Here is a 230,686-nt window from a genome sequence, read left to right as displayed (position 1 = left end):
ACTCGGGACCCACTGAAAAAGAAGCACGCGGTGGGATTGTGGGTGTTCCTCATGGCGGGGCTCGCCGTAACCCTATTGTTGTCCCACAAAATCAGCCACCAGAATGCCTACTGGCTGTCTTTTCTGTTTGTGTTCCGCGCCATGGCACCGGTCGACAAGTTTCGTAACTCTATTCTGAATTTTGGCATTGGGGTTGGGCTGGGCGCCTTATTGGCCATTGCGCTGGAGTATGCCGGATTGCCTCAGCAGGTCATGTTAGGTGTGGGGTTTCTAGCGATTCTCGTCGGCATCCGGCATTTACCGCGTGGGGTGTTGGTCACCGGGCCACTGTTTACGCTCGCCACGTTGCTGATCACCGCGCCAACGACTGAACTCGCTTTATTCAGGATCGAGGCCGCAATGATTGTGGTCGTCATTGCCTCTGTCCTGGGGATGCTGATCGGCTGGCTGTGGCGCGTAACGGAGGACTAAGCGACGCGGGGCGGTTTAGGGCGGAGCGCAATGAATGCGGTATGCTTCGCAGGACTGAAAATACATCGGGAGTGGAAATGCCAATCGGGGAGCTAGAGATTTCCGTTAACGGGCAGGGCTTGCATGAATGCACGAACATAGTGGCAGGCTGGGTGGCTAATCAACCGGTTGAAGAGGGGTTGTGCACGGTGTTTATCCAGCATACCTCTGCGAGTTTACTGATACAGGAAAATGCAGATCCCTCTGCCCGTGTTGATCTGGAGAACTGGATCAATCGACTCGTGCCGGAAAACGATCCACTTTACACCCACACCCTCGAAGGGCCGGATGATATGCCGGCACACATCAAGGCGGCACTCACGGCAAGTAGCCTGTCGATCCCGGTACAGCGAGGCAGATTGCTACTGGGTACTTGGCAGGGGATCTACTTGTGGGAGCATCGCCATCATAGCGGTCGACGACGTCTCATCACGCACCTCGGACATTGAGGCGCGGTATTCAAAGACAGTTGGTGGGTTTGGGTAGCCCGGCAATCTTGCTGCCAATTTTTGCCGGGCTTGGGGGAAACAGCTTCATCAGGTGGATACTGCGACCTTTCTCCGGACCCAGGTGCAGGGTGACGTACTTCACCAGTGGCCGCATGGCAGGGGACAGCTCAAACTCCTGGTAAAACTGACGCAGCAGATGAAGGATTTCCCAGTGTGCCTCACTGAGCGCAATGCCTTCTGCCGCTGCCAGTTGTTCGGCGATCGCCGGCTCCCAGTCTTCCAGGTTTCTGAGAAATCCTTCTTTATCCAGTTCGACCTGTCGGCCGTCAACTTCGAGTACTGACATTATTCGAACCAGCTCACGATGGGATTGTGTTCGGTACACAACGACACCCAGCGCGCATCGTCAATACCGATAACGGCAGGGGGCAGGGTAAGCCCGCGTGCCTTTGCATCGGCCTCCAGGCAGTAAACTGGCGCTACCGCAGGTTCGTCACTCATTCGTCCGCTGAGGGCGAAGACGCCATCCTCGATCAACAACAGGGCGTCACCGGGCTCAAACGCCTGCAGACAATTGCTCAACGCGGTACATGAAAAGGGTGATTTATTGACAATATGCAGGGTCATCAGAAACTCAGTACCGTGTCGTAGTCGGCAATCAATTTACCGCTTTCCTCAATGATGCGCAGGTCGGGTCCATCGCTAATCAGGTCATCAGTGGTCAGTCCTCGCTGCGCCAGACTCTCGGCACAGACGTACGCTTGCTCAACCCCGAAAATCGGCAGCGCCTGCAGGTTTCGCTGCAAACTTTTTTGCTCAATACCTTCCGGGAACTGCTGGGGAAGCAGTTGAAACACCCCGTCACCACAAAACAGAATGTCCGTCAGCTGGTCCATGGCTGCAGCGGCCAATACCGCCTCCAACCCTTCGCGGGCCCGGGCACTACCGTAGGGGGCAGCACGGCACAGACAGAGAAAGCGCTTGGCCATGGTTAACTCCCAAATGTGATCAGGCGATCGGCCTGGGTCATGGCTTCTGCAAGCTGCCCGAGACCAGCCAGTGTAAAGCCCTGAGCGAGGTTAGCCGCGGGCCGTTCCAGTCTTGCCGCTTCCGATTCACTGAGAAGTCCGCGACGCTGGGCAGCGGCGATACATACCACTAAATCCAGGTTGTGCTGCAGCTGCAGAGCTTGCCACTGGCCGAGCAAATCGGCCTCATCCTGGGGCGGCGCAGCGAGGCTGCTGCCGTTATGCACGCCATCACAGTAAAAAAACACCCGGTGCACGGTGTGGCCCGTAGCGAGGGCCGCACGCGCGAACCGCAGCGCGCTGCCAGCGGCTTGTGAGGTGTGGGGCGCGGAATTGACGACCAGACAAAATTTCATGGAAGCAGAGCTTTCCTTGCCGTTGGACAGCAATTGTCCGCAGGATACTGGATTAAAAAACCCCGCACGGGGCGGGGTTTTTGCCTTGCAGGAAATGCCGTGAAGCACTCCTGCCTGCCCGCCGGGGAGACCCGGATACAGGCAGGTTAGCAAAGCTGCAGATTAATCGTCGGACGCAAAGCCGATGATGTGCAGCAGGGCGGTGAACAGGTTCAAGATGTTCAGATACAGTGACGCAGTTGCGAACAGGTAGTTCGTCTCGCCACCGTTTACGATACGGCTGGTGTCGTACAGGATAAAACCTGAGAACAGCAGGGCGATAACGCCACTCAGGGCAACGCTCATCAGCGGCATATGGATGCCGAAGAAGCCCGCAACGATCAGGGCCAGTGCACAGACGAGCACCGCAATCAGACCGACGAACAGGAAGCCGCCCATAAAGCTGAAGTCTTTACGAGTGGTCAAAACGTAGGCAGACAGCGCGAAGAAGATCAGCGCGGTGGTACCCAGCGCCTGCATTACGATCTGGCCGCCGCCGGCAAGACCCAGGTAGTGCTTGAGCAGTGGGCCGAGAGAGGCGCCCAGCAAGCCAGTGAAGGCGAAAACTACGGCGACGCCTTTACCAGAGTTAGCGGTGCGTGGCAGCACGAACCAGAGCAGTGCGATGGCACCGATCGAGCAGAGCAGACCTGCTCCGCGACCCATGTCGACTGCCATGGCGACGCCGGCGGTAAAGGCACTGAAAAGAACGGTCATAGCCAATAGGGCATAGGTATTACGCAGGACCTTGGCGGACTCGGCGCGATCCAGGGCACCCGTTTGGGTATAGACTTGCGGCTGCATGTGTGACTCCTGATGTCAGAATGATGGGCAGATCATATAGCCGGTGACTTAGACCATCAAGTCGTGGTGTCGTTCCCTTTTTTCGGGGGAGCTCGATATCGGCGATCAGGGGCAAATGATCAGACGCCAGTCGCGTCAATTCGTTGCGTGGGACCACGATATTACGAGTGCGCAAGTGGCGTTCGGTGAATATATAGTCAATTCGCACCGCCGATACCCGACTTGGGAAGGTACTAAGCGGTTTGTGACGGGGTGCGTGCAGCTGTGCATCGTGCAACGCCTGGTTCAGGCGTTTGTGCTCAGCCGAATTGGGCAGGGCATTGAAGTCGCCCACCAGAATCTTGGGACCCTGACAGTCGGGATGCGCCAACCACTCCGGGCCGAGCAGGGCTTCGATCTGTGCAAGGCGTTCTGCCTTGCTGAGTCCAAGATGCGTATTTACCAGCTGAATTTTCTCGTCATCCAGTTCGATTTCGACCCAAAGAGCACCGCGCGGCTCATCGAACCCCGGTAACAGGCGATTGGGGTTGTTGCCGGGCGGCCCGGGTAATGTGTCTTTTTTAACCAAACGCATGGGCAGCCGGGAGAGAACGGCATCGCCGTAGAGTTCTTCCTCGAGGTGAATGGCCGGGTGGAAGTGAAAATCCATCGCCAGGGATTTTGCGATTTCCTGTACCTGATCGACGCCGCCGCTGCGGCTTCTGGTGACATCGAGCTCCTGTAAGGCGACGACGTCCGGTTCATAGCGGGCAATAACCCGTGCAATGCGTCGCGGCGAATACTTTCCATCCAGACCCTGGCAGCTGTGCACGTTATAGGTCATAACGCGCAGCGTGCGGGTGTCGTGTGTGCGAACGATTGATCGTGCGGGCTCGGTCTCACTCAGGAACTGTTTGGCGGCACTGCGCAGGTCTTCTGCGCGCCAGTAGCCCTGTTCCGGTGTGCGGATGTCTGCCGGCACCAGTACGAAGCCATGGGTTTCGTTTGGGCCGGCACCCCCGTGGCTGCCATTTTCGACCGCGAACGTCATGGGCCGCTCGCCCGCACACCAGCCGCACATTATGAAGTCACCCGCGTCCGCGTGGTGACACAGCCGGGCCAGGTCAATCGCCGTCTCTTGCGGAAACGGATGGTCCTCCCCGAGGATTTTTTTCCAGTCACGGGGCAATTCAACCTCTCCATGTCGCCACCAGCCCTCAACCGGAGAGTCTGGATCATCGTCCGTCTTGTACAGCACCAATGGCACATGCGCTTGCTCGACAATACGCCGCGCAATCTCCTGACGGGGATATCCGTTGACTTTCACGTTGTACAGCATGGCGATGGGCCCGAGCGCCGCCAGTGCCAGCGGGGAGTCTTTGTGCTCCTCATCCTGTTCGTCTTCCGGGATCATCTTTTCGATCCACTCGCTGCCGAACATTCGCGCACGCTCCAGTTGCACGCTGCGGTTTCCCGTATAACGGTAGTTGGTGGGGTTGGGCGGCAATGACTGCAGGATTTCGCTGAGCGCATCGCTCAACGGGCGGCCGTAGCGATCCTCGTAACCCTGGGTGTGTTCTTGCCCGTGGTCGGAAAAAATCCAAACGTCATAGTGGCGTTTATCCGAGCGGTGGGCCGCGCGCCATATCCGCGCAATGGCATCGTCGATGCCTTTCAGCGTCCAGTGCGCAAAGGCGGAGTTGGGTCCACGTCGGTGGGACTGCTCGTCATAGCCCAGCAAGTTCACGTAAATGACCGGAAGCCCCCTGGCGATATCAATTTTGACACCAAAGGTGCACAGCTCGCGCATCAGGATGGTCACGGCGACCCGTGTTGGAACGAACATCAGTTCGCGCATCAGATTCTCGCCACCGAGTACGCCGCGAATGGAATCGATGACGGCGAGTACGGTTTCCACCACCAGCAGGCTGCCGGTACGGATGAGCCCCCAGAGATTACTGATGAGCATGAGAAATACCGTCCAGGGGCTTGCCTCGCGTAACGCGGGTCCCCAGCCCAGTGATCCCGGGCAGAAGTGCGCTTCGCCTTTGGCTGCGCCGGCAGTAAACAGGCTGAGGTAACAGCTGCCTCCTTTCAGGAGCGGGTCTTTGACTTTCTCATCCAGCTTTTCTTCGACTTTATGCGCGGCTTCGGGGTCGTACATGCGCACGAGTTGCTGGGTATCGCGCATCATGAAACCGAATGCAGGCACAACGGCCCTTACGCCATAAAACAGCTCTGCCTGCACCGCAGGGGTCGTGGAGGGCACTCCGGGAAACAGGTGTTCCAGGTGGTAGTGTTCCCGGCGTATCAGGTGGCGAAGGAATGGCATGCGACGCCGTGACATCGCACGTTGCAATTGCGGATGGGCGAGGCCATCGACCTGAATCAAGATCAAGCCGTGATCGCTTGGATGGCAAGTGCTGGTGGGTAGCTTCAGCAGTTTTGCCATGAGACCGCTGCGGCTGAATTTCTTCCGCAGTCGCCGCAGCCTGGATTCTATACGGGTAAGCATTTGACAGTTTCAATCCCGCTGGTTAGAGGCGCCGCGTCAGTGCCGCGGCCCCGGTCCGAGTGCGGCGCCGGCGGCGCCGGTGACGCCTTCAATGATTTCCCATTGGGCTCCGATCAAATTGCGCAATCGCAGCCATTGGGAGTACATGGAGTCATCCAGTTGCCAGCGGCGTTTTACCAATGGGGCGTAAGCGCCCAACGCGCGATCAGCGCAGCGGCCCATGGAGAATTGACGGGCGGTACTCAATGCCGCCTGGCAGACTTTTGTGTACTGGTCATCGGGCATGTCGTGGATGCACTGGAGCGCTGCAACAAGGTCCGGGGAACCGGACTCCGCTAGCAGAATGCCATTTGACCCGCTCTCGACCACCTCTCGCGTGCCGTTCGCGTCCAGCGCGACAACCGGCACGCTGGACGCCATTGCTTCGGTCAGCACCATGCCCTGAGTCTCGCTGGTCGAGGCAAACGCGAATACGTTCATCGATGCATAGGCGTCGCGCTGATCACTGCCAACCAATGTCCCGGTAAAATGCAGACGTTCAGACAGTCCCTGCTGGTCGAACTGTTGGGCGATATCTCGCTTGCTCGGGCCCGAACCCACCACCACGAAGTGGGTATTTGGATTCGCCTGCATAAACCTGCCCACGCACTGACTCAGGTAGGCGAGGTTTTTTTCGGGCGCGAGCCTGCCAAGGTGTCCCACCACAAAGGCATTGTTCGGAATGCCCAGGCGGCTGCGGAGCGCGCGGCCATTGCCGGGAATATACATAGAGTGCGGTACGCCGGTCGGGATCTCGACGATCGGTGTATGCACGCCGCGGTCCCGCAGGATTCCGGCGACGCTCTCGCTGGGTGCGAATACCAGACTGGCGAGATTGGCATAGCGAGTCGCCAGCTCGATGACAAAACGCTTCAGTGCCAGCGAGTCTGCAGGCACATAGTGGGTGTAGCGCTCGTAAAGGGTGTGATGGGTAAACACCAGCGGCAGTTGATGCTCGCGGGCGATTCGCAGTGCTGTCATGCCAAGCAGGAACGGATGATGCGAGTGCACGATATCCGGAGCAAATTCCTCCACCCGTTCATGCAGCTCGACGGAGAAGGGCAGAGCCACGGAAAAGTCGCTGCCATTGAAATTCTGCAGGGCATGCACCCGGATGACATCTTCTTCATGAGCTGGCAGGCCTGCGAAGGTGGGCGCTACCACCTTCACCTGATGACCACGCGAGCGGTACTCCTCTGCAAAGGCAGACACAGACCGCGCGACGCCGCCAACGTGAGGCAGGTAGGTATTGGTTAGCATCAGGATCTTCACGAGGCCGCCAACTCCACTTCCGTTGCGCCACTGCGTGCGGTTACCGGCTGGAAGCCCAGTGCCCGGACGGCAATTTTTGGCATGCTGCCGTACCACTGGGCATCCCACCGCACGGTGGGCTTATCGCCCGGCAGAATTTCCAGTGAAACACGCCCAAATTTTGTCAGTGCGGGACCAAACAAAATCGGTGCCCCTTGAGGGTCGGAGAGCCACGCGGGGGGAAGCCCTGATGCCAGCACGAGCGTATCGCCTTCCTCGCGCACAAAACAGTTGCGTTGCATCGCCACCCATTCAGCGGCGGCCCAGGCGTGTTGTCCGTCGCCCATGCAGCCGCCCAGGGAATGCGGGTGAATCGCCTCTGGCCATTGGCCCGTCGGAGAGGCCAGATCTGCGACATTTTGCATAAGTTCCAGACAGCGTATGTCGCCCGCTCGCAGCAGTACCTGAGCAATATGCAGGGTCAGGTACGCATTGATGCCCGAATGAATCATGTCCTGGAAAAATCCACCCTTGACGAAACATTGGCCCATCAGGAATTCACACAGGTCGAGCAGGCGCGCATCGTCCTCCGCGTAGAGCTGCAGGGGGTAGCCGGCACAAATGGAACCGATAGCCCCCGCATCTAGTCTGCGGTTGGGAGAGGCCGGCATGGCCGGGCGCCCGAGACGCTCTTCGCAGCGCTGCAGGCTGCCATTGATGGTTTCTTCAAAGTCATCGGCATGGCGATCGAATGTAGACGCGTCTTCATCGAGACCCTCCCTGCGGCAGATCATGGCTGCCGCACGCTGTCCGCCAACGCCCCAGAAGTCGTCCCAGTAGTAGCAGTCATTGGGCCCCAGGTGTTCGGCACTGAAGCCCGCGGGGAGCAAGCCGCCGCAAGGTGATCCGTCTTTTGGGCGCCGCTTGGCGTCAATCCAGCGGGCGCCTTTCAGCACGGGTTCACGCCAGCTGTTTTTCAGCCGTCGGTTGGTGAGTTGGCAGTAGAGGTCATAGATCCACAGTGCCTCACCATTGGAGTCCCACTCACCATCTTGTGAGTGGAAAAAGCCATCGCGCTTTTGTCGCGGGGCAAACTGATCCAGCGCGCGCTCGGCGCGATCAACAAGTCCGGCATGCAGCAGCGACTGGATCATGAAGGCCGCATCTCGAAACCAGAAACGCTTGTAGGTGTAGGGCCCGGGATAGACATCGGTGGGTGAATGCAGGATCAGTGTCCGAACTGCAGCATCGTAGAGAAACTGCATCTTTTCATCGGGGACCTGCATCGCACAGTGGCCGGACAAATTGCCACTCCAGGTCGGTGGGAGCTGGCTGGCATGACGGCCGGCCTGCAGGGGAATGCGTACCTCGAGGTCCGCTGCTTCACCGGGTTCGAGTTTGAACATGGCAGCGGCGGTGGCCATACCCACGTCGCACTCTCCGAGCGTTTTCTCCTGCGCATCGTCGAGATGGAGATAAATATCACCATGCCGGTAGTCAGACGCCATATGACGGTCCGCGGGTCGATCAAACTCAACGGCGAATTTGTCTTCGACATTCCAGCTGGTTCGTTGCGGGGTGAGGTTGACCTTGTGAACAAAGCTCACACCCTCCGGGTTATAAGGTCTCAGGCTGAATACCAGCCAGCCTCCCTTGTCGGATTGCGCTTTTATCCGGACGACACAGTGGCTGTCATCGTCATCGCGTTCTACCAGCGTGTGCTGCTCCATGGTCATACCGTCGTTTCGACAGTCGGTGACCACGATGACGTTGTCTTCCAGTGACAATGACTGTGTGCAGTCTTCCACTTTTGCGGGGATCAGCATTTGCCCATCAGAACTGACCACCCAGGCGTCAACAGACCAGCCATCATAGTGCGGGGTGATCAGTCCGCGCGGATCAACGACCGGCATTTCCTCGCAGTCCGGCAGCCCGACGGCGGTCCAGTTGCGATGACTGAGGTTGCAGTGCGTGATGGAGAATGCGCGCGGTATAAATGAGCTGTCTGCGGGATCGAACTGACGCTCGACCCAGTAAGGCCACACCCAGTCGAGATTGTGCTGGATGACTTTACTGTTAATCAGCGCACGTGCATGGAACACAACCCCGGCCCGGAGTAATTCAATGGGCTCGGCGACTTCAGAGGGTTCCGCAAAACGCTGCATGCGCGCCATGACGCTCAGCGGATCAAGAAAGCCGTGCGCGGTCGCAAATTTGCGTACCACATACCTCCAGGGCAGCCATTTCATCCAGGGCATTATTGTTCCTCCGTATCGATTTTGCCCGCGAGCGCACGCCGCGCCATACGGGTCAAACCAATGAGCGCGATAATCGCAAGCACGAAGCCGAGCCCGTACAGGGCCCACTCCACAGGAGTCCGCTGGCTCTCGCCACTGCCAATACTGGCCAGGTCCGAGGCGATTGAGCCCACATACACGTTGTGTACGGTTAGCGGAATAATTCCGAGGAAGTTCCCCAGAACAAAGTCCTTCAGCCGTACCGGGGTCAGGCCAAAGAAGTAATTGGATATTTTGAAGGGGAAGAGGGGGACCAGGCGGGTATACATGATCATTCGCCAGCCTTCATCGCGAATGACTTCGCCGATATTGTCCGGCTTGACCTTGGACATGACCCACTTGGATGGCCCGGGACCGAACAGGTAGCGCGCAATCAGGAAGGCAATCGTCGCCCCGAGCACGGTACCGGCAACCACCAGCAGCGTGCCTTTCACAACGCCAAATACAAAGCCGGCACCCATGGTGAAGATAACCCCGGGTGCGAGGCAGATAATGGCTGCGGCCATTATCAGGATAAACAGAAGGCTCGCCTGCCAGCCCTGACTCTCAAGCCACTGCAGTACCTCGAGAAGTTGCTCATCGAGGTCAAAGTAATAGATGAGTCCCAGTCCGGCGCCGACCCCAGCGATACAAGCCGCAAGAAATAGGATCGAAGCGTGCTTACCCGCCATATACCCGTCCCGTGAAAATCGCCTTTCCCGAAAAGGGCGGCTTTCTCTTAGCCTAGACGAATTTTGCGACGTGGCAGGCGCAAGAAGCTTGTTGTCCTCCGGATAGGAGTCAATTGAGGTGAGCAGTCTGATCTGCGTGCAAAGTAGGGTTTGTTTAGGCCAATTCGATGACCGATGGTTCTTGCCACAACCGTGTGCGATCTAAACTCTGTGGGCATCAAGGATGATAACTAGTGAGAATAGCGGGCGACGATGACAGTATCCGAGCTGCAATACGCGCTGGGCATGGCAGGCACGATTGCGTTTGCAGCGACCGCAGTTGCCGCCGTGGCGCCAAAACGTATCGACTTGTTCGGTGCGTTGGTCATGGGCGTTATTACCGCCATTGGTGGCGGCACGGTACGAGACCTGATACTGGGTGTCCCGGTGTTCTGGTCGCAAGACCTGAACTACATCTGGGTCGCACTGGCGGCCAGCTCTCTGGCCTTTATCGCCAACAAGCGCATGACCGGTTGGCAAGTGTACCGCGCGATGTTGTACCTCGATGCCGCGGGGGTTGCCCTTTTTGCTATTCAGGCCGCGCACAAAACCATGGCACAGGAGTTTGCACTACCGCTCGGGCCAGTGCTTTTGGGTATTATTACCGCGATCGGTGGTGGCATGCTGCGTGATGTGCTCGCCGGGAATGAAACTTTGCTGATGCGCAGAGAGTTGTATGCGATACCGGTTACCGCGGGTTGCGTAGCGTATGTCATCCTGATGGCGCTGTTCCCCGGCTCTGCAGTCATTGTCGGCGGTCTTTCGATGCTTCTGATATTTTGCCTGCGTAGCGCGGCCATTTACTGGGATCTGCAGGTGCCAGCTACATTGTTGACGCGTTCGGTCGACAGTGAAATAGGTGATAAAGGCGGTCGCTAGCGGGCACATCTGCGCGGCCTACACACAACTTCCAGGTATTACATCTCCTCGTCTTCAGTACTCCAAAGCTTCCGTGCTGTTTCCCTTGCTGAGTTGGTGATCCAGCTGCGCGACAATAGCCTTATGCTGGGCCGTTATTTATCCGCGATGCGCGGACGGGTGCTTAACAGACGTCGGATTAGGTTATTTGGGAGTGGTCAGATGTGCTCAACAATTTTATGGACACAACAAGGTCAGCCAGTCATCGTTGGTCGCAATATGGATTGGACCGAGCAGATGGGCACCAAACTGTATGTATTTCCGCGCGGGGCAGAGCGTGAAGGTTTGACTGACTCAAATCCGTTACAGTGGACCTCCAGGTACGGAAGCGTGGGTGCAGTCATCTGGGATTGCGCCACTGCAGATGGTTTAAATGAGGCAGGGCTCTCTGTACGTCTGCTCTATCTTGCCGAAGCGGAGTACGGTAATCGTGAGGAGAGCCTGCCGGGCCTTTCGATTTCCGAGTGGGTGCAGTACTACCTTGACTGTTTCGCGACGGTTGCCGAAGTCGTCGAAGCGACCCGCTCCATGCAAATCCGCCCGGTGGAAATTGTCCATCGTGGTGACAAGGTCGCTTCCCCCATGCATATGTGTGTGTCAGATGCATCTGGAGATTCTGCCGTCATTGAGATCTTGCATGGGCAACCGGTGATTCACCACGGCTCACAGTACCGCGTGATGACAAATTCTCCCATCTATGACGAACAGTTGGTCTTGCTGAAACAGTACCAGGGCCTTGGTGGTAAGAAGACGTTACCGGGTAGTGCGGAAGCGGAAGACCGGTTTGCCCGTGGAGCCTACTACCTGACCACCTTGCCCGAACAGCCATCTTCCTATCGTGAGGCGGTCGCCGGTGTATTGAGTGTGATGCGCAACATGGCAACTCCGCTCGGGTACGTGGACCCGGTGCAGCCCAATGTTTCCCCAACGCAATGGCAGTCGGTCAGTGACCTGACCAACAAACGTTACTACTTCGAGTTTGCGCGTCTGCCGAATGTGGTGTGGATTGATATGGACAAGCTGGATTTATCCGAAGGCGCGCCGGTGCAGATGTTTGACCTGGCTGAAGATGTCGATGCGGCGGGGGAGGTGTCTGGAAAGTTCCAGCCAGCGGAGTCTGTGACCTTCCAGAAAGCGGGTACGGTGGTGAGCTGGAAGGCTGCGGCGTGAGACGGTCAGAGAACTATCTCAGGTCATTGTGACGCTTCGGTATTGGCAGAGCCTGGCAGCGTAGTGGTGACCAATGCCGATCTACAAGCGATGATCTTGCAGTGCGGCACAATAGGAATTGATGTGGGATTACCGCAGGTCAAATCAGAAAGCCCGGAATAATACCGGGCTTTTCTAGTTGGCAATAGCCAGGGTGAAATCAACCCGCTTTCATTTGCGCCGCAGCCTGCTTGCTTGTCAAGATATCGCTGGCGATCATTCGGTAATTGATCAGTGCTGCAGCCATACCGTCAAGTCCCGGTACCTTTGCCGCCGCCGTAGCATCGGCCACCACACAAACTTCGAAGCCACACTCAATCAAGTCACGTAAGTGGGATTCCACACACAAATTGGCAGACATACCAGCCAGGATCACCTTCTCTACACGCTGCTTTTGCAGTTGCAACACGACATCGTTGTTTTGCGATCCGTAGACTTTGTGCGGACCGCAAATAAAGAAGATGTGCAATATAAAATGAAAGAGTCTAAAAGAGTCGCAGCCAAGATATCGTAGTGCGTTGCTTCCGGGCTCTTTCGCGATAAAGCTCTTGGACTCTATTTTACGCTCTGTCAGTTGGGTCCTAGCAAATTGGGTGTGCACCGCACTAGGCCCTTGAGCAATCGCCGCCTGTCATTAATCCCATATGTGTCTAAAAGGCGAATTTTTATTGCTTTATTATCGCTTTAAGGCCCAGTTGTGCCTGTGTGTAATTTTGTCGCATTGCGAATGTGAGCAATGTCGCAAAAATATTCTTTTCGCGAAATCACGAATAATGAATAATGCGCGAAAATAATATCCGTTGGACTTCCCAATGACCTTCTCCAATAGCCGCCTTCTGGTTTTGCTGTTCTGTTTTCTTTTTACTCACAACGCGTTTGCCGGTGTGACGGCAAGTACGACCAGTTCTACGGGTAGCCATTCCATAAGCTGGACGTCGGTTGCCAACACTGATCATTATACGATCAGTGTGAGCGGGGAAAGATCAGCGACTTACAACACGGGGACGAGCAGGTCGCGCTCGTTTACGGAAACGGCAAACGGTACCTACACGTATCAGGTGACGGCTTGGGGGGAGGATGTTTGGCACCCGATAATGCAGGAGTACCTGCCCGGTGCACAAACGAATGTTGGCAGTGTGACTGTCACGGTGACGCTACCGAAGCCGGGTATTCCATCATCAATCACGGTGCCAACTTCAGATAACGATGGCTCGTTTTCAATTAGCTGGGGGGCGTCCAGTGGTAGCGTAGATCGGTATGAGCTGCGTGAGAAAAAGAACTCAGGTTCGTATGCAGAAGTGTACCGTGGGACGGCTAGAAGTAAATCTCTGTCAGGCCGAGTAGACGCTACATACAATTATGCTGTTCGTGGGTGCAATGCGTCAGGTTGTAGTGGTTGGCGATATGGCGGTAACAATCTAATTGTCCGTAAAAAGCCAGGCACCCCCGGTACGCCAAACAATCCTTCCAGCAGCAGCAACGGTTATTACACCATTTCCTGGTCGGCACCCTCCGGTACGGTGACTTACTACCAGTTGCAGGAGAGTAGCAATAGCGGGAGCAGTTGGACGAGCTATAACACGGGTACAACCCGTTCCTATACAGTGCAGGACAAGGGGCAGGGCACCTATTTATACCGGGTCAAGGCGTGCAATGGTTACAGTTGGTCTTGTACAACAGGTAGCCAGAAACAAACTGTGGTTGCTTATCCGGCTGCGGGAAGCAAGCCCTCGGTACCCGCCCAGCAAGCAGAAGTCACAACGACGGTTACTTGGTCGGAGCGGTCAGGAAACGGCTATAAACTCAAAGAGAATCAGTCTGGCCGCACCTGGGACATCGAAACCGATGTAAGTAGCTTCCAAATTAGTTCCCCCTCGTCAGACGGTGCTTATACCTACTCTTTGGCATCGTGCATGGTATTTAACGAAGGTGGTGGTGCTGCGCCTGAACTGAATTGTGGTAGTTACAGCAGTGCCAGTAACACCATGACCTACCGCAAGCGCCCCAATATCGGTGCTTCCCCCTCGCTGTCCACCACGCAGAGCACCGACGGTAAAGTAACGGTCAGCTGGGTTAAACCGTCGGGCACTGTTACTTACTATTACCTCGAAAAAGAACTGAACAATAGCGGTAGCTGGCAGCGCGTAGGCAGTTCGCAAACCGACCTCAGTGAACTGGCAAGTGGTCTTGCCGACGGCAGTTGGCGGTTCCGGGTGCTTGCGTGTAACGATTTCGATTGGTCCTGTAGTACCAGTAGCGAAAGCGGTGAGCTCAAGGTGCGCGCGAAGCCCGCGGCGCCGGCAGCACCTGGCCTTGGCAGTGCCACCAGCAATGGCTCGGTAAGCCTCGATTGGGCCAACGTGAGTAAAGCGACCTACTACGATGTGCAGAAGCGCCTGAACAACAGTGGTTCCTGGAGTAACGCGGTTACTGGTCGTGGCAGTTCCGATGCCCAGCCGAGCGGTTTGACCGATGGCGTTTGGGATTTCAAAGCCCGTGCATGTAATGAGTATTCCTGGGCGTGTTCCAGCTACGGCAGCGTATCGGCCGATGTTACCGTGCGTAAAAAGCCCGGCGCTCCTGGTACACCAAACAATCCTTCCAGCAGCTCCAATGGCTACTACACCATTTCCTGGTCAGCGCCGTCATCCGGTACGGTCACTTATTATCAGCTGCAGGAGAGCAGCAATAACGGGAGCAGCTGGACGAGCTATAACACCGGCACTACCCGGTCCTATGAAGTGCAGGATAAAGGGCAGGGCACCTACCTTTATCGAGTGAAAGCCTGTAACGGTTACAGCTGGGCATGTAGCACCGGTAGCCAAAAGCAAACGACCGTGGCCTATCCTGCGGCGGGCAGTGCGCCCTCGGCACCTTCCCAGCAGGCAGAAGTTACGACTACGATTACCTGGTCGGAGCGGACTGGTAACGGCTATAAACTCAAAGAGAATCAGTCTGGCCGCACCTGGGACATCGAAACCGATGTAAATAGCTTCCAAATTAGTTCCCCCTCGTCAGACGGTGCTTATACCTACTCTTTGGCATCGTGCATGGTATTTAACGAAGGTGGTGGTGCTGCGCCTGAACTGAATTGTGGTAGTTACAGCAGTGCCAGTAACACCATGACCTACCGCAAGCGCCCCAGTATCGGTGCTTCCCCCTCGCTGTCCACCACGCAGAGCACCGACGGTAAAGTAACGGTCAGCTGGGTTAAACCGTCGGGCACTGTTAGTTACTATTACCTCGAAAAAGAACTGAACAATAGCGGTAGCTGGCAGCGCGTAGGCAGTTCGCAAACCGACCTCAGTGAACTGGCGAGTGGTCTTGCCGACGGCAGTTGGCGGTTCCGGGTGCTTGCGTGTAACGATTTCGATTGGTCCTGTAGTACCAGTAGCGAAAGCGGTGAGCTCAAGGTGCGCGCGAAGCCCGCGGCGCCGGCAGCACCTGGCCTTGGCAGTACCACCAGCAATGGCTCGGTAAGCCTCGATTGGGCCAACGTGAGTAAAGCGACCTACTACGATGTGCAGAAGCGCCTGAACAACAGTGGTTCCTGGAGTAACGCGGTTACTGGTCGTGGCAGTTCCGATGCCCAGCCGAGCGGTTTGACCGATGGCGTTTGGGATTTCAAAGCCCGTGCATGTAATGAGTATTCCTGGGCGTGTTCCAGCTACGGCAGCGTATCGGCCGATGTTACCGTGCGTAAAAAGCCCGGCGCTCCTGGTACACCAAACAATCCTTCCAGCAGCTCCAATGGCTACTACACCATTTCCTGGTCAGCGCCGTCATCCGGTACGGTCACTTATTATCAGCTGCAGGAGAGCAGCAATAACGGGAGCAGCTGGACGAGCTATAACACCGGCACTACCCGGTCCTATGAAGTGCAGGATAAAGGGCAGGGCACCTACCTTTATCGAGTGAAAGCCTGTAACGGTTACAGCTGGGCATGTAGCACCGGTAGCCAAAAGCAAACGACCGTGGCCTATCCTGCGGCGGGCAGTGCGCCCTCGGCACCTTCCCAGCAGGCAGAAGTTACGACTACGATTACCTGGTCGGAGCGGACTGGTAACGGCTATAAACTCAAAGAGAATCAGTCTGGCCGCACCTGGGACATCGAAACCGATGTAAATAGCTTCCAGATCAGTTCCCCCTCGTCAGACGGTGCTTATACCTACTCTTTGGCATCGTGCATGGTATTTAACGAAGGTGGTGGTGCTGCGCCTGAACTGAATTGTGGTAGTTACAGCAGTGCCAGTAACACCATGACCTACCGCAAGCGCCCCAGTGTTGGTGCTTCCCCCTCGCTGTCCACCACGCAGAGCACCGACGGTAAAGTAACGGTCAGCTGGGTTAAACCGTCGGGCACTGTTACTTACTATTACCTCGAAAAAGAACTGAACAATAGCGGTAGCTGGCAGCGCGTAGGCAGTTCGCAAACCGATCTCAGTGAACTGGCAAGTGGGCTTGCCGACGGCAGTTGGCGGTTCCGGGTGCTTGCGTGTAACGAATTCGATTGGTCGTGCAGCACCAGTAGCGAAAGCGGTGAGCTCAAGGTGCGCGCGAAGCCCGCGGCGCCGGCAGCGCCTGGCCTTGGCAGTACCACCAGCAATGGCTCGGTAAGCCTCGATTGGGCCAACGTGAGTAAAGCGACCTACTACGATGTGCAGAAGCGCCTGAACAACAGTGGTTCCTGGAGTAACGCGGTTACTGGTCGTGGCAGTTCCGATGCCCAGCCGAGCGGTTTGACCGATGGCGTTTGGGATTTCAAAGCCCGTGCATGTAATGAGTATTCCTGGGCGTGTTCCAGCTATGGCAGTGTATCGGCCGATGTTACCGTGCGTAAAAAGCCCGGTGCTCCTGGTACGCCAAGTAATCCTTCGAGTAGCGTTTCAGGCTATTACGACATAACCTGGGCCGATGCGCCTGGTGTAGCCACGTATTTTATTCTGGAAGAAAGTGCCAACGGTGGTGCGGACTGGACGGCCTACAACACAGGTTTGTTGCGGAGCTATGAGGTTAAGGATAACCCTCAGGGGACCTATCTCTATCGTGTCAGGGCATGTAATAGTTTTGATTGGGCGTGTGATACGAGCGGTGCTGCTTCAACGGTAGTTGCGTACCCAACATCCGGCGCGGCGCCGACTGTTCCTGATAAGAATGACGGTTCCGGCTACACAATTTCCTGGGTTCAGACTGCAGGTAATGGTGCGATCGTTAAGGAATACCCTTCCGGACGCACCTGGGAGGTACACGAGAGTACTGAGCAGTTTATTCCCAGTCCTGCCGATGGCGATTTGAGTTACTCGATTTCAGCATGTATTGCTGTTGATGAAGATGGCATGTCGTCGCTGGATTACCAGTGTGGTGCAGAAGGTCCGCGGAGTGACGTAGTGCAGGTGTTGCGTCCGCCGGTATTGCAAGGCAGCTTACAGGTGTCTGCTGATGTGCAGAGTGGTGATATCTCCGTTAGTTGGCCTGCCGCCAGCCCCAACGTCAGTCACTATTTTGTTACTGAACTCGAGTCATCTACTACCAAAACACTCGACGATACTGCAGTGACCACTACCTTCGATAGTCGAGAGGATGGAAGTCACACATACCAGTACCAGGCATGTAACGCGCTCGACTTCTGTAGTGCGATCAGTGCGCAAAAGTCGATTGAGCTGCTCAAAATTCCGGAGACGATAGCGAGTACCACTGCGTCCGGCGTCGATCCTGATGGCATTTACGACGTCCAGTGGTCCCCTCAGGCAGGGTCAGTTGATCACTTTGAAATTCGTGAAGTGGTCGGCGGCACACCCGGCGAGTGGATAGATCTCGGTCTGTCCCAGACCTACTCGGTTCATGCTGCGCGTGATGATGGAACCTACGTGTATGAGGTCACCGCGTGCAACGCCTCAGGATGTTCCGATCCGGTGACGATAAATGTTGAGGTCTTCCATCCGGAGCCATTGGCGCCGACGAATGTAGAGGCTTCCTCTCGTCTTTCAAGGTATGCGGATGTCAGCTGGACGCGCCAGGAAAACACCTGGGACGACTACTATCAGGTCCGCATGGGTGGTGGTGTCTGGCAAACTGCTGAGTCAAAGTCCAGGGACATCGTCAATGCCGAATTGTCGGGCTCCTATCTGTTTGAAGTCCGTGCGTGTAACCAGAAGCCCGGTACAGACAAGTGTTCTGATGTGGTTGTCTCTGGCCTCACCGAAGTCGAGGTACCTGCGGCGTGGGCGGAGCATGCGCTTCTGGGAAGCGCTATAGAAGATGCCACCTATACGCCAACGGCTGCGCCAGCTAGAGAAGCGGTGGGCGCTGTCCCAGGAGAGGGCGGTGTTGTTGGTGGGGCTGCCAGTTATCGGTTGCCAATCGCGCTGCCGCCAGGTCGAAATGGCGTACAGCCCGCTGTCGAAGTGTCATATTCCAGTCGCGCAGGAAATGGCGCAGTGGGTATGGGCTTCAATCTATCGGCGGGCTCCGTCATCAGCCGATGTTCGCGCGATGTGATTCATGACGGTCATAACCTGTCGGTCCAGCTGGATGAGACGATCGACCGACTGTGTCTGGACGGCCAGCGCCTTGTTGCCACGTCAGGGACCTATGGTGCCAATTTGGCCACCTATAGATTGCAGCACGACAGCTTTATGCAGATTGTCCAACATGGCCGGATGGATTCATCGTCGACGTACTTTACGGTGAATACCAAAGATGGCCGGGTCCGTTTCTATGGTGCGACCTCCGATTCTCGCCACAGCCCTGACGGTAAGTCAAAAACTCTCACCTGGGCGCTTTCCCGCGAAGAAGATACCACCACAGAAAAGAACTCTGTCATTTATGAGTACAGCGAGTTTGGCGCTGGCGAACACCTGCTGACCGATATCTACTACACCGGGGCAAGTACCGTAAAAGGTTCTCGCCGGGTGCAATTCGAGTACATCTCGCGCGCCGATAAGCGCAGCAGATATCTGGTGGGCGGTGTTATACGGCAGACGCAGATTCTGGACCGAATCACTGTGTCGGTAGGTGGTAGTGACCATGCCGAATACCAGTTTGGTTATAAACCAAGTCGTGCAACGGGCAGAAGCTTGTTAGACGCGGTGACTTATTGCGGCTTTGAAGAGGGTTCGAAGTCCTGTTTTGAGCCCTCTAGTTTTGAGTGGCAAGACGCAGAAGTCTCCTTCACCGTAGAGAAAATTGGCTATTACGATGGGGATAGCTCCGACAACTATGAGAATGCGCCTTCCGGCAACTTCACGCCCATGCTGCAATCGGTCCGGGAAATCGAGGATCTAATGCCCGCAGGAGATGCCGATGGGAATGGCGTGGTCGATTGGCGTGGATGGTTTATGGACGCCGAGGGGTATTATGAAGGTGCTAATTCCTCCGACGTACAAAACTGCTCATATGATGCATTGGCGCACAGGCGTTACTGCTTCAGTGCTGATTTCAACCGGGATGGCGTAACCGACAGTTGGCGTTTTGCCAGCGGTGGCTATTTGCAGATTGCACATAGTGGTGATGGCACCTGGGAAAATACTGCCATCAAGACTCGCCGAGACTCTGCCTCGATAAAGGATGACCGCATAGCCGCCATTGCCGATTTCAATGGCGATGGCTGGACCGACATTGTGGTGCGGAGCGATGTTAATACTGCGAGTGCTCATCTCTACCTGCACCTCCATTCGGGCAACAGTGCCGCCCCTTATCCTGACGCCGGTGAAAGAATCTATTCCTTCAGGCGCGATGACGCGGGAACCAGCGCGATCCAGAGTACGGTTCAGTTTGCCGGCGATATGGATGGTAACGGGCTGCCCGATTTCGTTGACTCTGACACCGATTTACCGGCACCCGGGGGCCGTGCCGCATCTCCTCAGCCGCTGCCTTACTTGCTTTACCTCACCAAGTTGGATGACAACGGCGAGGTGTATTTCGATACGGTTTCGTTGCATGACCTGGCACTGGGCGCCGCGTTTACCCAAACCCCGGGCGGGGTCGGCGAGTTCTTCTTCCATTTCTTTATGGATGTCAACGGCGATGGGATGTCTGACTGGTTAACCTGGAAAGGCCAATCGCTCTACCTGGCAATCAATACCGGGGGAGACTTCGCGAATTGGCAACCTGTGAATGGCGGTGATGGTCTGCTCGCCACACGGGAGTACCCTTACTACCAGAGTATTGGTGGTGAAGGTTGGAATATTGCCTATTTCCCCAAATACTCGAGCAGCTTCCGCGTTGCTGATTTGAATGCGGATGGATTGCCCGAAATGCTGATGCCGGGGTCTCGCGTCGTCTCCAACTGTCAGAGCGTAGTGAGTGGCGGGATAGTCTGTGGCGACGCTATGTACCAGAAGTATGAATCCGGTAGTAACTGGCTGACCTATCCGGTCGACCGTATGGATGAAAGTCTCTATACCTATCAGGCGCTGCAGTTTACTGAAAGCGCTGATGGGTCTTTCTCTGCCAGCCTCACTAACACAGGAATTGTCGGATCCGCCACACAAACTGCGGTCGTCGATGCGTTTGGCAATGGCCTGAGTGACTTTATCTTTACTTACGGTTGCCGTGAAGAAACAGGTTGTACCTTCTCTTCATCGTGGGGACACGGTGACTTTGGTGCATATGTCTACCGTAACCGGGGTTCTGCCACAGGTAGCGAGCGATTCGAGCCTACGGATATGCTGTCTTCTGTGCAGGATGCCATGGGCAATGAAAATCGCTGGCACTATCGTCCTTTGAGTTCCCGTGATGCGCGCTACGATTCCATTGATCAACCTCTGTATGAAAAAGGCTCGTATCTCGATACGGTTTCCGGACAGGGTGCTGCCGGCTACATGGAGTTCGCCTCCAGTATGTATGTGGCCGTTCAGTATGAGCAGTCCAATGGCGTCGGGGGTCTAAACGAAAAGCAATATCGATTTAAAGGAGCGGTATATCACCCGGATGGTTGGGGTTTCCAGGGCTTCCATACCGTCATTGAGGAAGATATTGCTGCAAATGTCGAGACACAATCCGATTTCCATCAGATCTTCCCTGTTGCCGGCAAGCTGCATAAGCAACGTAAGTGGGAGCTGGGTGAGCGGTCTTCGGATACCGAGTCGGTTGATGCTTTCGTGGAGTCGAACTTTGCGTGGCAATTCTGGCCTCTGGGAAGTCACGGTACGCCGTTTGTAGTAGATGCGCTCGATGATAGCTGGACAGTATCGGCTAATGATCCTTATTTTGTTGGTTCTCATGAGCAGAAATCTGTCAGTCGGACGTTGAGATTATCTGGCAATACGAGGACGGAGCTGTATACACAGACTCAGGCCAGCACATTTGACCAGTGGGGCAATGTCCTGCTCGCAACGAATCGCTATGAAGAGGCGAATGCAACGCATGTCGTATCCAGTAGTACAGATACACAGTACGCGACTGCGGACGAAACCAATTGGTGGATCAATAAGCCCGTAAAGCAGACCGTCACTAAAAATCCGATCACCAGCCGTAATGGTGTTGATATTGAAGCCGGTACCGACGTCGTACAAACGGTGGTAGTGGATTACTTGTTGTGGGACGAGAGCGCGCGTAAACCCAAACGGGTGAAGACGACACCTTCCGAGGGTAAGTGGACCGAGGTCGAAACGGACTACACCGCCTACGGTCTCCCGGAAAAAGTAACCACCAGCGCTGAGGGAGAAACCCAGACCCGTGTTGTAGAAACCACTGCGTTCAGCAGCGACAACTACTTCCCGAGGACCGTCAAAAATGCGCTGAACCACTCGATAACCACCGACACCAACCCCCGGTTTGGTAAGCCAGATTCGGTAACCGACGCCAATGGGCTGACTACCGAATATGGCTACGATGGTTTTGGGCGTGTCACAACCGTTACCGCTCCATCCGCTCTGGGGCTGAAGGCTGCACCGGATGCGCACACTGCGCTGCAGTGGTGTGATAACGGTGCCTGCGTCCGCGAGCCAAATGCGGTGTTCAAGACCGTCCAGCAGCAGGCGGGCGCTCCTTCTCAGGTGACCTACCACGACATGCTGGGCCGGGTAATCCTTGCCGAGGCACAAGCCTTTGATGGTACTGACTGGATTGTACGCAAGTCGACTTACAATGCGTTGGGGCAGGTTACCTTTGAATCGGTACCGCACTATGCGAGTAGTCCCAATAGCTATGGTACAACCTACGAAGGCTACGATACCTTCGGTCGGGCGACTGGTAAGGTCGTCGATCAGACCAATGGCCAGGTCCTGGATATCGATTACACCCATGAGCAGGGCAGTGGCTTTACCACCGAAATCCTGGTGAATGGCCGTACGATGAGGCGTACGTACAACGGCCTGCAGCAGCTCACGGAAACCGTTGATGCCCTTAACGGTAATACCCGCTACGCCTATGATGGCGCCGGCAATCCGATCGTGCTTCAGGATGCTGCGGCAAATCGCATCGTCGCGACCTACAACGCACTGGGCCAGAAGAAGTGGGTGGATGATCCGAATATGGGGGTCAAGTCCTTCACTTACTACGGCTTTGGCGAGGTAGAAAGCGAGACGGATGCCAATGCCGATGTAGTCAGCTTCACTTACGACCGCTTGGGTCGAATGAGTAGCCGCAAAGTCAACGGTACCGAAGAGGCAGTTTGGGGTTACGATACCGCTGCCAATGGTATTGGCATGCTCGCCAACGAAAGCCGCAGTGACGCCAACTATGCGCGCATCTACTTCTACGATGGTTTGAGTCGTCCCAATCAGGTGCTCACTTCCATCGACAATGAAGACTTCGCCACTATTACGCACTACGACAGTAACTATGGCCGCCTGAAAGGTTTGACCTATCCGTCTGGCCTGACGCTGCAGTACAGCTATAACAACGCTGGTTATCTGTTCCGAACCAGTAATGCCGCCAGTGGGTATACCTATCGGGAAATCACCCAGATGGATGCCTGGGGCGAATGGGATTTCGCTAATGTCGGTGGTGGCAACTACCAAGTCGGGCGCGACTTCTATGCGGAAACCGGTCAGATGTCAGGCTCGGCCTTTGATAGCCTGGTGCTCAATCACCAGATGCTGTCATACGACTACGACGGCTTCGGTAACTTGTGGCAGCAGACGGTCTCAGTACCGAGCGAGAGTCCAGCACTCAATGTCGAGAATCATTTCTACGATGTGCTGAACCGTCTCGACTACAGTACCCGCACCGACGGCCCGACCATCGATTACGACTACGATGAGATAGGTAACCTGCTGCTGAAGGATGACTTTGCTAGCAGCTACGCCTATAGCGGAGGTTCCAGCGGTGGCCCAAGCGCCGTCAAAAGTGTCACGCTCGTTGGTGGTGGTACCAAGACCTACGGTTATGACCAGAACGGCAACCGTACCCATGAAGATGGGGTGGAGCAGGTTCAGTACAACGCCTTCAACAAACCGGTGCAGATCAACCGGAACGGCGCAAACCTGTACTTCTCCTATGGCGCAGACCAAATGCGCTACAAGCAGGTCAACCAGGCAACCGGTAAGACCACGCTCTATATCGACAAACTGTTCGAGCGCATCACCGGGGCAGGGGGCACCAAGTATCGTCACTTTATCGACGATATTGCGGTACTGACCACCACCGATGACGGCAACGACCTTACCCATGAGATCGGTTTTATGCACCGTGATCGCTTGGGTTCTACCGTTGCCATTGGTGACGAATCAGGCAACCTGACTGAGACCCACAGCTTCGACCCATTTGGCAAGCCCCGCTTGGGCAATGTGCTGGACAAGCTGGTTCCGCGTTTAGAGAGTGGCCTCACCACCCGTGGCTTTACAGATCATGAACATCTGGATGATGTTGAGCTGATTCATATGAATGGGCGGACTTATGATTACAATACCGGCCAATTTTTATCGGTTGATCCATTTATTCAAGGTGTTGGTAGTCAGGGACTGAACCCCTACAGCTACATCATGAACAACCCGCTGAGTGGTGTTGATCCCACTGGATATACCATCGAGGAAGAAGAGCCGGACTATGTAGATGAATGGACTGACGAAAATGGCGTAAAGTGGTCCGAGACTGCTGAATCAAAAATCGGGCTTGGACTACCAGTGTCTGCCCCTGATGGAAAAAGTCCTAGTGGTAGCGATAGTGGCGAAAATGGTTCTGGTCCTTCGGACAACGGTGCGGGTGACCCTGCAGGTGATGGAGGCGGTGGAGGGCCTAGCGGCTCTGTTCCTCCGCCGAGCGATATTGGTAGCATCGGGTCAAGATCAGCGGCCTCGCAGAGTGGAAGTGGCGTGAATGCACTAAGTCTGCTTAGCCACAGCGGCGGGATGGCTGCGCAAATTGGTGCGGCTGCACTACCCTTTGGTGAAGCTGCGCTAATGGCGGCACAAGGAAATTTCCGTGGCGCTGCAGTCTCTTTTGCTACGGAAGCTACTTTTGCCGTTGCTGGTGCGTTTACGGGTGGTTTGCTCTACGGAGGGTATAAAGCTTATAGGTATGCAAAACTAGCAGCGCGTGCAAAGAATATTTCACGCATACGTCAGATGCGGTTGGCGGATGAGGCCCCAAGGAAAGTAGGGTATGGTCCAAACGATCCTCCGGTAAGAATTCAGGGAGAATGGTCGGATGCTGATATACAAAATGCACTAAAAGGGAGACCCCCTAAGGGGTTAGGCAGTCCGGATCTTCATCATGCAGATCAAATGCCTGGGTCGGCGATTCACGAAATTCTTCCTGGCGCACATCGGGGTAATAAAGCGATACATCCGAACAAGTATAATCAGGGTGTGACTCCGAAGATGAGGCAGCAGGATAAAAGATTACATTGGTGGTATCGTGCGAGAGAGCAAGGCGCTGATCAGAGATTTCCAGATTTAATTTATGACAATAATTAGGATCTCAAAAATGGATCTAGATGGTTTTAAAAAGATAGTTGATAGAAAAAAGAGCTCCAATCCATTCTGGTTTGATGATGAGCCTGATTCCAATGCTGAGGAGGTTCAAATCTTGGAGGCAGAAAATCGATTGGGCGTAAAACTGCCTGAAAAGTATAAAGACTTTATCCGAGCCTTCGGTGGAGGCTACTTTGCATTTACCAATATTTTTTCCGTAGACACGGGTGGCGAATGGTTTATTGTTGAGAAAAATAGTGAATCGAGAGATTGCCTTCCTGGCAACTTCATCGCCATTTCAGATGACGAGGCTGGTGGCTTTTATGGTTATATCGCGCATGAAGGTACTTGTAGTGAACAGGTTTACTATTGGGATCATGATAGTGCAGCCGTAATCGATACAAAGTACGCTGATTTATTCGAATATATAATTCAGGTTGGTCTGAAAAATTAAAATACGAAGAAAATAAAAAGTGTATCCATAGTTTGAATAAATGGGGTCAGATCAACCTTATGACGCTTATTTTCACTCTCTGAATCTTCGCGTCCTTTAATCTACGGCCATCAGGAAAAGGAGCTGCCTTCGCAAGCCTACAGGTGCTTGGCACCGCGCTTGTATTTGGAAGTCTGTGAATGTCTGAGTAAGTTCTGCCACTCTATCGATAGATCGGTTAATTACTGATCGACCACAGAAAATGTGAAACTCGCGTGGCCGCGCATCCACATAGGGTAGGGGTACAAGGAAGTACCTTTTCCGCTCTCCGGCTGTCCAGTCCCGTCCTTTTCAATACCACCCGGTCCGTTTTCCGTCTTGCGCCGGCAATTCGGCTGCTCTATTTTTGTCCACTTTGCCCAGATTCCACTTCTTGAATGCTCAGTCAGTTTTACTGGGGCTGGATTCGTGGTGCTGGGAGTCGAGTAAGTCGCATCCGCAGGAGGTATCGCTGGTGTTTGATACAGATTGTTCGCATTTTTGGGAATTTGCAGAGTGGCTACCCCATGACGCCGTATTGGAGTATTGGTGTGCAGGCGATGGCCATTGCCGTAAGGCGAAAGAAATGGCCCTGATTTCCGCTTGCGAAAACCGAGTGGTCAACCATCGTGAAGCGACCCCTATGCCATTCCAGCGTGGAGTACGGGAGTTGGCGAGCAAAGGGGATTTGTTGGTTGAGCGAGCGTCGTTCGAAAAGTGGGCAGTAACGATTGACGGGAAGTCACCGCTGCCCCCGTCGAATAGCTCAGCAAGGGTCGAAAACAACCAGTTGAAAACGATCATGGTGCTCGCTGATGTCATGCTGCAAGGACTGTCTGGTAAGCAGCATAGCGACGCACAGGCGTTGGAGGCATTGCTGGCGAGGTTCCAAAAACAGCTTCCCGTGAGCCAACAAACACTCGCCAAATGGCTGAAAGCAGGTTACGACCTTTCCGATTAACGAGCGTGTTCCCGAATTATAATTAGAACGCTGGTCATTCTAATTAAAACCGCTGTCCGATCCCTTCCTATTCAATACAAACCGTATTCATCCAGTCCAAAGGAGGAAATATGGTTTGTATACACACCTTGCCGAGAACCGGCTTTCTACGCGACAAGCAGATTGTTCGATATCTGAGCATCAGTCGCTCCACGTGGTGGCGCTGGGTTTCCGAGGGCAAAGCTCCGGCTTCAGTCCACCTCGGTGACAACACCACCGTTTGGCGCGCCGAAGATGTTCATGCCTTTATCGCCATGCGTAATCGGGAGGCCCCTGATGCCTGCTGATTGCTTTCTGACTAGGCTCGAAAAGGTTCGCCCCACCGGGAAAGACCGCTGGCAGGCCTGCTGTCCGGCTCATGAAGACCGCTCTCCCAGCTTGTCGGTCAAGATCGGAGACGATGGTCGCCTGCTGGTGCATTGCTTTGCTGGCTGCACCGCACAGGAGATTGTCGAATCCGTGGGTATGCAGTTATCCGATCTGTTTCCAGAGAACGGCTTTGACCGGGGTGCTTATGCACTGCACAAGCGGGTCCAAGCCAGAGTAGAGCGTGCGGAGCTCGATACGCTGATCGTAAAAATTGCCAAGGGCGACATCGCCAGCGGCAAGACCTTGACCCCTAACCAACAAAAAGAAGTACAGGCGGCTGTGGCGCGCCTGCAAGGAGTACTCCAATGAGTAATCAACCAGAGCCAATACCTACTGCGCAGGTGGAGGTCAGCGTGGAAGAGAGCTTTAACAAGCTGCTGGAAAATTTCGATGAAGGCACTTTGGCTGAAGCGGCAAACCAAGCAGTCTTCCTGGAAACCGGCGAGGCGCCAACAAGACGCAGGGGGCTGTTCACGTTTCTCCCCTGTTTTAGCGGGTACGACAAACAGTTTGACTACCTGATTAAAGGGTACATGCCCGCTCAGGCGCTGGGTGTCCTCTATGGCGCATCCGGTTGCTATAAGAGTTTCCACGCACTGAATTGGGCTGCACACATCGCACTGGGGCGGAGCTGGAACAAAGCGAGGGTAACGCAAGCCCCTGTGCTCTACATCGCAGGAGAAGGCGGCATTGGCGTACCTCGGCGGATCAAAGCGCTGGCGAATAAGTACAACAACGCTCAGCCGATTCCCGATCTACATCGATTGGACCACCCGGTGCACTTCGGGGACACCGCGCAGGTGGTCCAGCTCATTCATTCGGTCAAGCAGAAGAGCGATGAAACCGGCAAACAGTTCGGGCTCATCGTGTTGGACACCTTGGCGCGATGCTTTAACGGTGACGAAAACAAAGCCGAAGAAATGGGGAAATTTATCGCCGCCTGTGACCGACTCAAGGCAGAAACTGGGGCCACAGTGCTAGTGGTTCACCACTCTGGCGTGGCAGACCCGAACCGAGCCAGAGGCTCTTCGGCACTGCGTGCTGCGGCAGACTTTGAGTACCGTGCACAACGGGCAAAATCAGAGCGTGCGGGCGTGGTGGTTGTAGGAACAAAATCCAAGGATGAAAAAGAACCTGTGCCGCAAGTGTTTTGGTTGGAAAAAGAAAACCTGTTTACGGATGCCGACGGCGATCAAATTGCCAGCCTCGTATGTGCTGACCTGGGCGAAACGCCACCGGAAGGTGACATCGACGAAAGTGGCGAAGTGGCGCTGACAAACTACGAACAAAGCCTATACCAGGCGGTGCGGTCCCGTATGGCCAATGAGGAGCAAACAGAGCTCGCAGTATTGCGCGACGACATGCGCGCGCAGTACGGCGATAAAGCTCGCAAGAGCTTCAAGCGCTGGCTGGATGGCTGCATTACCAAAGAAGTTCTGCGGTTGGAAGGAGAGATCCTTATCACCACCAGTCCGGCGGAAAACATGGGTATTGCCATGGTTGCCGAATATGAAGCCATGAAAGCGTCCGAGTCAGAAGCTCAAACGACAGAACGCTAACCCAATTATTGCCGCGCCGCACTGCTGCCACTAAGGGCCCGGACTGCGGCGCGGCACCTGAAACTGATTATTGAGGAATTGAAAATGAAAAAGCTTGCGAAGTGTGAAAGAACAGGGGAGTTGATTCCGGTAGAGCGGGGCTTCTTTGTCGGCCGGACGCGGGATGGTTCCTGGGAATTCGTGTCATACCAGGCCCAGGAGTATCTGGGTGACTACCCGATCCTGAGTACCGACCTGGTCGCCAACCCGTCGGAGCTCGTGGACTGGATGGCCCACCTGTACGAAAAGGCTTGGTTTAAGCCCTGGAAGTTCTTTCGGTTTATGCACGAGTTCAGACGTGACAACCGTTTGTACTGAGAGTAAGCCCTAAAATTGCCGCGCCGCACTGAAGACCCTTAGAGGTATGAGTGCGGCGGGGCAGCCTATCCAGTTCGAGTTGGGGGAGGGGGGATCAGTTTCTGGTGCTTTTTTAGGTACACCATGTGGCAAATCGAATTTGCGCGCCCGCAAATTAGCGGAGGGGGGTAATTACTGTGACTGTCCCAGTTTTCAAAGACAGACTGTGCCGCTGAGGAGGTCTCTGTCTGCCTTTCAGTACTGAAGCGCTTCTTCAGTGTGGTTTCGGAGATGGATTACTTGGCCTTGCTGGCGCGCGAAGTTAGCCAGTGAAACCAATTCTGGGTTTCGGTTTAGTCGGGGCGCGGCACCGAGTATGTCTCTCAGACAGAGATCTAGTTCCAGAGGTGCACGATCGCTCTGATCGACTATGCGGTATAGCAGATCTAGAGACTCTCCAGGGTAATCGCTGCATAAGCCCGATTTCGCGAGCTCCATGATTATGTAATCAGAGTGGCGTAAGGCCACCAGCCAATCTTTCAGCATCTCTATGGCGTCCGGGAATTGGCGGCAGGCTGCGATGGCGAGCTGGACAAGTTCCTCAGCAATACCAATGGTGATCCGTTCTTGTTCTTTTGGCCACAGTGATTGCCAGAAAGGTTCTATTTTTTCCTTCCAGTAGGCCTCACGCTGGTCACCCGCACCCTTTAAGGCTTGGGTCAAGGCATCTGCAACTGTTCGCAGGCCGGTATTTGGCAGCGCGGAAATTGCGACGCGCAACTCTTTGGGTGTGAAGGTGTCAGCTGGCTCTAGGGCAGCGAAGGTGAGAATTCTCGCGTACTGCTGGCCGTACTCACTGAGCAGGTTATAGTGCTGGGCGGTTTCCAAGAAGGCTGTTTTATATGCTGATATTAATGGTCGATATAGTCGCGGCGCCCATAGGTAACCCTGCCATAGCGCGGGTGCCTCGGGGTTGGCCTGTTGCCAGTTCAGCAGTGGCAGCAGATGAGTTGTAGTCCATTCTCGATCGATGCGAAACAATGCGATCTGTCGAGATGAAAGCAGTACCCGAGAGTGGCGGTACTGCGCTTGTTTTGGATCACAGAGCTCGGTGAACAGCTGGTGTATCGGGGATGGCAAGGTGTCATTGTCTTTAGGCTGACTCTTAAACAAATAACTAAGCAGCGCCTGTGTGATGTGGCCTATGGGATGATTGATTGCGCGAGTAACAGGTTCCTCTGTGGGAACACCATCCTTAAGTTGTGACGCCAGAGCTAGCATACGTCGACATAATTGGAAGAACGCGTCTTCTTGCTCGGTAATAGACCCGGCAATAGTTTTCAGCCACCAAGCTAAGCTGTTCGCGACGTCCAGGAGTGTATCGTCTGGCATATCAATTATCGGGGTTGCCAGTCGGCTCCAAGAGTCTACAGCGAATTGGTCCTGGCTCCAGGCCTGTAGCCCTTCGCGCCAGTAACGCGCTGGCCAGTAATTCTGGTGGGCTAATGTGCATAAGGCGTCACTACAAAGCGCAAAGTCTTGCCGACAGATGTCACTCCAGTCATTGTCACTGGCCGGGCGCTTTTGAAGCCAATCAATCAGATCAGTCAGTGAACGGGGAGCGGCTTCGACGTTGTCGTGCCAGCTGAAGCCTTCATCGCCTGTGCGGCCGCTCCAGATCGAAAATTCATCGCTTTCGTCGCTGGCGAGTTTCCAATGGAGGTGTTCCAGTTGCAATAGCGAAAAGTGTTCTTTCGCGTCATCACTTAGCTTGCAGCCGGATGATGCCAGTTTTGCCAATCGTAACCAGACGGCGTGGTCGGCCAATAGTTGCCACTCTTCGATATTGCCGTCATAGTTATCTCCCTTCCTTGGTCCGTCCAAGATAGCTTTTTCAAGTCTCGACTGATTCACGCGAGAAAGATTGCCGCCCTGCAACACTAGTAAGCGCAGCGATTCACGGCGGGTTGATCCGGCCCAAAGCCAGCGGTGGTCATTATCTAGTAACCAGGCAACCCACTCGCCGTCGGGGGCGATATAACTCTTACTGGCGGCGAACAGTGCGAGACGGCGAAAGGTTGGGTAGGGTTGCATCAGCCAGCCGTGCACAATGGTACGAGCTTGCTCAGGGTTCTGTTCCAATATGGCCAACCATGCGTCGCGTAACAATTCGATCAGGGCGACCCAGTCATCATGATCTCGATTCTGTACATGCCGGCTGATGGAGGGCAAACGCCAGTGGCTGTAGTCTTCGTCGACGGTATGCGGGTCCAACTCATTGCGGAGGTCTAGGGCATCACTCAGCAACTGTTGGGCATCGCTGACAAGATAAGGTAGTAATGCCTGCCAGTCTTCAGAACCGCGAAATTCCTCCAAGGTAGTTTGCGCATGATCTGTGTTCAGTTTTAGTTCCCAGTTGACCAAATCACTTATACGTTCCGGTTGTTTTTTACTCTCATCACGATAAAGCGCCGCGATAGAAATTTTGGGAGCGAGTAGTTCACGTAACTCCTGCCGTAACATTACTGAGCCGCCGTCTCTGTTTAGGCGTTTTTTCCAGAGATATAGGTCCGAACTGCTGTGCGTGGGTCTGACTGCCCCGGCAAGCAGCAGGCGCCAAAGGGTCCGCATGTGTACACAAGGTATGGCATGGGGAGCGTTATCTCTAATTCGTTGGAGTTCGTCCAAGCTACCTTTGGACTCCAGCTCTACCAGTTCATCCATCTTCCGTTCAATTAGCCATGCAAAATTACTTTGCAGTTGGCCGCCATGCCTGGCTATCCATATGATCAGCTTTGGGTTGTCCAAGTGGCGAGTTAGCCAGCGCCCCAGTTGCGTCATTACATCATCACACTGCACATCTTCGCGGTAATGGGAAACTAGGCCCATCCATGGTGCATGAGTGAATGGAGTTGGGCGCCGAGCCAAGCTGAAGTTTTGCTTCAGCTGGTTATTTTCTGACGCGGCAACCCCAAACCTTGGAAGATCAGCAACCTTGAATTGGTTTGCTGTAAAGGCATCAAGCCACTCTATTGCCGGAACAGGGTTATGTTCGGCAAACCGTTTGGCGGGTAGCCCAGATCTATGAGATAAAGCCCACAGCATTCTGCCGACAAAGTCATCTTGTTGTGTGCTTGACTCTGGCTTGGCTATCGCATTTTTTGTTACCACGGCTTCACGGCCTTCTACGCCAGCTCGATAGGTCTCAGCCCATGCTTTCAGCGTGCCGTGTAGTTTGGTGTGCGCTTGGTCATCCTCTGTTACTTGGTAGAGAATTGGCGTGACTCCTTTGGCCAGCCATTCACGTTCCTTATCTGCTTCTTTGCCTGGTTCGCAGTCTCCAAATGCGTATGCATCGAGAGTTTTGTTGCCGAGTCGGCGATCCGCAGCGATAGCGTCCATCATGTACCGCAATATGGGGTCGCCGATGCTGTAACCGACGAAGCAAACGACATAATTTCGAAGAAGTTCGCTAACAAAGCGCGCGGCCCAGCGCTCCACGAGATAAGCCAGCCCGAAATCTCCACTTGTCAAAACAAGTCGATTGAGCTCCGACTCTTCTGCCTCAGCGGGTAGCAGACCGTGCAGGTAGACAATGCCGTCCCAGTGGCTATTTTTAGGAACCGGTACTAAGGGAGCCGGGTATTCTTTGACGGCAACGTTGTCGAGTTTCGCCGCCCGGGTAAAAATACGATCAAAGTTTGTAGTGACGAGTCTTAAGGGACCTTTCCGATCTCGACCCAATTGCAGGAGCGCACGGTGAGAGTCGTATGCGCCTTTTTTCCCTTTAAACTGCAGAGCTTGAAATAGGCGTTGACGTAGCGCTGTGCGTTGTCCCGCAAATCGGCGCTCAAGTTGTTCCAGGGCCGCGTCGTATTGATAGCTTTCTATGAGCTGCTGTTCTTGCTGGTTGGGGTGTTCGTTGCAGAGTTTGTAGATGTTTTCTACCAGTCCAGCAAATCCGGGAAGGCCCGCAGGATAGGAGATGCCCGCACCGCAAAAGAATATCACCCGACCTTCTTCATGTGCCTCAAGTAGTGTGTCCGGTATATCTGGGCCGTCAGTAATGAGCTGCATGACATTCCTTTGTCACTGGAGTGTGAGATACAAAAAAGCCCAACGACCTCAGCGGTTGTTGGGCTTTTTGTTGGGTAGAAGCAAAAGGCCTCTCTAAGCCCTTGAATCTACAGCGTATATGGCGGTGGGGCAGGGATTCGAACCCTGGGACCTGTTACAGTCAACGGTTTTCAAGACCGCCGCTTTCGACCACTCAGCCACCCCACCAAATTGTCTGGCGCATTATACCGACCCTTTTTGCGGGTACAACCCTGCGCGTGATTTTTTTAATTACTTCAATAGGTTAGGTGCTTTTTTAGCCAGCTTTCAGGCAGTAAAAAGGGCGCCGAAGCGCCCCTTTACTTCTGGATTAGCTCGCTTCAGCGGGCCCTTCCGGCTCAGCAGTGGTCTGGGCACGACCAACGCGGGGATCATTCGCAGGGCGAGTGATGGTGCGCGGGGTGTGCTCGATGGCTGCCGGCTGGGAAGTGTCCAGCGGAGTATCCAGGCCCATCTGCGGGTGCGCTGTTGCTACAGCAACGTCACCCAGTGGCTTTGGATTTACACGCGGATCATTGCTGGCGCGTCCAACTGTCTGCGGGGCTGCCGTCACCGGTGCTGCAGCGGCAGCCACTGGCGCTGCTTCGGCTTCAACGACTGGTTCTTCAGCTTGCGGCTCTGCAGTGACCACTGGTGCGGGCGCTTCGGCGGCTTCGGTCGCTACAGGCGCTTCCTCTGCAACCGGCTCGCTGTCCGCCGCAGGTGCAACCTCAGCGGTTTCAGCGGGCGCTTGCGCCGCAGGTATTTGTTCAGCCTCAGTCTCCTCGACAGGAGCTTCGCTGGCGGCTTCAGTGACCGGTGCAGCAGGCGTAGGGGCTTCCGCCTCCGGCGCACTGACACTTTCCTCGGCGTCAGCTTCGGTCTTTTGTGTCACTGCAGCCTGCGCTTCCTGCCACGGTTGAGCGGGTGCGGCTTCTGCCGGCTCGTCGGCTTTGGGCTCAGCTACTGGCTTAGCAGCAGGTGCTTCCGGTGCGGTTGGCGCAGCGGCGGCGGGCGCAGCGGCCTTAACGGCTTCTGGTGCAGCCTTTTCAGCGGTGACCTTGGCTTCGCCTTCGGCTTCGTCAATGGCTTCATTGACTTCGCGGTTCAGCTCTTCCTGGCTCTGGGCAACGTTAGCCGCGGCCTGGTTCTCTCCGCGACGACCGCGTCGACGTGGCTGCGGACGACCGCGCACGTTGCTCGGGCGACGGGAAGGGCGGTCCTGCTGATCGCTGGCGCCTTCCGCTGCCTCTTCTGCAACTGCGGTGACTTCTGTCTTGTTGGTATCCTGCTGACCTTCTTCGCGACGACGACGACCTTCACCGCCGCGGCGGCGACGGCGACGACGCTGACCCTGGCCTTCCTGAGTCTGGCCGCTTTCTGCTGTCTGCTTTTCTACTTCTTCGCGCTTGCCCTGGCGTTTGTCCTGACGCTTGTCGTCGCGCTTGCCGTCACGTTTATCCTTGCGGGAATCCTGACGCTCGCGACGATTTTCAACCTTCTCTTCCCGACGCTCGCCATCGCGCTGACGGCCACCGCGGCTACGGCGGTTACCACGCTGGTTGCGGCTGCGCTTCTGGTAGTTCTTGCCGCGGCCCTTGGCCTTTTTGTGTTTCTTTTTCTTGTCATCGTCAGATGAGAAGAGATCTGAAATTGCCTTGAATAGTCGCGCGATCAAGCCGGGCTTCTCTTCCTCGACTGGCGTCGGGGCTGGGGCGGTATGCGTGATTTGCTGCACAGCCGGTGCCGCTGGGGCACGAGTGGGCTCTTCATCGCGGGTAGCAACGACGTCTTCCACGGTGCCGGAGATCTTGTAAGAGGTTTCCAGTGTGGCGGCGTCATCGTCACGCAGGCGCTGCACTTCAAAGTGCGGCGTTTCGATATCGGCATTCGGGACCACGACAACACGGGTCTTGTTGCGTGACTCGATCTGGGAAATTGCCTTCCGCTTTTCGTTCAGCAGGTAGGTCGCGACGTTAACCGGCGTAATGGCGCGGATCTCGGCGCTGCGTTCTTTTTTGGCTTCCTCTTCGACCAGGCGAAGAATCGACAGGGCCAGAGACTTGGTGCCACGAATCGTGCCCTGGCCACTACAGCGGGGGCAGACGCGGAAGGTTGTTTCACCGAGGGAAGGACGCAGGCGCTGACGGGACATTTCCAGCAGGCCGAAACGCGAGATGCGACCGACCTGAACCCGGGCGCGGTCCATGCTCAGCGCCTTTTCCATACGCTTTTCGACTTCGCGCTGGTTGGACTTGCTTTGCATGTCGATGAAATCGATGACCACGAGGCCACCCATATCCCGCAGGCGCAGCTGGCGGGCGATCTCGTCGGCCGCTTCCAGGTTGATGTTGCGGGCGGTTTCCTCGATGTCGCCACCCTTGGTCGCGCGCGAGGAGTTGATGTCGATCGACACCAGCGCTTCGGTCACGTCGATCACAATCGATCCGCCGGAGGGCAGTTTGACCTCACGCTCGAAAGCGGTCTCGATCTGGCTCTCGATCTGGTAGCGATTGAATAGGGGAATGGCGTCGTCGTAGTACTTTACCTTGTTGGCGTACTGCGGCATTACCTGACGGGCAAACTCCGCAGCGAGCTGGAAGGCACCTTTGTCGTCAACAATGACTTCGCCAATGTCGTCACGCATGTAGTCGCGAATTGCGCGGATGATGACGTTGCTTTCCTGGAACAGGAAGTGCGGCGCCTTGGATTCGTCGGCTTCGGTCTTGATGGCATCCCAGAGCTGCATCAGGTAGTTCAGGTCCCACTGCAGTTCTTCGCCGCTGCGGCCAACACCGGCGGTGCGGACAATGATGCCCATGCCGGAAGGGACTTCAACGCTGGAGAGCGCGTCGCGCAGGTCAGAGCGTTGCTCGCCTTCGATACGACGAGAAATACCGCCGGCGCGGGGGTTGTTTGGCATCAGCACCAGGTAGCGGCCCGCGAGGCTGATAAAGGTGGTCAGTGCCGCCCCTTTATTGCCGCGCTCTTCTTTGTCGACCTGGACAATGACTTCCTGGCCTTCCTTGATGACATCCTTGATCTTTACGCGGCCCTCAATGTCTTTGGGCTGCTTGGTAAAGTATTCACGGGAAATTTCTTTCAGGGGAAGGAAGCCGTGGCGCTCCTCGCCGTAGTCGACAAAGGCAGCTTCGAGAGAGGGTTCTACGCGGGTAATTTTACCCTTGTAAATATTGGCTTTTTTCTGCTGGCGGGTGCGGTTTTCGATATCGAGATCATACAGCCACTGGCCATCGACCAGGGCAACACGCAACTCTTCGGGTTGAGTTGCATTGATGAGCATTCTCTTCATGCGTGTACTTATCCTTGCGTTGCACAAAGGTAAGACACTGAGACTACAGGCTTGTGGTACCTGTCCCGTTAACGGGACAGTGAGGTTCCTGGCGGGCCTGGAAGCATCTTGATGCTTCGGGCAGGTTCGCCGAGGTTTCCCTCTTCATCAACTCAAGCTGCGCCCGCAAGTGGGCAGCTGCTTCCACTGGCACCATCTTGGCCGTTCTGGGGCCTGGTGCCGCTGACCGGGGTTATGGCCAGCGCCGTCTCTACATCGACGGCAGGGTCACTTGTTCGTGCTTCTCTGTCTTCGGGGGGCTTGTGGCCTGACTCCCGGTCTATTTTGTTTTCCCTGGCTGCCCAGTTGGGCGCGCTAAAGCGGGAGGCCAGTACGGTCGCTGGCGTTCGTCACAGAGAGCGACGTCAGTTTTCGAGTCTGTTCGTTTTCAAGCGCTGCGGGTTTCAGCCCGTCTTACCTTCGCGATAAAACCCGCCTTGGGGCGGGAGCTCGTTTGGCTGGCGAGGCCCCTTTGATACTCATTTAAATGGGGTTGCCTCGTCGCCGAAGTTTGTCGGTGCCGCGGACTGCCGCGCACCCGGCCTATTGGCGGTATTTTCTCTTTTTACGCTGCCTGAGCCCACGAGTTCATCGTGATATGGCGGTGCAGCGCCGAAAACCAGCCCAATTCAGGCGGGCCGAATATAGCACGGAGTGGAAGTACCTTCAATTGGGTCGCTGCTGCGGCTATCATGCGCCCCATGCGAAGTAACCAACCCCCCGAGCGACCCGATAAGGTCGCTACCGATCGCGCCGGTACCGGCGTCCAGTTCATCACTGTCCCTGCCGAGCTTGAAGGGCAGAGGATTGATAATTTCCTGCAGGCGCGCCTCAAAGGCGTGCCGCGCTCACGTATCTATCGCATTTTGCGTAAGGGCGAAGTGCGCGTAAATAAAGGACGCGTCAAAGCGGAATATCGGGTGAAGGCGGGTGATCAGGTCCGTGTGCCGCCGGTACGTGTTGCCGAGAAGCAGGCGCCCGCTTTGGCAGGAGAATCCCTGCGCTCGTTGATTGAAGCGTCCATACTGTACGACAAAGGCGGTTTATTGGTGATCAATAAGCCCTCCGGCCTTGCGGTGCACGGCGGTAGCGGAGTTCGCCTGGGGCTGATCGAAACGCTCCGTCAGATGTTCCCGCAGAGTCCGTTTATTGAGCTGGTGCACCGTCTGGACCGGGACACGAGCGGCGCGATCCTGGTGGCGCGCAAGCGCAATGTGCTACAGCACGTACAGGCGGAGCTGCGCAGCGGGCGCGTGGGGAAATCCTATCTCGCGCTCGCCTGTGGCAAATGGCCGCGGGGCAGGAAGGTAGTGGATGCCCCGTTGCGCAAGAATACCCTCAAGAGTGGAGAGCGCATGGTGTCCGTTGATCCCGAGGGTAAGCCATCAGAGACGCGCTTTCAGGTGCTGGAGCGTTTCAAGGGGGCGACCTTGCTGGCCGCGGAGCCGGTGACAGGGCGTACACACCAAATTCGGGTGCACGCCCAGTTTGTCGGCTGCCCCCTGGCAGGCGATGGTAAATATACTGCGGATGAAGCGAACCGAGAGTTTCGCGACCGCGGCCTGCGTCGGCTGTTTCTACACTCCGCCCGTGTGCGCTGTACCTTGCCGGATGGCGAGAAGGTGGATGTTGAGGCGCCGCTCTCCGACGAGCTGGAGCAGGTATTGAAACATCTGCGGACGCCAGTACGGCCCCGCGATTAGTCTGGGTTAAAACGAACTGTCAGGTGGTTTTCGGTCATGCTGGTCATACTCGATTGGGATGGGACGGTCTGTAATTCCGAGGCGCGTATTGTCGCCTGCATGCAACGTGCTGCGGAGCGGGCGGGGATGCCAGTGCTCGCGCCTGATGCGATTGGCAACATCATCGGTCTGGGCCTGCCAGAGGCCTTGAATACGCTCTTTCCCGAGATCTCGATGGCGGAGCGTCAGCAGGTTAAGGACTATTACGTGGAGGCGTGGCTGGACGCCCGCGTTGACCCCCTGCCGCTGTTTGACGGTGTGCTGCAAACGCTGGACAAGCTGTTGGGCAATGGGCATCGGCTCGCGGTTGCCACCGGGAAAAGTCGCCAGGGGCTCAATCGGGAATTCAGCGATCACGGTGTACGCGACCTGTTCGTGACCAGCCGCTGCGCGGATGAGACGGCCTCCAAGCCGCACCCCTTAATGCTGCAGGAGATCCTTGGGGAGACCGGCTTCACTGCAAGGGACTCTGTGATGGTGGGAGACACCGTCTATGACCTCGAAATGGCCGCTTCCGCTGGGATGCCGGCCATCGGGGTTAGCTACGGGGTGCATCACCCCGAGCGACTGCAGGGCTGCGCGCCCGTCGCGATCATTGATCACTTCTCCGAGCTGCTCGAATGGCCGCCACTCACCCCCTAGGGTGGTTGCTGCTGCGTCTGAGATTAGCGGGCGGGCAGGGCGCCATCTTCTGCCAGTGGTGAAATGCCCCATTGCTCAAGCATGCTGACTAATCGAATTAATGGGAGTCCTATCAGCGAGTTGTAGTCGTTCCCTTCCATTTTTTCGAAAAGTGCGATACCTAAGCCTTCGACTTTGAATGATCCGGCACAATCCAGCGGGCGCTCGATCGCCACATAGCGGGCGATCTGCTGCTCGCTCAGGGGGCGGAACCAGACTGAAAAAGTTTCTACGCAGAATTGCTCTCTTGCACTGGCGGAATCCAGCAGGCACAGGCCAGTATGAAAGGTAACCGGCTTGCCGCTGCAGAAGTTGAGCTGCTCCTGTGCTCGGGCGGGCTCACCAGGCTTGCCCAGGATGCGCCCCTGGCACTCTGCGACCTGATCCGACCCGATGATCATCGCGTCGGACTGGGAGCCGGCCACGGCTGCTGCCTTTTCGCGCGCCAGACGTTCGGCCAGCGCGCCGGCTTGCTCCCCGGGCAGTCTTTCTTCATTTATATGTGGAGATTGGCTGGAGAAGGGTAAGCCCAGCTGTTCGAGCATTTTCTGGCGGTAAGGAGAGCTCGAGGCGAGTATCAGCGGTCGCGGCATCTGTTGGTCAATCCGTGGCTTTGTCTGCGGGAATCGGGGTGTGAGAATGCGAGAATCTTGCGCCGTTGGAATTGTTTTGACAAGGGTGGGCCTTGTCCATAGAATTGCGCGCTTATGTCGATACCCCCCTCAAAAAAGGCGCTTCCAGGAAGCGTAGATGCACGCAAACTGGCGCATCGAGAGCAGTACCTGTCGGGTCCGATTCCGGTGGAAGTGCTCGAGAGAGTCAAGGAAGCGGTGCATGCAGTTGAGGGTGAAATCCAGGCCGAGCTGGTGTTCGCACGTGACCTGAATGGTCATTTTGCGGTACACGGCAAAGCTGAAGGGCGTGTTGAGCTGCTTTGCCAGCGATGCCTGCAGCCATTGACCGAGCCGGTCGAGGCGGAGATTCACTGGGGTATCGTCTGGTCTGAGGAGCAGGGGAAAGCCTTGCCCAAGGATCTTGACCCGGTGGTTCAGGAGGGCGATGAGCTCAACCTCCACCAGGTATTGGAAGATGAGATTTTGCTCAATCTGCCAATGGTTGCCTACCATGCGGAGGAGTGTGTGGCGCGAGAGCGCTTCCATTTCGGCGATGAGGCAGTCGAGGCGGATGAGCAGTCGGAAAACCCCTTTAAAGTGCTGGAACAGTTGAAGGGATCATCGAAGAAGCGCTGAGCATTTTCGTTGAGTTTGGGCTCGCCGGTAGGCGCCCCGGTTCCAGTGAAATTTAGTTATTTTAGGAGCAAGCCATGGCTGTTCAACAAAACAAGAAGACTCGTTCCCGTCGCGGTATGCGTCGCTCCCACGACGCCCTGACCGGACCGACTCTGTCCGTAGATCCGACCACCGGTGAAAAGCACCGTCGTCACCACGTGACCAAAGACGGTTTTTACCGTGGTCGCAAGGTGATCGAAGTCGGCGGCTCTGAAGAAGAGTAAGTTTTGTCCAGCCAATTGCGATTGGCAGTGGATGCGATGGGCGGGGACTTAGGTCCCCGCTCTGTCGTTCCGGCCTGCGTACGTTTCCTGTTACGCTTTCCCCAGTCTGAATTGCGGGTTTTTGGCCCGGTTCAGCTTCTGCAGAAGCTTTTCAACGAACACGACTGTTCGGCGTTCTCCTCCCGCCTGGAGCTGGTCCATGCCGACCAGGTAATTACCCAGCATTGCGATCCCTTGCGTGCCGTTCGGCACAAGCGCGATTCCTCCATGGCGTCTGCCCTGAAGCATCTTGAAGCGGGTGACGTACAGGCAGTGGTGAGTTCCGGTAATACCGGTGCGCTGTTCGCATTGTCGCGCAGTATTCTCGGGACGATCGAGGGAGTGCGCCGCCCGGCACTGGGCAAGTCACTACCAGCAGAAAAGGGTTCGTGTTTCTTGCTCGATCTGGGGGCGAACGTTGGCTGTAGTGCCGAAGACCTGCTGCAATTTGCGCGGATGGGCATCGAGGCACAGCGGGTGCATTCGCAGAAGTGCAATCTCCGCGTCGCACTATTGAATATCGGTGCCGAGGCGCATAAGGGGACGGAAGAGATCCGGAGGGCGGCCGACCTGCTGGAGGCAGACCCGGAAGTCAACTACGTGGGCTTCGTCGAGGGTCACGATATATTTACCGGCAGTGTGGACGTGGTTGTGTGCGATGGCATGCTCGGCAATGTGGCGTTAAAAGCCGCCGAGGGTGTGATTCGACTGATAGGTCAAAAGTCGTTCACGATCGAAGAGAAGACGCCGCTCAAGCGCTATTTTGGCCAATTAGCCATAAAGTTGTTGCGAAAATGGCGGACACAGGTGGAACCCGGTCGCTATAATGGCGCCAGCTTTTTAGGGGTGAAGGGCAACGTGATCAAGAGTCACGGAGGTGCCAGCAGTGAAGCGTTTTACCGGGCCATGATTACGGCCAAGGAATGCGCCGAGGCCGACCTGGCGACACGCGTCGGCAGGGCGATGTCAGAATTGCAGGCGCGCGTCCATCACCAGTGACAACACCAGCTGTGAGGATGTCCCATGGCCAATGCTTCTCTCGCATTCGTCTTCCCCGGTCAGGGATCGCAGCAGATCGGCATGCTCGCCGACGCTGCATCGGAATTTCCTGAAGTCCAGTCTACTTTTGCCGAGGCGTCGCAAGTCCTCGGTTACGATCTCTGGGACCTTTGCCAGAATGGCGAACAGTCCGATATCAATCTCACTGAACGCACCCAGCCTCTGCTGTTAACCAGCAGTGTTGCACTCTATCGTGCCTGGCAGAGTAATGGCGGTGCGACACCGGGCCTGATGGCCGGACATAGCCTGGGTGAGTGGTCTGCACTGGTTTGTGCCGGTGTTGTGGCTTTCACTGATGCCGTGGCGTTGGTGCGCGAGCGTGGCCGCCTGATGCAGGAGGCCGTGCCAGCCGGGCAGGGCGCAATGGCAGCGGTTATCGGACTGGAAGATGCGGCTGTAGAGCAGGCGTGTTCCGACGCGGCCCAGGGCGAAGTGGTTGCCGCGGTGAATTACAACTCTCCCGGCCAGGTAGTGATCGCGGGAAGTGCTGACGCCGTAACCCGGGCGATCGAAAACTGTAAAGCGGCTGGCGCAAAACGCGCGATGCCACTGCCAGTGAGCGCACCATTTCATACCGAGTTGATGCGTCCCGCGGCGGAGAAGCTGGCAAGCCAAATAGAAGCGACCGAATTCGACGCACCGTCCATTCCGGTAATTCACAACGTCCATGCTCAGGCGGAATCCGATCCGTCTCGGGTGAAGGCGTTGATGATCGAGCAGATTTACAGTCCGGTCCGCTGGACGGCGTGTGTACAAGAGCTGGTGTCGCGCGGTGCCCAGGATCTGGTCGAATGTGGGCCGGGCAAGGTACTCGCCGGATTGGCCAAGCGTATCGATCGCAGCCTCACATCCCACAATATTGAATCACCTGATCAGTTGAAGGCCGCGGTAAGCGCGACTTCTGCGTAATCCCAATCGAGGAAAGATCACTTTGAATTTTTCACTGAATGAGAAAGTAGCCCTGGTAACGGGGGCTAGTCGCGGTATTGGTGCGGCAATTGCAGATATGCTTGGCTCCATGGGTGCCACTGTAATTGGTACGGCAACCTCTGACGCTGGCGCAGAAAAAATTTCCGCGCGTTTCGCCGAAAAGGGCGTAAAGGGTGCGGGCCGTGTATTGGATGTGACCAGCCCCGAGAGTCTCGCGGGATTGTTGGACAGCATGAAAGCCGAATTTGGTGCGCCTACCATTTTGGTGAATAACGCGGGCATTACCAAAGACAACCTTCTGATGCGCATGAAAGAAGAAGAGTGGTCAGCGGTGATCGATACCAACTTGAGTGCGGTGTATCGTGCGAGCAAAGCCTGCTTGCGTGACATGACCAAAGCACGCTGGGGGCGGATCATTAATATCAGCTCTGTGGTTGGCAGCATGGGTAATGCGGGGCAGAGCAATTATGCAGCGACCAAGGCGGGCGTTGCCGGTTTTGCTCGCTCTTTAGCCGCGGAAGTTGGATCCCGCGGGATTACCGTCAACACGATTGCACCGGGTTTTATCGATACCGATATGACCAAAGTGTTGCCGGAAGCGCAGCGCGAAGCATTGATGGGCAAGATTCCGTTGGGCCGCCTGGGCCAGCCTGAAGAAATTGCGTCCGTTGTTGCATTTTTGGCCAGCGATGCTGGAGGTTATATCACCGGTGAGACGATTCACGTCAACGGTGGCATGTATATGACTTAAGTCTTTGGCTTAAGTTTTATGTTTAACTTACTGATAATTCAGTAATTTTTTTGGCTAAAGGTGTTCTCCGGGGTTGATGCATTACATCCCCTGAAAATCAGGGTACAATTCGGCCCCGGATTATCCATTAGCTGTGTGAGCCGGTTGCGACAGAGTGAACAAAACAACACGGTTTGTTGTAGCCACTACAGATTTTCATCCACTAGGAGTTAAATTGAACCATGAGCAGCATTGAAGAGCGCGTAAAGAAGATCGTTGCTGAACAGCTGGGCGTTAAGGAAGAAGACGTAAAGCCTGAAGCCTCGTTTGTAGAAGATCTTGGCGCTGACTCACTCGACACAGTTGAGTTGGTAATGGCTCTGGAAGAGGAATTCGAAACCGAAATTCCGGACGAAGAAGCCGAAAAAATTACCACTGTTCAGCTCGCCATCGACTACATCAACCAGAACCTTGGTTGATAAGAGCTGGATAGCTTGAAAGTCGGACGGCGACACAGTCGTCCGCAGTGATTTTCTAGAGCCGTTCTATGTCACCATAGTGCGGCTTTACTTTTATTACCGCTAGGAAATTGTGACTGCTGAAGGGCAGGTGTCCCCAGCTGGGAACACTGTAGGTAGGTAGCACAGTACAGTTTTCGGGGGAGTTTCGAGTGTCACGTAGAAGAGTTGTCGTAACAGGCCTGGGGATGGTCAGCCCGTTGGGAAATACGGTAGACGCAACCTGGGAAGGTATTCTGGCTGGTCGCAGCGGTGCGGCCCCCATTGAAACTTTTGACGTTTCGAAGTTCACCACACAGTTCGCAGCAACTGTAAAAGATTTCGACCCTGAGCCCCTGCTTCCGGCGAAAGAAGCGCGAAAGATGGATATCTTTCTGCAATACGGCATGGTTGCCGGCATCCAGGCGATGCAGGATTCCGGGCTGGAGGTATCCGACGAGCTTGCGCCCCGTTTCGGCGCTTGTATTGGTTCGGGCATGGGCGGGATCGCGGCGATCGAGCACAACGCCATGCTGATTGCCGAGAAAGGACCGCGTCGCGTGTCGCCGTTCTTTGTACCGGGTGCCATTATTAATATGGTTTCCGGAAACCTTTCTATTAAATATGGGTTGAAAGGTCCAAACCTTTCCACCACTACTGCCTGTACCACCGGTACCCACGCCATTGGTCTGGGCATGCGCACGATTCAATATGGCGATGCGGATGTCATGTTGTGTGGTGGTGCTGAGATGGTAACGACCCCCGTTGGTCTGGGCGGCTTCTGTGCGGCCCGTGCGCTTTCAACGCGCAACGATTCTCCCGCAACCGCCAGTCGACCATGGGATCAGGATCGCGATGGATTTGTACTGGGTGAAGGCGCTGGTGTACTCGTCCTCGAGGAGTACGAACATGCGAAGGCCCGTGGTGCCACGATCTATGCCGAGCTCAGTGGCTTTGGTATGAGTGGCGACGCACACCATATGACCTCACCGCCCGAGGATGGCGCTGGTGCAGCGCAGTCGATGCGTAATGCGATGGACGATGCGGCGAAAACGGCGGATCAGATTCAGTATATCAATGCGCATGGCACGTCTACTCCGTTGGGTGACAAAGCGGAAATTCAGGCAGTGAAGTCTGTGTTTGGTGGTGCTGCAGACTCCGTTGCAGTGAGCTCCACCAAGTCCATGACCGGACATCTGCTGGGCGCGGCCGGTGCCATCGAAGCCATTTTCTCAGTCTTGTCACTGCGTGATCAGGTCGCGCCGGCAACCATTAACCTGGAAAATGTCGATGAAGCCTGTGCAGGTATCAACCTGGTTCCGGGAGAAGCGCAAAAAATCGCGATTGATGCGGTACTGTCGAATTCGTTCGGTTTTGGCGGAACCAATGGTTCACTTGTATTCAATCGGATCTAAATATCCGTCGGCGCCCGCGTTCGCGGGCGTGTCTCTTTCACAGCGTCACGCATTTTCCCTTCAAGTGATCTCGCGAGTGGGACATTGAGTTTTCCGCGATTTTTTGCGCTCGGTGAGCCTATCGATCAACTGCCAGAAGACGCTGCCTTTGCCGACGGCGCACTTGAGACGATGCGCCTGTCGTTCGGCCAGATTCCACTTTGGCATTTTCACCGGGCGCGGCTTCAGCGCAGTGGTTTACCCCTGCGAGCGGCGCTCAACCAGATTGAATCTTTACTGGAATCGCAGGGTCGAAACTTGCAGGCCGGGGTATTCAGGGCGCGCCTGCGTGTGGGTTACATGGCCGGTAAACTTCACTGGGATCTCGCGCTGACCGAGCTGGAGTCGCCTCCAGAAGGTGGCTATTCGGTCACGCTATTTCCAGTGAGTGTCGAGTTTCCTGAGCTGGAAAGTGTGCACACTGGATGCAAATGGCTCGATCGAAACCTATATAATGAGGCCGCACAAGCGGTACCGGCCGGCGGCGTAGAGCAAGACGGACTGCTCCTGGACGCCCGGGGACGTGTGATCGAGACATTGCGCTGCAATTTGTTGGTGCGCACGGCGAATCGCTGGCAAACACCTTGCCTCCGCGAAGTTGGCGTTCAGGGAGTGATGCGCGCTTGGTTGGCGCAACAGGTTGACCTCCAAGAGGCCGACTTGCACATTGAAGATCTCCGTCATTGCTCGGAGCTGGCAGTGTGCAATAGCCTGAGAGGAGTGATGCCGGTTACCTCGGTATTCGGGATTCAGGAATTCTCCGTTGGTGATGAGACCCGGATCTTGCAGCGGTTAATAGCGGAAAAATTGTGGTGAAGAAGAAAAAATCGTCCTGGCCAAAATTCTTGAAAGTGTTTGTCGGGTTGCTGGTGTCGGCCATCGTTGTCGTCGGCCTGGCGCTCTGGTCGGCGCAGCAGGCACTATTAAAACCCCTGTCAGTTGAGCCTGACGGGCTTCGGTTTGAGGTGCCCAGTGGCGGGAGTCTTTCAACGGTAGTGCGCAAGCTCGGGGATCAAGGCGTTGTGCGTTTTCCTCGTCTGGTACTGGCCTATGCGTACTGGCAGGAAAAAACGAGTATCCATGCGGGCGAATATCTGTTGCCCAGCGGCACAACGGCTATCGATCTTATTGATCGCCTCTACCGCGGGGATGTCACCCGCTATCGTGTCACCCTTGTCGAGGGGTGGACCTTCAAACAGGCCCTGGAAGCGGTGCGTGCAGGTCAGCGAATTGTGCATTCCTCGGCAGCGGAGTCAGCGGAGAGCGCGGCGCAGGCCCTGGGTATCGAAGGGAATCCCGAAGGCTGGATATTTCCGGACACCTATATTTACCGTTCAGGAACACTCGATATTGACCTCCTGAAGCAGGCGTATGCGCGCATGCAGACAGTGTTGTCCGAGGAGTGGAACGCTCGGGGTGACAAGTTGCCCTACGATTCTCCCTATCAGGCGCTGATCATGGCGTCGCTTGTTGAGAAGGAAACCGGACAGCCTTCTGAGCGTGATGAAATTGCCGGTGTTTTTGTCCGGCGACTGGAAAAGGGCATGCGCCTGCAGACGGACCCTACCGTAATTTACGGAATGGGCGATCGCTATCAGGGCAATATCCGTCGCAAGGACCTGCGCGAGTCAACGCCCTACAACACCTACGTCATTCGAGGTTTGCCACCCACTCCCATCGCGTTACCTGGCCGCGAGGCAATACACGCGGCTTTGCATCCCAAGCCGGGCAATACCCTGTATTTTGTGGCCAAGGGAGACGGCTCCCATTATTTCTCCTCGACCCTTTCTGAACATAATCGTGCAGTGCGGGAATATCAATTGAAACGCCGGTCGGACTATCGCTCAAGTCCCGCTCAGGAAAAGCAGCCATGACGCGTGGAAAATTTATTACCCTCGAAGGCGGGGAGGGCGTTGGTAAATCCACCAACCTGAAGTTTATTACGGACTGGCTGACTCGGCAGAACATCCGCTTTGTCCAGACTCGAGAGCCCGGCGGTACCCCGCTCGCAGAAGAAGTTCGAGCGCTGCTTCTCAGTCGCAGAGAAGAAAAGGTGGATCCTACCGCCGAGCTTTTGATGGTGTTCGCGGCGCGAGCCCAACACCTGGCCGAGGTGATCAAGCCGGCATTGGCGCGCGGCGACTGGGTAATTTGTGATCGCTTCACGGATGCGACTTTTGCCTATCAGGGCGGTGGTCGCGGCCTGGACCGGCAGCTGATTGCCAATCTCGAGCAGATCGTGCAGGGCACACTGCGTCCCGACAAGGTGCTGTTATTGGATCTGGATCCCCAAATCGGGCTGGAGCGCGCGGCGAAAACCGGTGCGCCAGATCGCTTTGAGAGTGAGCAGCAAGCGTTCTTCCGCGCCGTGCGTTCGGCCTATCTCGAACGTGCTGAGGCCGATCCAGAGCGATATGCAGTTGTCGACGCCAGCGTGTCTCTGGAAGAGGTGCAGGCGGCACTGGGTCGCCACCTGGACGCTCTTCTGGTCGCTGAGTGAATAAGAAGGTTTGTTGGATAATCCCGTGACTGAATCCTCCCAACAGGGACAGCTGATCCCTTCGCCGATGCCTTGGCAAACGGACCAATGGCAACGATTGGGCGCGCAATGGGCCGCTGGCCGCTGCCCGCACGCGCTGTTGTTCACCGGTGCGGCAGGGCTTGGCAAGCGGCGCTTTGCCCGCGCTTTTGCCGCTATGGTGCTCTGTCAGCAACCCCGACAGGGCCTTGCGTGTGGTGACTGCAAAGAGTGCAAGTTGTGGCAGGCTGGTTCTCATCCGGATTTTCTTCAGGTCGAACCTGAAAAGCCCCAGGGCCCTCTGAAGGTAGAGCAGGTGCGTGCGCTGGGTCAGTTTGTGACCCAGACGAGTGGCCGCGGTGGGGCGAGAGTGGTGTGGTTGGCACCTGCCGAGTCGATGAACGTCAACGCAGCCAACGCCCTGCTCAAAAACCTGGAAGAACCGGCGGAGTCCGTGATTTTTTTGCTGATTTCAGACGCGCCGTCAGGACTTTTACCGACGATTCGCAGCCGTTGCCAGACACTCGCTTTCGCTACCCCAGGCAGTGAAGTTGGGCTGTCCTGGCTGCACCAGCAGGGGCTGGAGGGGGCTGCTGCGGTGCAGGCGCTGGACCTCGCCTCTGGCGCGCCGCTGCAGGCGCTGGCGCTGTCAGAGCCGGAATCTCGTGAATGCCGCGAGGCATTTCTCAGCGAGCTGGTTGCTGTGGCGAGTGGCGAGGTCAGCGGGGTGTCGGCGGCGGGTAACTGGGAGGCGCCACCGGAAGCGGTCGGGTTGCCTCAATTGCTGCAGTTCTGGCAGCTGTGGGTTGGGCAGATGGCACAAATGCGCAGTTGTGATGACATGGCGGCGCAGCATCTGGGCGCGCTGATGCAACGTTTGCCAGGCAGTGGTGCGGAAGGATTGAAGCCCTTGTTCGGCTTTTACGATCATCTGGGCAAGGCGCGTGCCGCACTGTTGGGTGGGAGCAATCCCAACAAGCGTTTGCTGCTCGAGGAGCTGTTTATCCGCTGGGCCAGATTGTTCGGACATCGATAACCCGGTACAGGCGCGACGCGTCAGTCAGGCGAATATGGTCGCTATGCGATACTGTTCCTAGACACAGCAATCAGGCTCCGATAAGTTAGCGCAAAAGAACTTCAGAGAGGTGGGCTATGAAGGCCATGGGGGGCGGAGCCCGAAACGGCATTCTTTCCTTGAAAATCGACGATAAGGCGATGCTGTATGCGTCGTATATGCCGTTCGTAAAAAATGGTGGCCTGTTTATTGGCACCGATAAGCCCTACAAGCTCGGTGACGAGGTTTTCCTGCTGCTGAACCTGATGGATGAGCCGGAGAAAATTCCGGTGGCCTGCAAAGTCGCCTGGATTACACCCGCGGGCGCGCAGGGCAGCCGATCTCCCGGTATCGGGCTGCAGTTCACCGACAAAGACAATATCGTACAGAACAAGATCGAAACTTACCTGGCGGGTTCACTCGAGTCTGCCCGGCCCACCCATACGCTGTAGATCCCATGCTTGTAGATTCTCATTGCCACCTCGACCGCCTGAAACTGGATGGGGTCGAGGGAGGGCTGGACGCCGTATTGAAGCTTGCCCGGGAGCGCGGGGTTTCCAAGTTTCTGTGTGTCGGTATCAGTCTCGACAATGTCGACACTGTGGTCGAAATCGCAGGGGCCTATGACGACGTCGTGTGTTCGGTTGGCGTGCATCCGCTCGATGTTGAGTCTGGACTCGCGGATGAACAGCGCCTGATCGAGATGTCGCGCAAGCCGGGTGTGGTCGCACTGGGTGAAACCGGGCTGGATTATTACTACAGCACGGAAACCCGAGAGGTACAGCAGGAAAGCTTCGTTGCACACTTGCGCGCAGCCGGTACGGCGGGCATGCCAGTGATTGTCCATACCCGCGATGCTCGCGAGGATACTTTGTCTCTGATTCGCGCGCATGCCAATCAGGAACACGCGGGTGTTCTGCACTGTTTCACCGAAAGCTGGGAAATGGCGCGCGATGCGCTGGATATGAACTTTTATATATCTCTCTCGGGCATTGTGACCTTTCGCAATGCGGAAGCGTTGCGCGACGTGGCCCGCAAGGTGCCGCTCGAGCGATTGCTGGTAGAGACTGATTCCCCGTATTTGGCTCCAGTCCCTTATCGCGGCAAGCCCAACATTCCTGCGTACGTGCGTGAAGTGGCGGAGTTTATCGCCGACCTGCGCAATATCTCTTACGAAGAGCTCGCCAGGATCACCACTGAGAACTTTTATCGATTGTTTCCTCGGGCCCGCTAGGTCCTCGAGTAGAGTAGGTTACCCCGAATGATGCAGAAGCAACTGCAGGCCATGCTGGCCCTGCAAGACGAAATTAATACGGTTGTAAACGCAGACTGGCGTGGACAGAATTTTGCCTGGTACCGCGCGATCTGGGTCGAAAGCGCCGAGCTGCTCGACCATTACGGTTGGAAGTGGTGGAAAAAGCAGCAGCCGGAGATGGACCAGGTCAAACTGGAGCTGGTGGACATCTGGCACTTTGGGCTCAGTTTGGAGCTCCAGCAGGGTAGTGCAGAACTGGTCGCCGGGCATATGGCCAAAGAGCTGGCCGCGTTTTCCGGTACGGCGGGTGACTTCCGCGCGAATCTCGAGGCGTTCACCTTGAATACGCTTGCCAGCAAGCAGTTTGACCTCGTTGGCTTTGCCCAGCTACTGGTGGACACCGAGATGTCATTCGACGAGCTGTACCGTCGGTATGTCGGCAAGAATGTCTTGAACCGCTTCCGTCAGGACCACGGTTACAAGGACGGCACGTATATCAAGGTATGGGCCGGCCGCGAGGACAACGAGCACCTGGCCGATCTCGCAGCCACTCTCGACGCTGGCGCCGAGGATTACAGTGTCCAGCTGTATAAGGCGCTGGCAGCACGATATCCGGGAGTTCCTGAGACTTTAGTCTAGGGAATTGGCCAGATAGGTGAAATTTCGCGGTATTTCTCTATAATGCGCCCCGCTCACAAAAGAGGGAGAGGACTATCGTGAAAGCACCTGTACGTGTTGCTGTTACCGGCGCCGCCGGCCAAATCAGCTATTCGCTGCTGTTTCGTATCGCATCCGGCGAAATGCTGGGCAAGGATCAACCGGTTATCCTGCAGCTGCTCGAAATTACCCCGGCGCTCGAAGCGCTGAAGGGTGTCGCCATGGAGCTGGAAGACTGCGCATTCCCGCTGCTGGCCGGCATCGTCCAGAGTGACGACGCTACCGTCGCATTCAAGGACGCCGATTACGCACTGCTGGTTGGCGCGCGTCCGCGCGGTCCCGGTATGGAGCGTAAAGACCTGCTGGAAGCCAACGCGGCTATTTTCTCCGCGCAGGGTAAAGCCCTGAACGATGTCGCATCCCGTGACGTGAAGGTTCTGGTTGTTGGCAACCCCGCCAACACCAATGCTCTGATTGCCCAGCGCAACGCGCCGGACCTGGATCCGCGTAACTTCACTGCGATGACCCGTCTGGATCACAACCGCGCGCTGTCTCAGCTGGCTGCGAAGACCGACGCCACCGTGAATGACATTACCTACATGACCATCTGGGGTAATCACTCTTCCACTCAGTATCCTGACCTGCATCAGGTGAAAGTATCCGGCGGCAACGCCATGGATAAAGTCGACCAGGAATGGTACGAGAACGACTTTATTCCGACCGTTCAGCAGCGTGGCGCGGCGATCATTAAAGCCCGTGGTGCGTCTTCTGCCGCCTCTGCAGCCAATGCGGCGATTGATCACATGCGTGACTGGGCCCTCGGCACTGCCGATGGCGACTGGACCAGCATGGCGGTTTACAGTGACGGTTCCTACGGCATTCAGGAAGGTCTGATCTACTCCTTCCCCTGCACCTGCAAGGGTGGCGATTGGGAAATCGTACAGGGCGTGGACATTAACGACTTCTCCCGCGAGAAGATGTCTGCGACCGAACAGGAGCTGGCGGACGAGCGTGATGCAGTAGCGCACCTGCTGCCATAATCGCGACCGTTTCGCTGAAGAAGCCCGCTTTTAGCGGGCTTTTTTGTGCCTGTTTATCGGATAACAGAATCGGCCACTGCTTAGGTGGCCAGATTTTGATCAATCTTTTACCGGACTACACTTTTAAGAAGTCTCTTCGTGGAAGTGCAGTCATGGTAAGTGAAGTTGGCCGTTCCTCCCGTGCCCGGGCGTGTATCCTCCTGCAGCCCAATCAATCCCTTTCCCTGAGCGGTAACATCTGGGTGTTCATCTCCCTAGTTTCTGTATCGCTGGGCATCAGCCTGGCCTTCGCACTGGCGGGCGCCTGGATGATTCTGCCATTCGCCGGGCTGGAAATGCTGTTGCTTGGCGGCCTGTTCGCATACGTCTATATCGAAGGTTCCCGCAGAGAAGTGATCCGTATCGAGGGGGATCGGGTGGTGCTGGATTGCGCGCGCGGGTTTGGGCAACGCCATGTCTATCGACGGGAGTTTGGCCGAAACAGCCTGGATGTGTTGGTGCGCATGGATTCCGTTGGCGGTGAGCCCGCTTCACTCAGTTTCTCGGGCCCGGAAGGGTGTTTGGAAATTGGCGACTTCCTGACGGATGCAGAGCGTGCAGCGCTGGTACAGAAACTCGGCTCCTGCGGTATTTGTGCGAGAAAAGAGCAGGGCTATCGTCTGCGTCCATTCTGAGCGGCGTACAGTTTTCAATTTCTCTCTGCAAGAGCGACATCTGGCGTACCTCTTACGGTAAACGTTTACGTCTTGCCGTGCTGTAGATCGCCGGCCCATCGTGATAGCTGCGCCGATTTCTTCGTTCGTTATAATGCGCGCTCGAGCCAGCACGGGCACCAGGGCCCTGCAGGAGATCGTCGTGATACTGACAGTGAGGAGAACCCGTGGCATTTCCGAAAATTGGCAATCTGGCCCCGGCATTTACGCTGAAGAATCAATCCGGTGAGAAGGTTTCGCTGAAAGATTTCAAAGGTAAAAAGAATGTCGTTCTGTACTTTTACCCAAAGGCACTAACGCCTGGGTGCACCACTCAAGCGTGTGGAATTCGGGATGCCGAGCAGGAGTTTGCGGCGCTGGATACCGTCGTACTGGGTGTCAGCCCAGATCCCGAGGCCAAGCTCCAGCGATTTATCGACAAGCACGAGCTCAACTTTGACCTCTTGTCAGACGAAGAGCACAAGATTGCCGACAAGTACGGTTGTTGGGGCCTGAAGAAATTTATGGGCCGGGAATATATGGGCATTCTGCGGACCACTTTTATCATCGACAAGAATGGGCGCCTGCAGCACATTATCGACAAAGTGAAGACCAAGACCCATCACGACGACGTCGCCAACTGGGTGAAAGAGCACCTCGCCTGAGATCGACAACGCTGCACTGTTTGCAGCTCTCCCATCCCGAAAAGATGCGGGCCAGCAGTCCGCATCTTGCCAGCTTTCGCGTTTCTTTAGCGATAGATGACTAACCTGCCAATTTAGCGCAAAAAAAAATTGCACTGTCGCGCCTTGCATTCTGTTTTATTGGTCTATACTGGCTTGTGTAATGATGCGCCGAAACAAGGAATCTCCCTCTCAGGGAAGTTGTCGGCAATAAGTGGTTAATTTTTACTCGGTTTCTGTGAAGGATTCTGTGTCTACTTCGGGCCGGTCCCCTCAGTACCTGGGTAGTAGCTTGTACGTCCATGCATCATTGCGTACAGGTTTAGGTGCAGGATTAGGTAAATAGGGGCTCGCTGGAAGCGGGCGTAGAAAAATAACCGCGGCTCACGGAACTTATAAGGAGCAGCTACATGAACCATATTCAGCCAGATCAAACATCACTCTCGGAAGACAAGCCCTTGCAGCAAGCGCGCCTCTCGGGAGATCCCAACATTCTTGATCAGTTACTCGCTCCGCCGGAAGCAACCAGCTTTGGCATCGCAGCACGTGTAATTGATGTTCTCGAGCAAAGGATCGGTAAGGCCTCCCTGGCTATTCGTCCGGTCGCTTCGGACTTGAGCATGTCTACCCGTACGCTGCAACGTCGTTTGCAGGAGCACAACCTGAGTTTCGCCTCTTTGCGCGACCATGTGCGTTTTCGCCATGCGGTGCACTTCCTCAAGGATACTGCCCTGAGCGTGGATGGCATTTCTCGTATTCTGGACTTCTCTGATCGCACCAGTTTCACCAGCGCATTCAAGCGGTGGACTGGAATGTCTCCGACCGGTTATCGTCGCCAGGTTCGTCAGCGTTTCTGAGCCCGGATTCAGCCCCGCTCTTACAGGGTGGGGCTGGCCGTTGCCTCATCCGCCCAAACCCGCTAGAGTTGGCCGCAATTAATTTGGCTGACTTTTTGAGGTTGTTGCATGGATTTCTTTATTCCTTCTGCGGTTGCACAGCAGGCCGCACCGGCTGCGCAAGGTAACCCGCTCGTTACCCTGTTGATGTTCGCAGGTCTGTTTGCGTTTATGTGGTTCTTTATTATCCGCCCACAGCGCAAACGCCAGAAAGAGCATCAGGAGCTGGTGGGCGCACTCAAGAAGGGTGATGAAGTTGTGATGACCAGCGGAATGCTGGGTCGCATCGAAAAGGTCGACGACGATTATCTGATTCTTGAAGTAGCGGACAATATGCAGCTCAAGTTCCAGAAGGTAGCCGTGCACGCGGTACTGCCAAAAGGCACGATCAAAAAGATCTGATGTGCCTTTGGTGATCACATTCAAAAGCCCGGCTAATGCCGGGCTTTTCGCATTTTTAACAGGGGATTCTGCATCGCAGGTGCAGGCTTGGGAGGGAACGTGAGCATCAATTATCCCGCGCGTATCGATCTGGCTCGTTTACCGACACCGTTACATCCTTTGGACAGGGTGACGGAAAAGTATTCAATGCCCCACGGTGGTCCGAGAATCTGGATCAAGCGTGATGACCTCACAGAGGCGGCACTATCCGGCAATAAACTGCGCAAGCTCGAATTTATTGCCGGCGCTGCGAAAGAGCAGGGCTGCGATACCCTTATCACCTGTGGGGGAATCCAGTCCAATCATTGTCGTGCTACCGCATTGGTTGGAGCGCGGCTCGGTATGAATGTGCAATTGATTTTGCGCGGCTCCGCGCGCCCGGAGCTGGATGGCAATCTATTGCTGGACCACCTGGCCGGTGCCGCGGTCGCCCACTATCCACCGCCACAATACTTTCGTGAATTACCTGAGATTTTCGCGCACTGGGAAAAGGTCTATGCGGAGCGCGGGCATCGCGCACTGCTGATTCCGACTGGTGCCAGTGATGGCCTGGGTATCTGGGGCTATATCTCCGGTGCTGAAGAGATACTGGGCGATGCGCAATCCGCCGGCTTCACACCCGATCATATTATCTGTGCAACCGGGAGCGGAGGGACCCAGGCGGGTTTGACATTGGGCTGCCAGCTTTTTGGCAGTCGCGCGAAGGTCACGGGGTTTGCGGTTTGTGATGATCAGGCCTATTTCCTGAACAAGGTTGCTGCTGACATCAGTGAGTGGAGTGAGCTCAACCAGTACCCGGTGGATTTGCGCAGCCTGGGTATTCATGTCAATGCCGATTATATCGGCCCAGGCTATGGCGTGGCGGAAGCGCCGGTGTATCAAACTATTGCTGAATTAGCCGCCCTTGAGGGTATTGTGCTGGATCCGGTGTATACCGGTAAGGCATTTCATGGTTTGTTGCAGGAGTTGGGGCAGGGTCGTTTTGCCGGCGCCGACAATCTGATTTTTGTGCATACCGGTGGCCAAACCGGGCTCTTTCCGCATCGCGATCAGTTTGAATTCCTGCGCTGACGCGGCGTGACTGTTTTCCTCTGTCGGAAGCTGCTAATCTCCGGCGTTTAGTGCTACGCATGCGGCGCACAAAAAATATCCAAAAAGCACAATTAAGAACCTGAAGTGGGGGTCTAGTTTGGAATCCTTTAATTCATTATTGCTGACCATGGACGGCATGTTGGGATCAGCCTGGTGGTTTCCCTATGTGCTGCTGGGGGTTGGTCTGTTTTTCACTTTGTATCTCGGCTTCCCGCAGCTGCGCTATTTTGGCCACGCGATCAAAATTGTCCGTGGTAAGTATGACAAGCCGGGCGATCCTGGTGATACCTCTCACTTCCAGGCACTGGCAACGGCGCTCTCCGGCACTGTCGGTACGGGTAATATCGCCGGTGTAGGTTTTGCGATTTTCCTCGGTGGTCCGGCGGCCCTGTTCTGGATGTGGGTTACCGCGTTTCTTGGTATGACAACCAAGTTTGTAGAAGTGACCCTGTCGCATAAGTATCGGATCAAGGCGGCAGACGGATTCTATGCTGGTGGCCCGATGTTTTACATGGAGCGTCGCCTGAACATGAAGTGGCTGGCGGTCCTGTTTGCGATCGCTACGGTTATCTGTTCATTCGGTACGGGAAGCCTGCCGCAGGTTAATACCATCGCGCAGTCCATGAACGACACCTTTGGCCTGAGCAAAGCGGTGACCGGCGGTGTACTCGCTATCCTGCTGGGTATGGTGATCATCGGTGGCATTACTCGTATTGCCAAGGTGACCTCCACGATTGTGCCGATCATGGCAGTGATCTACGTCATCGGTGCGCTCGCGGTCATTACCTACAACTACGAAAACATCATTCCTTCGTTTGCTACCGTATTCCGCGACGCCTTCACCGGCAGTGCGGCGGCCGGCGGATTCCTCGGTGCGAGCTTTGCTTACGCGTTTAACCGTGGTGTAAACCGGGGTCTTTTCTCGAACGAAGCCGGTCAGGGTTCTGCGCCAATTGCGCACGCCGCGGCCCGTGCCGACGAGCCGGTTTCGGAAGGTATGGTGTCTCTGCTCGAGCCATTCATCGACACCATCATCATCTGTACGCTCACCGGTCTGGTGATTCTGTCTTCCGGCGTGTGGACAGAAAAGCACATGAACCAGTTTGAACGTGCTGACCTGATCGCCGTTGAGGGTGTCTACACCGATCAGGATCCGGCCCATGTGCAAAAGCTGTTTGGCTTCCTCAGTAATGGTGAAGACAGTGTACAGCCGTTCAGCGGCAAACTGATTGTCGCCGACGGCAAGGTGGTGAGCGGTGGAACCTATACCCTGATTCACGCCCGTTCTGTGGCTGAAGATGTGGAGTTCCGTGTTGGTGAGAATGCCTACAGTGGTCCGCTCACGGTGACGAATGGCCGCTTTGAAAATGAAAATATCGATATTTGGGGTAATTCCCTTATCCACTCAGCTTCCCTGACGAATGTGGCGTTCCAGCGCGGCTTCTTCGGTGAGTATGGTGGGTTGATCGTGACGATCGGGATTCTGCTATTTGCATTTTCAACGGCGATTGCCTGGTCCTATTACGGTGACCGTTCGATGATCTACCTGTTCGGTCCGAAAGCGGTCATGCCATATCGTCTGGTGTATGTCGTTGCCTTCTTCTGGGCGGCAATTGAGGACACGACGATTATCTGGAACTTGTCCGCGGTGGCGATTGTGATCATGACGCTGCCAAACCTGTTCGGTATCTCTGTTCTGGCCAAGGAAATGAAAGATACTGTTAAGGATTACTGGAAAGACCCCGCACACAAGTAACGGGTGATCGAAAAAGGCGACCGTTGGTCGCCTTTTTTAATTAGCCAATAAAAAAACCGGCCATTAAGGCCGGTTTTTTTGTATTCAACGCCGCTTAAACATTGAGTAGCAAGAACTCTCGCTCCCAGGAGCTGATGACCCGGTTAAATTCTTCGTACTCGTCGCGTTTGATGGCGCTCCATGCCCGGACGAAGGTATCGCCGAACATCTCGGTTGCTTCATTACACTCAGCCAGGAGGCTCAACGCATGCTCCTGCGTACGGGGCAGGGTAATGGGCTCATCTGAGCAGTCACCCTCGAATGGCGCCGTGGGCTCCACCTTGTTAATCATGCCAAGGTAACCGCACGCGAGAGAGGCGGCGATTGCCAGATACGGGTTGCAGTCTGCGCCCGGGAAGCGGTTCTCCAGTCGCTTTGCCTGCGGAGAGCTGTCCGGCACACGCAATCCGGTGGTGCGGTTGTCGTAACCCCAGTGCAGGCTGGTCGGAGCCGCCATTTCTGGTGTGAATCGACGGTAAGAGTTGACGTTTGGTGCGAAGAAGCTGATGAAGCCCGGAATATACTTCTGCATGCCACCGATGAAATGGTGGAATGTCGAATTTTCATTGCCGTCTTCGTCGACAAAGATGTTCTTGCCGGTCTTGGCGTCCACAATACTCTGGTGAATATGTAATGCGCTGCCGGGTTCATCTTCCATGGGTTTTGCCATGAAGGTGGCGTAAATACCGTGGCGCAACGCAGTCTCACGCACTGTGCGCTTGAACGTAAACACCTGGTCCGCCAGCTTCAGGGGATCGCCATGGAGGAAGTTGATTTCCATTTGCGCGGTGCCTGATTCGTGGATCAGTGTGTCCACATCCAGGCCCTGCGCTTCGGAAAAGTCGTACATGTCTTCAATGATGGGCTCATATTCATTGGCCGCATCAATGCTGTAGGACTGACGGGTTTTTTCTGTACGGCCCGAGCGCCCGACCGGAGCGGAGAGTTTTTCATCCGGGTCGAGGTTGCGCTTGACCAGGTAAAACTCAACTTCTGGCGCGACTACAGGCTGCCAGCCTTTTTCCGCATACTTATCCAGCACAAACTTGAGAATGTTTCGACAGCTGATCGGGTGAGGTTTGCCCTCACGCGTAAAGCAGTCGTGGATGATTTGCGCGGTGGGTTCGTTTGCCCAGGGGTTGAGTCTGATCGAGTCGGCATCCGGAACGAGCAGCATATCCGTATCCGCGGGGTCCACCAGCTCATTGTGCTCATCGACAAAATCGCCGGTAACCGTCTGCACGAGGATGCTCTCTGGCAGTCGGCTATCCTGCTTGAGGAACTTTGAGGTCGGGGTGAATTTGCCTCGGGCGTTGCCAGACATGTCAGGCACCAGACATTCCACCTCGGATATCTGGTTGTCTGCAAGCCACTTTGAAATCTTGTCCATTGTGCACCTTGATCGAATGGATCCAGCCCCGATCTCGGGGCCGCATTAGTATACGCCGTCAAAAGGTTCCGCGCGGAAGTCGCAGTGCCTGTCACCCTGAATTGCCGTTTTGAGCGGCAGGCCGGGGAGGGCGGCAGTTATTATTTTTTGATTATGACAAAAAACCGAATTATCATTCAAGAAAAATTGAATCATTGTTCGGTTTTTGGCGAGCGCGCCGGAAACCTGATGTACGAGGGGAACTGATGACTAACGCGGGCACCACGCCAAAGCTTACTGGCCACACCGATTCCTATTATGCCTCCAGCGCCAATCCGACGCGCACCTATCCGCCCCTGCAAGGGGAAGCGGAAGCGGATGTATGTGTGATTGGTGCAGGTTACACCGGAATCAGCGCTGCACTGCATCTGGCCGAGCGCGGGTACAGCGTGACGGTTCTGGAGGCTGAGCGCGTCGCGTGGGGTGCCTCAGGCAGAAATGGCGGGCACGTTGGTGTCGGTCAGCGCCGTGGCCAGGAGGACCTTGAAAAGATGGTTGGCATGGACAGTGCCAAGGCGCTCTGGGATATGAGTGTCGAAGCCGTCCAGCTGGTGGAGTCCCTGATCGACCGGCACAATATTCAGTGCGATCTGAAGCGTGGCATCCTGCATCTGGCCGCCAAGCGCAGCCATAACGAGTGGCTGAAAGAAGAGACCGACTTACTGCGCGATCGATACGGATACGACCAGATTCGCTATGCGGACGAAGCCGAAGCGCGCGAGATGGTGGGTTCCGAGCGTTACTTTGGTGCCCAGGTTGACAGTGGCTCGCTGCACCTGCATCCGCTCAATTACGCCCTGGGTTTAGCCGACGCCGCGGCCGCCGCCGGTGTGACGTTTCACGAACACAGCCGCGTAACCGGCTATCGCACTGGCGAGACCTGCGTTGTTGAGACGGCAACGGGTCGGGTGAAAGCCAAATATGTAGTGCTTGGGTGTAACGGCTATCTGGGAAATCTCGAGCCGCGGATGGCCGGCAAGATTATGCCGATCAACAACTTTGTACTGGCCACCGAACCACTCTCGGAAGCGCAGGCAAAGTCACTGATCGCCAATGATTATGCGCTGCAGGACACGCTGTTCGTCATCAACTATTGGAAGCTGTCTGGCGACAACCGCCTGGTATTCGGGGGTGGTGAGAACTACACATCGCGATTCCCGCAGGACATCCGCAAATTCGTACGCAAGTACATGCTGGAGGTCTATCCGCAGCTCGCCGACACCCGCATCGATTTCGGCTGGGGCGGCACCCTTGCAATCACGCTCAATCGGATGCCGCACCTTGGACGGCTGGAACCCAATGTGTTCTACAGCCAGGGCTATTCGGGGCACGGTGTTCCAACCGCGACGCTGGCAGGCAAATTAATCGCCGAAGTAGTAGCGGGTACTGCTGAACGTTTTGATATACTGGCGCAGATTCCCACGCCCACATTCCCTGGCGGCACACTGTTGCGTTGGCCAGGTCTCGTAGCCGGCATGCTCTATTACAGCTTGAAGGACAAGTTGGGGGGCTGATGTTGATCTGGTTTGCGGCGTCGGGAAGGCCTCAAGGACAAAAAGTTGAACAATTGTTCGGTTTGTGGGATAACCGGGCCAACAGCTTCGCGCGGCGCGCCTCAATTTAATAATGAGGTCGCTGCATAGCGGCCCTGGATAACAACAAACGACGGGGACTATCCATGCCTGTGAAAGACAAAAGCTTTACTTGCACAAAGCATGCGCTGGCTGGCGCAATCGGTGCAGCAGTATTGGCGGTGAGCACCCATGCCACCGCAGCCAATCAGATTGAAGAAGTGACTGTGACCGCACAAATGCGTGCGGAATCGCTCCAGGACGTACCGATGGCGGTCAGTGCGTTCACCGGGGACACGGTCAAGAACAGTAACCTCAATGACTTCAAAGACCTGTTTGCACTGACACCCGGTGTATCCGGTGAAACTCAGGATTCGTTCTTTGATGCGGTTTCTGTGCGCGGTGTGAACAATAATGGCTTTGGTTCCGGTAGTGACCCGGCTCTGGGCGTATTCCTGGACGGTGTCTACCAAAGCCGGAGCGGCGCAACGCCGTCGATGTACGACGTCGAGCGTGTTGAGGTGGTCAAGGGACCGCAGGGCACATTGTTCGGTCGCAACACGGCATCCGGTGCGATCTCCATCGTTTCCCGCAAGCCGGGTGATACCTTCGCGGGTGAAGTGTCCGTAGGTGCGGGCCAGTACGGTCGCGCCAATATCGAGGCAAGTGTCGATCTTCCGGTAACTGAAAATCTTGCTGTGCGCATCGCAGGCGTCCACGAGCAGGAAGATGGCCATATCGAAAATCTGGCCGGGGGCCGTGATCTGGGTGCCAGCGAGCTGGATGCGTCCCGCATCACCGCCGTTTACAGCGGCTTTGAGGACACCACCGTTACGCTGATGGCTCAGTATGAGGATCGTAACGGTGATGGCACCATCTACCGTGCTTTCCGCCACGATGGCCTGGAATCCTATAACTACCCGATTCCGCAAGGAGACTTTGATCAGGTCTACAACGACGAAATCGGTAAAGACGAGTCAGAGATCGCCGACGTGATCCTGACGGTCGAGCACGATCTGAGCGACGAGCTGACCTTGTCTTCCATCACCGGCTACAAGAGTCACAACTACACGTACATCGAAGATTTTGATGGCACCGCATTGCCGATCGACACCTATGTACGCGATCAGAATGGCGATTTCCTTAGTCAGGAGTTCCGCCTGACCTCCGACAACAGCGGTCCGTTCAACTGGATTCTGGGTACCTCTTATTACCAGGAAGAGGTGAATGCATTCTTCGCCGGTATTGATGGCGAAGACTTCATCTGTGACGGTATCTACGCTGAAGATTGGGAAGAGGGGCTGGACAGCTTCGTCACCTGTGATGCATTGCCTCAGGATGTACTCGACGAAGCCTTTGGCTTTGAAGGCGAACCCTGGGAGTATGCGCCGGGCAACCTGTCCCAGGAAGAGTCCTGGACCGAAGGCAATTATTCCGGCTGGGCGGTGTTTGCCAATACCACCTTCGATCTCGGTCCTGCGACCACACTGGGTCTCGGATTACGCTATACCGAAGATACCAAAGAGTACAGTGTCGACTCGCCGTGGCCTGATACGTGGACTGGCGGCTGGAATTATCAGGCCATGTATACCGATGGCCCGATCACCGCGGACAATACCTGGAGTAACGTCTCTGGCCGTGTGACCCTCACCCATGAGTTTAGTGACGCGTTAACGGCTTACGGCAGCTTTGCCACCGGCTACAAGTCCGGCGGCTTTGATTATCTGTCCTTTACCGTGACCGATCCTGCATACGGCACCGACGATGATAGCCAGTATGAGTGGCTTGATGAGCAGGGTTATGAAGTTAACGCTTCAAACGCTGAACCGGCGATGTTTGACGAGGAAACCGTCGAATCCTTCGAGCTCGGCATCAAGGCGCGCCTGCTGGATAACCGTCTTGCCATCAATGCGGCGGCATTCCAGTACACCTACGAAAACATGCAGCAGGCATTCTGGGTGGGTGCAGCAGCCATCACCGAAAACGTTGGTGAATCCGACGGTAGCGGTCTCGAGATGGACGTGCGCTGGCTGATAACCGATAACCTGGATCTTTATCTGGGACTGGCCTGGCTGAATACGGAGTTGAGCGGCATTCCGGTCGATCTGTGCGAGGCGCGCAGTGGCGCCAGCTGTGAAGGCAACGAGATGGCGTTCTCGCCGAAATTCTCCTCTGCCAGCGTGTTGACCTATACCCGTGATGTTGGTCTGGGCGAAATGGCACTGAGCGCAGAATATACCTTCACGGGCGAGCAGTGGTCTGAGATTACCAACGACCCCTACGCGAAGCTGGACAGCCGTGGTGTCGTAAACCTGCGCGCTTCCCTGACTTCCGCCAGCGACAGCTGGACTGCGGGCATTTACGCCGAAAACGTTACGGACGAAGAGTATTACCACTGGGGGTACTCCGAAGCGTCTTACAACCTACCTCCGACCATGACCGATCCGGCACGTGGCCGTGTGATTGGGGTAGATGTTGGGTACCGTTTCTAACCGAAAACACCCCTCACAGGTGGGCGAGAACCGGTGCTATGCGCCGGTTTCTCGTTTCTTGGGGCTCGATTTTCCGGTGGAGCGCCTGAACGACAGTGGTACACTGCTGTTAGATCGATTCTGGGGGGAGCAACTTGTCCAATAGCGAGCAGCAAAAGCGAAGAAGTCAGTTGGCCCCGCGCCGGGCTCCCGTACAGGCTCGAGCCAGGGAGCGCACCCGGAAAATCCTCGATACCACCGGGCGACTGCTAGAAGAAGTTGGACTAAACGATCTGACTACCATTCTGATTGCCCGTGAGCTGGGCGTCTCAGTCGGCTCCCTCTATCACTATTTCCCCAACAAGCACGCAATCCTCTATGCCATGGGGGAGCAGTGGCTTGCAAGTATGACGGGTGCCCTGGAAGAGGTGGCCCGCGAAGATCTCGAGAGCATGTCGCTGGAGGACTTTCTTGAGGGTATGTTGGCGCGTCTGGTGGTGGTGTATCGCGAACAGCGCGGCATGCTGCCCCTGGTGCAGGCAATGTGGGGTATCCCCGAGCTGCACGAGCTGGATGAGCGGCACGATGAACTTGTCATTTCTCACTTGTGCAGAATGTTTCGGCGCATGGGGTTCGTTGCACCGCCCAATGAATTGGACCGCCTGGCACGCACAATGCTCGAAACCTGCCATGCCATGTGTTTGGTGGTCGTGAATCAGACCGGGGTGCGATCTCGCCGCACTCAGGAGGATGTGTGTCGGATGCTGAAGGTCATGTTGGAAGCCCATGCTGATGAGGAGAAACCCGAGGGGCTCGACGATGTGGAGGCGCCCTGATGCTGAAACAAGATAAGCTCGTTATCGCGATTTCTTCCCGTGCACTGTTTAATTTGAATGACAGCCACCAGGTCTTTGAGCAAGAAGGGCTGGATGCGTTTTCCCACTACCAGGTAGAGCGCGAAAACGATGTCCTCGAGAAAGGTGATGCGTTCACCCTGGTGCAGAAATTTTTGCAAATCAATCAGCGGCTAGACGGCGAACCGCGTGTTGAAGTGATATTGCTCTCCCGCAACAGTGCAGACACGGGTCTTCGGGTATTTAACTCGATAGAGCATTATGGGCTCGATATTTCCCGAGCGGCGTTTTGCAATGGCGAAAGCCCGTATCGTTATATTGCCCCGTTCGGATGCCACCTCTTCTTGTCCTCGGATGGGCAGGACGTTCGGCGTGCCCTGGAGCAGGGTGTTGCAGCCGCAACGTTGGTCGCCGGTGGTGGTCGTGCCTCTGTCGACGACACGCTGCGATTTGCTTTTGACGGCGATGCTGTCATCTTTTCTGATGAAGCCGAGCAAATTTACAAGCGTGAGGGATTGGCGGCTTTTACAGCGGCAGAGCGTGCGAGTGCGCAGACACCGTTGGCCGGTGGTCCTTTTAAGGGATTCCTGGAGGCGTTACAGCAATTACAGGCCGAGTTTGATTCCAGTTGTTGCCCAATTCGCACTGCGCTCGTTACTGCCAGATCGGCACCAGCGCATGAACGTGTGATCAGGACGTTGCGAGCCTGGAACGTGCGTATTGATGAATCGGTATTTCTCGGTGGCTTGCCCAAAGGTGAGTTTCTCAAGGCGTTTGGCGCCGATGTTTTCTTTGATGATCAGCCCGCCCATTGTGCATCCGCGGCGGAGCATGTGGCCACGGGGCATGTCCCGCACGGTATCGCTAACGTCGAAAGTGAGACCTGAGCAATAATTTCACGTGCAAACGCGAAGTTTTACGCCATACCCGCTAAATTGCAGTTAAAGCACATTGGCTGCTATTCTTTTCCCGCATAAACTTTTGCTGCTCTTATAACTTACGTGGTCCTAAGCAAGAGCGGCACACAAGGACGAAGTCTGGGGAAAGGGAGTCGGAATGAAGCTGCAGCAGTTGCGTTATATCTGGGAAGTTGCCCATCACGACCTCAATGTATCAGCGACTGCGCAGAGCCTGTACACCTCTCAACCGGGTATCAGTAAACAGATTCGCCTGCTCGAGGATGAGTTGGGCGTAGAGATTTTCGCACGCAGCGGCAAACATCTTACCCGTGTCACACCTGCCGGCGAGGCTATCCTCAAAACTGCCGGCGAAATCATGCGCAAAGTCGAAAATATCAAACAGGTTGCGCAGGAGTTCAGTGACGACAAGAAGGGCAGCCTGTCGATTGCCACCACCCATACACAGGCCAGATATGCATTGCCGCCTGTCATCAAATCCTTTATCGCGCGTTACCCCGAAGTTTCGTTGCATATGCATCAGGGTACGCCCATGCAGATCTCTGAAATGGCCGCGGATGGCACCGCGGATTTCGCGATCGCAACCGAGGCTCTGGAGCTTTTCAGTGATCTGGTGATGATGCCGGTTTACCGCTGGAACCGCTGCCTGCTCGTTCCCAGGGACCATCCACTTTGCCAGATCAGTAAGCTAACCCTCGAGGATGTAGCGGAATACCCCATTGTCACTTATGTGTTTGGTTTCACCGGGCGGTCAAAACTCGACGAGGCTTTTCTGGAAAAAGGGCTTTCGCCCAAAGTCGTTTTCACTGCAGCTGACGCCGATGTGATCAAGACCTATGTGCGCCTTGGGCTTGGTATTGGTATCGTCGCCGATATGGCGGTGGACGAAGATGATGACGATCTAGTGGCGCTTGATGCCAGTGCACTGTTCCAGTCCAGCGTTACACGTATCGGTTTCCGGAAAGGGATTTTCCTGCGTGGATTTATGTACGAGTTTATCCAGCAGTTCGCGCCGCACCTGAGCCGGGAGCTGATCGATCAGGCTTCCCACGCGAGCTCCCGTGCGGAGGTCGACGAATTGTTTTCGGGGCTCGAGCTGCCAACGTACTGAGGTGGAATAGGGTGGGGAACTGCAAAAGTCTGCTTCCTCTCGACAGGCCATTTCAATCCAGATCTGAACTGGCCTGACAGCGGTCACGCGTGGGTAGGTGAGACGGTCTGTATAGGACTCACAAAGCAGAAGGCCTAGCCGGCTTCCAGTGCAAGATTCTGCAGGACTTCCTTCGCAAGCTTGAAATAGACCGTGTAGATTTCCGGTTCGCTGTTCTCTTCACGTTCCACGATAAAGAAAGGCGCGCGGCTGACCTGATATTGCTGCGCCAACTGAATCCCTTCGCTCTCGGAATCCCGTTCGTCTGCGATCAGCGTTTGATCGATAAAGCGCAGCTGGTCTTTTTCACGTAGTTTTTCCTCGACGTCACGGCACTTCGCGCAGGGCTCTCCGTTGGCGAGTATTTTCTTGACTAGCGTGATGCGCATGATGATTCCTTAAGGCTACCGCATTCTGGCCCGGACAGGGCTTTATGACCGGATCATACTGTATCGGATACTGTAATAACTGAAAAATATAATTTAGCGATACATCGATCGCGTTTAGTTATATGTAGTAGTCAGTCTTTCAGTTGCTCAAGCGTGCTCAGCGCCAGCCCAATTTTGGTCAGGCATTCCCGATGTTCGGCTTCGGGCTTGGAGTCTGCAACAATGCCGCCGCCGGCTGCCCCGGTGATTTCTCCGGCGGCTGCGGTGAAGGTGCGAATCGCGATATTGGTGTCAGCGCGCCCACAGCTCGAAAGATAGCCGATCGAGCCACAATAGAGCCCCCTCGGCCCCTGTTCCAGCTCGTGGATAATCTCCATGGCGCGGCGCTTGGGTGCACCGGTAATGGAGCCCCCTGGAAAGGATGCCGCGAGCAAATCGGTAAAGTTGCAGTCGTCGGCCATCTCCCCGGTGATCCTGCTTACCAGGTGATGGACATTGGCAAAGGTGGCGAGCTCAAACAAAGCGGGCACCCGAACGGAACCCGTGCGGCAGCGTTTGCCGAGGTCGTTTCGGAGCAAGTCGACAATCATCAGGTTTTCCGCCCGATCCTTGATACTTTCCTGAAGGGTTCTGGCTGCTTCGCGGTCTCGCTCCGGATCAGATTCCCGTGCGATGGTGCCTTTGATCGGTTCGGTCTGCACACTGCTCCCGTCCGCTTGCAGGAAACGTTCTGGCGAGAGGCTCAGAATCTGACCCTGAGGAAGTTCGATGTAGGCGGAGAACGGGCCTGCGACGGCTTCCCTTAACGCCAGATAGGCGGTAAACGGATCCCCTTCAAACTGCGCTCGAAATCGCTGGGTAAAGTTCGCCTGGTAAATGTCGCCAGCAGAAATGTATTCGAGAATACGCTCCACATTGTCGCAGTAACCTGCCGCAGGATAGTCCGGCCGAAACGCGGTTTTGAGCCTGAAGGGCAGAGTTCGAGCGGCAGACTGCCAGCGCACGGAAGTAAACCGCGCGACCAGATCCTGCACCTGAAAGCGGGTGCACACCGGATGGAATACCAGGTGGGTTGCGCGTAACTGGTGATCAACGATCAGCGCCCAGGAATAAAGGCCGAAATATCCTGCAGGCAATGGGGTTGGCCGTTGGTCCGCGGCCAGGAAGTTTACCGGCGCGCCAAGCTCGTACCCGGCATAGCCGATTGCGCCACCGCAAAATGGCAACTGCGCATCACTGTCCTGAAGGCTCAATTCGCACAGCAGGTCGTCAAGCTCTGTAAACGGTTCCGTACTCGCGGCGTCCAGGTACAGCGTTTCGATAGGATCTGCACTGATAATGTCAAAGCGACCGCTGGTGGCCGTAGGGCGCCCGCTATCCAGCCAGACCGGGGAGGGCAGATCAGCAATGGCCTGAAAGGCCACTGCCGCATTGGCGGAATAGGGAAGAGAAACGATCTGCAGAGAATTCATGCACACTACTTTACGCTGGAATCACGCACCTTGTACTTCTTTCCGAAGAGCTGGCCGCTGTACCAGTGCGAAAAGGCGGCTACTTTAACCGATTCTCCGCTCAATGCCAGCCTGGGACATCAAGCGCGTCGCCAGTTCTTCGACAGAGAGCTGTGTCGCGTTCAAAAATGGCACTTGTGCCCGCCGGAACATCTGCTCGACCTGCCGCACTTCAAATTCACACTGGTCTAGAGAAGCGTAGCGGCTATTTGCCCGTCGCTCCTGGCGAATAGACATCAGTCGGTTTGGATCGATTGTCAGGCCGAAGAGTTTGTGGCGGTACGGGTGCAGAATGCGGGGTAGGGATGTACTGTCCATATCTTCTTCGGTGATCGGATAATTGGCCGCGCGCAGGCCAAACTGTAGCGCCAGGTACAGACATGTTGGCGTTTTACCAGAGCGCGAAACACCAATCAGGATCAGGTCCGCACGGTCAAATTCTCGCACGCGCCTGCCGTCATCGTTGTCCATGGCAAAATGCACGGCATCGATTCGATCACTGTAGCGCTGGTCGTCGCTGATATCGTGGGAGATATTGACCGACTGCGCCGGAGGGCTGCCAAACAACTTGGTCAGCGGGGCTAAATAACTGTCAAATACATCCAGCATAAGCGCAGGGCCACCATGCAATCGCTCGCGAATATCGGCTGCGACAATGCTACTGATGACGATAGGCTGAAGTCCGGAGTCCTTGGCCGCGAGCTCGACCCGTTGCAGTGCTTTGTCGACCTTTTCCGGGGAATCGACGTACGGCAAGGTGACCTGCTCGACTTTTTCCTGACGGAACTGCGCGAGTAGGCTGTGCCCGATGGCTTCCACCGTGAGGCCGGTTCCGTCTGAAATGAAAAATGCCGTGCGCTTGTGATTATGCATTGCCTCAGGAGCTCCCATGGAAGGAATGAATGGTTGCATTCTACTCTCACTGTGCCAGTATTTCAGGCGTTACCTTTCAGCCCGGCTGCCCGCCGAGTTCTCGTAGGTCTCCCACCTTCTTCCTCCAGATCATGCGAAAAAGCCCACTTTTGTAAAAAAATTACTACATTTTCGCCGCATTTTTCGGGCTATTTTTTACAAGATCCATCCTTATAATCAGCGCCCAGAATCTTTTATCAGAGGGTGCTGGCGTGACTGGATTCACCATCGACTTTGCAGAACTGGGTATGGCGGACGTCGACAAGGTCGGCGGGAAAAATGCATCACTGGGAGAGATGATCTCTTCTCTGTCCGGTGCCGGTGTATCCGTCCCGGGGGGCTTTGCGACCACTGCAGAGGCATTTCGCCAGTTCCTGTCCCACGAAAACCTCGAGCAACGTATCGCGGATCGACTGCTGTCCCTCGATGTCTCCGATGTGACGGCGCTCGCCGCGGCCGGTGAAGAGATTCGTTCTTGGATTGTGACCACGCCCTTCCCACAGCAACTGGAAGACGAAATTCGCAGTGGTTACGAGGCCCTCGGCGGTGGTGAAACCGCTGTTGCGGTCCGCTCGTCTGCGACCGCAGAGGACCTGCCCGATGCTTCCTTTGCTGGCCAGCAGGAAACCTTCCTGAATATTCGCGGCATTGACGCAGTGCTGATTGCCGTCAAAGAAGTTTTTGCCTCGCTGTATAACGATCGTGCGATCGCCTACCGCGTTCACACTGGATATGCACATGCCGGGGTGGCCCTCTCAGCGGGTGTTCAGCACATGGTCCGCAGTGAGACAGGCGCTTCCGGGGTAATGTTTACCCTGGATACCGAAAGCGGTTTCCGCGATGTCGTATTTATCACGGCGGCCTTTGGCCTGGGCGAAACCGTCGTTCAGGGGGCTGTTAACCCCGACGAGTTCTATCTGTACAAGCCCGCGCTGGCAGCAGGGCGCCCGGCCATCCTGCGTCGTAATCGCGGTAGCAAGGCAATCAAGATGGTCTACGATGCCGGTGGTGACTGCGGCCGCTCGGTGAAGACTGTGCCGGTGCCGGAAGAAGACCGACAGAGATTCGCCCTGGACGATGCCGAGCTGACCGAGCTCGCGATCCAGGCGTGTAAGATTGAAGCCCACTATGGGCGCCCTATGGACATTGAGTGGGCGAAAGACGGCGATACCGGCAAGGTATACATCGTGCAGGCACGCCCGGAGACAGTGCGGTCCCAGGAGCTCGGACAGAGTATCGAGCGCTACCATCTGCGCGAACGCGGCGAAGTATTGTGTGAAGGCCGTGCTATTGGCCAGCGAATTGGTGCCGGTAAGGTGCGGATCCTCGAGTCCGTTGACGATATGGCGCTGATGCAGGACGGCGAGGTATTGGTCACCGATATGACCGATCCTGACTGGGAACCGGTGCTGAAGAAGGCCAGTGCCATCGTCACCAACCGGGGCGGCAGAACCTGTCACGCGGCCATTATTGCCCGCGAGCTGGGTATTCCTGCAGTGGTTGGCTGCGGCGATGCCACCGATCTGCTCAAGACCGGCACGCCGGTGACGGTTTCCTGTGCAGAGGGCGACACCGGTTTCGTTATGTCCGGGCAGCTTAACTTTGAGCGCGAAGAGACGGAGGTCAAGGACATGCCGGATCTGCCGTTCAAGATTATGCTCAATGTCGGTAATCCAGACCGCGCTTTTGCTTTCAGCCATCTGCCCAATGCCGGCGTTGGCCTGGCTCGCCTCGAGTTCATTCTGAACCGTATGATTGGCATCCACCCAAAAGCCTTGCTGGAGCTCGACAGCCTGCCGTCCGAACTGCAAAAGAGTATTCGTGAGCGTATTGGTGGTTATTCTTCACCGGAAGATTTCATTGTTGAGAAACTGGTGGAGGGCATTGCGACACTGGCTGCCGCCTTTGCCCCCAACCGCGTGATCGTTCGCCTGTCGGACTTCAAGTCGAACGAATATGCACACCTGCTTGGTGGCCACCTGTATGAGCCCAGCGAGGAAAACCCGATGCTCGGCTTCCGTGGCGCCGCGCGATACCGGTCTGCAGATTTCCGTGCCTGTTTTGCCCTTGAATGCCGTGCGCTGAAGAAAGTTCGCGATGAAATGGGCCTGACCAACGTCGAGATCATGGTGCCGTTTGTGCGGACACCGGATGAAGCGGCTGAGGTGATTGGTCTTATGGCCGATAATGGTCTTCGTCGTGGAGAAAATGGGCTGAAAGTCATCATGATGTGTGAGCTGCCCTCAAATGCGTTGCTCGCGGATGAGTTCCTGCAACATTTTGATGGTTTCTCTATCGGCTCCAATGACCTGACCCAGCTGACGTTGGGACTGGATCGAGACTCCGGATTGGTCGCAGACCTCTTCGACGAACGCAATCCAGCGGTCAAGCTGCTGCTCTCCAAGGCCATCCAGTCCTGCAAGAAAGCGGGTAAGTATGTCGGTATTTGTGGACAGGGTCCGTCCGACCACAAAGACTTTGCGCGCTGGTTGATGGATGAGGGGATCGACAGTGTCTCCCTGAACCCGGATACCGCTGTCGATACCTGGCTGTATCTCGGTCAGTAGGCGTTCCCCCGGGGCAGTCCGAACCGGTTTTAGCGCCGGGTTTGGACTGCCCGCCCATCGACAAGCTTCGCCACTGATACCGCGGCTATCGATCGATTCACCAAACATTGCCGGTGCTCCATGCGCGCGCGTGGAACTCACTTCGCGAATACCCGTCAGTCGCACCGCATGTGTTCCTCGATTCCCCTCTGTTTGAAACAGAATCCTGCTGCAGAACCCCTGCAGCGCACGGTATTTCTGCTTGCTCCTTCACAGGCTAAACCGACGCTCACAAAGAATATTTCCGTATATAGAGGGCGATTGCCGGCAATAGAATCGAGAAGTGACTCGTCGCTGTAGTGGATGTAAGCGAAACGAAAAGAGACAACTCGTTCGCATAGACGGATCAACTTCAGGAGTCTGCACCTCAGGGACACATCCACTCGCTCAGCAATCTCGCTGAAGCGGTGACGTCGTATCCCAGGTTCGTGGCTGACCAATTCGGTAAAGCACGGGCCTGACACAACAAGCATTCTGTGAGGTGATTTATGACTGTGAGTAGCCGAACTTGGCCCCTTCATCTGTATGCACTTGCGATATCCTGTCTTCTCGGATTGGCGTTAGCCCCCGATGCAACCGCCAACCAGAGAGGTGTTAACTGGTTTAACGAGTCCGCGGCAGCTAATTCGTCCGGCGCTCCGTCAATTCGAATCAACTTGAGTCAACAGCGTGCCTATTTTTACAAAGGTCGGAAACTGGTAGGCGTCTCGAAGATTTCCTCGGGTAAGAAGGGGTATTCCACTCGTCCCGGGCATTTCCGCGTATTGTCCAAGCATCCTCGTCATCGCTCGTCCATTTACGGTAGTTTCGTTGATCGCAATACCGGGCGTGTCGTTCGTGCCAACGTGAATACGCGCAAGCATCGTCGTCCTCCCGGTACCTACTATCGTGGCGCAAAGATGAATCATTATATTCGTTTTAATGGTGGCATCGGCCTGCATGCATCTGGACATGTGCCGGGCTATCCCGCGTCCCACGGTTGTGTACGTATGCCCCCGCATATGGCACAGAAATTCTACCGTTATTCTCGTGTCGGTACCCCAGTACGCGTCAGCTACTAAGACCGCTCATTCGCATGGTTGAATGCCGGGCGTTATCCATTTGGGTAATGCCCGGCATTCTTATTGATGCGCTGTTCCTGCCGTTGATCACTCGTCATACTGCGTTCCCACTACTAGCCCATCGCCTGACCGGGCGGATTGGGGCCGCAACTCAACATCTCCAAGGAGGATCTTACGATGAGAATTTCCACGCCCGATCTGTGTGATGAACATGCCGACAGGCTGCATGTACTCGAACCCATGTTCGTGAACTACGGTGGCCGCGAGACTTTTGGTGGCATCGTCACCACGATCAAATGCTTTGAAGATAACTCTCTTGTGCGTGAGCTGGTTGCCGAGCCAGGTGAGGGTAGGGTGCTCGTGGTGGATGCGGGCGGATCAATGCGACGGGCGTGCCTGGGTGATCAGCTGGCGGAGAAAGCCTGCAAGAATAGCTGGGAAGGCATTTTGATGTATGGATGTATTCGCGATGTGGATGAGATTGGCGCACTGGATCTCGGCGTCCAGGCACTCGGCACCCACCCGATGAAGACGGATAAACGCGGTCTCGGCGATCGTGATGTCGTGGTCACCTTCTCTGGTGTCACCATTCAGCCTGGTGGCTATTTGTACGCAGATAATAACGGTGTCTTGTATTCCAGCGAGCGGTTGCTCTAGCAGGAACCATTGGTGGGGGCGCGTGTGACGGTGCGTCTCCCGCTTCAACTCCGGCGCCCCGGACGGATGTAAGCTTATCGGCGCCAATTTCATGATCCCCCGCATGCCTTGCCTATTATTAGTGACTGAGATCTCCCTCGTCATCTGGCTGCCCCTTGCAGCTGTCTTACATCCGGATAGTCACTATGAGCGAACTGCGTAAAAAGTGGGTCACTTCTCCTCTTCTTGGGCTGATCAGAAAGGTGTTGCCGCCAATTTCCCAGACCGAGCGGGAAGCGATGGAGGCGGGTGAGGTCTGGTGGGATGCAGAACTCCTCTCGGGCAAGCCGGACTGGGAGGCACTGCTTGAAATGGGGCCACCAGCGCTTAGCGGAGAAGAGCAGGCGTTTCTCGAGGGCCCAACCGAAGAGCTGTGCCGAATGCTCGACGACTGGAAAATCAATCATGAAGTCAGGGATCTCCCCAAGGAAATTTGGGACTTCCTCAAGAAAGAGCGCTTTCTGGGCATCATCATTCATAAAGAGTTCGGCGGACTGGGATTTTCTCCGTCGGCACACGCGGAGATCGTGACGAAAATTTCGACCCGTAGCATTACCGCCGCGGTGACGGTGATGGTGCCAAATTCCCTTGGGCCCGGCGAGCTGCTGATGGCGCACGGCACGGACGAACAGAAAAACTACTATCTGCCGCGTCTGGCGGACGGGCTGGAAATTCCGTGTTTCGGGCTGACCAGTGTCGAGGCGGGTTCCGATGCCGCGTCGATGACCGATGCGGGTGTGGTGTGTTACGGCGAATACAAAGGCGAGCAAACCCTGGGTATGCGCGTCAACTGGCACAAGCGCTATATCACCCTGGGGCCTATCGCTACCGTATTGGGTTTAGCGTTCAAGCTCTATGACCCCGATCATTTGCTCGGAGACGAGGAGGAGCTGGGGATCACCGTCGCACTTGTGCCCACCGACACCGAGGGTGTGACCATCGGTCAGCGTCATTTGCCAGCCGGACAGGTTTTCATGAATGGGCCCAATTGGGGTAAAGATGTCTTTATTCCCATGGAATGGATCATTGGTGGGCAGGAGTTTGTCGGCCGTGGCTGGCAAATGCTGATGAGCGCCCTGGCGGCGGGTCGGGGCATTTCGCTCCCCTCACTATCGACCGGCGGTGCGAAGCTGGCTGCGAGAACGACCGGCGCCTACGCGCGGGTGCGGGAGCAATTTGGGATACCCATCGGCAAGTTCGAGGGCGTCCAACGACGGCTCGCAGAGATTGCGGCTATTGCCTATACCCTGGATTCCGCACACAAGACGACCACCCGCGCGCTGGATGATGGGCTGAAGCCAGCGGTGGTTTCGGCGATTATGAAGGCGCATGCGACCAATCGACTGCGGTTGGCGATCAATGATGCGATGGATGTGCATGCTGGGAAGGCCGTGATCGATGGGCCCATGAACTATATCGGCAATGTGTATCGGTCCGTGCCAGTCGCCATTACGGTTGAGGGAGCCAATATCCTCACCCGCAGCCTGATGATTTTTGGTCAGGGTGCGATTCGTTGCCACCCCTATATCTTTGACGAAATGCTCGCTGCGGAGGACCCCGATCGAGAGGCGGGAGTCGAGAAACTCGATGAGCTACTACCCAAACACCTTTGGTTCCAGATAAAGACTTTTGCGCGCGGAATTTTTCATGGGTGGACCGGCGGGTTGTTTGCGAGCAGTCCGAAAGGGGTTGGGGCCGCGGCCAAATATTATCGCCAGCTCAATCGATATTCTGCCGTGTTGACCCTCGTTACAGAGATTTCGCTGATGTCGCTCGGTGGTGAGCTCAAGCGCAAGGAGCTTATTTCTGCCCGGTTGGGTGATGTGCTGAGTGAACTCTATCTGCTCAGTTGTGCGCTCAAGCGTTTTAAAGACGATGGCAGCCCGAAAGAAGACCGCCCGCTGCTGGAATTTACCATGCGAGACGGCTTGCACTTGATCGAGGTGTCACTACTCGAAGTCTTCCAGAACTTCCCTCGACCCTTCCTGGGCCAACTGATGCACTTCATGACAATGCCCTGGGGGCACAGTATACGGCCGCCCTCAGACCGGCAGGCGCGAGCATGCGCAGAGCTGCTGATGGAGCCTTCGGAAACACGTGATCGGTTGACCCGTGGTGTCTTCCTGGGGAATCCCGGTGACGGGATTGATCTTGTGGAGCAGGCATTTCGCCTGGTGTGTGAGACTCAGCCAGCAAGGAACAAAATGAAAAAGGCGGGGCTGCGCAACCTCAATAAAGACGAGATAGATCAGGCACTCGATCAGGCGGTCATCAACAAGGACGAAGCGGATCACTTGTACGAAGCGGCAGAAGCCGTCTGGCTCGCAATTCAGGTGGACCACTTCGACCATCTGTCTCCAGAAAATATTTCCTAGACACCAGGCAAAAAAAGGGCTGCAAAAGCAGCCCTAAAACCATGAGTGAAATGGTAGACGTTGACGCAGGCATCGGACTGCAGCCGATAACCCTGGAATTCTGAACGACCAGCCCCGTCCTGGATGCGCGCGGGGGAAAACCTGCCAGCCCCACAATTTATTCAGCGACGAAAGCCCATGTTGGCTACTTGTCCCACTTCCCCGTTAGCGCCGCAGTATGTCCGTCGCGACACAAAGCTCTCACCCGCTGGGGTTTCATTGGAAGGTGTAACACGTCGACTACGGGCAGGAGAGTCGGTAACGGTTGAGTATCTTAGGAATCTTGGCATAATTTGGCGAATTTATTGTTCCTATTGCCGCTATCGACCGGGTGAATGTATGAATTTGGAGCGCGCCGACCTGAATCTGTTGGTTTATTTGGATGTATTACTCAGGGAGCGCAATGTGACAAGGGCCGCGAATTACCTGGGCTTGTCGCAGCCGGCGATGAGCAATGGCCTCAAGCGCTTGCGAGACCTGTTTGAAGACCCACTGTTGGTCCGTACCCGAGAGGGAATGATGCCGACGGAGCGTGCGATGGAGTTGCAGCCCATGGTGCGTGAAGCGCTTGCAGCGATCGATCGGGTTGTGCAGCCCAACCGCGATTTTGAGCCAGAGCTTACGCGCCGAACCTTCCGCATTATGGCGAGCGACTACGCCGAATCGACGCTCATCCCACCCTTGCTACAGCGACTGCGTGAACTGGCGCCCGGGATTAGCCTGGATATTATGACGCCGAGTGATGTGAGCTTTGTCGATGTCGAACAGGGCAAAGTCGATATGGTGATCAATCGCTTTGATAGCATGCCCCAGAGCTTCCATCAGGCGACTGTCTGGCGGGACACCTTTTCCTGCATTATGCGCGCCGATAATCCGGTGTTGGAGAACTACACTCTGCAGGAGTATTTGAAGGCGCAGCATATCTGGGTCAGTAAAACCGGCATGGGGGTCGGGGTTGGCGTAAACCCTGAGGATGTGCAGAGGCTAGGCTGGGTGGATGAAGCCATTGCCAAGCTCGGCGAGAAGCGTGATATCGCTGTGTTCACCCGCCACTACCAGGTGGCGATGCTGTTGGCGGAGCAGGGCGACCTCGTCGTGACTGTGCCGACGCGCATGGCGCTGTTGGCGGCCAACAACCCCCGTGTGGTGCGCCGCGATCCTCCGCTTGAGATTCCACCCTTTGAACTGAAGATGGCATGGAGCCCCTTGCTCCAGCAAAGCGCGCCGCATCGTTGGCTGCGACGTCTGATTCTGGATGTCGGCCGCGCACTCTGACCGCTACTAGAAAGAAAATTCACTAGGTCAATGATGGGTATATTCATCATAGATTGGTCCGATACTTGTTCGGACGTATAGAATGCCGCAAAAACCAGTGTCCAGCCCGAGGTGAGGATATGACGGAACGAGTCCAGATCGGTAATTTGCAGGTAGCCCAGGTTCTATACGACTTGGTCAATGAAGAGGTTATACCGGGAACCGGGGTTGAGCCCGGACAGTTCTGGTCAGCGCTCTCGGATATCGTCGGTGAGCTGTCCCCGATCAATCGTAGTCTGCTGGCCAAGCGTGATGCGCTGCAGGAGACCATCGACCAGTGGTACCTGGACAACCCGAAGGGCTATCAGGATCTGGATGCGTATAAAGCCTTTCTGCGGGAAATTGGCTATCTCGTGGACGAACCGGCTGATTTTACTGCGACGACAACCAACGTTGATGCGGAAATTGCGACAATGGCCGGCCCTCAGCTTGTCGTACCGGTGATGAACGCCCGCTACGCATTGAACGCGGCGAATGCCCGTTGGGGCAGCCTGTACGACGCCCTTTACGGGACCGATGTGATCGGGGAAGAGGGTGGAGCAGAGAAAACCGCAGCGTATAACCCTGTTCGCGGCGACCGCGTTATTGCTTATGCGCGCGCCTTCCTTGATCGCGCTGCGCCGCTGACAACTGGCAGTCACTATGACGCCAGTGAATATCGGATCAATGGTCAGCTGGTAGAGGTGATCCTGTCCGATGGCTCCGTTGCAACACTGCAAAACCGCGGTCAGTATCTTGGCTATCGTGGCGATGCCAACGCGCCGGAAGCCATTCTGTTACAGCAGAATGGGCTTCGTTTTGAGATACAGATTGACCGCGAAAGCCCGATCGGCAAAAACGATGCGGCCGGCGTAAAAGATCTTTTACTCGAATCTGCACTCACCACCATTATGGATTGCGAGGATTCCGTTGCGGCTGTCGACGCGGAAGACAAGGCAATTGTGTACCGGAACTGGCTCGGCCTGATGAAGGGCGATCTCAAAGAGCGTATTGTCAAAGGTGACAAGACCATCGAGCGGGCGCTGAATCCGGACCGTGAATATACCGGACGTGACGGCAACCCTATGGTGCTCCCAGGTCGCAGCCTGATGTTTGTTCGCAACGTCGGTCACCTGATGACCAACGACGCTATCCTGGATGCGCAGGGCAACGAAGTGCCGGAAGGGATCATGGATGCGATGTTCACCAGCCTGATTGCCATGCATGATCTCAAGGCGACGGGTGATCTCGGAAACTCACGCACCGGCAGTGTTTATATTGTTAAACCCAAGATGCACGGCCCGGAAGAAGTGGCTTTCGCCAACACACTGTTTAATAAAGTCGAAGATGCTCTTGGGCTCAGCCGTAACACCCTCAAGATGGGCATCATGGACGAAGAGCGCCGCACTACCGTTAACCTGAAAGCTTGTATTGCTGCGGCCAAAGAGCGAGTCGTATTTATCAATACCGGCTTCCTGGATCGCACCGGTGATGAAATCCATACATCCATGCTCGCCGGCCCGATGATCCGTAAGGGCGACATGAAGCAATCCAAATGGATTAGCGCCTATGAGGATTGGAATGTCGATACAGGCCTGGCGACAGGTCTTCAGGGACGTGCCCAAATCGGTAAGGGAATGTGGCCGATCCCCGATCAGATGTCGGCCATGATGGAGGCAAAGATCGGACATCCCATGGCCGGCGCAAATACCGCATGGGTCCCCTCGCCAACAGCAGCGACCCTGCATGCGCTTCACTACCATCAGGTCGATGTTGCTGCGCGCCAGGAAGAGATTCGCTCGCGAGCGCCGGCCTCGCTGGACGACATCCTCACCGTACCGGTCGCGGAGAATCCAGACTGGAGTGCAGAGGAAATCCAGCTCGAGCTGGATAACAATGCGCAGGGTATTCTCGGCTACGTAGTGCGCTGGATTGATCAGGGCGTTGGCTGCTCCAAGGTACCTGACATTAATGATGTCGGCCTGATGGAGGACCGCGCTACACTGCGAATTTCCTCCCAGCATATCGCTAACTGGCTGCGCCAGGGTGTGGTGAACGAAGCGCAGGTGCGCGAGACCATGGAGCGCATGGCTGCGGTTGTTGACCGCCAGAACGCCAGTGATCCGAGCTACCAGAATATGGCCCCTGACTTCGACAGTAATGTGGCATTCCAGGCCGCGTGCGAGCTGGTCTTTGAGGGGTGCGCCCAGCCCAACGGCTATACCGAACCTGTTTTGCACCGTCGCAGAAAAGAGTTCAAACAACGTAACGCTTAAGGGTTGCGCAGAGTCGATTCAAATAAGGGTCCGCAACTGCGGGCCCTTTTTCGTTCTGCTCATGAAGTTTGTCGGATCGTAGCATCGACAAGAAGCGAGGTGGTTTGGGGATAGAGTTAGAGCGACAGTCGGCGCAGGTTGGGGTCCGCTTTGCCGAGATTCCACTCCTGCGCGAAGATCTCTGCATACTTTGCAGCACGAACGCGATCTTCAGGAAGATAGGTTGCTGCCCAGGCTTCCCGGTCTTCACAGATCAATACGTGGCGTCGGTCCCCAACCGCAAACTCCCAGTCCTTGGTGCTGGCAGTCGCCTGAATCTGGCGCAGCTCGATGCGTGAGCTGAGACGCTGAATGAGGGGCGTGAGCCGGTGATAGTCGCGCCAGAGTGTCGTGGTATCGCGCACGAGCAATTGAACCTTGACCTTGGAACTGCTGCGGGCGAGCTCTGAGATCTCCTCGACCACCAGCGGATCGTGGTAAACGGCTTTCAGTAGCTGCTCGGAAAATACCAGCAGCTCACGGCGACATTGCGAGACCATAGTGCGCAAGGTAGCCCGAAAAGCTTCGGCGCCCTCGTGAGACAAGCGCTCACCTGTGCGGTTCTGCTCATCAGCCAAAATGTCGCACCATCCGGATATGCTGGATGCCGGCTTCGAGAAAGGTTTCGCCCTCCGGCACGAAGCCCGCTTTGCGATAAAATTCTTCGGCGTGACACTGGGCATGTAAGTAGACAGCGGCAAACCCGTGTGCTGCTGCGTACTGGCAAATGGCTTCCAGTAGCTGATGACCATAGCCTTTACCACGCTCACTGGCGAGCACCGCCATCCGGCCAATTTTGCCGCCCTGAGTAATTCGACCGGTACCAACAGGTGTATCGCCGGCAATGACCAGAAAGTGTTGTGCCGATTCTTCCTGGTCGTCCCACTCCAGTGCCGGATCAACTTGCTGTTCGATCACAAATACGGGTTCACGAATACTGCGAATCGCCTGTTTGTCCCGTGCCCAGTCGGCTGGCCTGACAATCACCGCCGTCATTAAAAGTCCTCCGGAACATAGATCAATGACCCCTGATCGACGAGCTGATCGATCACGCCATTCGCCTCGCCGATTGCCCCATAATCCAGCAGGTCCTTGCTATGGATGGCATGCGTCTCACAGAAGTGCATGGCAAATGCGAGCGGGACCGGGAACGGCTCGCCATCGACGTACAGGCACGCTGGGTCACGACTGAACGCGGCGCGTGAAGCGGGATTTAGTATCAACGTTTCGCCCGTCGCCAGCTGTTCGCGCCAATCAGAGGCGCTTCCGGCATCAAGTGCAACGGTTTCCGGATACTTGGCTTCCGTCATGACTGCCCCCATCCACTGGGCAACCGTTTGCGGTTGTTGCAGCCATTGTGCGAGCAGCGTTTGCATCCGCGTCACACTGTCCGGGTCAATTTCAGACGGAGAGGAGGCGGGGACGATGCCTGGATCGGTATATCGCTGGTGTGCCGGCAGCTTGCTCGCCATTTCCGCGGCGAGATCTTCCAGGATCGTCGCCGCGGACGGCGCGCGAAATCCGACGGAGATCGTCGTACAAGCCCCATCGGCAACACCCCAGTGACTGTACTGGGGCGGCAGATACAGCATGTCGCCAGGCTCCAGTAGCCAGCTATTCTGCGGTTCAAAATCCCGCAGGATATTGAGCCGGCTCTGCTCAAGTCGCGGACTGCTGTCGTCTGCCTTGGGGCCCTGGTGCCACAGACGCTTACCTTCTGCCTGCAAAAGAAATACGTCGTAATGATCAAAGTGCGGACCAACACTGCCTTTATCCGCCGCATAGCTGATCATGACATCATCAAGGCGCCAGTCGGGCAGGAAGCGAAACAGTTGCTTGAGCGCCGCCACTTCCGACACCCACTGATCCACCGCCTGGACCAGAAGGGTCCAGTGCGATGCTGGCAGGGCGAGGAATTCTTCCTCGGTAAAGGGGCCCGTACGCAGTTCCCAGGGACCTGAATCCCCGTTCTCCAGAACAAGCCTGGATTCGACGGCCTCTTCAAGCGCCATACCCGCAAGCTCCTCCCCGGATATGGGGCTTTCAAAGCCCGGGAAGGCATTGCGGATCAGCAGTGGCTTTTGTTGCCAATAATCCCGCAGGAATTCTGCGATTGGCATGTCCCCAAGATGCGTTAAAGGGGCATGGCGCTCTCCGCTCACAATTACGCCTTGATCTTCTTGGTCTGGGCGATCGCGTTACCGATATAGCTTGCCGGAGTCATGCTGTGCAACTCCGCCTTGGCGTTATCGGGGATCTCCAGATTATCGATAAAGACCTTGAGGGTCTCACGGGTGATGCCCTGGCCGCGAGTCAGTGCCTTGAGTTTCTCGTAGGGTTCCTCAATAGCGTAGCGACGCATTACCGTTTGAATCGGTTCGGCGAGTACTTCCCAGGCGTTGTCCAGGTCTTCCGCCAGGCGCTCACGATTGATCTCCAGCTTGCCCAGGCCTTTCATCGTTGCCGCGTAGGCAATCGTAGAATAGCCCGCCCCAACGCCCATATTGCGCAGCACGGTGGAATCGGTGAGGTCGCGCTGCCAGCGGGACACCGGCAATTTTGCCGCAAGATGCTGGAATACGGCGTTTGCCAGGCCGAGGTTTCCTTCAGAGTTTTCAAAGTCGATGGGGTTCACTTTGTGTGGCATGGTGGAAGAACCCACCTCGCCGGCAATCACCTTTTGCTTGAAGTAGCCCAGCGAAATGTAACCCCAGATGTCACGGTCAAAATCAATCAGGATCGTATTGAAGCGCGCAATGGCATCGAACAGCTCGGCAATATAATCGTGGGGCTCAATCTGGGTGGTGTAGGGGTTCCAGGTCAGGCCGAGAGAGGTCACAAAGGCTTCTGCATTGGCCTCCCAGTCGATTTCGGGATAGGCAGACAGATGCGCATTGTAGTTGCCGACAGCGCCATTAATCTTGCCGAGCAGCTCAACCGCTGCGATTTGGGCAGTCTGGCGACGCAAGCGGGCGACGACGTTTGCGAACTCCTTGCCGACCGTGGTTGGGCTTGCGGTTTGCCCATGGGTGCGTGAGAGCATGGGTACGTCAGCAAAATCCAGCGCGAGCTCTTCAATCTTGGTAATGATCTTGCGCATTTCCGGCAACAGTACTTCGTCGCGCCCAGCACGCAGCATCAATGCATGAGACAAGTTGTTGATGTCTTCCGACGTGCAAGCGAAGTGCACAAATTCGCTCACCGCGTCCAACTGCGCATTCGCGGAAATCTTGTCTTTTAGGAAGTACTCAACTGCTTTTACGTCGTGGTTGGTGGTGCGCTCGATCTCCTTAATGCGCTCGGCATCTTCTACGGAAAACTCCGCGACTATTTTGTCGAGCAATGCATTCGCATCCGCATCGAATGCCGGCACCTCGCTGACTTCCGGATGGTTGGAGAGTTTTTGCAGCCAGCGGACTTCAACCTCTACCCGCGCGCGTATCAGGCCATACTCGCTGAAAATATCGCGCAGTGCAGCAGTTTTACTCTCGTAGCGACCGTCGATTGGGGAAACTGCAGTAAGAGCAGTAAGGGCGACTGTCATGTCAACTCTCCAAAATCCAAATATTGCTTTAGTAAAAAGTGTGATGTGTTGCCGAACTGGGCTACTCGTGGACCAGTTCCGATTCTTTCAATAGCTGTTCCGTTGCTGCGAGCAGCTTTTTTCGCTGAAACAGCAGGTGGAGCCTTCGCCCACCCAGCTGGCGCCACAAGGTGGCCGAACGCACCCCGGCAAATAACATGGTGCGAATCTGATTGGCGATACGCTGTTGTTGCAGGAAGTTAAAATCCCCGAGCACCTGGATGCGGAAGCGGAAGGTACTCAACGTATCACTGTAAATACTCGCCAGATTGGAAAACACATTGTCGTGTGTCAGCGTGAAGTGTTCTGACTGCGTTTGGGCTTTGTCGAGTCGGCTACCGATGATCGACAGCAAGTCCTGCTTTTTGGCGAGTTGACGCTGCAGATAGAGAATCGACAGCGTGTAGCGCAGACAATCCGTGTATTCGGGATGCTGGCGCGAGCGCAATAATTCCCGAGCTATCTCGAGTCCCGGGCGCACTTTGTTTAAACCACCATAAACATCTTCCGCGTTATCCGGGTTCAGCTGGAACAGGCTATACACACCCGTTTCCAGCTGGGCCTCGGGCGCATTGCCGGTTTTCGCAAGGCGCTCTACCAGCGCTGAAGCCTGAAATATGCCAGCTAATGCGAGGGCCTGTTCGCGCCAGTTACTCAAAATCTGTCCTTGCTCAGTTGTTCAAATACTTGCCCGGCATAGGGGCGCTGATAACTAGTTCTGTTCGCGGTACTGCTCAGGAACAAGTTCGCCAATCCCTAGTGCCTCTTCGATCACGGCGCCGCCGAGGCATTTTTGCCCATCGTAGAGCACGAGCGACTGCCCGGGTGTAATAGCACGCTGTGGCTCGTCAAATGCAACCACAAGGGTACCGTCATGCATGACCGTGACCAGGCATGCCTGGTCCGGCTGGCGGTAACGGGTTTTGGCCATTGCGCGGAATTCCCCGGCGGGCGGCGTACCGTTAATCCAGTGTGCCTGGGCAGCCTTCAGTCCCGTGGCATACAGGAGAGGGTGGTGCGCGCCTTGGGCGACGATCAGTACATTGTTTGGCAGGTCTTTGCCCACCACGTACCAGGGTTCATCACTCGCACCTTTCACTCCACCAATGCCAAGCCCCTGGCGCTGCCCGATTGTGTGATACATCAGCCCTGCATGCTGCCCCATATCCTCGCCGTCCGGCGTCTGGATCCGGCCGGGTTGGGCGGGCAGGTATTGCTCGAGGAAGTCCTTGAAGCGGCGTTCGCCAATAAAGCAGATGCCGGTGCTGTCTTTCTTATTGTGGGTGATAAATCCGTTTTCCTCGGCAAGACGCCGAACTTCCGGCTTCTCCAGTTCGCCGAGCGGAAACAGGGATTTGGCAAATTCCGCCTCGCCCACGGCATGCAGGAAGTAGCTTTGATCTTTGTTGCCGTCGAGCCCTTTCAACAGGAAAGTACGTCCGTTCTCATCGGCACGCCGGGCGTAATGGCCGGTCGCAATCGCGTCGGCGCCGAGTACCTCTGCATACTCAAGAAAGACCTTAAACTTGATTTCCCGGTTGCAGAGAATATCCGGGTTCGGGGTGCGCCCCGCCTTGTATTCGGCCAGAAAGTACTCGAATACGTGATCCCAGTACTCTGCAGCAAAATTCGCAGTGTGTAGTTTTATTCCGAGCTTGCGGCACACGGCTTCCGCATCGGCCAGATCAGCCTTGGCGGTACAGTATTCGGTACCGTCGTCTTCGTCCCAGTTCTTCATGAACAGGCCTTCCACCACATAGCCCTGCTGAATGAGCAGCAATGCGGCGACTGAGGAGTCGACACCACCGGACATACCAACGATGACACGCTTGGACGGGTTACTGGGCGTAGTGGACATAGTCTCTCGGGAACGTTTATACGACAGAAGAACGGGTACCATTCAAATTCTATGGGGCCCGTGACCGGTTGCGTAAAGCGCACCGGCGTGAAAGCGGCGCAATTTTACCCACGAATCAGGCCGCGTACCAACTCCACGGAATATATTCTTTCTTCTATAGCAGGCTAGCGTCGGGGACGTCGCTGGAATCGGGGTTTGGACGTAACGGATTTGCCGGTTTTTCGCGCGGAAGGCGAATATATCTCCTCCACTCGAAACTCACCGACCCCCAGATCCTCCAGCCGCCAGCTACCGATGGCGACGCGAATCAGTCGGAGGGTCGGAAAGCCCACGGCTGCTGTCATCCGGCGTACCTGACGGTTACGCCCTTCACGGATTTCAAGCTCGATCCAGCTGGTGGGGATGTTGCGCCGCTCGCGAACCGGGGGAACTCGGGGCCAAAGTTTGGGCTCGGACATTGAGCGCGCGCGGGCCGGGGCGGTCGGTCCGTCCTTGAGCGCTACGCCGTTGCGCAACGCGGCCAAGGCCTCTTCCGTGACCGCGCCCTCTACCTGCGCCCAATAGGTCTTTGGGAGTTTGTGCCTGGGATGGCTAATCTGGTTCTGCAGGTTGCCGCAATCGGTCAACAGCAGGAGGCCTTCGGAATCGTGATCGAGTCGTCCGGCAGGATAGACCCCTTTAATAGGCACATATTTCGCCAGGGTAGGGCGCTCATCCGCATCCGTGAATTGACTAAGGACGCCAAATGGCTTGTTGAAAACGACTAGACGCGCCATGAGGAAAACTCTCGAAGAAATGTAATCAAACTACAAAATTGAGCCAATGCTGCTATAATCCCGCCGATTTTCTTTCCGCCCCGGCTAATTTGGGGGCGGTTGAAGCAACACCCGACCGAAATATTCACAGAGTTTTGGGAGTCTACGCAATATGGGTCATATCCAAGTGCCGGCCGACGGCCAGAAAGTTACAGTCAATTCCGACGGTTCGCTGAGCGTTCCGAATCGCCCGATCATTCCGTTCATCGAAGGTGACGGCATCGGAGTGGATATCACCCCGGTAATGCGCAAGGTTATCGACGCTGCCGTCGAAAAAGCCTACGGTGCCGACAAGTCCATCGCATGGATGGAAATCTACTGCGGTGAAAAAGCTGCTGAAACCTACGCAGGCGACTGGTTCCCGGCTGAGACCCTCGAAGCAATTAAAGACTACGTAGTCAGCATTAAAGGTCCTCTGACCACTCCGGTAGGCGGCGGCTTCCGCTCCCTGAACGTTGCCCTGCGTCAGGAGCTGGACCTCTACGTTTGCCAGCGCCCGGTTCGCTGGTTCAGCGGTGTTCCTTCTCCGGTGAAGGAGCCCAATAAAGTCGACATGGTGATCTTCCGCGAGAACTCCGAAGACATCTATGCCGGCATCGAGTGGAAAGCCGGAACTGATGAGGCCAACAAGGTCATCAAATTCCTGCAGGAAGAGATGGGTGTTCAGAAGATCCGCTTCCCGCAGAACTGCGGTATCGGTGTAAAGCCGGTCTCCGAAGAAGGCACCAAGCGTCTCGTGCGCAAGGCAATCCAGTACGCCGTTGACCAGGATCGTGACTCCGTCACCCTGGTACACAAGGGCAACATCATGAAGTTCACCGAAGGCGCATTCGCCGACTGGGGTTATGAGCTGGCTCGCGATGAGTTCGGTGCTCAGCCTCTGGACGGTGGCCCCTGGCACAGCTTCAAGAACCCGAAGACCGGCAAGGAAATCGTGGTTAAGGACGTGATCGCTGACGCCATGCTGCAGCAGATCATTCTGCGTCCGGCGGAATATGACGTGATTGCTACCCTGAACCTGAACGGTGACTACCTGTCTGACGCGCTGGCAGCGCAGGTTGGTGGTATCGGTATCGCCCCGGGTGCGAACCTGTCTGACGACGTTGCCCTGTTTGAAGCAACTCACGGTACTGCACCGAAGTACGCTGGTCAGGACAAGGTAAACCCGGGCTCCCTGATTCTTTCCGCCGAGATGATGCTGCGTCACCTGGGCTGGAACGAAGCTGCCGAGCTGGTCATCAAGGGTATGGAAGGCGCCATTGAAGCCAAGACCGTTACCTATGACTTTGAGCGCCTGATGGATAACGCTGAGCTGAAATCCTGCTCCGCGTTTGGCGACGAAGTGATTAAGCACATGGCTTAATAGCCCTTTGCGCTGAATCAAAAAAGCCCCGGACCGTGAGGTTCGGGGCTTTTTTTTGCCTGAACGTCCGTGCCGAATGGGACGCTAATCAGGTATTGAATTGGACGAGCGAAGGCCTGTTGGACGTTCAACAAAAGCTGGATTCAACCCGAGCTTCCCCCGGGCTGGGATGGCGGGCGGGGCAAAGACCCCGGGGCGCTTACGGTGCGTTGCGTCAGTAAGCTTCTGCTTCGCTCTCGCGCTGCGGCTCTGGCGCGCTTTCAGCATCACCAGCGGACTCTTGGGCTGGTGCCTGGGAGGAGGGCGCAACATCGATATTGGCCGCGTGGTAGCCCTTATCACCTTTGATGATGTCAAAGGTTACCTGCTGGCCAGCTTTGAGGGTGCGATACCCTTCCATCTGGATCGCGGAATAGTGCGCGAACAGATCTTCTCCCCCTTCATCCGCAAGAATAAACCCATATCCCTTGGCGTTATTAAACCACTTGACGGTACCGGTAGGCATGGCGAAATCCCTCTAATTGCCTCGGCGACTAAATGGTCGCCTTACAGAGTATCTTTATCGTTATCCATAATCAGATAGAGTGGCCGCGGTTCCGAATGCGGCCTGACTGGCGAAATAGTCGACAGACAACTCTCTTGTAGCTAACTGCCTTCTGAATGTCAAGGTGGGTGCCCCCGACTGTGCTCAGGTTCAAATCCGGTTACAATAGGGCCTTGATCAATAGGGCTGAACCAATCCCGACGTGACCCAGTCACGCGACGCGTCACGCCTCCCGCTTGTACATTGATAATGACTATGACTGTAACTCCCTCTATTTATATGAGCTCCGATGATTTCGACGACCATGGTGGTGCCGGTGGCGATCTCGCCCTGCAGGAAGCGCCCGCTCGACTGAAGCGCCCCCCGATGTACAAGGTCGTCATGCTCAATGATGACTACACCCCAATGGACTTCGTGGTCGAAATTCTCGAGATGTTTTTCGGTGTGGGTCGCGAGAAGGCAACCCAGCTGATGCTTCAGGTACACACGGAGGGAAAAGCAGTCTGCGGTGTCTATACTCGAGATATAGCGGAAACAAAGGCAGCACAAGTCAACCAGTTTGCCAGAGAGAACCAGCATCCGTTGCTGTGTGAGATCGAGGCAGACGAAGGTGAAGAAGATTGAGTGACGGGGTTCCGTTGCCCGAAGGGAACCGGGCATACCGGGTTGGGTCAACAGCCTGACCAGGTAACACGCGGGTAATTTTGGCGAGTTAGGGTTTGAGGTTTCAATGCTCAGCAAGGATTTAGAGGTAACGCTCAATCTGGCGTTCAAGGGTGCGCGAGCGAAACGGCACGAGTTTATGACCGTCGAGCACCTTTTGCTGGCGCTCCTCGATAATGAGTCTGCCGCAGATGTATTACACGCGTGTGGCGCAGACCTGAGTGCGCTCAGGCGTGAACTGCTCGAGTTTGTCGACTCGACGACGCCGCTGATCCCGGAAGCCGATACGGAACGGGAAACCCAGCCGACCCTGGGGTTCCAGCGCGTTTTGCAGCGTGCTGTTTTCCACGTCCAGTCTTCCGGCAAAAAAGAAGTAACCGGTGCCAATGTACTGGTCGCTATTTTTTGCGAACAGGAAAGCCAGGCGGTTTACTACCTCAAGCAACAGAGTGTTGCCCGCATCGATGTAGTGAATTACATCACCCACGGCATCTCCCGCGTTGGCTCCAGTGGCAACAATCACCATCCGAGTGAGTCAGCCCCGGATCAGACCGACGAAGAGCTGAGCCCGGGTGCCGAGCCCGGTGGCTCCGATCCCCTGGAGAGCTACGCCACCAATCTCAACCAGGAAGCCATCCTTGGGCGGATTGATCCGCTCGTCGGACGCGGCCCTGAAGTAGAGCGTGTCACCCAGGTGCTGGCGCGCCGACGCAAGAACAATCCACTGCTTGTCGGCGAGTCCGGGGTGGGGAAGACCGCCATCGCAGAAGGGTTGGCACGACGGATTGTCGATGAAGACGTACCCGAACCGCTGCGCAACAGTACCATCTACTCCCTCGATCTGGGCTCCCTGCTGGCGGGCACCAAGTACCGCGGCGATTTCGAGAAGCGGTTCAAGGCGCTGCTTGCGGAGCTGAGGAAGCGCGAGCACGCGGTTCTGTTTATCGATGAAATCCACACCATTATTGGTGCGGGCGCCGCTTCCGGCGGTGTGATGGATGCGAGCAATTTGCTCAAGCCGCTGCTCTCGAGCGGACAATTGCGCTGTATCGGTTCAACCACATTCAATGAGTATCGCGGTATTTTTGAGAAAGATCGCGCGCTCTCACGCCGGTTCCAGAAGATTGATGTGCACGAGCCGTCGGTCGAGGAAACCGTGCAGATTCTTCAGGGCCTCAAAACCTGCTTCGAGGACCATCACAAGGTGCGCTTTACCGACAGCGCCCTTGAGGCGGCGGCGCAACTCGCCAATCGCCACATCACTGAACGCTTCCTGCCCGACAAGGCCATTGACGTCATCGATGAGGCTGGCGCTTATCAGGCTCTGTTACCCGCGGAGTCCCGCAAGGACACCATCGGCGTGACGGAAATCGAAACCGTGATTGCCAAAATTGCGCGGATACCCGCAAAGAGCGTATCTGCTTCCGACAAGCAGCAACTGGCACGCCTCGATGAAAACCTGAAAATGGTGGTCTTTGGCCAGAACGACGCCATCGGTGCCTTGTCGACCGCAATTAAGCTGAGCCGTGCCGGACTGGGTTCTGAGGAGAAGCCGATAGGCTCCTTCCTGTTCGCGGGTCCCACCGGTGTGGGTAAAACGGAACTTTGTCGCCAGCTGGCGAAAGTCATGGGTATCGAGCTGATCCGCTTTGATATGTCCGAATATATGGAGCGACACACCGTATCCCGCTTGATCGGTGCGCCTCCCGGGTATGTCGGCTTTGATCAGGGCGGGCTACTCACGGACGCGGTTACGAAGCATCCGCATAGTGTGGTGCTGCTCGATGAGATTGAAAAAGCGCACCCGGAAGTCTTCAACCTGTTGCTGCAGGTCATGGACCACGGAACCCTGACCGATAACAACGGCCGCAAGGCCGATTTCCGCAACGTGGTATTGATCATGACCACCAACGCCGGGGCTCAGCTGATGAGCCGTCGGTCTATCGGATTCTCCAGCCAGGATCACTCCACAGACGGGATGGAGGAAATCAAAAAGCTGTTTACACCCGAGTTCCGCAATCGACTGGATAGCATCATCCAGTTCGGCGCGCTGGATCTCGAGGTTGTCAAGACCGTGGTCGACAAGTTTATTGTCGAACTGCAGGCCCAGCTCGACGAGTCGAGCGTTACCCTCAGTGTCAGTGAAGAGGCCCGTGAATGGCTGGCCAATCATGGCTATGACGAGAATATGGGTGCGCGACCGATGGCGCGCCTGATTCGCGAGAAGCTGCGCAAGCCGCTCGCCGAAGCGGTGTTGTTCGGTGATTTGTCAGAAGAGGGCGGCCGCGTAGAAGTCGTCGTCGACGGCGATGAACTCAAGGTGAAAACCGCGGAAACGGCCTGAGCAAGCCTGCCAGACCAAACTAAAAAGGCCACCAATTGGTGGCCTTTTTTGTGCCTGCTCGAACCCTGGGGTTCGGCGCTAACTCCGCAGGGGAATTAACGGGCGCGGTAGGTGATACGACCCTTGGTCAGGTCGTAGGGAGTCAGCTCAACCTTCACCTTGTCGCCAGTCAGGATACGGATGTAGTTCTTGCGCATTTTTCCGGAGATATGTGCGATCACCACATGACCGTTTTCCAGTTTTACGCGGAACGTGGTGTTTGGCAGGGTGTCAATCACCTCACCTTCCATTTCGATGTAATCGTCTTTTGCCATGCGGCGGTAACCTTCAATTTCAGCTAACTAAGCATTTTTTTACCGCGGCACCAGTCTCCGATTCGGAAACGCCGGTAGGCTTAAAACAGCCCTGCTTGGCCCCGGGATACCCGTTTAGGGTAGTGGGCGGCGGCGCGACGGGCGAGCATTTTGCACGAAAAGCGCCGTCAGCGCAAAAGCACTGCAGAGGAAAGGCTCCCTGAGGCGCAAAACCGCATCAGCTGGAGCGGGAAATGAGTCGCCAGCGCCCCTCGGCGAGCTGTTCGCTGGGCTGGAACTGACGCTTGTATGCCATCTTTTGGCAGTCCTCGATCCAGTACCCGAGGTACAGACTGGCCATTCCCATCCTTCGTGCCCATTCCACTTGATACAGAATGCAGTAACTGCCCAGGCTGCGCGGGGCCTCGTCCGGATCAAAAAAGGTATAGATAGCAGACACAGCACCGTTCAGTACATCAGTCACCGCCACCGCCACCAGGCGCCCGCGGCAACGAAACTCGATATAGCGGGTACTGCCCCATGCCGGGCACAGAAAGCTTCTGAATTGATCCGGTGAGGGTGGGAACATCTCTCCATCCTGATGACGCTCCTCAATGTAACGGGCGTACAGGGCGTAGTGCTCGTCTGTATCAATCGAGTCTACATGGAAGACGTCCAGGTCCCGGTTGCGGCGCCAGCAGCGCCTCTGCTGCCGACTGGGCACGAACAGGTTAACCGGCAGCCGACAGGGGACGCAGGCATTGCAGTTTGCACATTGGGGTCGATAGAGGTGATTGCCGCTGCGTCGAAAACCCAGTTCCGATAGCTGGCTGTACAGTCGCTGGTCAATGGGCGTTTGAGGGTCGATAAAGACGGTTGTCGCCTGCTGGTCGGGCAGATAGCCACACTCATGCGGCAAGGTTGCAAGCAGGCGTATGGAGTCGAGACGGGAAAACTTACTCATATTTCCATTCCAGAACCCAGGGCTGTACGAACGGATCATCCGCAACGCCCACTCTTAGGCGCGCTTCGAAATCCCAGCGGGGCAGGGTCACTGCACCAAGACTCAATAGATGTGGATTGCTTACCTGGCAGTCAATCAGTTCGCATCCCCACAAGTGTAATTGTTGTACGAGGTGTACGAAAGCGACTTTAGACGCGTCGGTTGCCCGGTGGAACATGGATTCCCCAAAGAACACTTTACCCAATGCGACGCCGTACAGGCCACCCACCAGGTCGCCATCGCACCATGCCTCGACAGAATGTGCGAGCCCGCGCCGATGGAGCTCGAGATAGGCATCGCGCATCTCCTCGGTGATCCAGGTGCCTGCCTCGTCTCCGCGGGGGCTGCGGCACGCGTCGATCACGCTGGCAAAGTCCTGATCGAAGGTAATCCGGTACTGTTGCCGGCGCAGGGCTTTGCGGAGGCTGCGCCCGATCGAATACTGCCCGGGCAATACCACACAGCGGGGATCTGGGCTCCACCACAGGATCGGCTGGTCCTCGGAATACCAGGGAAAGATACCGCTTGAATAGGCCTCTACCAGCCATTCTGGCGTGAGATCTCCACCGACAGCGAGTAGTCCGTCTGGATCGCGGAGCGCTTGGTCCGTGGGCGGGAAACCGGGAAGATCCGGGTCGAGCAGAGCGAGCGGAGGTTGTTCGTGTCCGGACATAACTGGCCCGCAAGTCGGGAATAGGGGAGCTCAAACAAAAAGGGCGATCGAGTGATCGCCCTTCGTTACAGAGTATGGGCGATGCCCTTACTTCTGGGCGTCCAGAAAACGCTCGGCATCCAGCGCAGCCATACAGCCAGTGCCGGCGGAAGTCACGGCCTGACGGTAAATATGGTCAGATACGTCGCCAGCCGCAAACACACCTTCTACCGAAGCCTGTGTCGCATTGCCTTCGAGGCCGCTCTCGACAATGATGTACCCGCCATTCATCTTCAGCTGGCCTTCAAAGATTCCCGTGTTGGGCTTGTGACCGATCGCGATAAACACGCCACTCACATCCAGCTCCTGGGTGGAATCGTCTTGTGTGCTGCGCAGGCGTACACCCGTTACACCATTGTCATCACCCAATACTTCATCCAGCGTGTTGTGCCAGCAAACATTGATGTTGCCGTTGGCGACCTTGTCCATCAGGCGATCTTGCAGGATTTTCTCCGCACGCAACTCATCGCGGCGATGGATCAGGGTGACCTCGCTGGCGATATTGGACAGGTACAGCGCTTCTTCCACGGCGGTATTACCACCACCGACCACGGCGACCTTTTGATCGCGGTAGAAAAATCCGTCGCACGTCGCACAGGCGCTCACACCGCGACCCTGAAAAGCCTCTTCAGAGGGCAGCCCCAGGTACTGGGCTGAGGCGCCGGTGGCAATGATGAGAGCGTCACAGGTATAGGTTTCGTTACCGACCAGCGTGAACGGGCGCTTCTGCAGATCAACCTTGTCGATATGGTCGAACACGATTTCCGTCTCGAAACGCTCGGCGTGCTGCTGCATTTGAACCATAAGGTCTGGTCCCTGCAACTCGGCGATGCCGCCCGGCCAGTTTTCCACTTCTGTGGTGGTGGTCAGCTGGCCGCCTTGCTGCATACCGGTAATGACAACCGGCTTCAGATTTGCGCGTGCCGCATAGATTGCAGCGGTGTAACCGGCGGGACCGGAACCAAGGATGATCAGACGGTGATGGTTATTGCTCATGTAACACTCGTAACACTGACTTAAAGCTGTTGAGTGACAGGGATAGGGGACGGGTGGTCATTGAGACACCCGGATGCCTGCCAGATTGCGCGGTATCATATTGCAACCCCGCCACATGACCAAATAGTTTGGCACTATTCCCCTTATTGCATCGCTTAATCCGACTGCTCAATTTATGTGCAACGGGGTTAGGGCGGAACAACAGGGGAAGCGCATTACGAATTCTTGCAAATTACTTTAGTAGTTGTTCACAAGTCTTTGTTTTTAAAGTGCTTACACCTACCTAAAGGCGTTTCTAGGACACACAGTCGGTGGCTTTTTGACGGCGGCTGTAGTACACAGACCGCTTGCGCAGCCGATCTGGTCCAGCTGCGGGGGACAGAGTGAATACGAGACAAGAGGTACGCCCTTGAAGGCCGAAAGCGCAGCGGGAACCAGCATAAAAGATGATCAGCTTCCCGAGTCACTGATTGCCAAACTACTTCGCGAGGGAGCCCTCATCGGGCTGCTCTCCGGCGCCTTGTTGCTGGCGATCAGCCTGCTGAGCTACAACCCTCAGGATCCCGGCTGGTCCCACACGGGGCACTCGGCGGAGGTCGTGAACGCGATAGGCCCGGTGGGCGCATGGCTCGCGGACGTTTGCCTTTCCCTGCTCGGTTGGATGGCGTACCTGTTTCCGATACTGATCGGTTGGCGAGCCATTGGCATTCTGCGTGACCGAAACGCCCGCTTTAGCGGGCCCCTCTTTACGTTGCGCGTCGCCGGACTCGCGACGCTGATGACCTCAGGGGCGGGCATCGCCACCCTGTGCTTTGCCGAGGCAGCGGAAGCGCTGCCATTTTCCAACGGCGGTATTATCGGTGTTGCCATCGCGACCGGCGCCGAGAACAATCTGGGTTACGTCGGGGCGACAATCCTGCTCCTGGCACTCTTTGCAATCGGCGTAACCGTGTTCACCGGTATGTCCTGGCTGAAGCTGATTGAATCCATCGGACGCAACGTCCTCGGGTTTATTGGCTGGCTCGGCAATCGCGTTCAGCGTGCACGCATCCAGCGGGTAGAGACCCGGGTTGCTCGGGAGGCGGTGGTTGAGCGCAAGGCGGCTGTTGAAAAGGAAATGAAGCGGATTGCCAAGCGCAAGCCCCCCAAAATCGAGCCGACGCTGCCATCACCCAAACCCAGCCCAAGAGCGGTCAAGGAAAAGCAGGGCGAACTGTTTACCGCTGGGCCGGTTGAGGGCACCTTGCCACCGCTGTCCTTGCTGGACGCACCCGACGAAAACAAGAAGGCAGGATTCTCCCGCGAGTCACTCGAAGCGCTGTCGCGATTGCTGGAAATCAAGCTGAAAGACTTCGGTGTCATTGCCGAGGTGGTTTCTGTGCTGCCAGGACCGGTGGTAACGCGTTTCGAGATCCAGCCGGCACCGGGCGTCAAGGTCAGTCGCATCAGTAATCTGGCGAAGGACCTCGCGCGCTCTTTGGCGGTCATCAGCGTGCGCGTTGTAGAGGTTATTCCGGGCAAGTCTGTCGTGGGCATTGAAATTCCCAATGAAAACCGGCAGATGGTCCGCCTCTCCGAAGTCCTTTCGGCCGAAGTCTACGAAGGGGCAAAATCCTCTCTGACGCTCGCGCTCGGTCACGATATCGCCGGACAACCGGTTGTCGCTGACCTGGCCAAGATGCCTCACCTACTGGTGGCGGGTACAACCGGTTCCGGTAAGTCGGTGGGCATCAATGTGATGCTGCTGAGCCTGCTCTACAAGTCCACACCGGACGAAGTGCGCCTTATCCTCGTTGACCCCAAGATGCTCGAGCTATCGGTTTATGAGGGAATCCCGCATCTGCTGACCCCGGTAATTACCGACATGAACGACGCTGCCAACGGTTTGCGCTGGTGTGTGGGTGAGATGGAGCGTCGCTATAAGCTGATGGCAGCCATGGGTGTACGAAACCTCGCCGGCTTTAACCGCAAAGTGAAAGAGGCCATTGCGGCCGGCGAGCCACTGGAAGATCCAATCTGGCAGCCGGATCCGCTCTCTGCCGTACCGGAAGCAGAGCAGACCCGCCCGCACCTCAAGCCGCTCCCCGCGATTGTCGTCGTTATTGATGAATTTGCGGACATGATGATGATTGTCGGCAAGAAAGTTGAACAGCTGATCGCCCGTATTGCGCAGAAAGCGCGTGCTGCCGGCATCCATCTGTTGCTTGCCACTCAGCGTCCGTCCGTTGACGTGATCACCGGCCTGATCAAGGCGAACGTGCCAACACGTATCGCATTCCAGGTCTCGTCCAAAGTCGATTCCCGCACAATTCTCGATCAGGGTGGGGCCGAGCAGCTGCTCGGTCACGGCGACATGTTGTACCTGCCGCCTGGCACTGGTGTTCCGATCCGGGTGCACGGCGCATTTGTCGACGATCATGAAGTGCATCAGGTGGTCGCGGACTGGAGCCGCCGCGGGGAGCCGGACTATATCGACGGCATCATTGATGACAGCAATAACACGATCCCTGTACCTGGCCTGCAAACGGAAGGTGCCGAAGGTGAGGATCCTGAAACCGATGCACTCTATGACGAGGCGGTCGCATTTGTGACCAAGTCCCGTAAGGCTTCAATTTCCTCCGTACAGCGCCAGTTGCGGATCGGCTACAATCGCGCCGCTCGGATTATCGACGCGATGGAGGCGGCAGGCGTTGTGTCGCCGGCAGGACATAACGGCAATCGTGAAGTCTTGGCACCGCCACCAGCCTGATGGTGTTCAGCCGGGGTTCAACAACCACCGGCTAATCTGTAGGAAAGAATCAGCGAAAGGAACCTTGCCATGAATCGAATGCTCACCTTGTTTGGGGCGTTAGTCGTTACGCTGGCTGGCTCTGTGGTACAGGCAGATCCCGTCGACGACCTCGCGGCATTGTTGGAACCGCTGGGCTCTATTTCCGGTGATTTTCAGCAGGTGCTCAGCGATGAGAAGGGGAAGACCCTGCAGAAAAGCAGCGGTACTTTCTCGGTTTCACGCCCGGGTAAATTACGCTGGGAAACGGGAGAACCCTTTCCTCAGCTGCTGGTTACCAATAATGAAAAGCTCTGGCTGTACGATCCCGATCTGGAGCAGGTCACCATTCGTCCGGTAGACAACCGTATGAAAGAGACCCCGGCGCTGTTGCTGGGCGGTAAGGTTTCCGATATTCGCAGCTCGTTCTCAGTGAGTGGCGGTAGCGGTAGCTTCAAGCTGACACCAAAGCGCGCCGGTGCTCCGTTCAAGACGATGGAAATCAGCTTTGCAAAAACCGGTATGCCTGGCGCGATGACAGTTCGCGACAGTATGGGACAAACCACCGAGATCAAGTTCAGCGGTGTGAAGGCAAACCCAAAGCTTTCCTCCGCACTGTTTAACTTTAAGCCACCTGAAGGTACTGACATCATTCGCGATGAGTGACTTGTTTGATAGAGCTCCGCGCCACCAACCCCTGGCGGCGCGGATGCGCCCCGAAACGCTGGCCCAATATATGGGCCAGTCGCATTTATTGGGGGAAGGAAAACCGCTGCGGGAAGCCGTAGAGCGTGGCCAATTGCACTCGATGGTCCTATGGGGGCCACCTGGCGTCGGTAAAACAACGTTTGCCCGCTTGCTGGCACGAGAGTGTGACGCGCGCTTTGCGACCCTGTCAGCCGTGTTGGCAGGTGTGAAGGAGATACGCCAGGCGGTTGCCGAAGCACAACAACATAGTGCGCAGACCGGCCGGGGCACCATCCTGTTTGTCGATGAAGTACATCGATTTAACAAAGCGCAACAGGATGCTTTCCTGCCGTATGTCGAAGAGGGCACCGTGACTTTTGTCGGTGCGACCACGGAAAATCCTGCGTTTGAACTCAACAATGCATTGCTTTCGCGCTGTCGGGTGTATCTGCTGCGTAGTCTTTCGCAGGAAGAGCTACTCAGCCTTTTACGGCGCGCCCTGGGGGAAGATGTGCAGCTCTCTGCGCTGAACATTCAAATGGACGAGGAGGTGCTTGAGCAGATTGCCAGTGCGGCTGACGGTGATGCGCGCTCGGCGCTGAACCTGTTGGAAATCGCCTGCGATCTCGGCCGGTCCGAAAACGACTCTGTCGTCGTAGACTATGCCGTCCTCGCCGAGGTACTCAGTGCAGACGTTTGTCGCTTCGACAAGGGCGGGGATTATTTCTACGACCAGATTTCCGCGCTGCACAAGTCAGTGCGCGGCTCCGATCCGGATGCCGCGCTCTACTGGTTCGCCCGAATGCTCGACGGCGGCTGCGATCCTCTGTATATCGCCCGCCGTGTTGTGCGGATGGCCAGTGAGGACATCGGTAATGCCGATCCCCGTGCGCTGCAGCTCGCGCTGAACGCGTGGGATGTACAGGAGAGGCTGGGCAGCCCGGAAGGAGAGCTGGCCGTAGCACAGGCAATCACCTATCTGGCGGTCGCCGCCAAAAGTAACGCGGTCTACGGGGCTTTCAAGCAGGTCATGGCTGACGTACGCCGCGATCCCAGCTATGAGGTGCCGATCCATTTGCGTAATGCCCCGACTAAATTGGCCAAAAGCATGGCCCATGGCGCGGAGTACCGTTATGCGCATGATGAGCCCGACGCCTTTGCTGCCGGTGAGAACTACTTTCCTGAGGCTATCTCAGAGCGGCAGTACTACGCTCCCGTACCCCGCGGTCTGGAGCTGAAAATCGGCGACAAGCTCTCAGCGCTACGCCGGCGCAACCGGGAAAGTGCGCAAAAGCGCTATCAAGCGGTATCGCCTGATCAACAAGGGGATGACTGAATGCAGTGGCTGGCGATCGCACTTGGCGGAGCTATTGGCGCTATCTTACGTCACCTGGTGACACTTGCAGCCTTCCCGGTGTTTGGATCCCGCTTTCCGCTGGGTACCCTGATCGTGAATGTCGCCGGCTCTTTCCTGATTGGCATTGCCTATGTCTTGATTGTCGAGCGTGGCGCACTGGGTCAGGAGTGGCGGCTATTCCTGATGACCGGAACCTTCGGTGCGCTAACAACATTCTCTACATTCTCGATGGAGGCCCTGCTGTTGTGGCACAATGAGCACCCTTTAATGGCTGCTGGCTACATTTTGATCAGCTTGGTGGCCTGCCTGGCGGCGACTGGAGCGGCCATGGCACTAACGATGAAATATTTTTGAGCGGTTAGATAGAAACAATGCTGGACCCCAAACTTCTCCGTAGCGAAATGGACCAAGTGGCCGCGGTATTGAAAAAGCGCGGTTTCGTGCTGGATACCGAACGTCTGCAGGCACTGGAAGAGCAGCGCAAGACTCTGCAGGTAAAAACGGAAACGCTCCAGAGCGAACGCAATAGCAAGTCCAAGAATATCGGACGCGCCAAAGCCCAGGGAGAGGACATTGCTCCACTACTGAAGGAAGTCGAGTCTCTCGGCGGTCAGCTCGGTGAGGCCAAGGAAGCGCTGGGTGAACTCCAGCATGAGCTTGACGGCATACTGGCAGCCATCCCCAATCTGCTGGATGAGGCGGTACCGGAAGGCGCAAGCGAAGAGGACAACGTCGAAGTTCGCCGGTGGGGCACGCCCCGCGATTTCGATTTTGCGGTGCGTGACCACGTTGATCTGGGTGCAGGTCTCGGCGGTCTGGATTTTGACGTCGCCAGCAAGATCACCGGGTCGCGTTTTGCGGTCATGACCGGGCCCGTTGCCAAGTTGCACCGCGCCCTGGCTCAATTCATGCTCGACACTCATGTTGAAGAGCATGGTTATCGGGAGGCGAATGTACCGGTTATCGTCAACGGCGATGCCCTCTATGGCACGTCCCAGCTGCCAAAGTTTTCCGAGGATTTGTTCCGTCTGGAAGACGATCGCGGGTTCTACCTGATTCCCACCGCGGAAGTGCCGGTGACCAACCTGTATAGCGATACCATCGTTGAAGATTCGGCATCGCTGCCGCACAAATTCGCCGCCCACACCACTTGTTTCCGCTCCGAAGCGGGCTCCCATGGTCGCGACACGCGCGGCATGATTCGCCAGCACCAGTTCGAAAAAGTCGAACTCGTCTGGTTTGCCCGTCCGGATCAGTCAGAGGAAGCGTTGGAGTCCCTGACCAAGCATGCGGAGACGATTCTGCAAAAGCTCGGGCTGCCATACCGCACCGTCATCTTGTGTGGCGGCGACATCGGTTTCGCGGCCAAAAAGACGTATGACATTGAGGTGTGGGTGCCGTCCCAGGACAAGTATCGGGAAATCTCTTCCTGCTCCCTGGTTGGAGACTTCCAGGCGCGTCGCATGAAGGCGCGCTGGCGCAACCCGGAGACCGGAAAGCCGGAACTTCTTCATACCCTGAATGGCTCGGGCCTGGCTGTCGGACGCACCCTGATTGCGGTGCTCGAGAATTACCAGCGCGAAGATGGCACCATCGAAGTGCCCGAGGCCTTGCGCAGCTATATGGGCGGTGCCAGCAGCATCGGTTAAAACCGCAGACATAGGAAAAGGACTTGCGTTACTTACCACTGGCATTTGATGTCGCCGGTCGGCCCTGCCTTCTCATTGGTGGTGGATCTATTGCGACTCGCAAAGCACGACTACTGGCAAAAGCCGGTGCTCAACTGCGGGTGGTTGCACCCCAGATCACGGACGAACTGCTCGGACTGGTGACCGCTTCTGGTGGTCACTACGTTGCCGAAGAGTACGATTACCGCCATTTGGCCGATGCGGATCTGGTGATTGCGGCCACTTCGGACGAGCACGTGAACGCCCGCGTTTCTGCAGAGGCGCGCGCACAGCGCCTGCCGGTCAACGTGGTCGATGCCCCCGAGCATTGCACATTCACCGTCCCGGCCATTGTCGAACGTGGCCCCATCTCTATCGGCATCAGCAGTGGTGGTGCGGCACCGGTACTGGCACGACGCATACGCTCTCAGCTGGAAGCTTTACTATCGCCGGCAGTTGGTGTGCTGGCAGAGCTGGCGGCGCGTACCAGAGACCAGGTCAAGCAGGCGCTGCCTGAAGCAAAGCGCAAGAATTTCTGGGAGTGGGTGTTTAGCGGTCCAGTCTCGGCAAACGTCGAGCGTGGTGACGTCCATGCAGCGGAACACCGGTTGCTGGAAGGACTGCACGACTGGCATGACCAGGCCTCGGACCACGGCGAGGTGTATCTGGTTGGTGGCGGGCCAGGCGACCCTGACTTGCTCACGTTCCGAGCACTGCGTCTTATGCAGCAAGCCGATGTCGTGCTTTACGATCGACTGGTCTCTGACCAGGTTCTCGAGTTAGTCCGCCGTGACGCGGATCGAATTTACGTCGGTAAAAAGAAAGAGTTTCATTCCGTTCCCCAGGATGACATTAACCAGTTACTGGTCGATCTTGCGCGCACCGGTAAAAAGGTCCTGCGCCTGAAAGGCGGCGATCCATTTATCTTTGGCAGGGGCGGAGAAGAAATTGATCGCCTCGCCGATGCGGGGATTCCGTTTCAGGTGGTCCCGGGAATCACGGCGGCCTCCGGCTGTGCGAGCTACGCGGGGATCCCGCTGACACACCGGGATCATGCGCAAAGTGTTCGGTTTATTACCGGCCACCTGAAAGAAGGGGAGTTAACCCTCCCGTGGAGCGAGATGGCGACGGAAGGCCAAACCCTGGTCTTTTATATGGGTTTGTCCGGGATCAGCACCATTTGTCGCGAACTCTCGGCGCATGGATTGCCCGCCGACACTCCCGCCGCGCTGGTGGAGAAGGGTACGACGCCGGAGCAACGTGTCGTCGTCGGTACCCTGGCGACACTCCCTGAACTGGCGGTGAGTGAGCAGGTTGCAGCGCCCGCCCTGACCATCATCGGTGGCGTTGTGAGCCTGCACAACAAACTTGCCTGGTATGGCGGAGCCTGACCGGCATCGCCTCCTGTCATCTGCGGTAAACCTTGTGCGCGGTCCAATTCGACGGATTGACCAAACGGGCGCACAGGTTTCCGGCCAACACCTTCCCGCTATCTATACTGCTAAATATGCCTGTCAGTGGTATTTAGCATGTGGTTCGCATTTGTTCGTTTTTATTGCACCGTGCTGGTGCGTGTGTTTCTGCCGGCCGAAGGCGAGATTTGCATTCCGGATCCCAACAACACCCATAGCCGTCGATACACACGGGATTACCGGGTAAAGCGAGGCTGGGTCAAAAACCTCTGGATCGGCTCGTCGGTCCTGATGCTGTGCTTTCCGTTGGCGCATATCGTACTGGTCGTCAGCCTTCTCACTGCGCTGCTTTCCTTCGCAATACTCGACGAAACGGCTTAGGCCAACCGCGTTTATTCTTGCACCAGAAACGACACGCCAAATACGCAGGGCTTGCCGTCGAGCTCCCCGGGGTACTTGCAAACACTCAGCGTGACCTTTCCACGCTCGGGATCAACAACCTCTTCATAAAACGTATGTGGTGCTCCTGCCTGAAATACCCTGGCATCATTCGACTGCAGTGATTTGGCGATCTGCTCAGGAGAGATGTCAAAGTCCGTTTTGCCCACTACGCTTTGCCCTGCATATTCCTCCATTCTCTGATTTGCGAACAAATAGGTTCCGTTCTGCTCTTTTGCCCAAAAATAAAAGGGCGCATCGACAAAAGGCGCCAGGTCACTGTAATGCATAAGAATCTCCACACTGTTTGCTTATTCACTGCGCGATAGCCAATGATGAGAACAAGAGTAGTGAAGAAATTTGCTCAGCAGTGCGGGTTCAGGAGATTTGGCAAAGAAAAAAGGCCGCACATTTTGCGGCCTTTTAATTGCGCGTTGGCATCGATTCCTAACGCAACACCAGTTTGTATCGGGTATCCCCTTCAAGCATGGGGGAGGGCGCTCCGTTCACCCAATCTTGATGCCCATTGCCAAAGAAGGGCGACAGCGGATGCGCACTCTGACCGGTGGCCATATGGAAGATGGCGTTTTCCTCGCGGCCTGGAGCAACAACCATGCGCTGAGAGGCACCAGATTTGGCAGACTGTGCACGGGGCAGGTGCGTGTCGCCGGAAAGCGGCTGTCGCGGCATCGCGGTAAACCAGTCCACAATCATCGAAGCACGACCCAGTGGGTGTTGGATATTCGCGGTATTCTGAACACCCCAGGTCTGCTCCGCGATCGGTAAGCCGCCCTCTGCCATTTTTGTCAGCACAGCATCAATGGCAGCGAGCTTGAGGGACTGCCAATCCTCAAAGTCGGGATTCAGTAGGTTTTGTGGTTCTTCTGAATGCATACGCCACATGCTGTACTCGAGTTGACGTTTCACGCCGCCGAGTTTGAATTCCGCATCGGTGCGACGCATAAACGTAATCACCGGCGCGGTAGCGAACTCGATGAACTTCAGGCGATAGTTGCGTACCATTCGGTATCCGACAGAATCCGCACTGGCACGGGCACCCCAGTTCTCCAGGAGAGTACGCGCCTCGGCGTATTCTTCCCGGTCAGCCAATACAGCCAACAGTTGTTGCTGCCAGCGCTGCAGGAAAATTGCCCGATCATCCAGCTGGATGTCGAGCAGGTCCTGTTCGGAAAATTGATCCTTCGCGATCAGCGCATCACGGATCTGTTGCTGCCTTGCTCCGAGCGCGTACCCGTGGTCGCCCATCAGCGCGAGGGCGTCACCATCCATTACCCTGGCGTTAGCCGTCCAGATCCGATGTCCAGGTGGGTTGTATACCCGCGGCTGATCTTCCCGCCCGTAATAGCCATCCCATGACCGCGAGCCATCCGCCCACGAGACTGAATAGCTTCCATCAAATCCAACCCGACGGGGAATGGCGCCGCCAACGGTCCAGCCGATGTTGCCTTCGCTGTCACCCACAACAAGATTTTGATGGGGGATTCCCAGGCTGGCACCCAGGTCGAGCGCTTCGGAGGCCGTCTCTACGGTTTCCATTTCCAGGAGATTGAGGTTGCCGCCTTCAATATCGTGGGCGACCCAGCGATAGGCCGTCGGTGTACCGTGGTGATCGGTGCCGATCACCGGTCCCCAGATCGTTTTGCGGACCTCGAGTATCTGGCTGTCCTGTCCTTTCACCTCAATGGTTTCAGGCTCAATTTCAAACGCCTGCCAGCCTTGGGGAGTTCTATATTGAGTACCGTCGTCATTGAGCTCCAGAGGAATCAGGTCACCCCAGTCACCGCCCGTATTGGTAAAGCCCCAGGCCACCAGTCCGTTGGTTCCAACAACGGCGATAGGGCCGCCTGGCAGTGTAGCGGCACGCATATGGCGCTCGGTCCCCGGGATTCGCCAGCCGGCCCGGTACCAGATATTGGGAACGTCGAGTTTCAAGTGCATGTCGTCGGCCAGAATCGCACCGCCGTGGCTCGTCAGGGCACCGCCAACTACCCAGTTATTACTGCCGGCAATCTGATCTTCGCTCTTGACCGGCTGATACGCGATGGGCTCATCAGCGTTCAACAAAGCCGCAATATTCGTCTCTGGCAGCACGACCGGATCCCGCACGCTCCCAATCAGGGGCGCATCCCATTCACCGCCCTCTGGAAAGAAAAATGCGTATAAGTCCGCGGGCAACAGTTCCGCGAGCGCGGTATCGCGGCGTTCGAAACTGGCGGTACGGCTCTGCAAGCTCAGATACATGCTGAATACAGCCAACATACTGTCGGCCGCCTGCCAGGGCGCCGGCTCCTGTCCAAGCAGGTAATACTCCCAGGGCTTTGCGCCCAGGTGCTCGAGGCCGTAGTTCACACCCATTACATAATGATCGAGTAACTGGCGGTGTGCTGGGGGCAGGGTGGCGACATTGCGTTCCGCGCGTTGACGGAACTGGTGTCGACGGACGTCCCGATCGTGCTCGAGCGCCGCGCTGCCCACCAGCGCCGATAGCTCACCCGCCGAATTTCGCCTGAGCAGATCCATCTGGAAGAACCGCTCCTGCGCGTGCAGGAAGCCCAGGGCGAACGCTGAGCTGTTGCGATCGCTCGACTCAATCAGGGGAACCCCCTGTTGATCCCGGTCAATTGAGGCCGGGGCGGCCAATAGCTGCGTATCCAGTAGCCCCTCGAGTGTCGGAAGCGATTGCCGCAACCACATCCAAAGCGCCAGTGCGATTGCCGAGGCGAGCACCACGATGCCGAGCGCGGCTTTTATCAGGAATGCGCGTCCGAAAAAGGTGTAGGTCATGAATCGCTCCGCGATTGGTTATTTTGCGTACAGGCGTAGTCTATCAACGAGCTGGCACTCAAATTGGTTACTCTAGGACATGCGGTAGTCACAAATATCGCTTTTCTGTAGCATTCGATGCCATTAGAGTCCGCAATTAATGATTACATCCCTTTTAGAACTGACTAGTCACTAGAAAATAGTCACTGAAGGGTTCCAAATTGGGCGGGTTGGGGCGTAACATGGCACCCCAGAGAGATAATAAGACCTCATCCGCACACATTTAATAACAACAACTGCGAGGAAGCGTTGATGCAAGCTGCCGATCAGTCCGGAATTAACCGGAATTTCCGTCTTTCCCTTTTGTCGCAGGCGATCGCCTTCACCACTGTTTTCAGCGGTGGCGCGTTTGCTGCAGAAATTGAGGAAGTTGTCGTAACTGCTCAGAAGCGGGCCGAAAACCTGCAAGAAGTGCCTATTGCAATCTCCGCGTTCAGCGGCGAAGCCATGCAAGAAATGGGCGTTGAGAATCTGACCGACCTGGGTAAATTCACCCCGGGCGTTGAGATGCACAACGATAACCCCATGCAGCCGACTTACAGTGTTCGTGGCGTTCAGACCAGTGACTTTACTGTAGGTTCTGACCCGGCCGTAGCGGTATACGTTGATGGCGTATACAACGGTCGTGGCGCCGGCGCGGAAGTTCCGCTGGCCGATATCGAGCGTGTTGAAATCCTGAAGGGCCCGCAGGGCACTCTGTTCGGACGCAACGCGACCGGTGGTGCTATCCACATCATCACCAAAGAGCCGCAGACAGACGACACCACCGAACTGAACTTTACTGCCGGTAACTACGGTCGTCAGTCTTCTGACCTGATCGTTAACCGCCAGCTGGCTGAAAATCTCTACGGCCGCTTTTCCGCTTCCACCAACCGCCGCGATGCGTGGGCGGAGAACCTGGGTGCAGGATTCAACGTGGGCGACCAGGACACCCAGTCTTTCCGCGGAGCACTGGCGTGGGAACCGACCGACGACACCACCGTTGTCTGGCGTGCCGAGTACGGCATTATGGATCAGGGTAGCGCGCTGCGTACCTCCATCGTGCCGAGCCTGAAAGGCGATTCCGATATTTTCGGTGATTACTCACTGGACGGTGAAACTATCGAAGATCGTGAATCCTGGGGCACCTCTATCAAGGTCACCAGCGAATTCGACGCGTTCACTTTTACTTCTATCACCGCTTACCGTGGCTTCGATGCTGACTTCTACCAGGACGAAGACGGTACTGCGAACCCGGACTACCAGTTCCACTCTGCCAACCTTACTGACCAGACCCAGTTCTCCCAGGAGTTCCGTCTGAACGGTGCGACCGACACACTGAAGTGGACCCTTGGTGCTTCTTACTCTCAAGAAGAACTCGAGCACCTGACCGTAGCTGACTTCACTTCCGGTTCTCTCGAGTCCTTTGCTGTATTTGAAGGTATCAAAGCGGCATACGCTGGCGCAGACCTGAGCACTACCGAGCTCGAAGAGCTGGCAGTTCAACAGCGCGGCCTGATGCAAATGGCTGGCGTCGAGGGCCTGGCTGTTTCTACCTTCATCACCGATCTGCTGGTGAGCTCCGGTCAGGCTGACGGCCTGCTGGCAATGCTCGGCGCTCCGGCCGGTGTTACTGCTTCTATGCTGGACCGCCAGCAGCTGGCTGCCCAGTTGATGGCCGGCATCCAGCCATGGGTTCAGGCTGATACCCCATGGGGTGAAGACGTATTCAACACCGGCGACTATCGCTCCGCCGCTGTTTACGGTGATTTCACCTGGAGCCTGACCGACAAGATGGATCTGACCGTCGGTGCGCGTTACACCCAGGACGACAAAGACTTCACCATCCAGACCCAGTACAAGAACCAGCTCCCGCTGGCCCTGACCGGTGGCAACATCGATCTGTACGCGGTTGACGGCGAAGGTAACCAGATTGTTGATCCGGCGACTGGCCAGCGAATCCTGGTAGGCGCTCTGCCTCTGCCGCCTCTGCCGGCCGGTACTCTGCCGCCGCAGGTTTTCGGCCTGGCGTTCTACAACAACGGTTCCCCGGTTCTGGATTCCAAGCTGTCTGACAGCTGGAGCGACGTATCCGGTCGTATCGTTCTGGACTACCGCTGGACTGACGACGTAATGACCTTCGTCTCTCTGGCTGACGGCTTCAAGGCCGGCGGTTTCAACAGCCTGAACTTTGGCCCGAACGTAGAACCGTCTTTCGACCAGGAAGACGTAGTGAACTTCGAAGTGGGCGTTAAGAGCAGCCTGTTCGACAACGCTGTGCGTCTGAACGCTTCTGTCTACGCGTACCAGTACGACAACCTGCAGGAACTCGACCTGGTTGGTACTCCGATCCCGAGCTACAACCTGCGTAACGCAGATGCGGAAGGTCAGGGTGCTGAAGTTGAATTCCAGTGGGCGGCGACCGATAACCTGTTTATCGGCGGTAACTACTCCTACCTGGATACCGAGTACACGCGCTACCAGCACATCGAAGCGATCGGCGAAACGCCGGAAGACGTCGCTGACCGCATTGGCCAGGCCCGTGTCTCCACGCCTGAGAACAAGCTCAACCTGATGGCCGAATACAGCTTGCCGCTGGATTCCGGTGCTGAAGTTGTCCTGCGTGCGGACTACAACTGGACCGACGAGCGTATTGGTGACGCTGCAAACCGCGATCGCATCATCGAGGACTACCAGCTGGTCAACCTGCGTGCAGGCTGGAACAGCCCGTCCAACACCTATTCTGCGGCCCTGTGGGTGCAGAACGCTGCTGACGAAGAAATCGCCGGTGGCTTCGGTGGTACCGGTGCTGCGATCGGTGCAAGCCCGGGCTGGCGCTTTATGCCGCGTATGTTCGGTGCGGACATGACCGTTCGCTTCTAAATCCGATTCTTATCGGACGAAAAAAGACCGGCTTATGCCGGTCTTTTTTTTGCCTGCCTTTCCCTGATGCTTCTACATGAAGTATCCGACGCCAATTATTCTGAACGTATCGGCATTTTCATCGGATTGGGCGTGAAAACGCGTATGATCGTTGAAACAGGTGATTTTCTATGCACGTCGAAGTCCCGTGCAATGGAAGGAACCCAGCCCACAGTAGTGGCAACCGAGTAGTGACAACCGAATCATCACGGCGTTTGCATGACATTTGTGGAATCCGATGTACGCTTCGAGCAGCAATCGACACTATTGCATCACTATTTGCGTGTCCGTGCTGCCACAGAATCCCTTGTTGATCCGCTATCCCCAGAGGATATGCAGTTACAGTCCATGCCGGATGCGAGTCCCACAAAATGGCACCTCGCTCACACTTCCTGGTTTTTTGAAACGTTCATCCTGATACCTACTGTTCGCGGGTATCGCTGTTTCAATCCGCATTATCATCACTTGTTCAACTCCTACTACAACAGCCTGGGTAAACCCTTTTCCAGGCCAAATAGAGGCATGCTCTCCCGGCCAAGTCTCGATGAGGTCTTCGCCTATCGCCGCCATGTCGATAACGCCATGGAAGCCTTCATCACGGACGACGCCATGGAGCCCGAGTTGGCAGGCGTGATCGTGCTGGGTCTGAACCACGAGCAGCAGCACCAGGAGTTGATCCTCACCGATATCAAGCACGCGCTGTCGATCAATCCTCTTGGCCCTGAATATACCGATACTCTGTCGGATGACAGGGCCGCACCAAATACACCCCTTCGCTGGTTACAGGTTGCGGAAGGGGAGTACGGGATTGGCAACGACAGCAACGGTTTCAGTTTTGATAACGAAAGTCCGGCGCATCGGTACCACATACCGGGTTTTGAGATTGCTTCACGTCTCACGACCAATGCCGAATACCTCGAGTTTATTGAAGATGGCGGCTACTCGGAGCCGCGACTCTGGCTGTCCGACGGTTGGGCCCATCTACAGGCGAGTCAGTGCAAACATCCTCTGTATTGGTCGCACGAACACGGGATATGGCAAGAGTTTACTCTGGCAGGACACCAGCCCCTCGATCCCACAGCGCCGGTATGCCACCTGAATTTTTACGAGGCTGACGCTTTTGCTACCTGGTGTAACCGGCGTTTGCCCACCGAGTTCGAGTGGGAAGTTGCCGCTTGTCAGTTTCACCAACCGAGAGAACTGGCGGATGCCAATACGCTGGAAAAACAAAACTTCCACCCTTCCGCGCCGCCTGCAGGGAACTTTCAGTTCCTCGGTGATGTTTGGGAATGGACGTCCAGCGCCTATTTGCCATACCCGGGGTTCAGGGCCAGTAAAGATGCCGTTGGCGAGTACAACGGCAAATTTATGTGCAACCAAAAGGTATTACGCGGTGGCTCGTGCATAACACCGGCTGATCATATCCGCATGACGTATCGCAACTTTTTCTATCCACATCAGGCCTGGCAATTCAGCGGGGTTCGTTTGGCAGGAGATCTCGTATGAATATGGCCGCTGTTTCACCAGTGTCGGAGTCTGAGATCGATCGGGAATTTCTTGCAGACGTGCTCGCGGGGCTGAACGCGACGTCAAAGACACTGCCTTGCAAGTATCTCTATGATGAAGCGGGCTCACAGATTTTCGAGCAAATTTGCGAGCTGGATGATTACTACCTGACGCGGACTGAGGCCGCGATTTTTGATTGTCATCTGAGCGATATGGCGGCACAGGTAGGCCCGCAGGCCACGTTGATAGAACCCGGCGCCGGTAACTGCAGCAAGGCGGAACCGTTACTGCACGCGCTTGAATTGCCGCACACCTATATTCCTATCGATATTTCACCGGAAATCTTGCTGTCAGCGCGTGGTCGACTGGAGCAACGCTTGCCGCAGCTTCAGGTGAGTGAGCGGGTAGGGGACTTTACTCAAGCGAAAGAATGGGGGGTACTGCCGTCCAGCGTGCCTGGCCGCAAAGTGATTTTTTTCCCTGGCTCGACCATCGGCAACTTTGAACCGGACGACGCCCGCGGCTTGCTGACAACGTTCCGCCAACAACTGCATGCCGGAGACGGACTCATCATTGGCACGGATCTGGTGAAGGATCCCGTGGTGCTCGAGCGCGCTTACAATGATAGCGACCACGTGACGGCGCGATTTAACAAGAACCTGTTGGAACGGATCAATCGAGAGCTTGCGGCTAATTTCCAGACGCAATTGTTTGCACATCGATCCTTTTTCCATCCCATTCGGCAACGAGTGGAAATGCACCTGGTCAGCCTGACAGAACAGAACGTCATAATTGCTGGAGAGCAGGTATCCTTTGCAGAAGGGGAAACCATTCACACAGAAAACAGCCACAAATATACCGTTGAGGGGTTTTCGCAGTTGCTGGAAGAGTCCGGCTTCCAGCCGGTCTCACGATGGACAGATCCTCAGAAACACTACGCGATTCACTATGCCGAATGCTAATTATCGAATCTGGGGTCTCATAGCGGCCCTGATCCTGGGCTTTCTCTCCGCTGGTACGCACGCATCGGAAGACGCGGTTCGCGATATCTCACTGACCGTGCACAAGCATCGGTTTTGCTTCTGCTGCAAGGACTGGATGGATCATCTGGAAGAGTCCGGATTCTCGACCATCACGCTGAACCAAAGCACCAAGGAAATGAGTCAATTCAAGGGCAGCTGGGGTATCCCAGATGGCCTCCATGGATGCCACACGGGTGTCTGGAATAACGAGTACGTGTTTGAAGGCCATGTTCCCGCACGATTGATCAGGCAGTTTTTGTCCAATCCGCCGGAGGGCGCCATTGGACTGACGGTCCCCGGAATGCCAGAGGGCAGCCCCGGTATGTACAAGGGAAAGAACTTCAAGCCCTATCAGGTGTACCTGTTACTCAAGGGCGGTGACTACCGGCTTTACGCAACGGTTGATCGTCCGGAAAACGCTGCGGCACAGTCGGAATAGTTGCCCGGCGTCGCCAGCGCGCCAACCTTCAGAACCACTTTGGGATTGGCCGCAATTTCGGTGTTCTCTCCTGCAGAAAACGCGTAAAGTAGCGCGCGAATGCGTTTGGACCCGTCTCATGACCAGTCAGTTTTACCCCGCGCGCGGACTCAGCAACTGCCACTTACAGACCCTGTTTCCAAGATTCAACCGTCCCAATCCCTGGGTCGAAACCCAATGTCAATGGTTTGCCACCCCGGATGGTGATCGGCTCGCGCTGCATACACCGAAACCACTAACCGATGACCCTGATCGCCCGATTGTACTGATCCTGCATGGACTGGAAGGATCAGTGGAATCGGCTTACGTACAGGGCGTGATGAGCGCTTTATTGCAGGCCAGATTCCAGCCCGCCGTGATGCATTTTCGCGGGTGTGGCGGCATACCCAATCTGCTGCCCCGCGCATATCACAGTGGCGATTCCGAGGATCCTCGCTGGCTAGCCCAACAGCTGACAACCCGGTTCCCGGCAACTAAATTGCTGGGAGTAGGGTACTCATTGGGGGGGAACGTCCTACTCAAATGGCTGGGCGAAGATGGGACAGCCAGCCCGTTAAGCGGCGCAGTTTCGGTCTCAGCACCACTTGATCTACATGCCTGCAGCCGACGCATTGGCCAGGGTCTGTCACGGATCTACCAGCGACATTTACTCAATAGCCTGCGTGATAGCCTACGCCGTAAATCTATCGATCCGAAGCTGGCGGAGGCGCTGCCAGATCTATCGGACAACGGGCTATTCCGTGATTTCAGAGTCTTCGACGATTCATTTACCGCGCCCTTGCATGGTTATCGGGACGTTATCGACTATTACAATCGCGCCTCAAGTAAACCGCTGCTCAATCAGATCGCGCGACCCACGACAATTATCCACGCGCTCGATGACCCATTCATTTGCCAGACGGCGGTGCCATCGATCGATGAAGTCAGTGATCAGGTCTCACTCGAAGTGAGTGAACGCGGTGGGCATGTAGGATTTGTTTCTGGGGCTTTTTGGCGCCCGGAATATTGGCTCGAATCACGGATTCCCGCCATTCTTGAAGCTTATCGCTGAGTGCGCTGTGTCCCGCTAAAACTACGATGACGCATCGCTTGTATCGCTGTTGGCTCAGCGCACTTAAACGGTATAGCGATACACACTGTCCCGATCATTGCGCCTGGCCTGCCGTACACCATGTCGAAGCGCGTCGTTTGCGCTAGAGCCTTCAGCGGCTAGGTCAGAGCCTTCCGCGGTTAGGTCAGCGGTGTAGGCGAAGCGCAGTTTACAACATACCAATCTCCAAACCTCCTAACGCCAACGTCCTGAGACCGGGAATAGGGCACGTCTACATGTTTCATTCCAAATAATTATATAAAAAACGCCTCCCACCCCTTCGCCTCGAATCCACAGATATACACTCAACCCATCCACGCACAGGCGCCGCACATCAGGCGCCGCACCATTGGGTTAAGGGGCAAACAACATGGCGTACGAAGGGTTTCAAACATTTTCTGTCGAAGTAAAAAATGCCGTGGCCTGGGTCACATTCGATTTTCCACCGGTTAACGTGCAGGGCCAGCAAATGCTGGCGGACCTCAATGTACTTGCCTTTCGGCTGGAGAATGATCGCGGCGTAAAAGTCGTTGTATTCCAATCGGCCAATCCCGACATCTGGGTGTGTCACTACGACACGGATTTACTGAAGGAAATGCCGACCGAGGCGATCGCGCGGGATGAGGCCGAAGTGCTTGACTTGCAAGCCGTCTGCGAGCGCATGAGCAAAGTACCCCAGGCCACCATTGCCAAGCTGGAGGGAATGGCGAGGGGAGGCGGCCATGAATTCGCCCTCGCCCTCGATATGCGTTTTGCGGCCCGGGGCAAATACACCATGATGCAGATGGAAGTCGCAATGGGTATCTTGCCCTGTGGCGGCGGCGCGTCGCGCATGGCGCGCCAGGCAGGCCTGGGGCGCGCCTTGGAGATCTGCCTCAGTGCGAGAGACTTCGACGCCGATGAAGCCGAAGCCTACGGCACCATCAACAAGGCCCTGGACCCGGAAGAAATCGGGCCATATGTCGAAAATCTGGCAAACCGGATTGCGTTGTGGCCCGCACATTCGATCAATGCGACCAAAAAGATGGTGTACGAGTCAATCGACAGGCCCATCGTCGACGCCCTCAAAGCCGAGGCTTACTGGCTTTATCAGGCCACCAGCCATACTCCCGCGGTCAAGCGTTTCCAGTGGGCGAATGATGAAGGCGCCCAGTTTGACCTTGAGAACCAGAAAAACTGGGAGCAACTGGTGGTGAAAGTACAGGACGTCAACTAATGGGCCTGGAGGACAACCAACGCGTAGTGGAGGCGTTTTGGCGCTGCTTCTCAGAAGCGGACAAACAAGGCGCGCTGGCCCTCCTGCATGAAGAAGTGAACTGGCGCGCAATGGGTCAACAGGGAGGATTGCCGATCTCCGGAGAGATGGATCGGGAAGGCATACTGCAACTGATGCAGTCTGTACGTGACAGTTCGAAGAACGGGCTCGTGTTCACGATGCAAGGATGGACCCTCCAGGGAGACCGGGTGGCAGTCGAGATGGAGGGTCTCGCAGAGATGCAGGACGGCCAGACCTATAACAATCTTTATCATTTCCTGATGATCGTACGTGATGGGAAGATCCACACGCTGCGTGAATACGGTGATACCGATCAGGTTCGACGGGTGTTTCTGGACTGATACCAGCCCATGCAGGACTAGTGAGGATGGCTAACGAGGGATACCCAGGAGGAGATAGCGATATATCACCAAATACCCAATTTAACATAATCTATATTATGCGAACTGAGTATTGGTGCAGGGTGGTTATCAATGTGTGCTCAGTGCGCATGGCGCAGCTTGCGCCTGCGCCTCTATGCGCACCTGTGCAGGAACCTCTATTGGTGAAATCTGGAGCTGATCAAGGCGATAAATCTCTATTTCATCAGTACCAGGCTCATCGGCCAAGCCAACTTCCGGACTGCCGACCTCATTGAGAATTACTGCGACCACCCTCTTGATGCCTATCTTGGCATGCATCGGGGTGATCGGCTTGATATGTGTAAAGTGAAACGAGCGAGTGAGCAAATCCTGTAACTGCTGATTAGACATCCTATCCATGCTTAAGCCCTCAGATTATGGGTTGGCCAGTTAGTGCGGTGTATCGATGAAACTTGTACTCGTAGTTGACGTATAGCGAGACTGCTACCGAAGCTTTCTTGCCGACAAGATCTTGCCAATCAGCCTGAACCCCAGAATCGAGCTGCACGCTGGTTAGCTTGATCTCAAAGTTCTGAGCCTGAGTATCTGGCTCAAGAACCAGAACGGCTTGCTTAACAGTCTTCTTGGTGCGCTTGTCGGTGTAGCTATCGTCCAGAATCTTGCGAACCTCTCCTGTGATAGTCAGCATGATCAGGCCACCCGAATCTCGTCCCAGTGACGAACAGGCTCGGCAACCTTGATAGCTCGCTTCTGAAGTGGAATAACGTTGATCATCTGGAGGTCTGCGCGCTTGAAACCTGCAGCCTTCAAGTGGTGAATGTGTCGATACCAAGAAGCCTTGGTGAAGGTCTCCTTAGCTTGCTCATAGCCGGTCATACGAATGCGAACATAGCAATCATATGCAGCTTTAGCTTGCCCCTCGGTGGGCGCAACTTGCGATAGCTTCTCTAAAACAGTGCTCATATCTGTCACCTCAATGTCACTAAAATAATCACTAAAATAGGCGTCATGTAGCTTCAATAAATAGTCCGGAGTTAACTGGTACCAATGGATGTTATGACGCTCTCTAAGCCTGCGAATCAAATGTCTGGCTAAGGTGTGTTCTGCACGTAAAAGTCTCTGTGACTTGGCTAGCTGATCTTCTGTGTAATCTGCCCTCCCCGCGCGCTTACAGCGCTTTGCGTCCTGGCCCTTTAAGTAAATCTTGCCACGCTGCAAGCTAGAACCCTTGCCGATATAGAATCCCTGGGACTCAAATGAATGCTTCTGGCGACTCTCTGGAGACTGCTTTAGATATGCCAAAGCCTGACGAGCTTCTGCTTCAGATTGCATCAAGTAGTTACGAGTAACGTCGATACGAGAACAGCTCCAAAACTCGAGCGGTGGTAAACCTGGGAGCTTTAGGTAATCGCGAGCAAAAGCAATCATCTTGGCCGCGCAGTAACGGATATCCAAAGCACCAAAGACATTGTTAGGTAAACCGACCCGAGCGGGACTGCCCTGAATGTGAAACTCGCCCCCTACCCTGAAGCAGACCTGGTGGGTATCTGATCGGACGGACTCCCATGCGAAAGTCTGCCAGTCGACTTCGCCAGACAGGGCATTGACCTTAAAGATCATAGAGTTGAGGGACTGGAGCTGACGAACAACAGGCTCAGGTAGATGACACAGGTCGATCTTGAGCGTCAGCCAGTCGATCATACCGGCGTGCTCAAACTCCTTCGACGTGTCAAAAAGAGCGAGTTCCACTTGAGACCAAAACCCTGTCAATATGCCTAGAGGGTAGTTTTTACCACCCCTACAGGGCACTATCAACCCTACAGGGCACAAACAGGGGATTAGAATCATGCTTACAGGGTATATAGTGGAGCTAAAAATGTCCTTCGGGGAAAATCTTAAGAGGCTTAGAAGGGATAAAGGGTGGACTCAGGCGCAGCTAGCAAAGGCTGCAGACCTAAAAACAACCCATATACCAAAGCTCGAGAACGAGACGGCAGACCCCAAGCTGTCGAGCATCTACAAACTAGTTAACGCTCTAGGGTGCTCAGCAGATACGTTGCTAATGGATCCAAATAAGACAGGCATAGATGCCGTGCTTAAGGCATCAGTCGAGCGAGTGATGCAACTGCCTGAAAACAATAAGCGGGTGCTTATCGATGTGATCGACAAGTATTGTATCGCGACAGGGCTGGAACAGGCCTTCACCGATGAAAACAAAACATGGCCGAATGTCAGGGTATGGACTGAGGGGCCGGCCCCTGCTCTCCCACCTGAAGAAGACAAAGAAACCTAAGAGTCTCACCCATGAGACTAAGTACCGGTGATACATACACCGGTACGAAATCCATAAGTATCGAGTAGCTATGCAAGTTCTGGAAACAGCTTATCACCACATCATTACTAGCAGACAAACGCCTCCCGACTGGGCATGCATAGGGAAGTGCAGGCGAGTATGGTGGAATGAAGACTTAGAAACCATAACAGCAGCTACACAGGTAAAATGTTGTGGCTGTGAAGGAAAGCTAGTCAAAGCATTGAAGAGTCACTATAGCATCCTTGAGCACGACAACCGCTCACAGATAATCATAGGCAATGGAACAGTAGGCTATATGAGCAAAGTAAAATCTGAGTTCATAGAAAAAGCTAAGAATGAATGGGCAAAGGCCTGAATAACCAAAAGGGAAAGGGATGGAAGAAGAAGTCATAGAAGATATCGAGGCTCTACGGCAGCGCTTAGAAGAAGAGCTTGCGGAAATAGAGAGAAAAAGGGCAGAGCTGGAAGGCATCATCAGGAAGGCGTCTACAGATCAAGAATCCATTGCCACTTCCAGTGAGGAGAGCCAAACCTGGAAATACTCGATTGAAGAAATACTCAAAGAGGTAGAGCATTATCGAGACAATGCGCAAGGTGCATATACTACAGCCTCCGACAACCTAAGAGACTGGGAAAACCTAAGTGACTCTCTGGAAGCTCAGGAATCTAACTACATAGATCTAGTCGAGAGAACAAGGGATAGAGAAGCACAAATCGAAGCATTGCTTCCTGGGGCGACTAGTGCAGGGCTTGCAAGCGCCTTCAAAGATCGCAAAGAGTCATTCAAGACCCCTATTCAGGTCTGGGGAGTCACCTTCGTTGTAGCAATGATACTTCTCATGGTCGTAGCTCACATGGACCCAATAACAATGGAGTTGGCTGAAAAAAACACAAGCTTAAGCTCATATCTCCTTGGGCGCCTCCCCTTTGCTGCACCGATAATATGGATGGCAATATACGCAGGAATCCGACATAGCCAAGCCTTGAGATTAGAAGAGGACTATGCACATAAAGAAGCAATCTCAAAATCATTTGAAGGCTACAAAACACAACTAATGGCAATGGAAAGCGACTCTTCTAGTAAAGATGGAACGCTCAACTTAATCGATCGAACCTTAGCTGCCATCGCCATGCATCCCGGACGAATATATAGCCCCAAACATGACAGCATCTCACCAACGAGTACTCTTCTCGGCTTCCTACCAAGAAGGCGGAAAGACAGTGACAGTGAAGATGTTAACTAGGGGGCTCCGCCCCCTCCTACCCTTCGGGTACCCCCCGGCGGCCTGTCTGGCCGCTGCTCCGACACTAGGTCTATGCAGCCCCTCCGGGGCGGCTAACCAGACAAGCGTATAAGTGACCCAGTAACCGTTGACGGAAAAACCGTCAACGGTCGCATAATCTGCATTATGGCTAAATCGTCCGCCACGCAAAGGCATTATGCGCGGCTTCCGATCGGCTTTGCCGCCGCCATAGACCGCCGGCGGGAAAGTCTACCGGCGGCCTGCGATGACCATAACACCCATATTATGCGAACTGAGTATTGGTGCAGGGTGGTTATCAATGTGTGCTCAGTGCGCATGGCGCAGCTTGCGCCTGCGCCTCTATGCGCACCTGTGCAGGAACCTCTATTGGTGAAATCTGGAGCTGATCAAGGCGATAAATCTCTATTTCATCAGTACCAGGCTCATCGGCCAAGCCAACTTCCGGACTGCCGACCTCATTGAGAATTACTGCGACCACCCTCTTGATGCCTATCTTGGCATGCATCGGGGTGATCGGCTTGATATGTGTAAAGTGAAACGAGCGAGTGAGCAAATCCTGTAACTGCTGATTAGACATCCTATCCATGCTTAAGCCCTCAGATTATGGGTTGGCCAGTTAGTGCGGTGTATCGATGAAACTTGTACTCGTAGTTGACGTATAGCGAGACTGCTACCGAAGCTTTCTTGCCGACAAGATCTTGCCAATCAGCCTGAACCCCAGAATCGAGCTGCACGCTGGTTAGCTTGATCTCAAAGTTCTGAGCCTGAGTATCTGGCTCAAGAACCAGAACGGCTTGCTTAACAGTCTTCTTGGTGCGCTTGTCGGTGTAGCTATCGTCCAGAATCTTGCGAACCTCTCCTGTGATAGTCAGCATGATCAGGCCACCCGAATCTCGTCCCAGTGACGAACAGGCTCGGCAACCTTGATAGCTCGCTTCTGAAGTGGAATAACGTTGATCATCTGGAGGTCTGCGCGCTTGAAACCTGCAGCCTTCAAGTGGTGAATGTGTCGATACCAAGAAGCCTTGGTGAAGGTCTCCTTAGCTTGCTCATAGCCGGTCATACGAATGCGAACATAGCAATCATATGCAGCTTTAGCTTGCCCCTCGGTGGGCGCAACTTGCGATAGCTTCTCTAAAACAGTGCTCATATCTGTCACCTCAATGTCACTAAAATAATCACTAAAATAGGCGTCATGTAGCTTCAATAAATAGTCCGGAGTTAACTGGTACCAATGGATGTTATGACGCTCTCTAAGCCTGCGAATCAAATGTCTGGCTAAGGTGTGTTCTGCACGTAAAAGTCTCTGTGACTTGGCTAGCTGATCTTCTGTGTAATCTGCCCTCCCCGCGCGCTTACAGCGCTTTGCGTCCTGGCCCTTTAAGTAAATCTTGCCACGCTGCAAGCTAGAACCCTTGCCGATATAGAATCCCTGGGACTCAAATGAATGCTTCTGGCGACTCTCTGGAGACTGCTTTAGATATGCCAAAGCCTGACGAGCTTCTGCTTCAGATTGCATCAAGTAGTTACGAGTAACGTCGATACGAGAACAGCTCCAAAACTCGAGCGGTGGTAAACCTGGGAGCTTTAGGTAATCGCGAGCAAAAGCAATCATCTTGGCCGCGCAGTAACGGATATCCAAAGCACCAAAGACATTGTTAGGTAAACCGACCCGAGCGGGACTGCCCTGAATGTGAAACTCGCCCCCTACCCTGAAGCAGACCTGGTGGGTATCTGATCGGACGGACTCCCATGCGAAAGTCTGCCAGTCGACTTCGCCAGACAGGGCATTGACCTTAAAGATCATAGAGTTGAGGGACTGGAGCTGACGAACAACAGGCTCAGGTAGATGACACAGGTCGATCTTGAGCGTCAGCCAGTCGATCATACCGGCGTGCTCAAACTCCTTCGACGTGTCAAAAAGAGCGAGTTCCACTTGAGACCAAAACCCTGTCAATATGCCTAGAGGGTAGTTTTTACCACCCCTACAGGGCACTATCAACCCTACAGGGCACAAACAGGGGATTAGAATCATGCTTACAGGGTATATAGTGGAGCTAAAAATGTCCTTCGGGGAAAATCTTAAGAGGCTTAGAAGGGATAAAGGGTGGACTCAGGCGCAGCTAGCAAAGGCTGCAGACCTAAAAACAACCCATATACCAAAGCTCGAGAACGAGACGGCAGACCCCAAGCTGTCGAGCATCTACAAACTAGTTAACGCTCTAGGGTGCTCAGCAGATACGTTGCTAATGGATCCAAATAAGACAGGCATAGATGCCGTGCTTAAGGCATCAGTCGAGCGAGTGATGCAACTGCCTGAAAACAATAAGCGGGTGCTTATCGATGTGATCGACAAGTATTGTATCGCGACAGGGCTGGAACAGGCCTTCACCGATGAAAACAAAACATGGCCGAATGTCAGGGTATGGACTGAGGGGCCGGCCCCTGCTCTCCCACCTGAAGAAGACAAAGAAACCTAAGAGTCTCACCCATGAGACTAAGTACCGGTGATACATACACCGGTACGAAATCCATAAGTATCGAGTAGCTATGCAAGTTCTGGAAACAGCTTATCACCACATCATTACTAGCAGACAAACGCCTCCCGACTGGGCATGCATAGGGAAGTGCAGGCGAGTATGGTGGAATGAAGACTTAGAAACCATAACAGCAGCTACACAGGTAAAATGTTGTGGCTGTGAAGGAAAGCTAGTCAAAGCATTGAAGAGTCACTATAGCATCCTTGAGCACGACAACCGCTCACAGATAATCATAGGCAATGGAACAGTAGGCTATATGAGCAAAGTAAAATCTGAGTTCATAGAAAAAGCTAAGAATGAATGGGCAAAGGCCTGAATAACCAAAAGGGAAAGGGATGGAAGAAGAAGTCATAGAAGATATCGAGGCTCTACGGCAGCGCTTAGAAGAAGAGCTTGCGGAAATAGAGAGAAAAAGGGCAGAGCTGGAAGGCATCATCAGGAAGGCGTCTACAGATCAAGAATCCATTGCCACTTCCAGTGAGGAGAGCCAAACCTGGAAATACTCGATTGAAGAAATACTCAAAGAGGTAGAGCATTATCGAGACAATGCGCAAGGTGCATATACTACAGCCTCCGACAACCTAAGAGACTGGGAAAACCTAAGTGACTCTCTGGAAGCTCAGGAATCTAACTACATAGATCTAGTCGAGAGAACAAGGGATAGAGAAGCACAAATCGAAGCATTGCTTCCTGGGGCGACTAGTGCAGGGCTTGCAAGCGCCTTCAAAGATCGCAAAGAGTCATTCAAGACCCCTATTCAGGTCTGGGGAGTCACCTTCGTTGTAGCAATGATACTTCTCATGGTCGTAGCTCACATGGACCCAATAACAATGGAGTTGGCTGAAAAAAACACAAGCTTAAGCTCATATCTCCTTGGGCGCCTCCCCTTTGCTGCACCGATAATATGGATGGCAATATACGCAGGAATCCGACATAGCCAAGCCTTGAGATTAGAAGAGGACTATGCACATAAAGAAGCAATCTCAAAATCATTTGAAGGCTACAAAACACAACTAATGGCAATGGAAAGCGACTCTTCTAGTAAAGATGGAACGCTCAACTTAATCGATCGAACCTTAGCTGCCATCGCCATGCATCCCGGACGAATATATAGCCCCAAACATGACAGCATCTCACCAACGAGTACTCTTCTCGGCTTCCTACCAAGAAGGCGGAAAGACAGTGACAGTGAAGATGTTAACTAGGGGGCTCCGCCCCCTCCTACCCTTCGGGTACCCCCCGGCGGCCTGTCTGGCCGCTGCTCCGACACTAGGTCTATGCAGCCCCTCCGGGGCGGCTAACCAGACAAGCGTATAAGTGACCCAGTAACCGTTGACGGAAAAACCGTCAACGGTCGCATAATCTGCATTATGGCTAAATCGTCCGCCACGCAAAGGCATTATGCGCGGCTTCCGATCGGCTTTGCCGCCGCCATAGACCGCCGGCGGGAAAGTCTACCGGCGGCCTGCGATGACCATAACACCCATATTATGCGAACTAGCGTGAGGGCAAGCGGTGGACGGACCCTTGAGCCGTAAAGATTGTTAGCGTCATCGAATACTCTACACGTGATGGACAATTCAATGAACTTACAGGCTACACACTGGTCCGATCAGTCGCTCCACCATTAACTCAAAGATCTTCCTGTTGCGCTTTTCTCGAAACGCTTCTGCCAGCATTCCCATGGCAGCCTCTCTTGCGGTTGCGCTCGCTATCCACGTTGCACTGATTTGGTTGCCCGTGGAATGGCGCATGGCGATACCCGAAAATTCGCTGACCAATACGAACCCTGTTCAGGTTGCATTGGTACGACAAAGCGCATCCGTACCGGCAGCGCTTCCCGATCCCCGACAAGCGACCGTGGAAACCGGTCCACAACAAATGGACCCATCGGGCAAACTCAGGTCTCATCAGCCGAATCATACTGCGCGCGAGACTGAACTTCAGCGAAGCCAACACGCCCAACAAAACAGTGGCAAGCAGCAGCGCCAACCCACAGGGGAAATCAGCGAGCGCGCGTCTACACAGAATCCACAAACCGCGCCCCCTGACTCAGAGCGTTCACAAGCCACGCCGAGGGAGTCAAACACGCCCATCGATGGCGCCAAATCACGTTCGACCGTCTTCGACCCGAGACGCAAAACACAACTGTCGCAGCATCGCAAAACGCGTGGCTATACGGTACCGACAGAGACCCATTATTTCGACGCTTCCGGACAGCGCGTTGTACGGCAAGGAGATCGCTGCTGGCATGTAAAGAAAGCCAGCCCCACAGACAGCGTGGCGGATTCCGCCCTCTGGTACAGATCAGACTGCCCAAACCACTCAGGAAACAAGGCAGAGATCGAACGGCTGGCAGAAAAGTATCGTATCCCCTGACTATGCGTCAAAGAAGCCCAACCTTAACCCGCCTCGTCCTGTCACTTTGATGTGATGCCACTGAGTGTCAAAGAGGCCGTCTATGGCCTGCTCGTGAAGTTCTGGCAGTTGGACATCCGAATGCCCTATTTCTTCAGCTATTCTATTTGGGCCTTAATTTTGGTCTGGTTCAGGCAATGGAAAACGCCTGACATGCAAACATGCTAGGACGCACAATGAATCGCACTAATTGCTGCCGCGGCGTACTTTACGCGGCCCTGCTCGTCGCCTTGCTCTCCCCAATGGTTGCATCTCCGACAGCCGAGGCCCGCGACGACAAGTATCTATTCAATGACGCGCACTTTCATCTGACAAACTATATTCAGCGTGGCACGGATATACACAAGTATCTCGAAATCATGGGGGACCAGATCGGACGCTCGACACTGTTCGGCATTCCACTACAACAAACGTGGTCCTATCAAAACTCCGCAAATTTTGCCCCCACATATTATCTGGAAAGTGATGCGCCACTTTATTACTACTCCTATACCGATGCAGTTATCGCTCATGCGTATCTGTCGCTATCAAAAGCGCAGCAGGCGCGACTGGAGCCAATGATCACAGGGTTTAACCCTGCTGATATGTATGCCGCTGACCACATTCGTCGTGTATTGGAAATGTTCCCGGGCGTGTTTACCGGTATCGGTGAGTTCACTATCCACAAAGAGTTTGTATCGTCCAAGGTCGCGGGCAATATCGCGAGCCTCACGAACCCGGCGATGGATACGGTGCTAAATTTTGCGGGTGAAACCGGATTGCTGGTGATTATCCATAACGATTTGGATATGCCTTTTGCCAAAGATGACAAGGAGCCGATCTATCTGACACAAATGAAAGATTTGCTGGCGCGTCATTCCAGCACAAGCATCATCTGGGCACATACGGGCCTTGGACGCGTAGTGCATCCGCCAGGAGATCAGGCGACAGAAGCGCCCTCACACATTCGCCCCCCGAGACATTTCGAAATTGTTGAGTCAATTCTCGATGATCCACGGTTTAGTCATGTCAATTTTGACATTTCATGGGATGAGGTTGCGAAATATGCGATTGCAACCCCCGAATCGATCAAAAAAACCGCCGCCCTACTCGATCGTCATCCAGATCGATTTCTTTTCGGTACAGATACCGTCGCGCCAAAAGACAAGCAAGCACAACTCAGTGTATTCCATATGTGGGATCCGATATTTGCCCTGGTACAGCCTGAGACCAAGGAAAAAATCCTGAAAGGCAACTTCAATCGACTTTTTGACGCTGCTGCAAAAAAAGTCCGCGCCTGGGAAAAGGCCAATATCGAGAACAAGAAACGCTGACTCACGGTTGTCGAATATGCCTATATGGACCCAACGCCTGGTCGTCAGTCTGGTAACAGCAGTATCTGTCAGCTCAGGTTTTGCGCAAGACGCAGAAGTTGATGCGCGTGTGCGCGAGCTGGAAAAGAGGCAGAAAGAGCTGGAACGAGAAATTCATGAACGGGATACGCGTATCGATGAGCTAGAAATACGTCAGGCCCAAACCGAAGCAGCTCTCGCTCACGACAGGCCCGATACCGGCCGTTCGTACCCTGAACCCTACTACCAGCCCGAAAGTTGGGGAAAGTATGAGCCAGGCAAAGGGTTTGTCCTCTTGAGATCCTCTCTGGGTGAAGTCGGCCTGAGTATCTTTTCTTACGTTCGCTATCTCGATCAGGACGATTTGGAACCTGAATATACGGACAGCTTCGGCAGAACATTTCCCGTTAGCATTCGCAATCAAATGCAACTGCAAAAGGTTAACCTCACCTTCAAGGGCTGGATCTTCGATCCAAAATTTAACTATCGCTTTTACACTTGGACGAGCAATTCGAATCAGGGTCAATCGGCACAAGTTGTCGTTGCGGGTTACCTCTCCTATCTATTCAATGATCAGTTCAAACTCGGAGCAGGTATCAATGCGCTCCCGACAACCCGATCCACCAGCGGTAACTTCCCTACCTGGCTTCGTGTAGATCACCGGACCATTGGCGACGAATTTTTTCGAGGCTCCTATACGACCGGGATCTGGGCGTGGGGAGAAGCGGTCGACAAACTTGAGTACCGCGTTATGGTTGGCAATAACCTCAGCCAGTTGGGTGTCGATGCGGATGAGCTCGACGATAGCTTCGATACCTGGTCAGGCATGTTGCAGTGGATGCCGACAACGGGCGAGTTTGGTCCCGGGAAGGGGTTTGGTGACTTCGAAATGCATACTGATCTGGCGACCCTATTCGGCCTCCATCTCACCCGCAGTCGAGAAGACGCCCAGGGTCAGCCCGAAGTGAATAGCTTCGATAACAGTCAAATTCGACTATCTGACGGCACGAGGATCTTTTCCCCCGATCCATTCGACGTTGGTGTAAACATTCGTAAAGCGACTTATGCAATGGCTGCGGTCAACGCGGGCATCAAATATTGCGGTTATTCCCTGGACGCGGAATACTTCTGGCGTAAAGTGGACGATTTCAGGACGATTATCCTCAACGATACCAACACTCCTTTGCCCGTCGATAGCCTTCACGATCATGGCTTTCAGCTGCAAGGGTCAACCATGTTGATCCCAAAGACCCTGCAAATGTATTTGTCTGGATCGAAGATCAACGGGGAATACGGCAATCCCTGGGATCTGGCATTTGGATTTAAGTACTATCCGTTCAAGCGAAAGGAGGTACGCTGGACAATTCAGGCGCTCTATACAGACGATTCACCAGTTGGCTATAACAGCGTGCCATTCTCCCGTGGCGGTAACGGGGTCGTTTTCAATACCGAATTCGAGCTTGCATTCTAAGGCTAAAGACTCACGGTAATGCCAAACATGGCGGCGGTACGCTCGAGCAACAGCAAACCCAGACCGCTTCGTTCTTGTATTAGTACGGTGCGTTTTCGAGCAAGGCTAATCTGCGTGGCCCGGGTTGACGTAGTCGTCGATGGGTATACCGGGTTCTTTCATGAAACTGACGGTTCGCCGGATACTGCTTCCTAGATGCCCATGGGGTATGACCTGCGCAGGCAGGAACCGCCACATAGACGCCCGATTGAGAGAACCAGTCGGTCAATCCTTGGGATATTTGCTCTGATTTCCGGAATTAGGCGCAATAGAATTGGACAAAATATCGGCTAGAAGACACGATCTGCCTCATATCAGATCCATTTCATGCCTTTCGGAGCTTTCAGCCTTTATACTTGTCCTAAGCTATAAGTCGCCGTCGAGGGCTTGGCGCTTTGCCATGCCCATGTGCGCTTGAAGTAGGACGTATAAAGAGACTCTCTATGCTTACCAACCGGACCACAGCTCTGCTCTCCAGCTTCCTGTTTACCCTCGTGACTTTGATGTCCAGCTTCAGCTTCGCTGAGGCGGAGAAAGTCCAGCCGGAGGAAGGCCAGGGGGCAACGGCCAAGGAAATCATCGATAAGCTCGAAATGCTGCATTACAACAAGCAGCGTGTCGGCGATGAAATGTCGGCACAGCTCTGGGATGAGTACATCTCTGCGCTCGACCCTACCAAGAGCTATTTCCTGCAGTCGGACATTGATGAGTTCAGCCAGCATCGCAACAAGCTGGATGAACAACTGCGTAGCGGCAACGTCGATACGGGTTTCCAGATCTACAACCGTTACCGGCTTCGCGTGACCGACCGACTCAACAATATCCTCGCGCAGCTTGATAAGGGCTTGCCGGATTTCGATTTCGCGCGGCAGGAATCCCTGATGCTCGATCGCGAGGAAAGCGAGTGGCCAAACTCCATCAGTGAGGCCGATGACCTTTGGCGCAAACGCCTGAAATCGAGCGTTCTCAATCTGCGCCTGACAGAAAAATCAGACGAAGAGATTCGTGACCTGCTGACCCGTCGATACCAGGGCCAGCTAAAGCGGATCGACCAACAGTCCAGCGACGACGTGTTCGAGCTCTATATGAACTCGCTCACCCGCCTGTATGACCCGCACAGTAACTATTTGTCCCCGCGCTCGCTGGAAAACTTCAACATGAGCATGTCCCTGTCCCTCGAGGGCATTGGCGCCGTGCTGCAGCTCGAGGACGAGTACACCAAGGTCGCCCGATTGGTCGCAGGGGGTCCCGCGGACCGCAGCGGCAAGATCAAGCCCAATGACAAGATCGTCGCCGTCGGTCAGGACAAAGAAGGCGAGATGGTTGACGTGATTGGCTGGCGACTGGATGACGTTGTGGACCTCATTCGTGGCTCTGCCGGCACCTACGTTCGTCTGGAGACTATCCCGACGGGTGGCGATGGCACCCATCGTACGGTACTGATCAAGCGCAGCAAGGTGAAGCTCGAGGACCAGGCAGCCAAGAAGGCCATATTTGAGTTTTCTGACGGCGAGAAGAACTACAAAGTGGGCGTCATCAATCTGCCGACGTTCTACATCGACTTTGAGGCCTACCGCCGTCGCGACCCGAACTACAAGAGCACGACCCGTGACGTCGCGCGCTTGCTCGCAGAGCTGCAAAAGGAAAAGGTCGACGGTATCATCCTCGACCTGCGGAACAATGGTGGCGGTTCCCTGCAGGAAGCGACCATGCTGACCGACCTGTTCATTGATCAGGGGCCGGTCGTGCAGATCCGTCATGCCAATGAGCAGATCTCGCGTCACAATCGTTCGCGTTCACGCGCGATGTATCGCGGTCCGCTGGTCGTGCTGATCAACAGACTGTCCGCATCGGCCTCCGAGATTTTTGCGGGAGCGATCCAGGATTACAATCGCGGTCTCGTGGTGGGTAACCAGTCCTTCGGTAAGGGTACTGTGCAGACGATGGCACCGCTTAAAGAGGGTCAGCTGAAGATTACCCAGTCCAAGTTCTACCGGGTATCGGGAGACAGTACACAACACGCCGGTGTGTCCCCGGACATTCCCATGCCGCAGCTGATTGATGCCGAGAGCGTGGGCGAGAGTGTCTACGATACCGCCCTGCCCTGGGATCGTATTCACGCCGTGCCGCACGCCAAATACTTCAAACTCAAAGACCTGATTCCGGGTATCGTGCGCAAGCACAACGAGCGTACTGCCGCGGATCCGGACTTTATCTTCCTGCGGGAGCAGTTCCAGTTTGAAAGCGATCGTGCAAACCGGAAATTTGTCTCCCTCAACGAACAGGAGCGAGAGTCTGAGCGTGTGGCCGTGAACGACAAGCTGCTGGAAATGGAAAATCGTCGCCGCACTTCGAAGGGCCTCGATCCCTACGAAAACTTTGAGGCGTATGAAAAGAGCGAGTCCGAGGATACCGCTGCGATCGGTGGTCCAGTGGAAATCACACTGGAGGATGATCCGATACTGAACGAGGCGGGGTATATTCTCTCCGACTTTATCGGCCTGTCGACCAAGGAAGCCAACAAGGCCACGGCGCAAGTCACAAATTAATACAATGTAATGCCGGTTCGGGATGACTTCCGAGCCGGCCATAAGAACGACCAGGCTGGGGTATCCCCGGCCTTTTTATTTCGGGGGAAAAATGAATGAAAGTCGTTTCATTTAATGTGAACAGCATTCGCGCACGCATGCACCAGCTGCAGGCGCTCGTCGACAACCACGCACCGGATATCATCGGCCTGCAGGAAACCAAAGTCACCGATGAGGAGTTCCCGGTCGATGAAGTGCGCGCACTCGGTTATGAGGTGATCTACTTCGGTCAGAAGACCCACTATGGGGTCGCCATGCTCGCACGCCTGCCCTTTATTGAGCAGGAATATGGATTCCCCGGGGACGCGGAAGATGCTCAGCGGCGCCTGGTAGTTGGGCGTTTTGATATTGGTAAAGCCCATCCGCTCACGGTGCTGAATGGTTACTTCCCCCAGGGGGAAAGCCGCGAGCACCCAACCAAGTTCCCGGCCAAGCGCAAGTATTATGCGGATCTCGACGAATACCTGCGGACCCGATGCTCCCCGGATGCCCCGGTTCTGGTCATCGGGGATATGAACATTTCCCCCTCGGATCTCGATATTGGTATTGGTGACTCGAACCGCAAACGTTGGCTGAGAGATGGCAAGTGCAGCTTCTTGCCGGAAGAACGCGAATGGCTGACCGGTATCGAAAACTGGGGCCTGGTCGATACTTTCCGCGCGGCTAACCCAGAGACTGATGATGTGTTCAGCTGGTTCGACTACCGCAGCCGGGGCTTCGACCGCGAGCCGAAGCGAGGCCTGCGCATCGACCTGATTATGGCCACACAACAGCTGGCGGATAGCTGTGTCGCGACCGGCGTGGATTATGACATTCGCGGTATGGAGCGCCCCTCCGATCACGCGCCAGTCTGGGCGGAATTCGCCCTCTAGCAACCCCCTCCCCAATCAGGCCCCGCCCCGCCAAGCACTGGCGGGGCGCCGTCCACAATAGTCATCTCCCTCCACTCGCTCTCACTACCCCCATATACGGCTATCCATATATATGATTTTCCATATATACTCCGTTCGCGGAGGACAGCACCTATGGTACCGACCACACTGATGAAGAGCCTTGCAGATCCGACCCGGCTGACATGCGTCCTGCTGGTCTTGCGGGAGCAGGAACTGTGTGTCTGCGAACTGACGGAAGCGACCCAGCTCAGCCAGCCGAAGATCTCGCGACATCTGGCGCAGCTGCGCGAGGGTGGAATCCTGGCGGATCGGCGACAGGGACAGTGGATCTTCTACCGCCTGAATTCATCTCTGCCTGGCTGGGCGAATGCGATCATCCACGCAGCCAGCGACGGTCACGAAACCGCGCTGAAACCGGCTCTGGCGCGCCTGAGCGCCATGGGGCAAAGGCCCTCGCGACAAGCAGGCTGCTGCTGAATATCCCAGACAACCGTTTATGAATCGTGGAGTAACCCATGGCAATCAAAGTAGGAATCAACGGATGCGGTCGTATCGGCCGGCTGGTGGTACGGGCGGCCTGGGACTGGCCTGACTTCGATATTATTCGGCTCAATGATCCGGCTGCCAACGCGGAGACACTGGCGCACCTGCTCAATTTCGATTCGGTACATGGACGCTGGGCGCATCAGGCCACTGCCGACGGGAACCGGTTGCTCGTTGATGAAAAGGTCATTGATTGCACTGCCAACCGTGAAATCGGTGAGACCGACTGGTCCGACTGTGACCTGGTCATCGAGGCCAGCGGGGTCATGCGTAGAACCGCCTTACTGCAAGCGTATCTGAATCAGGGCGTAAAGCGCGTGGTCGTTACGGCGCCGGTGAAAGAGCCTGGTGTTCTGAATGTTGTCATGGGCGTGAACGACGGCCTGTTTGATCCCGATCAGCATCGTATTGTGACAGCCGCGTCCTGTACCACCAATTGCCTGGCACCGGTGGTCAAGGTGATTCATGAAAACCTGGGAATTCGGCACGGTTCGATTACAACCATCCACGACCTCACCAATACCCAATCCATTCTCGATGCGCCACACAAAGATCTTCGTCGAGCGCGGGCCTGTGGTATGAGCCTCATTCCCACCACCACCGGGTCGGCCACCGCGATTACAGAAATCTTTCCCGAACTTAAGGGGCGGCTAAATGGCCATGCGGTGCGCGTGCCGCTCGCCAATGCCTCTCTCACCGATTGTGTTTTCGAGGTCGAAACCGCCACAGACGCCGAGCATGTCAACGCGCTTCTGAAAAATGCCGCCGAACACGAGATGCCGGGGATTCTTGGCTACGAGGAACGCCCGCTGGTCTCCATTGATTACAAGACGGATCCCCGCTCCAGTATTGTCGATGCACTGTCCACCATGGTGGTGAATGGCACTCAGGTAAAGATCTATACCTGGTACGACAATGAATGGGGTTATGCGAACCGAACCGCGGAGCTCGCGCTTAAAGTCGGCAAGGCCGATCAGGTCGTCGCCTAGGTGACATGATGCCTGTGTTCAAGAGCCCGGACAGTCCCGTGCACCAGTATATGCTGGTGACCCTGAATTACTGGGCGTTTACCCTGACTGACGGCGCCCTGCGCATGCTGGTGTTGCTGTATTTCCACGACCTGGGATATACGCCGTTACAACTCGCCATGCTGTTCGTGTTTTACGAGTTTTTTGGCGTAGTGACGAACCTTATCGGCGGATGGCTTGGTGCCCGCATTGGGCTAAACCGTACGATGAATATCGGTCTCGGCCTACAGGTATTTGCGCTGCTCCTGTTATTGGTGCCGACGGCATGGCTCAGCATTCCGCTTGTGATGATGGCCCAGGCACTGTCGGGTATCGCCAAAGACCTCAACAAGATGAGCGCGAAAACCGCGGTCAAGCTGTTGGTACCAGCACAGGAAAGTGGCCGCCTCTATCAATGGGTCGCTGTACTGACGGGATCCAAAAACGCGCTGAAGGGGGCGGGATTCTTCCTCGGTGGTGCCCTCCTCGGGATCGTCGGATTCCGCGGCGCCATCCTGATGATGGCCCTAGCGCTGTTCCTGGTGTGGCTCGGTAGCCTGGTGCTCCTTCGTCCTGATCTTGGACGCAGCAAGGCGAAGAATCGCCTGCGCGATGTCTTTTCAGATAACACGGCCATCAACCTCCTGGCGACAGCACGAATGTGCCTGTTCGCAGCGAGAGACGTGTGGTTTGTGATCGCCCTGCCCGTGTTTCTTTCCAGCACGCTCGGCTGGGGACACTGGCAAGTGGGCGCCTTTCTGGCGTTGTGGGTTATGGGATATGGTGGCGTTCAGGCAGTCGCGCCGGGCTTAACCAGATTGATGGGGATCGCAACCCCCGGTAGTGGTACCGCGGCAGTTTGTGCACTGGTATTGGCCCTCATCCCTGCACTCATTGCCTTGGGGCTGACGCAAGCGACGGCTTCTCCAGCCAGCATTTTGATCATTGGACTCTTCGTGTTCGGCTTGGTTTTTGCCCTGAATTCCGCGGTGCACAGTTTTTTGATTGTGCACTACGCACGGGAGGACGGGGCATCGCTGGACGTAGGGTTTTACTATATGGCTAACGCCATGGGACGCCTGCTCGGCACCCTGCTCTCCGGATGGGTTTTTCAGGTCGCCGGGCTAACGGCCTGCCTGTGGATTTCGAGTGGACTGATTCTCGCTGCGGGTCTCTTCGCTCTTTTGATCCCCAGAGGACCTTCCGGCTCGAGACGGTGACATCCTCTGAGAGCATTGCCCTCTCAGGACAAGGTTAATCACTCCAAACACCAGGCCCCCGCCAATCAGGAGACTTCACCAAGCCAGCGTTCAAGCGTTTCTCTGAGTGGTTCTTTGGCGAGCGGCTTCGTCAGAAAGTCGTCCATACCCGCGGCCAGGCAACGCCCTTCAAATTGCTCTTCGGTGGTACTGGTAAGCGCGATAATAGCGACCCTGTCGCCCGGACGGTGCTCGGATTCCCAGTAGCGCAGACGATCAATAATTTCCGCGGAATGTTCAGCATTTTGCTGGCAATCCACCAGTAACAGATCGTAGGTGTTATCGGGCATCAGCAACAGGGCATCGTCGACCGAAGCCGCAACGTCTACCTGGTAGCCCAGCGCGTGCAGCATTTCTTCCGTCACTCCCTGATGGGCCCGGGATTCCTCAATCAAAAGGAGTCGACGCTCTCCACGATGCTTTACCGCCTTCGAAACCACCCGTCGTGTGGCTTTTTTACCTTCACCGAACAGGCGCGCGACGATAGTGTCGTGCAATTCCTTGCGCGTCGCCGGGCGGGCAAGGAAATGGGTGCATGGCGCCAACCGGCAATATTCGCCCATGGCCTCGCGATGAATCTCTGTTCCGAGACACACCAGGGGTAACGACTCACGATCACCAATGGACTCCAGCAAAGGCAACAGAGCTTCCAGCATCTCCGTGCTGCCCATTTCCGGTGCGAGCAAGACGAGCTGTCGACGCCCGGCCGCCTTGGTCAGCAGCTTGGCAAGATTCTGCTCATCTTCTGGCGACCAGCGTGTGCAGGTCGCCTCCATGCCGAATGAATTCAGCGTATCGAGTAGACCGGAAATATAGAGCCCGCCCTGATGCAGCAGTAGCATCTCACAGTCCTGTAGGCGGCGATCCGGTGTCAGGTAAACGCGCTGATTGGGCTCGATGCCAAACTTCACCACAACCTGGTAGCGGTTGCCCTCGTTGGAGGAATTGAGCTGAAGGTAGCCGCCCATTGCCTCGGCCAGTCCTTTGGCAATCGATAGCCCCAGGCCGGTGGTTACCTGATTGGTATCCAGCCGCGCAAAGGCTCCGAACAATTCGCTTTCATCCGGCAAAATCTCCCCGCGCCCATCGTCGATGAGACAAATGCTCAACTGCCCTTCAGTGCCACTAATGGGTGAGAAACTGACCTGCCCCCAGAGCTCGCCACGCTGGGCGATCGCCGTTGCAGAATCCACGAGATTCCTGATCAGCTGTGCGGTCTTGCGGTTGTCACCGGTGACCATGACCGGCAGGTTGTCAGCAATCTGGAAATTAAACTCCAGGCTCTGCCGGTGGGCGATCTTTGCCGCAAATTTGAAGGATTTCTCGATCGTTTTGACGAGATTAAATGGCGCTTGGCGCAGCCGGATGTCTTTGCGGGCCACACGCGTAAAAAGACCCACATTATCGACCAGCTTCAATTGCTGATTACTGGCGTTACGCGCGAGCTGAACCCACTCCTGTTGCCGTTCCGGTAGCTTCTCAGCCTCCAACAGCGCCAGTGCCCCCAGGGAATCCGCCAGCTGGCTGCGAAATTCCTGTCCGATATTGGTGATGAACTCGTTGGTTAACTCGACCGCCGCTTCGGAATGCTTGCGCGCTTCGGCCAGGCTGCTGGCGCGCTGCTGCAGCTCCTGCATAGCGGACTGACGATCCCAGTAGTTTTCCGACTCCCGTTGGGCTTGATGAGCCGTGAGCCACACAAAGGCAATGGTTAGGGTCCCATAGATCAAGCCAAGCACCTCGCCCCCGAGCATCGCAGCGACGGCGGCTGGCAACAGGGAAACCGAGATGAACCAGATCAGGAATCGATGGTAAGGAGCAAATACGGAAGCGACACTCGAGCAAAAAATGACGGTGTAGAGCCAGAGAAAATGGGTCTCGGGAGCAAAGCCCTCAAGGACAACATGGAGCAGTAGAATTCCGCCCCACCACGCGGCGCCCAGTGTCGATGCGATAAAATATCGACGACGCCACCGATAAGGCCCCGTCGCATAGAGATTGCTGAAGCGAAAGACGAAGTATCCACGCAAGAGGGTCAACAGGATCAGGCCGACGCCCATTGCCAGCAGCAGTTGCGGGTATTGATTACGCAGCTCACCAATGGCAGAGGCAATAAAGAAAGCCAGCAAGGTGAGCAACATGCCCCGTCGACTGTACTTGGCGATGCGTGTGTCCGTTACACGGCAGACACGTCGATCTTTCTGCACCTTCAGTGATGGGCGATCAAAGAGTGGCATCAGCCTTACCTGTCAGCGTCATTGGCCTGACTCTGGAATAATGGAGTATTGGCCATCAGCCTATACCCAACACTTCCACCAGAACTGTTTTGATAATAAACCCCAGCAGCCCAAGACCAAGCGCCAGAAACAGGATAAACGTCCCGAATCGACCAGCCTTGGACTCCTTCGCCAGATCCCAGACGATAAACAGCATAAACAGGATCAGGCCACCAATCCCAAACAACAGTGCATACTCTTCAAACTGCTCGATGCTCATTGGTGTACCGCGGGTAAAATTTTGGCGCGAATTTTACAGTGAAGCGCCACGAGATGACAGCGCTAGTCGAGAGGGAGAAAGGAAATAGGCGATTCAATCGCCAGTTACGCCGGGGCGAGCAGTGCCTCGCCCCGCCTGTTACCGGTAGCGCACACCGGACCATGCATTCAGGCCACGAATTTCAGGCGCCTTGATAATAATCCCCGTCTTCAGCCTTGGTGCCACAGCGCAGTCGACGAACCTCGCGGTCCCGGTACCGACTATCTTGCCAGCATCGCGGCAAAGACTCTCCGGAAAGGAAGCTCAGTTGCGCTTTGTCGAACACCTCAGGGTCTTGTACCTCCTCGCCCCATAGATAGCGCCCGACAACGGTGAGCTCGTATGGGTTCGCGAGGGTGACGATATCTGCCACCTCAACCAGATGTTTGGTGGACGTATCTCTAAACAGCATTTTGGCGCCCCTTTCTTTGAGATATTTCTAGTATAGGGGCTTTGGCGGAAAATTCTGCTTTAGATTCGGGAGGAGATTCCGGCCGTATAAGCAATTAAATAGAACCTAAGACCGTCAAATTGGCCGAAATCTTTCTATCTTATCGACAAGCGGCTCATAGTCTCGACTGAAAAGTCGATGAGAGCACGATCTAGCGGTCCATGCGGAAAGTGTTGTAACAACGGAGCACAGCCATCGTGTTCAGATCAAGGCGAGGAAGCGCAGGAATAGTGGTTCTCTTTCCGGCTTTCTCGACGCAGAGCTGAACAGGTTGGCGAAGCGAACTGTGACATCATTTTCCGCATGGACCACTAGCCCTCCAGCGTCAGGCGAGCCGACACCATGCCCTCTTCCGCCAGCGCATCCAGGTTCACGGTGACGAAACTCAGCTTTTGTCGCATCAGGGTATTCATCCACCCCTGAACATCCTGATAGCGAGCCTGCTCAATCCAGATGCGGATACGCGTGTCGCCCTCGGGCTCGAAGCGCTTGATGGTAATCTTGTGCCGTTGGGCGGCTGCGGTGACCCGCTGCAACAGAGTGCCAGCCGCTTCACCTTGGTTGGATCCGCGCGCGGCCGCTACCCGTTCCAGCGTCGGTCGCTGGTCTTCGATCCACTGCAAAAGTGCCTGCTTTTCTTCCGCGCGCTTGCGAGACTCGTCGAAATAGCCTTTTGCGGGCATAAACAGGCCATAGACCAGAAAAATCCCCCCAAGAAATATCGATAACAAGGTCAGCGCCCTGCGGTCATTGGGCGGCAGATCGCGATATTGCTGCTGAAGCTGTTCCAGTTTGGCTTTCATAGAGGGTAACTTCGATTCCAATTATTCTTCACGCTCAGCGCATGCGTACACGGCCGGAGACACCTTTCTCCAGTTCGTTCGCGGCCAGGAGCTCTGCATTAAAGGGACCATTACCCAGCCCTGACACAAATGCATCAAGGTCAGAGAGATTGGCCGCCTTAACCTGAATGACCATTTCTCCGCGGTTCCCGTCAAAGCGCAGCGACTGTAAACGCAATGAGGCGCCCTTGTGTGCAACCCAGGCACGACTCAATTCCTGCACCTGGCCACTAAAGTTACTGCCCCCGGAACCGGCCTGATTGAGGTAGCCCTGAATTTGCCTGCGCAGATCGGCACCCGCCCGATCATTGGGGAAAATCTCTTTGAAAGTGGTTTCGGCCTCACGCGCAGCTTGATTGGCTTGCCAACTGAAAAAGCCCCCGGCCGCGAGGAAAAACACCAGCTGAGCGACAAAACAGAAGGCAGCCACTTTCACTGGTAGGCGCCACCAATCCTTTTCACTGGCAACCTCCTTGAGGCGAAACGCACCGGAGAGCAGATTCACGAGATTTCCCGGTTTCGCCCGATCAGCGAGGAGCGTCTCGGCATCAGCGCGAACGGACAGACGCTCGCCAAACACCGATTCCAGCTCACCGATGAGAAGCTGGTCCGATTCCTGGGCACCCAGAACACTGATCTGTGCACTTGGTTTTTGTGAACCCTCGTCGCCCTCTTCCTGCTGGTCTTCTGCCAGTGTGAGTAGTGCGGAGACATGTTCCCGTCGGGAAGTCAGGCCGTAGCCCTCTTCGTACCACAGATGTGCCGACTGCCCATCGAGCCAAACGGTCGTGCCTTCAGCGGCCGCGCTCAGCAACTGATATTCCGGCAAGACAGCAACAATGGGCCAATTCAAACGCTGGAGCTGGTCGTACAGCGCTCGAATTTTTTCTTCGGCGATGGCGTATACCGTGCACAGATCGCCTTTCAGGGGCTGGCAGACGAAATGCAGGTCTTCGACATCTTCGGCCAATCGATCTTCCACCAGATAACCCAAAGCCGCACTCTGCTTGCGGACCGGGCGAGGCACCGATTCAACCGCACTCCAGACCCAGCTCCCCGGCAACAATAGCGCGATACCTGCGCCGAACGCATGATCATCGAGGACGGCTTCTGAGACGCTTGATGGCGCTTCGGGAGTCGTCGATTCGCCGCTCGCCTGCGTGCCAACGGCATCGACATCGACATCGACATCGACATCGGCATCGGCAGCGAACGCATGGGCAAAGGCCGCATCCACGGGAAAGTCTATCCAGGCGTGCCCGTCCCACCGTTGTGCACTGACGCACGACGTACCGTGTTCGGTAACCAGACGAACCAGAGTCAATCCCCGATGCGGTTGTGTTTGGGCTGACTGCGCGCCCGCTGCGTGTTTCATAAATTCCGACGACTATTTGTTATATCTTGAAGATGTCTGTAAATCTCTGATACCAGCGTGTGCTATGGCGCATATCGTAAACCGGACTGCGATCCATGCCACCCTCTAGTTCCTTCCATTCGCCGGACGATCTGTCAATTGCGACTGGAGCGGTGTATCACCCAGAAGTTCCTGTGCGCGATTCCGGGTAAACATGCGACGCTGACGCTGCACCACCCTTACCTTATCACCGCTCAAATGGAGCATGGACTCCCAGTATTGGCTGTGGTCACCCTCTTCACCCAGCTGCACCGCAATCCGCGCGAGAAAGTAACGGCTGTGAAAGGTCAGGCCATTCACCCCATTGAGTCCGTAGGTCTCGAGCTGGGAAGGCTCAGAAATAACCCCATCTGAATCCCGGAAGCTGACGATCTGAGCAACATTGGCCGTGGGCGCCATTGCCTCGAGTAGCTCTTCAGGGGCAAAGTTCACATTGATCTCTGTGCCGCCCTCGGGCAAAGCACAAAGGAAGGGCGCCAACGCATCCCAGTCGGCAGGCTCCATCCCCTCGACCACGGACAATTCAGAAACGTCAGTGATCGGGCCATCCGGGGTCCGGTGACTCAGCTCCCGCCCCATATAACCGTTATCCTCGACACCGCGCGCCTGGGGGGTATCGCCCCGGTCGACCCAATCCTGGATCACCTCAGCCAGCTCGGGTTTACCGGTCACTGACGACACCAGACGCTTGAACACTGTCATCTGCTCGGATGCTGCACCAGGACCGCCTGCCCCATCAGTGGCCGCTGCACCCACCAACGAATTGACATTAAAACAAGAGTTTAAGTCACTGATACGTATGATCATTTTCCCATTATCTGGGTTAAACGACAGCGCTTGCCTGGCCCAGTCGTCCAAACGCGAATCGGCCGAATTGGTGTCTTCCCCATCACTCTCATGATCGCGCTGCAGCGCAACTTGTGCCCATGCCTCAGCACCGGAGACAAACTCTCCAAGCTGTACATTGGCCAGAATCGCCGCTGACCGCGACATCGCGATATGGTCACGGGTGATGGTATGGGAGAGCGCAGCGATGGCGATCACCATGACCAGTAACACGGTAATCAGCGCCACTCCCCGCTGCCTGGCGATCCCCCTGATCATCTGCCCACCCCATTGGCTGAGCGCTGGGGCTGGACATCCTCACCCTCTTCCCGCTCTCCTTCGTTCTCATCGCCGCCGTTACCCGGCTGCCTTCCAGCCCCGCTCGTGGAACCATCGAAGGAAATGGCATGGGGGAAGTTAAACACCCGACGAATTTCGGTGCCGCCCGACAGCGTCAACACCATTTCGACCGCGCCCGGCAAGCGGGTATCGGCGGAGCTAGAGCCTGACGCAAGGCCCGAGCTTACCGGTGGCCACTGGGCAAGCCAGGTTTCTGCTTCGCGGTCAAAATAGCGAAGCACCATGGAGTCGATGCCCGACAGCATGGGCTCTGACAAAGGCTCGGAATCTGGCCCCCGGTCTAAAACCTGCCAGCGGGTACGCAACAGCAAAGCCCCTTGATCCTGACCATCGAGCAATGGGTCATCGTCATTGTCTTCGGAAAAGCCCAGTGAATAACCCAGACGCTGCAGGTCACCGCGGGGCTCCCGCATCAGGTTGGCCGCACCAAGGCGGGTAAATTCAATTTCATCACTGTCGCCGCGCAATGCGGGCTCATAACCGGTGTAGCCGTTCTTGATGGCCCGAGCCGTCACCTGACGAAAATCATCTTCCATCCGGTATAACGCCATGGATAAACGCCGCAGGTGCTCCGCCCGGGTATCCAACAGACGGTCGGTGACCATAAAATTTTCCAGCAAGGCATAGGAACCCAGACTGATAATACTGACCAACGTCAGTACCACGAGCATTTCCACCAGGGTAAAACCGCGTGAAATCGGGCGAATGGACTTGGAGGATGCCTTCATTCTTGTCCCGCCCATGCCTCTAGTGAATACGAATGGAACTCCGCATCCGGGCGGCGCACACGAATGACGATTTTTCGCAGCTGCTCATCATTGGTTTTTTCGACCTTGCCGAAGACTTCCCACTCTCCGCCAAGACCTTCGAAGCGTTCCGTCTTTTCTCCAATGGGTGGCCATGGTTCCTGTACGCGTAACTGGGCGAGCGCTTGTTGGGCAACCCAGCTCGCAGCCAGACGCTCTTCCATCACCGCCTGCTGATTGACGCTTCCTTGAAGAGTTTTCATGACAGAGGCTGCGATCACCCCGAATATGACCAGCGCCACCAGCACTTCCACCAGGGTAAAACCACGTTGCTGCGCCTTAGTACTCATCGGGATTCCATTCCAGCTTTAATCCCGCAAGCCCCGAATAAGAAATTCTCGCGGTGCGAATTGCGCGCCCTTGACCATACAACTCCATATCCACTTCTACCGGCAATACCTCGCCACTGGAAAGAGAAACAAAGTGCGGGATACGCTCTTCCTCACGCTCTTCTTCGCCAAAACTCGTGGACTGGCTGCTGGGGATACTGGCCTCGCTAACCACTTCAAGACGCACGTTTTCTGGCAGCGTATGCCGGACAAAACGCGCACTCCCGGTACCCCGACTCAATGACTCCAGCGGAACCCAGGTCCGTGTGCCCTCGTCATAGGCAACCACTTCATAGGCTTCCCGATCCAGAACGACACCATAGTGGGCTTTATCGATCACAGACCGATCGGCAACCAGCTGCAACAAACCAGTCAACCGTTCCACTTCCGACGACCATTGCCGCTCGTCGCTCCCGCTCATCGAGAGCACAGCGAAACCTGCGAGGGTCCCGATAATGATCAGCACCACCAGGAGCTCGATCAGGGTAAATCCCGCATTGCGCTGTAGAGGGGCCGACTGCATGAGGCGAACTGCCGGTTAGAGATCTGCCAGGAAAATATCGCCGGCTTCACCTTCGCCGCCCGGCTGACCGTCGGCACCGAGGCTAAACAGATCGTAAGCACCGTTACTTCCAGGGCTAATATACTGGTACTCATTACCCCAGGGGTCTTTCGGTGCGCGCTTCAGGTAAGGCTGGTTCCAGTTTTTTGCCTCGGGAAACCCGGACGGCTTGCTGACGAGCGCCTGCAAGCCCTGCTCGGAGCTCGGGAACACAAAATTATCCATGCGATACATGCTGAGCGCAGTCTCGATCGCACGAAGATCGGTGACGGCCGCTTTGACACGCGCTTCACCTGTGCGCCCCATGATATTGGGTACAACCAGCGCGCCCAGTACTCCGAGAATAACGATGACCACCATGATCTCAATCAGGGTAAAGCCCCGGCTCTTATTGATTTTCTTCATCACTCACTCCTATTCTCACAGGGCTCAATGCCCTGACACAGAAAGGCGATCACATTACCGCCTGGTTCATACTCATAATCGGCATCATGATTGCCATCACAATGAACAATACAATGGATGCCATTAACACCAGCATCGCCGGCTCAAAAAGACTGACAAACGCTGTGACCGCGCCCTGCAGATCCTGTTCCTGAGACTCCGCAGCGCGACCCAGCATTTCGTCCAGACTGCCGGAAGATTCACCACTGGCAATCATATAAATCATCATCGGAGGGAAATACCCGACATCCTCGAGTGCCTTGCGCAGGCTGCCGCCCTCTCGGACGGATTTTTGAGCCGCACGCAGACGCTCGGCAAGATAGTCGTTACTCATCACTCCCCCAGCGATTCCCATCGCCTGGACGAGCGGCACACTGCTCCCGGTCAGAATGGCCAGTGTCGCGACGTAACGGGCACACTGGCCACCGCGAACCAACCAGCCAATCAACGGCAATTCCAGCAGACGATGATGCACCCGATAACGGATGGCAGGACGGCGCATCAGCACAATGCCGCTCACCACAAGACCGATGAATACCGGCGGGATCAGCCATCCCCATGCGGCGAGGAAGTCGCTGATCGAGATCAGGACCCGAGTCGCCCAGGGCAAGGCTTGCCCGGTTCCCGTGAAGACTTCAATCACATCCGGCACGACGTAAACCATCAGTCCGGTGACCACGAGCACACAAATCACCACAAGGACAATCGGATAGATCAAAGCCAGCTGAACTTTCTGGCGAAACTTCTGTTGGTTCTCAGTAAAGTCGCCGAGTCGTTCCAACACGGTATCCAGATGCCCGGAATGTTCGCCGGCCTCGACCGTCGCACGATATAACTGCGGAAAAGCCCGAGGAAAACTACCCAGTGCGTGGGCCAGAGTGTGGCCTTCGAGTACTTTGCCGCGCACCGCCAATACGATGCGGCGAATTTTGTTGTTGCGCGTCTGGGAGGCAATGGCGCTGAGTGTTTCCTCCAGTGGTATGCCCGCGCGCAACAGCGTCGCAATCTGCCGCGTCAGCAGCGCGAGGTTCTTGATACTGAGCGATGGCCCTCCTCCGAACAGGCTGACCCCGGAACCGCGCGAATCCTCTGCCGCAGGCGAGACCTCGATCGGCACCATTCCCTTGGCACGCAACTGCTGTCGCGCCGCGCGCGCACTATCTGCCTCGAGCGTTCCGCGATTCTTGCGTCCGGTTGGGTTCAGAGCGACATACTGAAAAGCACCCACAGCGTTACGACTCCTGAGTGACTCGCAGTACCTCTTCCAGAGAGGTAACGCCGGCTAATACTTTAGCGATGCCGTCATCGCGAATACTCGGCGCAACAGCGCGCGCTTCTGCGACCAGTGCACTTTCTGATGCCCGATCGTGAATCAACTGTCGCATGGTTTCGTTGATCGGCACGAGTTCATAGATACCGACACGCCCGACATAGCCACTGCCATTACAGTGCTCGCATCCGCCGGGCCGATAAATAACAGCTTCGTCCTGCGCTTTCAGACCCAGCAGCTCGCGCTCGCTGGCATCCGGGGCGTGGGGAACGCGACACTCAGGGCACAGGACGCGCACCAGCCGCTGGGCCAGCACACCAATAAGGCTTGAAGACAGAAGGAAGGGCTCGATGCCCATGTCCACCAGACGAGTCACCGCACCCAGCGCGGTATTGGTGTGCAAGGTGGAAAGCACCAGGTGACCGGTCAAACTGGCCTGGATGGCGATCTGCATCGTTTCCAGGTCGCGGATTTCCCCGACCATCACCACATCCGGGTCCTGGCGAAGAATGGCACGCAAGCCCCGGGCGAACGTCATATCTGCCTTGGTGTTAACCTGAGTCTGGCCCACACCTTCGAGGTTGTATTCCACCGGATCTTCGACGGTCAGGATGTTTTTTTCGCGATTGTTGATACTGCCCAATCCGGCATACAAGGTGGTGGTTTTACCGGATCCCGTCGGGCCGGTTACCAGCAGGATGCCATGTGGGCGTGTGAGCAACTCGGTCATCACGGCGAGATCGTGTTCAATCATCCCGAGTTGGCGGAGATCCATTTTGCCGGCCTGCTTGTCCAGCAGACGCATGACGACCCGCTCGCCGGCACTCGAAGGCATCGTCGAAACACGCACATCCACTTCGCGTCCCGCCATCAGCAACGAAATACGGCCGTCCTGGGGCACACGCTTCTCGGCAATATCGAGCTTGGCCATCACCTTGATACGGGATACCAGCAAAGGCGCGAGCGCACGACGCGGCTCGAGTACTTCGCGCAGTACACCATCGACACGAAAACGCACCACCAGTCGCTTGTCGAAGGTTTCGATATGAATATCCGAAGCACCCTGCTTGAGGGATTCGGCAAAAATGGCGTTAATCAGCCGAACGATCGGGGCATCGTCTTCCTGCTCGAGCAGATCTTCGGTTTCAGGCAGCGCATCCACAACCGCGGCGAGATCAAGCTCATCGCCAAGTCCTTCTACATCGGACAGGTTGCCGCCCTCACGATTTTCGTAAAGGCCCTGCAAGGCATTCTGAAATTCGCCCTCTTCGAGCGTCTGCAATTGCACGGTGCCGCCCGTAAGGCGCTGCACTTCCGCAAAGACGGTTGGATCCAGAGGCGCGACAAACTGGCAGCAAGGCCCGGTATCGCCCTCAATCACCAGAACGCGATGACGCTTGGCAAAGGCATAGGGCAGCCGCTTGAATGCAGAAGCTGTATTTACCGCTTCCGCCGTCATTTTTCGTCGAGCTCCAGCATCTGCACAGGTACCTCACTTTCGACATCATCATAAGTGCCGGTGGGCGGCAATAAGTCAGGCAAAACGTCGCCACGGTGCCAGTCCCAGATCACGCTGGTGCGATCGCGGATGTCCAGCTGCTTGTTTTGCAGGTCGAGATAGCGCTTACGGGTTTCCTCGTAGCCCGCGATCCGTGTACTCAGGATTTTGGGACGCAGGAAAACCATCAAATTTGTCTTGGTCACATCTTTGAAGGATGAACGGAAGATGCGCCCGATTCCCGGGAGGTCGCCCAACAGTGGCACCTTCGATGTGCTCTCAGTTACCTTGTCTTCGATCAGTCCGCCCAAGACAAGGATGGCACCGTCATCAATCAGCACCCGCGTACGAATCTCGCGTTTGCTGGTAATGATGTCGGCCGCTTCGCCCTGGAACGGGAGGACGTCTTCAACTTTCTGTTCGATATCCAGCGTCACAGAGTTGTTGTTATTGACCCGTGGCGTCACCTTAAGGGTGGTACCAACGTCCTGACGCTGAATGGTCGTAAACGGATCATTGTTACTACCCGACAACAGCTGCTCACCGGTAATAAACGGAACGTTCTGGCCCACCAGGATTTCCGCTTCCTCGTTGTCCAGAGCCATAACCGTTGGCGTTGACAGAATATTCGAATTGCTTCCGGTGGCGAGCGCCTTGATTGCGACGCGGATGTCGGTGCCACTCAAATAACCGAGGTTAAAGCCAGTCCCGATCAGATTCAGGGGGTTGAGCGACAGCGGATTGATATCATCAAAAACAATCTGGCCGTCGTCGTTACGGGTGATCACGTCGGCAGCATCATTGTCAAAACCGGCGACAACACCGCCGTCCGGTCCGGCAATCCACTTGATGCCGAGATCGCTGGTATCACCTTCTGACACCTCAACAATGATTGCCTCAATCAATACCTGAGCGCGACGCACATCCAGTTTTGCGATAACGCCCTTCATCGTTTCGAGCAGTGCCGGGGGTGCGGTGAGCACGAGTGCATTCAGTGATTCATTGACCTGAATACTGACTTCGACATCCGCTGCCAGCTGGTCTTTTTCAGTTTTCTGAATGCTGCCGCTCATACCCTCGAGAATGGGTTTCATATCCGCCGCATTCGCATATTGGACATACACGACCGCGGTATTTCCGTCACCGTCCAGCGGCTGGTCCAGGCGACGAATAACGTTTTTGATTTGTTGACGGGTTACCGGGTCACCGGTAAGCAAGACCGAGTTGGAACGCTCGTCGACCGCGATGCGCAGCGGCTGAATATCGTTCCCCTGCTTGGCGCCGGTCTGCAATAATTCCATCAAGGTCTGGCGGATTTCCTTCGCCGAGGCAAACTGCAGTGGCACCATTTCAATATCGATAGCACCAGCGCGATCCAGCTGGCGAACCAGCATCACGATCTGCTCAATGTTCGCGGCGCGATCGGCAATAATCAGAGTATTGGTATCGGCGTACGCGGCCAGGTGGCCGGTCTGTGGAATCAGCGGGCGCAGCATCGCAATCAACTGCGACGCAGAAATATTCTCGACCCGAACAGTACGCACCACCAGTGATTCACCGGAAAAGCGCGAAGACTGGTCAATAACGGGAATCGCTTGCTGCTTGGCCAGCGCGTCTGGAACCACTTTCCAGGCGCCCCCCTGCTCAACCAGACTAAATCCATTGACCTGAAGTACCGACATAAACACATCGAAGGCTTCTTCGTGTGTCATCGGGTCACCGGCAACCACCGTCACTTTCCCCTTCACATTGGGGTGAACGATGATATTTTTGCCGGTGAAATCGGCAGCCCAATTGATCAGGTCGCGGATATCCGCGTTATCCAGGGACAACGTAACCCTTTCCGGTGCTTGAGCGAGCACCGAAAACGCCAAAATACCCCCGAACCCGACTGCCAGCAGCTGCCGGTAAAACATCGTAAACATTAGGTTATTAGCTCTTTTAATTCTGAAAACTGAAATCATCACAAAGGCGACAGGCAAATGATGCCTCCCCAAGCCGCCCGACCCTATTGACGCAGGGGTTTCTGCCCCCTCCTCTGCCGAGCCATTTCGCGGAGCTCTTCAATGCGCTCACGCATGGACTGGCGCGTCTGATCATTGCTCTCTTGACTGGCAGCACTGATCTGGGCTGCCTGTGCCGCGAGATCCGCGGCGCTGACGTTCGAATAGCTGGTACGGCGAGGCGCTGAAGGACGACCGGAAGCATCCGGGTACGTCAACTTCTCCATCTTCCCACCGCGACGCAGCACGATGTGATCAACCGCAACCGTATGGAGCGTGGCACCACCCGGGAGGGTTTGGCCCACAAATACACGCTCAGCGGGCTTTCCGCGCTGCCCCACGAGTGCGCTGGCTTTGGCTGAGTTACTGCTGTTTAAAACACCGGAGAGCACCAGATTCATCTGGGTCAGCGGGATATTGGCAAGATCTACCTCTGGTGTTTTAACCGCAGCCGGTTTTATCGCTGCGGTACCAAAGAATTGTGTGCCGGGAAGACTGGGAGCAGCCTGAGAGGAAATAACGGTACCCCTGCGCTCAACCAGGAGAGATTCCTCTGGGGAAGAAGGAATAAACAAGGCGCCGTACGCAACGGCGTTGAAAAGAAGCCAACCGCCGGCGATCGCCAGCGCCACAGAGGCACCGCGCCCAAGAGCCTTGCGCGACTTGGATGTCGCGAACATGCGCGGAAATCGCGATAAAATGTTGCTAACTGCCGCCATCTTACACCCTGCAATTCGGTCAATCCGTGACCTTTTTATTGACAAATGACGCCTATTGTCATCTGTCACCTAAAGAAAGGCAATCTTTCCCAGAACTGCGTGACCGAACGGTGTCCCGGCCTGAAGGTGAGCAGTAAATCGCTAATGACTACAGCTGGCCTGTGGGACAACGCAAAGGGGCGACCAAGTGCCGCCCCTTTGTCACGCCCATCTTATGACCCGTGCGTTACAGTTTTGTTTCCAACTCTGGCACGACATCAAACAAGTCTGCGACCAGACCGTAGTCAGCAACGGAGAAGATTGGCGCTTCTTCATCCTTGTTGATCGCAACAATCACCTTGGAGTCCTTCATGCCGGCCAGGTGCTGAATGGCACCAGAGATACCGACGGCAATGTACAGGTCCGGCGCGACGATTTTACCCGTCTGGCCAACCTGCATATCGTTCGGGACGAAACCAGCATCAACCGCCGCGCGGGAAGCACCCACAGCCGCGCCCAGCTTATCAGCCACACGATACAGCAGCTCGAAGTTGTCGCCGTTCTGCATGCCGCGGCCACCGGAAATGACCACTTTGGCCGCACTCAGCTCAGGACGATCAGATTCCGCCAGTTCCTCGCCAACGAAGGACGATACGCCGGCATCATCAGCGATATCCACGGCTTCGACGGTTGCAGCACCACCTTCGCTAGATACAGCATCAAACGCGGTAGTACGCACAGAGATCACCTTGATCGCGTCGGAGCTCTGCACTGTCGCAATCACGTTACCGGCATAGATCGGGCGCTTGAAAGTGTCCGCGCTCTCGACAGAGATAATGTCGGAGATCGGCTGCACATCCAGCAGTGCCGCAGCGCGCGGCAACATGTTTTTACCGGTCGTAGTCGCCGGGGCAAGAATGTGGCTATAAGCCTGGCCCAGGTCTGCGACCAGCTTGGCCACATTTTCAGCCAGCTGGTGGCCGTAGGCCGCATTGTCTGCGTTCAATACCTTGGCAACGCCCTCGACCTTGGCAGCCGCTTCCGCAACCGCGCCACAGTCGGCGCCGGCGACCAGTACATGGATATCATCACCCAGTGCCTTGGCGGCAGCGATGGTATTGAGGGTCGCACCCTTGAGTTCTTTGTTGTCGTGTTCCGCAATAACCAGAATGCTCATCAGATTACCTTCGCCTCATTCTTCAGTTTTTCGACCAGTTCCGCGACGTCAGCCACTTTGATGCCAGCCTGGCGCTCGGCCGGCGGCTCAACATTCAGTGTCTTGGTGCGCGGGGAGATATCGACACCCAGCTCATCGGGCGTAGTGGTGTCGAGAGGCTTCTTCTTCGCCTTCATGATGTTGGGCAAAGACGCGTAACGCGGTTCGTTCAAGCGCAGGTCGGTGGTCACGATGGCCGGCAGCTTGACTTCGACAGTCTGCAGACCGCCGTCGATCTCACGGGTCACTTTGACGCTCTCACCTTCCACTACCACTTCTGAAGCGAAGGTGCCCTGCCCCATACCGGTCAATGCGCCGAGCATCTGGCCGGTCTGGTTATTGTCGCCATCGATAGACTGCTTGCCCATAATGACCAGCTGCGGCTCTTCTTTCTCGACGATCGCTTTCAGGCACTTGGCGACCGCCAGCGGCTGGAGTTCAGCATCGGTTTCGACCAAAATACCGCGATCAGCACCCAGCGCCAATGCGGTACGCACCTGCTCCTGGCACTGCTTGGGACCCATGGAAACAGCAACGATTTCGCTGACTACACCCTTTTCCTTCAGGCGCACGGCCTCTTCTACCGCAATCTCACAGAAAGGGTTGATGGACATCTTTACATTGGCAATGTCGACATCAGACCCATCTGCCTTCGGGCGTACCTTGACGTTGTAGTCGACAACGCGTTTCACAGCTACAAGAACTTTCATGGAAATCCCGTCTCGCTTATCTCTCTGGCTTCCGCAGCTTGACTATTCGGTCAAATTGCGAACAATTACGTTTATAAAGTCAAACAGTTGTTTGAACGGCGTGTATGGTGGACTTTAAATAGCGCAAAATCAATAGCATTTGGCTGCCCGGTCCGTTTAAACCGCGTTGGCCTCAATATCCATTCAGCATGGCCCAGCCGGGGGTTTTCGGCCAAGAAATGGCCCCGTATTTGCCACGGGAAATGGGTACTCCTGCAATTGGTAGGGGTATTGATTGGCCGATATAATCCGCAGCCGAATAAAAGAAACCGGGTAACATCCGGGCAACAGAGTGTTAAGCAATAGCATAGGAGAGCGCCGTGGAACGCGAATCAATGGAGTACGATGTAGTGATCGTGGGTGCAGGCCCTGCCGGATTGGCGGCCGCCTGCCGAATTCGCCAGCTCAATGATGAAATTTCAGTCTGCGTGGTCGAAAAAGGTTCAGAGGTCGGAGCCCACTCTCTGTCAGGTGCCGTCTTCGAGCCAACCGCACTGAATGAACTCTTCCCCGACTGGAAAGAGCGCGGCGCGCCGCTGAACACCGAGGTGAAAGGCGACGAAATTTTCCTAATGGGAGGCCCGGAAAAGGCAACCCAGGTCCCGAACTTCTTTGTGCCAAGCACCATGCACAACGAAGGCAACTACATTATCAGCCTCGGTAACTTGTGCCGCTGGTTGGCTGAACAAGCGGAAAATCTCGGTGTCGAGATCTTCCCGGGTTTCGCCGCCGCTGAAGTTGTTTACAACGAAGACGGCTCGGTCAAAGGTATTGCCACCGGCGATATGGGCGTGAGCGCATCTGGCGAACACAAAGATTCCTACATGCCTGGCATGGAGCTGCATGCCAAGTACACGTTATTTGCCGAAGGCTGCCGCGGGCACCTGGGCAAGCAGCTGATCGAACGCTTCAAGCTGGACGAAGGCCGTGACCCCCAGCACTACGGCATCGGCATCAAGGAAATCTGGAAGGTTACCGACGAGCATTACAAGCCCGGACTTGTGGTCCACACAGCCGGCTGGCCACTCGCAGAGAGCGGTTCGCATGGTGGCGGATTCCTGTATCACCTCGAGGACAACCAGGTGGTTGTGGGCCTGATCACCGATTTGGGATACAGCAACCCGCACGTAAGCCCGTTCGACGAATTCCAGCGCTACAAGCATCACCCGGTGATCAAGCAGTATCTGGAAGGTGGTGAGCGTGTCGCGTACGGTGCCCGCGCCATTACCAAAGGCGGCCTGCAGTCCCAGCCCAAAATGACATTCCCCGGTGGCCTTCTCATTGGTGACGACGCCGGCACCCTGAACTTCGCCAAGATCAAGGGCAACCACACTGCGATGAAATCCGGCATGATCGCCGCTGAGGCAGTGTGTAAATCCATCGGTGAAGACCGTGCAAATGACGAAGTCACTGAATACAGCACTATGTACCAGAACAGCTGGGCATGGAAAGAACTGCACAAGCAGCGTAACTTCGGTCCTGCGCAACACAAGTGGGGCAATATCCTTGGCTCCGCCTACGCGTTTATCGATATCAATATCTTCCAGGGCAAACTGCCATGGACACTGCACGATAAGAGCGCAGATCACGCACAGCTGAAACCGGCAGCCGACTGCAAACCTGTCGACTACCCGAAGCCCGATGGCGTGCTGAGTTTTGACAAGCTCTCGTCCGTGTTCATCTCGAACACGAATCACGAGGAAGATCAGCCTTGCCATCTGAAACTCAAGGATGATGCCATCCCGTTGAGCCATAACCTGCCGATCTACGACGAGCCTGCACAGCGTTATTGCCCGGCTGGCGTTTATGAGGTCGTCGAAGACGATGGCGGCAAGCGCTTCCAGATCAATGCGCAGAACTGTGTTCACTGTAAGACGTGTGATATCAAAGACCCCACCCAGAATATTGTCTGGGTGACGCCCGAGGGTGGCGGCGGTCCGAATTACCCGAACATGTAACAGCGGGATCACAACAAGGCGCCCTTTGGGCGCCTTTTTTGTATCTGCCCTGCCCTTGTTCGCGCATAAAAAAAACCGGGCCCTGTTCCCAGGACCCGGCTCAGTAGCATCCCTGTTGGTTTGCCTGAATCTATTCCATTCTTTACGTTGTTACATGATTGGACGGCACAGGCCCACTAGAACTTGTACTGTGCACTCAGGGCGAAATTCGAACCCGGCGCCTCCTCAAACACAATGACACCTTCACGCTCGATCTCAATAGATTCATTCAGCAGGTTCTGCATCTTCAGCTTGAGTGTGACTTCCTCGGTCGGATACCAGGAATACGTCACGTCAAGCGAGTGGAAAGGCTGCTCGAATGCATCGGGAGAACCATTCCGCCCGGCGAGATACAAGCGCTCACCAAAGACGTTATAGCCCAGGGTGGCAGAGTGCGCACCGTCCGGTGAATCGAAGCCAACCAGCATATTAACCACGTACTCGGACGCACCTGTCAGTTCGCGCACCGGATTCGTTGGCGCATCTGCCTCTGTGCCGGCCACGAGCTCGGAGTCCTGAACGGTAACGTTACCCTGGATGAAGAAGCTGTCCATGGTTTCACCCAGGAAGCCCATTGTCTTCAGACCTTCAACTTCCATGCCAGTGATTTCACCGGAAGCAGCGTTGATGATTTCACGCGCAACGTTGGTATCGCTCGAACCCAGCTCGAAAAATTCGATGGGATCAATGATATCTTTGTAGAACGCAGACACCGTCAGGTTATCGCCATTATCGAAGAACCATTCTGCACGCACATCGAAGTTATCAATTTCAGATGGGCGGGCGTTCGGGTTACCCTTCACCTGCTCACCGGTAATCGGGTCGATGTAGATGGCATCGGTAATTTCACGCAGATCCGGACGAACCGCCGTCTTGCTGGCACCGAAGCGCAATTGGAAGGTTTCCGCCCACAGCGAGCCCATGTAGGTCAACGAGAGAGACGGATAGACCGCATCATCACCGTAGGTCGCCTGCTCGAGCGCTTCGATATCGCTGGTAATTTGCGGGTTATCGATGGTGTAGCCGTAGGGATTCCAGTCCAGTGCAACCTGATTGTAGTCTTCCCAGCGTGCACCAGCGGAGAAACGCCAGGTATCATTCAGCGTCCAGTCTACTTTACCGAATATGGCATCGGTCAATGTGGCCGCAAGATAACTCTGGTTATCGGTTCCGGCGCGATCGAATACAAAATTGTTCAGCGGGTTGGTGATATTTTCATCGCTGAACACCTGATCCAGCGGACCAACCAGGGTATCCTCATCGGCGACACTCAGCGCACCCAAACGGAACTGGGTTTCCTTGTAACTACGACCTTTTTCTGCGCGTGCGAAGCCGCCGCTCAGCTCGAGACTGGAAGTACTGAACTCGACTGGCAAGGTCAATGACCAGCCATAGTTAAGCATTTCGTCGTCGAGTTCAGTAAAGCGGAAGTCGGAGCTGTTTACACCGATACCAACCGCCGAACTGGTCGCATTTCCCTGCGAGTCCGTTTTGATGTCCGCCTTAACGGTGACCTCATTGGGAATGTAAGTGGCCGCGGCAGCATCGGAGTAGAACCAGTCGAATGCCAGCTCTTCGGGCACCCAATTGAGCAGACCGCCAGGGATCAGGGACTTGGTGGTGACACCAAGGGTATGGCGGCCAGTAGCCTGGTTCAGGATAAGATCACGCTCTTCATACTTGACCTTATACTCGCGGAAGCCTCGCCCATCGGAAATCTCCGCGTTTTCATTAAAGTAATCGCGAATGGATGATTCGTCATCGGTATTCCGCAGGTACAGGCTGGTCGTGCTGACTTCGTGTTCTTCAGCGTAACGCACACCGAGGTTCAGGTTTGCGCTAATGTCTACTGAGTAAGTCGACTCATCTGTGGTGTCCGGGCGCTCTTCCGGGAACACAAAGCTGCGCTTTTCAGTGACGGTTTCGCGCCACTTACTCTTGTAGGAACCCCCGGCAAGAAACCCGATCTCGAGGTCATCGCTCAGGAAGAAACTGTTACCGACGCTGGCCTTCAGGTCCTGCTCCGGTTCGAATGATTCCTTGGTGATATCGACGTCGCGGTTCAGGTTCAGCGCCAGAGTCCGGCTCAGCGCTTCGGCAGCAGCACGCTGGTCCTGTGCCGAATCAAACTGGACACCCTCGGCAACCAGTCCATTGCCAATCGCATCTGCACCAAGACGCCCCTGGAAACGCTGCAAAGCCTGCTGCAGGTCCGCAGACAGTGCGCGGGTTCCATCGTCACTGCCGAAGTCGTCATCACTGCCGCCGTTGTAGGTCAGGACATCGCCGCCCGTCTCGGAGTTAAAGGCAGTACCCAGCTCGACGGAGAACGTCAGGCTATCGGGGATCCCTTTTGTACGGACATCCACGTTACCGCCACCAAATGTCGCTGGCTGGTCCGCGGAATACGTCTTCTGCACCGCAAGAGAGTCAACAACCGAGGTAGGAAAAATATCCAGTGGAATAACGTTACGGGTCAGGTCTGGTGAAGGAACGCTTGCACCATTCACCGTGGTACTGGAGTAGCGTTCACCGAGGCCACGCACGTAAACAAACTTATCGCTCACCAGTGACAGACCCGATACACGACGAAGCGCCGCAGCCACCGTCGAGTCGCCGACACGGCCAATCATTTCGGAGCCCAGGATGTCGGTGACGACTTCTTCTTCCAAACGCTCAGAGACGAGCATCTCAGCTGAGTCACGCAGTCGACCCTGAACCATCACTTCTTCAATTTGGCTAGCCTGCGGAGCGGAAATCGAATCCAGCTCTATGTCTTGTGCGATCGCCGCGGGAGCGATTGCAGAGGCCGTGGCGACAGCCAATACCAGCGGCGCTCTCTGAAACTTATCAATCTTTACCATTTGCCTGGCCCCTATTCGTTCTCGTGACTTCAGCGGCAGAATCCATTGAGGCGCCGCCCCCATTTTCGGTAAAGCGGCGCCCCAGAGGGAGACCGGACTATGTCCGGTCCAAGTAACAAAGCTTATTCAAACCACAGTGGCTGAGCACGGTTACCTTCCTGAAGACCGTAGGCCCAACCCTGGGTCCAGTCAGTTCCGTTGACGCTCACAGCACCCAGGTAGGCGCCCTGCAGAGGCGTGATACCAGTCGCAGCGTCGTTCACCAGCTGCTCAGAAGCGTCCAGGGAGAAGAATGCCGGAGAGCCACCCAGGAGCTGCAGGCCAGTGTCGGCGTTCGCAGTGGGATCTACTGCACCTGTGATATCGGCAAAGACGTTGCCGTTCGCAACAGCCCAGTCTTCCAGAGTGTCAACACCAACCGGGCCACCTTTGGTACGGTCTTCACAAGCAAAGATGTTGGAAGTGATTACCACTTCGGTACCAGTTGCCGCTTCAGCCAGCGTCTCGTCGCTTTCTACCCGCAGGCAGTAGTTGCTGCCTTCAGGGCCATTCTCGTCTGCGCTAAAGGAACCGATGACCATAGAATCACTGATCATCGGGAAGATGCCTTCGCGGAAGCGCCAGCCAGCACCAGCACCGTGGGTGCCATCGGTCTGACCGGAGATGATGCAGGTCAAGCCTGTGATTACCGGACGGCTGTTGATGCCAGCATCAATGAATGCCTGGCGAGCCGCAGCGTCTTTGCTGGAGTAAGAGCCAATACCGTCGGATTCGATACAGTGGTTACCGTCAGCAGCCGACTGAATCACCAGCGCGTTGGTAATGGAACCTGCCCAACCTTCGTCGATGTCGATAGAGTCATCGCGCACGTACAGCGCAACAAAGTTCTCGAAGCTTACCGCACCACCGAACATCTCGATGCCGTCGTCGTAAGTTGAGTAAACCTGCAGGTTTTTCACGGTTGTGCCGCTACCGACACCACCGAAGGAAATACCATTCAGCTCGTCGCCATTCGCAACCTCAGCACCGGTGTGCTTCACAACAACGTATTCCAGACGGCCAGAGCTGTCAGCGTTATTTGCACCACCGTAGTTGGACTGGTCAACACCAGCAGCGCCTTCAGCCAGAATATGGCACTCGGTAGTGGCCAGGTCTTCAGCAGCAACCGAACCGGTATAGGAACACTTGTTGGTTACACCGAAGCCATTGATTACCATGCCGCCCCACTGCTGCACGTCTTCAGCACCAACGGTGCCGTCTACGTCAGTTTTTGAAGTGAAGGTGATCGGCGCATCCACGGTACCCTCGGCAAAAACCTGGGAACCGCGGTTAACAACCATAAACTGGGTGCTGCTTGGGAAAGCGATGGTCGCACCTTTTTCGATGGTCAGGCGCACGCCATCGCCACCCTTGGCAATACCGGCAGCCGCCAGCCCAGCGTCGGTGTCATAGTTTTTTCCAACAAAAAGGCTACCCTTGAAAATGTGTGCGCCTTCCCCTTCCAGTGCCGGAATAGTCAGGTTAACAGTGAGGGGGTTGTCAGAATCTACAAAGCTAGACTCGTAAGAGCAGTGAGTGCCGTCAAAGCTGCCCTGAATGGTTTGACCCGCTTGCTCGTAGAACGCGCACGGATTCTCGTCAGTGCTGCCGCCCGGATTGGTTACGGAATTATCAACAGAGTTATCGACGGTGGTCGGCTCAATGTTGATACCACCGCTATCACAACCGGCGAGCAGAGCTGCGATAGCAGCAGCCAGGACGACCTTGCCATTTACGATTTTCATATTCCCCCCAGAGGAAGTTTTTCAAAAGTGTTCGTTTGCTCAGCGACTGGCCGCCACTTATCCAGGCTTGTCCTGGTCGCTGACAATGTGCCGAAAGAACGAATTATTTTTCGCCTTGGCGTTTCGGACGAAGGGGAGTGTAGAAATCGAATATTGCGGAATTGTTACCTATTTCTTTCGTTTTTGAGAAAAACAGGTTTTTTTAAACGACACAATCACGATGTTTCAGTGATGTTGCAACCGTGTTTCAGTGTGCGTACGTTTGATAGACAAGTGACTATTTTTTGACTAAATCAAAAAAGAAAAATACGTTCATACCCCTAAAGGGACAAATAGGAAGGGAAAATTTTACAGGCTTTCTCTTAATCGGCTTCGATGTAACACCACCAAAACCGAACCCGTTGACGGAACAAGTTTATTCTTGAGGTACCGCTCATTAGCGGGGTATTACCACCAGAAGAAATGCACACACAAAATTGGAAGATACTGCGGCGAATGAGAATCAGGAATCACTGCAAATATGAAAGAGAAGAAGACAGGGAGGAGAAAGCCTGCTTTAGCTGAGGGGACCGAGCGGGAACCGGCTGCCGCCGCTTACCAGCATTAACTCCGCAGGGTGATCGTTCTCAACCAGTTGATCCACCGCCCAATCCACCAATTGATAGTACACATCGCGAGAGACGCGCGCTTGCAGACCATCACGCACTTCGATATAGGGAACCGTCCGCTCCGGGCTACCGAAAGCTTTCAGCACCCATTGGGTACCCTGCCCTAGCTCCAGAACATCACCGGTATTGGTGGTCAGTAAAATCGTATCGTCGGTAGATGCTCGAGCAGCTTGCGTCACCAGAAAAGGCACATCCTCGACTTGAATACGCCATTTCTCGACAGGGGTGACCAGAAAATAGTCACCATTCTCACGCTTGAGGATACTGGCGAAGAGTTTTACCAGCGCTTCACGGGCAATCTCTTGCCCCTCGTGGACCCAGCGACCATTGGACATCACACGGAGATCCATATCCCCGCATAAATCGGGGTCCCACTCGGATACGGGTGGGTGCCCCTTGAAGGACGACTGCAGGGACTGCAGCTGATCGAACAGCGGTTCAGCCAAAACTGTGGCCAGGATTGTCCTGCGGTGGGGTCGCGGCAGACGACACAGTGTCTGGTCGGCGTCCGGAAATATCGCCGATGTGCACACCGACATCCATGATGAACTCCATCAGACCCGCGCGATCTTCGATCACGTCAGCAAAGGACTTGGAGTGATACAGCTCCACCGCACCCTGTACCAGGGCCCAGTACGCTGAGTAGTAGTAATACGGCGGCACCTTCTTCAGCACACCCTGCTCCATGCGCCGCTCAAACACCCGGTTTAGGGCGGAAGCATTGGAATTCCGCATGGCGTGCAACTCCGCAATCATCTCCGGAGCCAGATTCAGCGCGATGATTTTCTCTTCCAGACGCTGGAAGAGCCTGTCTTTCGCTGGATCGGCCATGCGGGATTCAAAGTAGGCACGGGCGGGAGCAGTGATATCGCCTTGTTCCGCCGTTGCAACTGCGGATTTTAAGCGTTCGGTTAGCGCCTTCTCGTAATCGAGCAACAGGCGCATATAGATCTCGGTTTTCGAGATGAAGTGCTTGTAAATGGTGCCCTTGCCAATATCGACCCGCTCGGCAATCTGCTCGACGGTGACTTTTTCCTCGCCATGCTCAAGCAGCAGCTCTAAAGCAGCATCCAGGATACGCTGTTCTCGCGCGCGAAAACGCTGAACTTTCTCTTTTGCCTTATCCATACTTCCGACCTTGGGTTCCATGAGCTTTGGGGACCGAAATTGACTATTCATTCATGAATGATAGGCAATTCACGGGATTTGGAAAAGGATTCCCCCAAACTTTGAGTAGAAAGGCCCGCTGTGCCTTTCTCCGCCAAAATACTAGATGACTTTTGTGCCAAGAGCCACTCAAACCGCGACCTAAAATACCAAGTTGCAACAGTTGGCATTCGCCATAAGGATTGTAGTCATCGGTAATGGTGCAAAAGGCCACTATTGCTATCATGCGAAGTGGCGTGCCCACCCACACACTGGAATATTAATCGCCTTTTTTACGTTTTCAGAGCCGGATTTACCATGATTGAGAAGTTGAGTAGCCTGCTGGATGTCGAAGAGCTCGATATCGACCTATTCCGCAGTCGACACCACGTTGAAAACCACCGAAAGATTCTTTTTGGTGGACAGGTGCTGGGTCAGGCGCTGAGTGCCGCTACGCGAACCGTAGAGCGACGACTTCCGCACTCTTTGCATGCTTACTTTCTTCGTCCGGGGAGCAGTGAACTGCCAGTCATCTATGAAGTTGATCGGATCCGGGACGGCGGCAGCTTCACAACTCGACGCGTCGTTGCCAAGCAGCGCGGTCAGGCGATCTTCAACATGAGCGCATCATTTCAGATCGAAGAGCCTGGCTTCGACCATGCGGCCAGATTTGATACCGGCGCGATCGCACAACCCGAGGAACTCCGAAACACCCAACAGATCGCAGAAGATCTGGGACTGACGAAAGTGGCTGTGGATCAAGGTCGCTTTTTGATCGATTTTCGTCCCGTCGATCCCAATAGCTACTTCGACGCAAAAAACCGCGAAGCGAAATGCCAGTTCTGGTTTCGCGTGGACAGTGAAATGTCCGACGACCCGATGGAGCACCGCTGTGCCGTTTGCTATGCGTCCGATATGGCGCTGCTGGGGACTTCGCTGCAGCCCCACCCTATCTCGCTATTCGATCCACAGATGATGCCCGCAAGCCTTGACCACGCCATGTGGTTCCACCGGGACTTCCGTGCCGATGACTGGCTCCTCTATTCGACCGATAGCCCCTCCGCCAGTGGTGCCCGCGGATTCTGTCGCGGTCAGCTGTTTAACCGCGAGGGGGTGCTCGTTGCGTCGACAGCGCAAGAGGGACTGATTCGCCAAATCAAAAAGTAAATCAATGGTTTACAGATTGTGGGCGGCTGTTATAATGCCGCCCGCTTACGACGTGAAGCACAAGTCGGTGAGTAGCGCAGCCTGGTAGCGCACTTCGTTCGGGACGAAGGGGTCGGAGGTTCGAATCCTCTCTCACCGACCAATTTCTTTTCTCCCTCCCCTTTTTGTGTTCTCTGGAATCCCCCGCGGATCACCGTTTCACTGTTTCTGCCGCTTGTGCGGTTAGCTTGCGCTGCTTGATCCTTCTTGCCTTCTGCTACTTGGCACCTTTACCCTCACTGACTGTCCAAACACCCAAGTCATCTGATATCGGTCATTATGTTGCACCTGCGCCCCCCTCAGCGATACGCACTCCGCAGCGCCCTGTGGGCCCTGTTCGTTGTGTTCTTTACCTGTATTTCCCCAGCATCAGCCGCCAGCAACCTGGAAATTGTCTATCGGGTGACGTTTACGCAAGGAGAAAGTAAAGCGCGCGTCGAGATTGATCTCACAGGGAAGAAGCTCCCCAGGCAGTTGCTGTTGCGGTTTAAGCCGGAACGACACACTTTCGTCAGTGCAGAGGGCAACACCGAATCAACCGCAGAAGGCGTGATCTGGATTCCCGAAGGCGACGGCGCAAAACTCGTGTACGACTTCGAAGTCAACGCACAAAAGTCCAGCGGTTCCTACGATTCTCGTATGACCGACAGCTGGGCCATCCTGCGCAGCGATAAACTCATTCCACCGATCACTGCCAGACTGCGCGGAGGGACCGAATCCAGCGCCGTCATGGAATTGGCGTTACCCGCAAAGTGGTCCTCAGCCCTGCCCTACGAAAAAGTGGGAGATCAAAGGTTCCGGATTGTGGACCCGGGCAGACAGTTCAAGCGGCCGAAGGGATGGATGATTGTCGGCGAAATTGGCACACGCCAGGATGTGATTGCAGGCACCGACGCCAAGGTGTCCGCACCGCTCAAGGCCGATTTCCGCCGACAGGACATGCTCGCGTTCCTGAACTGGACCCTGCCCGAAGTCCGGCAGATCTTTCCGGATTTTCCAACCTATCTCCTGATCGTCTCTGCAGGCGACCCAATGTGGCGAGGCGGGCTTTCGGGCACTCGTTCACTGTTCATGCATGCTGATCGCCCGCTCATCAGTGGCAACCGTACCAGCAGCCTGATTCATGAATTAATCCACGTGGCCACCGGCATCCATGGCGACCCTGAGAGCGACTGGATTGTGGAAGGACTCGCCGAGTTCTACGCAGTAGATATCCTGCGCCGCGCCGGCGGCATGAGCGAGAGACGCTATCAGGAAACCTTCAAAAAGCTGGCAACCTGGGGCAAAGAAGCAGACAGCTTGCTGGAACGCCGCTCCTCTGGCCCGATTACCGCGCGAGCCGCAGTGCTCATGTATGAAATTGACCAGTACATTCGCTCAGAGACCAACAATCTTCGCAGTCTGGACAATGTGGCGAGGGCGCTGGCCGAGAAACGGGGCAAGGTGACCGTGAAACGCTTCCGCGCGCTGGTCGAACAAGCCGCCGGTAAGCCGGTTCCGCTGCTGAATCGCGAGAGACTGAAAGTGCCAATCGAGTAGCTTTCTTGGCGCTAATTTATACAAGGATGCGTCGAGACAAAAAAAAGCCCTGACGACGGGGGGGGGAGAGCGTCAGGGCCAAGACCATTAGAACTGCTCATATGCAACTCGCGTTGTACTCACATTGACACCTATGTATGATTCTGGTGGCAATGGAGTGTAACTTGTTTTGCCTGCGCCACCCTTAGCAGTACCGAGGTGCTCGATTGGGCCGGCCGCATGCTACAGCGTATGAGGAAATACAATGGCCACTATCGACCAGCAGCTTATTCAGGAGCTGATCAAAAACCCGCCACAAAACGAAAAACTAATTACCAGTGACCAGTACACTGGTTTTGGTATACGTGCCCGAAGGGGCAGACTGAACTTTGTCTACCGCCGCAAAATCGCGGGGCGCATCAAAACTCAAAGTTTGGGGCCCCTGCCAATCACTAGGCTGGAAGATGCCCTAAAACGATACGGCGACCTACGACTAGCAAGCACTGCACCCGCAACCGCTCACCCACAGCATGCAGTGAATCAAGCGTCATCGGGCCTGAAACTCTCTGAACTAATTGAGGCCTACCTCGAAGAAAAGAAAAGCCGGCTCATGATTACTTATCGCCAGAGCGAGGGGGCTGCAATGAAAACGACACAGTACAAGGAAGTGGAGAGGTCATTACGCCACTTCGAGCAATTTGTGGGTAGTGACATTCCCGCGGCGGCTGTGGAACGCGAGCAAATCTATGAGTGCCTCAACGAATACAAAAAGCGATATCCACATGCCGCAAGGCGTATTGGAAAATGGATATGTGCGATGTATAGCTTTGGGCGTGACCGATTCAGTAAAAGCATCAAGTACAATCCAGCGGATCGCCTCAAACTTGGTGTTTTGACTAGAAGCCGAAGCAGAACCCTTACCGAAAAAGAGGTCAGCCTCCTCCCGAGCGCAATTCTGAAAGCTTTCAAACGTAAGCAGGAAACCAGCAATCGGATACCGGCAGTAAAAAACAGCTACCCCTTGTTCGCCATCATGCAGCTTCTTGTACTGTTAACGGGACAGCGCGGTCATGGGGTACGCCATATGGAACATTCAAAAATCCGTGGCGACGTTTGGGTACTAGACGCGCAATACACAAAGCATCACCAGTATGACGAGGAAATCTACCTATCCACTACAGCACAAGAGCTGATTCATCTTGCTGGAGATCATACGGCGTACTCACCATGGGTGTTTCCATCACCGCTACTGCCTGATCAACCAATCAAACGCCATACGCTCTCTCGCTGTGCAGAGGACACGTGGCTACATAGCCAAGGATTGATTCAGCCATACACTATCCATGACCTACGAAGGACATGTGCAACCCTGATGGTAGAACCTCCGATTAATTGCCCTAGAGAGCTCACGGACCTGGTGCTGGGCCACGTGCGGAGTAGGCTCGAAAGAACCTACATCCTTGGCAGCTATATCAAACAAAAAGGACCCTATCAGCAAGCCTTCTCAGACCATCTTCTCGAACTTTGGGGAGATTCCTACACAGAAATGATCGAGACGCTACGAGCTGAAACCTCACCATTAAGTCGAACGGGCTCTCAATAGGCAACTGCAGTGCATGAATTAGGGGGCTGAGCCTCAGCCCCCTAAGCGCCTGTTCCGATACGAGTGACGTCCGGTTCAACGAAACGCTTTGTAATTAGTACCCAGCCAATCGACAAGCTGATATGTTGGTAAATAAACCTCCAGCACTAATCATCTCATGTCAAACGAAAGAGCCTCCGTAGCTACGTTGCAAAAACTGCAGACCACGATTGCCATTTACAAGCAGTCGCCAAATAGCAACCCGAACATCAATCCGGCTATCGATTTAACCAATAATCAGACTCTGCTTCTTATCGATATTTTCGAGCACCTGATACAGGCCCCAAATTCTTCAGCGCGCGAAATTGCGCATGAACTTCGAGCGGACAAAACTCAGGTCAACGCCCTGCTCTATAAATTCAGTACCGAAAACTCTTTATTCGAGAAAGCAGGTGATACCCCTCCCTATTGGAAGACAACCTTAGTCGATGAGGTAGAGGCTATTACCTATATTCAGGTTGAGCCAGGCACGGGGCTCCCTAATTATATGGGCTACAAGGTTGGTGCAAGCGGCCTGTTTAGCTGGGATCGAAAGAAGATCCTCGATGAAATCATGACAACAGAGCTTCCCAATATAATTTCGGAAGCATATATGACGGAATGGGGGGAACCCAATAGTCCGGCTAGGCTCGGACGTTTGTTACGCCACTTCGAAGTTCAACTTAGCACTAAATCTAAGGCCCGCAATGCCCACCGAATGAAGGATGCCATTCGAGAATGGGCGCAAGATATTGAATACCTAAAGTCGAATTATTCATCGGTCCTAGATACCCCTGAGAACCAAAGGCTAACGATCTCCCACATAATTTCGCTAGAGCAAACAATATGCGACTTACAGCGAGAGGCTACTACGATAACGTCTTAACTTAGAACCATATTCAAGAAAACTTAGAGAGCCGGATACCCAGCTCTTTCTGGCCGGGTAGATGGCCCAAGGAATGGAGATCGACCGATATATAAAATGACTTAGAGGGCCCCTAAGAAATCATTGCTCCAGGCTTTAACGCGATCTACGAGGGACAGTGTTTTCGAAAATTTTATTCTGGCGAGAACCGAAGCGCCCTACCCTTAGCGCCCGTCAACCGTACAAACTCAGCATCATCTATTTGTTCCCACTCAGCCATATATTTGTCGACTAGTTGCTGTCTCTTTTTAACCTCAGCTTTTCGATAGATATAGCGCAGATGAGTTCGAACGGTATTTGCTGTGATGCCCATTCTCTCGGCAATCTCATCACTGGAGAAACGCTCCAGCACTCCTGACAAAATTTCAGCTTGGCGGACAGTTAATCGAGTTATCACATTGGCTAGCGAAAGAGTCGGTTCATTAGAGTTGATAGCTAAACGGTCAAAGTCTAGGTTCGAATACAACGTATCGAGCAACGCCTGTGTTTGCCGCAACTTCCCTTCTAGATCAGAAACTCGCTTTTCCAACAAATCAATTCGATCGCCACTCATATACTCAAACTCCACCTTGAGTTGCACCGAATATGGTGCAAAAAAAGAGAGTAACGACATATTGAGTACAACACAAGTACGCATGCTCGCATATTGAGTAGGCCATAGGGCCCGCCCGAGTACGGCCGTGCCCTATGGCCCATGTCAGACCCCACCTTTTTCAGTGCATGAGCGCTGCCCTATCCCCTATACGATGTAGAACCGGCTGCGTTATCGGTGTGAAACTCAAACTTTGCACCGGCGTCGCAGTGGAGAGGAGACACAATTCCAGTGCCACAACAGGACCCCGCTCAGTTTCTTGTGCAATGCACCATATGCGTAACTCAAGAAGTTATGGGGGGGGGGCGAGACCACCCCGCCGCTGGGCTGAATCTAGATCCCAATTCAGCACACCGGAAATTTTTACCGAATTTTGAAACTGCCCTCATTTTGTTGTGCAATAGACGTTCACGAGCTAAAAGGGATTTATTAGCTCTCCCGGCCTACTACAACGGCGCACATAAGAAATGGAACTTCAGATGGAAAACTTCTTCTACGACCTCATCATTTTTTGTGCCTGGGGAAAGCTCTTCTATCGGTTCTCTGTTTATTCAGAGGCTCATTGGAAAACTAAATTCTATGGGATCTTGCTGGCGCTTATTGCTCCAGTAGGTGCGATACTCCTAATTCATCAACTACCCCCAAAGATCCTTGCCACCATCTTCTTCTCTGAAGGAGCACTATTTACAGTAGCATTTTTGTACTTTTTCCCAACAATTCTCCGAGTTGGAGAAGAACATAGTTTTCAAAGCACTCATTACCACGCTCAGCCAGCAAAGACAGCTTCGTCAGAGGAAGACAATCAGACAACAGCTCAGACTCTAGCTGCAACTACTCGTATTGAGCTCAATTTGAGCACAACACTAGATGACACGATCTTCTTCTCCAGCGCCAAGGCTATAGGTATTAATCTACCTCCCTCCGCTTACAAATTACGAAACCCATCTGAACCAACCAGTTACACATATATTGAGGGCTTGTGTGAAGCTTTGGACCAAATCAAGTTTTATCCTCACTGGCGAATAACCCAAGAAAGGCTGCTTCTTGCAAGACTCTATCCCGAAATAGGTTCCGAAAACGACCGGAGCTGGACTTATCGCATGCTTAGTAGCCCAAACGCTAGTAACGAGGACAACACTTTAGCCTATCAATTAGTATGTGATTTATTTGAGGAAGCTCCCCATAAATATGCATACGGGAAAGCATCAATGGAGCGGGATGGGCGGGGTACCAGTCGCGATTCGGATGCGGCTGCAGGTACCTGCATGCAAGGTATCTGGGCTTGCTATGACCATAATCTACCACTTACAGCATGCAGTACTATTGTAGCTGAAATAGCGTGGGAAAATGCTATTGACCAAGGCGACAGAAATGACGCTATGGAGCTACTATTTGATTATTGTAAGCATAACCCAAGCAACACAGACTCATGGACAAGGCTACTTGAAATGTTGACGTATTGCGCAGAACAATCGCTCACATCACAAAGGGTTCTGCAATTAAATTACGTTATCCACTACCTGATTTATTCGGCTGAAGACCAACACCGTAATTATCTTGAAGAAGATCCGCTGAAAGCTATATATGACTTACTGGTTGCACTTGTAACGCCAGACAACTTTTCTACTATTGAGTACTTCGAGTTTATGGGCACAGATGAAGATACAGCAGACCTTTTCGAAGAAAATACTCAGTTGTTGCTCGACCACGGACGGGGTAAATATTCGATTGTACTGAACACCACATTGTTTGATCATTTATTGTCTAACCCGTTATGGGCCAAACTCAAAGAGCTCCTCGCGGCCTATTCGCGCGGGAATGTTGTCCTGCTAAATTAGATATTATATAGATTGTTTTGCGATCATTCTGGTCGAAAAACGGCCACTCGCGCATCACACCTCAACTCTCTCCACACTCTGTCTAGTCATCTGTAGCTAAGTTAGCTAGATTAGCTAGCTTCCCAACTGTCTCGCATCAATCGATATGACCGACCCCGAAATCTACCAGAGCATCCGTAGCGCCTTGGAGGCTGCGCCTCGTAACCAGTACACCGCTGAGCTCCACCTACAAATGATCAAGTATGCAGACCAGCTAAAAAACATTACTTCAAAGGAGTTTTGCGAAGGCGTGGGCCTGCGGCAGAGCTTTGCCACCGAGTTCAGCAAGATGCGTAACTTGACCCAGCGCCTTAAGGCCGCTGGGTTAAATACTGAGCAGTTGTAACCGGCCGTGCTCAGGGCCTCATAACGACAACGAATACTTAGAAAGAATATTTAGGAAGTACCGCTTAATGGCCATCAAGAAGACCGCTCTCTACTCCTCCCTGTGGGCCAGCTGTGACCAGCTGCGCGGCGGCATGGACGCCAGCCAGTACAAGGATTATGTGCTCACCCTACTGTTTATGAAGTATGTGTCCGACAAGTACAAAGGCGACCCCTTCGGCATGATCGTGGTGCCGGATGGGGCCAGCTTCGAGGATATGGTGGCCCTCAAGGGCGACAAGGAGATCGGCGATAAACTGAACAAGATCATCAGCGCCCTCGCCGAGGAGAACGACCTCAAGGGCGTGATCGATGTGGCCGACTTCAACGACGAGGACAAGCTCGGCAAGGGCAAGGACATGGTGGACCGCCTGTCCAAGCTGATCGGCCTGTTCGAGGGGCTGGACCTGTCCGCCAACCGCGCCGACGGCGACGACCTGCTCGGCGATGCCTACGAATACCTGATGCGCCACTTCGCCACCGAGTCCGGCAAAAGCAAGGGCCAGTTCTATACACCCTCGGAAGTGTCGCGCATCCTGGCTAAGGTGGTGGGTATCACCGGCGACACGCCGCAGGATGCCACCGTCTACGACCCGACCTGTGGTTCCGGCTCGCTGCTGCTCAAGGCCAGTGACGAGGCGCCGCGCGGCCTGTCCATCTTCGGCCAGGAGATGGACAACGCCACCAGCGCCCTGGCGCGCATGAACATGATTCTGCACAACAACGCCACCGCCAAGATCTGGAAGGGCAACACTCTCTCTGAGCCGCAGTGGAAAGATGACAACGGCCGTCTCAAAACCTTCGACTTCGCCGTCGCCAACCCGCCGTTTTCCAACAAGAACTGGAGCAACGGCCTGAATCCGGACGATGACGAGTTCGGCCGCTTCACCTGGGGCGTGCCGCCGGAGAAGAACGGCGATTACGCCTTCCTGCTGCATATCCTTGCCTCACTGAAGAGCACCGGCAAGGGCGCGGTGATCCTGCCCCACGGGGTGCTGTTCCGCGGCAATGCCGAGGCGCGCATCCGCGAGAACCTGATCAAGCAGGGCTATATCAGGGGCATCATCGGCCTGCCCGCCAACCTGTTCTACGGCACCGGCATTCCCGCCTGCATCATTGTGGTGGACAAGGCGCACGCCCAGGCCCGCAGCGGCATCTTCATGGTGGATGCCAGCAAGGGCTTTATGAAGGACGGCAACAAAAACCGTCTACGCAGCCAGGACATCCACAAGGTCGTCGACGTATTCACCAAGCAGACCGAGCTCACGCGCTACAGCCGCATGGTGCCGCTGCACGAGATTGCCGCCAACGACTACAACCTGAATATCCCGCGGTATATCGACGCATCCGAACCGGAAGACCTGCACGACCTCAGCGCGCACCTGCAGGGGGGTATCCCCGAGGTCGACCTGGATCAACTGAGTGCGTTCTGGCAGGTGTTCCCCACCCTGCGCCAAACTCTGTTCTCACCCCTGCGCGACGGCTACAGCCAGGCGCTGGTGGAACCGGGCCACGTAAAAAACACCCTGCTCGCACATCCCGAATTCGCCTCCTTCCGCGACCAGGCACTGGCGCCGTTTACGCAGTGGGCCGAGATGCAACCGTTCGAGGGACTGCAGCAGGGCGACAAGCCCAAGGCCTTCATTCACCAGATTTCCGAGGCGCTGTTAGAGGCCTATGTGCCGGTGCCGCTGCTGAGCCGCTATGACGTCTACCAGCTCCTGATGGACTACTGGGCGGAGACCATGCAGGACGATGTGTACTTGATCAGCCAGGGCGGCTGGCCGGCCGCGGCCCAACTGCGGGTACTGGTGCCCAAGAAAGGCGAGAAGCTGCAGGAAACCCCGGACCTGATCGTCAACAAGACCAAGTACAAGGCCGACGCCATTCCGCCGCAACTGATCGCTGATCGCTTCGCCCACCAAATTCTGGCTGAGGTCAACGCCGCACAAAGCGCGCTGGACGAGGCCAGCGCCGAGCTGGAGACCTATCTGGAAGAGAATGGCGGCGAGGATGGGCTGCTCAGCGAAGCACTCAACGACAAGGACAAGGTGACCAAGGCCACCGTCACTGCACGCCTGAAACAGGCCAGCGACGCCGAGGAAAAGCGGGCGCTCAAGCACGCAAAGAAACTATTCGACGCCCAAGCCGCGGCCAAGAAGGCGCATAAGGAAGCTGAGGATAGGCTGGGTCAGCGGGTGCTGGCCCAGTACGGCCAGCTCACCGAAGAGGATATCCAGGCGCTGTTGATCGACGACAAGTGGCTTGCCAGCCTCGAGGCCGCGATTCAGGCGGAGATCGAGCGCGTTACTCAGCAACTGGCCAACCGCCTTAAACAGCTGGAGGAGCGCTACCACGATCCGTTGCCGCAATTGACGCAGCAGGTTGAAAGCCTGAATGACAAGGTTGCGGGGCATTTGCGCGCTATGGGGCTGGAGTGGTAACGATGAGCAAAGAAAAGATGACGGGAGGGTACGCTTCTACAGAAAATGGTGATCTCCCTGAAGATTGGATTGTTTGCCCGCTCCCGGACAAGATTTGGTTCCAAGAAGGGCCCGGCTTACGTAAATGGCAGTTCAGGTCAAAAGGGCTCAAGGTTATCAATGTAACCAACCTCCAAGAGAACGGTTATCTCGACCTTGATAAGACTGATCGTCATATTTCCTGGGAAGAGTTTGAAAAAACATATAAGCACTTCCTATGTGAGGCTGGTGATTTCGTTATGGCCAGTTCAGGAAACTCGTACTGCAAAACGTCTTCAGTAAAAAGTTCCGATTTGCCACTTCTTATGAACACCAGCGTTATCCGATTCCAGCCTTTAAATGGATTCGCTGGCAGTTACATGGAAGCGTATTTGAGGTCCCCATACTTCAAGAATCAAATTGACCTGCTTATCACGGGAGGAGCACAGCCCAACTTTGGGCCTGCACACCTTAATCAAGTTAGGCTACCGGTCCCTTCCACTGAGAATGAGCAGGCCGCTATTGGTGAAGCCATATCGAATGTCAGTTCTTTGATCGAGGGTCTAGAAAAACTGATCGCCAAAAAACAGGCCATCAAAACCGCAACCATGCAGCAACTGCTCACCGGCAAGACCCGCCTGCCGCAGTTCGCCAGGCATCCGGATGGCACGCCCAAAGGCACCAAGCAGAGTGAGACGGGGGAAATACCGGAGGATTGGGAAGTGCGAGCCATAGCGGACTTCGCTCCTTTACAGCGGGGATTTGATTTGCCCTCTTCAGTTAGAAAAGATGGCCCTTATCCCGTGGTCTACTCGAATGGCGTAGTCAATACCCATCAGGAATACCAAGTAAAAGGCCCGGGAGTAGTCACTGGAAGGTCAGGAACTTTAGGGAAAGTACACTACATTGAGCAAGATTTTTGGCCTCACAATACTTCACTGTGGGTAACGAAATTCAATGAGGCTCACCCAAAATACGTGTATTACTCCTTTTTGCAAGTCGGGTTTGAGAGGTTTGGCAGCGGCTCAGGAGTTCCCACGCTTAACCGAAATGATGCGCATTCCTTTGCAGTCGCATTGCCTGGAAGCATCAAAGAGCAAATAGCCATTGCCGAAACACTGACCGATATTGACTATGAACTAGTCGTGCTGCAAACGCGCTTGACTAAGGCCTGTCAGATCAAGCAGGGCATGATGCAACAGCTGCTGACCGGAAAGATTCGGCTAATGATGCCTGACGAGCGCTCCGTATGAGCATTAGCGACTGGATCGCCGTCGTCAGTGCAGTTATCGCCTTCGCGGGCGCCTGCATCGCTGGTGGAGGCCTGTGGTTCACGCGTCAACAATGGAAAAAGATCCAAGCCAAGGTGGCGATGATCGAAGATACCGGGCTTGCGACAGAGGTTCTGCCCGCTTGGTATACGGGGCGCATGATGAGTGACTACTGGCTGTTTGGCTTGCTGCTCACCAACGGCAAGATATTAGTGATTCACCGGATCAATGGGCTGTCTGATGACGGGAAATGGATGGATGTGGAGATGGCTTCAGGCAACTACTCATCCCTCCCCCACAACCACGAGTATATCTACGCGATCACCGATGAGCGGACAAGTGCTTCGGTGCAGGTAGCGCAGATCGTAACTGCGTTTGAGCTCACTGCAAGCTAGCCTGCTCATCAAGTCGAGCTGTTAAAAATAATAACAAGGACGCCCAGACGCATGGACCTGACTCAATTTTTAACCGAATACGACGATACTTTGGGCGGCGACTTGAACGTAGACCCGCTGGGACTACAAGTTATCTGGTCCGCGTTCGGTCAGGCCATTTTCCAATACCGCGTGAGCTCCATTTCCAACGACGTGCGCAACTACACGCTGAATCTGTTTCACCACTGTCTGATCAAAGAGTTGGTGGAAGACGAACAGCTGGAAATGAGCCCGCCACTCAAGGAAACCTTTGAGCGCCGCGATACGCTGAAATTCAAGACCGCCTGCCTGGTGTACCTGGAAAACCTGTTTACCTACGCCATGATCGCCTCGCAGCAGCCCGGCGTCGAAACTGGCGGCGTACTCGGAAGCAGCAAGGCACGCCGGCTGTGGGGCAATGAAAATGACGGCGGCGACAACCCTACCCTGCTGTTCAGTGACAGCGACAAGAGTTACATCTTGGTACGCCAGCCATTGCTGGGCGTCAGCGGCCGTTACAAAACACCGCTGGTGCAGATGGGCTTTTTCGACAAGAACTACCGCTATCCGCCGCAGTCTGCTCCGCTCTGGCAACAGGCAATCACGCTGGTTAAGCAGGTACGGGTATTGAAAAGTCTCTACCGGGCGCTGAAGGCGCATATGGTGGAAGTACTTAGCCAACCCCGCAAGGCGCCGCAGGTGCACTTCGCGCAGGTGCCGGCGACGATCAAGGCGGGCTACGTTGACGCGTTCCGTTCCCCCGCCACCGTTGGCGGTTATGCGCGTGATTTCTGGCTGGGAGTAACCCAACTGAACCGCGGCGCAGCCGGTGCACTGTACCGGGCACTGGCGATCCGCACGACGACGAAGGTGGTACCGGCGGAAGTCTTTGCAGCCGCACAGGCCGATACCGAACTGAACGCCGATGAGCGCCGGCAGCTTCAACACGTTCGCCAGCTAGAGCCTTTTCTGGCCGAGCTGGACCTGCTGTTTACCCTGATGCTGGCGAACCCACAGCAGACGCTGGGCGAAGTCGCCGCTCTATGGGCGCGGTACGGGCGCGGCGCCAATACCTTGCGGGACACCGCCACGGATCTGAATACGCTGCTACCGAAGCTCACCGGCACTGGGTACCGGCGCCTAAGGCAATTGCTCAAGGTGGCCAGCCAGGAAGATAGCGAGGCACAAATGCAGCAGCTGCTGACCTATCACAACGGCGTGATGCAGGACCGGGGGCAGTCACCGTGGCTGCGGTTGCGCGCCGACGGCAAGCTGAAACTCGAGGTGCGCGCGCGCCGTGAACCAGAGCTCAAGGATCGGCCGCAGGGGCACTGGGTCAACCATTACTACATTCCGCAATTCCACAATCTGCTGCAAGGCCTGCTGGGAGAAGCGGTATGAAGTTGTTGAAGCGTCTAGAGGGTGAACTCAAGCAGCTGGGCCAATTGAAGCGAGTGTGGCTTACCAGCTTCAACATCAATATCCCCTTCATTGAGGGCCAACTACTCCCGGCCATCCTCGGTGAAGACCCGCCGACCGACCGCATGGCCTTTGAAGTACTACAGCACGAGCTGAGCGAGCAGGAGATCGACGTGCGGGTGTTCTGCGACAGGCGGGCACTGGAGGCGGATCAGCACAAGCGCACCGCGATCCAGATCCACCCGGTCGAGGTCCGCGCTTTTACCGGGGTGGCCGGGATCAACGAGCGCAGCCTGTTCCACCCCAAGGTGATTTACCTGGAGGACGTGCACGGCAACGCGGTGCTGGGTGCCGGCAGTGCCAACCTCACGATCAGCGGCTGGGGGCGCAATCAGGAAGTTTTCGACTTCCGCCCGGTAAGCACCACCCGGCAACAACAGCAGATCCAGCGTTTTTTCAACGGCCTGGATGCAACGTTGAAACTACCCGCAGAACGGCTAGCGCAAGGTAACGACCCGCACTGGGAATTCGTACACAGCTTCGAGCCAGCGCCGTTTTTAGCCCGCCTCGGCGGTGACAACCCGGTCGAGCGGCTGACAGTCTGGTCGCCCTACCTGGCCGAGGACCTGTCGGCCTTGATCAAGCGACTGCGCCAAAAGCTCGACAACCCACAACTCACAGTGACGCTGGTACCGGACCGCATCGATGGGCACAAGATCCGTGCACCATGGAGTGCGGAACTGGAGGCACTGCTGACCGATGGCACCCTGACTTTCCGCGATTACCCCAAGCCACGACAGGATAACCTCGAGTTCACGCATGCCAAGATCTGGCTGGCGGAATCGGGAAAGCAGGCGAGCTTGGCGATCGGCTCGTGGAATTTCACCCATCCGGGAACCAGCAGTTTTACCGATCTCAGCGAAGCCGGAGGCGGCATCAATATCGAGGCCGGCCTACTGTACCGCTGCGATACCAAGCCCGTCATTGCGGGCGCGACCTTGACACTCGCGGCCTCGGATTTCACCCGTGACGACGAGCTGGAAGACAGCGAGCTGTATGTCGACGCTTCGCCGCCTTTCGACCTGACGGTGATCTTTGACTGGCAGACCAGCCGTTACCAGATCAACGGCCAGTGGTACGACGGTGCCCCGGAGACTGGTTACCGGCTGGAGTTGCCGGGCGTCTCTCTGGGGCGCGAATTGGTATGGACTGAGAATGACCGGCTGCAGCCTCAGCAACTGGTGGTCGAGGACAGCGCGGAGTTGCTGGCGCGGCACTTCTATCGGGTGAAGGCGCCAAATGGCGAGTCGATTCGTGGCCTGATTATCGAAACCGGCCAACGCTACCGGCGCGCCCAGAGCTTCGAGACTTTAAAAGACCTGTTCGACAACCTGGTCAGCAACAGTCATCCCGAGGGCAATGGCAAGCTGGTGTTGCATCCAAATTTACGCAGCGAGGACGAGCCCGACGAAGCCCTGCCCCTACCGGCAGCAGAGGACGCTACTCAGGAGCTGACCTATTTCCGCCTGTTTTATGCCATGCGGCAATTCCGCACACGGCTGGAAGCCTGCACCGAGTCGGCCGAGCTGGTGAAGTGGCTGCGGATTTACCCCGGCTGCCTGCAGGAGTTGGCGGAGAAGGTATGTGCGCGCCAGGAAACGCAAACGCCTGCCGTGATCGACTGGTTCCTGGCGCAAGAGGTAAACGCCACCTGTGCTTTTGCCCGCGAGCGGCTCGCCGGACTTGATGCAGCCGCGACAGAAACCGCACTCACACCAGCGCAGTGGCGGGCAATGACCTTAGCCGTGCCTTCGCTCGACAACATCAAACAGAGCCGGGCTCCCAAGCGGGAACAGCGCAAGTTCATCGAGCTACTCCGCAGCAGTTGCGGTTATCAGGAGGTTCGCCATGACTAACCGCCATTGGGGCGCGCTGACCGCCGAAGGCGTCACCCGGTGGATGACCTTTGATCGTGGCAACTCAGCCTGGCGCTACGAGACCGCCGATGACACGTCCATGGCCGCCAAACAAGCGGAAGGTGTTGCCGGCCTGTGGAACCGCCTGGCGCAATACAACCTCGCGCTACTCGCCGATGAGGTGGGGATGGGCAAGACCATGCAGGCCTTAGGTGTCATGGCGTTATTGTGGAAACAAAATCCGGACGCCAAGGTACTGGTGATGACACCCAACCAGAGCATTTGCCGGCACTGGATTCGGGAGTACCGCGGCTTCCTGCGGGAGCATTACAAGGACGCGGACCATCTGGTCCGCAATCTGGCGGATGGCGGTCCTGTGCACGAGCCGCAGTTGTGCAAGGGTTTGCCCGAGCTCAGGGACGCCATCGTTGGTGGTGGGGGGCATTTCTATCTGACCACTATTCACGCCCTGAGCGGCTTGGTGCCGCGCGAGCTCAAAGACAGCAAGGACAAGCTGCGCCTGGCTGAGCGTGCCGCACACCAGATCCACAGCGATATCCTTCGGGCGCTAGAGGGCAAGGGATTTGACCTGGTGATCATCGATGAGGCCCACTACTTCCGCAAAGCGGGCGGCGATACCCAGCGGGCCGGTGCCGCCCGTAGCTTCTTTGGCTCTGGCGACCGGCGGCTCGCGCAAAAAGCGCTATTGCTGACCGCAACTCCCAGCCACGCGTCACTGGCCGATATCCCGTCCATGTTCGGTTATTTTCAAGATTTGGACAGTGGGCTGGACCAGCAGAGCGCGCCGGCGCTGCTGCAAACCCACGCCGTGCGCCGCCTGCGTATGATGGAGGGTGCCGCCCATGCGTCTGGCCGGCCCAGCTACCACAACAAGTACAGTTACCGACACGAGCAGGCGCTGCCGGCAGACTTTGACGATGACCTGAACGCAGAACTCTTCTTTGCCCTGTACCAGAAAAAACTGGTGGAAGATGCGGCGGCGTCCGGGAATCACCGTAAATTCATGTACGGGTATCTGGAGGGCTTCGAATCGGTGGGCGTTACCGAGCCGGCGGCATCCGCAAATACCGTAGACGCAGATGACGATGAAGATGCAAATGAGTCAGATGGCAGCTCAAAGCCTGAGGCCTTTCGTCACACAGATGATACAGAGCTGCTTAAGGACCTGACACACCAGTATTTTCAATGCTTTAAACAGTACCCGGCGCACCCCAAGTACGACAAACTGCTCGATCAGTGTGTTCCCAAGCAACTCTTCGCCAACGATGAGGACCTGCATGAGCACAAACACCTGATCTTTGTGCGCCGTATCCCTTCGGTGCGTGAAATTACCCAGCGCGTAAATACGGCCTACGATGAAGTGTTGGCCAGACAGATCGTCGACGCCTGCCGCCCCAAGCAGCCGGTACGAACGCTGACGGCTTGGCGCAACTCTGGCTGGTCGAGAAAGTTTTTCAATGACGTTATCGCTCCCTCGGTTAAGTTGCCTTCTGAAGAGCAAAAAGCCCTCAATGCGAGTAACGATGACACCGTGACGCAAAAAGCCGGCAATGAGGAGACGCTCTCCTCAAGAATCGCAGAACTGTTTGTGGTCAAGGAGGGAAAAGGGAAAGGCAGCCGCCTCGCGCGAACCGATGCCACCAATGTACGACTACGCTTTCGCACCCCGGAAAACCTGTTCAGCTTGCTGCTGGAACCCGCGAGTGATTACTGCAATGGACGCTACACCACGTACGTCCGTAAGCCAGTCGGTGGTCGGGAACGGGATAGCTACGGTGACGCGGCCCTGGCAACCCGATTGGCACTGCACGATCGGCTGACACGCAAGAGCGAAGCGAACCCGGCCGTGAAGGGCAAGGCCTATGAGTATGAAGCGCCGATGCCCACCGCCTGGGGGATGATGTTTGAGCTATTGCCGGAGGAACAGCAAACGCAACTCCGGCAATGGAAAGAAAAAGATCCGGCCATTGTTGAGAACCTGGGTAATTACCTGAAGGCTGGGTTCCTGTACGCCAGCCCGGTCATGGTGGAACTCTACTGCTGGTACACACGCTTTCATCGAAGAAAGACCGGAGGAAATGCCCAAGCACGTTACCGCGCCTTCGTCGAATTTATAAAGCGAGAAATCCCCTCCTCACTGATGTTCCAGTATTTCGTCAGTGCGATCGAAACCTTTGAGCTCCTGTGCGAAAAGATCACCGACCACCGAATTACGGACTGGGAGAAACCGTGGACAGTGCTGACCGGGCTGCAGGACCCCGCTTGGTTTGCCAGTGGGCAAACCAAGAACCGTGAGCGCCTGATTTGTGGCTTTAATAGCCCCTTTTATCCCAATGTGCTGGTGGCGACTAAGGTCTTCCAGGAAGGCGTCAACTTGCATCTGCAATGCCGTCAAGTGCACCACTACGGGATTGCCTGGACGCCCGGAGACAATGAGCAGCGAGTTGGCCGGGTGGATCGTTTGTTTGGCTGCGTGAATCGGCAATTGCAACAGCAGGGCGATATGGAGCTAGCGATTTACTACCCCTATCTGAGTCGATCCTTCGATCAGGAGCAGCTAGCCTCGTTCATCCGCCTGAAGCACGATGTAGAGGGCAAGATGGACGCATGCCGCCATCACACTACCGACCGGCATATCGACCTAGCCGAGGCCGCTGACGGCTGGGAAGACTTCCTGCGAAGACCCGACCAGAAAAGTGTGAAAATGGACCCCTACCCTGCGACCTTGGCCCCAGCACAGTGTCCAGGGTTTTCTTACCAACCACTCAGCTGTTCAAGCAGCAACCGTTTAACGGATTATCTGCATGGGCAGTTGCGCGCAGTCGCGGAGCTCTATGGGCATGAATTCTACCGGTTGGAACACAGTGAACAGCACCCTGCCGCGCAATTTTTGCTAGAAGCCGAGCTGCCACAAAGCCAGCGTCGACAACCAATCGTTGCGGAGTTGCGCTATTCATCTGAGCTGTCCGCGCTGACCTCTGGCACAGTGTATTACCTGTCACTGATCTCACCTCTGGCCACTGGTGCCGCGTTAAACGCCAACAAACAGGCCGCACTGGATCGTGCCACCCGTAGACTGCGGGTGCAGCGCGAGGCATTCCCACTGGTGAAACTGACGCTGGACAAGAACAAAGCTAACAGCCACTTCTACCTCAGTGCCAGAGTCGACTTGCCTTTGTTTGCCCTCGGCGATGAGCACAAAATGTTGTCGCGCCAGGAGATTGAGCAGGCCTACCAACAGTTGTATGAATTCGCCGACCGTATGGAGATCCGGCTATTCGCCCACGAGCAGGATCTTCACAAGGAAGACCTGCAACTTACCCTGGGGGCGGATGAAGAGGAGCACCCAACTACTGACGATGCGGTACTCCCCGCACTCAGACTGCGTCGCGGCTGGCACAGACAGGAGACTCCGTTTGGGCGTGTCGGCCTCACTGAGGCGTTTTTGACCCGAGGCCAGTTTTCCGAGATTCGAAGGCTACGATTTAAAGGACGAGATTCAGTGCCGGATAAACAGGCAGTTTTGTCTCTCAATAACAACACGCCTCTGGTACAGTTTTATCCCAGCGGAAACCATGTCGTGGTGCAACTGGCCTTCCCGCATGGAGATATTCAGGAACGGGAATTACAGTTGCTGACACGCTGGCTTCAATATATATCGAACAATGTTGTTATGGAGACAGGCACTGGCATTCTTGAGCCGGCGTAGCCTATACGGAGCCACTCGATGGTGTGCAGATATTCCTGCACAAGCATCGCTGGATGGGGGGCTGCCCCTCACAGAAAAACAAAAATGAAGGGGATGGCAATGAGTGACGTTGGCCAGCGCGAGCGGGTAACCCAACAGCGTGTGATCCAGCTTTTTCGGGAAGACCTGGGCTATCGCTACCTGGGTAACTGGGAATATCGCGAAGACAATCGCAATGTAGAGCCGGAAGTTCTATCTGGCTGGCTGCGGGGGCGCGGGATTAGTGAGGCACTGATTACTCGAGTACTGCGCCAATTGGATAACGCGAATGCGCTGGGAGAAGGTAAGAAACTCTACTACGCGAATAAGGACGTCTACCGTCTACTCCGTTATGGCGTAAAGGAGAAAGAAGGTGCTGGGGAAACCAATCAGACCATCTGGCTGATTGACTGGGACAACCCAGAGGCGAACGACTTTGCCATCGCCGAGGAGGTATCTATCAAGGGCGAGAACAAGAAGCGCCCTGATATCGTCCTTTACGTGAATGGGATCGCTTTGGGCGTACTAGAGCTAAAACGCTCATCTGTCGGAATCTCCGAAGGGATTAGCCAGAACCTACAGAACCAGCGGAAGGATTTTATACGCAACTTCTTTACCACCATGCAACTCGTGATGGCCGGTAACGATTCCCAAGGTCTCCGCTACGGAACCATCGAAACGCCCGAAAAGCACTATCTGGAGTGGAAGGAGGATGTTGCCAACCCCTACTCTAACCCGCTCGACTTCCACCTGAGCCGACTGTGCAACAAGACCCGCTTCCTGGAGGTGATCCACGATTTCATTGTCTTCGATGCCGGGGTCAAAAAGACCTGCCGGCACAACCAGTACTTCGGTATCCGCGCCGCCCAGGAGCGCATCGCTCGGCGCGAAGGCGGCATCATCTGGCACACTCAGGGCTCGGGCAAGAGCCTGACCATGGTCTGGCTGGCCAAATGGATACGCGAGCATGTGCGGGATGCGCGCGTATTGATCATTACTGACCGGACCGAGCTGGACGAGCAGATCGAGCAAGTATTCAATGGCGTTGATGAGGATATATACCGGACCAAGAGCGGAGCGGACCTGATCGCCACCTTGAATGCGCCCACCCCTTGGCTTATGGGCTCACTGGTGCACAAGTTTGGTCGCAGCGGTGATGACGACGCAGAGCAAGAGGGCGACAAGGCGGCCAGCGCGTTCATTACTGAGCTAACTAAGAGCTTACCCAAGGACTTTTCTCCCAAGGGCGATCTTTACGTCTTTGTAGACGAATGCCACCGCACGCAGTCGGGCAAGCTTCACGACGCCATGAAGGAGATCCTGCCGGGGGCCATGTTCATCGGCTTTACTGGCACTCCACTGATGAAGAGAGACAAGAAGAAGTCACTCGAGGTGTTCGGGCCCTATATCCACACCTACAAGTTCGATGAAGCCGTAGCCGACGGTGTGGTGCTCGACCTGCGTTACGAAGCAAGGGATATCGATCAGCGCATCACGTCACAGAAGAAAATCGATGATTGGTTTGAGGCCAAAACGAAGGATCTAAGCCCGCTAGGCAAGACCACATTGAAGCAAAAATGGGGTTCGATGCAGAAGCTCCTCTCGAGTAAATCTAGGCTTGAGCAGATCGTCACCGATATTCTGATGGATATGGAAACCAAGCCCCGCCTGATGGATGGTCGCGGCAATGCGATGCTGGTATGTGCGAGCGTGTACCAGGCGTGCAAGGTTTTCGAGATGTTCAATGAGACCAGTCTGGCTGGCCAATGTGCCATTGTTACCAGCTACAAGCCCTCCCCCGGCGATATCAAGGGCGAGGAGACTGGTGAGGGCCTGACGGAAAAGTTGTTCAAATATGAGACCTACCGCAAGATGCTTGCGGATTATTTCGAACAGCCTGAAAAAGAGGCGGCAAAACGAGTCGAGGAGTTCGAGAAAGCGGTCAAGAAACGCTTTAAAGAAGATCCGGGACAGATGCGCCTACTAATCGTGGTGGACAAGCTGCTCACCGGTTTCGATGCGCCCTCCGCCACCTATCTCTATATCGACAAGAAGATGGCGGATCACAACCTGTTTCAGGCCATCTGTCGGGTCAACCGCCTAGATGGCGACGACAAGAGCTATGGCTGCATCATTGACTACAAGGACCTATTCAAGTCCCTGGAGAAGTCGATCGAAGACTACACTTCAGAGGCGTTTGAGGGCTATGACAAGGAAGACGTCACCGGACTACTGAAAAACCGCCTGAAAGAGGCCCGCAAGGATCTCGACGATGCGCTGGAGATGGTCCAAGCCCTATGTGAGCCGGTTCAGGCTCCGCGTAATACCGCTGATTACATCCATTATTTCTGTGGCGACGAGAAGCAGTCTGCCGATGAGCGCACTGAAAAGGAGGCGCTACGCCTGACCCTATACCGGAGTGTCGCCAAGCTACTGCGTGCCTATGGAAACATCGCCAGTGAGATGCAGGATGCGGGTTACTCCTCCGCGAAGGCACAGGAAATTCGTGACGCTGTAACCCATTTTGAGAAAGTGCGGGATGAGATCAAACTGGCGAGTGGCGACCTGGTAGAGATGAAGCGCTTCGAGCCGGGCATGCGCCAGCTGCTGGACATGTTTATCCGCGCCGACGACAGTGAGACATTGATGGATTTCGAGGAGCTCGGGCTTATCGAGCTGATCGTCAACCGCGATGCCGACGGGTTGGAGAAGTTGCCGGAGGATATCCGCAAGGACAAGGAAGCGATGGCGGAGACCATCGAGAACAATATCCGCAAGAAGATCGTGGACGAGAACCCGGTCAACCCTAAGTACTACGAAAAGATGTCCGAGTTGCTGGAAGAGCTGATCGAGCAGCGCCGCAAGCAGGCTTTGGATTACCAGGAATACCTGGAGAAGGTGCGGGCACTCGCCGGGAAAGTGTTGAAACCTGACGAAACCGAATACCCGGAATCGATGAATAGCCCGGCAAAGCGGGCCCTCTATGACAATCTGGGCAAGGATGAGGTGCTCGCCACCAAGATCGATGGTGCCATTCGCTATACCAAGAAGGCAGACTGGGTCGGGGATCGGTTTAAGGAACGCGAGGTCGCCAATGCCATTCGCGAAGAATCGGCTGGGTACAACGTGGATATCGGCCAGGTGATGGAGCTGGCAAAGGCGCAGCCGGAGTACCAGTGAGCCGCTCTGGTACCGTCACAATGCAGGTGGGTAGTCTTGCGGTAACGATTAAGCGCAAGCCCATCAAGAACCTGCATATCAGTGTGCTGCCTCCCGATGGCGTGGTCCGGGTGTCGGCACCCGAACACCTGAGCGACAATGCGATTCGCCGGGCCCTGGTGCCACGCATCCCCTGGATAAAGAAGCAACAGCGCAGCTTTCTCGACCAGCCACGCCAATCCGCGCGCGAAATGGTTAGTGGTGAGAGCCACTACTTCTTCGGAAAGCGCTACCGGCTGGAGGTGGTGGAGCGGCGTGGCCGGCACGAGGTTTGCGTTCTAGGTAAGAGCAAGCTCCAACTACGAGTGAGCCCCCGTACCGGCCGAGAGGCTCGCCTACGTGTACTGGAGAATTGGTACCGCCAGGCCCTCAAGGCCGAGGTTGGCCAGCTCCTGCCCTACTGGCTGGATGCAATGGGGCTAGAGGAGTGCGAATGGCGTATCAAGCGCATGAAAACCATGTGGGGCAGCTGCAATGCAGCAGCCAGGCGTATCTGGCTCAATCTGGAGCTCGCTCAGAAGCCGCCTGCGTGCCTGGAGTACATTCTGGTACACGAGCTGGTGCACCTGTTCGAACGGCGCCACAATGAGCACTTCAAGTCGCTAATGGACAAGTACTTACCAGACTGGCGAGAACGGCGCGAGTTATTAAACAGCTCACCCCTAGCAAACGCGTCCTGGAGCTACTGAGCTTCTCCAATTAGTGGCTTTCCTGCTTGGAGCGCCACGAGTTACGTTCCCCCATCGAGAAAACGCAGCGGATGTATCAGGCGAGTCTAGAGATTGCTGAGATTGCTGAGATTGCTGAGATTCTTGGTCGACCTCAGCGTGTAATCAGGGATTGGGTCGCCGGAATCTACTGAGCAAACGTCAGGCACAGTAGTGGCCTTTAAAGGGATGTTGTCTTGCTAGGTAGTGTCTCTTGCTAACTCTAAAGCAACTCTTGTTTAGGTAGCGTTCGTGATTGTAAGCGAAGCCCCAGCGGAGCGCGACAATCACAGTCGCACTAACTCTTGCTGTTTTGTTTTTGTTGTGTCTCTCGTTTAAGTAGTATTTGAGGGTATCACAAAACCACTCATTTGTCAATCGTTGCTTACCCACCCTGCAATTCCCGCCCTTTGTGGTGTACTCCTGCGTACTGTTTGAGTACGCGCCAAGCAAGGAACTACATCAGGGACGAGCATGGGTCGACAGATTCAGCTCACGGATGAGCAAGTCGAGTGGTTACGGAACAACCACGAAGCCCTCACCTTCGTCGACATGGCGAAGGAGATAGGTGTCTGCGTCGATACGCTCAAGCGAATCCTCGTGCGACTCGACCTCCGTCACTTCGACGCCGCCATATGTGTGCGTGCCTGGCGCTTCATTTAGATCCCACTACTTAGCCCGTCTGGCGGTACAAAAGGCCTTCCCTACCGCCACAGAGTTCTTTTCAATCCTGCTGCCAAAAGGATCGCAACGCAATTCCGGACAGGGACGTTGTTTAGAGTACCTAGAGAGAATCTATTTCTTCTGGCTGGGCAGAATTCCCGATCTGCCATCGCAGGGAAAGCTGAACGTGACTTAACTAATCCCAAGCTCTCTGGGAAACAGCTGGATCACCCGTGAGACTAGCGAACGAAGATTGCGCCAACTTTTTCTCCTCTTCGCATGAAACACTCAGAAGGCAAGCTAATCACATATTCGCTTCATTCTTTTCTGGCTGGAGATGAGTAGCCGATAAGTAGTCGCTGTGAATTTGAGAACATGAACAACGGTATCCCCAAGTGTCCCCAATGGTATACCCAAGTGTCCCCATTACCAGTAGTCGCACGATCAAGTTCAAGTGCCCTTGCCGCCGCTAAGCTATTGATTTACAGTGGTTTTGCATTTTGAGCAGGCAAAAAAAAGCCCTGACGACGGGGGGGGGAGAGCGTCAGGGCCAAGACCATTAGGAGTGAAACTTGGAGGATTTCATCCTTGCTACACAGCGGGCGACAACTGCTTGGGCGCCCTACCGGCATTACTGAGCACCTTGGGGGGATGTGCTAGCCAGTTATCAAAAGTATTAGCCAGCACGGAGAAATTGCCAGCTGGCCCACAACTTTCCATTAGAATTTTTGGCAATAGCAGGGACTACTGAAATTAACCCGGGAAATTAGCAAAGACCTGAAGTCCCGCCCTGCCGGCGCTTAGCTCTGCTGCAATTTTCGCCATTTTGACGGAATAGCAGGCGACCTGAATTGCGTGCTTGACTAATTCCCGCCAATCCCTAGAATAGCGCCTTCCTTACCGCCAACGGCGCGTAAGTATAAGAAAACACTCGGATTTTTCGCAGTTTTCAGCTAGAATCCGCAGCGTTTTCCCGCGAGAGATCGCGAAAACAAGGCTAGGTGGCAGAGTGGTCATGCAGCGGACTGCAACTCCGTGTACGCCGGTTCGATTCCGACCCTAGCCTCCATCTCCCCCTTACCGCTCACGCTGAGTGATCGGTCCCACGAAAGCAGGCTGCATTTGCGCCTTGAGACTTTCGCAAACATCCTGCCCGGATGGTGGAATTGGTAGACACAGGAGACTTAAAATCTCCCGCTCGCGAGAGCGTGCCGGTTCAAGTCCGGCTCCGGGCACCAACTTCCCTGACTGATTTGCTATCCGTGCCCAGGTATTAGTGACCCCAGTCTCCCACTTCATCCGCGCCGGGAATATCAAACTCCAGATACTCTTCCAGCGAGAACGGCATGGAGTCTGCGACAGCCCGCGCTCGCTTCGCGATTTCACGGGTTTCGGGCCGCGCATTACTGAGCCCTGTATAAGGTATCCCCTTTCCGTTTGACACGTCCGGATATTTTTTCTTGAACAACTGGTGTCGCGCGCGCATCTGGTTGAACTGGCCCTGGGTGTGAATGAGGGGAACGAGTTGCGGATTCTCTTCCCGGGGATCCATATACAGATCGTAATAGGCCTCGGGCATTCCAGATGCTTCCACTTCGCCGGCACCGATCCAGTGCCGCTTATAGCGCCCCTTTACCGTGGCACCCAGTTCGTGCCCGGCATAAATAAAAACGTAGTCGCGGCGACTATGGGTATCGCCCTTCAATAGCAAGGCCGTCTGGTCCAGACCATCGACCACCCGATCGGTAGGGATATGTTTTTTCGCTCCGCCCAGTGCGGCGAACGTCGTGTACAAATCTGTGACATGTACAATGTCGCCAACCACCTGCCCCTTGTCGATCATACCCGGCCACCAGGCAAAGGCTGGCACACGTACACCGCCTTCCGTAAAGTCCCCCTTCCCGCCGCGATAAATCATCGGCAACATTCCCCAACCCGCAGGAGGACTGTGTACCATCGGCCCGTTATCTGCCATCGCGATAAACAGTGTGTTTTCGGCAATGCCGAGCGTCTTCAGCTCAGCCATTAACGTACCCACAAAGTCATCTAGCTTCGGCATGGCGTCAGCCACCATCAGCCCTGCAACCGACTGCTTGGGCAAATAGACTTGCATAAAATTTAGGAAGTTCGGCCAGTAGGCGACGAAGAAAGGTTTCTTTGCCTTGGCATTTTTTCGAATGAAGGCGAGCGTACGCCGTTCAGCTTCAGTATCGAGTTTTGCAAAACATTCATTGGAAGTACCGCACCACTCTTTGCCCTGCTCCCCTTTTCTCCCTTCTATATTCATCACCCAGCCACTGGGAATCAATCCCGGAGTGTCCAACCGATAGGGGTCGGGTGGATAAATCTCCGGAAACATCCCCAGCACCGCATTCACCGCATTCCCCTGCGGGTTATATAACGAGGTAATTTGGTTCATGGGCGTAAACAGCGCTTCATCGAAACCCTGGTTATGCAGATAACTCTCTTCAATATCGCCAAGGTGACCCTTCCCAAAGAAGCCAGTCGCATACCCCGCCTGTGACAATACCTCAGCGATGGTCACCTCTTCTTTTCGCAGGCCTGAAAACTCATGCGGCATGCCGACAACCCCCATTCCATGTCGAACGGGGAGGCGACCCGTCAACATTGCCGCGCGCGTGGGGGTACAGCTTGGCTCTGTGTACATCCGCGTGAAGTTGATTCCTTCAGCCGCCATCTGATTCAAGTTGGGCGTTGTGTAGCCGAAGTTTTTCTGTAACCCGGGGAAACCAACTGCGCCAAATGCCGTATCGTCCCATAGCAAATACACAATGTTCGGCGGCTGACCGAATTTTTCTTCCAGCGCGTCGAGACGCTCTCGAATCTGGCGATCTTCCAGATCCCAACGCTCGCCATGCTGCATTTTCAGTATGTAGTATTCCGCGTCATGCACGACATCGGTCAATGCGACGGTAGGAAGCGCAAGCAAGGCTGCGAAAATAGCGGCGTACAGTTGGCGCACAATAAGCTCCAGATTTGAGATCAAAGTCTCAGTTTCTCTAAACGACAATCGGAACGGTTTTTCGGAAGTCAACAGGGTTATTTCAATCTAGACAGCCACCGACATGCCTGCAATTTAAGGGCAGCGGATGAGTCGGGCTTACGTGTATGGCTCACCGAAGCAGCAGCATATCCGGTGCATTGGCGCGAAAGTATTCGGATGCAGCAACGTCTCTTCGATCCTTGCAGCAATCCACTACAAACAGTCGTGCAAAATTTTCCGCTATTTCGAAAAGTTACACGCCAAACTGAAATTTGGATTCCGCAAAGCGCCCTACCGTGGGCATGTCATTGCTTTTTCACCCCGCAGTATTTACGAAATATTTGCCGACACGTTTAACTATGCGCTTCGCCCTTAAAGGTGAACATCTAAAACGCTTTATCCCAGATATAAGCCGTAGGGAAATGGCCATTTCATAACAAACGGGGAATTTATGTTTAACAAAGCCTGTATTTCGTCTATCACCGCGATCGCGGCTTCCTTTGTATTCAGTAGCGTCGCCTCAGCGGATTCTTGGGTTCTGGTAGGCCACGGCAACAAAGTCAAAGAAAGCACCATTCAGGAGGTCATGGCTGCCGGCGGACAGATTAAACACAACATCAGTGAAATTGGTGTGCTGGTTGTCGAAGGGGATGCGAGCCTGGGGAACTCTCTTTCCGCACTCAAAGGTATAAAGCACATTGGCGCCAATGGCGTTTACAAGTTCCAGGAGCCTCTGAACGAGATGGGCGTCTCTCTGGACAACGTGGGTAACCCGCCGTTTAGCGGTGACGACGATTTCTTCTTTGACCTGCAATGGGGTCATGACGCCGTCGATGCCCCGGAAGCCTGGAATGCAGGTAACACCGGTGCAGGCGTCCGTGTCGCCGTAATTGATGGAGGCTACGACCTGGGCCATCCGGATCTTGCCCAAAATATTGATTATGCCGCCAGTATGGACTTCACCGGTGAAGGACTCGCATACGGCCTTCCCGATACGTTCAGTCACGGTACGCACGTGGCCGGCACTATTGCCGCCGCGGATAATGCGTTCGGCGTGATTGGCGTTGCACCCGACGCAACCTTGATCCTCCTAAAAGGCCTTGGCGACGCGGGCTCGGGTTCTTTCGGCGATGTTGCAGCCGCCATTGTTCACGCAGCAAATGTCGATGCTGACGTCCTAAATATGAGTCTGGGAGCTTCTTTCCTTGCCAGCGAAGAAGGCGCTGCAGCTTTGAAAGTGATGATGGCTCGCGCAACCAACTATGCCTATCAGGCCGGTGTGACCATTATCACTTCAGCTGGCAACGACGCTCGTGATGGCGACAAGGATAGAAATACCGTCACTCTGCCCGCAGACTCTCCCCACGCGATCTCAATCTCTGCCACAGGTCCACAGGGCTGGGCTGCGGGGAATACCGAGCTCAATTACCTTGCGGTTTACTCAAACTATGGACAGTCGCTGATCGATTTCGCCGCACCAGGTGGCGATTACCAGTACTACCTGGCGAACAACGACGTCTGCACCGTTGGACCGCTGACGCGCATTTGCGGTGTGTTTGATTTTGTCTTCAGCACCGGGAACGGTGGCTGGTATTGGTCGGTTGGCACCAGCATGGCCTCTCCCCATGCCGCAGGTGTCGCAGCACTGATCATTGGTGCCAATGGTGGTGAGATGCATCCCGCTCAGGTAGAAGCTGAAATGGCCCATCTGTCCGCGGATCTCGGCAAGCCAGGCAATGACGACGTCTACGGCGCTGGAATGGTTCAGTCTCCAAAATAACCGGACTGACCGGCAATAAAAAAGCCCCCTACCGGGGGCTTTTTTTATGGGTGTTCGGCACATCGCCAAACACTACTCGTCATCAGGCTCCGCCATCAGGTGTGGCCACGCTGCGCGCAAGTAAACGAACATGGTCCACAGGGTCAGAATGGCGGCGACATACAGCAAGATGTAGCCGATCGTCTCCATCACCGGGAACTCCCGCACATCAAATGCCAACAGCACGATGATTGCGGCCATCTGCGCTGTGGTCTTGATCTTGCCAATAAAGGAAACTGCAACACTGTTGCGCTTGCCCAATTCCGCCATCCATTCGCGCAAGGCAGATACCGCGATCTCCCGCCCGATGATGATGGCCGCCGCGATCGTAAACCAATGGTTGTCATGGAGCCCCACCAGTAAGACCAGCGCGGTGGCGACCATCAATTTATCTGCCACGGGATCAAGGAAGGCACCAAACGGGGTGCTCTGGTTCAGCTTACGGGCGAGATAACCGTCGAGCCAGTCCGTAATGGCTGCCAGTGAGAAAATAATCGCTGAGGCGATATAACTCCACTTATACGGCAGGTAAAAAACCAGCACAAAAACCGGTATGAGCGCCACACGGAGTAGCGTGAGTTGATTGGCTAAAGTCATGCGAATCCCTGTACATCTGGTGCGCGTAACTTAACAAGCCGATGCGCAAAAAGAAACTTCCGTCACTCAGATCGCCCCTTCATGGAATCGTCAGAGACTAAATCACAACCGAACTGATCAATGATTGTGCAGAGAGGCATAGATCTCTTGGGCAAGCTTAGCGCTTATACCATCAACCGCTGCAATCTCTTCCGTGGTGGCACGTCGCAGCTCCTGCAATCCACCGAAATGGCGTAACAGCGCTTTTCTACGCGTGGGGCCTACACCGGCAATCCCTTCGAGCGGCGATTCCCGACGCTTCTTGTCGCGCCGCTGACGATGGCCGGTAATCGCAAATCGATGCGCCTCATCACGCACCTGCTGTATGAGGTGAAGTGCCGGAGAATCTGCGGAGAGAACCCGTTCACTGCCATCGGAGACCAGGTGCAACGTTTCAAATCCGGCCTTCCTGGTCGTACCCTTCGCGACGCCGATGATCTCAACGCCCTGAACACCGAGTTCATTAAGACTCTCAACCGCTTGCCGCACCTGCCCCTTACCGCCATCAATAAACAGGATGTTGGGGAATTTGCCCTCACCGCTCGACAGCCGGGTATAACGACGCTTCAATGCCTGAGCCATTGCGGCATAGTCATCGCCACCCTGGATCCCATCGATATTGAAACGCCGGTAGTCAGATTTTACCGGTCCTCCGGTATCAAATACGACGCAGGAGGCGACGGTCGCCTCCCCGCTGGAATGACTGATATCAAAGCATTCCAGTCGTTCGGGTAACTGCTCCAGGCCAAGAATGTCCTGCAGTGCTTCGAAACGATTGTGCAATCGCTGCTGCGCGGCGGTGCGGCTATTCAGGTTCTGCTGCGCAGCCTGCTGAGCCATCCCCACCCACGTCGCACGGTTACCACGCAATTTATAGGCGAGCTGCACCTCCCTGCCCGCCTGCGCACTCAGCGCCTGATCCAGTAAATCAGCATCTTCGAGCGATTCAGAGATCAAAATTTCCTTCGGGATCTCCCGCTGTCCGCCGAGATAAAACTGCGGAATAAACGCAGACAGTAGCTCCGCGTCACCGATGCCCAACTTTTCTTCGGGGAAGAAGCTGCGACTACCCAAAATACGCCCCTGTCGGATAAACAGGATATGAATGCAGCAACTGCCACCTTCGGTGGCCACACCCAGCACATCCACATCACCGCGATTTCGTTCCGCAACCTGATCGGACTGGAGGCGACGCAAATCCGCAATCTGATCTCGCAGGCGCGCGGCCTTTTCAAACTCCAGCGCCTGGGACGCAATATCCATTTGGTCTGCGAGCTCGCGCAAAATCGCATCACTTTTTCCGGCCAGGAACATTTCAGCGTGACGAATATCCGAGGCGTAATCTTCTTCGCTTACGAGCCCAACACAGGGAGCGGTGCAACGGCGAATCTGATACTGCAAACAGGGCCGGGAGCGATTGCGAAAAACGCTGTCTTCGCAGGAACGAATTCGGAAGGTTTTCTGTAGAAAATTCAGGCTATCGCGCACTGCCTGAGCGTTGGGAAAAGGGCCGAAATATTGCCCCTTCTTGCGCTTTGCCCCGCGATGCAGCGCAATTCTTGGATACGCGTCATTACTCGAAAGGAAGATATATGGGTATCCCTTGTCGTCCTTGAGCAAAACATTGTATTGAGGGCGCTGGGATTTGATCAGGCTCTGTTCCAGGACCAGCGCTTCCGTTTCGCTGCGGGTAACAGTGACCTCGATATGCTGGATACGGCTGACCAGCGCCATGGTCTTCGTTGTGAGCCCCGACGCCCGAAAATAGCTGGCGAGCCTGTTTCGCAGGTTCTTCGCCTTGCCTACATAGAGGATCTGCCCTTTGCTATCGAACATCTGGTAAACGCCAGGCCGGCGGGTGACGGACTGCAAAAAGCGCTTACTATCGAAGCTGGGAATTTCGTTGTCGGACTCAACCATAGATACATCAATCGCGGGATGAACTTGCTGCACCGTGGCAAAAGCCACGGCGTAAGGGTGCGCCGAGAAAGAGGAAATGGCAAGAAATCGAAGTATGAGGGCCGCGAAGACCTTTTGGTCGGACGGTCTTCGACCCTAAAGCACCGCCTCCGGATCCAGCAGCTGGTGCTTGACCGCCAGAAGGGTCAACTCAACATCACTGCTAATTTGCAGCTTGTCGAAAATACGATAGCGATAGCTATTGACGGTTTTGGGGCTAACCGAAAGGGTATCGGCGATTTCCGCAACCTTGCAGCCACTGACAATCATTACCGCCGTCTGTAATTCGCGCTCAGAGAGTGCCTCGAATGGGGAACCATTCTCAGAACCCTTTTTACGATCCCACATTTTGGCGGCCATAGAGGCGCTGATATAGACCTCACCGCGCATGACGGTACGGATTGCTCTGACCATTTCCTCAAGGTCAGCACCTTTGGTGACGTAGCCGGCGGCACCGGCTTCCATCAGACGTTCGAGGAACAGGTCATCATCCAGAGCACTGACGGCCACGACCTTCACCTCCGGGCAACGTCCCAGGAGCTTGCGCGTCGCCTCCATGCCACCCATTCCGGGCATCTTCACATCCATGAGGATGACATCAACCGAAGTCTCACGCACAAACGCAAGCGCAGACTCTCCACTGTCCGCCTGTCCGACTACATCAATATCACTGACGTCGCTCAACATGCGCGAAATACCCATTCGCACAAGATCGTGATCGTCTACAACTAAGACTTTGATCAAAATAGCCCCAACTACGGATTCGCGGGATACCTGAGGCTATCGCCCCGGCATCCTCGGATATTTATCTTCTTGTTGTCAGTTTGCCCTTCAAAACGGACAAATCCAGAGAGCCTGCGGTCAACATACCAGACTATCGTAGGGCTGCAAAGTGAGAAGTACGTCCCATTTTGGCGCTCAAACCCTATTTGGAATAAATAAATTTACGTTTTATGTATAAATGACATTTAACATACAAAAGAGCGAGAACTGAGTCACAGAAACTTCCCTATCAGCCCAAATTCCAAAAAAAATCACGGGCAAAACAGGATATTACGGAACGTTAGACTCACCCGTTCTCCGACCTCCCGTCGGGTTTTGGCCACCTGGTGTTTCCAACTGTGCTGCACGGCACCCGAGGTGAGGAGCAACGCCCCGCTCTCGAGTTCAACCGCAACTCTGGCACTGCCATCCTTTCGACGAAACACGAGTGGCCGCATCTGCCCGAGACTAATCGTGGCCACAACCGGATTCTCGCCAAGCTCCCGCTCATCATCGGCATGCCACCCCATAGAATCAGAACCACCACGGTAATGGTTCAGCAGAGCAGAATTGAAGTCGAAACCCGAGGATTTGAGGTGGCTACGGACCCTGTTCAGCCCTTCCGGCCACGGACTGGCGGGCAACTTGAGCCCAGACCAGCGGTAGTACACCCCGGGATCCCCCACGAAGGCATGCCTTCTGGGGATCGGAAAGCTGCGACCAAACAGACGGATACTGGGACTGTCCCACTGCAATGCCTTCAGGCAGTCTGCCATTAGCGCGTCACCCTCTGTGGCACTCAGCCACCCCGGTATCAGCAACGCCCTGCCCGGCGAGAGATCAACATACTCGGCCGCTGGCCATTCGTGGTACAGCGTTTCGATCGCCTGGATAAAGCGCGCTTCGTTCAGGCTACTGCTACGACCAGCCGACACCGTGGCCTCGTCAAGGATAGAAGCGCGGTTCGGGGTCCAACGTGACCCCAAACCGGTGTTGGATATCCGCTGCGATCTTCGCGGCCAGTGCGGTTACCTCGGGACCCGCCCCACAACCCGGATTGACCAGCACCAAAGCCTGACGTTCATGCACGCCCACGTTGTTATCCCGATAGCCCTTCCATCCGGCCTGATCGATGAGCCATCCGGCCGCAAGCTTCCAGCGTTCTCCAAACGGGTAGGCAACAAGGTCAGGATGCTCGTCGCGCAACCGTTCATAAGTCGCCACATCGACGACCGGATTCTTGAAGAAGCTACCAACATTGGGCACAACCGCAGGATCAGGCAACTTGCTATTACGCACCGCGATCACAGCATCCGCCACCATGCGCGGCGTGGCCGCAGCCAGTTCAAGAGAATGCTCGATGAAATACTGCTGCAGGGCAGGATAATCGAGCTTTGGTGTCCAGTTACGATCCAGCCGCAGCGTCACACGGGTGATGATGTACTGGTCGCGCAAAGGCCCTTTGAAAACGCTATCCCGATAGCAAAACCGGCAATCTTCCGCAGTGAATGTCTTCAGTTCACCGGTTGCAATTTCAACCGCCTCCAGCGACTCGAAAGAATCGCGCAACTCGACGCCATAAGCACCGATATTCTGAATCGGCGCAGCGCCGATACGGCCGGGAATAAGCGCGAGGTTCTCAAGCCCCCCGTACCCGTGCCCGATTGTCTCCATCACCAGTTGATGCCAGTTCTCGCCCGCTGCAGCGCTTACCAGCGTGCTATCCCCGGACTCCTGATAGTCAACGCCGCGGTTGTCCAGATGAATGACCAGACCCGGAAAATCATCGGTAAACACCAGATTACTGCCCCCTCCCAGGGGCAGTAATGGGAGTCCGCGATCCCTGGCGAACGCCAGCGCTTCGCGCAGCTCATCCAGATCATGCACATGCGCCAGGTACTGGGCTTTTGCATCGACAGCCAAAGTATTCAGCGGTCCGAGATTGACATCTGTTTCAATCATTCACTTAAGCCAAAAGCGCGCGCATGCGTTCCAGATCGTCTTGTGTGTCGACACCGCCAGGGACTTCGGCACACGCATCTTCTACATGAATCCCCACACCGTTTGCGAGAAAGCGCAGCTGCTCCAGGGATTCTGTCGATTCCAAAAGTGCAACGGGCCATTTTACAAAGCGATTGAGCTCGGAAACCCGATAAGCGTATATACCGATATGTCTGCGTGATACGAACCCTTCGGGCAGTGTGGAAACGTCCGCGGCAAAGGCATCCCGCGGCCAGGGTATCGGTGCGCGTGAAAAATAAAGTGCGAGCCCGGACTCGGCAGCGACAACCTTGACAATGTTCGGGTTGCGAAAGTCCTCCAGAGACTCAACAGGCTCAGCCAGAGTTGCAACCCCGGCGGCTTGTGTTGCAGCCAGGTTCGATGCGACCTGATTGATCACCTGTGGCGGAATCAACGGTTCATCGCCCTGGACATTCACAACCAGCCGATCATCCGCGAGGCCAAGATTCTGGGCCACTTCCTGCAACCGGTCAGTGCCAGATACATGGTCTGCAGACGTCATGCACACATGCCCACCAAATCCATCGACCACATCTGCCACACGCATATCATCCGTAGCGACAACCACGCGCTGCGCCAGACTTTTACTCGCTTGCTCGAATACATGCTGGATCATGGGTTTACCGGCAATGTCAGCCAGCGGCTTTCCAGGTAAACGACTCGAGCCAAAGCGTGCGGGGATGACAACGTCGAAGCTGGGTGCATCAGTCATGCTTCTGAAATTCCTGCAGGTGATGGTGAATTTTTTGATAAAAAAGGTCCGGTAAACGCGCACGTACTTCCAGCGCCCACCACTTGGGCTGCCAAAAGTCCCGGCACTTTACCGCGTCCTTCATGGTCATGATGACCGGCACATCTTCGTCGAAATCCAGCTCAAACCGGTTGAACTGATGATGATCTCCAAAACCATGCTCGCGGACATGGAATCCCATCGTGTCCAGCTGACGAAAAAAACGTTGCGGATTACCGATAGCCGCAACAGCGTGACAGGGTCCCACCGGTGGTCCGGACTCGAGGCCTGCGGTTGAGGTCTCATCCAGGTTGAACTGGTGCCAGCTCGCGGCTTCCAGCTGCATCTGCATCGGCTGTAGTGGCTCCAACTCCGCCGCCACTTCCGGTTCGGCCGAACCGTTGCACACCACCAGGTCAACTTCCTGGAGGCGCCCCTTCGGCTCCCGCAGTGGTCCGCTGGGCAACAGTTTTCCGTTGCCTAGTCCGCGCTGCCCGTCGACCACACAGATTTCAAAACTTCGCCACAACCGATAGTGCTGTAATCCGTCGTCAGCGAGGATCACATCACAGTTGTGGTAGTCCACCAGCGCCCTGGCTGCCTCCGCGCGATCGGGTGACACCATGACAGGGGCATCAGTGATCAGGTGCAGCATGAGCGGCTCATCACCGCATTCAAGCGGATGAGACTGAGCGGTGACCTGGTAGGGGTATTGCTTTGCCCGGCCTCCATACCCCCGACTGACGATGCCGGGGCTGAATCCACGTTCGTGCAACCAGCGGGCGAGCTCTGCAACCAGGGGTGTTTTACCCGCTCCACCGGCAGTGATATTGCCAACAACAATCACTGGCACAGGAAAAGGTTGTGGGGGCGATTTCAGGAAGCGCTGTCGACGCCGGGCTGTCACCTGGCCATAAAGTCCCGCAAGAGGCGAAAACAATGCAGTGGCAGACGGTCCGGATTCTTTCGGATACCAACGCTGGTTAAACCAATCTTCCAATGACATTGATGAACTATCCGTGCGCCTGTTGTTGCAACAAGGTGGCGTATCGCCCTCCGGCCATCAGTAGCGAGGCATGATTCCCGCTTTCAACGACTCTCCCCTGCTCCATCACCAGAATGGTGTCGGCATTCTCGATCGTGCTGAGCCGATGCGCGATCACAAACGTCGTACGATTCTTCATGACTTCCGCAAGTGCGGCCTGAATATGCCGTTCAGATTCGTTGTCGAGCGCCGAAGTTGCCTCATCCAGTATGAGAATCGGCGCATCTTTTAACAGCGCGCGGGCAATGGCCAGGCGCTGGCGCTGCCCCCCGGAAAGCATCTGGGCATTGTCACCCAGTACCGTTTTCATCCCCTGCGGCAATTCCTTTACAAACTCGGAAGCATGCGCCAGCTCAATCGCCCGTTCGACTTCTGCCGGGGTCTTGTCCTGCAATTCACCATAGGCAATATTTCGATACACGGTATCGTTAAACAACACGATATTTTGAGACACCATGCTGATTTGCGCGCGCAACTCTCTCAACGGAACTTCAGCGATATTCACCCCGTCGATCAGGATTTGGCCGGAAGTTGGCTCATAGAAGCGTGCAACCAGGCTAGCCAGCGTACTTTTGCCGGAGCCAGAAGCGCCCACCAGTGCCACCGTCTCTCCAGGGCTAACACTGAAACTAATGTCGGTGAGTACGGCGGGGGCATCTTTGTCGTACTGGAAGCTGACGCCATCAAATGTGACGGCACCAACTACCTGGTCCGGTAACGCCAGCGGCCCCAGCTCTTTCTCCGGGGGCAAGTCCAGAACTTCAAAAATACTCTCTGAAGCTGCGATCCCTTTTTGAATATCAACCAGTACCTCAGAGAGGCTGCGAATGGGCTTTTGCAGTGACGCGGCAGCGCCAATGTAAGTGGCGAAAACACCGGCTGTCATCGCTTCAATAATCCCCGGCGCCAGGGCAAGCCACACGATGAGTGCAGTTGCGATACCAACCAGTATCTGGATAACAGAAACACTCGCGGTATTGGCGACAACCAATTTCATAAATTGCTTGCGGTTATTGTCGCTGGCAGTCTCAAATCGGCCATTCTCGTAGGTCTGGCCCCCGTACATGCGCACTACTTGATAGCCGTTGATCGCTTCCTGGGTCACATGGGTAACGTCGCCCATCGTATTTTGTAGCCGATGGCTGAGTTTACGGAAACGCTTGCCTACTGTGCGTACAACAAACGCAATGATGGGCAAAAAGATCAGGAACGTCAGTGTCAGCTTCCAATTGACCCAGAGCAGGTAGACGAACAGGCCCATTGCGTAAAATGACTCGCGGATTAAGACTTTCAAAGCCCGCGTAATGGAGTTGGTCACCTGCTCAACGTTATAGGAAACCTTGGAGATCAGGTAAGCGCCGGTATAGCGGTCGAAATACGCGCTTGGCAATACGCCGATTTTGACAAACAACTCGGTGCGCAGCTTATGAATGACCGACCTGGCCACATACGCCAGACCGTAACTCCCAAGAAAGTTACCGGCGGCACGCAAAGCAATAATGAGAACCATCGCCGAGGGTACCAGCCAGCGGGCCGTCTCTTTCGGCATCACCCCACCCGGGAAAAACGACGCAACAGCGCTGCCCAGAAAGCCCCTATCTTCTTGAATCCCCTCACCCACGGTATCGAGCAATAGTTCGGTCACAGCGATCAGGCTGACCGACATGATCGAAAACAACAGGAATCCAAATACGGCGACGGCAAAAACCGGCCATTGAGGAAGTGCGTAAGAAAGCAGGCGACGATAGGTTTCGCCACCGCTGGGAACCGCCGGGACGGTTTCGACTTTGCCCATAAACTGTCTGACTCGCCGCCGAACAGGCCCCTATGCAAAAGCGCGTGGTCGCAAAGATAGCGTGTATCTATCCGACGCAGGCATAGAAGCCTCTCGACGCCCCGTTACGGGGCCAAATTACTGTTCATCTGGCTGTCGCGTGGTAATGCTCAGGTGTACAAAGCCCAGCTGACCGGCGGCATCCATTGCCCTGACCACCGCCTGATGCTCGGCTGTGGCGTCGGCGGTGATAATGAGCGGGCGATTGTACTCGTCTGCGGAAACTTCCGACAGCGCAGATTTCAGGGTAGTCAGTTTTTTATTGATCAGAGCCCTGCCATCCACGGAATATGAGCCGTCAGCATTGATCAAAATCTCGATACTCTGTGGCGGTACCTCAGCCTGTGGCCCTGCAGCCTCAGGAAGATCGAGTTTAAGGTGACTCTCCTTGGTGAAGGTGGTGGACACCATAAAGAAGATCAGTAGAAGGAATACAACGTCAATCAGGGGGGTCAGATTGACCCCATCCTGCTCTTTGGCCTGCCGGCGAAACTGCATCGATCGATCTCCCGCTTAGACCGTTTCGATACGGCGATCACCGTGGAGCGCGTCCACCAACTTGACCGCCTCCTGCTCCATAGTCACCACGATCGTGTCTACGCGACGCTGGAAGTAGCGATGTGCCATCAGCGCGGGAATCGCGACGGTCAGGCCTGCGGCAGTGGTAATCAGTGCCTGACTGATCCCTCCCGCGAGCACACCGGCATTCCCGGTACCCTGTAGCATGATTGCAGTGAAGACCTGGATCATGCCGACCACAGTACCCAACAAACCGATCAGTGGGGCGACCGCAGCAATCGTGCCGAGCGCGCCAAGGAAGCGCTCAAGATCGTGCACCACCTGGCCCGCGGCTTCCTCAATACTGTCCTTCATCACATCACGGCCATGGCGCGAATTCGACAGTCCAGCGGCAAATACTTTACCCAGGGGGCTGGAGTCCCGCAGTTCCGACAGCTTATCCGCGCTAACCTGGTTGTTTTTTAACCAAGACCATACCTGACCGAGCAAAGTTCGCGGAGCCACCTTGCGCGGGTTGAGCGTCCAGAGGCGTTCGATGGTGATCGCGATAACGGCAACAGAACAAATGAGGATTGGCAGCATCAACCAGCCACCGGATTTAATGATTTCTAACACGACTTATTGTGCCCCAGACTGCGAATTGGGAAATTTTTCAAACCATACCACAGACATTGGCGCGGTCTAAGTCCACACGAGACCGGATCTCGTTCTTGTGACTCATGTGGCAACGGCGGGGAAGCGCACCGTCGCGGTTCAGCTAGAAGCGATCGCGGCCAGGAACGAAAGAGGCCGCTGGCGAATGCCAACGGCCTTGATAGGACAGACCAATCGAAGCGTTACCGCCCAGGGCGCTCAGGCTTCGCTGGTTTCTCCGGTTTTTCGGGTTTCTCCGGCTTTTCAGGTTTCTCCGGTCTTTCGGGCTTGACCGATCGTTCAGGCTTCTTAAGACGCTCGGCTTCCGCTACCCGCGCCATCTTTTCGGCTTCTCCGCGCTTTTCACCGCGGGCGACCTTATCGGCACGGTCAGGGCGATTGGAGCGAACGCCACTCATGACCTCACCCAGGTTAAACCCGAGCTCTTCGGCCACCTGCCCCCAGTCCATGCCCTGCTCCTGACGCAGATACCGCACCTGATTGAGAGACTCCTCGGCGGTCAGTCCCTCTTCGCCTTAGGCGGCACCCGTTGCAGATGCCATTGCGAGCTCTTCAGCCAGCGCCAGGGTGATAACGACGTTGCCAAACCCCATACCGGCGACAGCCTTACTGTCTGCTTCAACCTCTTCGACGTCAGTGTCCGCCACGTCGGTATCGCCAGCCTCATCTTCGCCAGATTCCGCCTCGGGATCTTCATAGCGAATCGAGCCGTCGCGCAGACCGGTTACCACGCTCTGAGAGCGAGGCTAGCACAGGCACCCGGAGGAATCGCGATTGAGAACACTATCTGCAGGCGGTTACCGGCCCCGACAGTATGAATGTGAATAGCATCACGTAGGCAGCCTTACCGGTAACACTCGGGCATATGACTCAGTCTTCCCCCGGCAATGAGGCTATCTCACTGGTACACAAGTGTTCTTCGCCGAGCCGATACCAGCGTTTTGGTGAGAATCGCGCACTGCGGACCTTTAACTCGCCGCCGTCGGATCTCCAAATGAATTCCAATGCGCCACAGTTCGCGGTATTCATCACCCGCGTCCCTGCCCCCAGGTATCGCTGTACGACCTGAGGATGAGGGTGGCCAAAGTGATGTTTATACCCTGCACTAAACACGACGGTTTTGGCTGAGGCCCACTCAATCAGTGCAGCAGAAGATGAAGTTCTGGAACCATGGTGCGGTGCCACGATCAAGTCGATTGCGTCGACCTGCGGATATCGACTGGCAAGCTCGCGTTCCACCCTCGAACTGATATCGCCCGTCAGTAGCAGCTGTCGGCCACGCCACTCTACCAACGCCACACAACTGTGATCGTTGTCTTCCCCCGTGAGATCCTCGCGCACCGGCCAAAGCCAGCGTATCCGCATCTCACCGACGGAAATTGTCTGGCCGGCTTTGCATCTGAGCGAATCCGGCACCGAATCATTGTGACTTTCTGGCGCCCGCAGCAAGCGACGACCTAATTGACCTGGCGTGTAGATCGAGCGAACAGATAATTCACCCGACAAGCCCGCAAACCCACCACTATGATCCAGATCACCATGACTGATAATCAACGCAGAAATACCACTGACACCCTGCCCCTTTAAATACGGGGCGATGATCTGACGCCCAGCGTTCCAGGACGCATCGAGACCGGGACCGGTATCAAACACAACCGTATGCGTATCATTCTGAAGAGTGACAGCAAGGCCCTGACCCACATCGAGGATGGTGACCTTCAGCTGTGAAGTCATGCCCGTTTCTGCGCCCACTCTGGCGTAAAGACAGAATGCGGCCAAAAGCACGGCGGGAAGCGCGAGGTTTCGTCCGGGGAAACCGCGCGGAGACAGTAACAACAGGACGCTGACGATCATCAGCACCGCCGTGAACAAAGACGGGCCGCCAAGATTGATCCACCCTGGCATACCGTCATCGAATAAACTGAGAAACTGCACGAGAAGGTCCAGCTGACCGTCCGCAATCCGAAGTAACCCGCCCCAACCAATCCAGAGTTCCGCCAGCAACCCGGCACCAATCGCCGGCATAATCACCAGCGCCATCCAGGGGATAGCAATCAGGTTCGCCAGCATTCCGCTGATACTGATGCCCGCAAAAATAATTATGGAAGGGACAAGCAAGGCCAGTGTGACCACCCATTGGCTCTGCACGACGCCACTTAAGCCTTGTGAAACAGCACCAGTCACTCCTCGAATAAAATTCCGGTCGGCATGGCCTGATTCCAGATTGCCCTGTCTGCGCGATGCAGAGCCGTTCTGTCGGATTGGGACTCGGCCGGAGAATCGCAGCAACAGCGCCCCCACCGCAATAAACGAAAGCCAGAATCCGGCCTCGAGAAATGCGTGTGGGTCCAGGGCTAACACAAATACCATTGCCATAAGGTACGACTTCAATACGCCAATCCTGCGCGCAGCCGCCCAGGCGCACAGAAATACACAGGCCATCACTAATGACCGCTGCGCGGAGAGAGGCGCCCCTGCGATCAGCACATACCCTGACCCCACACAAATGGTGATGAAGGCAATCCCCCAACGCGGCACCAGCACCCCGCAGGTATAGAGAATCCGCGCCAGCCCCCTCAAGAGAAGAAACACCATCCCGACGACCATGCCCACATGCAATCCGGAAATCGCCAGTAAGTGGGCGGTGCCCGTGACCCGAAAAAGATCGGCCTGTTCGAGCGTAACCTGAGTCCTGTCACCAATAACCAGCGCATTCAACAGCCCGGCCTGATAGCGGCCATGATGATTCAATAGGTTCCGTATGGCTTCTCGATAGCGCAAAAGACGCATCTGCCAATCGTCCTCGACATTGGCCATCAGGAGGGGAACGCGATCCGCACTGCGGACATAACCGATCGCAAAAATATCGTTTTGCATGAGCCAAAACTCATAGTCAAAACCATGGGGATTAACGCTACCACGGGGCTCTTTCAAACGCGCCCGCAGCTGCCACCGAGAGGATGCCTGTAATTGCGCGTGCTGTGCCGGCGTAAAGCGATACCAGCTCAGAAGCACCTTTTTCCCCACAAGCCGTGAGTTTTCGCTATCGAGCACTTCGGCAACAAATCGCACGTCCAACCACACATCGTCAGAGGCAGGCGCAGCGGGGGCTTTCCAGCGATGTCGCTTCGATGGTTTTGCGCTGGGTAGCGACACAATTTGGATCATCAGGTCAACGTCCAGACCATGCGACATCGCGTCGAGTCGGTTATCGACTTTCGCGCTGGCAGTCCACATAGTCCAGCTGCCCCCCAATAGCGCCGCGGATATAACAGTGATAACGAGGACTGTCTTAGGAGGTGAAGCAATAATTAATGGACGCAAGCGACGAGAAAAACTGCCAGCCTGCCCTGCCCCGCAGGCTCGTCTGAGGCAAGAAGTAATCAGCAAGATCGCAATGAAGCATACAGCAACACCAAGCGCCCAGACGGTCGCACTGAGGCACCGGCGCCCTATATCAACGAGGTCAGCGCGGTCAGGAATCTCGGGCAAAAATGCCACGCTGCCGACAGCAATTACATAGGTAGCAAAGAACAGGACAAACAGATTGATACGGGTTTTGTGCTTCCCGGATGCAGACTTCGGACACATTCCATCGACGCCCAATTATGTTCAATCATTTCCAGCGGGATATTCCAGCCCCGACCTGTGGTTCTCATATATCGCCTGCCAATATCCCTGTATTGGCAACTCACCAGAGTCTCCGCTCAGCTTTGATCGCGTTAAGCAAAATTGGCCAAATATATTCGGCTGACGCACGTGTTTGACCAGAGTGGGTGGCTATCAAATCTACGATGCTTCGCACATAGAATAAAAGGGTTTAAAAACATCAAGACGCCAAGAAACGGAAAATGCGCGACTGAAAAGCCAGTCAGCCATCGATAGCCTGAGGCGAATCCGCTGCGCGGCCACTGAAATTCCCTTAGTAAAATTTTCTGGAATTCTTGCTCGAACAATCCATGTAACGCGCGTGCGTGAATTTTCCGGCCCACAGCGAAGAAAAATCCAGTTTTGCCACACGGAAGCAAGCCCCAATACAGCATTACCCGGCGCCGGACTTCAACGCACAAGACATGGCGTCATCAACCCGCGCCTGGCATCGCCAGCTCGATAGAAAACCATACCTCAGTGACATTGACTGGGCATCCACCAAAAGGGTTATGTCTGGCGCTCGTGCTGTGTCGAAATAACGGAGCAGGCATCCGCAGGCAGCAGTGAACGAATCAGCCTCCTACTCGAGCGCCTGTCTGGCCGTTAGGCGGGGCTCAAAAGGGGCTCTTGTGGCAAAATACGCTCGCCCTTCACGACCATGGGTAACCTGGTCGTCGCGCTGAATCGGTAAGATTTCCCCCAACCAAGCCCTGTCGCCCCCTTAAATCGACTAAAAACTGGCCAACTGTGACATTGCAGACACCTACCGGTCACCTTTTTTTAAGAAAAATGACTTTTTTAACTTGTTTGTAATATTTCGGCCCGACAATGCCCGCAAATCAAAGGGGGCCTGTATCGCTGGTAGCGAGGAGTTCCCCGGAATGCTCAAACTACCTACTCTGCGAGATGACCGATGAAAAAGACCGCACTCTCACTGGCAGTATTCGCCCTGACTCCGGCTCTGGCTGCTGCTGAAGACGAAGCGCTGAAGCTCTACGGTAAGGCCAATGTGTCCTACCAGTCCGCTGACGAAGGCGATGACTCTGTTACTGAACTGAAGAGCAATGCCTCCCGCCTCGGCGTTAAGGGCGCTCTGCCGATCGAAGAAACCGGCCTCAAAGGCATCTACCAGATGGAATTTGAGGTAGACGTGACTGGTGAGTCCGACGAGATCTGGAAGCAGCGCAATATCTTCGCTGGCCTCGAAGGCGGCTTCGGCCAGGTAATTGGTGGTAAGTTCGACACCCCGCTGAAAAAGGCCCAGAAGAAAGTTGACCTGTTCAACGACCTCGAAGGTGATATCAAGAGCGTTATCACCAAGAGCGACAATCGTGAAGCCAATGCCCTGCAGTACACCACGCCGTCTTTCGGTGGTTTCAAGGTGGCTGCTGCCTATGTCAGCCATGGTGACGAAGAGTTCGTGATTGGTCAGGATATCGATGGTAACGACATCACTGATACTCGTGACAACGCGACTTCCGTTGCCTTTGCTTACGATAACGCCGGCGTTTACCTGGCTTACGCCTTCGACCAGGGTGTTGAGAAGAACGATTGGAATGTTTCCCGTCTGGTTGGCCAGTACAGCTTTGGACCGGTTACCGTAGGTGGCCTGTTTGAAGAGCAGGAAAAGGAAGACGGCAGCACTACTGACGGCTGGATGTCATCCATTGCGTACAAGATCGACGCCTGGACCATGAAGGCACAGTACGGTCAGTCCGACGTCGTCACCGCCGGTGCAGAGACCTACAGCCTGGGCCTCGACTACAAACTGGCCAGCAATGCCAAGGTCTTTGCTTACCTCACCGACGAAACTGCCGATGAAGGTTACGAGCGTACTTACTTCGGCCTGGGAACTGAACTGAAGTTCTAAGTCGGAGCATCATCCCCCCAGCCACCTGGATTGGCGCCAGGCAGGCAATCAGGGCGCTAACGCATTGTTAGCGCCCTTTTTTGTTCTGGCGAAAATCCACGCGGTCAAAGCGGTAGCGCTAAAGGACAAAAAAACGGGCGCAGGGCCCGTCAGTTTCAGATCAGCATTTCGACCAGACTATGGCCGGGGTACCCGCACCCAGCCCTCCATCAACACCCGAGCGCTACGGCTCATCACAGCCTTGGTGACACGCCAACGGCGCTGCTCTTCCACAGCCTCTGCGCCGACTTTCAAAGTGCCCGACGGATGCCCAAAACGGACACTCTCACGGGTTCCCCCGCCAGCAGCCAGGTTCACCAGGGTGCCGGGAACCGCCGCGGCAGTGCCAATGGCAACAGCGGCTGTGCCCATCATTGCGTGGTGCAGTTTGCCCATCGACAGGGCCCGTACCAGCAAATCAATTTCGTCGGCATCGACCTGCTTGCCGCTGGAACTGGTATAGGCTTGCGGAGGCGCAACAAAGGCGATTTTGGGCGTGTGTTGGCGACTGGCCGCTTCCGATGGATCCTGGATTAACCCCATGGCCAGCGCGCCAGCGGTGCGGATTTTCTCGAATCGCGCCAACGCTTCGTCATCACCGTTAATGGCTTCCTGCAGCTCGGTACCCTCGTAACCAATATCTTTCGCGTTCACGAAGATGGTCGGTATCCCCGCATTGATCATGGTCGCCGGGAAAGTGCCGACACCCGGTACTTCCAGCGTGTCGACCAGTTTGCCCGTCGGGAACATGTCCCCTTCGCCGTCGGCCGGATCCATAAATTCAATCTTCACTTCGGCCGCCGGGAACGTCACCCCATCCAGTTCAAAGCCGCCGGTTTCCTGCACAGCACCATCCGTGATCGGTATATGCGCAACAATGGTTTTGCCGATATTTGCCTGCCAGATTCGGATCTCCGCAAGGCCGTTGTGCGGCACGCGATCCGCAGACACCAGGCCACTACTAATGGCAAATGCGCCTACGGCAGCGGTAAGATTGCCGCAGTTGCCACTCCAGTCGACAAATGGGCGGTCAATGGCAACCTGCCCAAACAAATAATCGACGTCGTGATTGTCCCGTGTACTCGGAGCGAGAATCACCGTTTTACTGGTGCTCGAAGTGGCACCACCCATACCATCGATCTGTTTGCCATAAGGATCCGGGCTACCAATCACCCGCAGGAGCAACGCGTCGCGCGCTGGGCCGGGCTGCTGGGCGGCCTCAGGCAAATCCTGCAGCCGAAAGAAAACCCCTTTGCTGGTACCGCCACGCATATAGGTGGCGGGCACGCGGACCTGCGGCGCATACTGTTGGTCACTCATACGAAGCTCCTCAGGCCTGTGCGCCTTGCTCAAGGAAATCCTTGGCGAAGCGCTGGAGAACACCACCAGCCTCATAGATCGACACCTCTTCTGCCGTATCCAGTCGACAGGTCACCGGCACTTCGATGGATTCGCCATCTTTACGGTGAATGACAAGCGTCAGGGTTGCACCCGGAGTGCGATCGCCACGGACATCAAAGGTCTCGGTACCATCGATCCCCAGCGTCAGGCGTGTCGTGCCAGGCTGGAACTCCAGTGGCAGCACACCCATACCAATCAGGTTGGTACGGTGAATACGCTCAAAGCCCTCGGCAACAATCGCTTCGACACCGGCCAAACGCACGCCTTTTGCCGCCCAGTCGCGTGAGGAACCCTGCCCATAGTCCGCACCGGCCACAATAATCAGTGGCTGCTTGCGGTCCATATAGGTTTCGATGGCCTCCCACATGCGAGTCACCTGGCCTTCCGGTTCCACGCGGGCCAGAGAACCCTGCACGACTTCGCCATTTTCCTGCACCATTTCATTCAACAGTTTCGGGTTCGCGAAGGTTGCCCGTTGTGCAGTCAGATGATCGCCGCGATGCGTCGCGTAAGAGTTGTAGTCTTCTTCCGGCAGCCCCATTTTGGCCAGGTACTCGCCTGCTGCGCTCCCCGGCATGATGGCGTTGGAGGGCGACAAATGGTCTGTGGTGATATTGTCACCAAGCACCGCCAACGGACGCATACCGGACAGGCTACGCTCTCCCGCGAGCGCGCCTTCCCAATAGGGCGGACGACGGATGTAGGTGCTTTGGCCGCGCCAGTGATACAGAGGATTGCCCTGCCCGCTCTCGTCTTTCAGCTCAAACATCGGGATATACACGTCCCGGAACTGCTCAGGTTTTACGCTGGCCTGAACGATCTCATCGATCTCTTCGTCACTCGGCCAGATATCCTTCAGCAGGATCGGGTTGCCGTCGCTGTCATGGCCGAGGGCATCTTTTTCAATATCAAAGCGAATACTACCGGCGATCGCATAAGCCACGACCAGCGGCGGAGAAGCCAGAAACGCCTGCTTGGCGAACGGATGGATGCGGCCATCAAAGTTGCGATTGCCGGACAAAACAGCGGTCGCGTACAGGTCGCGATCCACCACTTCCTTCTGAATAACCGGATCCAGAGCACCACTCATGCCGTTACAGGTAGTGCACGCAAATGCGACCACGCCAAATCCCAACTGTTCCAACTCAGGCAACAGGTTGGCCTCTGTGAGATAGGTTTTGACGGTCTTGGATCCAGGTGCCAGTGAAGACTTGACCCAGGGCTTGCGGGTGAGGCCAAGGCGATTGGCATTGCGCGCGATCAGGCCCGCCGCAATCATGTTGCGCGGATTACTGGTATTGGTGCAGCTGGTAATGGCCGCAATGATCACCGCACCGTCGGGCATCAGACCTTCGGGCTGCTCATACGCACGGGCAATGCCGCGGTTCGCCAACTCCGAAGCCGGCAACAACGCATGGGGATTCGAAGGGCCTGCCAGGTTGCGGCCAACGCTGCTCAAATCAAACTTCAGTACCCGTTCGTACTCGGCATTCGCCAGTTCATTCGCCCACAGGCCCGTTTCTTTTGCATAACGCTCGACGAGCGCGATCTGGTCGTCCTCGCGGCCGGTGAGGCGCAAATAGTCAATGGTCTGCTGGTCGATCGCGAACATCGCAGCCGTCGCGCCATACTCAGGGGTCATATTGGAAATTGTGGCGCGATCACCCAGGGACAGATTGGCTGCACCTTCGCCAAAGAATTCCAGATAGGCGCCGACTACCCGCTCACGACGCAGATATTCGGTCAACGCCAGCACCAGGTCGGTTCCAGTGATACCTGGCTGCAGCTTGCCGGTCAGCTCGACACCCACGATGTCGGGCAGGCGCATATAGGAGGCGCGACCGAGCATGACGCTTTCCGCCTCGAGTCCGCCCACGCCGACGGAAATCACACCCAGCGCATCGACCATTGGGGTATGGCTGTCGGTGCCCACACAGGTATCCGGGAAAGCGACGCCGTCACGGACCTGGACCACCGGAGACATTTTCTCCAGGTTGATCTGGTGCATGATGCCATTGCCTGGCGGGATCACATCGACATTCTTGAATGCCGTTTTTGTCCAGTTAATAAAATGGAAGCGATCTTCATTGCGTCGCTCCTCTACGGCACGGTTCTTTTCGAATGCATCTTTTTCGAAACCCGGATGTTCCACTGCCAGGGAGTGGTCCACAATCAACTGTGTGGGGACCACCGGGTTCACCATGGCGGGATCACCCCCTTTGTCCGCGATCGCATCGCGCAAACCCGCGAGGTCAACCAGTGCTGTCTGCCCAAGAATATCGTGGCAGACCACACGTGCCGGAAACCAGGGAAAGTCCAGATCGCGCTTGCGTTCAATAATCTGGCGCAGGCTGTCAGTCAGTGCAGACGGTTCGCAGCGGCGCACCAGGTTTTCAGCAAGAATTTTGGAAGTGTACGGAAGTTTGTCGTAGGCGCCGGGCTGGATCGTATTGACGGCGGCACGGGTATCAAAATAGTCGAGGTCCGAGCCGGGGAGCTGCTTGCGGTATTCAGTATTCATTGCGGAAAAACCGGTTAAATCTTGTTGTCTTTGGCCAAAGGGTCGTAGATCCCAGCCTCGCCAGGACCTGCGCAAATACAGTGAGGCCGGCATTTGCCGGCCTCATTCTCAATCAGCGCTCGTCGATCGGTGTCACCTTGCGCAATTCCGGGCCGGTGTATTCGGCGCTTGGACGGATAATGCGGTTGTCAGCGCGCTGCTCAAACACATGGGCAGCCCAACCGGTTACGCGGGACATAACGAAAATCGGCGTAAACAGCTTGGTGGGAATACCCATGAAGTGATAGGCAGAGGCGTGGAAGAAGTCGGCGTTACAGAACAGCTTCTTCTCACGCCACATCACTTCTTCACAACGTACAGATACGGGATACAGGACGGTATCACCGACATCGGCACCCAGCTTTTCAGACCACTGCTTGATAATCTCGTTGCGCGGATCGGATTCGGTATAGATCGCATGGCCAAAGCCCATGATCTTTTCCTTGCGCTCCAGCATGCCCATCAGGCCAGCCTCGGCTTCGTCCGCAGACGTAAAGCTCTCGATCAGCTCCATCGCTGCTTCATTGGCACCACCGTGCAGCGGGCCACGGAGCGAACCAATCGCACCGGTTATACAGCTGTACAGGTCAGACAGAGTCGAAGCGCAAACGCGCGCCGTAAAGGTGGACGCATTAAATTCGTGCTCTGCGTACAGGATCAGGGAGACATTCATCACCTTCTCATGCAGCGCATTGGGTTTTTCACCGCGCAGCATATGCAGGAAGTGCCCGCCGATAGAGTCATCATCGGTTTCGGTTTCAATGCGCACTCCATCGTGGCTGAAGCGATACCAGTAGCAGATAATTGAGGGGAATGCCGCCAGCAGACGATTGGCCTTTTCCAGCTGCTGGTCAAACGACTCTTCGCCTTCCAGATTGCCCAGCATGGAACATCCGGTTCGCATAACGTCCATCGGATGTGCTTCGGCGGGGATACGCTCCAGAACTTCGCGCAGTGCCAGCGGCAATCCACGCTGGGACTTCAGCAAGCCGCGGTAGTCTGCCAATTGACTGCTGGTCGGTAGTTCGCCATAGAAAATCAAATAGGCGACTTCCTCAAAACAGCAGTTTTCTGCCAGGTCTTTGACGTCGTAACCACGGTATGTCAGGCCGGAACCAGACTTCCCTACCGTAGAAAGTGCCGTTTTGCCCGCTACCTGTCCGCGCAGGCCGGCGCCACCCAGTTTTTTCTCAGCCATCGTTATTTCCCTTTTATTGAAAGAGTATTAGTTGCCCGAGCGAGCATATTGCTCCCCTCGGGCCAACGTTCTGACTTAGCCCTTGTCTTCGAAGAGCGCGTCCAGTTTCTGTTCAAATTCGTGGTAGTTCAGGTAATCATACAGCTCTTCACGCGTCTGCATCTGATCTACTACCGCCTGCTGATCGCCATTCTGGAGAATGCTGTTATAGACATTTTCCGCTGCACGATTCATCGCGCGGAACGCAGACAATGGATACAACACCATATCGGCGCCAGCCTCTGCCAGCTCACCGCAGTTATACAGCCGCGTCTTACCGAATTCGGTAATATTGGCAAGGATCGGTACCTGCAGCGCATCTTTAAACGCGCGATAGTGCTCGAGCTCCGTCACTGCCTCGGCAAAAATACCGTCGGCGCCGGCTTCGATACACGCCTGCGCACGATCGATAGCGGCATCGAGGCCTTCCTGGGCAAAAGCGTCTGTGCGGGCCATGATGAAAAAGTCATCATCGGTACGCGCGTCGACAGCCGCCTTGATCCGGTCCACCATCTCCTGCTTGCTCACAATTTCCTTGTTAGGACGATGTCCGCAGCGTTTTTGTGCAACCTGATCTTCGATATGCACCGCAGCAGCCCCTGCGCGGATCATTTCTTTTACGGTGCGCGCAATATTAAACGCCCCGCCCCAACCAGTATCGATATCAACCAGCAGCGGCAATGCGCTCGCCGCCGTAATGCGACGCACATCTTCCAGAACGTTATCCAGGCTCGTCATGCCCAGGTCTGGCAGTCCGTAGGACGCGTTGGCAACACCCCCGCCAGAGAGATAAATCGCCTTATGGCCGATACGCTCGGCCATAATTGCACTGTAGGCATTGATGGTGCCAACCACCTGCAGCGGGGCATTCTCAGCAAGTGCCTTGCGGAAGCGACCGCCCGCCGTCAATTTCTGGCTCATGATTCACCTCATTTTTGTGTATTAACTGTTGATGCTTGGGAAAGTTTATTTTCGATGTTTCGTCGTGATGCATTGATATGGCGGCGCATCAGCAACTCTGCCAATTCACCGTCTCCGGCCTCGATGGCATCGATAATATGGCTGTGTTCGCGGAACGCACGCTGGGCCCTCGGACTGGCCATCCCCAATTGGTAGCGATACATCCGCACGCGGTAGTAGAGCCGGTCGCACAGCGTTTCGATTAGCAGGTCATTTCCGGACGCTTGCACGATCCGAAAGTGGAAGTCGAAGTCACCCTCAGGCTGAAAATACGCCGTACCCTGCTGCAGTGCCTCCTGGGATTGGTGGGCCTCGAGCATTTGACGCAGCGCAACGATGTCAGCCTCTTCTCGCCGTTCAGCGGCCAGCCGGCATGCCATGCCCTCAAGCGCTTCACGTACATCGTAGAGTTCGAGCAGGCCGCGCTCACTGAGCTGCACGACTCGCGCACCGACATTGACTTTGCGTTCCAGCAACCCCAATGACTCCAGTCGCATCAGTGCCTCTCTGAGGCTACCGCGGCTCGCTTCGAAGCGCCTTGCGAGCTCTGGTTCACTAATCTTGCTGCCGGCGGCCAGACGCCCTTCGACAATATCGGCGCGCAGGGATTCATACAGGCGGTCAGCAATGCTCTGACCCGCACTGGATGAGCTAACCTCTACTGACTTTTCAGCCATAAGACACCAAATTGTCGACACTTTTCATGGGCGACAACCTTAAATCAGTGAAATACGTGAGTCAAGGCGATAAATCAAGGACACATTGTTGACACATTGTCGAATTCTGGCGGTTTGGCGGGGAAAGTAGTCTTGTTATGCGTGAGCAGGCATAATACCGGCCGCGCACTGGGGTGCCGGCGCCTTCCGATCTATGCTGAAAAGGAAGCGCGACGGGAAATGCCCGACTGGAGTGCGAACCAACTGAATAGCGACCGCAATTGAACAGCGAGTTAGAAGGGTTTGCAGGATCTGGGCTGCCGGTTTCCGAGTTAAGAGACGTTATGCCGAAAAGTATCTTCAAGCGCTGGCTGCCAACTCCCGAACAGGTCCGCGCCAATCAGACCCTCCAGTTTTGCGGCAACTTGCTGCATGACCCCAACCTGTTCCACCTCAATCGCCACTCCGTTTCTGTTGCTTTTGCCGTCGGCGTCTTCGTCAGCTTCCTGCCACTACCCGGTCAAATGGTCATCGCTGCGCTGCTGGCACTCTGGTTTCGCTGCAACCTGCCCCTATCGATGATTCTGGTGTGGATTAGCAACCCGGTCACGATGCCCGCAATCTTTTACACCACCTACAAAGTGGGCGCATGGATTCTCGGCACGCCACCGCTGGACTTTCAGATAGAATTGTCTTGGGAGTGGTTGAGCTCGGAGTTCGGGAAAATCTGGGCGCCGCTGTTCTTTGGCTCACTTCTGTGCGGGATGATTCTGGCCACCCTTGCCTACTTCATCATGCAGGCTCTCTGGCGATGGCACGTGGTCAAGCGCTGGAAACATCGCCTCGCCAAGCGCTCTTCAGTACTGAATTAAACCTCTCACAGTCCGTATTCTCAGGACTCCGTCAAAGCACGATTCCAGCAGTAAGCGACCATTGCGTAGTAGGCGATGAAAAACAGGGCGAGCCCGACCAGCAGAGTCAGCAGCCAGTCCAACGCGAGCCCACGCTTGAGAAACAAAATAACGGACAGGATCGACCACGTATACAACGTGTAGAGTGTTGCTGCGCCCACTATTCGGGAACGATCAAAACGGCGATCAACGTCTGGTCGCAGAAAGGAAAATGGCCACCACACCACCGAAGGTCGGTGCACCCGGGCAATAAACTGTACGAAGCTAAACAAAACGGCCTCAGAGATTCTGCCAGTTAACTTTTTATTGTTCGTTACGCAACGCGACCGCTGGTTGCACTCGGCTCGCCTGCAGAGCAGGATACAGAGTCGCCAGCAGGCTCAGCAGGAAGCCCGCCCCCACGACAAGCGCAACATCCCCCCACTGAAGTTCTGACGGCAGGTAATCTACCGGATACACGTCGGACTTCAGAAATTGTATCCCGAAGATCGATTCAAGCCCGGCAACCAGATCTGTCACCACCAGAGATAAGCCAATCCCCAGCAAACCACCAACCACCGCACCAATGAGGCCCACCAGCATTCCCTGACTCACAAAGGTGAGCAGGATTTCGCGTGTGCTTGCCCCCATCGTGCGCAAGATGGCGATGTCACCGTGCTTGTCAATCACCACCATCACGAGCGTGGACACGACGTTAAAGGCAGCGATGGCAATAATCAGCAGGACCAGCAGACTGACCAGGTTCCGTGACATTTGTATGGCCTGGTACAGGTTGCCGTGTGTGCGACTCCAGTCGCTGCCATAAAAGTTCCGCGCGGGAAGTTCGCGCATCAGGTCTCGCATTATCCAGTTTGCACTGAGCATATCCTCCAGCCGCAACTGGACACCCGCCCCGCGCTGGCCATTTGCCAATGTGCGCGCCTGATCCCAATCGAGCAATGCCAGGGAATGATCCAGCGCCGTACCCGAATGGAAAATGTCGACCACGCGGAACCCTGCCAATTGGGCGGAGGCACGCCCACTGCCCGTGGTGCTGTTGTTTGGCACAATGAGTGATACGTGATCCCCGCTTGCGACACCCAGCTTGTCGGCCAAACCGCGGCCAAGAATCACGCCAGGATCCTCAAGGTCGCCAAGCTGGGAGAAAGACTGGTCATGGATAAACCGACCAATATTGGATACAGCGCCGATCGTCTCCGGATTCACCCCCTGGGCCAGTACCGGCGTCACTTCTCGGCCATACCGGGCCAGCGCGTTGACCTGCCAGACCTCGGCCGCTGCGATTACCTCCGGTTTTGCTTCGAGCTCCTGACGAACTGACGGCCAGTCAATATCCGTACTCTCGTTATAGATCGTCGCATGCGGCATGATGCCCAGGATCCGATCGCGCAATTCGCGATCAAATCCATTCATCACCGACATCACCACAATCATCAATGCGACACCAAGGATCAAGCCGACCATCGACAAGCCAGAGATGAAGGACACCAGGCCACCGGAATCCCCTCCCCCTCGGCGCTGTGCACCTGCGTAACGCTGGCCAATAAATGCTGGAAGCGGCTTAAACACGTTGATCCTCACCCGACTCAGACACCAAGTGCCCATCAACCAGGTGCAGACAACGATCCAGCGACGCTGCCAATTCAGGGTCGTGGGTCACAATCACGAAACTAATGCCAAGCTCCGAATTCAGCTTGTCCATCAAACGGTGGATATCCTGCCCGGTCGCCCGGTCAAGGTTTCCGGTAGGCTCGTCCATCAATACACAAGCCGGCCGGGTCACCAACGCCCGGGCAATTGCGACACGTTGGCGCTCGCCTCCGGAGAGCTGTGCGGGCTTGTGGTCCAGTCGCTGCCCCAGCCCAACCGCGTCCAGCATGGCTGCTGCCTCGCGGCGGGATTCAGTGACTGACTTTTTGCCGATCAATAAAGGCATTGCGACATTTTCCAGCGCAGTGAATTCACCCAGGAGGTGGTGAAACTGGTACACAAACCCGAGACTGGTATTGCGCAACCATCCGCGCTCATTGGCATTCAGCTCAGAAAGTGTGCGTCCCGCGACCGAGACCTCACCAGAGGTTGGCGTATCGAGACCACCAAGCAAATTCAGCAGCGTAGATTTCCCCGAGCCGGAGGCGCCTACGATAGCGAGTTTCTCCCCCTGGTGGACGGACAACTCCACCCCGGTGAGCACTGGCAGCTCACGTCCGCCCTGCTCATAGCTCTTGCACAAACTCGAACAGGCGAGCACTACCGGCTGTTCACCTACCGATTCACCAGCTAAACGATCGATCTGGACTTGGCTGTTCATTGTGTTCTCTCTGACGGATGGCTGGATCCGTGAATCATTCATATCGGAGCGCTTCCGCGGGCTCGATCTGCGCAGCGCGCCACGCGGGATACAGCGTGGCCACCAGACTCATCAACACCGCCGCTGACAATACGACCACCGCATCCCCGGGACGAAATTCAGACGGCAGGAAGCTAACGAAAAACACCCGGGGATCGAAAATTTTGGCGCCCAGCAGATTCTCTACCCAGGTCACCATGTCGGTCAGGTTCAACGCAATCAGAATACCCAGGAGGGCGCCGGCCAAGGCACCAATGATCCCGATCGCACTGCCCTGAATCACAAACACCGACATAATTTGTCGCGAGGTCAGGCCCAGCGTGCGCAATACGGCGATATCCGAACGCTTATCCGCGACCATCAGGACCAGGGCCGATACGATATTGAAGGCGGCCACCGCAACGATGATCATCAGCATCAGCGTCACAACGGTCTTTTCCATTTTCACGGCCTGGAACAGGCTCCCCTGCGAAAGGCTCCAGTCTTCACCACTAAACCCGTCGCCAAGCGCACCCGCATAGGCGGAAACACGCCCCAGGGCATTGTTCATATCGTCAAAACGCAACTGCAACCCCTGGGTGCGCCCGCGCATCCGGAGCAGGCGAGCCGCGTCTTCAATGTGCATCAGGGCCATACCTTGATCCACCTGCGCACCCACAGAAAACACGCCGGAAACGGTAAAACGCTTGGTCCGTGGGAATATCCCTGCGGGCGTGATCACCACTTCAGGCAGAGTCAACATCACCGAGTCCCCGGGGATGACGTTGAGCTGGCGCGCCAGGATACGCCCCAGGATGATGTTGTAGCTCCGCGGCTGCAGGCTCTCCAGGTCGCCCATCATCATGTGGTCACCGACTTCACTGACCTGCCGAAGAGCGATAGGGTCGACGCCCTGGAACTCCACCCCATGGCTATCGCCATTCGCCCCCAGGAGTGCGAAGCCACGGACATAGGGGCTGACACCCACCACATGCGGCTGGTCCTGGAGCTGTGTGGCAATACCCTGCCAATCGTCCAGCCCCCCTTCCCGCTCAACGAACCCGTGGGGTACCACGCTCAGGATTCGGGTCTTCAATTCACGGTCAAAACCGTTCATCACGGACGTCACGATGATCAGGGCCATGACCCCAAGCGCCATACCGAGCAGGGAGAACCCATTGATAAAGGAAATGAACTGCTGACGTCGTCGAGCCGACGTATAACGCAATCCAATAAAGAGAGGGACAGGCTTTAACATAGGGCGATTTAAACGGAAAAACGCGAAGAAATCCAAGTGTTTATCATCGTGCTCTCACTTTGTGGGGCGCGTTGGCCCCACCGTCAGATCACTTCTTGTTGTACTGTTCCAGGCGGGCGTTCAAGCGCTGAATCGCTTGCTGGTCCCACCCCGGAGGCTGGGTCAACGCCAGCCAGGCGCGCGTATAGTCAGGCGGCGCGTAACTATGACCAAATCCCGGTGGGGCAATACCCGCGTGCATGTCCGCCGCCAACTGCAGAAAGGTCACGATGGGGTACCATTTTAGATCCGGCGAGACGTCCGGCGCCCGGGGCATATCCATCCAATCGGGCTTGCGATACATCGCTTCCGGATCAAAAAACACAATCGGGTCACTACCGTGTTGAAGATAGGCGATGCGGAAATTACCCCATGGAACCCGGCCTTTCTGGTATCCGCCGAAATGGTTGCCAAAGCGCACCACCGCCCCACCTCGAAACTCGGGCAACCATGCCGGTGACCCCTCGTCTCTTTCGGCGGTTACCTTGCGCCAGGTATCGCTTCTGAAGGGAGGACCAGTCCAAAGCGCCCCATGAAACGGCTCATCGATAATGTCGTAAAGATCGAAAGACCGATCGGAATTCATCGCCCCCAGGCTCAAACCAAACAAATAGAGCTTTGGCCGGGACGATCGCGGTAACGTCCGCCAGTAGCCATAGACAGCCTGAAACATTGCCCGGGCGCTTTCCACTCCGTAAGCATCCTGGGTCATGAGCGCAATGGGACTGGGCAGGTAGGAATACTGGGCAGCCACACTGGCGATATCGCCCCGATGGAGGTATTCCACCGAATTGATTGACCCCGGATCGATCCAGCCCGTTCCAGTGGGGGTGATCAAAATCAGCACAGAACGATCAAAGCCGCCAATCCGCTTCAGTTCGTCCAGCGCCAGCTTCGCACGCAGCTCCGGTGTCTTGGCCGCATTGAGGCCCACATAGACACGGATGGGTTCACGCGCCTCACCCGCGACCGCGCGGATATCTGCCTCTGTTGGACGCAACGACAGGTATCGCCTGCCCTGATGCCCCATCGTCTGCCAGTCCAGCAGGGAGTCCGGGCCGCCCGAGCTCAATTTTCCGGTTGGCGCCGGGAGGTCAGGCTGCATCCGGGCATCAAGACGACGGTATGCGTCATCCACTGCATGCAGGGCCGTGTTGATGAACACATCATTGACCACGATCCAGAACAGAAAGAGTGCCAGCCCCAGCCCGACTACCAGGGACACTCTCGGTGGAATTACCCGCTCAAATTTGCGCGACAGTGCTCGATAGGTCCGACGAAACAGCCTGCCGATAAACAGGAAAAACAGGAACACCAGCCCGGCAACGACCGCCACCGTTATGGGGCGAATACCGGAAACCAGCTCCATCCCCATTAATGAACGCACCGAGTTCTGCCAGTTACTCGCCTGCCAGAGGAAACCAAGCAACACCAGCGCACAGAAAATGATCGCCACCCAGGCAATGACACTGCGAGTTTTGCCGCGGGGCCGCGGGAGCTGCAGGTAATCCCACAGCCACATCAGGAACGTGCCGACCCCGTAACCCGCTACAAAGGAAACGCCGGAGATCGCCCCCTGAACAAAATCGGTACGGGGAATAAGGGAAGGAGTGAGCGAAGCAGCAAAGAAGGTGGTACCAACCAGCAAGCCAACGGTAGAAAAATATTTCCCGACATCCATTTCTTGCCCACCTCAGGCTCCTGAGACTGCCTATCAGCCTAGCATATGCCGACGGTCTGGCACGGAAGGCCCTCTCATTGGCCGCTACGACGGGAAGGTACGGCAGGGTAATTTATAATCAGCCACCAAGAACGCGCGCCGCACCCTTGATCCAATTTGAAAAACGTGAATAAATCCAAGTGTTTAGGCAGAATACCTGCTTTAATACCGCCGTTAAGCAAAATAACTTCGTCCGGAGAGACCCATGGCCCGTAACGCCTTCCACCGCACCACACTGGCTGCCGCTTTCGGTGGCGCACTCAGTTTCGTTTCGGCATTCGCTGTCGCGGAAGAGGTCGAAGTGCCCGTGGGCCAACAGGGCTTTGTCGCCGAAGTAGAGACACTGCGCGGCCTTGAGAAGGAACAGGTGACGACCGAGCTGGGCGAACCCGTCGCGATCGATGGGCCAGTAGGCGAGCCCGCCATCAGCCGCTGGGAATACACCGACTTCTATGTGTACTTTGAATGGGACAAAGTCCTGCATGTCGTGGCAAAGCCCCGCGGCTAAGCCAATCCCGTTTTTCGGCGTGCTGCCCTCCGGCACGCCGACCATCCGCACACACCTCATACCAAGGGAGTACAGAGTCGCTCCACCCCTCCTGATACAGTGGAAACTGGGCGCTTTCATGGCGCAGAAAACTGTTCACCAAGCTGGAGCCAATGATGGGCATTTCTCGCACCCTCTGTACCTCCCCGCTCTTCGCGGGCTTACTGTTCCTCACCACTTCAACCATTAGTCACGCCAGCACGAGCGATGCAGCATTTGGCTGGCGCGCAGAGCAGCCTATAGGCGGAACACTTGAGGCATTCGTTCATGTCCCGGAAAACGAGATATCCGGTGACGGCGGACGCGCGCTAATGGTGAGCCTGCACGGCTGCGTGCAGACCAATGACGCGATGAAAAGCGCGGGAAATTGGGCCGCGGTTTCCGAAGAGTACGGCATGGTCGTCGCGCTACCGCAGGCTTCTGGTGAAGGGCGCTTCGGATTTATGGGGTGCTGGAACTTCCATCAGGGAACCGAAGCACGTCATGACAGCAGCGATCACGCCTATCTGATTGCGCTCGTTAGGGAGCTGCTCGCAGACCCCAGCCTCGAGATCGATGCCGACCAGGTTTACCTGACAGGCCTTTCTTCCGGTGCCGGTATTGCCTACCAGCTGGGATGTATGGCGCCTGATCTCTTCGCGGGTATAGGAATCGATGCTGGCCTGGCACCAGGCTCACGGGGTGAAGCGGCTGACCTGCGCTCCCCCGCCATTTCAGTAAAGGCCGGAACCGATAACTGCCACCAATATGGCTCAGCGGCGCTCGGGGAAGCAGCGCAGGAAAAACTGGCCTCGCAAATCTGGAACACCGTACACGGTAAAAACGATAACGTGGTAGCCCCGGAGCACGCTACCCGAAACGCGGACATTGCGCGTACCGTATACGCAAGCGACGCACCGCTACCAGCCTGCAAGGAGAGTGGTATCTCCATGAGCTCTGAAACGATAGAGGTAACGGAGTGGTGTGACACAAAAGGACCGAGAGTTTCCCGGGTATTGGTCGAAGGGCTCGGCCATGCGTGGCCATCGGGCGGGGAAGACGGCACCTTTATCCAGGGCAAACCATTCAACTATCCCAAATGGGTTACCCAATGGTTCTTCGAAAACAACCGCCGCGCTAACTGAACCGGAGAACTGGCGCCGATTCAGTACAGGTAGGTCGCGGTTCCCGTTGCGATCAATTCATCGAGCTCATTGAAGAGCTCCATCCGGGTGACAACTAACTTGTTACCGGTACGCAATATGGAACCGTGACAGACAAACTGCTCTCCACGACCTGGCTTGAGGTAATCGACCCGCATATCGACAGTACCCAGCTTGGACAAGCGATGGGTCTTTTCCTGCCAGTCAACATCACCCAATCGCTGGTACGCCGCTACCAGCGCTGTCAAACCTCCCACGGTATCCAATGCAGTGGCTATCACACCACCGTGCAGGATGTTCTTCCAGATGTTGCCGATCAGTTCTGGCTTCAATTCAAAGCTGGCTGAAATTGTGAGCTGCTCAAGATCCAGCTCACGCATCTGCAGGCCAATCTGCTGGTTAAAGGGAATCTTTTCAAAGAATCCCTTTACCAGCTCCTGAAACTCACTCGGGGAGGGTTCAGTCACAGGCGCATTACCCGGTTGAGTCCATCCAGGGCGGCACTGCGATAGGCCTCTGCCATAGTCGGATAGTTGAACGTGGTATTGACGAAGAAATCGATGGAATTGTTCGGTGCAGGCTGTTTCATAATGGCCTGCCCGATATGCACAATCTCCGCAGCCTCAGCACCGAAGCAATGAATGCCGAGAATCTCACGGGTTTCGATGTGGAAAAGAATCTTCAGCATGCCCACGCGTTCACCGGAAATCTGCGCACGCGCGGTATGCTTGAACAGGGCCCGACCAACTTCGTAAGGCACTTTGGCCTCGGTCAATTCGGACTCGGTCTTGCCGACAGAAGAGATCTCCGGCAGCGTGTAAATGCCGGTAGGTGCATCCTCAATGACACGATGACCCCGGCCCGCGATCGCCGCGGCTACCGCCCTGCCCTGGTCATAGGAGGCGCTGGCGAGACTCGGCCAGCCGATCACATCACCCACCGCAAAGATACTGTCCACTTCGGTGCAGTAATGCTCATCTACTTTCAGCTGACCCCGGTGGTTAGCTTCCAGCCCAACGTTTTCCAGACCGAGGCCGTTCGTATTGCCGGTACGGCCATTACACCAGAGCAGCGCATCGGCATGGATTCGCTTGCCGGACTGCATCTGCATGATGACGCCATTGGAATCGGACTCTACCTTGGCGTATTCCTCCTGATGGCGAACCGTCACACCCATATCACGCAGGTGGTAGCTCAGTGCATCAGAAATCTCGTCGTCGAGAAATTCCAGCAGACTGCCACGAGTATTGATCAGATCAACCTTGACGCCGAGCCCGGCAAAGATGGAGGCGTACTCACAACCAATCACACCTGCCCCATAAATCATCATGGATCCGGGCGTATGCTGCATATCCAGAATGGTATCGCTGTCGTAAACCCGCTCGTGGGAAAAATCCACATCGGACGGATGGTACGGACGGGAGCCGGTCGCAATCACGAATTGCTTCGCACTGATCACCTCGGTGGCACCATCCTGCAGCTGCACTTCAACCGTATTGGCATCGCGGAAACGAGCTTCACCAATGACCAGTTCCACACGATTGCGCGCATAGAAGCTGGTATGCATCTCTACCTGATAAGAGATGACTTTGTTGACGGTCTGCATGACCTGCGGAAACGTCAGGCGTCGAGGTTCGCCAAGCGCACGGAAAACCGATTGGGTATTGTAGCGCATCAACTGCTTTACCGAGTGACGCAGCGCCTTGGAGGGAATCGTACCTTTGTGGGTACAGTTCCCGCCCACCGCGGTCCGCTTCTCGATGACCGCGACACGCATTCCCTTTTTGGATGCGCTCATTGCCGCCGCTTCCCCGGCGGGTCCTGACCCGATAATCACCAGGTCGAATTTCTGCTCTGCCATGAAACTGCTCTGTCAGTGGGGAAAACAGGCTGCCACGATCTTCGCGCGCCCCACCCCTAGTCAATTTTGTATTCAGCCAGTCAACCGCTCGACGGTTGGCCCGCGCGCTCAGCGCTTGCTGGCGTCGTAGGCAAGATCTGCGTTTTCAGCTTGCAGCTTCCGCTCTTGCTCTTTTTTACATTCATCATCGTCACCGCCACAGACGGGACAGTCTTCTTTCATACCAATTTTGTTGAGCCCGCCGCAGGAACCCTTCAACGGCTTGTTCTGGAAAATCGCACCCAGAGCCATTCCGGCGACGACCAGCGCCATTGCGATAAAAGCAAAGATATAAATTGCCACGATTATGACCTCTCTAAATATGCGCGAAACGCACTGCTAAAGCGCTCTTCAAAGCCAGAGTCGCCTTTCACCAGCATGTACACGGCCAAATTTTCCTGCTCAGCCAATTTTAAGCCCGCCTCGGCACCCATCACACTCAGCGCCGTGGCCAGACCGTCTGCCTCTGCACAGCTCTCGGTAATCACTGTCACAGACGCCAGTCGGTGTGTGACCGGGCGTCCGGTGCGCGGATCAATAGTGTGTGAATAACGGACACCGTCGCGCTCGAAATAGTTCCGGTAGTCACCACTCGTGGCAACCGACATACCGCTAACCCGAATCGGTCGTTGAACCACCTCCCCGGCAGGGTCCGGACTTTCGATACCGATACGCCAGACTTCCCCGCGCGCACTCACGCCCCGGGTTCTGAGTTCCCCACCGATTTCGACCAGGTAGTTCGAAACTCCGGAGGCCTCCAACAGTTGCGCCACCCGATCGACGCCATGGCCCTTGGCAATGGCTGACAGGTCTACCGAGACATCTTTCTGTCGCGTGAGTGTGGACGCAGCGGAATCCAGCAACAGTGCATCGGACCCCACACGCGCCAGCGCCGAAGCAATGGCCTCTTCCGCTGGCACGCTGTCTGGCTCCGGCTCAGGGCCGAACCCCCACAGGTTTACCAACGGACCGACAGTTACATCGAACGCGCCATCGCTCCGTCGAAACAAATCGAGAGACATCCCAACCACTTCCGCGAGTGGTGCACTGACATCGATCGCGTTACCGATCGGCGCGCGATTGAATCGCATCAGCTCAGAATCGGGGATGTACGTCGACATCTCGCTATTCACATCGCGCAGCTCTTCATCGATCAGCTGCTGCAGCGCCTCACGCGATAAATCCTGCGGCGCATCCACCACAGTGATGTGATAGCGCGTGCCCATGGTCGGACCCACGATCTGCCAATCGCGCTCCTGACCGGAACACCCGGCCAAAAACACCAGACAGAAAAGCAAAAACAGGGCCCGGAATTTGGGCCCTGTTTTTGTTGTTGTCGGCTGTTGTAAAACGTTCAGCTGATTAACCATTCAGGTTAGCCACCGAAGTCATCCAACAGGATGTTCTCTTCTTCAACACCCAGATCCTTCAACATGTTGATGACAGCTGCGTTCATCATGGGCGGCCCACACATGTAGTACTCACAATCTTCCGGCGCCGGGTGGTCCTTCAGATAGTTTTCATACACAACGTTATGGATGAACCCGGTGTAACCCGTCCAGTTGTCCTCAGGCTGAGGATCGGACAGCGCAATGTGCCACTGGAAGTTATCGAATTCGTCCTGCAGACCGTTGTAATCGTCCTCGTAGAACATCTCACGCAGAGAGCGTGCACCGTACCAGAAGCTGATCTTGCGCTTGGAGTGCAGACGCTTCAGCTGGTCGAAGATGTGCGAACGCATCGGTGCCATACCGGCACCGCCGCCGATGAAGACCATTTCATTGTCGGTTTCCTTGGCAAAGAACTCACCGAAGGGACCGTACACCTTGATCTTGTCGCCCGGCTTCAGGCTAAACACATAGGAAGACATCTGGCCAGGCGGCACACCTTCAGTACGCGGCGGCGGCGTGGCGATACGGATGTTGAACTTCACAACACCTTTTTCTTCCGGGTAGTTGGCCATGGAGTACGCACGGACAACCGGTTCGTCGACCTTGGATTCCAGATTAAAGAAGCCAAAGTGCTCCCAGTCACCACGGTACTCTTCCTCGATTTCGAAGTCAGAGAACTTAACATGGTGGGGCGGCGCTTCGAGCTGTACGTAACCGCCAGCACGGAAGTCGACGTTCTCGCCTTCCGGCAGCTTCAGGGTCAGCTCTTTAATGAAGGTGGCTACGTTGGGGTTGGACTCAACCTCACACTCCCACTGCTTCACGCCAAACACTTCTTCCGGCACTTCAATTTCCATGTCCTGCTTCACAGCAACCTGACAGGAAAGACGCTTGCCTTCTTTGGCTTCGCGCGGGGTGAAGTGGGCAGCTTCGGTCGGCAGCATGTCGCCACCACCGGAAGTCACTTTACAGACACACTGGGCACAGCTACCGCCGCCACCACACGCCGAGGCGAGAAACAGGTTGTTACCTGCGAGGGTCTGCAGCAATTTGCCGCCCGCTGGTACCGTGAGAGTCTTCTCACCGTTCACCAGGATGTTGACGTCACCGGTGTTTACCAGGCGGGAACGGGCAACCAGGATAACGGCCACCAGCGCCAGCACGATGATGGTAAACATCACAACGCCGAGGGTAATTTCAATATTCATTCGTTTGTGCTCCCCCGCTTAGATATCGATACCGCCGAAGGACATGAAGCCCAGGGACATCAGACCAACGGTGATAAAGGTGATACCCAGGCCCTTGAGGCCATCCGGTACATCGCTGTACTTGAGCTTTTCACGAATACCGGCCAGTGCGGTAATCGCCAGCGCCCAGCCAAGGCCTGCGCCAAAGCCATACGCCACACTCTCGCCAAAGTTGTATTCACGCTCAACCATGAACAGAGAGGCACCCATGATGGCGCAGTTCACGGTAATCAGCGGCAGGAATACACCCAATGCGTTGTACAAAGCCGGCACATACTTATCCAGGAACATTTCGAGGATCTGTACCAACGCAGCAATTACGCCAATGTACGACAGCAGGCCGAGGAAGCTCAGGTCAACATCCGGGTAACCGGCCCAAGCCAACGCACCATCTTTCAGGAGATAGGTGTAGATCAGGTTGTTAACCGGAACAGTCAGGGTCAGTACGAAAATTACCGCGATGCCGAGACCGATTGCGGCATCGACTTTCTTGGACACTGCCAGGAAAGTACACATACCGAGGAAGAAGGCCAGCGCCATGTTCTCGACGAACACTGCGCGGATAATCAGAGAAATAAAATGCTCCACGGATCAGGCCTCCTGCGCTTTGGTGTTGTGCGCAATCTTGAACTCGTCCTCTTCCACCTGCGCGGGCTTCCAGGCACGGATCGCCCAGATAAACAGGCCGATCAGGAAGAAGGCACTCGGCGGCAACAGCAGCATGCCGTTCGGGACATACCAGCCACCGTTGTTAACGGTTTCCAGGATCTCGATACCGAACAACTTGCCAGCACCGAACAGCTCACGGATAAACGCCAGCGCGATCAGGATCACACTGTATCCCAGGCCGTTGCCGAGACCATCGAAAAAGCTCGCTTTCGGCCCATGCTTCATGGCAAAGGCTTCCGCACGGCCCATCACGATGCAGTTGGTAATGATCAGACCGACGAATACGGACAACTGCTTGGAGATGTCGTATGCCAGCGCCTTGATCACCTGATCTACCAGGATTACCAGAGAGGCAATCACGGTCATCTGAACAATGATACGAATGCTGTTCGGGATCTGGTTACGGATAATGGAAACCAGAACGTTGGAGCAGCACACCACCACAGTGAGTGCAACGCACATCACCAGGGTGACTTTCATGGAGCTGGTAACCGCCAGTGCGGAACAGATTCCGAGAATCTGCAGCGCGATGGGGTTGTTGTTAAAAATCGGTTCCAGCAGCGTTTCTTTAGTCTTCATGCTCACGCCTCCCCTGCTTTCAGGTTTTTCAGGAACGGACCGTAGCCATCTTTTCCAAGCCAGAACTCAACAAGGTTGTCGACACCCTTGCTCGTCAGGGTCGCGCCAGACAGGCCGTCGATCTTGGAGTCTGCGCCAGCACTGTTCGGATCAACCGCACCCTTCACGACTTCGAGAGCCGGAGTGCCATCCGCAGCGTAGGCTTTTTTGCCTACCCACAGTGCCTTCCACGCAGGGTTGTCTACCTCACCACCGAGCCCCGGGGTTTCCTTGTGCTCGTAAAAGCCAAGGCCGGCAACCGTGTCGAGATCGTTCTGCAGTGCGAGGAAGCCATACAGCTGACCCCACAGACCGTAGCCACGAACCGGCAGGATGATTTTTTCCAGCTGGCCGTCTTTCTCAACGAGGTAAACCTCTTTGACGTTTTCACGGCGAATGATCTTGGCGATATCCTGATCGGCACTCAGCTTCTCACTGGCGGACGGAATCTTGGCTGCAGCGCGACCGCTGCCACCAGCCGGAGCCTGGTCAGTGAATTTGCCGGTGTTCAGGTCGACATACTTGATGGTGACGTTGGCAAACGCCTCCTCAACTTCTGCCTTACCAGCTTTATCAGGGTCGATCAGGCCACCTGCCAGCAGTACGTTGCGCTTCAAATCGAGCGCCGCATTTGCCTGCTGCATGGGCTTGAGCATGACCGCAGCGGTGGAAACCACTACGGAACACACGATACACAGCACCAGGGCTACGATCAGTGTGCCTTTAACGGAATCTTTATTAGCCACGTGCCAACCTCCGTTTGATATGAGACTGCACCACAAAGTGGTCAAACAGCGGGGCGAACAGGTTCGCGAACAGGATCGCCAGCATAATGCCTTCCGGGAATGCCGGGTTCACAACACGAATCAACACGGTCATCACGCCGATCAGGATGCCGTACCACCAGCGACTGGTGTTGGTCATCGCGGCAGAAACCGGATCGGTGGTCATGAAGATCATGCCGAATGCGAAACCGCCAACCACCAGATGCCAGTAGAACGGCACATTGAAGAACGGGTTGGTTTCGGAACCGACAAAGTTCAGCAAGGTCGCCGTTGCCGCCATACCCAGGAAGGTACCCGCGACGATACGCCAGCTCGCAATCTTCATGCCCATCAGGATGATGCCAGCAATCAAAATAACGAATGTAGAGGTTTCGCCAATGGAACCGTGCATATTGCCGAAGAAGGCATCCCACCAGGTCAGTGCGCCACCAGCGGCAGCGATCTGGCCATTCTGGACGCCTTCGCTCGCCAGTACAGACAACGCGGTAGCACCGGTGTAACCGTCAACCGCGGTCCACACCGCATCACCGGACATGGAAGCCGGGTAGGCAAAGTACAGGAAGGCGCGTCCGGTCAGGGCCGGGTTCAGGAAGTTTTTACCGGTACCACCGAAAACTTCTTTACCAATCACGACACCGAAGCTGATACCCATCGCAACCAGCCACAGAGGCAGGTCAGGCGGACAGGACAGCGCGAACAGGATGGAGGTTACGAAGAAACCTTCGTTGACCTCATGGCCGCGAACTGCCGCAAACAGCACTTCCCAGATACCACCCACAATAAAAGTGACGAGGTAGATCGGCAGGAAGTACATGGCACCGTAGACGAAATTGTCCCACAGGCTACCGGCGTTGTAGCTGGTCAGTGCGCCGATGATGGCGTGGCGCCAGCCGTCAAACTCGGTCGTGCCCATTTCGGCAATGATGGAGTTGGCCTGGTAGCCGATATTCCACATACCGAAGAAGGCCGCCAGCATGGCACAGGCCCAAACGGTGATCATGATGCGTTTCAGGTCAATGCCATCACGCACATGCGCAGTTGTCTTGGTACGCTCATTCGGCTGGAACAGGCCAGTATCGATGGCCTCATACAGCGCGTAGAACTTTTCGTATTTGCCGCCTTTGTGGAACTGCGGCTCAATGGAATCGAGGAATTTACGCAACATCCTTAACCCTCCTTCTCAATACGGGTCAGGTTGTCCCGCAAAATGGGACCGTACTCGTACTTGCCCGGGCACACGAAAGTGCACAGCGCCAGATCCTCTTCGTCGAGCTCCAGGACACCGAGCTGCTGGGCAGTCGCCGTGTCGCCAACGATGATAGAACGGAGCAGCTGGGTCGGCAGGATGTCGAGCGGCATCACCTTCTCATAAGTACCGATCGGCACCATCGCGCGCTCAGAACCATTGGTGCTGGTCGTGAAATTGAACAGCTTGTTCTTGAACAGGCGAGAGAGATAGATGGGGAAGATCGAGAAGCGATCATTACCCGCACGCAGATAGTGCAGGAACGGACGCTCCAGGCCTTCTTCCAACACGCTCACCTGGTTGTCGTAGCGACCCAGATAGCCCAGCGGACCTTCTGCAGTACTACCGCCAAACACGGAGCCAGACACGATTCGGTTGTCATCACCTTCCAGCTCGCCAGCGGTCATCTCTTCCAGGCTCGCACCCAGACGAGTGCGCAACAGGCGAGGATTGCTGACGCGAGGGCCTGCGAGTGAAATGACACGATCAGTAAACAGCTGGCCAGTCGCAAACAGTTTGCCGACCGCAATCACATCCTGGTAACCAATTGTAAATACCATACGGCCAGGCTTGACCGGGCACAGATAGTGAACGTGGGTACCGCTCAGACCGGCCGGGTGCGGGCCAGCAAAGGCTTCACGACGAACGCTGTCAACGCTTGGCAGCGGGATATCGGCATCAGGCGCGGTGCAAACAAAGGTTTTCGGCGCCAGCTTGGAGAGAATCTCAACACCCTGGGCAAAGGCATCGCGATGCTCAGCGATAATGAGCGCCGGGTCTGCCGCCAGAGGATTGGTATCCATGGCATTGATGAACAGCGCCTCCGGCTCTGCATCCAGTGCCGGCACCTTGCTGAACGGACGGGTGCGCAGCGCGGTCCAGAGACCAGACGCGATCAGGTTCTCGCGAACCTGCGCGTCCGTCAGGCCGGACAGCTGGTCAGCAGAATATGAGGCAAACTGCTCGGCTTCATCACCATCCACTTCGATAACCACAGACTGCAGTACGCGACGGGCGCCGCGATTGATCGCTACGACGCGGCCGGCAGCCGGTGCGGTGTAACGAACCCCTTCAGTCTTTTTATCGGAAAACAGCAGCTGCCCAAGTTTGACGCTATCCCCTTCTGCCACCGCCATGGTCGGCTTCATCCCGTGATAATCGGGGCCGAGCACTGCGACGGTCTTGAGTGCAGGACCATCATGGATGACCTGCTCGGGCGCGCCGGATATGGGTAAATCTAACCCCCGACGGATCTTTCTCATACGCCTATGCCTAAGTTTCTAGTTTAAAAATCTAGTGGACATGACTGTCGGGACACTCCACACCACAATCGGCGTGAGGCCGGAAGACATGCCCTGAAATGCTGGCTTAGGGAGGACTTATACCGCTGTACCCTGAGGTTGGGCAGAAGGATGCTACTGCTCGGCGCACGGTAGCCCACCAAAATCGCGCGCATTATAAAGATGGGCAGAGGGGTTTACCAGTGCAGAAGTGGCCGAAATGGGCCAAGATGAGGAAATTTTTACTGAAAAAACAGAGGGTTGGCGACACCTTGAACAGTGGACCGCCTAATTGGGCGATCCACCCTGGCAACAGGCGGGCGACCCCAAAGCCGCCCGCAGTCACTTTAGTCCTGCTTGGGGAACAGGTTGTAACGGACGCCAGCCATATCTTCCAGGCAGCGGACTACCTGACAGCTATAGCCGAACTCGTTGTCGTACCAGCAGTACAGGACGGCGTTATTGCCATCGACAATGGTCGCAATGGAGTCGAACACGCACGCGCGACGGGAGCCAACGAAGTCGCAGGACACCACTTCCGGAGAATTGGTGTAGTCGATCTGCTGGCGCAGCGGCGAATGCAACGCGACATCGCGCATGTACTCATTCAACTCTTCCTTGGTGGTTTCCTGGCCCAGGCGCAGATTCAGGATCGCCATGGAGACATTCGGGGTCGGAACACGGATCGCGTTACCAGTCAGCTTACCCTTCAGCTCAGGCAGCGCTTTGGCCACCGCCTTGGCGGCACCAGTCTCGGTCAACACCATATTCAGGGCAGCAGCACGGCCGCGACGCTCGCCCTTGTGGTAGTTGTCGATCAAGTTCTGGTCATTGGTGTACGCGTGAACAGTCTCAACGTGACCGTGGTCGACGCCGTACTTGTCCATCATTGCCTTCAGCACCGGCACAATGGCATTGGTGGTACAGGATGCGGCAGACAGGATCTTGTCTTCCGGCTTGATCTCGCCATTGTTGATGCCGTAAACGATGTTTTTGATGTCACCCTTGCCCGGTGCAGTCAAAATCACCTTGGAGGCTCCCGGAGACTCCAGGTGCTGGCCCAGGCCCTCTTCATCACGCCACACGCCGGTACTGTCGACGATGATCGCGTCATTGATGCCATGCTCGGTGTAATCCACTTCCTGAGGGCTGTTGGCGTAGATGACCTTGATCTCGTTGCCGTTACAGATCAGGGAGTTGGTTTCCTCGTCGACACGAATAGTGCCCTTGAATGCGCCATGTACAGAGTCGCGACGCAACAGAGAAGCACGCTTTACGAGGTCATTGGGCGCCTTGCCCTTGCGCAGCACAATCGCACGCAGACGCAGGACATCGCCGCTACCCGCCTTGTCGATCAGCAGTCGCGCAACCAGGCGGCCGATACGACCAAAGCCGTATATCACGACATCCTTGGGCTGCGGCAGCGGAGTGCCGGCACCAATCGCATCTGCCAGCTCACGCTGAACAAAGTCCTCTACGGACAGGCCGCCATTCTCTCGCATGAATTTATTGGTCAGGGTGCCCAGGTCGATATGCACAGGACCCAGATCCATCTTGCAAATCGCCTCCAGTACCGGGAAGGACTCCCATTCTGACAGCTCGTTTTCCTCGACCTGACGCACAAAACGATGCGCCTTCATAATGCTGAGCACAGACTGGTTGACCAGGTTGCGGCCATACATATAGATCCCGACATTCCGCTCTCGATTGAGCTTGCCGATCATGGGGATCATGGATTCCGCCAGCGCTTCGCGCTCTTTCCAGTCCTTGAAAAAATCTGCGGGCTTGGGTCGCTTCTGAGTCACAGTCAGACACCTCTGCATTGTGTTGTGTAGGCAGGTCTAGCGCGGCAAAAATCAAGTTATCAGGCCGCGTGGCTGCGCATTATCAGCATTCACCAAATGGCGCGCAACTGGCCTAAAAAACAGCAAAAAACTGTAGTAAAACTACTAAATTACGCACCGGCCAAGCGCACAATGACTACAAAAATTTAGCAGGCGGGAAGAGGCCAACCAGACAAATCCGTGGATGCCATATCGAGCATACCTGTACCTTCATTCCCGGACCGGTACAATAGCGGCCCCCGGGGCACCAATCCCCCGAAAACACGTGGAAACTAAAGGTAAGATGAGTAATTTATCCCCCCTCTCACCACCGGCATTCAAGCGCTCAAGTGACCGGCAGTATTGGGGCAATCTACACGGCGCCAGCGCCGCTCTGGCGATTCTCAGCCGCGCCCGGAACAATGAAAGTCCTACCCTCATCATCGCCCGCGATAGTCTCGAGGCGCATCGGCTGGAGACCCAGCTGAAATTTTTTGACAACGCTGGTGAGATGGAAATCGTCCATTTCCCCGACTGGGAAATCCTTCCTTACGATACATTTTCGCCTCATCAGGACATTATCTCTGAGCGTCTGGCGACGCTATACCGGTTACCCACTATGGGGCGCGGCATTGTCATTGCACCGGTCAGCACCCTGATGCATCGCCTGCCACCGGTGGAATATGTCAGCGGCAATTCTCTGGTGCTTGCGGAGGGACAGACCTTTGATTTGGCCAGTCAGCGCCGGGCACTGGAACAGGCTGGATACCATTGTGTCGACACGGTGTACGAGCATGGGGAATTTGCCGTTCGCGGCTCACTGATGGACATCTTCCCGATGGGCAGCCCCCTGCCCTTCCGGATTGACCTGTTTGATGATGAGATCGAATCCCTGCGAACCTTCGACCCGGAGACCCAGCGCACCGTCGACCGCGTTCAACAAGTCAACCTGCTTCCCGCACGCGAACTGCCAATGCACAAGACTTCCTTGGCAGAATTTTTCGGTCGGTGGCATGAGCAGTTTGATGTGGACCCGAGCCAGGTGCCGATCTACCAGGATGTCAGTGCCGGCATCGCGCCCGCAGGAATCGAGTACTACCTGCCGCTGTTTTTCGACCACTGCTCAAATATTTTCGAATACCTACCTGAAGGCAGCATCGCGTTTCTTCAGGGTGACATCCAGCAACCGCTGGAGAATTTCTGGCGCGAAGCGAGCAACCGCTATGAAAGCCGCTGCGGCGACCTCACCCGCCCCATTCTGCAGCCGCGCCAGATTCTGCTGGATGCCTCTGAATTCAATGGCGCACTGAAAGCGCTGTCACGGGCAATTTTTGCTCCAGAAAAACTGGAGGAAGCGGAAGGCAACTACAACTTCGCGACCAGCATCCCGCCCAAGTTGCCCGTCGATAGCAAGGCCCAGCAGCCACTGAATGCGCTGGAGAGCCACCTGATGCAGTACGAAGGACGCGTCCTTTTCTGCGCGGAAAGTGACGGGCGCCGCGAAGCCCTGCTCGATTTACTCAAGGGCATTCGCCTGAAACCCAAGGCGTTCCCTGACTGGCAGGCATTCAAGGACAGCACCGAGACCCTCGGTATCACCACGGCGCCCATCGACCAGGGCCTGGTACTGCAGGATCCAGAGTTGATGGCTATCGCCGAGCCTCAGCTGTTTGGCGAGCGAGTACTGCAGCAACGCCGTCGACGCAAAGCCAAGGAAGATGCCGACAACGCAATCAAAAACCTGGCGGAGCTGCGCCTTGGTACACCGGTTGTGCATATTGATCACGGCGTAGGCCGCTATCGAGGATTGCAACACCTCGAAATCGACGGACAGCCCGCAGAATTCCTGACACTGGAATATGGTGACGAAGCGAAACTCTATGTACCGGTCGCGAGTTTACATCTGATCAGTCGCTACTCTGGTGCCGATGAAGCGCTTGCGCCCCTGCACAAGCTAGGCAGTGAACAATGGCAGAAAGCCAAGCGCAAAGCGGCAGAGCAGGTTCGCGATGCCGCGGCTGAACTGCTGGATATTTATGCACGCCGCGAAGCACGTGTTGGACATGCTTTTGCCGATCCGGGGACCGCCTACCGCGAGTTTGCTGCAGGCTTCCCCTTCGAAGAGACACCGGATCAACAACTGGCGATCGAAGCGGTCGTCGGAGATATGTTGTCGGACAAGCCAATGGATCGATTGGTTTGCGGTGACGTGGGCTTCGGCAAGACGGAAGTGGCAATGCGGGCCGCCTTTGTTGCCGCCCATGCAGGCAAGCAGGTCGCCATGCTGGTACCCACCACCCTGCTCGCCCAGCAGCATTTTCAGTCTTTCCAGGATCGTTTCGCCGACTGGCCTGTGCAAATAGAAGTCATTTCGCGTTTCCGCAGCAGCAAGGACATCGACAGCGTCAAGCAACGCCTGTCGGAAGGAAAAGTCGACATTCTGGTCGGCACCCATAAATTGCTGCAAAGCGATATGGACTTCAAAAACCTGGGCTTACTCATCATCGACGAAGAACACCGCTTTGGTGTTCGGCAGAAAGAGCGCCTGAAAAGCCTGCGCTCCGAAGTTGATATCCTCAACCTGACCGCCACGCCCATTCCGAGAACACTCAACATGGCAATGGCAGGCATTCGAGATTTGTCCGTGATCGCGACGCCGCCTGCAAGGCGCCTCTCAGTAAAAACCTTCGTTCGCCAACGCGACGATGCGCTGATCAAGGAAGCCGTGCTACGCGAAATCCTGAGAGGCGGCCAGGTATATGTCCTCCACAATGAGGTCAAGAGTATCGAGCGTGCAGCACGAGAGCTGCAGGAATTGATTCCCGAGGCCCGGGTTGGCATCGGACACGGACAAATGCGCGAACGAGAGCTTGAGCAGGTCATGAGTGACTTCTATCACAAGCGATTTAACGTTCTGGTTTGCACCACCATTATTGAAACCGGAATCGACGTCCCCAACGCCAATACCATACTGATCGAAAGGGCCGACAAATTTGGCCTGGCGCAGTTACACCAGTTGCGCGGACGTGTCGGCAGGTCGCACCACCAGGCCTACGCTTATCTGCTCACGCCGACTCGAAAAGCGATGACCAATGACGCCATTAAACGACTGGAGGCAATCAGCGAGGCACAGGATCTGGGGGCAGGCTTTACCCTGGCTACGCACGATCTCGAGATCCGGGGCGCCGGCGAGTTACTCGGCGAAGAACAAAGCGGCCAGATTCAGAGCGTTGGCTTCACACTGTACATGGACATGCTCGATCGTGCAGTGAAAGCGATTCGCGCGGGCAAGACCCCCAACATTGACGAGCCACTGGAATCCCCGGCCGTTGATGTCAACCTGCGCGTACCGGCGCTCATCCCCGACGACTACCTCCCTGACGTTCACAGCAGGCTGATGATGTACAAGCGCATTGCCAACGCCAAAGACAGCAGCGAACTGAAAGAACTGCAGGTTGAGATGATCGACCGCTTTGGCCTCCTGCCTGAGCCGGTAAAGCAACTGTTCCGCACCACCGAAATCAAACTGCAGGCTGATCGCATGGGCATCCGCAAGCTCGAGGCCTCTGCGGTGCGCGGCCGGATCGAATTTGGCGAAACGACCTCAATAGACCCTCTCAACCTGGTCAAGCTGGTCCAGACACAACCTGGCAGATACCAGCTTCAGGGTGCCAACCAGCTCAATTTCTCACTCGATGAGGGCACCGCCGACCAGCGACTGGACCAGGTTTCAGGTGTGTTGGAGCGACTCGCACAGTGATAGTATCTGGCAAGGACCCTTTGCCGGGCAGCGCTCAGAGCAATATAGAAGAACGCAGTATGAAAACGACCCGAATTGTGAACCTGTGCACAGCGATCCTGCTAACCCTGTGCACCCTTCCCGTCACAGCCGCCGATTACGCCGGCACCACCTTCGAAATCGAAGTGGTGGTATTCAGCCGAGCCCAGGGTATGGAGCGGTCACGGGAAGACTGGCCAATGAATCCCAGCCTGGCGTATCCATCCGAATGGATTGATTTCACGAGCACCAATCCGGATGGGATTCCACTACTGAGCGAGACACCCACCCGCCTGGATAACAAAGTCGCGGCGCTACAGCGTGGCGGCGAATACCGAGTCCTGTTCCACAAATCCTGGCAACAGGTCCTGGAAAACAAGCGCAACTCACCAGCGATACTGATCCGCGGCGGACAGGCGATCGACGGCCACACTGAGCTTGAGGGCAGCATCACCGTGAGCGTGGCGCGCTACCTGCACATTGCGACGGATTTGTGGTTGAGCGAATTCGCCAATGGCGGTATCGCCGGCAGCCCCGCAATGCCTTCTGATGGCGTCTTGCTGCCGCCTGTGCCCACGCCGAAGCCTCAGGTATATCCGCCTCAGGCAGCATCGGATGAACCACTTGACCTGACGCCAGCACCCGCACCACAGGTGGCGCAACCGGAGTCCATCAGTCCGATGCCAACGCTTCCCCTGGCAGCACCCGAAACCCCCGATCCTGTTTACGCAACGCGGGTAGCCACCCTGAAGGAAGAGCGGCGCCTGCGCAGCGGAGAACTGCACTATATCGACCACCCGGCAATTGGCATCCTCGTGGAAATCCGGACGGTTGAGCAGCCATCCAAAGACCAACCGGCAGAGCAGCAATTGCCCGCTCCGCAGGCGGCAGGAGACACCCTGTAACCGCCTTCCGATAGCCTCGTTAGCGGATTTCCCTACAGGCTCACCTGGCGTGAGCCTTTGCCCCAAGACGCGTTGCAAATCCCCAATCCAGCCGTAGTCGCTGGCCCAGCATTGCGGCGCGATAACGTATTTTTAGCAGCACTTAACAAGAATAATCATGATCACAAATGACGCCATTATCCTGGGAATGCTCGCAGCCATTCTCGGCCTCGTGTTCCACACAGCCTCCAGCGAGCACCGCTTTTGGAAGCGCTTTTACCGCTTCGTGCCCGCCCTCCTGCTGTGCTATTTTCTCCCGTCCCTACTGACCACTTTCGGTCTCATTGACGCACACAATTCAAAGCTTTACTACGTCGCTTCTCGCTATCTGCTTCCCGCCAGCCTTGTGCTGCTTTGCCTGAGCATCGACCTGAAAGGGGTAATCAACCTGGGGCCGAAAGCGCTCATCCTGTTTCTGACAGGTACCATCGGTATCGTGATCGGCGGCCCGATCTCGCTGCTGGTACTGTCGTGGCTGGACCCAAGTTTGCTGAATGGCAATGGACCTGACGCAATCTGGCGCGGCATGACCACGGTAGCAGGGAGCTGGATCGGCGGCGGTGCGAACCAGGCCGCCATGAAAGAAATCTATCAGGTGGGAGATCAGGTGTTTTCCGCCATGATCGCGGTCGATGTGATTCTGGCGAATGTCTGGATGGCGATACTGCTGCTGATGGCAGGCAATGCAAAGCGCCTCGATGCCGCCCAGGGGGCCGACACTTCGGCAATCACTGCGCTGCGTGAGAAGGTTGAGCACATGCAGAAGAAACATGCGCGCATCCCTACCCTGCAGGATCTCATGCTGATTGCTGCGGTTGGCTTCGGTATCACGGCCATCGCCCATGCCGCGGCAGACCAGCTGGCACCCTGGTTTCAGTCCAATGCGCCCCAGCTCAGCCGATTGAGCCTCACCAGCCATTTCTTCTGGCTCATCATTATTGCCACCGCTCTCGGTGTGGCGGCGTCTTTCTCTCCGGCCAGGAAGCTCCAGGGGGCAGGCTCCTCAACAGTGGGCTCCGTATTCATCTATTTCCTGGTGGCGACAATCGGCACCCACATGGATATCAAGGCAATTGCAGACAGCCCCAAACTCTTCGTACTGGGGGCAATCTGGATGGCGATACATGCCTCACTGATGCTGCTGGTCGC

General features: G+C 55.5%; 194 protein-coding genes and 4 tRNA genes (2 of these 198 cut by a window edge). 104 read left to right on the top strand and 94 right to left on the bottom strand.

Annotation, left to right across the window (positions count from 1 at the left end; all coding sequences use genetic code 11):
* Together ACXAD0_RS12420 and ACXAD0_RS12415 are read left to right on the top strand one after the other, a co-directional pair.
* On the top strand, window positions 1-471 hold the 3' portion of the coding sequence (locus ACXAD0_RS12420) for a hypothetical protein (protein ID WP_475088765.1). The gene continues 453 nt to the left of window position 1, outside the view; only the last 471 of its 924 coding nucleotides appear in the window; its start codon lies off the left edge, out of view; its stop codon occupies window positions 469-471.
* Window positions 472-548: 77 nt separating this feature from the next.
* Entirely contained in the window at window positions 549-959 is a 411-nt protein-coding gene (locus tag ACXAD0_RS12415) for a secondary thiamine-phosphate synthase enzyme YjbQ (protein WP_475088763.1), read from the top strand.
* A 10-nt stretch (window positions 960-969) separates the two neighbouring features.
* On the opposite strand, the gene ACXAD0_RS12410 is transcribed toward ACXAD0_RS12415, so the two are convergent.
* The 9 genes from ACXAD0_RS12410 to ACXAD0_RS12370 all read right to left on the bottom strand — a co-directional run bounded on the left by ACXAD0_RS12410 (window position 970) and on the right by ACXAD0_RS12370 (window position 9,938).
* Window positions 970-1,305, bottom strand: a complete 336-nt coding sequence (locus ACXAD0_RS12410) for a TusE/DsrC/DsvC family sulfur relay protein (protein ID WP_475088762.1) — start codon at window positions 1,303-1,305, stop codon at window positions 970-972.
* Window positions 1,305-1,586, bottom strand: coding sequence for a sulfurtransferase complex subunit TusB (gene tusB / locus ACXAD0_RS12405; protein WP_475088761.1), 282 nt, complete (start codon window positions 1,584-1,586; stop codon window positions 1,305-1,307). Before tusB ends, ACXAD0_RS12410 begins: the two co-directional genes overlap by 1 nt.
* Window positions 1,586-1,948 (bottom strand): sulfurtransferase complex subunit TusC, encoded by a 363-nt coding sequence (tusC, locus tag ACXAD0_RS12400; RefSeq protein ID WP_475088760.1) that lies wholly within the window; start codon window positions 1,946-1,948, stop codon window positions 1,586-1,588. The genes tusB and tusC overlap by 1 nt, the downstream gene beginning before the upstream one ends.
* 2 nt (window positions 1,949-1,950) lie before the next feature.
* Entirely contained in the window at window positions 1,951-2,343 is a 393-nt protein-coding gene (tusD, locus tag ACXAD0_RS12395; RefSeq protein WP_475088759.1) for a sulfurtransferase complex subunit TusD, read from the bottom strand.
* 162 nt (window positions 2,344-2,505) lie between these two features.
* Window positions 2,506-3,186 carry a Bax inhibitor-1/YccA family protein gene (locus ACXAD0_RS12390; protein WP_475088758.1) on the bottom strand — a complete coding sequence of 227 codons (681 nt, stop codon included), beginning with the start codon at window positions 3,184-3,186 and terminating at the stop codon, window positions 2,506-2,508.
* Window positions 3,119-5,617: an endonuclease/exonuclease/phosphatase family protein gene (locus ACXAD0_RS12385; RefSeq protein WP_475088757.1), complete on the bottom strand. Its 2,499-nt coding sequence runs from the start codon at window positions 5,615-5,617 to the stop codon at window positions 3,119-3,121. Before ACXAD0_RS12385 ends, ACXAD0_RS12390 begins: the two co-directional genes overlap by 68 nt.
* A gap of 99 nt (window positions 5,618-5,716) precedes the next feature.
* A complete protein-coding gene (locus tag ACXAD0_RS12380) occupies window positions 5,717-6,979 on the bottom strand; it encodes a glycosyltransferase (RefSeq protein WP_475088756.1) in 1,263 nt (420 codons plus the stop codon).
* A gap of 8 nt (window positions 6,980-6,987) precedes the next feature.
* Complete coding sequence (locus ACXAD0_RS12375; RefSeq protein ID WP_475088755.1) at window positions 6,988-9,228, bottom strand: glucosidase family protein; 2,241 nt, start codon at window positions 9,226-9,228, stop codon at window positions 6,988-6,990.
* On the bottom strand, window positions 9,228-9,938 hold the full coding sequence (locus tag ACXAD0_RS12370) for a TVP38/TMEM64 family protein (RefSeq protein WP_475088754.1): 711 nt from the start codon (window positions 9,936-9,938) through the stop codon (window positions 9,228-9,230). Before ACXAD0_RS12370 ends, ACXAD0_RS12375 begins: the two co-directional genes overlap by 1 nt.
* A 252-nt stretch (window positions 9,939-10,190) precedes the next feature.
* Here ACXAD0_RS12370 and ACXAD0_RS12365 point away from each other — a divergent pair, with 252 nt between their 5' ends.
* Both ACXAD0_RS12365 and ACXAD0_RS12360 read left to right on the top strand, forming a co-directional pair.
* Window positions 10,191-10,856, top strand: a complete 666-nt coding sequence (locus ACXAD0_RS12365) for a trimeric intracellular cation channel family protein (RefSeq protein WP_475088753.1) — start codon at window positions 10,191-10,193, stop codon at window positions 10,854-10,856.
* Window positions 10,857-11,057: 201 nt separating this feature from the next.
* Complete coding sequence (locus ACXAD0_RS12360; RefSeq protein WP_475088752.1) at window positions 11,058-12,065, top strand: linear amide C-N hydrolase; 1,008 nt, start codon at window positions 11,058-11,060, stop codon at window positions 12,063-12,065.
* A gap of 199 nt (window positions 12,066-12,264) precedes the next feature.
* Here the strand turns inward: ACXAD0_RS12360 and ACXAD0_RS12355 are convergent, their stop codons facing one another.
* Window positions 12,265-12,705 carry an isochorismatase family protein gene (locus ACXAD0_RS12355; protein ID WP_475088751.1) on the bottom strand — a complete coding sequence of 147 codons (441 nt, stop codon included), beginning with the start codon at window positions 12,703-12,705 and terminating at the stop codon, window positions 12,265-12,267.
* Between the two features lie 1,312 nt (window positions 12,706-14,017).
* Between ACXAD0_RS12355 and ACXAD0_RS12350 the strand changes: the two genes are divergently transcribed.
* The 7 genes from ACXAD0_RS12350 to ACXAD0_RS12320 all read left to right on the top strand — a co-directional run bounded on the left by ACXAD0_RS12350 (window position 14,018) and on the right by ACXAD0_RS12320 (window position 28,718).
* Window positions 14,018-24,964, top strand: a complete 10,947-nt coding sequence (locus tag ACXAD0_RS12350) for a SpvB/TcaC N-terminal domain-containing protein (RefSeq protein ID WP_475088750.1) — start codon at window positions 14,018-14,020, stop codon at window positions 24,962-24,964.
* 10 nt (window positions 24,965-24,974) lie between these two features.
* Window positions 24,975-25,415 carry an SMI1/KNR4 family protein gene (locus ACXAD0_RS12345; RefSeq protein ID WP_475088749.1) on the top strand — a complete coding sequence of 147 codons (441 nt, stop codon included), beginning with the start codon at window positions 24,975-24,977 and terminating at the stop codon, window positions 25,413-25,415.
* Window positions 25,416-25,908: 493 nt separating this feature from the next.
* Window positions 25,909-26,394 carry a hypothetical protein gene (locus ACXAD0_RS12340; RefSeq protein ID WP_475088748.1) on the top strand — a complete coding sequence of 162 codons (486 nt, stop codon included), beginning with the start codon at window positions 25,909-25,911 and terminating at the stop codon, window positions 26,392-26,394.
* A gap of 110 nt (window positions 26,395-26,504) precedes the next feature.
* Window positions 26,505-26,720, top strand: coding sequence for a helix-turn-helix transcriptional regulator (locus ACXAD0_RS12335; protein ID WP_475088747.1), 216 nt, complete (start codon window positions 26,505-26,507; stop codon window positions 26,718-26,720).
* Complete coding sequence (locus ACXAD0_RS12330) at window positions 26,710-27,111, top strand: CHC2 zinc finger domain-containing protein (RefSeq protein WP_475088746.1); 402 nt, start codon at window positions 26,710-26,712, stop codon at window positions 27,109-27,111. The genes ACXAD0_RS12335 and ACXAD0_RS12330 overlap by 11 nt, the downstream gene beginning before the upstream one ends.
* The gene (locus ACXAD0_RS12325) at window positions 27,108-28,361 is read left to right on the top strand and encodes a helicase RepA family protein (protein ID WP_475088745.1); all 1,254 of its coding nucleotides are present in this window, start codon (window positions 27,108-27,110) and stop codon (window positions 28,359-28,361) included. The genes ACXAD0_RS12330 and ACXAD0_RS12325 overlap by 4 nt, the downstream gene beginning before the upstream one ends.
* 84 nt (window positions 28,362-28,445) lie before the next feature.
* Window positions 28,446-28,718 carry a hypothetical protein gene (locus ACXAD0_RS12320; RefSeq protein ID WP_475088744.1) on the top strand — a complete coding sequence of 91 codons (273 nt, stop codon included), beginning with the start codon at window positions 28,446-28,448 and terminating at the stop codon, window positions 28,716-28,718.
* A gap of 234 nt (window positions 28,719-28,952) precedes the next feature.
* On the opposite strand, the gene dsr1 is transcribed toward ACXAD0_RS12320, so the two are convergent.
* The 3 genes from dsr1 to rne form a co-directional block, all read right to left on the bottom strand.
* Entirely contained in the window at window positions 28,953-32,774 is a 3,822-nt protein-coding gene (dsr1, locus tag ACXAD0_RS12315) for an anti-phage defense-associated sirtuin Dsr1 (protein ID WP_475088743.1), read from the bottom strand.
* A gap of 119 nt (window positions 32,775-32,893) precedes the next feature.
* Window positions 32,894-32,981 (bottom strand) — tRNA-Ser (locus ACXAD0_RS12310).
* Between the two features lie 142 nt (window positions 32,982-33,123).
* Window positions 33,124-36,105: a ribonuclease E gene (rne, locus tag ACXAD0_RS12305; protein WP_475088742.1), complete on the bottom strand. Its 2,982-nt coding sequence runs from the start codon at window positions 36,103-36,105 to the stop codon at window positions 33,124-33,126.
* 740 nt (window positions 36,106-36,845) lie between these two features.
* Between rne and rluC the strand changes: the two genes are divergently transcribed.
* Together rluC and ACXAD0_RS12295 are read left to right on the top strand one after the other, a co-directional pair.
* Complete coding sequence (gene rluC / locus ACXAD0_RS12300) at window positions 36,846-37,847, top strand: 23S rRNA pseudouridine(955/2504/2580) synthase RluC (RefSeq protein WP_475088741.1); 1,002 nt, start codon at window positions 36,846-36,848, stop codon at window positions 37,845-37,847.
* Between the two features lie 36 nt (window positions 37,848-37,883).
* Window positions 37,884-38,528, top strand: coding sequence for an HAD-IA family hydrolase (locus ACXAD0_RS12295; protein WP_475088740.1), 645 nt, complete (start codon window positions 37,884-37,886; stop codon window positions 38,526-38,528).
* Window positions 38,529-38,551: 23 nt separating this feature from the next.
* On the opposite strand, the gene ACXAD0_RS12290 is transcribed toward ACXAD0_RS12295, so the two are convergent.
* Window positions 38,552-39,160 carry a Maf family protein gene (locus ACXAD0_RS12290; RefSeq protein WP_475088739.1) on the bottom strand — a complete coding sequence of 203 codons (609 nt, stop codon included), beginning with the start codon at window positions 39,158-39,160 and terminating at the stop codon, window positions 38,552-38,554.
* Window positions 39,161-39,274: 114 nt separating this feature from the next.
* Between ACXAD0_RS12290 and ACXAD0_RS12285 the strand changes: the two genes are divergently transcribed.
* From ACXAD0_RS12285 to ACXAD0_RS12185, 21 genes are all read left to right on the top strand, one after another.
* Window positions 39,275-39,817: a YceD family protein gene (locus ACXAD0_RS12285; protein ID WP_475088738.1), complete on the top strand. Its 543-nt coding sequence runs from the start codon at window positions 39,275-39,277 to the stop codon at window positions 39,815-39,817.
* A gap of 74 nt (window positions 39,818-39,891) precedes the next feature.
* Window positions 39,892-40,080 carry a 50S ribosomal protein L32 gene (gene rpmF, locus ACXAD0_RS12280; protein ID WP_475088736.1) on the top strand — a complete coding sequence of 63 codons (189 nt, stop codon included), beginning with the start codon at window positions 39,892-39,894 and terminating at the stop codon, window positions 40,078-40,080.
* A gap of 3 nt (window positions 40,081-40,083) precedes the next feature.
* The gene (gene plsX / locus ACXAD0_RS12275) at window positions 40,084-41,118 is read left to right on the top strand and encodes a phosphate acyltransferase PlsX (protein ID WP_475088734.1); all 1,035 of its coding nucleotides are present in this window, start codon (window positions 40,084-40,086) and stop codon (window positions 41,116-41,118) included.
* A 24-nt stretch (window positions 41,119-41,142) separates the two neighbouring features.
* On the top strand, window positions 41,143-42,087 hold the full coding sequence (gene fabD / locus ACXAD0_RS12270; RefSeq protein ID WP_475088732.1) for an ACP S-malonyltransferase: 945 nt from the start codon (window positions 41,143-41,145) through the stop codon (window positions 42,085-42,087).
* A 16-nt stretch (window positions 42,088-42,103) separates the two neighbouring features.
* On the top strand, window positions 42,104-42,859 hold the full coding sequence (gene fabG, locus ACXAD0_RS12265) for a 3-oxoacyl-ACP reductase FabG (RefSeq protein ID WP_475090380.1): 756 nt from the start codon (window positions 42,104-42,106) through the stop codon (window positions 42,857-42,859).
* A gap of 221 nt (window positions 42,860-43,080) precedes the next feature.
* The gene (gene acpP / locus ACXAD0_RS12260) at window positions 43,081-43,317 is read left to right on the top strand and encodes an acyl carrier protein (RefSeq protein WP_010130751.1); all 237 of its coding nucleotides are present in this window, start codon (window positions 43,081-43,083) and stop codon (window positions 43,315-43,317) included.
* Window positions 43,318-43,508: 191 nt separating this feature from the next.
* Window positions 43,509-44,750 (top strand): beta-ketoacyl-ACP synthase II, encoded by a 1,242-nt coding sequence (fabF, locus tag ACXAD0_RS12255; RefSeq protein ID WP_475088730.1) that lies wholly within the window; start codon window positions 43,509-43,511, stop codon window positions 44,748-44,750.
* A gap of 84 nt (window positions 44,751-44,834) precedes the next feature.
* On the top strand, window positions 44,835-45,605 hold the full coding sequence (locus tag ACXAD0_RS12250) for an aminotransferase class IV (RefSeq protein WP_475088729.1): 771 nt from the start codon (window positions 44,835-44,837) through the stop codon (window positions 45,603-45,605).
* Window positions 45,599-46,663 (top strand): endolytic transglycosylase MltG, encoded by a 1,065-nt coding sequence (gene mltG, locus ACXAD0_RS12245; protein WP_475088728.1) that lies wholly within the window; start codon window positions 45,599-45,601, stop codon window positions 46,661-46,663. The genes ACXAD0_RS12250 and mltG overlap by 7 nt, the downstream gene beginning before the upstream one ends.
* Entirely contained in the window at window positions 46,660-47,289 is a 630-nt protein-coding gene (gene tmk / locus ACXAD0_RS12240; protein ID WP_475088727.1) for a dTMP kinase, read from the top strand. The genes mltG and tmk overlap by 4 nt, the downstream gene beginning before the upstream one ends.
* Window positions 47,290-47,314: 25 nt before the next feature.
* Entirely contained in the window at window positions 47,315-48,343 is a 1,029-nt protein-coding gene (locus tag ACXAD0_RS12235; protein ID WP_475088726.1) for a DNA polymerase III subunit delta', read from the top strand.
* Between the two features lie 116 nt (window positions 48,344-48,459).
* Window positions 48,460-48,813, top strand: coding sequence for a PilZ domain-containing protein (locus tag ACXAD0_RS12230; RefSeq protein ID WP_475088725.1), 354 nt, complete (start codon window positions 48,460-48,462; stop codon window positions 48,811-48,813).
* A gap of 5 nt (window positions 48,814-48,818) precedes the next feature.
* Window positions 48,819-49,595 carry a TatD family hydrolase gene (locus tag ACXAD0_RS12225; RefSeq protein WP_475088723.1) on the top strand — a complete coding sequence of 259 codons (777 nt, stop codon included), beginning with the start codon at window positions 48,819-48,821 and terminating at the stop codon, window positions 49,593-49,595.
* 30 nt (window positions 49,596-49,625) lie between these two features.
* Window positions 49,626-50,255, top strand: coding sequence for a dUTP diphosphatase (locus tag ACXAD0_RS12220; RefSeq protein ID WP_475090378.1), 630 nt, complete (start codon window positions 49,626-49,628; stop codon window positions 50,253-50,255).
* Window positions 50,256-50,332: 77 nt separating this feature from the next.
* A complete protein-coding gene (locus tag ACXAD0_RS12215) occupies window positions 50,333-51,313 on the top strand; it encodes a malate dehydrogenase (protein WP_475088722.1) in 981 nt (326 codons plus the stop codon).
* A 152-nt stretch (window positions 51,314-51,465) separates the two neighbouring features.
* Window positions 51,466-51,987 carry a DUF2244 domain-containing protein gene (locus tag ACXAD0_RS12210; RefSeq protein WP_475088720.1) on the top strand — a complete coding sequence of 174 codons (522 nt, stop codon included), beginning with the start codon at window positions 51,466-51,468 and terminating at the stop codon, window positions 51,985-51,987.
* A 206-nt stretch (window positions 51,988-52,193) separates the two neighbouring features.
* On the top strand, window positions 52,194-52,670 hold the full coding sequence (gene bcp / locus ACXAD0_RS12205; RefSeq protein ID WP_475088718.1) for a thioredoxin-dependent thiol peroxidase: 477 nt from the start codon (window positions 52,194-52,196) through the stop codon (window positions 52,668-52,670).
* Between the two features lie 428 nt (window positions 52,671-53,098).
* Complete coding sequence (locus ACXAD0_RS12200; protein WP_091511814.1) at window positions 53,099-53,545, top strand: helix-turn-helix domain-containing protein; 447 nt, start codon at window positions 53,099-53,101, stop codon at window positions 53,543-53,545.
* 108 nt (window positions 53,546-53,653) lie between these two features.
* Entirely contained in the window at window positions 53,654-53,986 is a 333-nt protein-coding gene (yajC, locus tag ACXAD0_RS12195) for a preprotein translocase subunit YajC (RefSeq protein ID WP_475088716.1), read from the top strand.
* A gap of 99 nt (window positions 53,987-54,085) precedes the next feature.
* Complete coding sequence (locus ACXAD0_RS12190) at window positions 54,086-55,096, top strand: D-cysteine desulfhydrase family protein (protein ID WP_475088714.1); 1,011 nt, start codon at window positions 54,086-54,088, stop codon at window positions 55,094-55,096.
* A 118-nt stretch (window positions 55,097-55,214) separates the two neighbouring features.
* The gene (locus ACXAD0_RS12185) at window positions 55,215-56,873 is read left to right on the top strand and encodes an alanine/glycine:cation symporter family protein (protein ID WP_475088712.1); all 1,659 of its coding nucleotides are present in this window, start codon (window positions 55,215-55,217) and stop codon (window positions 56,871-56,873) included.
* A 94-nt stretch (window positions 56,874-56,967) separates the two neighbouring features.
* Here ACXAD0_RS12185 and ACXAD0_RS12180 read toward each other — a convergent pair whose 3' ends face one another.
* A complete protein-coding gene (locus ACXAD0_RS12180) occupies window positions 56,968-58,302 on the bottom strand; it encodes a glutamine synthetase family protein (protein ID WP_475088710.1) in 1,335 nt (444 codons plus the stop codon).
* Window positions 58,303-58,386: 84 nt separating this feature from the next.
* On the opposite strand from ACXAD0_RS12180, the gene ACXAD0_RS12175 reads away from it, so the two are divergent.
* From ACXAD0_RS12175 to cysB, 6 genes are all read left to right on the top strand, one after another.
* Window positions 58,387-58,548: a hypothetical protein gene (locus tag ACXAD0_RS12175; protein WP_475088708.1), complete on the top strand. Its 162-nt coding sequence runs from the start codon at window positions 58,387-58,389 to the stop codon at window positions 58,546-58,548.
* Window positions 58,548-59,855, top strand: coding sequence for an NAD(P)/FAD-dependent oxidoreductase (locus tag ACXAD0_RS12170; RefSeq protein ID WP_475088706.1), 1,308 nt, complete (start codon window positions 58,548-58,550; stop codon window positions 59,853-59,855). The genes ACXAD0_RS12175 and ACXAD0_RS12170 overlap by 1 nt, the downstream gene beginning before the upstream one ends.
* 164 nt (window positions 59,856-60,019) lie before the next feature.
* Window positions 60,020-62,404, top strand: a complete 2,385-nt coding sequence (locus ACXAD0_RS12165) for a TonB-dependent receptor (protein ID WP_475088705.1) — start codon at window positions 60,020-60,022, stop codon at window positions 62,402-62,404.
* Between the two features lie 134 nt (window positions 62,405-62,538).
* A complete protein-coding gene (locus tag ACXAD0_RS12160) occupies window positions 62,539-63,219 on the top strand; it encodes a TetR/AcrR family transcriptional regulator (RefSeq protein ID WP_475088704.1) in 681 nt (226 codons plus the stop codon).
* On the top strand, window positions 63,219-64,124 hold the full coding sequence (locus ACXAD0_RS12155; RefSeq protein WP_475088703.1) for a 5'-nucleotidase: 906 nt from the start codon (window positions 63,219-63,221) through the stop codon (window positions 64,122-64,124). The genes ACXAD0_RS12160 and ACXAD0_RS12155 overlap by 1 nt, the downstream gene beginning before the upstream one ends.
* Window positions 64,125-64,293: 169 nt before the next feature.
* The gene (gene cysB, locus ACXAD0_RS12150) at window positions 64,294-65,265 is read left to right on the top strand and encodes an HTH-type transcriptional regulator CysB (RefSeq protein ID WP_475088702.1); all 972 of its coding nucleotides are present in this window, start codon (window positions 64,294-64,296) and stop codon (window positions 65,263-65,265) included.
* Between the two features lie 134 nt (window positions 65,266-65,399).
* Here cysB and ACXAD0_RS12145 read toward each other — a convergent pair whose 3' ends face one another.
* The 3 genes from ACXAD0_RS12145 to ppsR all read right to left on the bottom strand — a co-directional run bounded on the left by ACXAD0_RS12145 (window position 65,400) and on the right by ppsR (window position 68,077).
* Window positions 65,400-65,693, bottom strand: a complete 294-nt coding sequence (locus ACXAD0_RS12145) for a hypothetical protein (protein WP_475088701.1) — start codon at window positions 65,691-65,693, stop codon at window positions 65,400-65,402.
* 131 nt (window positions 65,694-65,824) lie between these two features.
* Window positions 65,825-67,165, bottom strand: coding sequence for an aminodeoxychorismate synthase component I (gene pabB / locus ACXAD0_RS12140; RefSeq protein ID WP_475088700.1), 1,341 nt, complete (start codon window positions 67,163-67,165; stop codon window positions 65,825-65,827).
* An 84-nt stretch (window positions 67,166-67,249) separates the two neighbouring features.
* Window positions 67,250-68,077, bottom strand: coding sequence for a posphoenolpyruvate synthetase regulatory kinase/phosphorylase PpsR (gene ppsR / locus ACXAD0_RS12135; protein WP_475088699.1), 828 nt, complete (start codon window positions 68,075-68,077; stop codon window positions 67,250-67,252).
* 251 nt (window positions 68,078-68,328) lie between these two features.
* Between ppsR and ppsA the strand changes: the two genes are divergently transcribed.
* The 6 genes from ppsA to ACXAD0_RS12105 all read left to right on the top strand — a co-directional run bounded on the left by ppsA (window position 68,329) and on the right by ACXAD0_RS12105 (window position 78,462).
* Window positions 68,329-70,683, top strand: a complete 2,355-nt coding sequence (ppsA, locus tag ACXAD0_RS12130) for a phosphoenolpyruvate synthase (protein WP_475088698.1) — start codon at window positions 68,329-68,331, stop codon at window positions 70,681-70,683.
* A gap of 683 nt (window positions 70,684-71,366) precedes the next feature.
* Window positions 71,367-71,783 carry a L,D-transpeptidase family protein gene (locus ACXAD0_RS12125; protein ID WP_475090376.1) on the top strand — a complete coding sequence of 139 codons (417 nt, stop codon included), beginning with the start codon at window positions 71,367-71,369 and terminating at the stop codon, window positions 71,781-71,783.
* Between the two features lie 177 nt (window positions 71,784-71,960).
* Entirely contained in the window at window positions 71,961-72,440 is a 480-nt protein-coding gene (rraA, locus tag ACXAD0_RS12120) for a ribonuclease E activity regulator RraA (protein ID WP_475088697.1), read from the top strand.
* 185 nt (window positions 72,441-72,625) lie between these two features.
* Window positions 72,626-74,854, top strand: a complete 2,229-nt coding sequence (locus tag ACXAD0_RS12115; RefSeq protein WP_475088696.1) for an acyl-CoA dehydrogenase — start codon at window positions 72,626-72,628, stop codon at window positions 74,852-74,854.
* Between the two features lie 378 nt (window positions 74,855-75,232).
* A complete protein-coding gene (locus ACXAD0_RS12110) occupies window positions 75,233-76,168 on the top strand; it encodes a LysR family transcriptional regulator (protein ID WP_475088694.1) in 936 nt (311 codons plus the stop codon).
* 119 nt (window positions 76,169-76,287) lie between these two features.
* Window positions 76,288-78,462, top strand: coding sequence for a malate synthase G (locus ACXAD0_RS12105; RefSeq protein ID WP_475088693.1), 2,175 nt, complete (start codon window positions 76,288-76,290; stop codon window positions 78,460-78,462).
* 116 nt (window positions 78,463-78,578) lie between these two features.
* On the opposite strand, the gene ACXAD0_RS12100 is transcribed toward ACXAD0_RS12105, so the two are convergent.
* The 7 genes from ACXAD0_RS12100 to ACXAD0_RS12070 all read right to left on the bottom strand — a co-directional run bounded on the left by ACXAD0_RS12100 (window position 78,579) and on the right by ACXAD0_RS12070 (window position 84,718).
* Window positions 78,579-79,079: a DUF7931 domain-containing protein gene (locus ACXAD0_RS12100; protein ID WP_475088692.1), complete on the bottom strand. Its 501-nt coding sequence runs from the start codon at window positions 79,077-79,079 to the stop codon at window positions 78,579-78,581.
* Window positions 79,072-79,497 carry a GNAT family N-acetyltransferase gene (locus tag ACXAD0_RS12095; protein ID WP_475088691.1) on the bottom strand — a complete coding sequence of 142 codons (426 nt, stop codon included), beginning with the start codon at window positions 79,495-79,497 and terminating at the stop codon, window positions 79,072-79,074. The genes ACXAD0_RS12100 and ACXAD0_RS12095 overlap by 8 nt, the downstream gene beginning before the upstream one ends.
* Entirely contained in the window at window positions 79,497-80,621 is a 1,125-nt protein-coding gene (locus ACXAD0_RS12090; protein ID WP_475088690.1) for a JmjC domain-containing protein, read from the bottom strand. The genes ACXAD0_RS12095 and ACXAD0_RS12090 overlap by 1 nt, the downstream gene beginning before the upstream one ends.
* A 44-nt stretch (window positions 80,622-80,665) precedes the next feature.
* On the bottom strand, window positions 80,666-82,045 hold the full coding sequence (purB, locus tag ACXAD0_RS12085; protein ID WP_475088688.1) for an adenylosuccinate lyase: 1,380 nt from the start codon (window positions 82,043-82,045) through the stop codon (window positions 80,666-80,668).
* A gap of 61 nt (window positions 82,046-82,106) precedes the next feature.
* Window positions 82,107-82,745 (bottom strand): high frequency lysogenization protein HflD, encoded by a 639-nt coding sequence (hflD, locus tag ACXAD0_RS12080; RefSeq protein ID WP_475090374.1) that lies wholly within the window; start codon window positions 82,743-82,745, stop codon window positions 82,107-82,109.
* A 51-nt stretch (window positions 82,746-82,796) separates the two neighbouring features.
* Window positions 82,797-83,942, bottom strand: a complete 1,146-nt coding sequence (gene mnmA, locus ACXAD0_RS12075; protein ID WP_475088686.1) for a tRNA 2-thiouridine(34) synthase MnmA — start codon at window positions 83,940-83,942, stop codon at window positions 82,797-82,799.
* 164 nt (window positions 83,943-84,106) lie between these two features.
* On the bottom strand, window positions 84,107-84,718 hold the full coding sequence (locus ACXAD0_RS12070; protein WP_475088685.1) for a pseudouridine synthase: 612 nt from the start codon (window positions 84,716-84,718) through the stop codon (window positions 84,107-84,109).
* Window positions 84,719-84,869: 151 nt separating this feature from the next.
* Here ACXAD0_RS12070 and icd point away from each other — a divergent pair, with 151 nt between their 5' ends.
* Entirely contained in the window at window positions 84,870-86,120 is a 1,251-nt protein-coding gene (gene icd / locus ACXAD0_RS12065; RefSeq protein WP_475088684.1) for an NADP-dependent isocitrate dehydrogenase, read from the top strand.
* Between the two features lie 214 nt (window positions 86,121-86,334).
* On the opposite strand, the gene cspD is transcribed toward icd, so the two are convergent.
* Window positions 86,335-86,625 (bottom strand): cold shock domain-containing protein CspD, encoded by a 291-nt coding sequence (gene cspD, locus ACXAD0_RS12060; protein ID WP_475088683.1) that lies wholly within the window; start codon window positions 86,623-86,625, stop codon window positions 86,335-86,337.
* Window positions 86,626-86,943: 318 nt separating this feature from the next.
* Here cspD and clpS point away from each other — a divergent pair, with 318 nt between their 5' ends.
* Complete coding sequence (clpS, locus tag ACXAD0_RS12055) at window positions 86,944-87,288, top strand: ATP-dependent Clp protease adapter ClpS (RefSeq protein ID WP_475090373.1); 345 nt, start codon at window positions 86,944-86,946, stop codon at window positions 87,286-87,288.
* Between the two features lie 106 nt (window positions 87,289-87,394).
* Complete coding sequence (gene clpA / locus ACXAD0_RS12050; RefSeq protein ID WP_475088682.1) at window positions 87,395-89,671, top strand: ATP-dependent Clp protease ATP-binding subunit ClpA; 2,277 nt, start codon at window positions 87,395-87,397, stop codon at window positions 89,669-89,671.
* A 95-nt stretch (window positions 89,672-89,766) separates the two neighbouring features.
* Here clpA and infA read toward each other — a convergent pair whose 3' ends face one another.
* The 4 genes from infA to trxB form a co-directional block, all read right to left on the bottom strand.
* The gene (gene infA, locus ACXAD0_RS12045) at window positions 89,767-89,985 is read right to left on the bottom strand and encodes a translation initiation factor IF-1 (RefSeq protein WP_067081888.1); all 219 of its coding nucleotides are present in this window, start codon (window positions 89,983-89,985) and stop codon (window positions 89,767-89,769) included.
* A 217-nt stretch (window positions 89,986-90,202) separates the two neighbouring features.
* The gene (locus ACXAD0_RS12040; protein WP_475088681.1) at window positions 90,203-90,928 is read right to left on the bottom strand and encodes an arginyltransferase; all 726 of its coding nucleotides are present in this window, start codon (window positions 90,926-90,928) and stop codon (window positions 90,203-90,205) included.
* Complete coding sequence (gene aat / locus ACXAD0_RS12035; protein WP_475088680.1) at window positions 90,921-91,640, bottom strand: leucyl/phenylalanyl-tRNA--protein transferase; 720 nt, start codon at window positions 91,638-91,640, stop codon at window positions 90,921-90,923. The genes ACXAD0_RS12040 and aat overlap by 8 nt, the downstream gene beginning before the upstream one ends.
* An 87-nt stretch (window positions 91,641-91,727) precedes the next feature.
* Entirely contained in the window at window positions 91,728-92,675 is a 948-nt protein-coding gene (gene trxB, locus ACXAD0_RS12030; protein WP_475088679.1) for a thioredoxin-disulfide reductase, read from the bottom strand.
* Between the two features lie 409 nt (window positions 92,676-93,084).
* On the opposite strand from trxB, the gene ACXAD0_RS12025 reads away from it, so the two are divergent.
* The 7 genes from ACXAD0_RS12025 to ACXAD0_RS11995 all read left to right on the top strand — a co-directional run bounded on the left by ACXAD0_RS12025 (window position 93,085) and on the right by ACXAD0_RS11995 (window position 100,946).
* Entirely contained in the window at window positions 93,085-95,424 is a 2,340-nt protein-coding gene (locus tag ACXAD0_RS12025; RefSeq protein ID WP_475088677.1) for a DNA translocase FtsK, read from the top strand.
* 69 nt (window positions 95,425-95,493) lie between these two features.
* Window positions 95,494-96,108 (top strand): outer membrane lipoprotein periplasmic chaperone LolA, encoded by a 615-nt coding sequence (gene lolA / locus ACXAD0_RS12020; RefSeq protein WP_475088675.1) that lies wholly within the window; start codon window positions 95,494-95,496, stop codon window positions 96,106-96,108.
* A complete protein-coding gene (locus ACXAD0_RS12015; protein WP_475088673.1) occupies window positions 96,101-97,465 on the top strand; it encodes a replication-associated recombination protein A in 1,365 nt (454 codons plus the stop codon). The genes lolA and ACXAD0_RS12015 overlap by 8 nt, the downstream gene beginning before the upstream one ends.
* Complete coding sequence (gene crcB / locus ACXAD0_RS12010) at window positions 97,466-97,840, top strand: fluoride efflux transporter CrcB (protein ID WP_475088672.1); 375 nt, start codon at window positions 97,466-97,468, stop codon at window positions 97,838-97,840.
* Between the two features lie 17 nt (window positions 97,841-97,857).
* Window positions 97,858-99,135, top strand: coding sequence for a serine--tRNA ligase (gene serS / locus ACXAD0_RS12005; RefSeq protein ID WP_475088670.1), 1,278 nt, complete (start codon window positions 97,858-97,860; stop codon window positions 99,133-99,135).
* Window positions 99,136-99,158: 23 nt separating this feature from the next.
* A complete protein-coding gene (gene cysG, locus ACXAD0_RS12000; protein WP_475088668.1) occupies window positions 99,159-100,544 on the top strand; it encodes a siroheme synthase CysG in 1,386 nt (461 codons plus the stop codon).
* 138 nt (window positions 100,545-100,682) lie between these two features.
* On the top strand, window positions 100,683-100,946 hold the full coding sequence (locus tag ACXAD0_RS11995) for a hypothetical protein (protein ID WP_475088666.1): 264 nt from the start codon (window positions 100,683-100,685) through the stop codon (window positions 100,944-100,946).
* An 11-nt stretch (window positions 100,947-100,957) separates the two neighbouring features.
* On the opposite strand, the gene ACXAD0_RS11990 is transcribed toward ACXAD0_RS11995, so the two are convergent.
* Together ACXAD0_RS11990 and ACXAD0_RS11985 are read right to left on the bottom strand one after the other, a co-directional pair.
* Window positions 100,958-101,293 carry a PAS domain-containing protein gene (locus ACXAD0_RS11990; RefSeq protein ID WP_475088664.1) on the bottom strand — a complete coding sequence of 112 codons (336 nt, stop codon included), beginning with the start codon at window positions 101,291-101,293 and terminating at the stop codon, window positions 100,958-100,960.
* 157 nt (window positions 101,294-101,450) lie between these two features.
* Entirely contained in the window at window positions 101,451-103,808 is a 2,358-nt protein-coding gene (locus tag ACXAD0_RS11985; protein ID WP_475088662.1) for a penicillin acylase family protein, read from the bottom strand.
* A 291-nt stretch (window positions 103,809-104,099) separates the two neighbouring features.
* Between ACXAD0_RS11985 and ACXAD0_RS11980 the strand changes: the two genes are divergently transcribed.
* From ACXAD0_RS11980 to ACXAD0_RS11950, 7 genes are all read left to right on the top strand, one after another.
* Entirely contained in the window at window positions 104,100-106,709 is a 2,610-nt protein-coding gene (locus ACXAD0_RS11980) for a TonB-dependent receptor (protein WP_475088661.1), read from the top strand.
* A 258-nt stretch (window positions 106,710-106,967) separates the two neighbouring features.
* Entirely contained in the window at window positions 106,968-108,254 is a 1,287-nt protein-coding gene (egtB, locus tag ACXAD0_RS11975) for an ergothioneine biosynthesis protein EgtB (RefSeq protein ID WP_475088659.1), read from the top strand.
* Window positions 108,251-109,216, top strand: coding sequence for an L-histidine N(alpha)-methyltransferase (gene egtD / locus ACXAD0_RS11970; protein WP_475088657.1), 966 nt, complete (start codon window positions 108,251-108,253; stop codon window positions 109,214-109,216). The genes egtB and egtD overlap by 4 nt, the downstream gene beginning before the upstream one ends.
* Window positions 109,203-109,715: a DUF411 domain-containing protein gene (locus ACXAD0_RS11965; protein ID WP_475088655.1), complete on the top strand. Its 513-nt coding sequence runs from the start codon at window positions 109,203-109,205 to the stop codon at window positions 109,713-109,715. Before egtD ends, ACXAD0_RS11965 begins: the two co-directional genes overlap by 14 nt.
* A gap of 118 nt (window positions 109,716-109,833) precedes the next feature.
* On the top strand, window positions 109,834-110,805 hold the full coding sequence (locus tag ACXAD0_RS11960) for a hydrolase (protein WP_475088653.1): 972 nt from the start codon (window positions 109,834-109,836) through the stop codon (window positions 110,803-110,805).
* 409 nt (window positions 110,806-111,214) lie between these two features.
* Window positions 111,215-112,060, top strand: coding sequence for an enoyl-CoA hydratase/isomerase family protein (locus tag ACXAD0_RS11955; RefSeq protein WP_475088651.1), 846 nt, complete (start codon window positions 111,215-111,217; stop codon window positions 112,058-112,060).
* Window positions 112,060-112,461 (top strand): nuclear transport factor 2 family protein, encoded by a 402-nt coding sequence (locus tag ACXAD0_RS11950; RefSeq protein WP_475088649.1) that lies wholly within the window; start codon window positions 112,060-112,062, stop codon window positions 112,459-112,461. Before ACXAD0_RS11955 ends, ACXAD0_RS11950 begins: the two co-directional genes overlap by 1 nt.
* A 129-nt stretch (window positions 112,462-112,590) precedes the next feature.
* On the opposite strand, the gene ACXAD0_RS11945 is transcribed toward ACXAD0_RS11950, so the two are convergent.
* From ACXAD0_RS11945 to ACXAD0_RS11935, 3 genes are read right to left on the bottom strand one after another with little or no spacing between them, the layout of a single operon-like run.
* The gene (locus tag ACXAD0_RS11945) at window positions 112,591-112,872 is read right to left on the bottom strand and encodes a hypothetical protein (RefSeq protein WP_475088647.1); all 282 of its coding nucleotides are present in this window, start codon (window positions 112,870-112,872) and stop codon (window positions 112,591-112,593) included.
* A 19-nt stretch (window positions 112,873-112,891) separates the two neighbouring features.
* Complete coding sequence (locus tag ACXAD0_RS11940) at window positions 112,892-113,170, bottom strand: hypothetical protein (RefSeq protein ID WP_475088646.1); 279 nt, start codon at window positions 113,168-113,170, stop codon at window positions 112,892-112,894.
* 2 nt (window positions 113,171-113,172) lie between these two features.
* Window positions 113,173-114,183, bottom strand: coding sequence for a phage/plasmid replication protein, II/X family (locus ACXAD0_RS11935; RefSeq protein WP_475088645.1), 1,011 nt, complete (start codon window positions 114,181-114,183; stop codon window positions 113,173-113,175).
* A gap of 145 nt (window positions 114,184-114,328) precedes the next feature.
* On the opposite strand from ACXAD0_RS11935, the gene ACXAD0_RS11930 reads away from it, so the two are divergent.
* From ACXAD0_RS11930 to ACXAD0_RS11920, 3 genes are all read left to right on the top strand, one after another.
* Window positions 114,329-114,775: a helix-turn-helix domain-containing protein gene (locus tag ACXAD0_RS11930; RefSeq protein WP_475088644.1), complete on the top strand. Its 447-nt coding sequence runs from the start codon at window positions 114,329-114,331 to the stop codon at window positions 114,773-114,775.
* A gap of 70 nt (window positions 114,776-114,845) precedes the next feature.
* Window positions 114,846-115,151, top strand: a complete 306-nt coding sequence (locus ACXAD0_RS11925; RefSeq protein ID WP_475088643.1) for a hypothetical protein — start codon at window positions 114,846-114,848, stop codon at window positions 115,149-115,151.
* A gap of 19 nt (window positions 115,152-115,170) precedes the next feature.
* Window positions 115,171-116,040 carry a hypothetical protein gene (locus ACXAD0_RS11920; RefSeq protein WP_475088641.1) on the top strand — a complete coding sequence of 290 codons (870 nt, stop codon included), beginning with the start codon at window positions 115,171-115,173 and terminating at the stop codon, window positions 116,038-116,040.
* Window positions 116,041-116,356: 316 nt separating this feature from the next.
* Here the strand turns inward: ACXAD0_RS11920 and ACXAD0_RS11915 are convergent, their stop codons facing one another.
* From ACXAD0_RS11915 to ACXAD0_RS11905, 3 genes are read right to left on the bottom strand one after another with little or no spacing between them, the layout of a single operon-like run.
* Window positions 116,357-116,638: a hypothetical protein gene (locus ACXAD0_RS11915; protein ID WP_475088647.1), complete on the bottom strand. Its 282-nt coding sequence runs from the start codon at window positions 116,636-116,638 to the stop codon at window positions 116,357-116,359.
* A 19-nt stretch (window positions 116,639-116,657) separates the two neighbouring features.
* Entirely contained in the window at window positions 116,658-116,936 is a 279-nt protein-coding gene (locus tag ACXAD0_RS11910) for a hypothetical protein (protein WP_475088646.1), read from the bottom strand.
* Between the two features lie 2 nt (window positions 116,937-116,938).
* The gene (locus ACXAD0_RS11905) at window positions 116,939-117,949 is read right to left on the bottom strand and encodes a phage/plasmid replication protein, II/X family (RefSeq protein WP_475088645.1); all 1,011 of its coding nucleotides are present in this window, start codon (window positions 117,947-117,949) and stop codon (window positions 116,939-116,941) included.
* Between the two features lie 145 nt (window positions 117,950-118,094).
* Here ACXAD0_RS11905 and ACXAD0_RS11900 point away from each other — a divergent pair, with 145 nt between their 5' ends.
* The 11 genes from ACXAD0_RS11900 (at window position 118,095) to arsJ (ending at window position 130,111) form a co-directional block, all read left to right on the top strand.
* Entirely contained in the window at window positions 118,095-118,541 is a 447-nt protein-coding gene (locus ACXAD0_RS11900; RefSeq protein ID WP_475088644.1) for a helix-turn-helix domain-containing protein, read from the top strand.
* Window positions 118,542-118,611: 70 nt separating this feature from the next.
* Entirely contained in the window at window positions 118,612-118,917 is a 306-nt protein-coding gene (locus ACXAD0_RS11895; RefSeq protein WP_475088643.1) for a hypothetical protein, read from the top strand.
* A 19-nt stretch (window positions 118,918-118,936) separates the two neighbouring features.
* Window positions 118,937-119,806 (top strand): hypothetical protein, encoded by an 870-nt coding sequence (locus ACXAD0_RS11890; protein ID WP_475088641.1) that lies wholly within the window; start codon window positions 118,937-118,939, stop codon window positions 119,804-119,806.
* 547 nt (window positions 119,807-120,353) lie between these two features.
* On the top strand, window positions 120,354-120,980 hold the full coding sequence (locus ACXAD0_RS11885; RefSeq protein ID WP_475088640.1) for a hypothetical protein: 627 nt from the start codon (window positions 120,354-120,356) through the stop codon (window positions 120,978-120,980).
* 215 nt (window positions 120,981-121,195) lie between these two features.
* The gene (locus ACXAD0_RS11880) at window positions 121,196-122,332 is read left to right on the top strand and encodes an amidohydrolase family protein (RefSeq protein WP_475088639.1); all 1,137 of its coding nucleotides are present in this window, start codon (window positions 121,196-121,198) and stop codon (window positions 122,330-122,332) included.
* Window positions 122,333-122,348: 16 nt separating this feature from the next.
* A complete protein-coding gene (locus ACXAD0_RS11875) occupies window positions 122,349-123,821 on the top strand; it encodes a hypothetical protein (RefSeq protein WP_475088637.1) in 1,473 nt (490 codons plus the stop codon).
* A gap of 482 nt (window positions 123,822-124,303) precedes the next feature.
* On the top strand, window positions 124,304-126,409 hold the full coding sequence (locus ACXAD0_RS11870) for a carboxy terminal-processing peptidase (protein ID WP_475088635.1): 2,106 nt from the start codon (window positions 124,304-124,306) through the stop codon (window positions 126,407-126,409).
* A 95-nt stretch (window positions 126,410-126,504) separates the two neighbouring features.
* A complete protein-coding gene (gene xthA, locus ACXAD0_RS11865; protein WP_475088633.1) occupies window positions 126,505-127,320 on the top strand; it encodes an exodeoxyribonuclease III in 816 nt (271 codons plus the stop codon).
* Window positions 127,321-127,473: 153 nt separating this feature from the next.
* Window positions 127,474-127,818 carry a metalloregulator ArsR/SmtB family transcription factor gene (locus ACXAD0_RS11860; RefSeq protein WP_475088632.1) on the top strand — a complete coding sequence of 115 codons (345 nt, stop codon included), beginning with the start codon at window positions 127,474-127,476 and terminating at the stop codon, window positions 127,816-127,818.
* 38 nt (window positions 127,819-127,856) lie between these two features.
* Window positions 127,857-128,873 (top strand): ArsJ-associated glyceraldehyde-3-phosphate dehydrogenase, encoded by a 1,017-nt coding sequence (locus ACXAD0_RS11855; RefSeq protein ID WP_475088630.1) that lies wholly within the window; start codon window positions 127,857-127,859, stop codon window positions 128,871-128,873.
* Window positions 128,874-128,911: 38 nt separating this feature from the next.
* Window positions 128,912-130,111, top strand: a complete 1,200-nt coding sequence (gene arsJ / locus ACXAD0_RS11850) for an organoarsenical effux MFS transporter ArsJ (RefSeq protein WP_475088629.1) — start codon at window positions 128,912-128,914, stop codon at window positions 130,109-130,111.
* A gap of 65 nt (window positions 130,112-130,176) precedes the next feature.
* Here arsJ and ACXAD0_RS11845 read toward each other — a convergent pair whose 3' ends face one another.
* The 16 genes from ACXAD0_RS11845 to ACXAD0_RS11770 all read right to left on the bottom strand — a co-directional run bounded on the left by ACXAD0_RS11845 (window position 130,177) and on the right by ACXAD0_RS11770 (window position 146,113).
* A complete protein-coding gene (locus tag ACXAD0_RS11845) occupies window positions 130,177-132,387 on the bottom strand; it encodes a hybrid sensor histidine kinase/response regulator (protein WP_475088628.1) in 2,211 nt (736 codons plus the stop codon).
* A gap of 55 nt (window positions 132,388-132,442) precedes the next feature.
* Window positions 132,443-132,646 (bottom strand): DUF2788 domain-containing protein, encoded by a 204-nt coding sequence (locus ACXAD0_RS11840; protein ID WP_475088627.1) that lies wholly within the window; start codon window positions 132,644-132,646, stop codon window positions 132,443-132,445.
* A 181-nt stretch (window positions 132,647-132,827) separates the two neighbouring features.
* Window positions 132,828-133,097: an acetyltransferase gene (locus tag ACXAD0_RS11835; RefSeq protein WP_475088626.1), complete on the bottom strand. Its 270-nt coding sequence runs from the start codon at window positions 133,095-133,097 to the stop codon at window positions 132,828-132,830.
* Between the two features lie 350 nt (window positions 133,098-133,447).
* Window positions 133,448-133,939, bottom strand: coding sequence for a type II secretion system protein GspM (gene gspM, locus ACXAD0_RS11830; protein WP_475088624.1), 492 nt, complete (start codon window positions 133,937-133,939; stop codon window positions 133,448-133,450).
* A 34-nt stretch (window positions 133,940-133,973) separates the two neighbouring features.
* Window positions 133,974-135,353 carry a type II secretion system protein GspL gene (gene gspL, locus ACXAD0_RS11825; protein WP_475088622.1) on the bottom strand — a complete coding sequence of 460 codons (1,380 nt, stop codon included), beginning with the start codon at window positions 135,351-135,353 and terminating at the stop codon, window positions 133,974-133,976.
* Window positions 135,354-135,458: 105 nt separating this feature from the next.
* Window positions 135,459-136,496, bottom strand: a complete 1,038-nt coding sequence (gene gspK, locus ACXAD0_RS11820) for a type II secretion system minor pseudopilin GspK (RefSeq protein WP_475088621.1) — start codon at window positions 136,494-136,496, stop codon at window positions 135,459-135,461.
* Window positions 136,493-137,305 carry a type II secretion system minor pseudopilin GspJ gene (gspJ, locus tag ACXAD0_RS11815; protein ID WP_475088619.1) on the bottom strand — a complete coding sequence of 271 codons (813 nt, stop codon included), beginning with the start codon at window positions 137,303-137,305 and terminating at the stop codon, window positions 136,493-136,495. The genes gspK and gspJ overlap by 4 nt, the downstream gene beginning before the upstream one ends.
* Window positions 137,302-137,673 (bottom strand): type II secretion system minor pseudopilin GspI, encoded by a 372-nt coding sequence (gspI, locus tag ACXAD0_RS11810; RefSeq protein ID WP_475088617.1) that lies wholly within the window; start codon window positions 137,671-137,673, stop codon window positions 137,302-137,304. The genes gspJ and gspI overlap by 4 nt, the downstream gene beginning before the upstream one ends.
* Window positions 137,663-138,235 (bottom strand): type II secretion system minor pseudopilin GspH, encoded by a 573-nt coding sequence (gspH, locus tag ACXAD0_RS11805; protein ID WP_475088616.1) that lies wholly within the window; start codon window positions 138,233-138,235, stop codon window positions 137,663-137,665. Before gspH ends, gspI begins: the two co-directional genes overlap by 11 nt.
* A 15-nt stretch (window positions 138,236-138,250) precedes the next feature.
* Window positions 138,251-138,679, bottom strand: a complete 429-nt coding sequence (gspG, locus tag ACXAD0_RS11800) for a type II secretion system major pseudopilin GspG (protein ID WP_475088615.1) — start codon at window positions 138,677-138,679, stop codon at window positions 138,251-138,253.
* 49 nt (window positions 138,680-138,728) lie between these two features.
* Window positions 138,729-139,946, bottom strand: coding sequence for a type II secretion system inner membrane protein GspF (gene gspF, locus ACXAD0_RS11795; RefSeq protein ID WP_475088614.1), 1,218 nt, complete (start codon window positions 139,944-139,946; stop codon window positions 138,729-138,731).
* 4 nt (window positions 139,947-139,950) lie between these two features.
* Window positions 139,951-141,447 carry a type II secretion system ATPase GspE gene (gene gspE / locus ACXAD0_RS11790; RefSeq protein WP_475088613.1) on the bottom strand — a complete coding sequence of 499 codons (1,497 nt, stop codon included), beginning with the start codon at window positions 141,445-141,447 and terminating at the stop codon, window positions 139,951-139,953.
* On the bottom strand, window positions 141,444-143,411 hold the full coding sequence (gspD, locus tag ACXAD0_RS11785) for a type II secretion system secretin GspD (RefSeq protein WP_475088612.1): 1,968 nt from the start codon (window positions 143,409-143,411) through the stop codon (window positions 141,444-141,446). The genes gspE and gspD overlap by 4 nt, the downstream gene beginning before the upstream one ends.
* An 83-nt stretch (window positions 143,412-143,494) precedes the next feature.
* Window positions 143,495-144,169, bottom strand: a complete 675-nt coding sequence (locus ACXAD0_RS11780; protein WP_475088610.1) for a type II secretion system protein N — start codon at window positions 144,167-144,169, stop codon at window positions 143,495-143,497.
* A gap of 265 nt (window positions 144,170-144,434) precedes the next feature.
* Entirely contained in the window at window positions 144,435-145,364 is a 930-nt protein-coding gene (locus ACXAD0_RS11775; RefSeq protein ID WP_475088609.1) for an electron transfer flavoprotein subunit alpha/FixB family protein, read from the bottom strand.
* Entirely contained in the window at window positions 145,364-146,113 is a 750-nt protein-coding gene (locus ACXAD0_RS11770; protein WP_475088608.1) for an electron transfer flavoprotein subunit beta/FixA family protein, read from the bottom strand. Before ACXAD0_RS11770 ends, ACXAD0_RS11775 begins: the two co-directional genes overlap by 1 nt.
* Before the next feature lie 374 nt (window positions 146,114-146,487).
* On the opposite strand from ACXAD0_RS11770, the gene ACXAD0_RS11765 reads away from it, so the two are divergent.
* Complete coding sequence (locus ACXAD0_RS11765) at window positions 146,488-148,110, top strand: electron transfer flavoprotein-ubiquinone oxidoreductase (protein ID WP_475090371.1); 1,623 nt, start codon at window positions 146,488-146,490, stop codon at window positions 148,108-148,110.
* 176 nt (window positions 148,111-148,286) lie between these two features.
* On the opposite strand, the gene ACXAD0_RS11760 is transcribed toward ACXAD0_RS11765, so the two are convergent.
* The 4 genes from ACXAD0_RS11760 to ACXAD0_RS11745 form a co-directional block, all read right to left on the bottom strand.
* Window positions 148,287-151,013: a TonB-dependent receptor domain-containing protein gene (locus ACXAD0_RS11760; protein ID WP_475088607.1), complete on the bottom strand. Its 2,727-nt coding sequence runs from the start codon at window positions 151,011-151,013 to the stop codon at window positions 148,287-148,289.
* Window positions 151,014-151,135: 122 nt separating this feature from the next.
* A complete protein-coding gene (locus ACXAD0_RS11755; RefSeq protein ID WP_475088605.1) occupies window positions 151,136-152,797 on the bottom strand; it encodes a serine/threonine protein kinase in 1,662 nt (553 codons plus the stop codon).
* A gap of 556 nt (window positions 152,798-153,353) precedes the next feature.
* Complete coding sequence (locus ACXAD0_RS11750) at window positions 153,354-153,911, bottom strand: DUF1285 domain-containing protein (RefSeq protein WP_475088604.1); 558 nt, start codon at window positions 153,909-153,911, stop codon at window positions 153,354-153,356.
* Window positions 153,904-154,593, bottom strand: coding sequence for a TetR/AcrR family transcriptional regulator (locus ACXAD0_RS11745; protein WP_475088602.1), 690 nt, complete (start codon window positions 154,591-154,593; stop codon window positions 153,904-153,906). Before ACXAD0_RS11745 ends, ACXAD0_RS11750 begins: the two co-directional genes overlap by 8 nt.
* Before the next feature lie 336 nt (window positions 154,594-154,929).
* On the opposite strand from ACXAD0_RS11745, the gene ACXAD0_RS11740 reads away from it, so the two are divergent.
* The 5 genes from ACXAD0_RS11740 to ACXAD0_RS11720 all read left to right on the top strand — a co-directional run bounded on the left by ACXAD0_RS11740 (window position 154,930) and on the right by ACXAD0_RS11720 (window position 159,842).
* Entirely contained in the window at window positions 154,930-155,778 is an 849-nt protein-coding gene (locus tag ACXAD0_RS11740; RefSeq protein WP_475088600.1) for an acyl-CoA thioesterase, read from the top strand.
* 65 nt (window positions 155,779-155,843) lie between these two features.
* Window positions 155,844-155,920: transfer RNA gene (locus tag ACXAD0_RS11735), tRNA-Pro, on the top strand.
* A gap of 176 nt (window positions 155,921-156,096) precedes the next feature.
* Entirely contained in the window at window positions 156,097-157,356 is a 1,260-nt protein-coding gene (locus ACXAD0_RS11730; RefSeq protein WP_475088599.1) for a hypothetical protein, read from the top strand.
* Between the two features lie 244 nt (window positions 157,357-157,600).
* Window positions 157,601-158,938 (top strand): tyrosine-type recombinase/integrase, encoded by a 1,338-nt coding sequence (locus ACXAD0_RS11725; RefSeq protein WP_475088597.1) that lies wholly within the window; start codon window positions 157,601-157,603, stop codon window positions 158,936-158,938.
* 157 nt (window positions 158,939-159,095) lie between these two features.
* Window positions 159,096-159,842: a hypothetical protein gene (locus ACXAD0_RS11720; RefSeq protein ID WP_475088596.1), complete on the top strand. Its 747-nt coding sequence runs from the start codon at window positions 159,096-159,098 to the stop codon at window positions 159,840-159,842.
* Between the two features lie 172 nt (window positions 159,843-160,014).
* On the opposite strand, the gene ACXAD0_RS11715 is transcribed toward ACXAD0_RS11720, so the two are convergent.
* Window positions 160,015-160,434 carry a helix-turn-helix transcriptional regulator gene (locus ACXAD0_RS11715; RefSeq protein WP_475088595.1) on the bottom strand — a complete coding sequence of 140 codons (420 nt, stop codon included), beginning with the start codon at window positions 160,432-160,434 and terminating at the stop codon, window positions 160,015-160,017.
* A 518-nt stretch (window positions 160,435-160,952) separates the two neighbouring features.
* Between ACXAD0_RS11715 and ACXAD0_RS11710 the strand changes: the two genes are divergently transcribed.
* From ACXAD0_RS11710 to ACXAD0_RS11650, 13 genes are all read left to right on the top strand, one after another.
* Window positions 160,953-162,311, top strand: a complete 1,359-nt coding sequence (locus ACXAD0_RS11710) for a hypothetical protein (protein ID WP_475088593.1) — start codon at window positions 160,953-160,955, stop codon at window positions 162,309-162,311.
* A gap of 145 nt (window positions 162,312-162,456) precedes the next feature.
* Complete coding sequence (locus ACXAD0_RS11705) at window positions 162,457-162,696, top strand: HTH-like domain-containing protein (RefSeq protein ID WP_475088592.1); 240 nt, start codon at window positions 162,457-162,459, stop codon at window positions 162,694-162,696.
* 67 nt (window positions 162,697-162,763) lie between these two features.
* On the top strand, window positions 162,764-165,178 hold the full coding sequence (locus ACXAD0_RS11700; RefSeq protein ID WP_475088590.1) for a type I restriction-modification system subunit M: 2,415 nt from the start codon (window positions 162,764-162,766) through the stop codon (window positions 165,176-165,178).
* A 2-nt stretch (window positions 165,179-165,180) separates the two neighbouring features.
* A complete protein-coding gene (locus ACXAD0_RS11695) occupies window positions 165,181-166,449 on the top strand; it encodes a restriction endonuclease subunit S (RefSeq protein WP_475088588.1) in 1,269 nt (422 codons plus the stop codon).
* The gene (locus tag ACXAD0_RS11690) at window positions 166,446-166,862 is read left to right on the top strand and encodes a hypothetical protein (RefSeq protein ID WP_475088587.1); all 417 of its coding nucleotides are present in this window, start codon (window positions 166,446-166,448) and stop codon (window positions 166,860-166,862) included. Before ACXAD0_RS11695 ends, ACXAD0_RS11690 begins: the two co-directional genes overlap by 4 nt.
* 51 nt (window positions 166,863-166,913) lie before the next feature.
* Window positions 166,914-168,281 (top strand): hypothetical protein, encoded by a 1,368-nt coding sequence (locus ACXAD0_RS11685; protein WP_475088586.1) that lies wholly within the window; start codon window positions 166,914-166,916, stop codon window positions 168,279-168,281.
* Window positions 168,278-170,215, top strand: coding sequence for a phospholipase D-like domain-containing protein (locus ACXAD0_RS11680; protein WP_475088584.1), 1,938 nt, complete (start codon window positions 168,278-168,280; stop codon window positions 170,213-170,215). The genes ACXAD0_RS11685 and ACXAD0_RS11680 overlap by 4 nt, the downstream gene beginning before the upstream one ends.
* A complete protein-coding gene (locus tag ACXAD0_RS11675; protein ID WP_475088583.1) occupies window positions 170,208-173,945 on the top strand; it encodes a DEAD/DEAH box helicase in 3,738 nt (1,245 codons plus the stop codon). The genes ACXAD0_RS11680 and ACXAD0_RS11675 overlap by 8 nt, the downstream gene beginning before the upstream one ends.
* Window positions 173,946-174,044: 99 nt before the next feature.
* Complete coding sequence (locus ACXAD0_RS11670; protein WP_475088582.1) at window positions 174,045-177,143, top strand: type I restriction endonuclease subunit R; 3,099 nt, start codon at window positions 174,045-174,047, stop codon at window positions 177,141-177,143.
* Entirely contained in the window at window positions 177,140-177,871 is a 732-nt protein-coding gene (locus tag ACXAD0_RS11665; protein WP_475088581.1) for a M48 family metallopeptidase, read from the top strand. The genes ACXAD0_RS11670 and ACXAD0_RS11665 overlap by 4 nt, the downstream gene beginning before the upstream one ends.
* A 492-nt stretch (window positions 177,872-178,363) precedes the next feature.
* The gene (locus tag ACXAD0_RS11660) at window positions 178,364-178,552 is read left to right on the top strand and encodes a hypothetical protein (protein WP_475088580.1); all 189 of its coding nucleotides are present in this window, start codon (window positions 178,364-178,366) and stop codon (window positions 178,550-178,552) included.
* Between the two features lie 995 nt (window positions 178,553-179,547).
* Window positions 179,548-179,621: transfer RNA gene (locus tag ACXAD0_RS11655), tRNA-Cys, on the top strand.
* Window positions 179,622-179,703: 82 nt separating this feature from the next.
* Window positions 179,704-179,790: transfer RNA gene (locus tag ACXAD0_RS11650), tRNA-Leu, on the top strand.
* A 35-nt stretch (window positions 179,791-179,825) separates the two neighbouring features.
* Here the strand turns inward: ACXAD0_RS11650 and ACXAD0_RS11645 are convergent.
* Entirely contained in the window at window positions 179,826-181,535 is a 1,710-nt protein-coding gene (locus ACXAD0_RS11645; protein WP_475088579.1) for a sulfatase-like hydrolase/transferase, read from the bottom strand.
* 472 nt (window positions 181,536-182,007) lie between these two features.
* On the opposite strand from ACXAD0_RS11645, the gene ACXAD0_RS11640 reads away from it, so the two are divergent.
* The gene (locus tag ACXAD0_RS11640) at window positions 182,008-183,336 is read left to right on the top strand and encodes a S8 family peptidase (protein ID WP_475088577.1); all 1,329 of its coding nucleotides are present in this window, start codon (window positions 182,008-182,010) and stop codon (window positions 183,334-183,336) included.
* 72 nt (window positions 183,337-183,408) lie between these two features.
* Here ACXAD0_RS11640 and pgsA read toward each other — a convergent pair whose 3' ends face one another.
* The 13 genes from pgsA to ACXAD0_RS11575 form a co-directional block, all read right to left on the bottom strand.
* Window positions 183,409-183,972, bottom strand: a complete 564-nt coding sequence (gene pgsA / locus ACXAD0_RS11635) for a CDP-diacylglycerol--glycerol-3-phosphate 3-phosphatidyltransferase (RefSeq protein WP_475088576.1) — start codon at window positions 183,970-183,972, stop codon at window positions 183,409-183,411.
* Between the two features lie 117 nt (window positions 183,973-184,089).
* Window positions 184,090-185,931: an excinuclease ABC subunit UvrC gene (gene uvrC, locus ACXAD0_RS11630; RefSeq protein WP_475088575.1), complete on the bottom strand. Its 1,842-nt coding sequence runs from the start codon at window positions 185,929-185,931 to the stop codon at window positions 184,090-184,092.
* Window positions 185,932-186,066: 135 nt separating this feature from the next.
* Complete coding sequence (locus ACXAD0_RS11625) at window positions 186,067-186,714, bottom strand: response regulator (protein WP_475088573.1); 648 nt, start codon at window positions 186,712-186,714, stop codon at window positions 186,067-186,069.
* A 290-nt stretch (window positions 186,715-187,004) separates the two neighbouring features.
* Window positions 187,005-187,667 carry an alpha-ketoglutarate-dependent dioxygenase AlkB family protein gene (locus tag ACXAD0_RS11620; protein ID WP_475088572.1) on the bottom strand — a complete coding sequence of 221 codons (663 nt, stop codon included), beginning with the start codon at window positions 187,665-187,667 and terminating at the stop codon, window positions 187,005-187,007.
* A 10-nt stretch (window positions 187,668-187,677) separates the two neighbouring features.
* On the bottom strand, window positions 187,678-188,694 hold the full coding sequence (murB, locus tag ACXAD0_RS11615; protein WP_475088571.1) for a UDP-N-acetylmuramate dehydrogenase: 1,017 nt from the start codon (window positions 188,692-188,694) through the stop codon (window positions 187,678-187,680).
* Between the two features lie 4 nt (window positions 188,695-188,698).
* Complete coding sequence (gene kdsB, locus ACXAD0_RS11610; RefSeq protein WP_475088569.1) at window positions 188,699-189,466, bottom strand: 3-deoxy-manno-octulosonate cytidylyltransferase; 768 nt, start codon at window positions 189,464-189,466, stop codon at window positions 188,699-188,701.
* A complete protein-coding gene (lpxK, locus tag ACXAD0_RS11605; protein ID WP_475088568.1) occupies window positions 189,459-190,490 on the bottom strand; it encodes a tetraacyldisaccharide 4'-kinase in 1,032 nt (343 codons plus the stop codon). The genes kdsB and lpxK overlap by 8 nt, the downstream gene beginning before the upstream one ends.
* Window positions 190,491-190,497: 7 nt before the next feature.
* The gene (gene msbA, locus ACXAD0_RS11600; protein ID WP_475088567.1) at window positions 190,498-192,324 is read right to left on the bottom strand and encodes a lipid A export permease/ATP-binding protein MsbA; all 1,827 of its coding nucleotides are present in this window, start codon (window positions 192,322-192,324) and stop codon (window positions 190,498-190,500) included.
* Between the two features lie 117 nt (window positions 192,325-192,441).
* The gene (locus tag ACXAD0_RS11595; protein ID WP_475088566.1) at window positions 192,442-192,861 is read right to left on the bottom strand and encodes an ExbD/TolR family protein; all 420 of its coding nucleotides are present in this window, start codon (window positions 192,859-192,861) and stop codon (window positions 192,442-192,444) included.
* Window positions 192,862-192,876: 15 nt separating this feature from the next.
* On the bottom strand, window positions 192,877-193,497 hold the full coding sequence (locus ACXAD0_RS11590; RefSeq protein ID WP_475088565.1) for a MotA/TolQ/ExbB proton channel family protein: 621 nt from the start codon (window positions 193,495-193,497) through the stop codon (window positions 192,877-192,879).
* Window positions 193,498-193,718: 221 nt separating this feature from the next.
* Entirely contained in the window at window positions 193,719-194,012 is a 294-nt protein-coding gene (locus ACXAD0_RS11585) for a hypothetical protein (RefSeq protein ID WP_475088564.1), read from the bottom strand.
* A 39-nt stretch (window positions 194,013-194,051) separates the two neighbouring features.
* A complete protein-coding gene (locus tag ACXAD0_RS11580; RefSeq protein WP_475088563.1) occupies window positions 194,052-194,267 on the bottom strand; it encodes a hypothetical protein in 216 nt (71 codons plus the stop codon).
* Between the two features lie 139 nt (window positions 194,268-194,406).
* Window positions 194,407-197,037: a DNA internalization-related competence protein ComEC/Rec2 gene (locus ACXAD0_RS11575; RefSeq protein WP_475088561.1), complete on the bottom strand. Its 2,631-nt coding sequence runs from the start codon at window positions 197,035-197,037 to the stop codon at window positions 194,407-194,409.
* A 1,063-nt stretch (window positions 197,038-198,100) separates the two neighbouring features.
* On the opposite strand from ACXAD0_RS11575, the gene ACXAD0_RS11570 reads away from it, so the two are divergent.
* The gene (locus tag ACXAD0_RS11570) at window positions 198,101-199,057 is read left to right on the top strand and encodes a porin (protein WP_475088560.1); all 957 of its coding nucleotides are present in this window, start codon (window positions 198,101-198,103) and stop codon (window positions 199,055-199,057) included.
* A 177-nt stretch (window positions 199,058-199,234) separates the two neighbouring features.
* On the opposite strand, the gene prpF is transcribed toward ACXAD0_RS11570, so the two are convergent.
* The 5 genes from prpF to ACXAD0_RS11545 all read right to left on the bottom strand — a co-directional run bounded on the left by prpF (window position 199,235) and on the right by ACXAD0_RS11545 (window position 205,931).
* Window positions 199,235-200,416: a 2-methylaconitate cis-trans isomerase PrpF gene (gene prpF, locus ACXAD0_RS11565; protein WP_475088559.1), complete on the bottom strand. Its 1,182-nt coding sequence runs from the start codon at window positions 200,414-200,416 to the stop codon at window positions 199,235-199,237.
* Window positions 200,417-200,426: 10 nt separating this feature from the next.
* A complete protein-coding gene (gene acnD / locus ACXAD0_RS11560) occupies window positions 200,427-203,018 on the bottom strand; it encodes a Fe/S-dependent 2-methylisocitrate dehydratase AcnD (RefSeq protein ID WP_475088557.1) in 2,592 nt (863 codons plus the stop codon).
* A 112-nt stretch (window positions 203,019-203,130) separates the two neighbouring features.
* A complete protein-coding gene (gene prpC / locus ACXAD0_RS11555) occupies window positions 203,131-204,255 on the bottom strand; it encodes a bifunctional 2-methylcitrate synthase/citrate synthase (protein ID WP_475088555.1) in 1,125 nt (374 codons plus the stop codon).
* A 75-nt stretch (window positions 204,256-204,330) separates the two neighbouring features.
* Window positions 204,331-205,215 (bottom strand): methylisocitrate lyase, encoded by an 885-nt coding sequence (gene prpB, locus ACXAD0_RS11550; protein WP_475088553.1) that lies wholly within the window; start codon window positions 205,213-205,215, stop codon window positions 204,331-204,333.
* A gap of 8 nt (window positions 205,216-205,223) precedes the next feature.
* The gene (locus ACXAD0_RS11545) at window positions 205,224-205,931 is read right to left on the bottom strand and encodes a GntR family transcriptional regulator (protein WP_475088551.1); all 708 of its coding nucleotides are present in this window, start codon (window positions 205,929-205,931) and stop codon (window positions 205,224-205,226) included.
* A 323-nt stretch (window positions 205,932-206,254) separates the two neighbouring features.
* Between ACXAD0_RS11545 and ACXAD0_RS11540 the strand changes: the two genes are divergently transcribed.
* A complete protein-coding gene (locus ACXAD0_RS11540) occupies window positions 206,255-206,782 on the top strand; it encodes a DUF2062 domain-containing protein (RefSeq protein WP_475088549.1) in 528 nt (175 codons plus the stop codon).
* 20 nt (window positions 206,783-206,802) lie between these two features.
* On the opposite strand, the gene ACXAD0_RS11535 is transcribed toward ACXAD0_RS11540, so the two are convergent.
* The 5 genes from ACXAD0_RS11535 to ACXAD0_RS11515 all read right to left on the bottom strand — a co-directional run bounded on the left by ACXAD0_RS11535 (window position 206,803) and on the right by ACXAD0_RS11515 (window position 212,128).
* Window positions 206,803-207,093: a hypothetical protein gene (locus ACXAD0_RS11535; protein WP_475088548.1), complete on the bottom strand. Its 291-nt coding sequence runs from the start codon at window positions 207,091-207,093 to the stop codon at window positions 206,803-206,805.
* A 31-nt stretch (window positions 207,094-207,124) separates the two neighbouring features.
* The gene (locus ACXAD0_RS11530) at window positions 207,125-208,390 is read right to left on the bottom strand and encodes a lipoprotein-releasing ABC transporter permease subunit (protein ID WP_475088546.1); all 1,266 of its coding nucleotides are present in this window, start codon (window positions 208,388-208,390) and stop codon (window positions 207,125-207,127) included.
* Window positions 208,383-209,132: a lipoprotein-releasing ABC transporter ATP-binding protein LolD gene (lolD, locus tag ACXAD0_RS11525; protein WP_475088544.1), complete on the bottom strand. Its 750-nt coding sequence runs from the start codon at window positions 209,130-209,132 to the stop codon at window positions 208,383-208,385. Before lolD ends, ACXAD0_RS11530 begins: the two co-directional genes overlap by 8 nt.
* A gap of 34 nt (window positions 209,133-209,166) precedes the next feature.
* Complete coding sequence (locus ACXAD0_RS11520) at window positions 209,167-210,408, bottom strand: lipoprotein-releasing ABC transporter permease subunit (RefSeq protein ID WP_475088542.1); 1,242 nt, start codon at window positions 210,406-210,408, stop codon at window positions 209,167-209,169.
* An 88-nt stretch (window positions 210,409-210,496) separates the two neighbouring features.
* A complete protein-coding gene (locus tag ACXAD0_RS11515; protein ID WP_475088541.1) occupies window positions 210,497-212,128 on the bottom strand; it encodes an alpha/beta hydrolase in 1,632 nt (543 codons plus the stop codon).
* 244 nt (window positions 212,129-212,372) lie between these two features.
* Between ACXAD0_RS11515 and ACXAD0_RS11510 the strand changes: the two genes are divergently transcribed.
* Window positions 212,373-212,675 carry a hypothetical protein gene (locus ACXAD0_RS11510; RefSeq protein ID WP_475088540.1) on the top strand — a complete coding sequence of 101 codons (303 nt, stop codon included), beginning with the start codon at window positions 212,373-212,375 and terminating at the stop codon, window positions 212,673-212,675.
* A gap of 152 nt (window positions 212,676-212,827) precedes the next feature.
* Window positions 212,828-213,838: an extracellular catalytic domain type 1 short-chain-length polyhydroxyalkanoate depolymerase gene (locus ACXAD0_RS11505; RefSeq protein WP_475088539.1), complete on the top strand. Its 1,011-nt coding sequence runs from the start codon at window positions 212,828-212,830 to the stop codon at window positions 213,836-213,838.
* A 20-nt stretch (window positions 213,839-213,858) separates the two neighbouring features.
* Here ACXAD0_RS11505 and ACXAD0_RS11500 read toward each other — a convergent pair whose 3' ends face one another.
* From ACXAD0_RS11500 to ACXAD0_RS11450, 11 genes are all read right to left on the bottom strand, one after another.
* On the bottom strand, window positions 213,859-214,323 hold the full coding sequence (locus tag ACXAD0_RS11500) for a thioesterase family protein (RefSeq protein WP_475088538.1): 465 nt from the start codon (window positions 214,321-214,323) through the stop codon (window positions 213,859-213,861).
* Entirely contained in the window at window positions 214,320-215,717 is a 1,398-nt protein-coding gene (sthA, locus tag ACXAD0_RS11495) for a Si-specific NAD(P)(+) transhydrogenase (protein WP_475088537.1), read from the bottom strand. Before sthA ends, ACXAD0_RS11500 begins: the two co-directional genes overlap by 4 nt.
* A gap of 108 nt (window positions 215,718-215,825) precedes the next feature.
* Window positions 215,826-216,059, bottom strand: a complete 234-nt coding sequence (nqrM, locus tag ACXAD0_RS11490; protein WP_475088536.1) for a (Na+)-NQR maturation NqrM — start codon at window positions 216,057-216,059, stop codon at window positions 215,826-215,828.
* A gap of 2 nt (window positions 216,060-216,061) precedes the next feature.
* A complete protein-coding gene (locus ACXAD0_RS11485) occupies window positions 216,062-216,982 on the bottom strand; it encodes an FAD:protein FMN transferase (protein ID WP_475088535.1) in 921 nt (306 codons plus the stop codon).
* Window positions 216,983-217,131: 149 nt separating this feature from the next.
* Window positions 217,132-218,355, bottom strand: a complete 1,224-nt coding sequence (gene nqrF, locus ACXAD0_RS11480) for an NADH:ubiquinone reductase (Na(+)-transporting) subunit F (RefSeq protein ID WP_475088534.1) — start codon at window positions 218,353-218,355, stop codon at window positions 217,132-217,134.
* A gap of 18 nt (window positions 218,356-218,373) precedes the next feature.
* Window positions 218,374-218,982: an NADH:ubiquinone reductase (Na(+)-transporting) subunit E gene (nqrE, locus tag ACXAD0_RS11475; RefSeq protein WP_475088533.1), complete on the bottom strand. Its 609-nt coding sequence runs from the start codon at window positions 218,980-218,982 to the stop codon at window positions 218,374-218,376.
* A 3-nt stretch (window positions 218,983-218,985) separates the two neighbouring features.
* Window positions 218,986-219,642, bottom strand: a complete 657-nt coding sequence (locus ACXAD0_RS11470) for an NADH:ubiquinone reductase (Na(+)-transporting) subunit D (protein WP_475088532.1) — start codon at window positions 219,640-219,642, stop codon at window positions 218,986-218,988.
* A gap of 2 nt (window positions 219,643-219,644) precedes the next feature.
* Window positions 219,645-220,427, bottom strand: a complete 783-nt coding sequence (locus ACXAD0_RS11465) for a Na(+)-translocating NADH-quinone reductase subunit C (RefSeq protein WP_475088531.1) — start codon at window positions 220,425-220,427, stop codon at window positions 219,645-219,647.
* Window positions 220,420-221,631, bottom strand: coding sequence for an NADH:ubiquinone reductase (Na(+)-transporting) subunit B (locus ACXAD0_RS11460; RefSeq protein ID WP_475088530.1), 1,212 nt, complete (start codon window positions 221,629-221,631; stop codon window positions 220,420-220,422). The genes ACXAD0_RS11465 and ACXAD0_RS11460 overlap by 8 nt, the downstream gene beginning before the upstream one ends.
* Before the next feature lie 2 nt (window positions 221,632-221,633).
* Complete coding sequence (locus tag ACXAD0_RS11455; protein ID WP_475088529.1) at window positions 221,634-222,974, bottom strand: Na(+)-translocating NADH-quinone reductase subunit A; 1,341 nt, start codon at window positions 222,972-222,974, stop codon at window positions 221,634-221,636.
* Window positions 222,975-223,339: 365 nt separating this feature from the next.
* The gene (locus ACXAD0_RS11450; RefSeq protein WP_475090370.1) at window positions 223,340-224,803 is read right to left on the bottom strand and encodes a glyceraldehyde-3-phosphate dehydrogenase; all 1,464 of its coding nucleotides are present in this window, start codon (window positions 224,801-224,803) and stop codon (window positions 223,340-223,342) included.
* A 316-nt stretch (window positions 224,804-225,119) separates the two neighbouring features.
* Here ACXAD0_RS11450 and mfd point away from each other — a divergent pair, with 316 nt between their 5' ends.
* From mfd to ACXAD0_RS11435, 3 genes are all read left to right on the top strand, one after another.
* Window positions 225,120-228,575, top strand: a complete 3,456-nt coding sequence (gene mfd, locus ACXAD0_RS11445) for a transcription-repair coupling factor (protein WP_475088528.1) — start codon at window positions 225,120-225,122, stop codon at window positions 228,573-228,575.
* A gap of 59 nt (window positions 228,576-228,634) precedes the next feature.
* Window positions 228,635-229,498, top strand: coding sequence for a CsiV family protein (locus tag ACXAD0_RS11440; RefSeq protein ID WP_475088527.1), 864 nt, complete (start codon window positions 228,635-228,637; stop codon window positions 229,496-229,498).
* A gap of 157 nt (window positions 229,499-229,655) precedes the next feature.
* Window positions 229,656-230,686, top strand: the 5' portion of a protein-coding gene (locus ACXAD0_RS11435) for a DUF819 family protein (protein ID WP_475088526.1). The gene runs 205 nt beyond the window's last position; the window shows 1,031 of its 1,236 coding nt (coding positions 1-1,031); the start codon lies at window positions 229,656-229,658; its stop codon lies beyond the right edge, outside the window.

It is taken from the genome of Microbulbifer sp. ABF4_148 (assembly GCF_056158985.1).
Note: the sequence above shows the minus strand (reverse complement) of the source record. Positions and strands in the feature narration are given on the sequence as shown.

Coding starts and splice junctions, on each gene's coding strand:
- rluC (WP_475088741.1), top strand. CDS start 36,846: ATGCGAAGTAACCAACCCCCCGAGCGACCCGATAAGGTCGCTACCGAT.
- cspD (WP_475088683.1), bottom strand. CDS start 86,625: ATGCCTACCGGTACCGTCAAGTGGTTTAATAACGCCAAGGGATATGGG.
- dsr1 (WP_475088743.1), bottom strand. CDS start 32,774: ATGCAGCTCATTACTGACGGCCCAGATATACCGGACACACTACTTGAG.
- rpmF (WP_475088736.1), top strand. CDS start 39,892: ATGGCTGTTCAACAAAACAAGAAGACTCGTTCCCGTCGCGGTATGCGT.
- cysB (WP_475088702.1), top strand. CDS start 64,294: ATGAAGCTGCAGCAGTTGCGTTATATCTGGGAAGTTGCCCATCACGAC.
- mfd (WP_475088528.1), top strand. CDS start 225,120: ATGAGTAATTTATCCCCCCTCTCACCACCGGCATTCAAGCGCTCAAGT.
- ACXAD0_RS12335 (WP_475088747.1), top strand. CDS start 26,505: ATGGTTTGTATACACACCTTGCCGAGAACCGGCTTTCTACGCGACAAG.
- ACXAD0_RS12225 (WP_475088723.1), top strand. CDS start 48,819: ATGCTTGTAGATTCTCATTGCCACCTCGACCGCCTGAAACTGGATGGG.
- tusC (WP_475088760.1), bottom strand. CDS start 1,948: ATGGCCAAGCGCTTTCTCTGTCTGTGCCGTGCTGCCCCCTACGGTAGT.
- ACXAD0_RS11960 (WP_475088653.1), top strand. CDS start 109,834: ATGACCAGTCAGTTTTACCCCGCGCGCGGACTCAGCAACTGCCACTTA.
- egtB (WP_475088659.1), top strand. CDS start 106,968: ATGACATTTGTGGAATCCGATGTACGCTTCGAGCAGCAATCGACACTA.
- ACXAD0_RS12285 (WP_475088738.1), top strand. CDS start 39,275: ATGTCGATACCCCCCTCAAAAAAGGCGCTTCCAGGAAGCGTAGATGCA.
- crcB (WP_475088672.1), top strand. CDS start 97,466: ATGCAGTGGCTGGCGATCGCACTTGGCGGAGCTATTGGCGCTATCTTA.
- ACXAD0_RS12015 (WP_475088673.1), top strand. CDS start 96,101: ATGAGTGACTTGTTTGATAGAGCTCCGCGCCACCAACCCCTGGCGGCG.
- rne (WP_475088742.1), bottom strand. CDS start 36,105: ATGAAGAGAATGCTCATCAATGCAACTCAACCCGAAGAGTTGCGTGTT.
- ACXAD0_RS11990 (WP_475088664.1), bottom strand. CDS start 101,293: ATGCATTACAGTGACCTGGCGCCTTTTGTCGATGCGCCCTTTTATTTT.
- ACXAD0_RS11700 (WP_475088590.1), top strand. CDS start 162,764: ATGGCCATCAAGAAGACCGCTCTCTACTCCTCCCTGTGGGCCAGCTGT.
- ppsR (WP_475088699.1), bottom strand. CDS start 68,077: ATGCATAATCACAAGCGCACGGCATTTTTCATTTCAGACGGAACCGGC.
- ACXAD0_RS11670 (WP_475088582.1), top strand. CDS start 174,045: ATGAGTGACGTTGGCCAGCGCGAGCGGGTAACCCAACAGCGTGTGATC.
- ACXAD0_RS11680 (WP_475088584.1), top strand. CDS start 168,278: ATGAAGTTGTTGAAGCGTCTAGAGGGTGAACTCAAGCAGCTGGGCCAA.
- ACXAD0_RS11540 (WP_475088549.1), top strand. CDS start 206,255: ATGCCGAAAAGTATCTTCAAGCGCTGGCTGCCAACTCCCGAACAGGTC.
- ACXAD0_RS11470 (WP_475088532.1), bottom strand. CDS start 219,642: ATGAAGACTAAAGAAACGCTGCTGGAACCGATTTTTAACAACAACCCC.
- ACXAD0_RS11900 (WP_475088644.1), top strand. CDS start 118,095: ATGCTTACAGGGTATATAGTGGAGCTAAAAATGTCCTTCGGGGAAAAT.
- ACXAD0_RS12200 (WP_091511814.1), top strand. CDS start 53,099: ATGAACCATATTCAGCCAGATCAAACATCACTCTCGGAAGACAAGCCC.
- gspE (WP_475088613.1), bottom strand. CDS start 141,447: ATGACGGCGGAAGCGGTAAATACAGCTTCTGCATTCAAGCGGCTGCCC.
- ACXAD0_RS11870 (WP_475088635.1), top strand. CDS start 124,304: ATGCTTACCAACCGGACCACAGCTCTGCTCTCCAGCTTCCTGTTTACC.
- sthA (WP_475088537.1), bottom strand. CDS start 215,717: ATGGCAGAGCAGAAATTCGACCTGGTGATTATCGGGTCAGGACCCGCC.
- ACXAD0_RS12090 (WP_475088690.1), bottom strand. CDS start 80,621: ATGCCAATCGCAGAATTCCTGCGGGATTATTGGCAACAAAAGCCACTG.
- gspM (WP_475088624.1), bottom strand. CDS start 133,939: ATGAAAGCCAAACTGGAACAGCTTCAGCAGCAATATCGCGATCTGCCG.
- ACXAD0_RS11860 (WP_475088632.1), top strand. CDS start 127,474: ATGGTACCGACCACACTGATGAAGAGCCTTGCAGATCCGACCCGGCTG.
- ACXAD0_RS12390 (WP_475088758.1), bottom strand. CDS start 3,186: ATGCAGCCGCAAGTCTATACCCAAACGGGTGCCCTGGATCGCGCCGAG.
- ACXAD0_RS12360 (WP_475088752.1), top strand. CDS start 11,058: ATGTGCTCAACAATTTTATGGACACAACAAGGTCAGCCAGTCATCGTT.
- ACXAD0_RS12210 (WP_475088720.1), top strand. CDS start 51,466: ATGGTAAGTGAAGTTGGCCGTTCCTCCCGTGCCCGGGCGTGTATCCTC.
- ACXAD0_RS12350 (WP_475088750.1), top strand. CDS start 14,018: ATGGTATTTAACGAAGGTGGTGGTGCTGCGCCTGAACTGAATTGTGGT.
- kdsB (WP_475088569.1), bottom strand. CDS start 189,466: ATGACTGATGCACCCAGCTTCGACGTTGTCATCCCCGCACGCTTTGGC.
- gspD (WP_475088612.1), bottom strand. CDS start 143,411: ATGTTTACGATGTTTTACCGGCAGCTGCTGGCAGTCGGGTTCGGGGGT.
- gspJ (WP_475088619.1), bottom strand. CDS start 137,305: ATGAAGGCATCCTCCAAGTCCATTCGCCCGATTTCACGCGGTTTTACC.
- ACXAD0_RS11910 (WP_475088646.1), bottom strand. CDS start 116,936: ATGCTGACTATCACAGGAGAGGTTCGCAAGATTCTGGACGATAGCTAC.
- trxB (WP_475088679.1), bottom strand. CDS start 92,675: ATGAGCAATAACCATCACCGTCTGATCATCCTTGGTTCCGGTCCCGCC.
- nqrF (WP_475088534.1), bottom strand. CDS start 218,355: ATGAATATTGAAATTACCCTCGGCGTTGTGATGTTTACCATCATCGTG.
- ACXAD0_RS11740 (WP_475088600.1), top strand. CDS start 154,930: ATGATTGAGAAGTTGAGTAGCCTGCTGGATGTCGAAGAGCTCGATATC.
- lolD (WP_475088544.1), bottom strand. CDS start 209,132: ATGAACAGCCAAGTCCAGATCGATCGTTTAGCTGGTGAATCGGTAGGT.
- lpxK (WP_475088568.1), bottom strand. CDS start 190,490: ATGTCATTGGAAGATTGGTTTAACCAGCGTTGGTATCCGAAAGAATCC.
- ACXAD0_RS11485 (WP_475088535.1), bottom strand. CDS start 216,982: ATGGGCACGCGCTATCACATCACTGTGGTGGATGCGCCGCAGGATTTA.
- ACXAD0_RS11885 (WP_475088640.1), top strand. CDS start 120,354: ATGGCGATACCCGAAAATTCGCTGACCAATACGAACCCTGTTCAGGTT.
- ACXAD0_RS12095 (WP_475088691.1), bottom strand. CDS start 79,497: ATGACGGCGGTGATTGTCAGGCCAGCCGACTGGGCACGGGACAAACAG.
- gspK (WP_475088621.1), bottom strand. CDS start 136,496: ATGATCAGGGGGATCGCCAGGCAGCGGGGAGTGGCGCTGATTACCGTG.
- ACXAD0_RS11595 (WP_475088566.1), bottom strand. CDS start 192,861: ATGCAGTTTCGCCGGCAGGCCAAAGAGCAGGATGGGGTCAATCTGACC.
- ACXAD0_RS12375 (WP_475088755.1), bottom strand. CDS start 9,228: ATGCCCTGGATGAAATGGCTGCCCTGGAGGTATGTGGTACGCAAATTT.
- ACXAD0_RS11725 (WP_475088597.1), top strand. CDS start 157,601: ATGGCCACTATCGACCAGCAGCTTATTCAGGAGCTGATCAAAAACCCG.
- ACXAD0_RS11770 (WP_475088608.1), bottom strand. CDS start 146,113: ATGAAAGTTCTTGTAGCTGTGAAACGCGTTGTCGACTACAACGTCAAG.
- ACXAD0_RS12110 (WP_475088694.1), top strand. CDS start 75,233: ATGAATTTGGAGCGCGCCGACCTGAATCTGTTGGTTTATTTGGATGTA.
- gspH (WP_475088616.1), bottom strand. CDS start 138,235: ATGCAGTCGGCCCCTCTACAGCGCAATGCGGGATTTACCCTGATCGAG.
- ACXAD0_RS11945 (WP_475088647.1), bottom strand. CDS start 112,872: ATGTCTAATCAGCAGTTACAGGATTTGCTCACTCGCTCGTTTCACTTT.
- ACXAD0_RS12145 (WP_475088701.1), bottom strand. CDS start 65,693: ATGCGCATCACGCTAGTCAAGAAAATACTCGCCAACGGAGAGCCCTGC.
- clpA (WP_475088682.1), top strand. CDS start 87,395: ATGCTCAGCAAGGATTTAGAGGTAACGCTCAATCTGGCGTTCAAGGGT.
- ACXAD0_RS11780 (WP_475088610.1), bottom strand. CDS start 144,169: ATGTTCGCGACATCCAAGTCGCGCAAGGCTCTTGGGCGCGGTGCCTCT.
- ACXAD0_RS12070 (WP_475088685.1), bottom strand. CDS start 84,718: ATGGCGCGTCTAGTCGTTTTCAACAAGCCATTTGGCGTCCTTAGTCAA.
- ACXAD0_RS11570 (WP_475088560.1), top strand. CDS start 198,101: ATGAAAAAGACCGCACTCTCACTGGCAGTATTCGCCCTGACTCCGGCT.
- ACXAD0_RS11835 (WP_475088626.1), bottom strand. CDS start 133,097: ATGCTGTTTAGAGATACGTCCACCAAACATCTGGTTGAGGTGGCAGAT.
- ACXAD0_RS11675 (WP_475088583.1), top strand. CDS start 170,208: ATGACTAACCGCCATTGGGGCGCGCTGACCGCCGAAGGCGTCACCCGG.
- pabB (WP_475088700.1), bottom strand. CDS start 67,165: ATGAATTCTCTGCAGATCGTTTCTCTTCCCTATTCCGCCAATGCGGCA.
- ACXAD0_RS11745 (WP_475088602.1), bottom strand. CDS start 154,593: ATGGATAAGGCAAAAGAGAAAGTTCAGCGTTTTCGCGCGCGAGAACAG.
- clpS (WP_475090373.1), top strand. CDS start 86,944: ATGAGCTCCGATGATTTCGACGACCATGGTGGTGCCGGTGGCGATCTC.
- ACXAD0_RS12370 (WP_475088754.1), bottom strand. CDS start 9,938: ATGGCGGGTAAGCACGCTTCGATCCTATTTCTTGCGGCTTGTATCGCT.
- ACXAD0_RS12170 (WP_475088706.1), top strand. CDS start 58,548: ATGACTAACGCGGGCACCACGCCAAAGCTTACTGGCCACACCGATTCC.
- uvrC (WP_475088575.1), bottom strand. CDS start 185,931: ATGGTTGAGTCCGACAACGAAATTCCCAGCTTCGATAGTAAGCGCTTT.
- ACXAD0_RS12155 (WP_475088703.1), top strand. CDS start 63,219: ATGCTGAAACAAGATAAGCTCGTTATCGCGATTTCTTCCCGTGCACTG.
- tusD (WP_475088759.1), bottom strand. CDS start 2,343: ATGAAATTTTGTCTGGTCGTCAATTCCGCGCCCCACACCTCACAAGCC.
- ACXAD0_RS12105 (WP_475088693.1), top strand. CDS start 76,288: ATGACGGAACGAGTCCAGATCGGTAATTTGCAGGTAGCCCAGGTTCTA.
- ACXAD0_RS12295 (WP_475088740.1), top strand. CDS start 37,884: ATGCTGGTCATACTCGATTGGGATGGGACGGTCTGTAATTCCGAGGCG.
- aat (WP_475088680.1), bottom strand. CDS start 91,640: ATGTCCGGACACGAACAACCTCCGCTCGCTCTGCTCGACCCGGATCTT.
- ACXAD0_RS11905 (WP_475088645.1), bottom strand. CDS start 117,949: ATGATCGACTGGCTGACGCTCAAGATCGACCTGTGTCATCTACCTGAG.
- ACXAD0_RS12180 (WP_475088710.1), bottom strand. CDS start 58,302: ATGGACAAGATTTCAAAGTGGCTTGCAGACAACCAGATATCCGAGGTG.
- prpB (WP_475088553.1), bottom strand. CDS start 205,215: ATGAGCCAGAAATTGACGGCGGGCGGTCGCTTCCGCAAGGCACTTGCT.
- ACXAD0_RS12410 (WP_475088762.1), bottom strand. CDS start 1,305: ATGTCAGTACTCGAAGTTGACGGCCGACAGGTCGAACTGGATAAAGAA.
- ACXAD0_RS11730 (WP_475088599.1), top strand. CDS start 156,097: ATGTTGCACCTGCGCCCCCCTCAGCGATACGCACTCCGCAGCGCCCTG.
- gspI (WP_475088617.1), bottom strand. CDS start 137,673: ATGAGTACTAAGGCGCAGCAACGTGGTTTTACCCTGGTGGAAGTGCTG.
- ACXAD0_RS12290 (WP_475088739.1), bottom strand. CDS start 39,160: ATGCCGCGACCGCTGATACTCGCCTCGAGCTCTCCTTACCGCCAGAAA.
- ACXAD0_RS12165 (WP_475088705.1), top strand. CDS start 60,020: ATGCCTGTGAAAGACAAAAGCTTTACTTGCACAAAGCATGCGCTGGCT.
- ACXAD0_RS11935 (WP_475088645.1), bottom strand. CDS start 114,183: ATGATCGACTGGCTGACGCTCAAGATCGACCTGTGTCATCTACCTGAG.
- ACXAD0_RS12325 (WP_475088745.1), top strand. CDS start 27,108: ATGAGTAATCAACCAGAGCCAATACCTACTGCGCAGGTGGAGGTCAGC.
- ACXAD0_RS11695 (WP_475088588.1), top strand. CDS start 165,181: ATGAGCAAAGAAAAGATGACGGGAGGGTACGCTTCTACAGAAAATGGT.
- ACXAD0_RS11845 (WP_475088628.1), bottom strand. CDS start 132,387: ATGCCACTCTTTGATCGCCCATCACTGAAGGTGCAGAAAGATCGACGT.
- ACXAD0_RS11890 (WP_475088641.1), top strand. CDS start 118,937: ATGGAAGAAGAAGTCATAGAAGATATCGAGGCTCTACGGCAGCGCTTA.
- ACXAD0_RS12385 (WP_475088757.1), bottom strand. CDS start 5,617: ATGGCAAAACTGCTGAAGCTACCCACCAGCACTTGCCATCCAAGCGAT.
- ACXAD0_RS12230 (WP_475088725.1), top strand. CDS start 48,460: ATGAAGGCCATGGGGGGCGGAGCCCGAAACGGCATTCTTTCCTTGAAA.
- ACXAD0_RS11720 (WP_475088596.1), top strand. CDS start 159,096: ATGTCAAACGAAAGAGCCTCCGTAGCTACGTTGCAAAAACTGCAGACC.
- purB (WP_475088688.1), bottom strand. CDS start 82,045: ATGACAGTCGCCCTTACTGCTCTTACTGCAGTTTCCCCAATCGACGGT.
- ACXAD0_RS12220 (WP_475090378.1), top strand. CDS start 49,626: ATGCAGAAGCAACTGCAGGCCATGCTGGCCCTGCAAGACGAAATTAAT.
- ACXAD0_RS11955 (WP_475088651.1), top strand. CDS start 111,215: ATGGCGTACGAAGGGTTTCAAACATTTTCTGTCGAAGTAAAAAATGCC.
- prpF (WP_475088559.1), bottom strand. CDS start 200,416: ATGAGTGACCAACAGTATGCGCCGCAGGTCCGCGTGCCCGCCACCTAT.
- ACXAD0_RS11710 (WP_475088593.1), top strand. CDS start 160,953: ATGGAAAACTTCTTCTACGACCTCATCATTTTTTGTGCCTGGGGAAAG.
- lolA (WP_475088675.1), top strand. CDS start 95,494: ATGAATCGAATGCTCACCTTGTTTGGGGCGTTAGTCGTTACGCTGGCT.
- acpP (WP_010130751.1), top strand. CDS start 43,081: ATGAGCAGCATTGAAGAGCGCGTAAAGAAGATCGTTGCTGAACAGCTG.
- ACXAD0_RS12365 (WP_475088753.1), top strand. CDS start 10,191: ATGACAGTATCCGAGCTGCAATACGCGCTGGGCATGGCAGGCACGATT.
- ACXAD0_RS11440 (WP_475088527.1), top strand. CDS start 228,635: ATGAAAACGACCCGAATTGTGAACCTGTGCACAGCGATCCTGCTAACC.
- prpC (WP_475088555.1), bottom strand. CDS start 204,255: ATGGCTGAGAAAAAACTGGGTGGCGCCGGCCTGCGCGGACAGGTAGCG.
- ACXAD0_RS11965 (WP_475088655.1), top strand. CDS start 109,203: ATGCCGAATGCTAATTATCGAATCTGGGGTCTCATAGCGGCCCTGATC.
- ACXAD0_RS11685 (WP_475088586.1), top strand. CDS start 166,914: ATGGACCTGACTCAATTTTTAACCGAATACGACGATACTTTGGGCGGC.
- ACXAD0_RS11880 (WP_475088639.1), top strand. CDS start 121,196: ATGAATCGCACTAATTGCTGCCGCGGCGTACTTTACGCGGCCCTGCTC.
- ACXAD0_RS11515 (WP_475088541.1), bottom strand. CDS start 212,128: ATGGATGTCGGGAAATATTTTTCTACCGTTGGCTTGCTGGTTGGTACC.
- ACXAD0_RS12115 (WP_475088696.1), top strand. CDS start 72,626: ATGAGCGAACTGCGTAAAAAGTGGGTCACTTCTCCTCTTCTTGGGCTG.
- ACXAD0_RS11660 (WP_475088580.1), top strand. CDS start 178,364: ATGGGTCGACAGATTCAGCTCACGGATGAGCAAGTCGAGTGGTTACGG.
- ACXAD0_RS11640 (WP_475088577.1), top strand. CDS start 182,008: ATGTTTAACAAAGCCTGTATTTCGTCTATCACCGCGATCGCGGCTTCC.
- ACXAD0_RS11765 (WP_475090371.1), top strand. CDS start 146,488: ATGGAGTACGATGTAGTGATCGTGGGTGCAGGCCCTGCCGGATTGGCG.
- ACXAD0_RS11950 (WP_475088649.1), top strand. CDS start 112,060: ATGGGCCTGGAGGACAACCAACGCGTAGTGGAGGCGTTTTGGCGCTGC.
- gspG (WP_475088615.1), bottom strand. CDS start 138,679: ATGAAGAAAATCAATAAGAGCCGGGGCTTTACCCTGATTGAGATCATG.
- serS (WP_475088670.1), top strand. CDS start 97,858: ATGCTGGACCCCAAACTTCTCCGTAGCGAAATGGACCAAGTGGCCGCG.
- tusB (WP_475088761.1), bottom strand. CDS start 1,586: ATGACCCTGCATATTGTCAATAAATCACCCTTTTCATGTACCGCGTTG.
- ACXAD0_RS11705 (WP_475088592.1), top strand. CDS start 162,457: ATGACCGACCCCGAAATCTACCAGAGCATCCGTAGCGCCTTGGAGGCT.
- ACXAD0_RS12320 (WP_475088744.1), top strand. CDS start 28,446: ATGAAAAAGCTTGCGAAGTGTGAAAGAACAGGGGAGTTGATTCCGGTA.
- ACXAD0_RS11980 (WP_475088661.1), top strand. CDS start 104,100: ATGCAAGCTGCCGATCAGTCCGGAATTAACCGGAATTTCCGTCTTTCC.
- ACXAD0_RS11920 (WP_475088641.1), top strand. CDS start 115,171: ATGGAAGAAGAAGTCATAGAAGATATCGAGGCTCTACGGCAGCGCTTA.
- ACXAD0_RS11995 (WP_475088666.1), top strand. CDS start 100,683: ATGTGGTTCGCATTTGTTCGTTTTTATTGCACCGTGCTGGTGCGTGTG.
- ACXAD0_RS11940 (WP_475088646.1), bottom strand. CDS start 113,170: ATGCTGACTATCACAGGAGAGGTTCGCAAGATTCTGGACGATAGCTAC.
- ACXAD0_RS11930 (WP_475088644.1), top strand. CDS start 114,329: ATGCTTACAGGGTATATAGTGGAGCTAAAAATGTCCTTCGGGGAAAAT.
- xthA (WP_475088633.1), top strand. CDS start 126,505: ATGAAAGTCGTTTCATTTAATGTGAACAGCATTCGCGCACGCATGCAC.
- tmk (WP_475088727.1), top strand. CDS start 46,660: ATGACGCGTGGAAAATTTATTACCCTCGAAGGCGGGGAGGGCGTTGGT.
- gspL (WP_475088622.1), bottom strand. CDS start 135,353: ATGAAACACGCAGCGGGCGCGCAGTCAGCCCAAACACAACCGCATCGG.
- egtD (WP_475088657.1), top strand. CDS start 108,251: ATGAATATGGCCGCTGTTTCACCAGTGTCGGAGTCTGAGATCGATCGG.
- ACXAD0_RS11840 (WP_475088627.1), bottom strand. CDS start 132,646: ATGAGCATCGAGCAGTTTGAAGAGTATGCACTGTTGTTTGGGATTGGT.
- ACXAD0_RS12415 (WP_475088763.1), top strand. CDS start 549: ATGCCAATCGGGGAGCTAGAGATTTCCGTTAACGGGCAGGGCTTGCAT.
- ACXAD0_RS11690 (WP_475088587.1), top strand. CDS start 166,446: ATGAGCATTAGCGACTGGATCGCCGTCGTCAGTGCAGTTATCGCCTTC.
- rraA (WP_475088697.1), top strand. CDS start 71,961: ATGAGAATTTCCACGCCCGATCTGTGTGATGAACATGCCGACAGGCTG.
- ACXAD0_RS11755 (WP_475088605.1), bottom strand. CDS start 152,797: ATGAAAATCGTAAATGGCAAGGTCGTCCTGGCTGCTGCTATCGCAGCT.
- ACXAD0_RS11520 (WP_475088542.1), bottom strand. CDS start 210,408: ATGTTAAAGCCTGTCCCTCTCTTTATTGGATTGCGTTATACGTCGGCT.
- ACXAD0_RS11855 (WP_475088630.1), top strand. CDS start 127,857: ATGGCAATCAAAGTAGGAATCAACGGATGCGGTCGTATCGGCCGGCTG.
- msbA (WP_475088567.1), bottom strand. CDS start 192,324: ATGGGCAAAGTCGAAACCGTCCCGGCGGTTCCCAGCGGTGGCGAAACC.
- ACXAD0_RS11985 (WP_475088662.1), bottom strand. CDS start 103,808: ATGACCTACACCTTTTTCGGACGCGCATTCCTGATAAAAGCCGCGCTC.
- acnD (WP_475088557.1), bottom strand. CDS start 203,018: ATGAATACTGAATACCGCAAGCAGCTCCCCGGCTCGGACCTCGACTAT.
- ACXAD0_RS11875 (WP_475088637.1), top strand. CDS start 122,349: ATGCCTATATGGACCCAACGCCTGGTCGTCAGTCTGGTAACAGCAGTA.
- ACXAD0_RS11895 (WP_475088643.1), top strand. CDS start 118,612: ATGCAAGTTCTGGAAACAGCTTATCACCACATCATTACTAGCAGACAA.
- ACXAD0_RS11455 (WP_475088529.1), bottom strand. CDS start 222,974: ATGAGAAAGATCCGTCGGGGGTTAGATTTACCCATATCCGGCGCGCCC.
- ACXAD0_RS11760 (WP_475088607.1), bottom strand. CDS start 151,013: ATGGTAAAGATTGATAAGTTTCAGAGAGCGCCGCTGGTATTGGCTGTC.
- ACXAD0_RS11715 (WP_475088595.1), bottom strand. CDS start 160,434: ATGAGTGGCGATCGAATTGATTTGTTGGAAAAGCGAGTTTCTGATCTA.
- ACXAD0_RS11915 (WP_475088647.1), bottom strand. CDS start 116,638: ATGTCTAATCAGCAGTTACAGGATTTGCTCACTCGCTCGTTTCACTTT.
- ACXAD0_RS11510 (WP_475088540.1), top strand. CDS start 212,373: ATGGCCCGTAACGCCTTCCACCGCACCACACTGGCTGCCGCTTTCGGT.
- ACXAD0_RS12380 (WP_475088756.1), bottom strand. CDS start 6,979: ATGCTAACCAATACCTACCTGCCTCACGTTGGCGGCGTCGCGCGGTCT.
- ACXAD0_RS11505 (WP_475088539.1), top strand. CDS start 212,828: ATGATGGGCATTTCTCGCACCCTCTGTACCTCCCCGCTCTTCGCGGGC.
- murB (WP_475088571.1), bottom strand. CDS start 188,694: ATGATTGAAACAGATGTCAATCTCGGACCGCTGAATACTTTGGCTGTC.
- ACXAD0_RS12345 (WP_475088749.1), top strand. CDS start 24,975: ATGGATCTAGATGGTTTTAAAAAGATAGTTGATAGAAAAAAGAGCTCC.
- ACXAD0_RS11925 (WP_475088643.1), top strand. CDS start 114,846: ATGCAAGTTCTGGAAACAGCTTATCACCACATCATTACTAGCAGACAA.
- infA (WP_067081888.1), bottom strand. CDS start 89,985: ATGGCAAAAGACGATTACATCGAAATGGAAGGTGAGGTGATTGACACC.
- ACXAD0_RS11775 (WP_475088609.1), bottom strand. CDS start 145,364: ATGAGCATTCTGGTTATTGCGGAACACGACAACAAAGAACTCAAGGGT.
- ACXAD0_RS11545 (WP_475088551.1), bottom strand. CDS start 205,931: ATGGCTGAAAAGTCAGTAGAGGTTAGCTCATCCAGTGCGGGTCAGAGC.
- icd (WP_475088684.1), top strand. CDS start 84,870: ATGGGTCATATCCAAGTGCCGGCCGACGGCCAGAAAGTTACAGTCAAT.
- pgsA (WP_475088576.1), bottom strand. CDS start 183,972: ATGACTTTAGCCAATCAACTCACGCTACTCCGTGTGGCGCTCATACCG.
- fabD (WP_475088732.1), top strand. CDS start 41,143: ATGGCCAATGCTTCTCTCGCATTCGTCTTCCCCGGTCAGGGATCGCAG.
- mnmA (WP_475088686.1), bottom strand. CDS start 83,942: ATGTCCACTACGCCCAGTAACCCGTCCAAGCGTGTCATCGTTGGTATG.
- yajC (WP_475088716.1), top strand. CDS start 53,654: ATGGATTTCTTTATTCCTTCTGCGGTTGCACAGCAGGCCGCACCGGCT.
- ACXAD0_RS11460 (WP_475088530.1), bottom strand. CDS start 221,631: ATGTTGCGTAAATTCCTCGATTCCATTGAGCCGCAGTTCCACAAAGGC.
- ACXAD0_RS12330 (WP_475088746.1), top strand. CDS start 26,710: ATGCCTGCTGATTGCTTTCTGACTAGGCTCGAAAAGGTTCGCCCCACC.
- ACXAD0_RS12040 (WP_475088681.1), bottom strand. CDS start 90,928: ATGAGTAAGTTTTCCCGTCTCGACTCCATACGCCTGCTTGCAACCTTG.